Below are 218326 nucleotides of genomic sequence, written 5' to 3'. Positions count from 1 at the left end.
AGCGGCTCGTGGATGCGGCGAACGCCGGCCCGGAGCTGCGCCTGGGGAACATAGCTCATGCTTGCGGCACCTGTTTGAAGGTTGCGGCATAACATTCACCACTCATATACAGGAGAGCGCATATGGCGAGGCTCGATGAGGCGGTCAAGCGCTTCATTGTGCAAGCGCTCGCCTGCTACGACACGCCGTCTCAGGTGGCTGAGGCGGTCAAGGAGGAATTCGGCCTGGTGCTGGACCGCGCGCACGTGGCGGTTTACGACCCAACCAAGGCGTCGGGCAAGGACCTGTCCAAGAAGTGGCGGGACGTGTTCTTCGCCACGCGCGATGCGTTCAAGAACGAGATCACCGAGATCCCGATTGCCCAGCGCTCCTATCGGTTGAAGGTCTTGCAGCGGATCGTCTCGAAGGCCGAGTCCATGAAGAACATGCCGCTGGCCCTCCAGGCGCTGGAGCAGGCGGCGAAGGAGTGCGGCGACATGTACGTGAACCGCAAGCCGCTGGATGGTGATGGCAAGGGTGGTGAGGCGCCGCAGCCGGTCAAGGTCGTCGTGCAGGTGCAGGACGCAAGCGCCGATGCAGACCGTTAGCCCGCGCCTGAATATCCCGCAGTCCCGCTTCCTAGCTCTGCCGCACAAGTTCCGCGCCTTCGTGGCGGGGTTCGGCTCGGGTAAGACCTGGGTGGGGTGCTCTGGCCTGTCGGCGCATGCCTGGGAGTTCCCGCGCATCAATGCTGGCTACTTCGCCCCGAGCTACCCGCAGATCCGCGACATCTTCTTTCCGACCATCGAGGAAGTGGCGCACGACTGGGGGCTGAGGACCGAGATCAGGGAGTCGAACAAGGAGGTTCACCTCTACTCCGGCCGCCAGTACCGCACAACGGTGATCTGCCGCTCCATGGACCGGCCAGAGTCCATCGTGGGCTTCAAGATCGGCCAGGCGCTGGTCGATGAGCTGGACGTGATGGCCAAGCAGAAGGCTGAACAGGCCTGGCGCAAGATCATCGCGCGGATGCGCTACAACGTGGACGGCCTGAAGAACGGCGTGGACGTGACCACGACCCCCGAGGGGTTCAAGTTCACGCACCAGCAGTTCGTCAAGGCGGTGCAGGACAAGCCAGAGCTGGCGAAGCTGTACGGCCTGATCCAGGCCAGCACGTTCGAGAACGCCAAGAACCTGCCGGCCGACTACATCCCGTCGCTGTTCGACAGCTATCCCAAGCAGCTGATCGACGCCTACCTGCGCGGCCTATTCGTCAATCTGACCTCGGGCAGCGTCTACCCCGACTTCGACCGCAAGCTGAACCACAGCTTCGAGTCGCTGCAGGAGGGCGAGCCGGTGATGCTGGGCATGGACTTCAACCGCCTGCATATGGCGGCTGTAGCTTACGTGTTGAGGGATGGCTGGCCGGTGGCGGTAGACGAGATCACGGACGGTCGTGACACGCCCTACATGGCGCGGCTGTTCAGGGAGCGCTACCAGGACAAGGGCCACGCTGTCACGGTGTATCCCGACGCCTCGGGCCAGAACAGCAGCAGCAAGAACGCCAGCGAGTCGGACCTGTCGATCCTTCGGGATCACAACCTGACCGTGCAGGTGAACGGCACGAACCCAGCGGTTGCCGACCGCATCAACGCCGTCAACGCTCTGATCCTGAACGGGGAGGGCGTGCGGCGCCTGAAGGTCAACACGCTGCGCTGCCCGAAGCTGACCGAGGCGTTGGAGCAGCAGGCCTATGACAAGAACGGGCTGCCGGACAAGTCCAGTGGCGTGGACCATGTGATCGATGCGGCGGGCTATCCCATCGCGTACATGTGGCCCATCGTGAAGAAACAAGCAGCGGCGTTCACCTTCCGCATGTGAAAACAGGCCCGCCCCAGCAATGGAGGCGGGTTTCTCTATGGCATTGAACGTTCAAGACCGCGACCCGAAGATGCGGGTGATGGAGGCGGAGTGGCCTCTATTGACCGCACTGCTGGGCGGCACGCGGACCATGCGCGCCGCATCCACCACGTTCCTGCCGCGTCAGCCCAAGGAAGCCCAGGAAGACTACAACTACCGCCTGGCGGTGGCCACGCTGTTCCCTGCTTTCGAACGCACATGCACGGTGATGGCTGGGAAGCCGTTCGCCAAGGAGGTGACGCTCTCCAAGGACACGCCGGACGTCATCATCGACCTGTGCAACAACATCGACGGCGAGGGCCGCAGCCTGCACGCCTTCGCCTCGGATGTGTTCGACCATTCGGCTATCAAGTACGGCTTCGGCGGCATCCTGGTGGACTTCACCCGGACGCAAGGCAGGGCAAGGACACGGGCTGAAGAAAAGGCCATCGGAGCCCGCCCGTACTGCGTGCACATCAAGGCCGAGCAGATCCTGGGCTGGATGGTGGGCGATGTCGGCGGCAAGCCTGGTCTCACCATGCTGCGCATCGCCGAGACCAAGGAGGTGCCGGACGGGGACTATGGGACCAAACTGCTGAAGCGTGTGCGCGTACTGCGGCCCGGGTCCTTCGAGGTCTGGGAGGAAGCGGCGAATGGCAGCTACACGAGGGTGGAAGACGAATCTGGTGTGACGACGCTGGGGTTCATCCCGTTCGTGCCTGTCTATGGCCGGCGTGCTGCCTTTATGCAGGGCATGCCGCCCTTGCTGAATCTGGCCTACCTGAACGTGAAGCACTGGCAGAACGAGAGCGACCAGGACGACTCGGCCCGCTTCGCCCGAAAGCGCTTGCTGGTGTTCTCGGGCATCAACAACAAGAATGAGATCGTCATGGCCGCCAGCCAGGCGGTCAACCTGCCGCCCGGCGGAACGGCCGATGTGCTGCAGGGCTCGGCCGAGTCCGTGACAGTGGGTCGGTCCGAGCTGAACGCGCTTGAGGAGCAGATGATCCAGACCGGTGCAGAGCTGCTGGTCGCCCAGCCCGGCCAGCGCACTGCGACAGAGGCATCCAACGACGCCGAGGCCAACAAGTCCGCGCTCCAGAGCATCGTGGAGAACTACGAGGATGCGCTGGATCTGGTGCTGGACTACATGGCCGCGTGGCTCGGCATCGACCGCACGGCCAAGGTGACGCTGTTCAAGGACTTCGCCGCCCAGAGCCTCACGGAGGCCGGCGCGCAGATGATCGTCAGCCTTTACCAGGCCGGTCTGCTGTCGAAGGAGACGGCGATCAAGGAGATGCAGCGCCGCGGCGTTCTGTCACCTGATCTGGACGCAGAGGCGGAGTTCGACCGCATTGCAAGCGAGGGGCCGGCACTCGGAACCATCGGAGGTGAGTGATGGCCTCGGTCAATGACCTGATTCTCTCGGAAGCCATCCGGCACATGGTCGCGCTGCAACGGTACGACAACGGAGTCGTGGCGCGCATCATCGCGCTGCTGAACCGCTCGGACCAGCGGCTGATGGCTGAACTGGCCGCCAGGCTGGAAGGACTGGACTCTGGCGGCTTCACCATGCAGCGCCTGGAGTCCTTGCTCACTTCCATCTGGTCGCTGAACAGCGAGGCTTATGCGCAGCTGGGCCGGGCCCTTACCGAGGAGCTGAAGCAGTTCGTGCCCTACGAGGTCAGCTACCAGGAGCAGATGCTCAAGACGCATTTGCCAGTGGGCGTGCACGTGGCTGCAGTGTCGGCAGAGCAGGTCTATGCGGCGGCGCTGTCCCGGCCGTTCCAGGGCGTGCTGCTGCAGGGCGTCTGGAGCGATCTGGACGCTGGCAAGCTCAAGCGCGTGCGCCAGGCCATTGCCCAGGGCTTTGTCGAGGGCAAGACCACGGACCAGATCATCCGGGAGCTGCGAGGCACCCGGGCGAAGGGCTACATCGACGGCCTGATCCAGAAGGATCGCCGGGACATCGAAGCGGTCGTGAGGACGGCACTGGCTCACACGGCCGGCGTGGCGCAGGACAACGTGATGGAGGCCAATGCGGACCTGATCAAGGCCTCCATGTGGTCATCCACCCTCGATCTCCGCACGTCGCCCATGTGCCGCATCCGAGACCGGCTGCTGTACACGCCCGACACGCACAAGCCCATCGGCCACAAGGTGCCGTGGCTGGGCGGGCCGGGCCGGCTGCACTGGCGCTGCCGTTCCGGCCAAGTGCCGGTGCTCAAGAGCCACAAGGAGCTTGGCATCGATCTGCCGGACATCGAGGTCAACGGGCGCACCCGGGCCAGCATGGACGGCCAGGTGCCGAAGGAAACGAGCTACGCCGACTGGCTGAAGAACCAGTCCCTGGCGCGCCAAACCGATGTGCTCGGAGAGACCCGGGCCCGGCTGATGCGCGACGGCAAGCTGGGGATGGATGCGATGTACGACTCGAAGGGGCGGTTTCTTACCATCTCTGAATTGAAGCAACGAGATGCCGAGGCATTCAAGAAAGCGGGGCTGTAGCCTAAAATAGACGAGCCCGTGAGGTGGTGGAACACGTCACGGGCTCTAACCAAAACAACCTGTACTAGAGGTAATCATGGCTGATGCGAATTCTCTCACATGCACGGTTTATGCCTTATTTGGATCCGACGATGGGCATATTCGTTACATAGGCCAAACGAAGCGGAATTTGAAGGTCCGCTTAGGGGCGCATCTAAGTGTGGCAAAGAGAGGAAGGACGCGCAGAGATGCCTGGATACGAAGCGTGCTCAACCGTGGCGCCCAAGTCCTCATTGTTGAGCTGCGCCGTGAAGCTGTCTGGTGCGCTACCGAAGTGGCCTTGATATTGGAATACACGAAACTTGGCGCCGATCTGGTTAATGGAACATCCGGCGGTGATGGCGTCAGAGATCCTTCCGCAGAAGTTCGGGGGAAGATCTCGGCTGCCCGTAAAGGGCAGAGGCTCAGTGCCGAAAGACGCGCTGAGATTTCAGCAAGGATGAAGGCTGCTGGAATTCCCGCAGAGCATCGCGCAAAGATGATTGCTGGAGTGCGCGCTGCTTATGCGGCGCGTGGCCAGGAAATATCTGCCGCTTTGTCTCTGGCACTCACGGGGATGACATTCAGCCAGGAGCGTTGCGCCAACATCTCGGCTGCGAAGACCGGTTATCGCCACACAGAAGAGGCCAGAGCGACAATGTCGGCTGCTCAGAAGCGGCGCATGCAGTCACCAGAAGCAAGGGACGCAATATCGGCGGCTACCAGAGACGCCATGGCAAGCGAAGAGGTTCGCGCAAGACTGCGGGCCAGCGCGCGCAGTCGGTTTGAATTGCCCGAGAATCGCCAGAAGATGGCTGAGATGACCCGCAAGCGCATGAGCAGGCCTGAAGAAAAGATAAAGGCCGCCAGAGCCAAAGCCAAGATGACGGATGAGCAGGTGCTTGAGGCCAGGACTCTTGCGAAATCTGGCGTCCGTGCTGCTGATCTGTGCCGAAAATATGGAGTCACTAGCTGCCCGATGAGCCTTCTTCTGCGCGGGAAGACTTTTGCGCACGTTCCTATGCCGTCATAGGGCTTGCGGGCCGGGCTGTAGTATTGCGCCGTGACCGACAAGCCGAAGCACCTCTCCCTCGTCCCGCCAGCCGAGCCCGACGCCAAGACAGCGCTGATAGAGCGCGTCAAGGCGCGGTATCGGCCGCCGGGCATGCTCCAGTGCCCGAAGTGTGGCGGCCGGGCCGTGATGACCGTGGTCAACGGCTCCTGGATCGATGAGAAAGGCCGCTACCAGCGCGGCACCATGACCCATGATCGGGTCTGCTACACCTGCGACAAGCAGGGCATCTGGTCGCCCATGATGCCGCCCGAGTTCAAGGTGGCGAAAGAGCCCAAGCCCAGGCGAACGAAGCCCAGGCCCGTGAAATGACAACCAGCCCGCCGCCGTGCGGGCTTTCTTTTTCCCCGCCCGCCCTGAGCAATCACGGCGGGCTTTTTCATGCCCGTCGCAAGCAGAAAGCAGAAGCGGGTTCGCCGGCAGTAAGCCATCAACTTCTGAGCAGAAAGCTCGTTCCACCACCATGAAACTGAAACTCGACTCCAACGGCGCGGTTGTTCTGCAAGACGGCGCTCCCGTGTACACCAAGGATGACGGCACTGAGATCGCCTTCGATGGCGCCAAGGCCTTCGCCAAGATCGGCGAGCTGACCGGCCAGAGCACCGCATACCGCAAGCGCTTCGAGGATGCAGAAAGCAAACTCAAGGGCTTCGAGGGGATCGCGGACCCGGATGCTGCCCGCAAGGCGCTGGAGACCATCCAGTCGCTGGACCAGAAGAAGCTGATCGACGCTGGCGAGGTGGAGAAGGTCAAGGCCGAAATCTCCAAGGCATTCCAGGCTCAACTGGATGCGGCCAACGGCAACGCATCGAAGCTGGAGCAGCAGCTGTACGCCGAGATGATCGGCGGCAGCTTCGCTCGCTCCAAGTTCGCTCTGGACAAGCTGGCGATCCCGCCCGACCTGGTGCAGGCCTACTTCGGCAAGGCCTTCAGCATCGAAGAGGGCAAGGTCGTCGCCAAGGACGCGAACGGCAACAAGCTCTACAGCGCAGCCAGCCCGGGTGACCTGGCCGGCTTCGATGAGGCGCTGGAAATGCTGGTCAACCAGTACCCGGGCAAGGATCACATCCTGAAGGGCTCCGGTGCATCTGGCTCTGGCGCACAGGGCGGCCATGGTGGTGGCAAACAACAGGGCAACTTCGGCGGCAGCAAGGCCGACCGTATTGCCGCAATGAAGCGACTCACATCTGGCGCCTAAGGCGCAGAAAGGCAAATCATGGCACTGTCCGACATGAAGGTATTCAACGAGTACCTGAAGCTGGCCACCATCGAAACCCTGGCCCAAGACGTGGCCAAGTTCAACGCTGCATCGGCCGGCTCCATCCAGCTGACGACGCAGAGCATCGACGGGGACTTCCTGCAGGAATCCTTCTGGGCAGGCATCCACAGCGCCCAGCGCCGCGTGGATCGCTACGCTTCCAACGGCGCACAATCCGCCACGCCGCTGGCACAGAAGCAGTACGACACCGTGAAGATCGCCGGCGGCTTCGGTCCCATCCTGTGGGAGCCTGGCCAACTGTCCTGGATTCAGAAGTCGCCCGAGGAAGCCCTGGAGGTGATCTCGCGAAACCTGTCCGAGGCCATCATGGCCGATCAGCTGAACACGGCCATCGCCGCTCTCGTGGCTGCAATCGCCAACCAGGCCGGCGCCACCAACGACGTGTCCGCCACGGCCGGCATCACCTACAGCGCGATCAACAGCGCGCACGCCAAGTTCGGCGACGCTTCGGCGCGCATCGTGGCGCAGGTGATGACGGGCGCGATGTACCACAAGTTGATCGGCCAGAACCTGGCCAACGCCGAGAAGCTGTTCACCTTCAGCGGCGTGACCATCGTGGACATCCTGGGCAAGGCCGTGATCGTCACGGATGCGCCTTCGCTGTTCACGGCGGGCACTCCCGACAAGGTGAAGGTGCTGTCCCTGGTGAACGGCGCCGCAGTCGTCTCTGACGGCTCTGACCTCATCACCAACATCCAGACCACCAACGGCAAAAACCGCATCGAGACCACGATGCAGGCCGACTACACCTTCGGCTTGGGCCTGAAGGGCTACACCTGGGACACCGCCAACGGCGGCAAGAGCCCCACCGACGCCGAGCTGGCAACCGGCACCAACTGGGACCTGGTGGCCAACAGCGTCAAGGCCTCGGCCGGCGTGGTCACCATCGGCGACGCCGCCAAGTAATGGGAGGGGCTTCGGCCCCTCTCTTCTGGGAGAACCACATGCAAGACAAAAAGGTCTGGTACGAGCCGCATCCGGTGAAGCCGGAGCGCAAGGCCGAGCTGCGCAAGCGCGGCTTCCAAATCATCGATGCCATCTTCATGCCCGAGGGCTACGAGAACCCTGCCGACGATGGCGAGCCCGAGGGCGCCAAGAAGGCCACCGTGGCCGAGCTACGTGCCGCTCTGGAGGCCAAGGGTATCGAGGTGCCCGAGGGCGCCAAGAAGGCTGACCTGCAGGCCTTGCTGGACGCGAAGGCCTGACCATGGCGCTGATCGTTGCCCCGGCTGAGGGCTATGACAGCCTCGTGACCCTGGCTGAGGCAGCGGTCTACATGGCGAACTACGGCCATACGTGGCCCGCCGATGAGCCGGCCCAGGAGGTCGCGCTCCGGCGCGCCACGCAGTACATCCTGAGCAACTACGCCCTTGACCCGCAGTACCTCGACCCCGTGGCCCAGAAGGTCAAGGACGCGTGCTGCGAGGCCGCTTGGCGTGCTGCAAAGGGGGAGCTGTTCCAGGACTCGGACGGCCGGATCAAGATCGAGCAGACCGTTGATGACATCACCACGCGCTGGGCCGAGGGCCAGCAGGGTGGGCAGATGCGGTTCGCGGTCATCGATGCGCTGCTGCGTGGGCTGACCACCGGCGGCGCGATGAACATCAAGCTGGTGAGGGGGTAGGGTATGGCGAAGCGCGACACTCGGCCGCCCAAGGTCAAGTTCCAAGAGAACGAGCCCCTGCAGGACTACTACCACGACGGCAAGGGCTGCTGGTACTCGGTGGCCAGGCTGCTGGACGACACGAAGGACCTGCCGGTGTTCGACATGCCTCTGGCCGGGATCGATCTCGACAATGTGATCTGGCGCGACTGCGACATGTTGGGCCTGGCCCGGCATGTGAGGCAGTGCATGGACGCCGACCTGGACTGCCCGATCCTGCTGGACTGGCACGGCTCCATCGCCGACGGCCGGCACCGCGTGCTCAAGGCCATCGCCCTGGGCAAGCGAACCATCAAGGCCAGGCGCATGACCTGGAAGCCGGACCCGTGCCGGCGCGAGGAGTGAGCCATGGCGAATTTCTGGATGGGCCTCCGTGGGGGCGTGGCGATGATTGGCATCGGGGCCTGTTGCTTCGGTCTTCTTGTGCTGTTTGCTGGAGCACTCCATGCCCATTGACTACAACGAGATCGCCGTGGGCGCGCTGGAGTCCATCGCTGAGGCGGGCCAGCCCGTCACGCTGCACCGCAAGGGGCCGCCCGGGCCGTTCGTTCCTGGCCAGCCGGTCACGCCCACTGTGCTCGACTACCCCGGCACTGGCGCGATGTTCGGCTACAAGCAGCGCGACATCGATGGCACGCTCATCAAGCACAGCGACCAACGCCTGCTCGTGGCGCCGCAGATCGAGGTTGCCCCGAAGACGGGCGACACCGTGACTGTGGGCGCCAAGGTCTACAACGTGGTCGATGTCGGGATCGTCGCGCCGGCCGGCGTGGCGGTGCTCTACAAGCTGCAGCTGAGAGGTATTTGATGGGATTCGCTGCTGATCTTCGCGCCCTGTGCGAGCGCGCCGGCGACAAGGCCGAGATGGTTGTCCGCGGCGCGGCGCTGGAGCTTGGCGGCCAGATGGTGGACCGCTCGCCGGTTGACACAGGTCGCTTCAAGAACGCCTGGGTCACATCCACCGGCGCCTCTGACCCGTCCCAGCCGCAGGGCGCAGACAAGTCCGGCGCCCGGTCCCTGGCCGTCCTCAACGAGAGGATCGCCGCCTGGAAGCCTGGGCAGACCATCTGGATTCTGAACAACCTGCCCTATGCGAAGCGCCTGGAGTATGGGTGGTCTCAGCAGGCGCCCGGTGGGATCGTCAGGCTAGCTGTCCAAAACTACTCCGTTGCCCTGAAGAAAGCGGCTGACTCTATTAGATGACGTGCTTCCAGCGCTGCCTGTTCACGATCTTCGTGATGGCTTTGCGGCCGACCCCGAAGACCTGCGCGAGATCTTTGTGCATCACGCCCTGGCCAGCCTGAAGTCGGATGTCTCGAACGTCTTCTTCTTTGAGCTTCACATTGCCCGCCTGCTCTCCACGAGCAGTCAAGTACAGCTCATTTCTGACTGCATGCATGCAATTGCCGGATCCCGTGCACCACTCAAGATTGCTGGCTGCATTGTTTTCCTTGTCGCCATCAATGTGGTTGACCTGAGGTAGCCCCTCAACGTTTTCAATAAAGACTTGGGCCACGAGTCGGTGCAGATACCACTTCTTCATCTTCCCGCACAAGTACAGGTGAACAGAGCAATAGCCTTGGCTGTTCCTGCTGAGGCTTTTCAATTGACTAGCCACGGCACGCAGCGACTTGCCGTCGGAATGTCGAACATGTCTCGCCAAAGAGCGGACTCGCCCCAAGTTTGAAACTTCGTAATGGCCTTCATGGCCCGGGACAGGCTTCCAGATTTCTTGCATGTTTCTCTCCATCAAAGAGAAGTCATCACTGAGGTGGTGCGGCGGACGGTGATGAATCGTCTTTTCGCCCGCTAAAGCTAGCCGCACCAAGGACCATTTTATGTCGATTGTCGCCATAGAGACCGCGCTGGAAGAGCGCCTGCTGACGCTGGCCACTCCACCGCCTATCGCCTGGGAGGACATGGCCTTCGAGCCGACGACCGGGCGGGGCTACCTTCGCGTGCACCACCTGCACAACCACCCCCGCGACCTGTTCATCGAGGGAGGCCCGGCAGAGCTGCCCGGCATCCTTCAGGTGGATGTGGTCTGGCCGGCGGGCCAGGGCAAGGTTGAGGCGAAGCAGATGGCCGAGCAGGTGGCTGCGCTGTTCGCCCCGGTCCAGAACCTGGATGCCGGGAACCACCGCATCGAACTGGCGCAGACGCCCGCCATCGCTGGCGGCATGCCCGACGAAGGCTGGTACACGGTGCCGGTCTCCATCAACTGGCGGGCCATGCCGGCCTGATCTCCCACATCTGAAAAGCTGAGCCGCCTTCGGGTGGCTTTTTTTGTGCCCGCGAGGGCGTATACATGCCCGCATTTCGCGGGCTTTTTCATCGAAAGGCCCACCATGGCGCGTACACCTAACGGGACGATCACGTCCGTTGCAACCGTCCTCGCGGCGGCAAAAACCATCTCCGCCATTACCAACGCTGCTGAAGCCGTTTGCTCCAGCACAGCCCACGGCTACAGCGTCGGCGACGTGCTGCTGATCTACAGCGGCTGGGGCCGGCTGAACTTCCGTGCTGCGCGCGTCAAGACCGTGACCACGGATTCGTTCACGCTGGAAGGCATCGACACCAGCAACACGGAGCTGTTCACGCCTGGCAGCGGCGCGGGCTCCGCGCGCAAGGTCACCACCATGGTTGACCTGGACCGCACCATGAACCACTCCAGCTCTGGCGGCGACGCCAAGACGGTGAACGTGAAGTTCATCGAGTCGGACGTGGAAATCGTGCTGAACGACGGCTTCAACGCCGTGCAGCGCACCTTCGACATGGACGCCGACATGATCGGCACCCCGGCATACACCGCGCTGAAGATGCTGTCGGACACCAACGCCGACACCGTGGTGCGCCGCCGTGCCAAGACCGGCGCCGTGTCGCTGATCCCGGCCAAGGTCTCCTTCAACGAGGAAGAAACCCTGACCGAAGGCCAGGCTGTGACCGTCAAGGGCACGTTCAACGCCCAGAACATCAGCACGCGCTACGCCGCCTGATCCCCAGCCCGCCGCTTGGCGGGTGTCTCTTCGCCCATCCGGGCATCCCCTTGCACCGACGCAGCCGCTTCGCTCCTTCAGCGGGGCGGGCGGTTGCGCACGGGCATTCATCTTCCTCCGCTGAAAGAACTCAATCATGGCCAAGCCTGCAACCAAGTCCATCGCCGCATCCAGCATCAAGAGCCTGGGCGGCGCCGCTCCGACCTTCGAACTGCCCGTGACCATCGCCCGCCGTGACGGCACAAATGCCGTTATCACGCTGCAGGCCAAGGGCATGCGCAAGTCCGAGTGGGCCGCGCTGCGTGATGAGCACCTCAAGGTGCTGCGCGAGACGGACAAGCCAATGGAGGGCGACTTCACCTTCGCTGCCCTGGTGGGCGAGCGCGCCAAGGAAGCCCTTTCCGTGGTGCTCAAGGGCGCCGCCGGCTGGGACCTGGATGACGACTTCACCACCGAAAACCTGGCCGAGCTGGAGGACGTGATCCCCGGCTCCGTGCAGGCGATGCTGGTCGCCCTCGACTCCGCACTGTTCCACGGCCGCTTGGGAAACTGAAGGCCATCGCCCGTGCGTTGTTTGAGCCACCCATTACCGAGCAAGAAGCCAGGGCAGAAGGCTTCGAGCTGGAGGACTACGAGACCAGCATCGTAGAGGTGTGGCCAGACAACGAGCAGGCGTATGACCTGTTCCGGCGCGTGGGCACGCGCTGGGCGATTTCCCCCATGGGCGGCGTGCCGATTGGCCTGCGCTGGGAGGCCATGTATCCGCTGATGGACCGCATGGGCCTGGACGCAGACGACTGGAACGACCTGCACGACTGCCTCGTGGTGATGGAGGGCGAAGCCATTGCGACGATGCATGAGTTCGCGCCCAAGGACAAGACATAGAGCCGCCTCCGGGCGGCTTTCGCATTTCAAGGCTCGCTTCGGCGGGCCTTTTCTTTTGTGAGGCCGCCATGGCAGAAGATGTAGCAAGCATCGGCGTCAAGGAGGTGTGGCATGGCTGACAAGTTCTCTCAGACCCTCGCCGCCCTGTGCAACGCGCACAAGGAGCGCATGAGAGATGTGGTCCAGTTGACGATGCTGAACCTCTTCAGCCAGTGCGTGGACATGTCTCCAGTGGGGAACCCTGATATTTGGAAGGCCAACGCTGGCGCCATGGCTGCGCGCGATGCCTACCGTGAAGAGGCCTTCACATACAACGCCCAAAACCCCGGCAAGAAGCGCAAGGGAACGGGGCGCGTGACTGTCAGCAAGAAATTCCCCTTGTCAGCAGGGAAGGGCTACACAGGCGGGCGCTTCAAGAACAATTGGCAGGTGGGGATCGCAGCGATCAACCCCAAGATCGAGGACGCTGCAGACGGCTCAGGAAGCGCCGCGATGGCCCGCGCGAGAGCTGCGCTCATCACGTTCCAGATCGGCCACCAAATTTTCATCGGGAACAACCTGCCGTACGCGAAGCGATTGGAGTTCGGTTGGTCAAAGCAAGCTCCCAGCGGGATGATCCGGCTTTCCATCCAGAACACGCAGCGAGCGCTGAGCGATGCCATCGCTGCGACCAAGGGGCGGGGCTGAGGTTACTTCTTCTTGGCGCCTTCGAGCTTCGCTATCGCCTCAAGCAGCTGCGTAAGAGCAGCCTGTGGGTCAAAGCCACCCTCGGAATTCAGACTGGCCTCAAGACGCGCCACGAGCTCCGCCGTGAGTGTTCTCTTGTTCTCGGCTGCCGCCGTCTCCAGCCGCTCCTTGAGTTCGGCGGGGATGCGGAAATTGAGCTGAGGATCTGTTCTGGCCATGCGGAAATTATCGCATCACGGTGCTTGCTCTTTGTGATAGTACCGTGCTACATTAGCACCGTGCTTTACGAAAGGAGCTAGCGATGGCACGCAAAGATGAGCAGACCAATGTCCGCCTGCCGGCTGATCTGAAGGACTGGCTGAAGGCGCAGGCAACAGCAGCCCGCCGCAGCGTGACTGCGGAACTGATCTTGAGGCTGGAGCAAAGCAGGAAGGCACAAGACGCTGCCGAGGCGCAGCTGGCCTGAAAAGGAGAAAGCCCCAGTGATTGGACCCACTGAGGCTTTCAAGGTGAATCAATCGAGCGATCAAAGGATTCAGCATGAATGCTATCCCAAAAGTAAACAGAATGGAAGTCGGCCGCGCGTTGCATACGCGGCTGCCTCATGCAGATGAGTTTCTTGGCACGGCCGTGGAGCTTGCTGCGGAAGGGTACAGCGGCGTCTGGCCAACCGAGCACAAGGTGTCTGCGGCGTGTTTCCCCGGAACTCCTCGCAAGGACCGAATCACCTTCGACAAGTTCGGCGGCAACTACACCTGGACGCGCCCGCTGGACGAGGAGCAAAAGCAGGTGCGACGCGTTGAGCTCTTTGCAGCGGAGGGAGTACTCCCTCGTAGCAAGACGATCGCCGGCTGGTTCCGAAATTCGCACCGCGATGCGGCATCCGCGCTGATCCAAGAGGCCATCGAGCATTTATCGGTGCCAGCCAAGGCGGCGGAGATTCTGCAGCGCGCGAAAAATGTGTTGGCTGCTGGCGCGGAGACAGCTAAATGACAAGGCCGCACGTTACCCCTGAGTACGTGCGCGACGTACTCGACTACAACCCAGAAACCGGCGAAATGCTATGGAAGGTCAAAGTCGCCATGAGAACTGTTGTCGGAGAGCGAGCCGGTTCAGTTAGCTCGCTTGGAAGCAGAGTTGTAAAACTGAAAAATCTCACATTCCAGTGCAAGCGGGTGGCATGGATGCATTATTACGGAGAGGAACCGAGTGAGAAAATACGACTCAGGAATAATGACCAGAATGACCTTTCAATAAAAAATCTTGTTCTGCATAGCGCATATTTCCACGAAAGAAACCACGATCAGACGAGCGACGGAGACATAAGCGCTGAAAGACTTAGGCGACTTTTTCACTATGACCCAGAAACAGGTATATTTACCAGAAAGTTCTGCGGGACTAGAGGTCGTATCGGGACTAAAGCTGGTGGCCTACACACGTCTCAGGGCAAGCGATACAGGAGTATTAATATCGATGGGCGTTTTTTCAAACTGCATCGGTTGGCGTGGTTGTATGTGCATGGAGAATGGCCAAAGGGAGTGATAGACCACATTGACGGCGATGGCGAGAATAATAGCCTCTCAAATCTTAGAGACGTAACCCCTACTATTAACTCTCAAAACATTAGAGCCGTGAGAAGGAGGACCTTAAGTGGTTATCTTGGTGTCAGCTGGAGTTCCGAGAAAAAGGCATGGTTTGCCTACATCAAGGTAGACAAGAAGAGGCAATATCTAGGGTACTTTGACGATCCAGAGGTTGCGCATCAAGCCTACCTTGATGCCAAGCGTCGTCTTCACCCAGGGTGCACCATCTGATCCTGCTGTACCATCCTCCTGGTTCGTTCTTGGAGGTGACATGGCGCTCTTCGCTGGGTGGGTTCTGTTGGCGATCGCATGCGGGATTTTTGCTGATAAACGTGGACGTTCCGGCATCGGCTGGTTCTTCATCGCGCTGTGTGCAAGTCCTCTGATCGCTGGTGTGTTTCTGCTGGTTCTGCCAGAAGTTGAGAAGGCCGGCGCCTTCAGCGTCCTGCGTCGCTGCAACCATTGCAGAGAGAGCATCCGGCGTGACGCCAGCGTTTGCAAGCACTGCGGATCAACCGCTCCATTTGGCTAAATAAGCCGACTGATTTTTCTCAAGCCACCCTAGGGTGGCTTTTTCATGCCCGCACGGTTCTCCCTGCGGGCATTTTTGTTTGTGAGGTGCTCATGTCTGAAGAACTTGGCGCGATTAACTTTAAGGCAGACACCACAGACCTAGTTCGCGCTGAAGTCGCGCTGACGAAGTTGGCGGACGCTGGGCCAAAAGTCGAGCGTGCGATAGATGGTGTTGAAAAGGCTGCTGCAAAAACGGGCCGCAGCCTCAAGTCGCTTGGCGAGGGCTCGGGGCGCAGCCTTGACGACGTTGGTCGTTCGGCGCCACAGGCTGCTGACGGGATTGGGCGTGTAGCCCGAAGCGCAGATGATGCGAAGCGGTCATTGGCGGGTATGCGTGATTCGGCCGCAGGGCTGAGTGGCGTTTCTTCTGCGGCTGCGCAAGCGGCGCAAGGCCTGCGTGCTTCTGCCACGTCGGTGCAGGAAATGCAGGCAGCGGTGCGCGCAGCTACGGTGACGGCGCAGAGCCTTGCCGCTGAAATGGCTCGCGTCGTGCCATCTGTGCAGGCAGTCATCAAAGCGCAAGCCGATGCCTCGAAGGCCGCTCTTGAAATGGGCCTGTCGTTCAAAACGGCCGGAGACCAGATCAAGGGGTTCGGTACGGCTGCCCAACAGGCGGCGGGCCAGAGTCGCGAAGGCGCCGACGGCGTGAAGAGCCTGGCAGATGCCAGCGGTGGGCTGAGTGCCAACATGGGCCTTGCTGTACGCGGCATTCAGGCCTTCCTGGCTCTGCAGGTTGTGAACTGGGCCAAGGACTCCGCTGTGGCTCTGTACGACGCCAGCGCGGCAGCCGAGCGCCTACGGATCGGGCTTGATTTTTCTTCGGTTCGCGGCAGTGCCGCTGAGATCGCGTATCTGCGCAAGACGACCTTCGACCTGGGGCTGGCATTCGACAGCACGGCCAAGGCATACCAGCAGTTCTCGGCCGCTGCGCGCGGGACGGCGCTGGAAGGGGAAAAGTCCCGGGCGATTTTCGAAGCCGTTGCCAAGGCCTCGGCTGTCATGGGCCTGAGCGCAGAAAACACATCTGGTGTGTTGCTGGCTCTGCAACAGATGATCAGCAAGGGGACTGTTCAGAGCGAAGAGCTGCGCGGCCAGCTCGGCGAGCGCTTGCCCGGCGCCTTCCAGACGGCGGCGCGAGCCATGGGCGTGACCACCGCCGAACTCGGCAAACTGCTGGAGCAGGGCAAGGTCGTCGCAGAAGACTTCCTGCCGAAATTCGCGCGGGAGTTGGAATCGTCCTTGGGGGGGGCAGCGGAGAAGGCCGCAAACCGTTTGGACGCAGCGGTCAATCGCTTCAACACTGCCTGGGAGAAGCTCAAGCAGACGGCCGGCGATTCGGGCGTCAGCCAGGCGCTGGCGAAGGAAATGAACGCGATTGGTCGCGACATGACGGCCATCTCGGACGCGATTGAGAACTCCAGCAAAAGGGGCAGTGGTGCACTGGAGGCGCTGGGCACCGGTGCCGCTGTGGCCGCTGGACGCGCTGGCTTTGCCTCGCTGAATCTGGTCGCGAATGCGCTGAACGGGACCATCAACACCCTGACCGGTGGAGTGCTCGGTCTGCGCACCGACTTGGCGCTGCTGCCCGATTCGTTGCGCACCAACGCAGAACAGCTCGCGATCCTGCAAGCCAAGTCCAAAGATGCGGAGGAGAACCTTTCTCACCTGCAGTCGCTCGGGGGTCAGTTCGGCAAGGAGACTTGGTACAAAAACGAGGTTGAGCGCGCTCGCGCTGTGGCAGAAGAGTACCGCGCAGCTCTTGGACAAAAGAAGGCCTTGATGGGTGTTGAGGAGGCTCCCACGGGTGGCATCAACATCGGCGCTTTCCCTTCGCGCGGAAGCCACGCGAACTACGAAAGAGAGCGAGCAGAGGCCGAGAAGGGGGTGCTCGCAATCAGCGCTCGTCAAAACGGAGTCACAAAGCAATTTCTCTCTGACCTTGCGGCCGTGGAGAAAGCATTCGCGACTGGCGTGTATGGCACCGGGGCAGAGGCCGCGAAAACGTATGCAGCAGAGGTCACCAAGCTGAATATCGCGCGTTACGAGTCCACAAAGGAGGGCAAGGAGGCTGCCAAAGCCGCGAAGGCTGGCGCGTCCGCTGCGCATGAGGAAGAGTCCACCTACGCGCGTTTGGTGGCCACGATCAACGCGAAGATCGCCGCCAACGATGCCGAGCTCTTTGCCGGCGGCCGTCTGTCCGATTCCGAGAAGCTGCGCATTCAGCTGCAGGCCCAGCTTGAGGCCGGGTCCAAGAAGATGTCTGCCGCCCACAAGGCGGAGGCGCTCCGCCTGCTTGAGAAGCTCAAGAGCCAAGAGCAGGAAGAGAAGGCCATCAAGCGCGCTATCACGCTGAATGACCAGCAACTTGCGATGCGGCAGGAGCAGGCCGAAGCGGAGGCTGAGATGCAGCGCCGTGTGGATGCGGTGCGCATGTCGCTCCACTCCTATACGGAGAGCGTGAAGGACTCCGTGGAAATGACGGAGCTGGAGTTGCGCACCATCGGCATGACGAACTCCGAACGCACCGTGCTCATCGAGCAATTGCGAATTGAGCAAGATTTACGCAAGCGCATCCAGGAGATCCAGAACGCCCCCTACCAATCTCAGGAGGCTCGGCAGGCTGACATCGACAAGGCAACTGAGGCAGCCCTCCAAGCGAAACTGAATGCGCAAAGGCGAGTCTTCGTGTCCGAATGGGACAAGACTAGCCAGATGGTCAGTGACACGCTCACCGACTACATCATGCGCGGGGGCGAGAACGCGGCCGAGTACCTCAAGCGCCTGTTCTCGACGCTGGTCCTGCAGCCGGTCGTGCAGGCCGTGGTGGGTGGACTCATCGGCGGCGGCGGTGCTGGCGGTGCGGCAGCGACAAGCCTGCTGGGCAGTGGTGCTTCGGGGCTGGTCAGCAATCTGCTGTTCGGCGGCATGTCGCTCACCACGGTCGGCAGTTCCATTGGCGCCGGAATCATGGCTACGCTGACTGGTTCCACCCTTGGCGGCGCGGGCGCGGCGGGCATCTTGGCCGGCGGCTCGTCGGCCCTCGGCATGTTTGGCGGAGCGCTTCCGTACCTGGGTGCAGGTCTGGCGCTGATCAGTCTGATCAAGTCTTTCGACAAGTCTGGCACCCCGCACTACGGTGCGGATGCCGTCTACTCTGGCGGAGAGACGACCGCTGTGAAGCGGCGCGAAGACGGTGCCCTGGGCTACTACGAGGGCGCCAAGTACTGGAACCAGGGCGCGCAGGACTTTGTGAACGGCGTGGCCAAGTCCGTGGGCGGCATGCTCGACTCGTTCGCAAAGAGCTTCGGCCGCGAGACGGGATACATCGTCAAAACCGGCTTTGCAGACGACAGCAGCAAAGACGGCGCCTGGGGCGCGCTGCAGATCGTGGGTCCTGACGGCAAGACCATTGTTGACTGGTCCAAGGATCAAAACAACAAGTGGGCGCCGCGCGAATTCGCAGATGGCGAAGCAGGGCAAAAACAGTACTTGGACATGATCGCCAAGGATGTGGCGGCGGCGATGAGCAAGACGCTCGGTGATGCAGACTGGGCAACTAAAGCGCTGGAATCCGTCAAGGACCTTGATAGCCTCAACGCCGTGTTGCAGCAGATCGGTGCTGTCAAGGCGGCGTTCGACGGTTGGGCCAAAACGCTCACGGGGTTCGCTGATATCACCGGCAAAGCTCAGACGGAGTTGCTCAAGTTCGCCGGCGGCATCGAGGCGCTGACGAACAACATCAACGCCTTCTACGCCGGGTTCTATTCCGAAGCCGAGCGCGCCGAGATCCTGCAGCGTCAGGTGCGCGAGCAGCTCAAGGGTCTGGGCGTTGACATCGATCCGAAGGACGGCGAAGCGGCCAAGAAGGCGTTCCGCAAGCTCATCGAAGACGCTCTGGCCTCTGGCAACACTGAGCTGGCTGCGAAGCTGCTGGCCCTGGCGCAGCTGTTCGGCGTGGCGGCCGACGCAGCTCAGAAGTCGGCCGAGGTTGCCGCTGATGCCGCCAAGAAGGCGGCGGACGAGGCGCAGGCGGCAGCCGAAGAGATGGCGCGCGTGCTCGCCGAGGAGCGGCAGAAGGCCAAGGATGCCGCGATGGCGAACTTCGAGGCGGCTGTGGCCCGCGAGCAGGAGTACTGGCAAGGCATTGTGTCGTCCTCGCAAGAGGCGATCAACAGCCTGTCCAGCGCCCTCAACACGCTCAAGAGCAACGCCCGCGACCTGTATGGCTCTGTCGATGCCACCAAGCAGATGCTGGCGGCCCAAGGGATGGTCTACATCGAAGAGGCGCTCGCCGGTGTCCGTGCCGGTGCGAAGCTGTCGAACTATGGAGGCCTTTCCGACGCAATCAGCGCCGCGCGTGGTGGCATCAGCTCCGGCGTGTATGCCACCCAGTTTGAGCGAGACCGTGATGCCCTCGTCCTTGCTGGCCAGCTCTCGGATCTGGCAGACAAGGGTGATGCGCAGCTCAGCGTCGAGGAGCGGCAACTCAAAAACTCGCAAGAGCAGCTTGAGCGGCTGGATAAGACGCTGACGTACTGGCGCGACTTACTCGAAGGGAACGAGAAGCACATTGATGCGACGCTCAGTGTCGAGGCAGCCATCCAGGCGCTGAAAGCACTGATGTTCCCAGAGCAGCCTGCTGGAACTGGCTCTAAGCCGGGGAAGGGCGGTGGCCTGGGATCTGACGTGACGCCAGGTCCAGGCAAGAACTTGCATGGCGATAGCGGGAGCTCTGAGTACAAGCACGTCTACACGAACCCGGACGGGTCTGCGTATTACGCATCTGTGACCGCCAAGGATCGCGTGGACCGCTTGAACAGCCTGAAGGATGGCTATCACGCGTTTGACGGCACCGGCAATGCTGCTGGCCTCTACGACTGGGCGAGGCAGAACAACGCAACGCCCCAGGACCTGGCTGAACTGTCGGGCCTCAAGCAATCCGATTGGGAGGCATGGCTGGCCAACCAGCGCATGCCCTCCTATGACGTGGGCACCAACCGCGTTCCGTTCGACATGGTGGCCCGGATCCACAAGGACGAAGCCATCATCCCAGCCCCATTCAATCCCTGGGCCGGCGGCGCAATGCCCTCATCGAGCGGTTCTGCCAGGTCTGATGCAGTGCTTGAGCGGCTCCTCTCGGCTGTCGAGCGCCTGGATGCGCGCGTAACGGAAGTCGCCGAGCGCGTCACGGTACTTCAGGAGCAAACGGACAGCGTGACTGAGGGGGGTAATGCCATGCGCACCGAGGTCATGAACGTTACTGCCTTGGCGCAGGCAATTGCAAAGGAGATGGCATGAACGCATCCGCTCGCGTCATGGTGCCCGTGAAGATCACGAGCACCATGATCGCTGCGGGCACCACCGTGCCCGAGCCGAACACGGCAAACGGAGAGGTTGCGTGGGTCGCCAGTGGCAGCTATGCCATTGACGACTTGCGCACATCCAATGGGTCGGTCTACTCGTGCACCAGGGCTCATACAGGTCGGGCTGCACGTCCTGAAGCGGACCCCGGCTATTGGTATCGGAAGGGCCCAACCGACAGGATGGCCCCCTTCGATGACTACTCGGCAACGAAAGCCCGGGGGAAGGGCGCTGTCACGTTCGTGCTCACACCAGGGTTCATCAACGGGGTAAGCGTCTACGGCCCTGAAGGGGCGACATATTCGCTCGTCGTGCGGAGTGCGCCTGGAGGAGTGGTGATTCGCGAAAAACATGGAGACCTGTATGCGCAAGCGGCGGGCTTCTGGGAGCTTCTGTTTACGCCTTTGCCAGCTTTGGAGAAGATCTCCTTGGACGACATCCCTATTGCACCCAACGCCGAGGTGACGGTGACGATTCGGTCGCCTGGAGATGGCGCGGTTGCTGTGGGCGACATCAAGGTCGGCGACTGGCGGCAGCTCATTGGCGACTCCAGCTTCGGCGGCGCCGAGTACGGGGCCGAGGCACAGCGCAAGTCCTACACGTACAGGCAGTTCAACGACGACGGCACTTACCAGCAGGTTCCTCGGGGAAACGCCCGAGATGTCACCTGTCGCGTGGTTCTGAGCGCAGAGCAGGCGATGTACGCGGACGCCATCCTTGGCGAAGTGATCGACATGGCCGTGCCTTTCGAGGCGTCGGGTCTCCCGCGCTATGGCTACCTCAACACACTCGGTTTTCTGACGGGCTCGATCCGCGCAGACAACTGGGGCGTGACTTCTCTCAATCTCATTGTGAAAGGCAGTATCTGATGGCCATCGAACCAGCAGCCACGCTTACGCCGATCCCGGAATTTCCGGCCCTGTCGGATCGGGCGGCCGGCACGTACAACAGCAAGGCCTACAACTTCGGGACGCACATGGGCGGCCCTGGGCCGTTCGTCGGCGAGATCAACGCCTTGGCGGCCAATGTGCAACACAACGCCCAAGAGGCGCAGAGCGCCGCGGGCGGTTCTGGGGATGCTCAAGCGGCAGCAGAGGAGGCCCGTGATGAGGCTGTCCAAGCCCAGAGCGCCGCGGAGGATGCCCGCGACGCATCTGTGACTGCCAAGGGGCAGGCAGAGGCGGCCCGAGATGCATCGATCACCGCCAAGGGCCAGTCAGAGGCTGCGCGAGACGCGAGCCAGACAGCGCGCGGCGGCTCCGAATCCGCTCGCGACGCCTCAGTCGCCGCCAAGGGGCAGTCCGAAGCAGCGCGCGACGCGGCTCAGGGCTTCCGCAACCAGGCCGAGGTCTTCGCCACCCAACAGATCAAGGGCAGCAGCACGACGAGCGTGACGCCTGGCGCCGGGGCCAAGAGCTTCGTGATCGAGGCGTCCCGCTCGTTTGTCGTCGGCATGTACGTCGTGGCCACCTCCACCAGCGATCCCGCAACCTCGATGAGCGGCTACATCCAGAGCTACAACCCGAGCACTGGCGCGCTTGTGATCGGGGTGGACATGTTCGCTGGTGCATCTGCAAAGGCGGACTGGGTGATCGGTGTTGCTGCACCTGGTGCTGCCTCGGGGCTCACGCGCCAGGTTGTCACGGCGAACACGACGTGCGTCGCCGGGGTTGCCTACATCGTCGCGGCGGCTGGCATCACGCTCACGCTGCCGACGAGTTGGACTCCAGGCGACAAGATTGCTTTTATCGAAGCAATCGGAAATGGAGCTATCTATAGCGTTGCGTGGGGATCAACGCTTCTGCGCGGCCGCGCAATGGGAACTCGACAGATTTCAGCGATTTACGGCGGATCTAACGGAACGCTGACTTATCAAGATGCAACAAGGGGGCTGGTATGAGTACGTGGGCAGCAGATTTGGGAATGGGTGGCACCGACGCGCAGATTTGGGCGCCTAGTCTCGTAGTGGCTCAGGGCCAAATAGTGCAGAGTCCAGTAGATTGGGAGTTCTACAAACGTATTTCCGCAACTGGCTCCGGATCGACTGATCCAGCAGACGACTTCATAAACTATGTGGCGGCAAGCTATGTACGCACGGCATCTCTTCGGTCGTCGGCACTTTCTCCTATAGGGGCTTCATCAACTTTTGCCCAGTACGGCGCGACAGTTGTAAACCCTAGCATATCCGCAGGAGTGCGGACGCTAATAGTTAGCGCGACGGGGCGTGGTAGTGTTGGATTCCTTGGCGTCTCAAATTTTATTGGGTCTTCCAGGACATTCCGTCTTGAGTTAATAATTGATGGTCGCGCGCTGGCGGATAACAATGTAACTCTTTCGAACAATCAATATATCTTGCCTATTGGGCGCACATCAATGAATAGCGCAGGAAATGAGGGGTACTATGCGTGGGATGACAACTACCCCATTAATTTCAGAAGATCAGTTTCTGTATACGTAACTCCAACGACTGCAGTAAGCACATCTTTTTACATCGCGCATAATCTGCGAGGCATGGCATGACAGAAATGATCACGGAAACCATTGGCGGTCTTGAGATCACACGCTGGCCGGATGCCCCTCGCGTCCAGCCTGTGCCACACTCCTGCTCGCGCCGCCAGGGCCGGCTTGTGCTGGAGTCCTGGGGCATGTACGAGGCAGCAGAGGCAGCGATTGCGGCCATTTCAGATCCGGCCGAGCGTCGCATTGCACAGATCGAGTACGAGGCCGACACCTGGGAGCGCAGCAACCCGTTTCTGTCGGCCCTGTGGGCGCAACTCGGCGGCACGCCGCAGTCGCTCGATGAAGCCTTCGCGCTCGCTGTGACGCTCTGACCGACGCCACCCCACACCAACCGCCTCCGGGCGGTTTTTTCATGCCCGGAGGAGGGCCGATGAATCAACTTGAACCGACGAATGTGGCTATCGCGCTGGCCTCTGTGCTGTTCGGGCCGACCCTGGCCGCACTGGTGGGGCCTTATGCCGTGATCCTGATCGCGTCCACCGTGGGCGCCGCCTGGGCGCTGGGCCGGCGCGACCCGAGCGCGCGACTGGGCGCGGCCGGCTATTTCCTGCGGCTGAACGTGACGGCGCTGCTTGTGACCGTGGGCCTGGCCACGCTGGCGGGCCGGTGGCTCGGCTTTGACGAGACGAACTGGATGCTCGCCCCGATTGCGCTGCTGGTCGGCGGCGTGGGCGATGACTGGCCCAGGCTCGGCCGCTGGCTTTTCGAGCGCGCGGCCCGGGTGCTCGAGCGCAAGGCCGGTGGCGGTGAGGGAGGTGCGTGATGACGTGGCAAACACACCAACTGCTCGCGATGCTCAACCTGGCGATCTGCCTGGGCATCGGCTGGGCCTGCATCTGCCGGCTCAACTCGCACGTTGCCCGCGTGCACAAGCTCGCCCGCGCCCGGTATGTCCTGCTGCTGGCCGGCGCCGTGGCCTCGGGCCTGCAGCCGACGCTGTGGAACACATGGACCACTGTGGGCGACACCATTTTCTCGGCTTGCGTGCTCGCGGGCCTGCTCATCAATGTGGCGCGCTGGCACGGCGCTGGCCACCCCATGCGACGGAGTGACGATCAATGACCCTCGACACGATCATCAAGACCGCGATCAACCCGGCGCTCGCGTTGCTGCCGGCCTCCATGGACACGCCCGAGGCGCGCGTGATGCTGCTGGCTATCGGCCTGCAGGAATCCCGATTCACCTGCCGCTATCAGCTGGTGCAGGGAAAGCCGGGCGTCAAGGGCCCGGCCCGTGGCTTCTGGCAGTTCGAGCTGGGCTCGCGCGCAAGCCGTGGCGGGGTCTGGGGCGTCTACCTGCACCAGGCCAGCCGGTACTGGCTGAGCGTGGTCTGTGCGGCCCGTGGCGTGGCATTCGAGCCGCGCGCCATCTGGGAGGCCATCGAGCAAGACGACGTGCTGGCCGCCGCGCTGGCTCGGCTGCTGCTCTTCACGGATCCGCGCCGGCTGCCGGCCCTGGGCGACGTGCAGGGAGCCTGGGATCTCTATGCGCTGCGCACCTGGCGGCCCGGCAAGCCGCACCGGCAGACCTGGGATGCATTCCACGCTCAGGCGCGCGCTGCCGTCATGGGAGTGTCCGCATGATTCCCGCGCTGTACACACACCTCGCGGCCGCAGGCGCTGCCTTGGCCATCGGAGCTTCGGGCGCCTGGTGGACCCAAGCCCAGCGATACGGCCTGCAGATCGAGCAGCTGCAGCACCAACAGACCAGCGCCGCGCTGGCCAGCACGCAACAGGCCGTCACGGACATGGCCGGATTCCAGAAAGGACTGACCGATGCACTCGCAACCTTCCAGGCCACGGGCCAGCGCAACCAGGCCGCGCAGCAGGATCTCGACCGCAGTCTGCGCGAGCTGCGCACTGCTACTGCAGGCATGCGGGGCGACTTTGCAGGCCTCCCCGAGCGCATCGCTGGAGCTGCCCAGCCCGCCCTCGCTCAGTACGCCTCAACCTGCACAGCCCTACTCGAAGGCTTGGCAGACCGAGGTGGAAGGATGGCAGAGCGCGGTGCAGACATCGCGCGAGCGGCTGATGGCCACGCCGCTGACGCCGCGCTGATGCGGGATGCGTGGCCGAAGGTTACGCGCTGACGGATCGGTCTTGCGCCGGCCGGCAGCCAAACGCAAAAAAGCCCCTCGGCAGCCATCAAGGCGCCGAGGGGCTTTTGTCGTTTCTGCTCGCATCAATCCTGCCTCCGCAGGCTCTTGCAACGTGTTCCCTAACTGAGTGCTAAGTGATTGATCCAACTTCACTATATTTCCACTATCCACAACCAAAAATGCCTGTTGTCACATTCTCATAAGTAGTTGATTGGAAAGGCTATATTCCTGTGGATAGTGGAAATGTAGGGGCATATTGCCTGTGCAGACCAAGAGGATTCTTTTCCTCTTTGCGGCTGGCCTGCGGTCAGCTGACTGTTCCCGAATCTGTTCCATAAACCTCCCTGTGGGTAACGGGCTTCACGACATCTCGATGGCCTGCGATGCCCAGGCACTCGCCGGCATTTTCCACGCCCCGCACCTGATCTGCCGGGCCGCTTATGCTGCGCCCATGGTGGAACTGCTTTGTTTCTGGATGGCCCGGGTGGGTGCGGCCCTGCTGGAGTTGCGGTTGCTGCGCAGCAGCGACGGCGGCTTCAGGGTGATGCTCATCACGGCGGCCATCGTGGTCATCGTGTGCCTGGCGTTGCTGTCCTTCTACGCCTGAGCCCGCAGGTCGGGCACGGGCAGGCGCCCTGTCGGGCGGATTCCATGGTGCCGCGCCGCCGGCATGGGACGTGGCTGAACTCAATGCGGCGCCATCTTGCACGCCAGTGCGGATTCTTCGATCACGGCGGAATCGAGGCATCAATCATGTGCGGCCCGGTGATCTTCTGCGACGGGATCCAGACCAGATAGGACCTCCACATGCCCCGGTCATTGCAGTACACAAGGTACTCGCCTGGGTCCAGGCGGCTCTCCCGGTATTGGAATTGCACGCAGCCGATAGCTTGGTTCTTGCCCAGGGCGATGGCGATGTCTCGGCTGAAATCAGTTCTCCAAGGACCGGGATAGCGCTCGGTGAGCGGCACACTTTTCGGCGCAGGCACAAGGAAGGCCACGGCCAAAAACGCTGCGGCGATCACTGCCGCTGCTCTCAGTTTGTTGTTCATCTCTGTCTTGATCGGGCCTCTGCAGTCAAACAATGCGCAAGGACATGCCCGCCTTCCTGGGCGGCAGGGAGGGTTCGAACCCATAGCGGCGATAGAACTCCGGCGTGCCGTGGTCGGCCATGAGGCTGACATAGGCCGTGGGCAGGGCATTGCCGTGGATGTACTGCATCAGGCGCTGCATGATGAGGTGGCCCAGGCCCTTTTTCTGGTGCTCGGGGATGACGGCGATGTCCACGATTTCGAAGAAGCAGCCGCCGTCTCCGATCACGCGGCCTATGCCAACCGGCGTTGCATCGGCATAGACGACCACGCTGAACAGGCCGTTTTTCAGGCCGATGGCGGCCGCCTCGGGCGACTTGCGGCTCAGGCCGGCAGCCAGCCGGATCTGGATGTAGTCCTGGACGGCGGGGACGTGGTCTTCAATGCGGTAGTTCATGGATGGTGAGGGCGCAAGGGGCATATCGGAGGATCGGCAGAGCGCCATCATAGGCAGGCGCCTGCCGGGAGGGCGGGCAGATCGCCGCGCTCAATCCCAGCGATCGATCGTGTAGGCCTGGGTCCATCCATTCGAGACGACACGCAGCGATGCGGTATAGGCATTGCCCTGGTCGCGCAGGTCGATGCCCACGGCAGAGCCTTCGGCCAGGCCGGCCATGGTGACTGCGTTAGAGTGCGCCTCCACCGTGGCGCGCACGCCGTGCAGCTCGGCGCGCAGCAGGCTGGGGAACAGCGCAGTTCCCACGTCGCGGGTTTCGCGCGCGCCGTCCAGCAGCAGGATGATGCCGTCGCCCTGGTGCTTGAAGCGTTCGCCGTCATCGTCCCAGCGGGCCGGCAGCCGGGTGATGCCCGCCACGCTGACCCAGCCTGCGCTCAGGCCGAACTGGGCCGCGGGGGAGCCGCCGTTCCACACATACCAGGAGAACGTATGGTCCCACTGGAACAGGCGCGGTGCGTCTTCGTCCACCGCCGTGGTGATGCCGATATGCAAGGCAGATGGTTCTACCGCGCCATCACGGGACGGGGGGACCCCTCCCCAGGCTGGTCTGCCCGGGACCTCAGTGCAGCGCGACCAGCAACTGTCCGTTCTCGCTGCGCACCGCATGGGCGCGCACGGAGTGCTCGGGCGTTTCCAGGCATTCGCCGGTGGCCAGGTCGAAGTGGTGCTTGTAGATGGGCGAGGCGACGACGATGCGCTCGCCCAGGCTGCCGACCAGGCCGCGTGCGAGCACGCTGGCGCCGCAGCGCGGGTCCACGTTGTCTATGGCGTAGAAGCGGTCTTCGCCAAGGCGAAAGACCGCCACATGCCGGCCTTCGACCAGGGCGCAGACCCCCGTGTCGGGGACGATGTCGCGGGTGGCGCAGACGGGCATCCAGTGTTCTTGGGTGGGGTGTGTCATGGCAGTGCCTTGTCCGTGGTATCGGTGCGGGCCTGGATCAGGCCAGGGCCTCGCTGCGCTCTTCGCTGCGCGCCGGGCGGATCTGGCCGCGCTCCTGCACGAAGACGATGTGCTCGTCGGGCTGGTCGCTGTTGATGAAGCTGCGAAAGCGCTGGCGCACTTCGGGCGTGGTGACGGCGGTCTTCCATTCGCACTGGTAGGTGTCCACCACGTGCTGCATCTGCGCGTCCAGTTCGGCGCCCAGGCCCAGGCTGTCGTTGACCACCACGTCCTTGAGGTAGTCCAGGCCGCCTTCCAGGTTCTCGCGCCAGGTGCTGGTGCGCTGCAGGCGGTCGGCCGTGCGCACGTAGAACATCAGGAAGCGGTCGATGAGCTGCAGCAGCCTTTCCTTGGACAGGTCGGAGGCGATCAGCTCGGCATGGCGCGGCTTCATGCCGCCGTTGCCGCAGACGTAGAGGTTCCAGCCCTTGTCGGTGGCGATCACGCCCACGTCCTTGCCCTGGGCCTCGGCGCATTCGCGCGTGCAGCCCGAGACGCCGAACTTGATCTTGTGCGGCGCACGCAGGCCCTTGTAGCGGTTTTCCAGCTGCACGGCCAGGCCCACGCTGTCGTCCACGCCGTAGCGGCACCAGGTGGAGCCCACGCAGCTTTTGACGGTGCGCAGCGACTTGCCGTAGGCATGGCCGGACTCGAAGCCGGCGGCGATCAGCTCCTCCCAGATCAGCGGCAGCTGCTCCACGCGCGCGCCGAACAGGTCCACGCGGGCACCGCCCGTGAGCTTGGTGTACAGGCCGTACTTCTTGGCCACCTGGCCCACGGCGATCAGGCCGTCCGGCGTGACCTCGCCGCCGGGCATGCGCGGCACCACGGAGTAGCTGCCGTCCTTCTGGATGTTGCCCAGGTAGTAGTCGTTGCTGTCCTGCAGGCTGGCGAGTTGGGGCTGCAGCACGAACTCGTTCCAGCACGAGGCCAGGATGCTGGCCGCCAGCGGCTTGCAGACATCGCAGCCCAGGCCCTTGCCGTGGCGGTGCAGCAGCTCGTCGAAGGTCTTGATGCCGCCCACGCGCACCAGGTGGTACAGCTGCTGGCGCGAATGCGGGAAATGCTCGCAGACATGGTTGTTGACGGCCATGCCGCGCCGGGCCATCTCGGCCTTCATGACCTGGGTGGCCAGCGGCACGCAGCCGCCGCAGGTGGCGCCGGCCTGGGTGCAGGACTTGAGCTCGGCCATGGTGCAGGCGCCTTCGCCCACGGCCGCGCAGATCTGCGCCTTGGTGACGTTGTTGCACGAGCAGATCTGCGCCGTGTCGGGCAGGGCGTCCACGCCCAGGCCGGGCCTGGCCTTGCCGTCGCTGGAGGGCAGGATGAGGAACTCGGGCTCCTCGGGCAGGGCGATGCCATTGAGCGTCATCTGCAGCAGCGTGCCGTACTCATCGGCATTGCCCACCAGCACGGCGCCCAGCAGCTGGCGGCCGTCCTCGCTGACCACGAGCTTCTTGTAGACCTGCTTGCGCTCGTCGATGAACTGGTAGTTGCGGCTGCGCGGCGTCTTGCCCTGGGCGTCGCCGATGCTGGCCACATCCACGCCCATGAGCTTGAGCTTGGTGCTGAGATCGGCCCCGCCGAAGGCGGCCTCGGCCTCGCCCGCGATGTGGCGGGCCGCCACGCGCGCCATGTCATAGCCGGGAGCCACCAGCCCGAAGGTCTGCTCGCGCCAGGAGGCGCATTCGCCAATGGCGTAGACATTGCGGTCGCTGGCGCGGCAATGGTCGTCCACGGCCACGCCGCCGCGCGGGCCTATGGCCAGGGCGCACTGGCGCGCGATCTCGTCGCGCGGGCGGATGCCGGCCGAGAAGACGATCATGTCGGTCTCCAGGTGCGTGCCGTCGGCAAACACCATGCGGTGGCGCGCCGTGGCGCCGTCGGTGATCTCCAGCGTATTGCGGCCCGTGTGCACCTGCACGCCCAGGTCCTCGATCTTGCTGCGCAGCACGCGGCCGCCGCCGTCGTCCACCTGCACGGCCATCAGGCGCGGGGCGAACTCGACCACATGGGTCTCCAGGCCCAGGTCGCGCAGGGCCTTGGCGCATTCCAGGCCCAGCAGGCCACCGCCCACCACCACGCCGGTCCTGGAGCGCGCGGCCGATGCCTGCATGGCCTCCAGGTCCTCGATGGTGCGGTAGACAAAGCAGTGCGGCCGGTCGCGCCCCGGCACGGGCGGCACGAAGGGTGCCGAGCCCGTGGCCAGCACCAGCCTGTCGTAGGGGATGACCTCGCCATCGGCCGTGGTCACGGTGCGGTCGCGCCGCTCCACCGTTGCGGCCCTGGCGGCCAGGCGCAGCGTGAAACCGCTGGCCTCGAAGAAGCCGGGCTCGACCAGGCTCAAGTCCTCGGCGCTCTTGCCCGAGAAGAACTCCGACAGGTGAACGCGGTCATAGGCGGCGCGTGGCTCCTCGCACAGCACGGTGACGTTCGCATCCGCCACGCCCAGGGCATGCAACTGCTCGAGGAATTTATGGCCCACCATGCCGTGGCCGATCACAACGATGTTCATCTGGCGTCCTGCGTTCTGCATCCAGTGTTTGCGGGGCCGCAGGCTGTGGCCGGCGGGTCAGCGCAGCCAATGCAAGCGCCGTGCCAGCATGCGGTGCATCGCCTGCCCGTGGTGCATGGCTGTACGGCCGGCAGGCAGCGTGCACCGCAATGCGCCCGCCGCACCGTGCAGGGGCGGGGTGCGCCGTGGTGGTGCAGGGCGGGAGATCACCGCATCGAGGGGGCGGGCTTGTCGCGCATCGGGCCCACGCCTGCCAATAGCCGTTGCGCGATGCTGCCCATCGCTGCCTGCGCTAATCTGCGCGGCATGAATGGATCTTCTGCATGGACCCTGGGTTGGCGCACCCTGTGGCGCGACCTGCGCGCGGGCGAGTTGCGCCTGTTGATCGTCGCCGTGATGCTGGCCGTGGCCGCGCTCAGCTCGGTGGGATTTTTTGCCGACCGGCTGCAGGCGGGGCTGCAGCGTGATGCGCGCCAGCTGCTGGGCGGCGATGTGGTGGTGGTCAGCGACAACCCCACGGCGCCGGCCTTTGCCGAGCAGGCGCGCGCCGAGGGCCTGCAGTCCGTGGAGACGGCCAGCTTTCCGACCATGGCGCGCGCCAGTGACGCCCAGGGCGGCATGAGCCGGCTGGTGGCGCTCAAGAGCGTGGTGCCTGGCTATCCGTTGCGCGGCAGCCTGCGCGTGGCCGATGCGCTGGGCGCGGCCGAGCGGGCCACGCGCGATATTCCGGCGCGGGGCGAGGCCTGGGTCGATGCGCCGCTGCTGGAGGCGCTGGGCATTGGGGTGGGAGACGTGCTGCTGCTGGGCGATGCGCAACTGCGCGTGGCGCGCATCATCGCCATCGAACCCGACCGGGGCGCGGGCTTCATGAACTTTGCGCCGCGCGTGATGATCGCCTCCGCCGACCTGGCCGCCACGGGTCTGGTGCAGCCGGCCAGCCGTATCACCTACCGCCTTGCCGTGGCCGGCGAAGGCTCTGGCGCCGAGGCTGCCGCGCAGCGCTACCGCCTCTGGGCCGAGCAGCAGGCCAAGGCGCCCGGCGTGCATGGCGTGCGCGTGGAGTCGCTGGACAGCGGCCGCCCGGAAATGCGCCAGACGCTGGACCGCGCCGAGAAATTCCTGAGCCTGGTGGCCCTGCTGGCGGCCCTGCTGTCGGCCGTGGCCGTGGCGCTGGCGGCGCGCGGCTTTGCCAACAGCCACCTGGACGCCTCGGCCATGCTGCGCGTGCTGGGCCAGAGCCAGCGGCGCATTGCGGGCGCCTACACGGTGGAGTTCGTGCTGGTCGGCCTGGCCTCCAGCGCGGCGGGCGTGCTGCTGGGCTGGGCCATCCACCATGTGTTCGTGCTGCTGCTGGCCGGGCTGGTGGAAACCGCCTTGCCCGCGCCCGGCCTGTGGCCTGCCGCCTTTGGCGTGGGCATGGGCCTGACGCTGCTGCTGGCCTTTGGCCTGCCGCCCGTGCTGCAATTGGCGCGCGTGCCGCCGCTGCGCGTCATGCGCCGTGACCTGGGCGCGCTCAAGCCCGCATCGGTGGTTGTGCTGGGCGTTGGCGTGGCCGGCTTTGCCGCGCTGCTGCTGGCCGCCAGCCGCGACATCAAGCTGGGCCTGATCGCCGTGGGCGGCTTTGCCGTGGCCGTGCTGCTGTTCGCGGCCCTGGGCTGGCTGGCGGTACAGATGCTGCGCCGCCTGGTGCACGAGAGCACGGCGCCGCGCTGGCTGGTGCTTGCCACGCGCCAGATCGCCGCGCGCCCGGCCTATGCCGTGGTGCAGATCAGCAGCCTGGCCGTGGGCCTGCTGGCGCTCATGCTGCTGGTGCTGCTGCGCACCGACCTCATCGGAAGCTGGCGCCAGGCCACGCCGGCCAATGCACCCAACCGCTTCGTCATCAACGTACAGCCCGAGCAGGCCGATGGTTTCCGCGCGGCGCTGGACAAGGCCGGCGTCACCTCCTATGACTGGTTCCCCATGATCCGGGGGCGCCTGGTGAGCGTCAACGGCAAGCCGGTCAGCCCCGACGACTTCAGCGAAGACCGCGCCAAGCGCCTGGTGGACCGGGAGTTCAACCTCTCCACCACGGCGCAGGCGCCCGCGCACAACCTGATCACGGCAGGCACCTGGACGCCTGGCGCCAAGGGGGAGATCAGCGTGGAGGACGGCATTGCCGAGACGCTGGGCCTCAAGCTGGGCGACACGCTGGGCTTCGACGTGGGCGGCGTGCCCAGCGAGGCGCGCATCACCAGCCTGCGCAAGGTGGACTGGGGATCGATGCGGGCCAACTTCTTCGTCATCTACCCCGTGGACCACCTGGACGACGTGGCCGTCAGCTACCTGGCCGCCTACCGCGCGCCCGACGTGGCGGGCTTCGACAACGCCCTGGTGCGCGAGTTTCCCAATATCACCAACGTGGACCTGAGCACCACGCTGGCCCAGGTGCAGCGCGTGCTGGACCAGGTGATACGCGCGGTGGAATTCCTCTTCGGCTTCACCCTGGCGGCCGGCCTGGTCGTGCTCTTCGCCGCCGTCACCGCCACGCGCGAGGAGCGCGCCCGCGAGTACGCCATCATGCGCGCCGTCGGCGCCCAGGCCCGGCTGCTGGCGCAGGTGCAGCGTGCCGAACTCGCCGGTGTGGGCCTGCTGGCCGGCTTCCTGGCCAGCTGCGCCGCCGGGGCCGTGGGCTGGGCCTTGGCGCGCTGGGTATTCGAGTTCAGCTGGACCGTGCCCTGGTGGGCTCCTCTGGCAGGGGCCGTGGCCGGGGCCCTGCTGGCCTGGATGGCGGGGTGGTGGGCGTTGCGGGAGGTGTTGAGGAGGCCTGTGATGGATACGTTGAGGCAGGTGGCTGAGTAGGACTTTGATTTCTGTTTTTTGCCCCTGCCGGGCGGTTTCTTTTCGAGGCCGGGTCTCGGCCCGGCGGCCGACCTACTTTCTTGCCGCGCGGCAAGAAAGTAGGCAAAGAAGCGCGCCCCGCACTGCCCACGACCCCTTCGCTTCGCTACGGGGCGACCTGCGTTGGGCGGGATGCGGGGTGTGCCGCAGAACTCGCTGCGCGCTGGCGCGCTTCGCTCAAACAACTGCGGCAAGTCAGATGACGAAGCAGCCCTGTCCTTCGGCAGGGCTGCCACCCCGCATCCCGCCCAACGCAGGCGTGGGCAGAAGGGGGGAGGCTGGGGAACAGCCAACAGCCAACAGCCAACAGCCAACAGCCAACAGCCAACAGCCAACAGCCAACAGCCAACAGCCAACAGCCAACAGCCAACAGCCGGCGCCATCACTGCGTTCGGCTTCAAACCAGGGGCCGAGCGAAGCAAAGGCCCGCACCAACTTCCCGTATGTCAGCGCCTGCGGCGTGGTGATTGCGGGGTTGCAGTCCTGCCGAAGGACAGGACTGCTTCGTGATCTGACTCGCTGCGGTTGTCTGAGCGGCGCGCGAAGCGCAAAGCGAGTTCCGCAGCGAACCCCGCAACCGCCACGACGCAGGTTGCCCGCAGCGAAGCGGAGGGTCGCGGACATTCGGGTCGCCTTTGCTTTGCCTACTTTCCTTTGGCGAAACAAAGGAAAGTAGGTCGGCCGCCGGGCCGAGACCCGGCCTCGAAAAACAACCACCCGGCAGGGGCAGAAACGAGCAACACCAGGGGCAGAAACGAGCAACAGCAGGGACAAGAACGAGCAACAGCAGGGGACGGCCCCGTTCAAGACTCCTTGAACAACCTCCCCCCCACAAAATCCACAAACGCCCTCACCTTAGGCGACAACTGCCGGCTCGACGCCCACAGCGCAGAAAACTGCCCCGTGTGCGTCAGCTCCTCGGCCAGCACCCGCTGCAGTTCGCCACGCCGCAGTGCATCGCGCGCCAGGAAGTCAGGCATATAGGCCAGCCCCATGCCCGCCACGGCGGCACCCAGCATGGCTTCCATGTTGTTGCAGACCAGGGCGGCGGGCAGGTGGGGCGGCATGCCGGGGAGCACCCACTCCTCCAGCTTGCCGCTGCTCAGGAAGCGGTAGCGCAGGCAGCTGTGCCGTGCCAGTTCGGCGGGCGATTGCGGAATGCCCCGTGCCGCCAGGTAGTCGGGTGAGGCGGCCAGGATGAAGCGGAACGGCCCCAGCCGGCGCGCCACCAGGCGCGAGTCGGCCAGTTCGCCGCTGCGGATGACCACATCCAGGCCGGCCTCGACCACGTCCACCAGGTGATCGTTGAAGTCCAGGTCCAGGTCAACCTCCGGGTACAGGGCCTGGAATTCGGGCAGCACGGGCAGCAGGAAGCGGTAGCCGATGGTGGGCAGGCTCACGCGCAGCCGCCCGCGTGGGGCTTGGGCGGCGGCCTGCATGGTGGCGCGGGCATCGTGCAGTTCATCCAGGATGCGGCGGCAACGCTCGTGGAACAGCGCGCCTTCCTGCGTGAGCCGCACCTGGCGCGTGGTGCGCTGGAACAGGCGCAGGCCCAGTTGCTGTTCCAGCCGCGCCACGTTCTTGCCCACGGCCGAGGCCGAGATGCCCAGGGCGCGCCCGGCCTCGGCAAAGCTCAGCAGGTCGGCTGCACGCACAAAGGATTCGAGTCCGCTGAAGCTGTCCATGTCGATTGCCAACCTGGGGTTGGGAGTGTGGGGAGTCTGACAGCTATTTTCACGGCATTGCAGCGCTTTTATCGTTCATGCATGCCCGGCCATGTGCGGCCGGGAAATTGCGAAAGCCTTGCCAACCATGTCCTCCTGCCTGACTTCTTCCCGCGCACCGGGTGCGCTCCACGGTACAGCGCGACCGCGTGCATCCCCGGTCTGGGTGCTGTTGTCGGTGTGTCTCGCGGCGCTGGCCATGCCGCTGAGCTTTACCGGGCCGGCCGTGGCCCTGTCTGCGCTGCGCGAGGCGCTGGGCGGTGGGCCGCTGGCGCTCAACTGGGTGACGAATGCCTTCATGCTGAGCTTTGGCGCCACGCTGATGGCGGCCGGCGCGCTGGCCGATCTGCACGGGCGGCGGCGCGTTTTCCTGATGGGGCTGGGCGTGGTGCTGGCCAGCGCGCTGGCCCAGGCCTGCCTGCGCGGGCAGGGGGCCATCATCGGCTTCAATCTGCTGCGCGGGCTGCAGGGCCTGGGCGCGGCCGCCGCGCTGGCGGGTGGCACGGCGGCGCTGGCCCAGGTGTTCGATGGAGCGGGGCGCATGCGGGCCTTCAGCTGCGTGGGCACGTCGTTCGGCGTGGGCCTGGCCTTCGGGCCGTTGCTGTCGGGCTGGTTGCTGGGCGTGGCGGGCTGGCGCGGCGTGATGCTTTGCGTGGCCGCCGTGGCGCTGGCCGCGCTGGTGCTGGGGCTGCGTTGCATGCCGGAGTCGCGCAATCCGCAGGCGCAGCGGCTGGACCGGGCTGGTGCGCTGCTGTTCACCGCAGCCCTGGCGCTGCTGACCTGGGGCGTGCTGCAGGGGCCGGAGGCGGGCTGGTCCAGCGGGGCGGCGCTGCTGCCGCTGGCCGGTGCCGCGCTGGCGCTGGCGGCCTTTGTGGCCGTGGAGCGGCGCGTGCAGCAGCGCACGGGGCAGCCCATGCTGGACCTGTCGCTGTTTCGCTATCCGCGTTTCGTGGGCGTGCAGTTGCTGGCGGGTGCGCCGGCCTATGCCTTCGTGGTGCTGCTGGTGCTGCTGCCGGTGCGCTTCATCGGCGTGGAGGGCATGGCGCCGCTGCAGGCAGGGCAGCTGATGTTTGTGTTGTCCCTGCCCATGCTGTTCGTGCCGTTGCTGGCGGGCTGGCTCACGCGCTGGGTTTCGGCCGCGCTGCTGTGCCTGGCGGGGTTGCTGGTTTGCGCGGCGGGCCTGCTGTGGCTGGGCGGGTGCGCGCCGGGCACGGCCTTTGCGCAGATGGCGCCCCCGCTGCTGCTGATCGGCCTGGGCATCGGGCTGCCCTGGGGGTTGATGGATGGCCTGGCCGTGAGCGTGGTGCCCAGCGAGCGCGCCGGCATGGCCACGGGAATTTTCAGCACGGTGCGCGTGGCGGGCGAGGGCATGGCGCTGGCGCTGGTGGGCGCGGGGCTGGCCGCATTGCTGGCATGGCGTCTGTCGGCCCTGGCGCCCCAGGCGCCCCAGGCGATGCAGGCGGTGCAGTCCGTGCATGCCACCGGCCGCGCGGCGCAGTTGCTGGTGACAGGGAACATCGCCGAGGCCATGGCCCTGCTGCCTGGCCTGTCTGCACCCGCCGTGCTGGCGGCCTATGGCCAGGCCTTTGGCATCTTGCTGGATGTGCTGGCGGGCATCACGGTGCTCACGGCGCTGGCGGTGTACGGGTTCCTGCGTGCCGGGGCCCCCACGGATACCGGTGCGGGCACGGACATGGCACATGCCTGACAATCGCGGGTTTCACTCAGCCGCCAGCCGCTTTTCGCCATGTCAGAGGAATCCCAGAACAACGCCCCCCAGACCCCGTATGAATGGATCGGCGGCGAGCCCAGGGTGCAGGCCCTGGTGGACCGTTTCTACGATCTGATGGACCTGGAGCCCGGCTACGCCGAACTGCGCGCCGCCCATGGCAGCACGCTGGCCGATGCGCGCCAGAAGCTGTTCTGGTTCCTGTGCGGCTGGCTGGGCGGCCCCGACCACTACCAGGACCGCTTCGGCCATCCGCGCCTGCGCATGCGCCACATGCCGTTTTCCATCGGCATCCTGGAACGCGACCAGTGGGTGGCCTGCATGGACCAGGCCATGGGCGAGACCGGCGTGCCCGAGGAGCTGCGCGTGCGCCTCAAGGCCAGCTTCATGAACACGGCCGACTGGATGCGGAACCGGTAGCAGGTGGCTGACCCCGGCGCCGCTGAAAAAAGGGCCGGCCCCCTGCAGGTGGCCGGCCCAAGCAGCAAACGGCTGGGGTTCAGAGCTTTTCGTCGCGCATGTAGTACCAGTGGTACAGGAACCGCTGCCCCAACCGGCGAAACGGCGCAAACGCCGGTGAGCGCACCATGTTGAAGACGTTCGGATACTCCAGCTCCGAGTTGTAGATGGGCAGCTCGAAGGTCTTGCTCTGGCGCCCCGCGATGCGCTCGGCCATGCGACGGCCCGCGTGGGCCGAGAAGGAGACGCCGTTGCCACCGTAGCCCACGGCGTAGAAGATGCTCTGGGCCGGATCGGGCTGGAAGACGCGCGGCATCATGTCGTGGCTCACATCGACCCAGCCCCACCAGGAGTAGTCGATGGTGATGCCTTCTAGCGCCGGGAACTTGCGGTGCAGGCCGTCCACCAGCTTGGCCATGTGGATGGGGTTGGGCGCATCGGCACCCGTGACGGCGCTGCGGCTGCCGATCTGCACGCGGTTGTCGGGCAGGCGGCGGTAGTAAAAGCGCAGCGTGCGGGTGTCGGTGATGACCTGGGTGGTCTTGAAGCCCGTGGCCTCCAGCTCCTGCTCGGTCAGCGGCCGCGTGACCAGCGAGTTCGAGAGGATGGGCATGATCTTGGAGCGCAGGCTGCCATGCAGGGCGTTGCTGGTGTAGCCGCCCGTGGCAAAGCCCACGGCGCGCGCCCGCACGGTGCCGCCGGGCGTGCGCAGGTGGTGCACGCCGTTGCGCGTCTCGACGCCCAGCACCGGACTGGCCGGGTGCACCTTGACGCCCAGCTCCCGCGCCTTGCGCAGGTAGCCGAAGGCCAGCTTGAGCGGGTGCACGCCGATGCCGTCGGGCTCGTGCATGGCGCCGTGGCTGTCGGCATCGTTCACATAGTCGCGGCGCAGCTCCTCGGGGCTGAGCATGCGGGCGTCGTAGCCGAAGACCTCGCGCATGATCTGGGTCTCGTTGCGCAGGAAGTCGAGTTTCTTTTCGCGGTGGGCGATGTAGAGGTGGCCGCCGGGCTGGGGCTCGCACTCGGGGAATTCGGCCACCAGGTCCTTGAAGGTCTGGAAGCCCTCGCGGATCTCGGCGTCGAGCTTGAGCGCCACGTCCTTGCCCCAGCGTGCGATCCATTGCGAGCGGTACAGGCGCCCGCTGGCGTTCTGCCCCTGGCCGCCGTTGCGGCTGGTGCAGCCCCAGGCGGTCTGGTTGGCGTCCAGCACCACGGCGCGTATGCCGTGCTCGCGCGCCAGGAACAGCGCCGTGGCCAGGCCCGTGAAGCCCGAGCCGACGATGGCCACATCCACGTCCATGTCGCCGCTGACGGGGCCGTCATCATCTGGCGGGCGTCCCGCCGTGCCGACCCAGTAGGTGGGCGCATAGCCCGTGCCATGGCCCGGGTTGGCCGCCACCAGCGGGTCGTATTTCGGGTCATAGGGACGCAGGTGGCTGGGGCGGATGTCCTCGGCTTTCATGGCGGATGTCTCCTGGTGCGGCGGCTTGGGATCTGCCGCTTTTTGCTATGGATTCGGTGGAATGGGGCCAATGCCGGCGAGCCCTGCAAGGCGGTGCGCCGACGATGGAATCAGCATAGCCAGCAGGCCATGGAGCCAGTTAGCGCCACAGCCAAGCTTTCGATAGAGCCAGTGGCGGCCGGTGCGCGCGCCTGGACCTAACGATTGATGGCATCTGGTTCTAACGGGTCCGTGTGCCTGCTACCTACCATGGCCCATCGACATTTCGATGACGCGGCGCGGCGGCCCTGCCCGGGGCCCGGCGCCGTGGTACCCACCACAGACAAGGAGACAGCATGAGCGCAGACACCAACCCTCCGGACGCCCAGTTCCTGGCCCGCTTCGCCGAGGCCTGGAACCGCCACGACATCGAGGCCCTGATGGGCTTCATGGCCGATGAATGCGAGTTCCACGCCGTGGCCGGGCCCGATCTCATGGGCCGCAGCTTCGTCGGCCGCCAGGCGGTGCGCGAGGGTTTCCAGATGGCCTGGCAGGCCTTCCCCGATGCGGCCTGGCTCGATGGAGACCATTTCGTGCAGGGCGACCGTGGCGTGTCCGAGAGCACCTTCAAGGGCACCAAGGCCGACGGCCTGCGCGTGGAAGCGCGCATGGTGGATGTCTTCACCTTCAAGGACGGAAAGATCGCCGTGAAGAACGCCTTCCGCAAGGACCGCCCGCCGGTGGCGGCCGCCTGACGGCGCGGGGCCTTGCGGCCCCGTGCCACCGGGAACACCGGATACGCCACGGCAAGGCGCGCACCTGCGCAGCCACCACAACAGAGCATCAGCCGTGGCGCCTGAACGCAACAGGAGACAAGACATGATCGGACATCAGCAAGCCTCTTCGCCGGGGCTTTCACACGGGCTCAAACAGCGGCACATGACCATGATCGCCCTGGGCGGCGTCATCGGCGCCGGGCTGTTCGTGGGCAGCGGCGTCGTCATCAAGTCGGCCGGGCCGGCCGCGATTCTTTCCTTCCTCATCACGGGCCTGCTCGTGGTGCTGGTCATGCGCATGCTGGGCGAGCTGGCCTGCTCCATGCCCGGCGGAGGGTCCTTCTACGAATATGCGCGAGAGGCCTGGCGCGACCGCCCCGGCGTGGGCCGGCTGGCAGGCTTTCTGACGGGCTGGATGTACTGGTACTTCTGGGTCATCGTCGTGGCGCTGGAGGCCGTGGCCGGCGCCGACCTGGTGCGCTACTGGCTGCCCGATGTGCCCAACTGGAGCATCAGCCTGGTGCTGCTGGTGATGCTGACGCTGACCAACCTGGTCTCGGTGAAGTCCTTTGGCGAGTTCGAGTTCTGGTTCGCCTCCATCAAGGTGGCGGCCATCGTGGTCTTCCTGTTCGTGGCCGGCGTCTACGTGCTGGGCCTGACGCCTGCTTCGCAGGGCATGCACTTCGGCAACCTCACCGGCAATGGCGGCTTCATGCCCAACGGCATCGTGCCGGTGCTGACCGGGGCCGTGGCGGCCACGGGCTTTTACTTCGGCGCCGAGATCGTGACCATCGCGGCGGCTGAAACGGCCGAGCCGCAGAAGGCCGTGGCCAAGGCCACCAGTTCGGTGATCACGCGCGTGCTGGTGTTCTATGTGGGCTCCATCTTCCTGGTGGCCTGCCTGGTGCCCTGGAATGCGGTTGGCATCGCCACGCCGTATGTGAGCGCACTGAACACCATGGGCGTGCCGGCTGCCGCGCAGATCATGAACGCCATCGTGCTGACGGCCGTGCTGTCGGCGCTGAACTCGGGGCTGTATGCATCCTCGCGCATGCTGTTCGCGCTGACGCGGCGCGGCGATGCGCCCCAGGCGCTGGCCAAGGTCAGCCGCAACGGCGTGCCCACGCGCGCCATCCTGGTGGCCACGGTGTTCGGCTACGGCGCCGTGGTGATGTCCTATGTGTCGCCCGACAAGGTGTTCGCCTTCCTGGTCAATTCCTACGGCACGGTGGCGATCTTCGTCTACATCCTGATCGCCATCTCGCAGCTGCGCCTGCGCTCCCGCCTGGAGCGCGAGGCGCCGCACCTGCTCAAGGTGCGCATGTGGTGCTATCCGTACCTGACCTGGTTCGCCATCTTCGGCATGCTGTCCATCGTCATCGCCATGGCCTTCATCCCCGAGCAGCGCACGCCGCTGGCGCTGGGCGTGGCCAGCCTGTGCATCCTGTTGCTGGCCTATGGCGTGCGGCAGTTCCTGCAGCGTGGCGTGGCGCCGGTGGTGTCCTCGCTGTCCGAGGCCGCGCAGCCCGAGCCGCAGAAGTACTGACCCAGGGGCGACGGGACCGGCGGGGCCGGTTCCGGCCACTTTTCGCGTTACTCCTCGGGCTGCTCCTCGCGCATCGCATCGGCCAGGGCCTTCACGCCCTGGCCGATGTCGTTGGCGGGTATGGATTGGTAGCCCATGCGCATGAAGCTGCCGGGCGTGCCCGGGCGGGCGAAGAACACATCGCCGGGCTCGATGAGCACGCCGTGCGCTGCGGCGCGCTGCGCCAGGGCCTGCACAGGCATGTGGTCGGGCAACTGCACCCAGCACGAGCCGCCGCCGCGCACGGGCGTGATGCGGCAGCCGGGCGCATGCTCGGCCATGGCGGCCGTCAGCGCCGCGTGCCGCTCCTTCTGCGCCTGTGCCAGGCGCCGCTGCTGGGCCTCGTAATGGCCCAGGGAGATGAACATGGCCAGCGTGCGCTGCACGAAGGTGGCGGGGTGGCGGATCATCAGCCGGCGCAGCGCGCGCAGCTCGCGGATCAGCTCGGGCGCAGCCACGATGTAGCCCACGCGCAGGCCTGGCGCCAGGCTCTTGGACAGGCTGCCCACGTAGATCACGCGGTTGCTGCGGTCCAGGCTCTTGAGCGCCGGAATGGGCTGGCCGTCGAAGCTGCTCTCGCTCTCGTAGTCGTCCTCGATGAGGATGATGTCGTGCTCCTCGGCCATCTCCAGCAGCGCCTCGCGCCGCGCCAGCGGCATGGTCACGCCCGTGGGGCATTGGTGGCTGGGGGTCACGTAGAGGTAGTCGAGCTGGCGCAGCAGCGGCGTGACCGGCAGGCCCTGGCCGTCCACCGGCAGCGGGATGACCTGTGAAGTGCGGCTGCTGAAGATGTTGCGCGCGTCGGGGTAGCCGGGCTCCTCGATGCCCACGGCCGTGCCCTCGCGCATCAGCAGGTCGGCCACCATGTACAGGGCGTGCTGCGCACCCACGGTAATGATCAGCTCGTCGGCCGAGGCCCAGACGCCGCGGCGCGGCAGGATCTTGGTCTGCACCTGCTGGATCAGCATCTCGTCGTCGCGCGCGATCTGGTCGGGCGCCCACTGGCGTATGTCCAGCACGCCCAGGGCCTTGAGGCAGCACTCGCGCCAGGCGGCCGTGGGAAACAGTTCCTTGTCGAACTGGCCGTACAGAAAGGGATAGGGGTAGCGCTGCCAGTCCTCTTCCTTGACGATGCTGCGCTGCTGGCTGGGCAGCAGCCACAGGCGCCGCGACCAGTCGGTGCGGCGGCCTTCGCCAGGGGTGCTGCTGGCCGCAGCGCCGCCCGGCGTGCGCCCCTTGAGTACGTCGGGATGGATGAAGTGGCCCTTGCGCTGGCGGCTCAGCAAAAAGGCTTCCTCGGCCAGCTGCTGGTAGGCCAGCACGACGGTGATGCGTGCCACGCCCAGGTGGCGCGCCAGCTCGCGGCTGGAGGGAATGGATTCGCCGGGTGCGAGGATGCCCGAGAGGATGGCATCGACCAGCATCTCGCGGATCTGGCCCTGCAGGCTCAGGGAGGGGCGGGCGCTGCGGCGAAACAGCTGCCCCCACATGGCGCCCTCGGGCGGTTGCGGCTGCGTGGCCGCGCGCTTGTCTGTCATGTCTTGTCGTTCCCGCCGCTGCGGCGGGCCGCTCGCTGTGTTTGTCTCCCGCGCAGGTGCAGGGCAGGGCCTGCAATCGCGACCGGCCAATATAGGCCAGCCGGTGCGCCACGGGGCCCGGAGTTTGCGATGGTTGCAATTTTTGCGGAGAGGCCGGAAATTGATATACAATCGTTGTCTTGGCGGCTGTAGCTCAGCTGGATAGAGTACTTGGCTACGAACCAAGGGGTCGTGGGTTCGATTCCTGCCAGCCGCACCAAAACGACAAGCCTCAGAACTGCAAAGTTCTGAGGCTTTTTCGTTTCAGGCGCCACGCACAGAGGCCGTGGCAATGGTCCAGGCAATGGTTCAGTCGCTGGTCAACGGTTATTTTTCGATATTTTCATGGTTTTCCGTAAGCGTTCAAAAAGCACGCTATAATTCAAAGCTTGGCGGCTGTAGCTCAGCTGGATAGAGTACTTGGCTACGAACCAAGGGGTCGTGGGTTCGATTCCTGCCAGCCGCACCAAAACGACAAGCCTCAGAACTGCAAAGTTCTGAGGCTTTTTCGTTGGTATCGCAGTTGGTGCCGCCGTTGGTGTCTCGGTTTGTGCGGCGTCTTCGCCTGCTGCGGTGATCTGTGTGAAGATCGGCTCCCTATGAGCAAGGCTTTCACCAAGGAATCCGACGGCGACGACGATGATGAAGTCGGCCTGCCGCCCTTGCCGCCGGGCGGCAAGAACTACATCACGCCCCAGGGCTTCGCGCGGCTGAAGACGGAGCTGCTGGACCTGATCGACAACGAGCGCCCGCGCATCGTGGAGATCGTGCACTGGGCGGCCAGCAATGGCGACCGCTCCGAGAACGGCGACTATCTCTACGGCAAGAAGCGCCTGCGCGAGATCGACCGGCGCATCCGCTTTCTGACCAAGCGGCTGGAGATCGCCGAGGTGGTCGATCCCTCGGTGCATGCCGGCAGCGAGCAGATCTACTTCGGCGCCACCGTCACCTATGTCGATGACGAGGGCGAGGAGCGCACCATCACCATCATGGGCATCGACGAGGCCGACAGCGCACGCCAGCAGGTCAGCTGGATCGCACCCGTCTCGCGCGCCCTGCTCAAGGCCCGTGTGGGCGACGAGGTGGCCCTGCCCACACCCGCAGGTGTGCGCACGCTGGAGGTGCTGGAAGTCAGCTACCCGGAGCCGGGCAGCGCCGCCGGGTGAGCGTTCAGGGCTGCAGTTTCTGCAGCAGCTCCAGCGTGGGATAGCCGTCGGCCACCAGGCCCTGGCTTTGCTGGAACTGGCGCAGGCCCGCGCGCGTGGCCGGGCCCATCACGCCATCGGCCGTCCCGGCCGAAAATCCCCGTTCGTTGAGCGCGGCCTGCAAGGCGCGCAACTGCTCGCGCGACAGCGGTGCCAGATCGCGCGGCCAGGCCGTCTGCACGCCCGGGCCACCGGCCAGTTGCTGCGACAGCAGGCCCACGCCCAGCGCGTAATTCACGGAGTTGTTGTAGCGCAGGATGGTGCGGAAGTTGGCGCCCACCATGAAGGCCGGCCCGCGTGCGCCGGCCGGTGCGATCACGCTGGCATCGGCCATGGCGGGCAGGGCGGAGCCGTCCACGGCCTGCACGCCCTCGGCCGCCCATTGCGCGCTGTCCTGGCGCACGCTGGTCTCGGCGCGTGCATGGTCAAAGCCTGCCGGCAGGCGTACTTCCATGCCCCAGGGCTCGCCCGTCTTCCAGCCCGAGTGGGCCAGGTAGTTCGCCGTGGAGGCCGTCACATCGGGCAGGCTGCCCCAGATGTCGCGGCGGCCATCGCCATCGGCGTCCACCGCATAGGCCAGGAACACGGAGGGCAGGAATTGCGTGTGGCCCATGGCCCCCGCCCAGGAGCCGATCATGTGGGCCGCATCGATATCGCCGTTGTCGATGATGCGCAGGGCTGCGAGCAGCTCCTTTTGCGCCCAGGCGGCGCGCCGGCCGTCAAAGGCCAGCGTGGCCAGCGCATCGACCGTGGGGAAGTTGCCGAAGTTGCCGCCGAAATTGCTTTCCATGCCCCAGATGGCGGCGATCACCTCGGCCGGCACGCCATAGCGCTGGCTGGCCGACTGCAGCGGTGCAGCCGCTTCGCGCAGCTTGGCACGGCCCTGGGCAATGCGCTGGGCCGATACGGCGCTGTCCAGGTACTGCCAGGGCGTGCGCGTGAATTCGGGCTGCGAGCGGTCCAGCTGTACCGCGCGGCGCTGCAGCCGGGCAGGCTCCAGTGCGCTGCGCACGGTTTTCTCCGAGATGCCGGCGTCCAGCGCCTTGCGCGCGAAATCCCGCTTCCACGCTTCGAAGCTGGTGGCCTCGGCCTGCTGGTCGGCATCCGGCGCGGTGGCGGGTTCGGGCTGCACGGGCGCGGCAGGCGCCGTGGGGACGGGCATGGTGGGCGGCACCGTGACCGCCGGCGCAGGCGCCGGCCGGGACGCGCAGCCGGCCAGCAGCACGGCGGCCAGGGCGGTGGCCAGGGCGGCACGGTTCAGCGCGGCGGGCTGGCGGGCGGTGGGAAAGGCGTGGGCGGTGGCTTGGGCGGTGGCGTGTGCGTGGGGCATCCGGCCATTGTCTCCGCTGCGCCCCGGCTCGGAGTGCAACACGGTGTTTCTGCATTGGGCGTGCGGGGCCGCTATGCTGTGCGGCCATGACCGCCATCGCTACGCTGCCATCACCATCCCCGGTTCTGCACGATGCCGCGCCGGCCCTGCGCGCCTTGCTGCCGCCCGGCCGGCGCTGGCTGGTGCTGACGGGTGCGGGCTGCAGCACGGGCTCCGGCATTCCGGACTACCGGGATCTGGAAGGCCAGTGGAAGCGCCCCCAGCCGGTGACGCTGCAGGCCTTCATGGGCAGCCATGCCACGCGCCAGCGCTATTGGGCGCGCAGCCTGCTGGGCTGGCCCGTGATGGCGCAGGCCCGGCCCGGCCAAGCCCACGCGGCACTGGCGCAGTTGCAGCAGCGCGGATGGATCGAAGGCCTGGTCACCCAGAATGTGGACGGCCTGCACACGGCCGCTGGCAGCGATGGCGTCATCGACCTGCACGGCCGCATCGCAGCCGTGCGCTGCATGGGCTGCGGCACCGGCATGGAGCGCGCCGTGCTGCAGACCATGCTGCTGGAGCGCAACCCTGGCTGGGCCGGCCTGAGCGCCCAGGCCGCGCCCGACGGCGATGCCGATCTGGAGGGGCGCGACTTCAGCCGCTTCGACGTGCCCGCCTGCCCGCACTGCGGCGGCGTGCTCAAGCCCGATGTGGTGTTCTACGGGGAAGGCGTGCCCAGCCAGCGGGTGCAGGCCGTGCGCGCCATGCTGCAGCAGGCCGGCGGGCTGCTGGTCGCCGGTTCGTCGCTGATGGTGTATTCAGGCCTGCGCTTTGTGCATGAGGCCGTGGCCCAGGGCAAGCCGGTGGCGGCCATCAACCAGGGCCGCATGCGCTCCGAGGATTTGCTGGCCCTCAAGATCGAGCAGGACTGCGGCCCGTTGCTGCAGCAGCTGGCCCAGGACCTGGAGCAATGAAAAAACCCCGCAGGAGCGGGGCAGTGTTCAGGGGATGACGCGCGATGCGCGCACCACCGAGTGCACGCGGCGCAGGTTGCGCAGCGCGGACTCCACCTGCTGGTTGTCGTGCACCGAGATCACGAAGCACAGGTCCGTGGTGCTCATGGCCGCCTCGTCGGCCATGTCCACGCGCAGGATGTCCACCTCGGCGCCGGCCAGCTCGGCCGCCACGCGCGCGAGCACGCCCTTGCCGTTGTTGACGGTGACCACGATGCGTGCCTCGAACAGGCGCGCGGCATCCATGTCATCGGCCCACTCGACCACGATGAAGCGGTCCCTGTCCTTTTCCTGCAGGCGCTGCGCGATCTTGCACTGCGCATGGTGGACGATCAGGCCTTCGCCGCTGCCCAGGTAGCCCACGATGGGGTCGCCCGGCACGGGGCGGCAGCATTGCGCGTAGTGGATGGAGCCCTGGTTGGAGCCGTCCAGCAGCACGGCACCCTGGAAGGGGCGGTTGCTGGAGTTGAAGCGTTCGCGCGTGAGCAGCAGGGCGTCGGGCCGGTGGCCGTGGCGCGCCATCAGCGCCGTCAGGCGCGAGGCCACCAGCGACGCAATGCGCCGGCCCATGCCGATGTCCACCATCAGGTCGGCGCGGCTGCGGCTGCCGGCCATGCGCAGCACCTCGTCCCACAGTGCCTGGTTGGCCTCATCGGCCGGCGGCACGGCATCCATGCCTTCGGCCCGCATGGCCTGGGCCAGCAGGTTCTCGCCCAGGCGGGCCGATTCGCTTTGCGCGGCCGACTTCAGGTAGTGGCGGATCTTGGAGCGCGCGCGGCCCGTCTTCACGAAGCCCAGCCAGGCCGGGTTGGGCGTGGCGTCCTCGGAGGTGACGATCTGCACCACGTCGCCGCTCTTGAGTTCGGTGCGCAGCGGCACTTCCTCGTTGTTGATGCGCGCGGCCGTCATGTGGTTGCCGACCTTGCTGTGGATGGCATAGGCGAAGTCCACCACGGTGGCGCCGCGCGGCATGGCCATGATCTCGCTCTTGGGCGTGAACACGTAGACGGCGTCGGGGAACAGGTCCACCTTGACGTGGTCCCAGAACTCGGCCGCATCGCGCGTCTCGTTCTGTATGTCCAGCAGCGACTGCAGCCACTGCGTGCCCAGCTGCTCGGAATCGTGGCCGGGCTGGGCCTTGTACAGCCAGTGCGCGGCGACGCCGGCCTCGGCGACGATGTGCATTTCCTCGGTGCGGATCTGGAACTCGATGTTCACGCCCGAGGGGCCCACCAGCGTGGTGTGCAGCGACTGGTAGCCATTGTTCTTGGCAATGGCGATGTAGTCCTTGAAGCGGCCCGGCATGGGCTTGTACATCTGGTGCAGCACGCCCAGCGCGGTGTAGCAGTCGATCACGCGCGGCAGGATGACGCGAAACCCGTAGACGTCCGTCACCTTGGCAAAGCTCAGCTGGTTCTTCTCCATGCGCAGATAGAGCGAATACAGCGTGCTTTCGCGCCCTGCCAGGCGTGCCTGCAGGCCTGCGCCGGCGAACTCCGCATTGACCTCGTCCTGTACCCGCTGGACCAGGTCGCGGCGGCGCTTGCGCGAGCGGGCGATGGCCTTTTCCAGCGTGGCATAGCGCCAGGGATGCAGGTGGCGGAAGGCCAGGTCCTGCAGCTCGCGGTAGGTCTGGTTCAGGCCCAGGCGGTGGGCGATGGGTGCGTAGATCTCCAGCGTCTCCGACGAGATGCGGCCCCACTTGTTGCGCGGCATGTCGCCCATGGTGCGCATGTTGTGGGTGCGGTCGGCCAGCTTGATCAGGATGACGCGCACATCGCGCGCCATGGCCAGCAGCATCTTGCGGAAGGACTCGGCCTGGTTTTCCTCACGCGTGTTGAACTGCAGCTTGTCCAGCTTGGTGAGGCCGTCGACCAGCTCGGCCACGTCCTGGCCGAAGCGCTGGGCGAGGTCCGCCTTGGTGACGCCGCAGTCTTCCATCGCATCGTGCAGCAGCGCGGCCATCAGGGCCGGCGCGTCGAGCTTCCAGCTCGCGCACAGCGCGGTGACGGCAATGGGATGGGTGATGTAGGGCTCGCCGCTGCTGCGCCACTGGTCGCTGTGGGCCAGGTCGGCAAAGGCATAGGCTTCGCGCACCTGCTCGATGCTGGTGGCATCCAGGTAACCCAGGTGCTCCATCAGTCCGGCAAAGGCATTGGCCGACACGCTCGCTGCCTGCTCTGCAGACATGCGCTCGGGCCGGGGTGTCGGTACGGGATCAGAGGGGGCTGTGAACGAAGTCAAGGCCGCTTTCATGACTTAAATGTAGCGTGCATGCGGGTTTGTGCAGGCTTCATGTAAAAAAAGCACCGCTGTGCGGTGCTCTTTGTGGGGCCATTGTGTTGCTTTGCAGCAAATCAGCCCGGAACCTTCTTCAGCATCTCCAGGCCGACCTTGCCTTCGGCGATCTCGCGCAGGGCGGTGACACCGGGCTTGTTCTTGGTTTCGATCCTGGGCGTGTGGCCCTGGCTCAGCATGCGGGCGCGGTAGGTGGCGGCCAACACGAGCTGGAAGCGGTTAGGGATCTGCTCCAGGCAGTCTTCAACAGTGATGCGTGCCATCAGGATCTCCGGGAAACGTCAGTTGGGTACAGAAATATTGAGAGACTCGAAGGTCTCTGCGCGGCGGCTGCGCTGAGCCGCATACTTGAGGCGCTGGGCGTGGATGATCGTCTTGAGATCAAACAGTGCGCTCTCGAACAATTCGTTGATTATAACGAAGTCGAATTTCGCCACCTGGGCCATCTCCTCGGCCGCGTTCGTCAGGCGCAGCTCGATCACCTCGGGCGCATCCTCGCCCCGGTTTTCCAGGCGTGCGCGAAGCTCGTCCCAGCTGGGCGGCAGGATGAAGATCAGAACGGCGTTCGGAAACGCCTCCTTGACCTGCAGCGCGCCCTGGTAGTCGATCTCCAGCAGCACGTCGGTGCCGACCTGGATGCGCTCTTCCAGCGCCTTCTTGGCCGTGCCGTAGCGGCGGCTGTGCACATTCGCCCATTCGACGAAGGCGTTGTTCGACACCATGGTGTCGAACTCCTGGTCGGAGACGAAGTAGTACTCGCGGCCGTGCTTTTCCTGGCCACGCGGCGCGCGGGTGGTGTGGGAGACGGAGGGCGAGACGCGAGCATCGAACTCGCGCAAGGCTCGCACCAGGCTGGACTTGCCGGCCCCGCTGGGGGCCGAGACGACAAAGAGGTTTCCGGGGTAATCCATGGATTTGTGCGCAGTTTGGTTACGCATGGGCATCTGTGATGGGCTTATTCGATGTTCTGCACCTGCTCGCGCATCTGCTCGATCAGCACCTTCATGTCCACGCTGATGCGGGTCAGCTCCAGCGTGGCGGACTTGGAGCCCAGCGTGTTGGCTTCGCGGTGCAGTTCCTGGATCAGGAAATCCAGGCGCTTGCCGATCTCGCCGCCCTTCTTGAGCAGGCTCTGGATCTCGTCCAGGTGCGAGTCCAGGCGGGTGACTTCCTCGGCCACGTCGATGCGGATGGCAAAGGCCGTGGCCTCGGTCAGGGCGCGGTCCTGGGCGGCTTCGGGCGCCACGGCGCCTTCGGCCAGGGCCATGGCCTCCTTCCAGCGCTCCATGAAGCGCAGGCGCTGCTGCTCCACGAGCTGGGGTACCAGGGGCGTGGCGTCTGCCGCGAGCTTGCGCAGCTGGGCGATGCGGTCCAGCAGCATGGTGGCCAGGCGCTTGCCTTCGCGGGCGCGGGCCTCCAGCAGTTCGGTCAGGGCCTGCTCTGCCAGCGTGGGCAGCACGCTGCCCCAGTCGATGGCCGAGTTGGCGCCGCCGCTGGCCAGGCGCAGTGCGTCGGAGACGGACAGGCTGCGAGCGTCGGGCAGCCAGGACTGGACGGTGTCCTGGAGCATGGCCAGGCGCTGCAGCATGGCGGTGGAGGGGTCGGGCAGGGAGTTGCCGTCGTCGTTGTCGATGGCGGCGCGCACTTCTACCTTGCCGCGCTTGAGGCGGGCGGTCAGAAGGGCCCGCAAGGCCGGCTCATGGGCGCGCAACTCGTCGGGCAGGCGGAACGAAAGATCCAGGAAGCGGCTGTTGACCGAGCGGATCTCCAGACCGAGCCGGCTGTTGCGGCCCGACGCTCCACCATCTTCTGCGGACGCGCCGTGCTGGGCACTGGCGTATCCGGTCATGCTGTAAACTGGCATTGGACTTTTGATGGATGCTTGCAATTGCCCGATTATCCGGGTTTCGCCCCATCCCTGAGACTCACCGGAGAAAAATGTCTTCCAAGATCAAGCCGGCGCCATTACCGCCAGGCAGCACGATCGGCGGCTATCGGGTGGTGCGCAGGCTTGCTTCCGGCGGTTTCGGCGTCGTCTACCTGGCCTTGGATGCAGAGGGCAAGCAGGTTGCGATCAAGGAATACCTGCCCGCCTCGCTGGCCACCCGTGCCCCCGGAGAGTTGCAGCCCGCCGTGGCTCCCGAAAAGCTTTCGCTGTACCGCCTGGGCCTCAAGAGCTTCTTCGAAGAAGGGCGCTCTCTTGCCCAGATCTCGCACGCTTCCGTGGTCAGCGTGCTCAATTTCTTTCGCGAGAACGAAACCGTCTACATGGTGATGAACTACCTGGAGGGCGCCACCCTGCAGGACTTCGTCGTCACCGCGCGCGAGCTCAAGGCCGAGAAGGTGTTCCGCGAATCGACCATCCGCTCGCTGTTCGACGAGGTGCTGCGCGGCCTGCGCATCGTGCACCAGCACAAGATGCTGCACCTGGACATCAAGCCGGCCAACATCTTCATCACCAATGATGACCGTGCCGTGATGATCGACTTCGGCGCGGCGCGCGAGGTGCTGTCCAAGGAAGGCAACTTCATCCGCCCCATGTACACGCCGGGCTTTGCCGCGCCCGAGATGTACCGCCGCGATGCGTCGCTCGGCCCCTGGACCGACATCTACGCGATCGGCGCCTGCATCTATGCCTGCATGCAGGGCTTTCCGCCCAACGAGGCGCCGCAGCGCCAGGACAAGGACCGGCTCACGCTGGCGCTGACCAAGCTGCGCGGCGTGTACTCGGACAACCTCATCGAAGTCGTCGAGTGGTGCATGGCCATGGACCCGGGTTCGCGCCCGCAGTCGGTGTTTGCGCTGCAAAAGGAGTTGAGCCGCGAGGGTGAGCGCCGCTACACCAAGCTCAGTGTCTCCGAGCGCATGCGCCTGCAACTGGACACGCTGGTGACCGACGCCAAGAAGAACATGCAGAAGATCAGCGGCGCGGCGGGCCTGCCGGCCGTCGGTCAGGAGCGCAAGCCATGAGGTTTTCGGTATTTCAGCTGAGCCGCCGCGGCGGCCGGGCGCTCAATGAAGACCGCATGGGCTACTGCTACACGCGGGAGGCCGTGCTCTTCGTGCTGGCCGACGGCATGGGCGGCCATCCCGAAGGCGAGGTCGCCGCGCAGCTGGCGCTGCAGGTGATGTCCGTGCATTTCCAGCGCCAGGCCAAGCCGCTGCTGGACGATCCGCAGGGCTTTCTGGTCGATGCGCTGCTGCATGCGCACCGGCAGATCCTGCGCTACGCCAGCGCCAAGGGCATGATCGATACGCCGCGCACCACGCTGGTGGCGGCCGTCATCCAGAAGGGCAAGATCACCTGGATCCACTGCGGCGACTCGCGCCTGTACCTGGTGCGCGGCGGCGAACTGCTGGTGCGCACGCGCGACCACTCCTATCTGGAGATGGGGGAGATCGCCGCGCAGCTCAAGACATCCAGCCGCAATGTGCTGTTCACCTGCCTGGGCTCGCCGTCCAAGCCCATCTACGACGTGACCGAGCCGCGCCGGCTGGAGCAGGGCGACAAGCTGCTGCTGTGCTCCGACGGCCTGTGGGGAAGCGTGGACGAAGGGCACCTGATGCGCACCCTGCACGGCCGCACTGTGTCCCAGGCCATCCCCCAGCTGGTGGAAACGGCGCTGCGCAACGCGGGCGATGCCAGCGACAACGTCACGGCCATCGCCATGGAGTGGGAGACGCCCGACGCCTTCGCGTCCACCATGGGCATCTCCACCCAGGACATCGAGAACGACGCGTTTGAATCCACGATCCAGGGGGGGCCAATCGAAGACCTGGAAGATGAACTGGATGACGCCGCCATCGAGCGCTCCATCGCCGAGATCAACGAGGCGATACGCCGCTCGGCCGAGCGCCAGTTCAAGCGCTGAACGCCGCTGCCGGCCCGCAGCAGCGGTGCCGGTGGCGCGCATGGACTACCGAACCTATTGACGACAAAGGGCGCACGGGCGCCCGACTGGATTTCTACGATGAAGATTGTGTTGGCCTCCAACAACCGCGGCAAGCTCGCCGAGCTGCAAGCCATGTTCGCCCCGCTGGGCGTTGAACTGATTCGCCAGGGCGACCTGTTCGAGGGCGAGGCGCCCGAGCCGCATTGCACCTTCGTGGAGAACGCGCTGTCCAAGGCCCGCTTCGCGGCCGAGCGCACGGGCCTGCCCGCCATTGCCGACGACGCCGGCATGTGCGTCTCGCACTTCGGCGGCCTGCCGGGCGTGGACACGGCCTACTACTGCACGCAGTTCGGCTACGAGAAAAGCGACGACAACAACGTGCGCGCCCTGCTGGAGCAGATGCAGGGCGTGGCCGACCGCCGTGCCGCCATGGTCAGCACCCTGGTGGGCGTGCGCAGCGCCAGGGACCCCGAGCCGCTGATCGCCATGGGCCGTGTGCTCGGCGAGATCACCACCGAGCGCCGTGGCACGCAGGGCTTCGGCTTCGACCCCGTGATGTACATCCCCGAGCTGGGCCAGACCTTTGCCGAGATGGACCCGGCCGTGAAGCACGCGCACAGCCACCGCGGCCGCGCCACGCTGCAGATGATCGAACTCGTGCGCGAGCGCTGGGTGCGATGATTCCCATCCAGCCCCAGGATTCGGCCTCCGGCGCCCAGGCCGCCGTGCAGCGCGACATCCAGCACTACATGCGCCCCGGCACGCTGCAGCTGGGCAGCCTGCCGCCGCTGTCGCTGTATGTGCACCTGCCCTGGTGCATTCGCAAGTGCCCGTACTGCGACTTCAACTCGCACGAGCATGGCCGCGACGGCCCCGAGCTGCCCGAAGACCGCTACATCGACGCCCTGGTCGCCGACCTCGAAAGCGCGCTGCCGCTGATCTGGGGCCGCACCGTGCACAGCATCTTCATCGGCGGCGGCACGCCCAGCCTGTTCGCGCCCCAGTCCATAGACCGGCTGCTGGCCGCCATCCGCGCGCGCCTGCGCATGGAGGCCGACGGCGAGATCACCATGGAGGCCAACCCCGGCACCTTCGAGACCGACCGCTTCCGCGCCTTCCGCGCGGCCGGCGTCACGCGGCTGTCCATTGGCGTGCAGAGCTTTGACGACCGCCTGCTGCAGACCGTGGGCCGCGTGCACGACGGCGCCCAGGCGCGTGCGGCCGTGCGCGAGGCGGCCGACAGCTTCGAGACCTTCAACATCGACCTGATGTACGCGCTGCCCGGCCAGACCGAACTGGACCTGGCGCGGGACCTGGACGTGGCCATGTCGTTTGCCCCGCCGCACCTGTCGGTCTATCACCTGACCATCGAGCCCAATACGTATTTCGCCAAGTTTCCGCCGGCCATCCCCGAGGACGACCTGGCCTACGACATGCTGGACCGCATCACCGCGCGCACTGCTGCCGCGGGCATGCAGCGCTACGAGATCTCGGCCTATGCGCGTGAGGGCCACCAGTGCTGGCACAACCGCAACTACTGGCAGTTCGGCGACTACCTGGGCATAGGCGCGGGCGCGCACAGCAAGCTCAGCTTTGCGCACCGCATCGTGCGCCAGGTGCGCTTTCGCGATCCCGCGCGCTACATGGACCAGGCCCTGGCCGGCGCGCCGCTGGCGCAGGACGGCGAGGTGCGCCGTGCCGACCTGCCCTTCGAGTACATGCTCAACGCGCTGCGCCTGCGCGAAGGCTTTGCGCTGCAGGACTTCATGGAGCGCACGGGCCTGCCGCTGTCCTCCATCGCCAAGGGGCTGGACGCCGCACAGGCCAAGGGCCTGATCACGCGCGACCTGGGCCGGGTGGTGCCCACGGAGCGGGGCTTTGACTTCCTCAGCGATCTGCAGGAGTTGTTCCTGGCGGAGTGAGCGGGCCAACGACCATTGAAAAAGGACGCCTCGGCGTCCTTTCTTCATCCAGCGCCACAGCGCAATCGGCCGGCGATCAGCCGCAGCGCACGGCCACGATGCGGCCTGTGCCGTCGACCACCAGGTTCAGGCGCTCCTGGTTGAACTCCATGGTGGTCGGTTGGCCGTCGCGCAGCACGCGGGCCATGTAGGCGCCCGACTGCTTGCGTGCGGCCTCCAGCGTGGCCGAGGTATTGCTCTTGCCCACGAAGGACTGGGCCGATGCCGCATTGCAGACCTGCACGGGGCGCGGGGCCGGCTGCGCCGCGCCGCCGCCGCTGCTGCCACCAAAAGGATTGCTCATGCCGGCGCAGCCGGCCACCAGGGTGGTGGCGCCCAGCAGGGCCAGGGCGGCAAGGCGGCGTTGGAGGGCGGGGGCGGTCATCGGCATGGTCTGTCTCCTCGATTCATGGGGTGTTGCTGCGCAGTATCAGGGCGGGCGCGGGCGCGCTGCCTCGGACAATGCCGCATACCTTAGCCGGGCTGAGCCGGGCCAAGGCGAAGCCGAAGGCATGCGGAAGTAACAGGTGGCAGCAAAGGCTTCAGCGCCGCGCGCTGCGGCCTTCCGCGGGGGCGTGGTGGAAGACCGTGGCCTCCATGCCCATGGCGCGTATCTTGGCGGCCGCCTGATCGGCGCTGCGCTGCTTGGCAAAGGGGCCCGAGCGCACGCGCACGATCTCGCCCCTGTTGCTGTGCAGGGTCTGGCTGAGCGTGGGCAGCTTGGCTTTCTCCAGCCGCTCCACCACGCGCCCGGCATTGCCTGCTTCAGAGAACACGCCGATGTTGATGTAGTAGTTGCCCGGCTCCAGAGCCGCCGAGGCGGCCTTGGCAGGTGCCGGGGCCTTTGCGACGGGTTCGGCGGACTTGGCGGGCTTGGCTGGTTTGGTTTCAGTCGCCACCTTGGAGGGCTTTGCGGGCGCTGGCGTGGCTGCGTGCACGGACGCTGGTGCAGGTGCAGGTGCAGGCGCAGGTGCTTTGGCTGGCACCAACGCGGCCTTGACGGGAATGGCTGCCGCTGCAGTGGCAGCGACGGCACCCGCAGCGCCGGCCGCTGCCACTACGGGCATGGGTTCGACCGTGCCGGAGACGGTGCTGCCGGCAGCGGGCAAGGGCGCTTGCGGATCAGGGCGCGCCTCGGCCTGGGCGACCGGCTCTTGCGGCTGGGGTATGGGGACGGGAGTGGGGGCGGGAGTGGGCGCCGGTTCCGTCCTTGGCGTTTCAACGGCAGCTACGGCTGCGGCGGGCATTGGCGCCACGGCTGGTGCAGCTGGCGAAACTGGTGCAGCGGCCGGTATGGCTTCGGACGGAATCACCTCGGTCTGTGCCGCCATGAAATGCGGCGTGCCCGGCAGCGCCCAGATGCCTGCAGCGGCAGCGGCGGCAAGCACCGCACCGGCCGCCACGGCCAGCCGCTTGCGCAGGGGCGTGGCCGCGCTGCGGGCCAGGCGTTCGTGCGCTGCGGCCATGTTGGGGGCCTCGCCAATGGCTTGCAGCGTGTGGCGGCGCACATGGTGCCAGTACAGGGCATTGGCGCCCAGGCCGGGAATGGCAATGGCCAGCAGGATCAGCGTGGCATCGATGCCGTGGGCAATCGCCGGGGGCAGGCCCAGCGCGGGACGCAGCAGCAGGCCCCAGACCAGGCCCGTGCCGCCGGCGGCCAGCGCATAGAGGCCGCCCTCTTGCCACAGCCCGCGCAGCCCGCACCAGGGCAGGGTGAACAGGCCTGCGGCCAGGTTCCAGGTAGGCAAGGGCTTGCCCAGCGCGTCGAAGCGCTCGAACAGGCGCAGGTAGTAGTCGCGCGAGGGCTCGCCAATCAGGCTGGCGTACAGGCCAGGCATCAGGCCGGTGCCCTGTCCGCCCATGAAGCTGGTGACGCCGGAATGTGCGCCGGCGCCTGCCCGCTCGTTGGGGGCAGCGGCGTCATCGCCGTGCTGCAGCGCATAGGCTGCGGCGGCGAAGGCGCTGGCTATCGAGGGCGGCAGTTTGCTGGGGCTCTTTGGAGTGTCGGCAGTGCCGGGCTCGGCAAAGGCGGGCTCCTGCCGAGCAGGGGCCGCCTGCCTTCCGAAGTCGATGGTGGCGGGAGGTGCTGAGATGGCGTCTTCCGATGGGGCGGGCATGTCAGCAATTGTGTCATGCACTCATGGCTGTCGGAATCACGACATTCGGGCGGATCGATCGGGTGAATCAATCGGTCAGATCCATCGCGCAGATCAATCGCGCAGATCAATCGCGCAGATCAATCGGGCCGATCCATCGGCGCCGATCGATCTGCCGTTGCCATCAGGCCTGGCGCGCGGGCAGCACCGTGGCGCGGCACTCGCCGAAGCCGATGCGCGCGGCGCCCGGCTTCTCGCACCAGCCGCGCAGGATCACGGCATCGCCATCCTGCAGGAAGGTGCGGCTCTCGCCATTGGCCAGCGCCACGGGCTTCTTGCCGCCTTCGGTCAGCTCCAGCAGCGCACCGGCCTCGCTGGAGGTGGGGCCGGACAGCGTGCCCGTGCCCAGCAGGTCGCCGGGCTGCAGGTCGCAGCCGTTGACGCTGTGGTGGGCCACCAGCTGGGCCATGGTCCAGTAGGCGTGGCGATAGCTGGTGTGGGTGATCTGCTGGGCGGCCTGGCCTTCGGCGCGCATGCGGCCGGTCTCCAGCGCCACGCTCAACTGCACGTCGAACGCGCCGAGCTCGGAATTGGCGGCCGAGCTGAGGTAGGGCAGGGGCTGGGGATCTGCGGCGGGCCGCGTGAAGGCCGTGCGGTAGGGCTCCAGCGCCTCCAGCGTCACGATCCAGGGCGAGACCGTGGTGGCGAAGTTCTTCGACAGGAAGGGGCCCAGCGGCTGGTATTCCCAGGCCTGGATGTCGCGCGCCGACCAGTCGTTGAGCAGGCACAGGCCGAAGATGTGGTTCTCTGCCTCGTCCATGGAAATCGCCTCGCCCCAGGCGTTGCCGGCGCCGGTGTAGATGCCCATCTCCAGCTCGTAGTCCAGGCGTGCGCAGGGCTTGAGGGCGGGCGCGGCGGCGTCGGGCGCCTTCAACTGGCCCATGGGGCGGCGGAAGTCCACGCCCGACACGCGCAGGCTGGACGCACGGCCGTGGTAGCCGATCGGCACCCACTTGTAGTTCTCCATCAGCGGGTTGTCCGGGCGGAACAGCTTGCCGACGTTGGTGGCGTGGTGCACCGAGGTGTAGAAGTCCGTGTAGTCGCCGACCTGGGCCGGCACCGTGTACTCCACGTCGGACTGGGCCACCAGGCAATCCTTGAGCGCCGCCTGCGCGGCAGCGCCTTCGCGCAGCGCGCGCGACAGCGCCAGGCGCAGGGCCGACCAGGCGGCCGGTCCCATGGCCATGAAGCCGTTCAGGTGCTGTTGCGAAGCGGCTTCCAGCTGCGGCTGCACGGCATCGCCCAGCGCCTTGAGGGCACTGGCGCGCGCCAGGTCCAGCACCTGGTCGCCAATGGCCACGCCGCCGCGCCAGGCCTCCTGGCTGCCTGCGCGGCGGAACACCGCGTAGGGCAGGTTCTGGATGGGAAAGTCGCTGGCGCCGGTGTTGGCCGAGGCCACCCAGCTGCGCAGGCCTGCGTCATGGGTTTCGTTCAAGGACATCTGTCTCTCCTGGTTGGGTTTGTCTGTCGTTGGTATGAAAAGGGGTTTGGCGGGGCAGGGCGAGGCGTGGCGGGGTCAGGCGGCGGCAAAGCCGCCGTCCATGTTCCAGTGTGCGCCGCGCACCTGGGCGGCCTGCTCGCTGGCCAGGAAACCGGCCAGCGCTGCCACCTGCTCCACGGTCACGAAGGCCTGGGAGGGCTGCTTGGCGCCCAGCAACTGGCGGGCCGCCGCGTCGGCATCCAGCCCTTCGCGCGCGGCCAGCGCATCGATCTGCCTTTGCACCAGCGGCGTCAGCACCCAGCCGGGGCAGATGGCGTTGCAGGTCACGGGCGTGGTGGCGAACTCCAGCGCCACCGACTTGGTCAGGCCGATCAGCCCGTGCTTGCTGGCCACATAGGCCGGCTTGCGCGCCACGCCCACCAGCCCGCTGACCGAGGCGATATTGATGATGCGGCCCCAGCCGCGCTCCAGCATCTGCGGCGCGCAGGCCTGGATGGCGTGGAAGGGGGCCGAGAGATTGACGACCAGCAGCTCGTCCCACTTGCCGGCCGGGAATTCGAGCAGCGGGCTGACATGCTGCATGCCTGCGTTGTTGACCAGGATGTCGATGGCGCCCATCTCGGCCGCAATGCGCCGGGCCAGCGGGGCGATGGCGCTGCCGTCGCGCAGGTCCAGCTCGTAGTGGCGTACCGGCACGCCGTGGGCCTGGGCGATCTCGCGCACCAGCGCATCGGTCTCGGCCGATGCGGCGGCCTGGCCATGCAGCGCAATGGCCGCGCCCTCGCTGGCCAGATGGCGCGCCACGGCCAGGCCGATGCCGCTGGTCGAACCGGTGATCCAGGCCACGCGGCCCGCATGCGGGCGGCAAGCCGGGTAGGAGGGGGTGGGGTTCATTTCAGAAGATCCATTTCCATATGCACGTACTCGCTGAGAAAACGCACCCGCGCCCAGTAGATCAGCAGCCCGTCGGCGTTGCAGGCCCAGCGCAGCGCCTGCATCAGCGGCGTGCCCAGGGCCACGCCCAGGTGCTCGGCGGCCAGTTCGTCGGCCGGCGCCACGCTCAGGTGCTGGCGCGCCACGGCAATGCGCGAGGGGTCGCTGCTCAGGGCCACGGCCAGGGAGCTGTGCTCCAGCTGGGCCTCGATCTCGGGAAACAGCTGCTGCTCCAGGTAGAGCTGGGACAGGCAGAACCGCGCCGCGTCATGGTCGTACACACGCAGCAGGTGCACGTAGGCGGGGGCCATGCGGCCCACGTCGGGGAAGCCTTCGGGAATCGGCGGCAGGCAGTCGCGCCCGGTGTGCAGGGTGATCTGGCCGATGTGGGCGCCAAAGGCCACCAGCTCCTTCCAGCTGGTAGGCAGCAGGAAGGACGGCGGCTTGTAGGGCGCCGCAATCACCCGCGTGCCGCCGCGCTTGCGCGTGAGCAGCAGGCCCTCTGCCACCAGGGCACCCAGCGCCATGCGCACCGTGGTGCGCGACACGCCATGCAGCGCCTCCAGCTCCTGCACCGTGGGAATGGCGCTGCCTATGGGCCAGGCGCCCGTGGACACCTTGCTGCGGAACAGCCGCGCCAGCTGCAGGTGCAGCTTGTCCCGGCCTTGTTGAGGGGCCGACGCGGTGGAGTTGGAGGGCATGGAGGCAATAAAGTATCTATTCAGTGCTTTTATTTTCACACAAAGCGCCAGCCCTGACAGCCTGTGCTGACGCCCATCGTTGACAAATGTCTTCAATTGAGCAGGCCGAATGACTTTTAAACTGCGGCCCTTTTTCGGTTTTTCGTTTTCCGTTTTTGAATGTTGGCCAAAGTGGCCGTTGGGTGTTTCATGCAGCAGCAACATGCTTGGGAGTTTTTTCGCGCCGGTGGAGTGGACCAGGTGGTCATACGCACCGGGCAGGACATTGCGCACATCGGCGAGCTGGACCAGAAGCTGTGGGTGGCCCTGGCCTGCCCCACGCGCGGCATCGAGTTCGACAGCGACACGCTGGACCTGATCGACGAGGACAAGGACGGACGCATCCGCCCGCCCGAACTGATCGCCGCCTGCCAATGGGCCGTGGCGCGCGTTCGCGACCCGCAGGTGCTGGCCGATGGTGGCGACGTGCTGCAACTGTCCAGCCTGGAGCGCGACAGCGAGCAGGGCGCCCTGCTGCATGCCGAGGCCGAGCGCATGCTGGCCCTGTCCGGCCAGGCCGGCGGCTCCGCGCTGAGCCTGGCCCAGGTGCGCGAGCGCCTGGCCTCCCTGGCAGCCATGCGCTTCAATGGCGACGGCATCGTCAGCCCCGCCACCGCCGGGGGCGACAAGGCGCTGGCCGCTCTGGTCGAGCGCATCGGCAAGGCCTATGGCACGGCGGCGGGCGCCGATGGCGTGGCCGGCATCGCGCGCAAGCAGGCCGAGTCCTTCTATGCCGACCTGCGCTCCCTGCGCGACTGGCATGCAGGCGCCGAGGCCCTGGGCTGCGGCATTGCCGAGCGCGACCAGGCCCTGGCCGCAGCCCGCGCCGTGGACGCGGTGCAGGCCAAGGTGGACGACTTCTTCGCGCGCACACGCCTGGCCGCCTTCGACACGCGCGCGCAGGACCCGCTCAACCCCTCCATCGAAGGCTATGCCGCCCTGGGCCGCGAAGTGCTGGACAGTGGCGCCCAGGCTATTGCCGCCCTGCCGCTGGCCGCCGTGGCGGCCGACCGCGCGCTGCCGCTGGCCCAGGGTGTCAACCCCGCCTGGGCCGGTGCGCTGCAGGCCCTGCGCGAGCAGGCCGTGCAGCCCGTGCTGGGCGAAGACCTGCAGGAGATCAGCGCCACGCAGTGGGAACAGGTCAAGGCCGCGCTGCAGCCCTGCCGCCAATGGCTGGCGGCAAGGCCCGCCACACCGCTCGATGCCCTGCCCCAACAGGAGGTGCAGGCGCTGCTGGACGGCGGGCAGGAAGCCGCGCTGCTGGACCTCATCGCCCAGGACGAGTCCGAGAAGGAACACAGCCTGCAGGCCGTGGCGCTGGAAAAGCTGATCCGCCTGCAGCGCGACCTGCTGGTGCTGCTCAACAACTTCGTCTCGTTCAGCAGCTTCTACCGGCGCGAGGGCGCGGCCTTCCAGGCCGGCACGCTCTACCTGGATGCGCGCAGCTGCGACCTGACCGTGGAAGTGAGCGACACCGCCGCCCACGCCGCGCTGGCCGGCCGTGCCAAGACCTGCCTGGCCTACTGCGAGCTGCGGCGCGAGGGCAAGAAGAAAGCCATCGTCGCGGCCTTCACGGCGGGCGATGTGGACTTTCTCTTCGTGGGCCGCAACGGCGTGTTCTATGACCGCGCGGGCAACGACTGGGACGCCACCATCGTCAAGCTCATCGAGAACCCCACCAGCATCGGCCAGGCCTTCTTCCTGCCCTACAAGAAATTCCTGCGCATGGTGGAGGAACAGGTGGCCAAGCGCGCCTCGGCCAAGGAAGAGGGCGTGACCGCCAGCCTGGGCACGCAGGCCGGCCAGCTGGTCACGGCGCCCGGCACCGCTGCGGCCAACGCCACAGCCGCCACGGCCGCGGCCGCATCGCGCAAGACCGATGTGGGCACCGTGGCCGCCCTGGGCGTGGCCCTGGGCTCCATCAGCGCCGTGCTGGTGGGCATCTTCGGCAAGTTCATCGACCTGGGGCCCTGGATTCCCGTGGCCCTGGTCGGCCTCATCGCGGCCATCTCCGGGCCCAGCATGATGATTGCCTGGCTCAAGCTGCGCCAGCGCAGCCTGGGGCCCATCCTGGACGCCAGCGGCTGGGCCATCAACGGCCGCATGCGCATCAACCTGCCGCTGGGCCGCAGCCTGTCGCAGACCGCCAAGGTGCCCGTGGGCGCACGGCGCACGGCGGGCGATCCCTATGCGGAAGGCAACGGCCTGCGCAACACCCTGGTGGCGCTGGCCGTGGTGGCCTTGCTGGCGCTGATGGCCTGGCGCCTGCACTGGGTCGACGGCCTGCTGCCTGCGGGCTGGCAGTACGGCGCGGCACCGGCCGCTGTGCCGGCTGCGCCAGAGTCCGCACCTGCGCCTGCGCCAGCAGCGGCACCGGCACCGGCGGCTCAGTAAGTCGAGGCCAAGGGGCGGGCAAGCCACTTGCCCCGCCCCGGTCGGGAAACCTCAAGGCGCGACAATAGCGCCATGACCTCCCCCACCCACGTACAACGCAGTGCCGTGCCCCTGAGCACGCACGACACCACCCGCATCGACGACCTGCGCATCAAGGCCGTGCGCCCCCTGATCACCCCGGCCCTGCTGCAGGAATGGCTGCCCGCGCCCGAAGCCGCGCAGCAACTGGTGGAAACCAGCCGCGCCGCCATCTCGGACGTGCTGCAGGGCCGGGACGACCGGCTCATCGTCGTCGTCGGACCCTGCTCCATCCACGACCACGACCAGGCCATGGACTATGCGCGCCAGCTCAAGGCCCAGGCCGACGCGCTGACCGGCGAGCTGCTCGTGGTCATGCGCGTCTACTTCGAGAAGCCCCGCACCACCGTGGGCTGGAAGGGCTATATCAACGACCCGCACCTGGACGGCAGCTTCGCCATCAACGAAGGCCTGGAAATGGCCCGCGCCCTGCTGCTGGACGTGCTGGCCCTGGGCCTGCCCGTGGGCACGGAATTCCTGGACCTGCTGTCGCCGCAATTCATCAGCGACCTGGTCAGCTGGGGCGCCATCGGCGCGCGCACCACGGAAAGCCAGAGCCACCGCCAGCTGGCCAGCGGCCTGTCCTGCCCTGTTGGCTTCAAGAACGGCACGGACGGCGGCGTCAAGGTGGCCAGCGACGCCATCCAGGCCGCCAGCGCGCCCCACGCCTTCATGGGCATGACCAAGATGGGCCAGTCCGCCATCTTCGAGACCCGCGGCAATGGCGACTGCCACGTCATCCTGCGCGGCGGCAAGCAGCCCAACTACGGCGCCGAGCATGTGCAGGCCGCCTGCGCCCTGCTGGAAGGCGCAGGCCTGCGCCCGCAGGTCATGATCGATGTCTCCCACGCCAACAGCAGCAAGCAGCACCGCCGCCAGATCGACGTGGCGGCCGACGTGGCCCAGCAGATCGCCGGTGGCGATGCCCGCATCACGGGGCTGATGATCGAAAGCCACCTGCAGGAAGGGAGGCAGGACATCGTGGACGGCCAGCCGCTGGCGCATGGCGTGTCCGTGACCGATGCCTGCATCAGCCTGGAGCAGACCGTGCCTGTGCTGGAGCAGTTGGCTGCGGCGGTGAAGGCGCGGCGGGCGAAGCTGCAGGGGTGAGTTGACTGGCCGGGTCTGTTTTGGACCCGCGTCAGGCAATGGGGCAGTCCTGTCCTTCGGCAGGACTGCAACCCCGCAACCGCCACGACGCAGGCGCTGACATACGGGGTGGGGAGACCGGGGGATCGTTCTCAGGCCCGCACGGGCCTCGGCTCCAGATTGCGCGCCGTCCCCAGCCAGGTCGCGCAATGCGTTTCATGACCATCCTCGGCCACCGCGTACAGGTCGGCTGCGCAGATGCTGAGCACGCGGCCCGCATCCACCACGCGGCCGCGCGCCCGCAGGTGGGTGCCGCGTGCGGGGGCGAAGAGCTTCACGCTGCCGTCCACCGTGGCATTGGCCCAGCCTGGCGGTAGCACAGAGCCTGCGGCTGACACCGCCGCAAAGTCGCCCAGCGCAAAGATCGCCGTGGCCTGCAACTGGCCTGGCTGAAAGCACAGGGCATCGGCAATCGGCATCTCCAGCTCGGTGGCGCCGGGCTCGGCCCGCACGAAGCGCAGGCCCAGGGTGCGCGCCATGGGCATGGCCAGCACGGCCTTCTGCAGCGCCTGGGTGGATGGGGTAGGGTGGGTGGTCGGCTCAGTCATGGCTTGTCTCCTTCGTGGTGGGTGAAGCGGCGCGGCGCACGCGCGGCCAGGGCGCGGCGGGTTTGTCGGGGGTGCTGGCTGGGGCCGGTGCCGTCTGCGCCAAGTCCCGCTCGGCCTGGCGGGCGCGCAGCCACTGCACATGGTCCAGGGCCTGGGCGCGCTGGGCCTGCAGCGCGGCGATCTGTTCGTCTATCTCCTGCACGCGCTGCTGCACGGCATCGGCCAGGTCACCGGGACCTATGCGCCCCGCACGCCAGGCGCGCAGGTTCTCCGCAATGCGCGGCAGCCCGAACCCCAGCGCGCGGGACATGGCGATGAACACCACCTCGCGCCGGGCCGAGCGCGGATAGTCGCGGTAGCCATTGGGCAGGCGCCGGGGCTTGAGCAGGCCCGCGCGCTCGTAGTGCCGCAGCGCGTGGATGGAGACGCCCGTGAGCTGGGCGAGTTCGGAGATCAGCATGTGCCAAGGCTAGCAAGGCTCGTGCTGGGCTAGGGTTGGGGAGGTGACAGGTTTTTCCCCGCCTCTTCGCGAATCCATTCCAGGAACGCGCGCACTTCGGTGCGGTCGGCCGCTCCGGGCCGCGCCACCGCGTAGTAGGCAAATCGTGCGGGCCATGGCTTGTCCAGCACCTGGATGAGCCGGCCCGCCGCGATTTCTTCCTGGGCATAGGCCTGCGGCACCAGCGCCAGGCCCTGGCCAGCCTCTGCCGCACGGATCAGCAGGAAGTCATCGTCAAAGGCACTGCCGCGCTCCGCGCGCAGGTCGTCCGCCACGCCATGCGCTTTCAGCCAGAGCGGCCAGTCTGCGCGGTCGCCGTCATGCAGCAGGGGGTAGCTGAGGCAATCGCCGGCCTCATGGATCACTGCCCCGTGCGCCTTCAGGAATCCCGGCGAGGCGACGGGTGTCAGAACCGGCGCCATGAGGGGGAGAACCTCCAGCCCCGGATAGTCTCCCAGCCCATGGCGCAAGGCCACGTCCACCCGGTCGCGCCGCAGGTCCACCAGTTCCGACGTGGCCTCCACGCGGATTTCGATGTCCGGGTGCAATTGCTTGAAACGCCCCAGCCGGGGCACCAGCCAGGATGCTGCAAACGTGGCGACCGTGCTGACGGTCAGGCTCCGTCTTGCCTTGGTGCTTTCCAGGTCGTGCATGGCCTGGTCGATTTGAAGAAACGCTTCGCGCAGCCTGGGGAACACGCTGGCGCCTGCCTCGGTCAGCCGCATGCCAAGGCGCTCACGCTCCAGCAACACCACTCCCAGGCGGTCTTCCAGCACGCGGATCTGCTGGCTGACGGCACCGGGCGTGACGTGCAGGGCCTGCGCCGCAGCCTTGACGCTTTTGCGCTGCCCCACTTCCACGAAAGTGCGCAGCGCCTGCAATGGATAGGTCATTCTATTTTTAGATTTACTAAATTCATTGAGCAGAAATCATCGCTTTAAATTAGACGTATACCTGTTGAGAATAAGTCTTTCCAGCGATTCTATGAATTAAGTTTATCTAAAATTCAAATGCTCCATCTCTATTCAGACAGCTCCCCCAATGGCTTCAAGGCGACCATTGCGCTTGAAGAGCTTTCGCTGCCTTACCAGCTGCACCATGTGCGCATCGATGAAGGCGAGCACCGGCAGCCGGCCTTTCTGGCGCTGAATCCCCACGGCCGCATTCCCGTGCTCACGGACAGCGAGACGGGTGTGGTGTTGTTTGAGTCAGCGGCCATTCTTCTGTACCTGGCCGACAGGACTGGGCAGCTGCTGCCAGAGGACCTGCAGGCCCGCTGGGAGGCGATCAAATGGCTGCAATTCCATGCGTCCAGTGTCGGGCCGCTGCTGGGCCAGCGCGTGCACTTCGAGCTGTTCGCGGACAGCCCGGTTCCTGCGGCCATCGAACGCTACCGGCGCCTGACGGAGGAGGCGTTCACGGTGCTGGACCACGCGCTGGAGGGCCGTTCCTACTTGGCCGGCGACTGCTACTCCATTGCAGATATTGCCCATTTCGGTTGGACGCACATCGCGCGAATCATCCACTTCGACTTCAGCCGGCACCGCCATCTGAGCGCATGGCATGAGCGGGTCGCGGCCCGGCCTGCGGTGCGCAAGGGCATCGCGCTGCCGTCACCGGCAACCGGCGCATGAACACGAGTCAGGTCCAGACAATGAACGCAACTCCTCTCTCCCCGCGCACGGGTGGGGCTTCCTATGCCTCGTTCTACGCACACCCTGGCTACCGGCGCATGTTTGCACCAGACCGGCTGACCGTGGGCATCTTCCTGCCGCTGCGCAGCTACAAGGGCGACATGTCGGTGCTGCGCGGGCAGGCCGATCTGGTCACCCGCATCGACCAGCATGGCTTTGCCGCCGTGTGGGTGCGCGATGTCCCTTTGTTCGATCCCTCGTTCGGGGACGCAGGGCAGGTGTTCGACCCCTTCACCTACCTGTCCTTCCTGGCAGCCCGTACGCGCAAGGTCGCCTTGGCCACCGGCAGCGCCATCGTCTCCCTGCGCCATCCGATCGACCTGGCCAAGGCCGCCACAAGCATTGACCAGCTCTCCGGCGGCCGGCTGGTGATGGGCTTGGCCTCTGGCGACAGGCCGATGGAGTTTCCCGCCTACGGACTGGAACACGCGGCCCGGGCACAGCGCTTTTCCCACGCGGTTGCCTATATGCGCCAGCTCATGCAGCCCGGGCTCCTGGACATCGACTCCCCGCTGGGGCGCCTGGAAGGAGCCGAGTTTCTCCCCCAGCCCGTTGCAGGGAGCATTCCGCTGATGGTGACGGGATCGTCAGGCCAGTCGCTGGCGTGGATTGCCGAGCATGCAGATGGCTGGCTGACCTACCCCGGTGCCACCCATACCCCCCGGGGGCCCCAGCACCTGGCGGAAAAAATCCGCGCCTGGCGTGACCTGATCCCTGGAGGCGCATTCCGCCCGCACATGACGAATGAGTGGATCGACCTGGTCGATGACCCCGGCCATCCCCCGACCCCGTTGCATGGGGGCTATGTCCTGCGCACCGGGCGCAAGGGACTGGTGGCATTGCTCGAACAGTGGCAGGCGGCAGGGGTGAACCATGCGGCGCTGGGCATCCAGTGGTCACAGCGCCCGCCCGCCGAGGTGCTGGAGGAACTGGCCCAGGAGGTGCTGCCGCACTTTCCCTCGCACGAAGGGCTGACGGCAGTGGCGGTTGACTGGTGAACGCAGGCTCGGGACAGGAGTGACCAGGCCTTGGCGAGCATGGAAAAGCACCGGGCGCCGAGCCCCGTGACAATCCGCCCCTCGAACATGGCCGATACGGTCTTGGACCGAGGTGGGTCATGGCTGATGGAGCCGTACCGTCCATGCAATGGCTTGCTGTAGGGGCTTCCATCTGCGTTGAGAGGACGGTTTTCTTGCTTTCTTGAGTGGAAGCACCCATTAGCTACATGATTCATTAATTGGAAGCAAAAAATCAAAATTTGATGCACTATAGGCTAACATGATTGCCTGATAAATAAGCCTATAGGCTAGCAATGTCTCCTGAACTGAATCAGCTTCGACTCGAACAGTTGGACGCAAACCTGTCAAATTACGCAGACTTGGTGAAGCAGCAGACGCCCGCACGGGGATGGCTGAAGCTCATCCGGGAGGCGTTGGGACGCACGCAACGCCAGCAGGCCCAGCGGCTGGGCGTCTCCGGTGCCACGCTGCACAAGTCCGAACAGTCCGAAGCGGAGGACCGCATCACGCTTGGGCAACTGAGAAAGCTGGCCGACGGGTTGGACTGCGAACTGGTCTACGCCCTGGTTCCCAGGCAACCGCTCACCAAAGTGGTTGAGGAACGCGCCCGCGTCATTGCCATGGAGGAGGTCGCGGGCGTGGCCCACACCATGGGACTCGAAGACCAGCGCCCGGGCGCCGATCGGCTTCGCAAACAGGTGGAACGCAGGACCGAAGAGTTGCTGCGCGGCCGATGGTCGGAGCTATGGCGATAGACCTCGACGAGCAGGACGGCCAGAGCCCGCTAGACCCGGACGAGAAGGCCGGGCTCATCCCCCAGCACCTGGCAACCAAGGGTGACCTGAATGAATGGGAACAGGAAAACCTCCTGATTGCTGTGCGCTGGCTGAAGCGGGTGCGGCCAAACGTGCTCAGCGAAGGATTCTGCCGAACCTTGCACTCCAAGATGTTCAGCCTGACGTGGTCGTGGGCAGGCACGTTTCGCAAGTCGGATAAGAACATCGGTTGCGATTGGACGCAGGTGGGCGTCCAATTGGCACAGCTTTTCGGGAACACGCAGTGGTGGGTGGAAAACGCCACCTTCCCTCCTGACGAAATCGCCGCGCGCTTTCACCGCGATCTGGTCTGGATTCACCCGTTTCCCATCGGCAACGGACGTCACTCGCGCATGATGGCCGACGCGCTGTTGCGCAGTCTGGGACAGCCGGCCTTCTCTTGGGGAAGTGGCAGCAATCTGGTGGCGGCCAATGATGTACGGGCTCGCTACCTTGCGGCCTTGCGAGCTGCAGACCAAGGCAACTATCAACTGTTGCTGGCATTCGCCCGTAGTTGAGCGGGGTCCGTTGTCCGCCATCGAGTGGACTCGCTGCAGCTGCTCCGCGTCTGTGCTTGAGCAGCTTCCTCTGGGCAGACGCCCCGTGAGCTGTGCGAGTTCGGAGATCGGCATGTGGCAAGGCTGCCAAGGCTTGTGCTGGACCAGGGTTGGGGAGTGACAGGTTTTTCCGACCGCTCAACGCAATCGTGAACGGTCAAAAGGCCTGATTCCGCCGTGCATCCACAAGACCCAAGAACATTCAAGCTTGGTGCGCTGCAGGCCTCATCACGCGGGCCGTGAACCGGGCCATGAACTCGCGTGTGGCAATGCGGGCGCCCAGGGCCGTCAGGTAGTTGGCGCAACCGTGCACCACCGAGGCGCGGTTGTCGTCGAAGGCTTTCAGCCCCAGGCGAACCACGTCTTCGCTGGACGCTTTTTTCCCGAAGGATGCGGCCTCGCCGGCGCGGGTGAAGAACGCCGTGTCGGTAGCGCCCGGGCACAACGCCAGCACACGCACGCCGCGTGGCCGGTACTCGGCCCAGAGCGCTTCGCTGAACGAAAGGACAAAGGCCTTGGTCGCGGCGTAGACCGCCATGTACGGGACCGGCTGAAACGCTGCCGTGGAGGCGATGTTGATGACGCCGCCCTGGCGCTGCTCCAGTGCGGGGAGGCACAGGTGCGTCAATTCCACCAGGGCGCCCACATTCAGGTCGATGGCCTCCCGCTGCATGGCCAGCGCCAGTTCATCAAACCTGCCATGGGTGCCGAAGCCCGCGTTGTTCACCAGCAGATCCGGCAGCAGGCCCCTGGCGCTGACGGCATCGAAGACCCGCCGGGCCGCCCCGGGTGTGGCCAGGTCCTCCACCAGGAATTCGGCGCCGGGCAATTCGTGGGCGAGCTTCTCGAGCCTGTCGCGGCTGCGCGCGATCAGCACGACTTTGGCGCCTCGGCGGGCAAGCTCCCTGGCGAATACTTCGCCGATGCCCATGGAGGCGCCGGTCACCAGGACGGTTTTCTGGGAGAAATCAAAAGGGGTTTTCATGCACTCGAGTATTGAGACGGGGTGCCCGCCTGGGAATGGGCAGCGCTGGTAAGCTGATTTGCATTCATGAAAAACCAACCGCCCACCACCTGGGATGACCTGCGCGTGCTCCTTGCGCTTCACCGCCACCAAAGCCTGCTTGCCGCAGGCGCTGCCCTGGGCCTGTCCACCTCCACCGTCGCGCGGCGCATCGAGGCACTGGAGCAATCCCTGGGCCGCGCCCTGGTACACCGCAGCAGCGCAGGGACGACGGTCGAGCCCGATGCGATGGAACTGGTGGAACTGGCCGAGCAATTCGAGCTGGGACTGGGCGGCATCAAGCGCGACGACCGGCCCGATGAGAAGGCCCATGCGCTGACCGGCACCATCCGCGTCAGCATGGGCGAGGGCTTCGTGAAGCCCGTGACCGCCGTGCTCTCGCAGTTGAGAAGCGCGCACCCCGGGCTGCATATCGAATTGGCCGTGGAGTCGCGCTTCACGGATGTCGGGCGGCGCGAAGTGGACGTGGCGCTCAGGGTCGGGCGCTCCAGCTCGGCCGTGGTGGTGGAGAAATGGGCGGGGCAATTGACGTTTGGCCTGTACGCCTCGCACGGCTATGTCGAGCAGCGCCTGCCGGGTCGCCACCTGCGCGTGCAGGACTTCGCCAGCCACGACTTCGTGGGACAGGACCTGGCCACCGGCCGGCAGGACGCATCCAACCAGTGGCTGGCCAGCCGGGGCGCCACCCGGTTCGTCTTTCGATCCAGCTCCGACCTGGCCCGCCAGGAGGCCACGGAGCAAGGGCAGGGCATCTGCCTGCTGCCCGACGCCATGGCCCATGCCGTACCCGGCCTGGCACGGCTGGAGGTGGACGCGCCGCTGCCGTCCTGCCCGGTGTACCTGGCCTATCACCGCGACCGCCGCAACGTGCCGGGGGTGCGGGCAGTCATTGATGCGCTGGGTGCGGCGCTGGCCGATGGGCTGCAGCCGCCAGCGGAAAAAGCGGCAGTGGAACGACCCGGAGCCGACCTTCGCCTGGCCCGATAGCAGTCTTTCAAGACGCGTGCTGGCCGGCTTGCTCAGACGTCAAACGACGCGTTCGCCCCCTCCGTGACGAAGCTCACCTCGAACTCTTCGCATTCGAATTCGTCGGGAGACTCCCAAAGCTTGCTCGCCATCTCGAAGACATGGTCCGGTACGACCATGGAAAACGTGGGACCTCGCTCTTCATTCCTGCGTCGAACACGCGCACGACGGATTTCCAAGGGCGCGTCGAGGACATGGAGGTGAGGCGGAAATCCTTCGTTCGTGATCATTCGACAGAACTGGATTCTTGGTTGCTGCTGGATCAGGCCAAGCTCGAGCACAACGTCTCGACCCGACGCCAGTATTCTGCGGCTGTGGTTCCATATCAGACCCAGCAACCGTTCCTTTCGCTCAACATACCAAGGCACAAAATCGCCGCCCGGGCGGTCTGGGCTGAACAGCGTCGCAAACCACTCGTCGAGCGGGATGTGCACGCCGTTGCTGCTTGCAGCCAGAGCCGCGCCGAAGGTGGATTTGCCAGCCCCTACCGGGCCTTCGATCAAATGAACTCGAGACATGCTTGACGGTCACGGATTAAGAAACGGGCGAGATTATGACGTGGCCTCCACCGCCCGCTCCTGGCAGGCTGCGACTGTCGCAGTGCCAAGCCCTTGCGCCAGGGCCCGGCGTGGCTGGTGCTGCTCATTCTCTTCAGGCGCGGCCCGCCGTGTGAGCCGCGCCATGCAGGTAAGACCGGAGTGCCAAGCGGCCTGATTGCGGCTGACAACACCCAACGGAAACGGTCACGTCAGGCCGCGACTTCCGCGAGCAAGGTTTTGGCGGCAAGCTTGCCGAGCGCATTGCCAGCCAGCGGGCTGTCGCCCGTGATGAGTTGCCGGTCCCGGTGCACCGCGCCCGAGATGCCATCGTTCACGATCTCGATGCCCAAGGCCTTGAGCCTTTCGCCGAACTTCCAGGTCAGGTGACCCGGCATGTAGCCGATGTCGGGGGTCTGCGCGTCGAGCGCGTCGGGGAAGGCACATATCTTGTAGCCACGGTAAATGTCGCTGTCGCCAACCGCGAGGAATGCGGCAGGGCCGTGGCACAGAGAGATGACGAACCGGTTGTGGCCGACCGCCCATTCCAGCGCCGCCCCCACGTCACGGCTGACGGGCAGGCCGATCAGTGCGCCATGCCCGCCAGGCACGAAGATGGCTGCATATTGCTCCAGGCCCTGCGCAAGCACAGACGACAGGCGCAGCGGCTGCTTGAACTGCGGGTAGTACTTGTTGAAGAAGCCCTTGACCGGTTGGTTTGAATTTTCAATGTGCTTACTTCTTGTGAATTTCAATTGTCAATTGAATTTTTTATTGATAACTCGAATCTGAGTTTGCATTGACTGCGTAATTTCAAGGTGGCCAAGCGGTTTGCGGATGAGGGGTTGTCTGCTGGGATGTCGTGAAGCGCATGGCGTTCTCATGCAGACAGTGCGCGCCACACCTTGCGCATATTTGCCGAAACCCGAAAGAGCGCGGCGGGCTCGGTCTCATGGAGGCAAGCCCAATACATGATTGTTGATCTGTGAAGCTCCGGTCTCGACAGCAGAAGTGGCTCCAAGGCCGACCAGGCAGCGTCGAACTCGGATGGAGGCTCCATGTCTTCGCCGCTCTGGATCAGTATCTCCATGAGGGAGATACGCTCATCGTCGTTGAGATTTCCCGTGCAATAGAGGTCGAGGAACTCGCCGAAACGCCCGCCGTCAGCCACCTCCCACTCCCAGTCCTGCATTTCTACGGAGAACCGCAGCGCGAGCTGCGCCGCGAGCTTCATGCGTGCGGCGCAAGTGGGGGCGCGAAGCGGGCCATTGGAGTGCTCTTTGGCCATGTGCTGCCTCAAGACTAGGTGTCCGGTGCCGGGCGGGTTGCCGTGATCCCCTGTCGCCATTCACTGAATCCAGTTGCCGCGCCGGGCATGAATGCGTGTCCATCCGTCATCGATCTTGCCGCCGTTGATCTCGCAGGAAGCTGGCGTCTGCGTCGTGCCCTGCACCCTGGCGCCCGTGTGGTTTGTCATGGAAACGGGGGCGGCAACCACGAGGGTCACCACCCGGCGATCCTTGGTGGCGCTCAGGTACGTGGCGCCGGGGGGCAGGCCGGCATTTTTCTGGTACCAGTCAAGGCACAGGCGCGCTTCTTCCTCCAGCATGGAGGAGGGCGATAGAGCCTGCGGCGCGGGGGCAGACGCGGGCTTGGTGGCGGGCTCGGTCGGCATTGCTTCCCGCAAAGGCCCGGGGGATGCAGGGGGCGGATCCAGTTGCATGGGCCTGGTGGTGGTGCCTTGCGGGCAAGGGGCATCCTGGTACCAGGTTTTTCCATCGGCAAGGCATTTCATGACGGCCTGGGCATCGGGGGCCAGGCCGGCTGCCGCCGCCATCCACAGCAGGCTTTTCAGCAGGGCGGTCTTGTTTCGGAGGGGCTTGAGGGAAGTGCGCTTTGCAGGTCTGCTGCCGCCAGTGGATGAATGGGCCATTGAGTCTCCAATGAAGTGAACTGGCTGCTGCGAGCCTTTGCCCCCGGCGTTGCCAATGCGCTGAGGGGCTGGAAATGACGGGTTTCCTGGCTCTTTTGCGGCCCCGTGCAGCGGTTATACGTCAGCCACTTCAACCCACCAATTCACCTGCCGAGCCAGACTTCCTCGAGCAGGCCTTGTCGGTGGCGTTTGCCATGGATCGCTTGCATTTGAAATAAGTGATTGCTAAAGTGTCGTCATGCCCGAGAACGACATCTTCAAGGCCCTGGCCGACCCTACGCGCCGCTCCATCTTCGAGAAGCTGGCCGCTGGCAGCATGCATGCCAGCGCGCTGCGCGAGGGGATGGAGATCAGCCAGTCGGCCATGTCCCAGCACCTGGCCGTGCTGCGCAATGCGGGGCTGGTGAGCGAGCAGCGCCAGGGGCGCTTCATGCATTACGAGGTCGATCCCGAAGGGCTGGCGCAGATTGCGGGCTGGCTGGCGAAGTACCGCGCCTACTGGCCGCAGCGCGTGGATGCACTCAAGGGCCTGCTCAAGGACATGGACCAATGAACAAGATGAGCAATATGGACACCGACGATGCGGCCCGCGAGCTGGTGCAGGAGTACGCGCTGGACGCTCCGCCCGAGAAGGTCTGGCGCGCGCTGAGCATTCCCGAGCTGCGCGCGCAGTGGCTGCCGGGCACCGAGCATGCCGAGCCTTTGCAGCAGGTGCCGCAGCAGGAACTGCGCCTGCGGCTGCGCGAGGCGGAGCCGCCCTTTCTTGAAAGCACGGTGGACCTGCAGATCAGCCCCGCAGCCGATGGCGGCACGCTGCTGCGCATCGTCCATGTGCTGACCGATGCGCGGGTGCAGCCCGCCAGGGAAGCGGCCAACGACGGCGGCTTCCTGATGTACGCGACCTGATGCACCTGACCTGATACACGCGACCTGAGGGCCCCGGCAACGGGGCATGCGGCGCAGGGCCGCAGCCCTTTCTTTTTTCACCACCACACACAGGAGTTCGCCCATGCGCGAATCGATGATGCTCGTCCCCATGGTTGTCGAACAGTCGGCGCGCGGAGAGCGGTCCTTCGACATCTACTCGCGCCTGCTGCGCGACCGCGTGATCTTTCTCAACGGCGAGGTCAACGATGCGGTCTCTGCCCTGGTCTGCGCGCAGCTTCTGTTCCTGGAGGCGGAGAACCCGGACAAGCCCATTCACCTCTACATCAACTCGCCGGGCGGGGTGATCACCAGCGGGCTGGCCATGTACGACACCATGCAGTTCATCAAGTCACCCGTGCACACGCTGTGCATGGGCACGGCGCGCTCCATGGGCTCCTTCCTGCTCATGGCCGGCGAGCCCGGACACCGCATGGCGCTGCCCAACGCCAGCCTGCACGTGCACCAGCCGCTGGGCGGCGTGCAGGGCCAGGCCTCCGACATCCGCATCCATGCCGAGGAAATGCTGCGCACCAAGGACCGCGTGACACGCCTGTACGCCCAGCACTGCGGCCGCAGCTACGAAGAGGTGGAACGCGACCTGGACCGTGACCGCTTCATGACCGCAGAAGAGGCCCGCGAATGGGGCCTGATAGACAAGGTTCTGGACCGGCGCACGGCAACCCTCTGAGCCGCAGCGCCAGCGCCAGCAGGGCGCAGCTCACCGCGCCCCCCTTCTCCCCAATCCCGTATGTCCGCGCCTGCGTCGTGGCGGTTGCGGGGTTGCAGTCCTGCCGAAGGACAGGACTGCTTCGTCAACTGACTCGCCGTGATGTTTGAACGTAGCGCGCAGCGCGAAGTGAGTTTCACGGCAAACCCCGCAACCGCCACGACGCAGGTTGCCCGCAGCGAAGCGGAGGGTCGCGGACATCCGGGTCGCCTTCTTTGATCTGACCTTTCTTGGCGAATCAAGAAAGGGCAGTCGGCCGCCGGGCCGAGACCCGGCCTCGAAAAACAACCACCCGGCAGGGGCAAGAAGCAGTCCCCTGGCCCACGCCAGAAGCCTGCGAGAGGCACTAACCCCGCCCCCTCATCACCCCCGCCAACAACGGCATCCCCGTCCTCCGAGTGAACTCCTCATAACTGATCGGCGCACTCATCCGCGTATCCGCACTGTTGGCCTGCCAGTGCGCCCAGGCACGCCCCGTGCTGGCGTCATAGACCAGCTTGAAAATGTGGCTGGGCACATGGACCTTGCCCGGCCCGATGGTGAGCGGCTGGCCGTCGAACACCGGCCCCGTGAACACATAGACATCGCCCTGGGCGCGCTGGGCGTAGCGGCGCGTGTCCTGCTCAACCTTGCTCCAGACGCCGCCGTTGTGGGTCTGGTCCTGCGGAACCATGTTGGCCAGGCTGAAGCTCTGGGCCATGGCCTCGGGCGAGTACATGTCGCCGGCCGGCGCCATGTGTCCGCGCGAGTAGCCGGAGCGGCGGTAGTCGTCCAGTTCGGCGCGCTCGGCGCGGGGCAGGCGGGCATCGGCATAGAACTTGTCGCTGCGCTTGAGGCCCTGGCCCTGGTCCAGCAGTTTGCGGTTCAGGCGCTCCACCACGAAGACGGGCGTCTTGGTCTGGCCGCTGTGCAGCACGGCAAAGGCGCTGAAGCACAGCTCGCGCTGCTGGGGCTGGACCTGCAGGGCCGGGGGCTCGCCACCGGGGAAGAAATCGCGGCAGTGCGAAAAGCCCGTGGCCATGCTGCCGGCAGGCGGGCTGCCGCCACCGGAGGCCGTGCCCGAACCCGTCTCCGGCTGCTTGCGCAGGTGCTCCAGCCCCGGGATGGGCAGGGTGGACAGGAAGGGCGGCTCGGGAAGCTTGGGGTGCCAGTTCGGGTCCAGGCTGCAACTGGCGATCTGGAAGGTGCCCGCTGCCGCCACCAGGGCGGCGAACATGGAGCGCCACAGTCCGCTGCGGCTGGAGGCTTTCTTCTTGGAGGCGGGGGAGGAACTGCGCTTGCGCGCGGAAGGCTTCTTGTTCTTGACAGTCATTCGGGGGCGGCAGGCGCTGGCCGCTGGGAGGCAAGTCCGCGATGGCGCGGGTTCTGATTCGGGTCCTAGGAATTCTCCTATGTTTCCAGGCCCCCAAATGTTTCCAGATGCCCTGAAAGCGGGCCGCGCATGGCCTGATTTCAGGTCTTGGGCTGGAGGTGGGCAGCCCTTGGTTCGGCAGGCGCGCCGAACCAGCACAGCGCCAGGGCCAGCACCGCGATGCCGCCCAGGGCCATGACGTAGCCGATGTCGTCCAGCCGCCAGCCCTGGGCGAGCAGGAACACGCCCAGGAACGGTCCCAGGCCGTCGCGTACATCGGCCAGGAAGAAGTTGAGCCCCGGCAGCCAGCGCCGCGCATGGTGGTGTGTGCGGTGCATGGCGGCTTCCTTCAGCGCAGCGGGCCCTTGAACACGAAGAAGGCGCCCAGGCAGATGAAGCCGAAGCCCACCAGGTGGTTGAGAGTGAGCTTCTCGCCCAGGTAGAGCACGGAGAAGACGGCGAACACCACCAGCGTGATCACCTCCTGGATGGTCTTGAGCTCGGCCGCGCTGTAGACCTCATGGCCGAGCCGGTTCGCGGGCACGGCGAAGCAGTACTCGGCCAGCGCGATCAGCCAGCTCACCAGGATGACGAGGTACAGCGGCCGGTTCTCGAACTTCAGGTGCCCGTACCAGGCGAAGGTCATGAAGACGTTGGAGATCAGCAGCAGCAGGACGGGGGCGATCTTGGGGGACATGGCGGGGTTCGGTGAAAACAGGAAAGCCGGAAAGCAGAAAAGCAGGAAGGGGCAGGAGCCCGCCCGGCCCCTGGGACCGGGCGGTGGTGTCAGCGCGCGCGGTCGTACAGCGGCTGCAGGTCCGACAGGCTGGCCCCCATGCTGGTGGCCTCCAGCGAGGTGCCGTGCGCGCTGCGCGTGCCCAGGCCCGAGGCGGCAAACAGCTGCCCCGGCTGCAGCGGCTGCTGCAGCGCATGGGGGGCAAAGCGCACGATGGCGCCGTCGGACAGGATGACGCCGTTGGCATCACCGCGCGGGCCGGTGAGGACCACATCAATGCGGCCCTGGGCCTGCTGCGTCTGCAGGCCGGCCATGCGCAGGTGCGGCGGCATGGGGCGTGCGCCGTCGCGGGCGGGCGGCTGGTCGTACACGGTCTGGCCGCTGGCCGAGTTCACGATGGCATCCGCCTTGACCGCACCACCGGCTTCGCTGCGGCCGATGATGCGCACCGTGTCGCCCACCTTCACGGCTGCCGTGAGCGCGTCGGACATATGGGGCGGGAACCGGACCACCGTGCCGTCGGTCAGGCGCAGGCCGTCCACCTCTCCATACGGATTGGTCAGCAGCCGGGCTACGGCGCTTTCGAGCACGGCCTGTGCGTGCGGCGCGCCAGGCCCTGCAGGGGCTGAAGGGGCCGAAGAGGCGAAGCCGCCGGGCGGCACGGCATGCGCATTCAATGCGCTGGAACCCAGCCACAGAACGGCGGAGGTAAGAACAAATCGGGACATGAGGGCTCCTTGGTTGGCGATGGACACGCATCCGTCAATGCAAGTGCCATGCCATCAGGAATCCTCATGAAATCAAGGGCTTGCAGCGGGTTCTGTGGGCCGGGCGTCCGATGCGGAGACAGCAGGTGTCACCGTATCGGACACATGCGGCGCCGTCCGTGCGTCCGTGCGTCCGTGTGCCCATTGCGGCCTCAGCCCAGCCCGAACTCCGCCAGCTTGCGGTACAGCTGCTGGCGCGAAAGTCCCAGGCGGCGCGCGGCTTCGGCACGATTGCCCGCGGCTGCGGCCAGGGCACGCGTGACCATTTCGCGCTCCAGCTGGGCGACGGCGGCGGCCAGCGGGCCGTTCCAGTCGATGGCGGGCCCGTGCGCCACGGCAGGCTGCAGGCCGATGTGCTCGGCCCCGATGACCGGCCCGGGGCACAGCAGGGCCGCGCGCTCCATGGCGTTGCGCAGCTCGCGCACATTGCCGGGCCAGTCGTGCGCCAGCAGCAGGCGCGCGGCGTCGGCACCCAGGCGCTTGGGCGAGGCGCCGCCGCCTTGGCGCAGGAAATGCTCGGCCAGCAGCAGCACGTCGCCCAGGCGCTCGCGCAGCGGCGGCAGGTGCACGGGCACGACCTGGAGCCGGTACCAGAGATCCTCGCGAAAGCTCCCCTGCCTGACGGCAGCCGGCAGGTCGCGGTGCGTGGCCGCGATGATGCGCACGTTCACCGGCAGCGCCCGGCTGGCGCCCACGGGCGTGATCTCGCGCTCCTGCAGCGCCCTGAGGATCTTGGCCTGCGTGGGCAGCGGCATGTCGCCCACTTCATCGAGGAACAGCGTGCCGCCCTGCGCCTCGCGAAAGCGCCCGGCACGGTCGCTGACGGCGCCCGTGAAGGCGCCCTTCACATGGCCGAACAGCTCGCTTTCCATCAGTTCGGCGGGAATGGCCGCGCAGTTGACGGCCACGAAGGGGCGCTCCGCCCGGGCGCTGTTGCGGTGCAGGGCGCGCGCCACCAGTTCCTTGCCCGTGCCTGTCTCGCCCAGCACCAGCACGGTGGCGTCGCTGTCCGCCGCCAGGCCGATGCGCTTGAAGACCTGACGCATGGCCTCGCTGCCGCTGACCAGCTCGGCGTCATCGCCTTCCGGCTCCTGGTTCTGCTCCGGGCTCTGCGCCGTGTTCTCGCGGCTGCCGGCCTGGCCCGCACTGAGCAAGGCGCGCTCCAGCACCTCGACCAGCGCGGTTCTGGCAATGGGTTTGGTCAGGTGATCGAAGGCGCCCAGGCGCATGGCCTCGATGGTGTTGCTGCCGCTGGCATAGGCCGTGAGCATGATGCAGGGCGCCCGCGAGAGGCTACGGGCCTTGCGCAGGAAGGCCAGGCCGTCCTCGCCGGGCATGCGCAGATCGACGATGGCCGCATCCACCGAACCGGCCTGCAGGATCTGCAGCCCCGCCGCCACGGTCGGGGCCTGGCTGACCCCATGGCCAAGGTCGCCGAGCATCTCGGCCAAGCTTTCACGGAAGGCCGTGTCGTCGTCCACGATCAGGATGCGGGCCATGGAAATTCCATTTCTATGCGGGTGCCTCGTGTTGTCTTGCCCAGCGCGATGCGGCCGCCATGGGCCAGCACGATTTCGCGCACCAGCGCCAATCCCAGCCCGGTGCCGCCGGGGCGTGCGGTGGTGAAGGGCTCGAACAGCGTGTCGCGCAGCTCGGGCGCAACGCCCGTGCCGTCATCGGCCACCCACAGTTGTAGTGGGCCGCTGTTGGTGCCGCCGCGGTCTGCCCCCAGTTCCACCCGGCCGCCGGCCGCCGTGTGCGCCAGTGCGTTGAGCAGCAGATTGTCCAGCGCCCTGGCCATCTGCGCGGGGTCCAGCAGCGGGCGGCGCCCGTCCTGCAGGTCCCGGGCAAGGCCGGTGGACACTGCCGTTGCCAGTTGCACGCCGCTGGCCTGGGCCAGCTCGGCATGTGCCTGCAGCCTTTCGTCCAGCAAATGCTGCAGGTCCACCGGCTCCGGTTGCACCCGGAAGGGCTGGGTCAAGGCCAGCAGGCTCGATACCAGGTCTTCCAGGCGCGCGGTCTGGGCCAGCACGGCCTCCAGGGCGCCCTGGCTGCGCGCTTCGCGCAGTGGCGCGGGCGCTGCCAGCGCGGTCTCTGCCTTCATGCGCATGGTGCCCAGCGGATTGCGGATCTCGTGCGCCAGGCCTGCGGACAGCCGGCCCAGGGTGGCCAGCCGTTCGGCGCCGAGCAGTTGCTGCTCCATCTGTGCCGACTGCCGCTGCCAGCGCCGGAGCATTCTGCCCAGCCACAGGCCCGAGACCAGGACCATGCCCAGCAGCAGGCTGACGGCAAGGATGAGGGGGTTGACCACGTCGGCGCTGATCAGGGGGACGCGCATCAGTGTCCAGGCCACCAGCCCAGGCGCATCTGCCTGGGCCGGGCAGGCGGCAAAGACCACCGCCTCGCGCAGTCCGGGGCGCAGGTCGGTCACCAGCCCCGCGCTGTCCCGCGCGCGCTGGGCGGTGGAGGTGATGCGCTCCATCTCCGCACTGGGAGCATCGCGCTTGATGCCCGAGCCGTCATAGGTGGGAAAGGCATAGGCCACGACACCGGGGCCCTCGCGCCAGAAGCCGCCCTCCATGCCGGGGCGCTCGCGCAGCGCCAGGTCCAGCACGGCCTGCGCGGCGGACCGGGCCTGTGCGCTGGGCGTGTCCGCCATCAGCCCCGCCAGCCCCATGCGCGCGGCCCCGGCCTGCAGCGCGCTGCAGCTGACGCCAGCGGCGTCGCGGGCCCGGGCAATCTGCGGCTCGGTGCCCTGCCGTGTCAGCAGCAGCAGCAGCCACGCCAGCACGAGGGCGACGGCCGAGATGGTGAGCCAGAGGATCGCCAGATCCCGTTGGATGGACTTTTGCGGGGACAGGGCCGGCTCCTGAAGTGATGCGCTGGAACATACACCGAAAGGGGGGCGTGTCGGGCAGGCCTGTGCGCCATGGCGGGGTGGTCCCTGGGGCGGGGGATCTTTCCGGGACAGGCATTGGAGAGGCCGCAATTGATCGAAAAATGCCGGCTGTCTTCCCCCATCTACGGCTGCACCTGGCCATGACCCTTGCCCACTGGCTTGTTTTCTGCGGCGCCTCTGTGCTGATGTGCTTCACCCCCGGGCCGGCCGTGCTGCTGGCCATCTCGGCGGGCCAAGGCCTGGATCCGGATGGGCCCATCTGAGCTGGTCGTGGAGAACCTGGAGGTGCTCCCAGCGAATGGCCGCCAAGTGCTTGGATGTGCCCTTGCCTGGGAGGTTTTTGCAGGCATGCTTTGCGGCACTGGGAGTCTTGATGCGAAGCTGCGTCCGCACATGCCTGATGAAGAGCGCCCCGCACAATGTGGCGGGGCGCCGTGGTTGCCGTTCAGGGCGTAATCGGTGTGAAAGTGAGCAGGTATGCGGAATCCCGTTCAGCTTGGATGGATGCGCTCTGGATCACGACCGCCCCGTCTGCGGACACCACCATGCCGGAAGTCCATGCATAGATACTGCTGGAGTCGCCGGGTTTGACGGTGCTTGCCGGCAGCACAGTTGACTGCGTCTTCAGTAGATTGCCGCTTGGTGACAGGATATTGAATTTCCAGTTATCCATCATGTCCACAACGATGATTCTGCCGTCCGCCGCCACGATGAGCGTATCTGAATTGAGGCTTAGTCCTTGCGTGAGCATTCCCGCCCGCGAGAGGTCCTCCGGGCTCCAAAGGGAAACCCCGCCGCCGTACGACAGCATCAGAACGCGCTTGCCATCCCGGGAGATCGCTATACCACCCGCCTGCGGCAGGCGCTCCTGAGCCGGGCTTGCCAGATATGGCTTTGTGAACGAGAGCGTACCTGAGTCCACCTCGCTGTAATCCATGTCCCAGTAAAACGGCGTGTTGGGACTGCGCTGCCTGGAACTCGTCGAGTAGATACGGAGACCATCCGGCGAGACAGCAAGATAGCTCGATTTCAGCACTGAGAAAAACTGCATTTGATCCCGCGGCCGCTCGGCTGTGGCGACCTTGGTAGCCAGAACTTTGCCGTCGGATGCCCGGAAGATCTGCCCTGTTGTCAATACAACGATGCCGATGCCATTGGGACGGGCGTAAACCATATCCACATAGCCGCTGTCGAAGCCCGTCAGGACGGTATCAAGCGGCCAGGACGCGGTCAGTTGCCTGCTCCGCAGATCGAAGACCCTGAGTTGGCTGGAGGCCCAGTCGACCGCATACAGGAAGGCACCGTCCGAAGACGCCACCATTTTCCCGAACGCCGCACCTGCAGCAGTCAGCGTGCCCTCCTGAGCGCCAGTGTAGATGTTGTACACGTCGATCTTGCCGCCACCGGAATGGGCATAGGCATGTGGCCTGACCGGGTCAGCCAGCAGATACTTGTACCGGGCTATTTCCGTGGTGCTGCTTGCCAGCTGACGCACCGGGCCCTTTCCCTTCCACAAGGCAACGACCACGGGCTGAGCTTCACCCACGGTGGCGTCCGGCGATGTGACCGCGACGGTTGCATAGCTGATGGTGTTCTCTGCAAGCGCGGAAGGGTCGGCCTGAATCTGCAGCGCCTCTCCAACTGCTCCGGACGGTGTCACAGTGAGCCATGGCTGGTCGGAGCGAGCTTGCCAACGGCCTGCCTGCCCAAGATTGTCCGACACACTGATCGACCGTGTGAGAAGAGCGAAATCAGACATGCTGGTCAGTGCAACGCCCGTGTCCGATACCAGCAGCTTGTGCACCGTGCGTGGCTGAGCCCAAGGCTTGACCTCGATATCGTACGCAATCTGCCATGGTGAACCGGAATAGGGCTGGTTGCACACCTGAGGATCGTCCAGGCACAGTTGCACCTTGAAGAAGCCCTGGTATTTGCCCGGTTTCAACGTGGGCGACAGTGACATGTTCGCTTCATAGCTGGTGGCGCTCAGCGCCGTCACGGTGGTCTCGTTGGCGTCAAGAACACCGGACGTGTCCACGATCGCCACGTTGACGCGTTCCACAATCGTCTTGCTGGAGGTGGCCACCACAGTAATGGGCACCGCAAAACTGCGCTCCTTCGCCGTATGCGAAATTGATGCCGGGCTGAAACTGAGCCAGGAGTTGTCGGCGCCACCCCCGGTGCCAGGGGTTCCTGTTCCCGGATTTCCTGTTCCTGGGTTTCCTGTTGCCGGAGCATCACCAGATCCTCCACCACCACAGCTTGACAAAATAAACACGGCTGACAGCAATGCTGCCGCCATCCATATCGGCTTAGCCATATTTCCCTCTCGAGTTCGAAATTTCTGGATACAACGGAGCCGTGATTATGGCGAGTGTCTGGGTTCCAGACTCAGGCCCGGCTATTTGATGCGCAGTATTTCATCTGGATTGCCTGGGCAGAGGTCACAGGTACCTGCTCCCGGACTGGCTGCTGTCAGGTTTGCCGTGCAAGTAACGGCGCAGGGCCGCGGCGTTACGTGACATAGCCCGTAACGCGCAATGGTCAATCGGCCTAGTCTGCATTCCCAGGTTCAATCAAATCAATGGGTTACAGAAAGACGCCGGCTTTCGGAAAGGGCGCCAGCCCATGGCACGCTTGTTGCAGCAGGTTGCAAAAAGCTTGTCGCAGTGCCTGGAAAACCATGTGCTGCGCCACCCGCCCCATCGATCGCAGTCTTTCGGAGGAGAAACCATGGCCGCTCTCTCGTTGTCGCTTGCAGGCGTGGCCCTGTCGCGACTGCGCACCAGCCCTGACAGGGCGCGCAGCAAGCCGTTGAATGTGTCCGGTTCGTTCGTGTCTGTGGCGGTGCCGCGTGCTTCTGCTTTTGCTTCTGCTCGCGAGGCCGGTGATGGAGGCATGCATGCACAGGTGGCGCCGGTGGCGCTGCTGACGCGCGTGAGCGAGGGCGTGCGCATCGTGCGGCGCAATGATGTGATCGCGGCCCAGGCCGGCGCCTTGCTGCAGCAGGGCGATCGCGTCATCGTGCCCCAGCAGGGCAGCGCGCAGGCCGTGTTCCAGGAGCAGGACGGGCAGGCGCTGCTGGGCAGCTTTGCAGGCGGCACGGACGCCACGCTGGCGTATTTCAGCCGCAAGGCAGATGCCTGCTCGGTGGTCTTTGACCTGGTGGCCGGCCATGTGGACCTGGCGCTGTCGGCCGTGGATATGGGCGCACTGGGCGCATTGGGCGGCGGGCCCGCAGGCCAGGGGCGCAGGGCGATCGGATTTCACTGCTATTCACAACCCATTGCAGGCCGTTGAATGAAGGAGCACACCATGCACGACATCATCGAAGCTCCGCACGGCGACACCCCCGTGGACCTGGCCATCTGGCTGTCGCCCCTGCGGACCTGGCGCAGCGTCTACGGCAACGGCTTCTGCGACGAGGCCATGCAGGCCTGCGTGGAACGGCTCAGGGGCCTGGGCATCGATGCCGAATCGCTGGAGCGCGCGGGCGATACGCTGCTGGTTCGCGGGTTCGACCCCCGCACGATGGCCGACACGGTACTGCCTGGCAATCAGGCCCGGCATGGCTGGATGCATGCGCTGGAGTCCTCCCTGGTGCGCGAGCCGGTGGTGGACGGCTCGCGCCAGGCCTATCTGCGCGCCGAGGTGCAGGCGCTGGGCTGCGTCTCCCTGACGGGCCTGCACGAGATACGCGGCAAGGGCCACGCCACGGCGGGCGTCCAGGACATGGCGGTGCGCAGGATGCACCCCAGGCTGATCAAGGGCTACCAGGCCGACATGCAGTTGGCGAGCCGCCTGCTGGACGATCTGCGGCTGGGCCACCTGGCGCTGGCATTCCAGCCCGTGACGCTGCTGGAGCCCGCAGGCCTGGCAGGGGGAGGCAGCGGGACCGGCGCGGGCCGCACGCTCTACCACGAGTGCCTGCTGCGCCGCAGCGTGTTCTCTGCCTACGACAACTACGCCGTGCCCCATGCCATCGAGGCGCTGGAGCGCCTGGGCCTGGCCGCGCGGCTGGATCGCAGCGTGCTGTGGTCGGTGATAGGCGCGCTGGAGATGAAGACCGGCCACAGCCTGGGCTGCAATCTGTCGGCTGCCTCGTTCTGCGACGACGCCTGGTGGGAGGGCGTGTTCGACTATCTGGAGGACCGGCCCGAGATCGCCCAGCGCCTGGTGCTGGAGATCACCGAGACCGGCGCCTTCCCCTGCGAGAAGGCCGCGCTGGGCCTGGTGCGGCACCTGCAGATCCTGGGCGTGCGCGTGGCGCTGGACGACATCGTGCCCCGGCGCGGCGGCCTGGACATTCTGGGCAAGCTGCGCGCCAACATCGTCAAGATCGACAAGTCCGTGCTGGACCAAAGCCTGCAGGCCCGGCCTTCGGCCCGGATGATGCAGGGCCTGGTCAGCCTGTGTGCCGACCGGGGTGCCTGCGTGATCGTGGAGGGCATCGAGTCCGCCCAGGGCCTGGAGGCCGTGGCGCTGGCGGGAGCCCATGGCGCGCAGGGCTTCTTCATCGCCCGGCCCTCGCTGCATGGCCTGCTGGACCAGGTGGTGCGCGTGCAAGACGTGCTGGAGGTGCTGGAGGCGACCGAGGTGCAGGACGACGACGAGCTGGACATGGCCCTGAGCTGGAGCGGCATGGAGCGCATGTCTGCACTTTCGGCGGCCTCAAGCGTGTCTGGCGCGTCTGCCGCATCGGCGGTGTCGGCCGCCGAGTCCGGCATGGGCACGGGCTTTTTCCTGCGGGCGCGGGCCTGATCCCTGGACCGGGCCCGGGCCCGGGCCTGGCCGGGGCACATGCCGCTGCGGCGCCTCACTCCAGCATGAGCGGGCCGGCCTTGCGCCGCGCCATGGCCAGGCGGAACAGGTCCATGAAGCGCGGGGCCACGTTGGAGATGTGAAAGCGCTTGCCCGTCTCGCGCGCGGCCCGGCCGTAGCGCTGGCGCCGGGCCGGATCGTCGCGCAACTGGCGGATGGCGCCTATCCAGGCGTCGTCGCTGTCGGGCAGCAGCAGGCCGTTGACATCGTTTTGCACCAGCTCCGGCACAAAGCCCCAGTTCGATCCGATCACGCAGCCGCCGCGCGCCAGGATCTCCATCAATCCCCAGTTGGCCACGCCGTAGCGCAGCGGATAGAGGAACAGGTCCACCGAGGCCAGCGTGCGCGCGAACTCGTCGTACGGCAGCTTGCCCGGAAACTCCACCACCTCGGCGGCCGGGTGGATCTGCAGCAGGTGGTCGCGAAAGCTGGCTACCTTGCCCTGGTAGCGGCGCTCCACCCATTGCTGTTCGTAGCCATAGGTCACGGCCGTGGGGTCGCCCAGGGCGATGAAGCGCATCTGCCGGCCATCGCCCTCGCGCACCAGGCGATCGACCAGGCGCATGAAGGTCTCGAAGCCCTTGGAGCTGGACAGGTCGCGCGATGAGAAGGCCACGGTGAAGCGCCCGTCCTGGCGCGGCGGCGGCTCGGCCTGCTCGTCGGGCGCCTGGATGTCGAAGCCCTCGAACTGCACGGCCACGCGCTCCTGCAGCAGCGGCGGGAACAGCGAGCGCGCATGGGCGCTGGGCGCGATGGTCAGGTCGCTGCACAGCACCTGGTGGTAGTGCAGCATTTCCATGTTGCGGTCGGCCAGGCGCTGGGACAGGTCGGGCGGGTAGTCGGGCTCGTTGCCGTGCACGCGGTAGCTGGGGAACTCGATGTAGCTGACGATGGCCGCATCGATCTCGCCGTACAGCAGGTTGGGCGCGGCCCACAGCGAGTGGGCGACCACCACGTCGATGCGTTTTCCCTTTTCCTTCTCGAAGGCCTGCAGCCCCTGCAGCAGGCCGCGGCCGATGCGCGCCGAGCGCTCCACCTTGCTGGAGTAGTAGTAGCTTTGCGGGCCGACGATGTCGCCATCGGGCCGGAACGACAGCAGGTGGTCGCACTGGCTGGCGTAGTTCTCGGCATGGCCGGGCATGGTCATGAACCAGCTGTCGGCCGCGCCGCTGGCGCGAAGGTGGCTGCACAGCAGGCTGTACTGGCTGGGGTAGACGGCGCTGACGAAGATGATGACCGGCTTGTCCTGCATGTTCGTGGAGGTCTCCGTGGCGTGGGGGGATGGGGATGTGTCGGAGGGCGTGCTCAGCCCGGCACGGGCACTTCGGGCTCGCCGTCGCTGATCTGGTACTTGCGCATCTTTTCCCAGAGCACCTTGCGGCTGATGCCCAGGTGCTGGGCCGTGTTCTGGCGCTTCCAGTCGTTGGTGTTGAGCGCCACGATGATGCGGTTGCGCTCGTCCATGTCCCAGTTGCTGCGGTCGGCCAGCAGGGGCTCGGCGGCACCCGCGTCCGGCGGGAAGGTGGTGGCCGACAGGGCCTGGGCGTGCTGCAGGATGCGCTGCGTGGCGCCGTCGGCGTTCCAGTCGCGCGTCTGGCGGGCGGCCACGCCGATGCGCTCGGCCAGGTTGCGCAACTCGCGCACATTGCCGGGGAAGTACATCTGGGCCACGGCGTCGAGGATGAAGAAGGGCGGCTCGCCCAGCTCCTTCATCGTGGCCTCGCCCACCACCTTGTGCAGGATGGCGTGGAAGATGGCCAGCTTGTCGGCCTCGCCGCGCTCCTCCAGGCTGGGGATCTGCAGCTCGATCACGGCCAGGCGGAAGAACAGGTCGGCCCGGAAGCGCCCCTCGCGCACCAGCCCGCGCAGCGGCTTGTTGGTGGCCGCCACCAGCCGGAAATCCAGCCGCACGGCGGCGGCCGAGCCCAGCCGGGTGATGGCGCGCTCTTCCAGCACGCGCAGCAGCTTGACCTGCTGGTACAGCGGCAGGTCAGCAATCTCGTCCAGGAACAGCGTGCCGCCGTTGGCCTGCTCCAGATAGCCCTTGTGGGCATTCACCGCGCCCGTGAACGAGCCCTTGGCATGGCCGAAGAACAGGGACTCGAACAGCCCGTCCGGGATGGCGCCGCAGTTGACCACCACGAAGGGGCCCTGGCCGTAGCGGTTGTTGCGCTCGTGCAGCCGCTCGGCAATGCGCTCCTTGCCCACGCCGGTCTCGCCGATGATGAGCACGCTGTGCTCGCAGTCGGCAAAGGTGTCCACGTCGCGCAGCAGGCGCTGCATGCAGTCGGCCACGGCGATGATGTCCTCCGAGCGCTGCACCTGGCGCTGGTTGCTCTGCATGCGCCGCAGGATGCGCACCAGCATGGCGCGCAGCTCGGCCCCCGTGAAGTCGAAGGGCAGCACATGCGAGTACTCCATGGCATAGGTGCCGGCGTTGGCGTCGCGCTGCTTGGCGCTGACCCACAGCACGGGCATGCCGAAGGTACCCTCCACGCCCTGGCGCGTGAAGCGCGCGCCCTCCAGCACCGAGACGCTGACCACGGCGATCGCATTGCCCAGCTCGCTGGTGTCGGCGGGCAGGGTCAGCCCGTCGGCGCGCACTACGTCCACGCCCAGGTTGAGCACGCAGCGCTCCACCCGCTCGGCGATGTCGGCCTGGCCTTCCCAGACATAAATGACCAACTCGTCCAGATTCACCTCAGTCTCGCTTTTTGGTTGTTTCAAAGATTGAATGCGCTGCTATTGAACGATGACGCCGTAGTTGCAATCGGCCCAAAGCAGCTCGACGTCTGCGTACCCGACTTGGATCCCAAGCGCTTCAAGCAGCGGTCCGAGCAACACCCCGTCCAGCAACGCCAGGACCGGCATCAGCACGACATTGAGCAGCCCCAGAACGCCGCTGACGATGCCAACGAGGCCGTTGACCAGGCCATCAACGATGCTGCTCACGAGTCCCAGGTCCAGGCCTAGCAACTTCAGCCCCGAGGTATCAAGCTCCACTTCCAGCAAGCCTGCATTGATGGCGTTACCGATGGATTGGCCCAGCTGCTGCTTCATGCCCACGCTCTTGATGAGCGCTTGCTCGGTTCGGGGCTTGCCTTTTTCATAGTCGTAGTAAAGGCTGGAATAAGCCCCGGGTGCATTGACCGGGAGATCCAGCTTCGCCTTCAGGGCAATGGGTGCTTCCACCACAGGGATAAGTCCCAGGAGCAGCTTGATATCCAGCTTCAGGCTCAATAGATGGAATTTTTCCTTGGTCAGGCTTTCCCAGGGCGTAGTGGTGTTGGTCAGGGCCGCAGGCACATTGCCAAGAAACACATGTGCCAGGCCAGGCCTGGCATCAATGCGGACACGGTGCTTGTTGCCTTCGTATCTGCAGATGACTTCTTCGAGCCTGCCATCTGCCGATCCCACCTCGACATAAAGCGGCAGGTTGACCAACTGGCCTGCAGGCATGGAAACCTTGACGCTGGCCAGCAGCAGGTTCAGATCCAGAAGACTGGATTTTCCAGCCACCGGAGTGAGGGCCTTGATATCCAAGAAAGTGCGTATCTGGCCAGTGTGCGCCGTGGTTCGGGGTTTGCCGGTGCTGTCGTAGCCGGGAGGACCCACGGCAATGACGGGTGGTTCTATGATTTTTGCCTTGATGGCTACATCGGCCAGCGGTTTCAGGTCGATACCGGTCTGCAAGGTGGCGGCAGAGTCCGCGTTGGCCACCTGCAATCCCACCATCAGGAGGCTCAGGGCACTGACATCGGCGATCAATGCGGACATCGGGTTGTCTTTGAAGAGTCCGATGTCGAGTAAACCGTTCTGGCCAGGAGCCTTCAGCAGGGAGATGACGGTGTTTTGGATATTGACTGCGATGGGCAGCTTCAGAAGCTTGTCCAGCGCAGCTATTGCGATGTTGGCGGTGTCGCTGCCAGGAGAGTTCTGGATGACACTGATGCTGGATTCCAATAGTTTGGTCAGCAGCACATCGGCATTGAGCAGCTCATCATAGGTGCCGGCGGAGATGTTCAACGCCTCCTTCAATCCCAGGAGGTTGACCTTGGTGTTGGCAAGCCCTTGGTAGTCCACCAAGGTCAGATTGACATTCGTTCCCAACAGCATGGTGAGCAGTCGATTGAGTGCACCTTCATCCAGCTTGGCCACGCCGGAGCCTAGGGAAAAAGCCGCAATAGGATCATCTGGAATCGCCGAAATGGATTCGGCATAGATCTCCCTGTTGCCCAGGAAAGGCAACAGCTGCAGGCTTTTGCCTCTGAGCCGAACCTGGGCTGCATTGAAGGGGGCTGCCCCAAAGGCGGGGCCGGCATCCCTGCTCCATTTGAGGCAGCGCACGCTTTGCTGCAGCGGAGCAGGAGACACCCCTGTCGGCCATTTCCACTGGCTGGCGATGCTGTTCATTCCCGCGGCCTCCGCGGCAGTGCAGGTGGAGGGGTCCACGAGCGCACTGATGGCTTCCAGGGCGGCAAGATCCGCGATCCGTTGAAGATCGCGCTTGGCGTAGTACATGTAGCCAATTTGTGCCGTTCCGAGAATGCTGATGAGTACAGCCAGAAGCAGGGCGAACTGTATCAACACGGTTCCCCTGCTTTTGATCAAGCCTCTTTTCTGAAGGGCGGACGGATAGATTCGCATGGCAGCCTCTCTTTATGGCGCATACCTGAAATGCACCACGCTTTGTTCGCTGATTCGCTGCGGTTCATTGATGAAAAAGGTATTGCTAAGCAAAGGAGGAAGCTGGTAGCTGATCTTGAAGGAAAAGCTGCCTGGCGGAGAGTTTGCGGAAGAGGGGCAAGTCCATTCGAAAGAGCCCATCACCAGAGGCTCGTCCGGCAAGGAGCTTCTCTGTAACCCCAGGCGCGCCACTTGGGAAACCCTGTCTTGAATGACGGTTCGGTTCGCGTTTGCGTTGGGAATAGTGCAGGGATAGTTGGCACCCGTGGAGATCAGGCTGTGGGCGATCCGCGCACCATCTCCCGCGGCACGGGTGACAGCTTGGTGTGCCTGGAAGTAGCGCCACCAGACCAAGAGGCCCATCAGCATGGAGATCATCAAGGCTGCAATCAACGCAAACTCCAGTGCGGCGATGCCACTCTGTGTCCGGATTAAGGATGGATGGGCAACCCGTTGGCGCATCACAGCATCCTCCTGTCCGCCAGCAGGGCGGCGCTGGCTGTCAGGCTGTTGGGAAGAATGATTTTGATTCCGGCAATTGATGGCGCAATGGCCTTGCTGGGGTAGTTATCTATCCTGTAGGAAATGAGGATGAGGCAGGGGGTGCCGATGTCGCAGGCCAGAGTGTTGTTCAGCGGGCTGTTCTGAAAGCAGGTGGTATCGCTGAGGCGGCATACCGTGAACTGGATATCCGCTACTGCAGGTCTCAGATCGTCCGGAAGCCAGGCCAGCATTTTCTGTACCGAGGCGATGGCGGCCTGTTTTCTATGAAGCCAGTTCGGCGCGTTGACTCCCACGGGATATCTGAGCGCGGCACGCGCCCCTTCCTCGACAGCGAACTGCATCGACTCCCGAACGAAGAAGGTCAAACCATAGCTGACGATGGCGTACAGCAGCACGAAGAACACCGGGAAAATGATGGCCCACTCCAGTGCGTACACGCCGCGCTGCCGGCTATGCCGGTCCATGCAGAGAGGATGCGCTTGCGTACTCATGATGCATGTGGCCCGGGGGGTCAGCGTGTCGAGGCCACGCCGGTATCTATGCCGGTGGTGTAGTTGGCCGGTATCTCGCTCTCGAAGCTCTTGAGGTAGCGCTGATAGCTGCGCGTGGCCTGAGCAGCGTCTATGGTGCGTTTGCGCTCGGGCTGGGCGGAGCGTTGTAGGGCCAGGAGCCGCTCCGTGGCATCGCCAATGACGATCTGCCGAATGGGGAGATGCCTCGGCATGGCCTCTGGGCCCAGGCCGGTGGGCGATGGAGCTGCGTCTGCCGTGCTCTGTGCGGTGAGCACGGCAGACGTTTGCAAAGGCGTCACGGTGCGGTCATCCGATTGCTGGGCTTGCAATGCCTTGGGAGACATCAGCATCAGGCCAAGCAGCGGCAGCGTGGCGCATAGCCCTGCGAGGCGTTTGGCGTCGAGTGTGACTTTGCGTTCAATGCATTGCATGGCTGTCTCCTCAGAGTGGTGGCAGCCCGGCTGTGCCGGGTTGAGGCTGATGGCTGGTATGCGAACCTGCTGCAGCGGGCAGTGCGGTGGCTGCCGGATGTTTGGGCGCAGCAGCGGGCTCCGGACGGGGGGGCAGTGAGCTGGCCATGGCGCGGGCGCGTACCGCCTCCTGTACCTGCGCCAACTGGGCCTGCAGCGTTTGCAAAGAGGCCTGGTCAATCAGCGGGAGCGCCCCTCTCGCCGGAGGCTGGGACAGCTTTTGCAGCAGCCGCGAGGCCTCTATCTGGTTGCCGCAGGCCAGCCAGTACAGAGCCAGGTTCAGTTGCACGCGGGCATTGCCGGGCGCCAATTGCGCGGCTTGCAGCATGGGCATCTGCGCCGAGGACAGTTGTCCATCGAGCATGTGGGCGTAGGCCAGATCGCTGAGTACATTGGCATCTATGGGGTTGAGCTGGCGCGCTTTTTCCAGTTGATCCACGGCCTGCGCGTATTGGCCCTGGGCGGCATGAAGAAGACCCAGCCCGCGCCGAGCGCGTGCTGCAGATCCACCATCGAGCAGTACCAGATAGGCTTGTCTTGCCTGTGTGAACTGGCCGGTATTGCGCATGGCGTCCGCGCGCAGCATGCGCGACTCCGGGTTGGCGCCGAACTGCTGTTCGAAAGCATCGGCATGCGCCAGCGACGCATACCACTGGCCTGCTTGCTGCATTTGACCAATCAAATCCAGATAGGTCTGGGTGGTATCGATTTGAGCGGACTGCTCCGAATTGGAGGTTTGTGGCGGGACTGGGGCGGCCGCTGATGGCTGTGGTGCCACGCCGTAGCCCTCAGGCCCCTTGCTGGCACACCCGCCCAGCAGGAGCGCCAGGGTTGTGGCAAGTGCTGCCCAGTTTCGCGGAAGGGACTGTTTGTATGGGTACATGCTCATGCTCCTCCTATGCTCGAGAGGGCACGAATGACTGCCAAAAAGCCTGGGCCTGCGGTGATGACCAGCAGGGCTGGCAGCAGCGTCAGGACCATGACCCCGGTCATCTTGACGGTGATCGCGCCTATCTTTTCCTTGAAGCGGGCTTGGCGCTTTTCGCGCAAACGGATGCTGAATTCCTTGAGCGGTTCTTGCACGGCGCCGCCATGGCGGTCCACCTGGGTCAGTAGATTGACCACGGCGCTCATGTCGTCATCTGCGCTGAGATTGGCCAGGCGCTGGAAAGATTGCTCGCGCGTGCGGCCGCTGCTGTAGAGCTGGTTGGCCAGGGCCAATTCGCCGCTGATGACGCGCAGCACGCTACCGAACTCGCTGGCCAGAATCTGCAGGCTCTGGTCGATGCTCAGGCCCACGCCTTGCAGAAGTCGCAGCAGGTCGACGAACAATGGCAGCTCCTCCACGACCTGCTCGCGCCGTTGTCGGGCCTTGGCCCTGACCAGCCATTTGGGAAGCATCAGGCCGAGGCTGAGGCCCAGGAAACCATAGAACACCGCATAGGTGTCATTGGGCCGCAGAACGGCCAAAACCAGCAGCGGAAAAGCCAGAGCCAGCAGAAGACGACTTGTAACGTAGAAAACGCTGCCACTGCGCAGTGCTATGCCAGCCTGGTCCAGCAGCTTGCGGTCCTCTTCGGCCAGCAGTACCCGGGCCCATCCAGTCTGTAGCCAGGCCGGCGGTTGCAGGCTGGCTGCGAGCGCTTGAGGCGATACGGACCGGACGGTGGTCCCTGTGTGCGGATTCAGCAGTTCGGCATCGGCCGTGGCAGAACCAAAGAGCGCATGGGCTGCGTGCGGGCTAGTGGCAGCGCGTTCGCGTGCCTGCAACAGCTTCTCGACTTGACTGGATGCCTGTTGCGAGCGCTGTAGTTTCCAGACCATGGTGCAGGCCCACATGACCGTGCCGAGCGAGCCCAAACACAGGCTGGCGATCCATAGCTGTTGTGGTGTCATGGCTGGCGTCTTTCCAATGTGGCATGGCCAAAACGCATGGGGCGGCGGAGTGGGCGGCGCATGGCAACGTCCTTGAGCAGTGTCCGCTTCATCTCAGCTGGGCGAGGCGATACAGCAGCAGCGCGCCGACACCTTCCAAGCCGATGGCAAGCAGGACCATGCGTTGCCCGCTGGCGTCATTCCACATGCGTAGGAAGTACCCCTGATTGAGGATCATGATGAGGGCGCCTACGCCTACGGGAAGCAGCGCCAGCACCCAGGCCGACAGGCGGATTTCGGCCGAAAGAGCATGCAGTTCGCGCTCGGCGGACTGGCGGTCCCGGATGTAGGCCGAGACACGCTCCAGCACAAGATCGGCGCGGCCGCCATAGCGCACACTCATCCGAAAGACCGCTGCCAGCAAACCGAACTCGGGAAGGCGCCAGGAACGCTCCAGCTGTGCCATGGCCTGTCCCAGATCCGGGGAGGCGCTCAGCATGGCGGCTGCTTGCTGAAGCGCATCGCCCAGTGGCGAAGGAACATTGCCCAAAGCCAACTGGAAGGCGGCATGAGGCGAGTTGCCAATGGAGATCATGCGAACCATGTTGTCCAGGAAGCCGGGCAATTGTTGAAGCAGCTTGTTGCGCCGCATGGTCAGGCGCCGCCATATGAAGAATGTGAGTAGCAGCGCATACACCACCAAGGCCAGCAAACCGATTGCTGGCCCGCCCTGGCTTGTGGCCAGCAGGAACAGCGCAAGAACGCTGGCCAGCAGCACTGCGGGTGTGCGGGGCGGCAGGCCCCAGGCGTCCACGCCCAGCTTGCGATGTATCCACTGCACTGCGGGAATGCGCGCAGGTTGTGAGCTGCCATCCTTGTGGGGCGGCGCGAACACGGGTGTGCCACCCGGTGGGGGAGACCGGTCCCGGCCCCGTTCAAGACTGCGCCTTAGGTGACGGCTGATGGTTTGCTCATGCTCCCGTCTACGTGCGCGTGCGAACATCCACAGCCCCAGAGCCAGCAGCAGGCAGGCCATGGCGCCTAAAACCAGGGTTGCGGGAGTCGTCATCTCACACCTCCTCCTGAGGCCTGCTGCTGCGAGCGCCACCAGCTCAGCAGCTTGGGCGAGTGGGGCGAGATGCCCAGCGAGACCCAGTGATCGAGCTCCTGTCCGTCAGGGCCCACCTGGGGCTCGTAGCGGTACAGCTCCTGCATGGAGATCATGTTGTCGGTCATGCCGGTGACCTCGGTCAGCGACAGCAGGCGCCGGCGGCCGTTGGACAGGCGGCCGATCTGCACGATGAAGTCCACGGCGTTGGCGATCTGGCGGCGCAGGCTGACCTCGCTGCCCTGAAAGCCCGCGAAGCCGGCCAGCATTTCGGCGCGGTACAGGCATTCGCGCGGCGAGCTGGCGTGGATGGTGCCCATGGAGCCGTCGTGGCCGGTGTTCATGGCCTGCAGCAGCTCCAGCACCTCGCCGCCGCGCACTTCGCCGACGATGATGCGGTCGGGCCGCATGCGCAGGCTGTTGCGCAGCAGGTCGCGGATGCTGACGTGGCCCGAGCCGTCGAAGCCGCCGGGGCGGCTTTCCAGCCGCACCACGTGGTTGTGGTTGAGGGCCAGCTCGGCCGTGTCCTCGATGGAGACGATGCGCTCGCTGGCCGGGATGAAGCTGGCCAGCGCGTTGAGCAGCGAGGTCTTGCCCGAGCTGGTGCCGCCGCTGACCAGGATGTTGCAGCGCGCCTGCACGGCCATCTCCAGGATGCGGCAGATGTCCTGGTTGAAGGTGCCCAGCTGCACCAGCTCTGAAGGCGTCAGCGGGTCCTTGCGGAACTTGCGGATGGAGACCGAGGGACCGTCGATGGACAGCGGCTCGATGATGACGTTGATGCGCCCGCCATCGGGCAGGCGGGCATCGACCATGGGGCTGGACTCGTCCAGGCGCCGGCCCAGCGGCGCCAGGATGCGGCGCACGATGCGCAGCACATGCTCGTCGTCCTTGAAGTGCAGCGTCTCGCGCTGCAGCACGCCGCCGCGCGAGACGTAGATGTTGCCGTGGCCGTTGATGAGGATGTCCTCGACCAGCGGATCTTCCAGCAGCGGCTGCAGCGGCCCCAGTCCCGTGAGCTCGCGCGTGAGGGCGCGCGCCACCTGCAGCGCCTCCTGCTCGTTGACGGGCACGGAGTGCAGGCGGATGAAGCTGTCCAGCTCCATCAGCACGAACTGCGCGATGGCGGCCTGCGACCAGCGGCCGAACTCGGCACCCAGCTCCTCGATTCGGCTGAGCAGGTGCTCGTGCGTGCGGTTCTTCAGGTCGAGGAACAGCGCGCTTTGCTCGAACTCGCTGGCCTGTGCGTCCGCCAGATGGGAATAAGCCGTGGTCGTCATGGTGCGTTCAGCTTCTTGTTCGGTGGAAGAAACGGTTCAGGCCGCGGACGGGCGCTGCCTGATCGCCCGCATGGGCCTGGTGGTGGGTGGTGATCAGCAAGGTGGCGAGCTTTTCCACGGCCTGCACATAGGGCTCGCGCTGCAGCCGGCTGGGCAGCAGCTGGCCCTGGTTGACGGCCTGGACCAGTTCGCGCCGGCGCTCGGGAATGGTGGCCAGCAGCGGCAGCTGCAGTTGCCTGGCGATCTGCGGTGCCTCCAGCTCCAGCTGGCTGTCGTGCCGGCTGACGATGAGCTGCACGCGCTCGCGCTCGACCTTTTGCTCGTCGAGCTGGCGCAGCAGCTCGGTGGTGGAGACCACGCTGGCCACGCTCTGGTCGCAGACCACCCAGATCTGGCTGGCGCGCAGCGCCACGCGCATGGCCAGCTGCGTGGGCACGACGGCACCCAGGTCGGCCACGATGTGGCGGAAATACTGGCGCAGGCGCAGCAGCAGTGCGTCGGCATCGGCATAGGAGACCTCGCGCAGGCGGCCCGGCTGGCGCGGCAGCGTGAGCAGGCGCAGGCCGCTTTCGTGGCGCGACAGTCCCGTCGATGCCAGGCGCCGGTCGAAGCGGCGCAGGTTGTTGACGGCCTCGATGAAGTCGAAGTCGCCCAGCGTGCCCAGGTACAGGCCGCAGTCGCCGCTGGGGCTGCCCAGATCAATGAGCAGTCCGTCCAAGGTCTCGTTGCTGATTTCGCGGGGCGTAGCGTCCTTGCCGGGTATGGCTGTCGTGCCGTGCATGCGTTTTTGCAGGTACCAGGCCAGGTGCGAGGCCATGAGGCTGCTGCCCAGGCCTGCGCGGGCCGACATGATGGCGGTCAGCGGTGCGCTGGGCATGCCCGGCGCCGAAGCGGGCACGCGTTTGATCAGATCGATCACCGTCTGGTACGCGGCCTGAACGGGGCCATCCACATCGAGAAAGTCCTGCACGCCCGCGCGCAACGCGGCCAGCATGCATTGCGGGTACTTGGTGCGGCCCACGGCCACGCAGGGCAGATGCGGGTGGGAGACATGCAGCTGTGATGCCAACTGGGCCGCTTCGTCGGTGGACAGGGGATCGAAGTGAATGAAGACGGCGTGGGGCATGTAGCGCTGAACCTGCTCTGTCACGTTGTCGTTGAAGCGGGCCGTGTGCAGTTGAGCGCCGTCCAGCATGCGCTGCATCCAGGACAGCGCCAGCGCGCTTTCGGGTGTGCCCGCCTGGATGAACAGCAGCTCCACATGGAGGTCGGAGTCGGAAGGCAGTTTCGCCAGGGGCGGTGCCTGCAGCGGCTGCGCGGATGGAGATGACTGGGCAGCCGCCTGGCCCGTCTGCGTGTTCGAGGAACGCAGGCCCAGCAAGGTCTCCAGCGAAGTGGGCGAGCCGACGGCCGGCGAACCCGGGGGCTCGACGGATGGATCGGAGGCGATGGGCTTGCTTGTCATGGATATCAATACGAGAAGCCGGGCAAGGCAGAGTTGGGACTCATGCCGCCTGCGATGAACGGGCCCCAGACCTGGGAGGCGTTGCGTTGCTCGGACTGGGTACCCGGCATCAGGCTGTCCAGATTGGTGGAGGCCGGCAGGGGATGGACCAGGTGCGGTGTGACCACAATCACCAGTTCCGTTTCGTCCTGGGAGTAGCTGAGGTTCTTGAAGAAGGTCCCCAGGATCGGCAGGTCGCCCAGCAGCGGCACCTTGTTGACGCTGGATGAGGTCGATCGGCTTACCAGGCCGCCGATGATGAAGCTCTCGCCATTGGCCAGCTCCACCATGGTGTCAGCCCTGCGGGTGCGTACGGCGGGAACGGATACGCCGGCGATGGTGACGCCCGAGCTGAAGTCCAGATCGCTGGCCTCGGGTGCGACCTTCAGTGCAATGCGCTCATCCGACAGGATGGTGGGCGTCAGTTGGAGCTTGATACCGAATTCTTTGTAGCGAATGGCGATGTTGCCGTCGCGGGCAGGCACGGGAATTGGCAGTTCGCCGCCTGCCAGGAAGCTGGCGTTCTGGCCCGTGTGGGCCACCAGGGTGGGCTTGGCCAGGACGCGAGCCAAGCCGTTTCCTTCCAGAATGCCTAGTTGGGCGCGTATGCCCGCACCACTGAAGGCCTTGCCGAAATTCATCACCAGGTTCATGGCGCTGGAAATGGCCGACGAGCCAGAGTCGCTGCCGCCGGTGCCGGCACTGCTGGTGCCTGGGGTGTAGAGTCCGAAGCTGAAACCGTGGTTGTTGGCTCCTCCGCTTGTGAGGTTGATGCCCGCGCGTCTCATGGCCGCTTTTTTGAATTCCACCACCTGGACATCCACCTGTACGGTATTGCTGGCAACGGAGATTTGCGCGTTGTCTATCAACGTGGCCTGGCTGGGCGCGTTCTGGCGTAGCACTGCCAGGGCTTGCGCATGTTCGGGAAGGGATGACAGGCGCCGGTCCAGGGTCAGGTGCTGGCCCTTGACCTGCACCAACCAGCTTTGCGGTGAGCCGTTGCGCTGGGGCCAAACCACCAGCGTGGTACTGCCTGCGGCTTTGGGTGTAAGCAGCAATTGGACATCGTCCGCGCCGCTGCCGGAGGGCGAGCGCAGCACCTTGATATCTAGAACATTGGGATCACCGACAGCGATACGGCCCGGCGCCAGGCCCAGCTGCAGCAGATGTTGCCGGCCGGCTATCAGCTGCAGCGCATCGCTGGAAGGGATCTCGTTGGTGCGCGGTCCTTGTGCTGGGCTTGCAGCAAACGCTTGCATCGCTGAGTCCACCTGTGCTTGGGCCGCTGCCGGACCCAGGCAGGCCTGCACAACGGTGGCGCAGCACAGCATCCTGATAGCCTGTGGCCTCCTGGGAACCTGGCCGATGGGTGCGAAGGGTGGCGAGAGGCGTGGCGACTGCATGATTTCTCCCTCTTCTGGCTGTTGTCAGTAGTTCACCGTCTGTACGGTGGCGCCGTTGTGTACTTCGATGGCCTGAAGGCGCGGCTGCTGCGAGGCCTTTCTGGTTCCTGCTGAGGAAGGTGCAGTGTGTCCTGTCGCGCGTGATGGGGTACCGGTGGCCAGATCCTTGAAGCGCAGGCCTGCGAATGCACGGTCTGGACCCTGTAGCGGCTGGTTTTTTGCAGAGCGGCCGGCAATGGGCTGCAGCGCCGTGGGCAAGGCAGAGAACAGCGATGGGTCAGGCACCGACATATCGTCCGGGTGACGCAACGCCAGTGTGAGCTGGCCGTATTTCTCTGCCAGGGTCAAGCGTTCCACATCCTCCAGCGGCACCGCCAAAACTGCCGTCTGCGCGCTTTCTGGGCGCTGGCCCTGGTCGTCGCGGCTGTTGCGCCGCATTCCTGAGCTGCTTGTCTCCTGCTCTTGTTGAGCCTTGCGCTGTGCTGCTGAAGGTGGAGGATTTTCGACACTGGATGCCCCGTAGGCCAGAACGCGGCTGCGGGCCAGCAGAAGTCGCGTCTGTGTGTCCACGGGGGAGTTTTCGGCGCGCCCATCCAGTGTGAAGAAAACATCGACGAAGTCGCCCGGGCGCACATGATGGCCAGCGGCCATCTGCTCCTTGATTGCAATGGACAGTGCGCGTTGTCCGGAAGTGAGCTGCAAAGCAAGACTGCTGATCAAATGCTGCTCAAGCAGTGGTGTATCGGCAGCCAGTGCCACCAGTGTGGTGCGGTTCAACACGGCAGCCGTATCCTTGAACCCGTCAGCGGTGGCCGAGGAGTGCTGCACCAGACGGATGTCGTCGGCCATGATGCGCTGGCCTGCCGCGATGGGCCGTGCCGTGACGACGGTGGCATGCTGCTTTGCCGGTTCCGCTGTCGCGCCCGCCGGCGCCGAAGGGGAGGAGCTGGCTGCAGGCGCTGCTGCAGACGGCGTGGGCTGGGGCTGGCGGCCCATCATCCAGGCAAGGAATGCGAGGCCGATAGCCAGCACGATCAGCAGTCCAGCAACAATTCTGGTTAGATGCATGGCTTGTGCTCCCGCGGCTTGAAAACGGTGAAATGACAGAGGGCTGCAGGCTGCCCTGGCCGCTGCAGTCCGTGAAGACCTGTACTGCCTTGCGGGTCTGAAGGGGGAGGAAAGCGTATTGCTGTCATGCGGCCTTTGTGTTCTTTACGGCGAGACATCCATGCGCCATAGCACCCAGATGGCGGCGATGGACAGATAGCCCGCGTAGGGGATGCTGCGTACGGGCCGATGGAGTGAAAGCGTGCCGGGCTGTGATGCGCAGCCGCTTCCATCCGCTGAAAGCAAGGCACTCAGCGGCGCGGGCAGCCAGCCCGTCAGCCACAGCCCCAAGGAGCTGTGCTGCAGGCGGCGCCAAGACAGAACAAGCAAGCCATGAACGCCTGCCAGCAGGCTGCCTCCCAGCCATATGGTCAGCAGCTGGGGGGCCAGCCCCGTCCACAGACCTATGACTGCAGCGAACTTGACATCCCCGGCACCCATCCAGCGCAATGCGTAGAAGGGCAGCAGTGCGGCAAATGCCGCAAGCATGCCTGCCAGGCCGCTCCAGGCAGACGTCTGGAACGGCTGGCCTCCGCTCAAGAAGGCTGCCGTGCCCGCGAAGAGGCCCAGCACAACCATCCAGTTGCGCACCTTGCGGTATCGCAAGTCCATGACGGCGACGGTGATCAGCCATAGCAACAGACCCAGGGATGCAAGCCAGTCGATGTTCATCGCATCAGGTCGGAGGCGTGCCCAACTGGGTGTTGATGTAGACGAAGAAGGCTTTGAGCTTTTCTCCGATATCGCCGACGGCGACGATGATCGCCACGGCGATGAGGCCGGCGATCAAGCCGTACTCGATGGCGGTGGCGCCTTCTTCGTCTTTCCAGAAGTTCTTGATGATGTCGGTCATGGCATCGTCCTTTCGGTTGCAAAAGCCCATCGTTGTCGATGGCAGCGTCCGGCGATGGGCAGAAGCCGGCCGCTGCGCGGGAAACCTCACCTCGTACTTCCTGCTTCCCACTTCACCACTGCTGTCGCGCGGCAGTGGTTTGAAAAGCGTCTGAAATGGGGCGCAGCTGCTGCTCAAGGCGCAGCTGTATTCGTCGGGGCATGGCGCTGGCGGACAAGGAGGCCACGGCAGCGTCCTGGAATTCGGGCCGGCTGCGCGAGGGCTCGGTGCCGGGCTCGTCGATGGGTGCAGTGCCTGGCGCACCACCACCTGCCGGAATCGGCTTTTGCGTGCTGAACAGCGCGTTCAGCCATTGGTCGGGCGGGTCCTGGGGCAGCAGGCGGCCGGTGGTGCGTGCCAGCCGCAGTTCGTTGATGCGCTGGTCGTAGATGGCGTCGGCCTCGTCAAGCAGCAGGCGCTGCATGTCCAGCTGGGCGTCCAGTACCTGGGCCAGGCTGCCGCGTCCGACTTCGAGCAGGCGGCGGCGCCCCTCGAAGGCGGCGCGCGCCTCGCGCACGGCGTCGGCCAGCTGGCTTTCGCGCTGGCGGCCGGACTGGGTACGTCCCCAGGCGGCGGAGGCGGTCTCGCGCACCTGGCGGCGCACGGTTTCCTGTTGCGCCTCCTGGGCCTGCAGTTCGTTGATGGCCTTGAGGATGCGGTCGCGCAGCTCGAAGCCGTTGCCGAAGTTCCAGCTCAGCTCCACGCCGTAGCGCGTGCCCTCGGCATAGAGCACGCCGCTGGGATCGCGCGTGTGGGCCACCACGGCGGCCAGGGTGGGAAAGCGCTGGGATTTGCTGCGGTCGACTTCGGCGCGGGCCTTCTCGATCTGCTGCTCCATCTCCTGCAGCTCGGGGCTGACGGTTTCGGAGGCCTGCAGGGCCGAGTCTTCGCTGGCCGGCAGCCATTGCACGGGCACGTTGAGCTGGGGCAGCCAGCCGGGCTGGGGCGTGAAGCCGAAGTAGCGCGTGAAGCGGGCCAGCGCATCCATGCGCTGCGACTCCAGCGCATGCTGCTGGGCCAGGGCACCGGCCTGGCGCGAGGCGGCCTGGCGCAGGTCGTTGCGGCCCACGGCGCCCAGTTCGGCGCGGCGCTCCTCGATGCGCGCGAGCTGGCCGATGATGCGCGCCGACTCGGCCGCCACGCGCGCCTTGTCCTCGAAGCGGTGCAGCTCCAGCAGGGCGGTCAGCGCCTCCAGCAGCACGTTCTGGCGCGTGCCGTAGAGCACGCTGCCCTGGGCCGCCTCCTGCGATTCGGCCGAGCGGATGCCCGCGCCGATGGCGCCGCCGTCCAGCAGGGCCATGCGCACTTCGGCGTTGACGGCGGTGTAGGACTCGCGGCCCCGGCGCAGCTTGGCATCGCCCGTGTTGGTGCCCACCTTGAAGGTGGGCCAGCGCGCGCCGCGCGCGGTGTTCACGTCATGCCCGGCCGATTCCAGCGCGGCGCGCGCCTTGCGCACGTCGGGGTACTCGTCGATCAGGGCGTAGAGGGCATCGAGCAGGCGGCGCTGCCCGCTGTCGCTGGCCAGGGTGCCGGGCGTGAGCTGCTGGGCCAGGCGCAGGACCACGGCGTCGGGTACCGAGACGGATGTGGGCGCGGGTGCGGAGTCCGCCGTGTTTGCGGCAGCCGTGGTGGTCAGGTCCAGTTCCTCGGTCGCCGCGGGCGCGGCCTGCTGCGCCTGCAGGGCCGACAGACCTGACAGGCAGCAGGCGGCGGCCAGCAGCCGGCGCAGCCGGGCGTGCCAGCCTGTGGTGAGGGTGGACGGGCGGCCTGGCATCAGGGCTCCCGGAAGGCTTCGCTCTGGATGCGCAGCACGGGCCGCAGCAAATACCAGATAAAGGGTTCGTGGCCCAGCAGCAGGTCGAGCTCGGCCTGCATGCCGGTGGTGATGCGGTTGTCGGTGCGGCCCACCCAGGGCTGCTCCAGGCTGGCCTGGATGCGGAAGTACGAGGGCGAGTCGGCCAGGTTGGGATCGCGGTCGGCATCGGCCGCCACCAGGGTGACCTGGCCGGGCACCGAGCCGTAGCGCAGGAAGTCGTAGGCCGAGATCTTCACCCGGGTGGCCTGGCCGGGGCGCACATAGCCACGGTCGGCGGGGCTCAGGCGAGCCTCGACGATGACTTCGTCCTTGTCCGGAACGATTTCGAGAATGGGCTCGCCGGGCTTGACCACCCAGCCTGCACCCGAGCTGCGCAGGCCCTTGACGAAGCCGCTGGTGGGCGCCAGCACGGCCGTGCGCGTGCGCTGGGTGCGGGCGCGGACCAGGTCTTCGTTGAGGCTGGCCAGCTCGCGTTCGGTCTGGGCCAGCTCGTCGGAGGCGCGGCGGCGGAAGGCGCCCTGGGTCTCCTGCAGCTTGGCCTGGGCCTGCTCGATCTTGGCGCGGTTGCTGAACAGCGTCTGGCGCGAGGCCGCCAGCTCGGCCCGCACCTGCTCCAGCGCGCGCTGCTTGTCCAGCACTTCGAGCTGGCCGATTAGCTGCTCGGAGGCGAGCTGGCCGGCAATGGAGGCTTCCTGCTGGTGCAGGCGCAGATTGGTCTCCAGCCCCTCGATGCGCGCCTGCACTTGGGCCACGTCGCCGCGCGCCTGCTGCAACTGGGCCTGGGCTGCGGCAAGACTGCCCTGGTGCTCCAGCGCGCGCGCCGAGAAGGCGCCCAGTTCGGCCTGGACCACCTGCGCGTCCAGGTCGGCGGGGAAGGCGGTGCGCTGCAGCGGCCGGCCCTGGCTTTCCGCGCCCAGACGCGCCTTGACGGCCTGGGCCGTGGCCATGCGGGCGGTGAGCTGTTCGAGGTTGAGGCTGTTGCTGCCCAGGTCGATTTCCAGCAGCGGCTGGCCCTGGGTCACGGCCTGGCCTTCGCGCACATGGACGGCGGTGACGATGCCGCCTTCCAGATGCTGCACGGTCTGCACGCGGTCGGAAGGGATGACCTGGCCGCTGGCGACCACCACGTTCTCCACCGGATAGAACAGGCCGGTGACCACCAGGGCGGCGACGGGAATGACGAGCAGCCACTTGCCCCGCGCCAGGGCGGCTCGGCCAGGGTTGGGGGGCGTTGCGCCGGACACGTCCGCAGGCGGCTGGCCGTGCACGGCCGCCTGCGCTTCGCTCGACTGGCGCAGCACCAGGGGGAGGTCGTCGTAGCGCCCGGCCCTCATGAGGCAAGCTCCTGCGCCACGGCGGGATGATCGGCATGCGGGGCCGGGTCGGCCGGCGTTGCGGGTGCTGCGGGTGCTGCGGGCTCGCGCGCCGTGCCGAACAGCTGGGGCAGCAGCAGCTGGGGCGAGCCATGCTCGATGCCGCCATCGCCGCGCACATGGTAGAGATGCTGGGCCATGGAGGCCACGCGCAGCGAGTGCGTGACGACGATGACCGTGTGCTTGAGCGCAATCTGCCGCAGCGTCTGCAGCAGTACGGTTTCGCTCTCGAAGTCCAGGTCGTTGCTGGGCTCGTCCAGGATCAGCACGGAGGGGTTGCGCAGGAAGAGCTGGGCCAGGGCCAGCTTGCGCAGCTCGCCCGCCGACAGGCCCGCGCCACCTTCGCCCAGCACCGTCTGGTAGCCCTGGGGCAGGCGGCTGATGAAGCCATGCGCGCCCGAGATCTGGCAGGCGGTGACGATCTTGTGGTCGTCGGCATCGGGGTTGACCATGCGCAGCCCGTCCACGATGGGGCCGCTGAACCAGTACACCTGCTGCGCCAGGCAGCCTATCCAGCGGCCCAGTTCGGCACGCGGGAACTGGGCCATGTCGTATTCATCGATGAAGATGCGGCCCTGCGTGGGCTGGTAAAGCCCCGCCAGCAGCTTGGCCAGGGTGGACTTGCCGGCGCCGTTGCGCCCCACGATGGCGTGCAGCCCCCCGGGGCCGATCTCCAGCGATGCCTGCTCCAGCGCCACATGGCCGCCCGGATAGTGGAAGCTGGCCTGATCCAGGCGCAGCCGGCCCTGGGGACGCGGCAGGTCCACGGTCTCGGTCATGATTTCGACGGGCTCCTCCAGTACGGACTGCAGGCGGCGTGCGGCCTCGTTGGCCTGGGCCAGCGAGCGCCAGTTGCTGGCCAGCTGCGAGATGGGACCCAGCGCCTTGCCCGACAGCAGGTTCACGGCCATCAGGCTGCCGATGCTCATCCACTGCGCATTGATGGCAATGGCGCCCACGGTGATCACGGCAACGGAGAACAGCGTCAGCAGCACGGTGCTGGCCTCGCGTGCGTTCTCCATCTCGCCGTTCTTGCCAAAGCTCTCGGCCAGCCAGCGGTCATAGCCGCTTTGCCAGTTCTGGCGTGCGGCGGCGTCATAGCCCAGCACCTTGAGCGTGGCGCGGGCGTTGCAGATCTCGGCCGTGCCCCGGTCCAGCATGCGGGCCTGGGCGATTTCCTCCACGCGGCCGCTGCGCACCTCGTCGGCCCACCACCAGGCCAGCACGCCCATGATGAGCATGGCCACCAGGATCACCGGCAGCACGGGCCAGGCAATGATGCCGATGACGACCAGGGCCAGCAGGGCCATGGGCAGGTCCAGCAGCGAGGTCGCCAGGCCCCCGGACACGCCCGAGCGCATGGCGCTCACGTCGCGGAACAGCTGCAGCCACTGGCTGGAGGAGCGCTGCTCCAGGGCGGCCAGCGGGTGACGCAGCATGGAGTGCATCAGCGCCTGGGACACATCGCGGTCGATCATGGCGCCGGCTTCGCGCAGGGCACGGGCGCGCCTGCGCCGCAGCCACCATTCCAGGCCCAGGAAGAACAGCACGCCTGCCACCATGGCCGTGAGGGTGGCCGTGCCGCCGCGCGCAATGACGCGGTTGTAGACCTGCAGCAGGAAGATGGACGGCAGCAGACCCAGCAGGCTGATGGGCAGCGACAGCCAGCCAGCCCGGCGCAGCTGGTGCGCAGCCCGGTCGAAGGACTCGGCGATGGCAGATGCAAAAGCCCCCACCGTCTCCGTTCCCGACGGTATCGCCGTGGCCTTGGCCAACTGACGGGGAAGAAGGTATCGGATCATGTTCTGATGGGCTTAGTAAGCATCTTTACAAAATGTAAAGTCACTCGTTTTCCAAACACTGTAGCGATTTATATACAGACCTCTATAAGTTTTATTCAATCAGGAATGCATGTTCATTTGTTTTTGATGTGGATCAAAGCAAGAGGATGGAATAGACGTTATTAAATGGCCCCCGTGGTCACTGAAACTATCCCGCATGGCATCGGCTGCCAGGGCCAGATTGGTCGTGGCGCGGCCTGCCAACAAAACCGTGTCGCCTTTATGGGTTGTGCGAAGAAGTGAACAGATCAATTGATTGAGATCGTCATACCAATTGACGTGCAGAAGATCTGCCAGTGCTGCCGCCAGCTGCCGCAGCGGTTCTCCGTACAGCAGCACGCGCCGGGCCTGGGCCGCGCGCACCAGCGGCTCCAGCGCCAGCTGGGCAGTGTCGATGCTGGCCTGGCCCGGCTGTATGCCAGCCAGCACGATCAGCCTTTTGCTCACATGGGGAGCGACCGACTGCAGTTGCGAAAATGCAGCCGTCATTGAAAGTAAGTGGTTGCTCAGGCTGTGGTCCAGCAGGCAGATTCCGCTGGGCAGGAGCTGGGGCTGCCCGGCCCCGATCATGGGCTGCCAATCGGCCAGGGAGGCCTGCACCTGTGCAGGCGCGTATCCCAATGCATGCAGGGCCGCCAGGGCCGCCTGCGCATTGAGTGCCATGTGGTGGCCGTCGGATTGCAGGGAAATTCCCAGGCGCAGGTTGCCCATGCCTATTTGCAGATTTCCATTGTGAAATCCCATTTCACGGACTTGTGCGTTGCAATGGGGGCCAAACGTGATGAGGCGCAGTCCCACGCGTTTTGCACTCTCAATGACACTGGGGTTTTCACCTATGTCCTGACCGGTCACCAGTGCACTGCCTTTGTGCATGTGCTGCATGGCTTCAAGCACTTCCTGCAATGCTTCGTATTTTCTTTCACCGGACAGACCGGCCTGTCCGGGGGGCTCGGACTCCCCTGAATAGGGGGTGTTATTTATTGAAAGATTAGTAATAACCAGAATATCCGGGTCAATCAGCGGCAGGTCGCCACGCAGTGCGTGCAATGGCAGCTCCAGCAGGGCGCAGGGCGAGACCTCGCTCCAATTGATCATCTGCAGCGCGGTGCCCTGGGACAGCAGGGCATCGCCACGCGCGTCCCCCCCGTCCTGCAGGCACTGGCGCATCATGCCCAGGGTGGAGGTCTTGCCCACGCAGCCGCTGACGGCGACCACGGGCGACCGGATGCGTCGGCGGGCCGCCTGCGCCAGATTGCGCAGGCCCTCTTCCATATCAGGCACATGCAGCACCGGCACGCCGTGGTGCAGCAGGCCCTGCGGGTTGCTGCTGATCAGCGCCGAGGCGCGCAGCGTGGGCAGGGCCGCGGCCTGCACGCCCAGGGCCATGCCCGCGCGCCGCACCAGCACGGCGGCGCCGGGCTGGTGGTGCTGGCGGCTGGCGTCCAATCCCGCGCAGCCGGTGCCGCTATCTGTGTGGCTATCTGTGCCGGGCTCTGTGGTTGCATCCAGCCAGCGCCCGCTCATCAGTTCGGCCAGGGAAGCTCTGTCCCAGGACATGGACGGGTACATGGAGCCCGCTGTGGGCGGAAAAGCCGGCTGGCCCGCAGTCTCATCGGCCCGCGACGTGAGGGAGAGTGATGGAGAGGGCGGGGAAGCTTTGGCAGGGCTGCCACTCGCGCTCAAGCCATGGCCTGCCTGCGCAGTCAGCGCGTCTTCCCCGGATTCGGCAGCGCCATGGCTGGTGGCCGAGCGCAGTGCCTGGGTCAGCGCGTCCAGCAGTTCCAGGCTGGCCAGGCTGGATGCCAGCAACCAGGCGATTTCTCGCGGGGACTGCAGCACCTGTCGCAGGCTGGCGTCGGCAAAGGCGGCGTGGCGGCGACGGGCGGGCGGCAGGTACAGCGCCTGTTCCGGCCAGATGGCGCGCTGGGCCATGGCCTGCAGATGGCTCTCCAGGCTGATCTGCCACTGGCGCAGCAGGTCCGTGGGCTGGGGCTCCAGGCCCGCGTCGAGCTGCAGGCTTTCGACCAGGGCGATGCCTATCCAGCGAGCGCATGGGTCGTCGGCCTGATCACCCTGGCGATCGTCGGGGCTGTCGGGCATGTCCAGCAGCGGCGGCAGCGCGGCCTGCAAGAAGGCGGCGGGCAGGACTGCCGTCTCGGGCAGGGCGCTGCGCGCCGCGCGCAGCGTGGGGCTGTCGCTGGTGGGCGGGCGCGAACTGGCATAGACGTGCATGGCCAGTTCGGCCCAGCTCAGCAGGGGCTGGCCGCTGCGGGGTGCATCGGCCTTGGCCGCGGCTGCGGTCTTGGTGGCGCTGGCCGAGGCCGCCGCGCTGGAAAGCAGGCTTTCCGCCAGCGGGTCCATCAGCGCCGGGATGCGGGCTCGGGCCTGGCTGTCGGCTCCCGGCCCCAGCACAAAGCTGTTGCGCAGGTGGCGAGCCAGCACCAGCATGGCCAGCGCGCCGGGCAGGCAGTCGCCGGGCAATTGCTGCAGCCGGCGCTCCACATGGTCCATGGCCAGTGCAATGGCCTGCGTCAGTGCAGCGCTGCCCGCGTGGCGCTGGGCCTGCAGCAGGGCATAGGTCACGCCCAGGTGGTCGCAGACGTCGCCGCAACCGGGCCAGCTTCCATCCTTGCCCTGCTGCGCCAGAAGTTGTTGCAGCGCAGCGTGCACGGGCACGAGATGGGGCCATAGGCGCTGCTGCGGCGGATCGGTGCGCGGCACGGCCACGGCGGGCTGCTCCCCGCTGATATAGATACCGCGCAGGTGCAGCAGCAGGCGGGGCGGGAGCAGGGGCCGTTGGGCGCTGCCTGTTTCGACGTCTTCCTGGTGCGGCTCTGGCAGCAAGGGCTGCAGCAGTTGCGCACGCTCCAGGCTGGCATCTGCCAGGGCCAGGGAGTGCATGGGCGCCTGGGTCCAGGCGCTGCAGTCCGGCAGCGGACTGCCCGCCTTCAGGGGCGTGATGTCCTGCGCCCAGTCGATGCGCAGATCGACCTCATCGCGCTTGCGGGCCCAGGCCCACTGGCGCACGCGGGTCGCGCCCTCGCGCCAGGCAGCCTCCAGCGTGGTGGCGCGTACATGGAAGACGGAGGCAGGCTTGTTCTCGGCCGCCACCGTGAAGAAAAGAATGCAGCCGGGGTAGGGCTCGGGCAGCAACACCATGTGCCGTGCCAGGTACTCCAGGCCATTTGCCAATTGCTGCGACAACATGCTCTCGGCCTCGGTCAAGGTCAGTGGGAGGCTGCGCTTCCCGTGGGGACGGGGCGCCGGGCTGCGGTGCGCTGACCGCGTACGGATCTGTTCTTTCATGGCGGCCCGGCGGCAGGCGAGTGCGGAGCGCGGCGGCTCAGCGGTAGTCGAATTCCACGCGCCGGTTGCGCTGGTGGGCGTCTTCGCTCGTGCCTTCATCGGCCAGCCGCTCCTTGCCATAGCTGACGGACTCCACGCGGGCCGGATTCACTCCCAGCAGCTGCAGGCTGTTGCGCACCGCGTCGGCACGTTTTTGGCCAAGCGCCAGGTTGTATTCGATGCCGCCGCGCCTGTCCGTGTGTCCGCGCAGCATCACCGAGCGGCCGGGATTGCTGCGCAGCCACTGCGCATGGCTTTCCACGATGGCCCGGTCGCTGCTGCGGATGGTGTAGGCGTCGAAGTCGAAGTAGACGATGTGGGCGACATTGGCGGGACCGCGCTGGTCGGCCTGGGTCGTGGTCACCACGGGCGCGACGCCGGAGCTGGCCGGCGCAGGCGCAGGCGCCGGCGCCTTGCCGAAGGCGTAGTGGTGCTCGGAACGCTGCGTGCTGGTGGTGGCGGTGGAGCCGCAGGCAGCCAGGCCTGCGGCCAGCAGCACGATGGTGCACAGCCTGAGAGTGTGTGACATGGAGGATCTCCTGGGACGTGCGCCGCCACCGTGGGGCGGCGGCGCAGGGGATGGATGCGGCGCCCGCAGGCGCCGCGGCCGCTCAGAGCAGGGTGTTGTGGTGCAGTTGCTGCGTCAGCACGCTGGCTGCTGCATCGGCCGTGCTGCTGGCATGGCTGCTGATGGAGGTGGCAATCGGATCCAGCTCGGCGGCCGAGGCCGCTGCCGCGTGCGATGTGCCACCCAGCAGGCCACCGAGCAGCCCGCCGCCGGACGATCCCCCCAGCAGCCCGCCCAGCAGGCCGCCGCCGCTGCTGCCGCCGCCCAGCAGCCCGCTGACGATGCCGTTGCTGCCGGCCACCGTGTTGACCACGCCGCTGACGATGCCGTTGTCGCCCGCCACGGTGTTGACCAGTCCGCTGACGATGCCGTGATCACCAGCCACCGTGTTGACCAGCCCGCTGACGACACCGTTGTCGCCCGCCACGGTGTTGACCACGCCGCTGACGATACCGTTGCCACCGGCCACGGTGTCGAGCACGCCGCTGACGATGCCGTTGTTGCCTGCCACCGTGTCCAGTACGCCGCTGACGATGCCGCTGACGACGCCGTTGTCACCGGCCACGGTGTTGAGCACCCCGCCGACGATGCCGTTGTCGCCCACCACCGTGTCGAGCAGGCCGCCAACCAGGCCGGAGCCGCCCGTCAGACCGCCGGTGAGGCCGCCCAGCAGGCCGCCGTCGCCGCCCAGCAGTCCGCCAACGATGCCGTTGTCGCCCACCACCGTGTCGAGCAGGCCGCCAACCAGGCCGGAGCCGCCCGTCAGACCGCCGGTGAGGCCGCCCAGCAGGCCGCCGTCGCCACCCAGCAGTCCGCCAACGATGCCGTTGTCGCCCGCCACCGTGTCGAGCAGGCCGCCGACCAGGCCGGAGCCGCCACCAAGGCCGCCCGCCAGACCGCCCGTGAGGCCACCCAGCAGGCCGCCGTCGCCGCCGACCACACCGCCCAGCAGGCCATCGCCGCCGGTCAGGCCGGCCAGCACGCCGTTGACAGTGGCGATCACCGGCTGCAATGCCTGGCCCGGGACCTGCGTGAGGCCGTTGGCCAGCTCCGTCACCACGCCCAGCGGACCATCGTTGACCTGGGTCACGCCTTCCACCAGGCCCGTGACCACGGACAGGGCGCCGGTGCCGGGGTTGGCCAGTGCATCCAGCACCTGGCCCACAGGGGCTGCGGCCGTGCCGCCGAGCAGGTCATCGACGGTGTTCTGCACCGTGGTGACCAGTCCTTCGCCGCTGCCTGTTCCGCCGCCCGGAACCAGCCCGCCGAGCAGCCCACCGACCAGGCCGTCGTCGCCAAGTACGCCACCCAGCAGGCCGCCGTCGCCAAGCACGCCGCCCAGCAGGCCGCCGTCGCCGCCGAGCAACCCGCCGACCAGGCCGTCACCGCCGAGCAACCCGCCGACCAGGCCGTCATCGCCGATCACGCCGCCCAGCAAGCCGCCGTCACCGCCCAGCAGGCCGCCGACCAGGCCATTGTCGCCAAGCACGCCGCCCAGCAGGCCGCCGTCGCCGCCGAGCAACCCGCCGACCAGGCCGTCATCGCCGATCACGCCGCCCAACAGACCGCCGTCACCGCCCAGCAGGCCGTTGACCAGTTCGCCGATGCCGCCTTCACCCAGGCCGCTGCCCAGGCCGGCAATCAGGCCGTTGAGGGTGCCGATCACGGGCTGCAGGGCCTGGCCGTCCACCTGGGTCAGGCCGTTGACCAGTTCGGTCAGCACGCCCAGGGGGCCTCCGTCCACGCTGGTCAGGCCTTCCAGCAGGCCGGTCACGACCGAGGCCGTGCCATCGGTGGGATTGGTCAGCGCATCCAGCAGTTGGCCCACAGGGGCTGCGACGGTGCCGCCGAGCAGGCCGTCCACCACGCCCTGGACCGTGGTGACCAGGCCGTCGCCGCTGCCGCCGCCCGTGCCGCCGGGGATCAGGCCGCCCAGCAGGCCGTCCACCAGCTCGCCGATGCCGCCCTCGCCCAGGCCGCTGCCCAGGCCGGCAATCAGGCCGTTGAGCGTGCCGATCACGGGCTGCAGGGCCTGGCCGTCCACCTGGGTCAGGCCATTGACCAGTTCGGTCAGCACGCCCAGCGGGCCGCCGTCCACGCTGGTCAGGCCTTCCAGCAGGCCGGTCACGACCGAGGCCGTGCCATCGGTGGGATTGGTCAGCGCATCCAGCAGTTGGCCCACAGGAGCTGCGACGGTGCCGCCGAGCAGGCCGTCCACCACGTCCTGGACCGTGGTGACCAGGCCTTCGCCCGTGCCGCCACCTGTACCACCACCGGGCACCAGTCCACCCAGCAGGCTGCCGACCAGTCCGCCCAGTCCACCTTCGCCCAGGCCGTTGCCCAGGCCTGCAATCAGCTCGTTGAGGGTGCCGATCACCGGGGCCAGGCCTTCGCCGTCCACCTGGGTCAGGCCGTTGACCAGCTCGGTCAGCACGCCCAGCGGGCCGCCCTCCACATTGGTCAGGTTCTCCAGCGCTCCAGTCACGGTGGACAGCAGCCCGTCCGTGGGGTTGGCCAGGGCATCCAGCAACTGGCCCACAGGCGCTGCCACCGTTCCGCCGAGCAGGCCGTCCACGACGTCCTGCACGGAGGTGACCACGCCGCTGTCAGGCGTGCCGGGCGGGTTGCCCGTTCCGCCGCCCACCAGGCCACCCAGCAGTCCGCCCACGCCGGCCAGCAGGCCGCCCAGCGCACCGTTTTCATCGAGCAGGCCGCCCAGCACGTTGTCCACAACGGTGCCGATGGCGCCGCCGGAGCCCGCTTCGTCCAGGCCCTTGAGCAGCTCATTGAGCGTGCTGATGAGCGGCTCCAGGCCCTGATTCTGGATGTTGACCAGACCGTCCACCAGCTCGGTCAGCACGCCCAGCGGGCCCCCATTGGTGCTGGTCAGGCTCTCCAGCAGGCCTGTCACACCGGACAGCGTGCCGCTGCCGGGATTGACCAGCGTATCGATCAGGTTGCCCACCGGGCCGGCCACCGTGCCGCCCGCCAGCGCGCCCACCACGTCCTGCACCGAGGTGATCAGGCCATGACCGTCCGTGGGATCCGTGGGATTGGTGGGATCCGTGGGATGGGTCGGGTTGGTCGGGTTCGTCGGATCCGTTGGATTGGTGGGGTTGGTCGGGTTCGTGGGATCCGTGGGGTTGGTCGGATTGGTGGGGTTCGTGGGATTGGTCGGGTTCGTAGGATCCGTGGGGTTGGTCGGATTGGTGGGGTTCGTGGGATTGGTCGGGTTCGTGGGATCCGTGGGGTTGGTCGGATTGGTGGGGTTCGTGGGATTGGTCGGGTTCGTGGGATCCGTGGGGTTGGTCGGATTGGTGGGGTTCGTGGGATTGGTCGGGTTCGTGGGATCCGTGGGGTTGGTCGGATTGGTCGGGTTCGTGGGATTGGTCGGGTTCGTGGGATCCGTGGGATTGGTCGGATTTGTAGGATTCGTCGGGTTGGTGGGATTGGTCGGGTTCGTGGGATCCGTGGGATTGGTCGGATTTGTAGGATTCGTCGGGTTGGTGGGATTCGTCGGATTGGTGGGATCCGTCGGATTGGTCGGGTTTGTAGGGTTCGTGGGATTGGTCGGATTGGTGGGATCCGTGGGATTCGTCGGGTTCGTGGGATCGGTTGGCAGCGGGGGGGCTGGGTCGTCGTCGTCGTTGTTGGCTGCGGCGATCAGGCCCACGCCGCCCGCGCCGATCAGGCCGGCCAGCAGGAAGTCGCTGAGCACGGAGCCGCCGGCTGCGGCTGCGGCGCTTTCCTTGGTCACGATCAGGCCCACGGCGTCACCGTCATTGGCGGGTGCCACCTGGACGTTGCCCGAGGCCAGGTCCAGCACCATGGCGCCTGCGCCATCACCCTCGCGCTGGGCCAGCGTGGCCTGGGTGCCTCCCTCGAAAGTGCCGACCAGGGTCTGTCCGTCCTTGCCCGGGAACAGCGCCTTGGCGCTGCCGTCGGCGGGCACGATGATCTTGTCGCCCACCTGCAGTGCGCTGCCGGGCTGGGCCATCAAGGTTTCTCCGTTGCGCACGATCTGCACGCCCGGGCTGACCTGGGACAGCGTGGGGGTAGGTGTGCCCCGGGGCATGACTGCTGCGGCCGCGCCGGGCTGCATGTTCGACGTGTTCAGCTGTGCAAGCACGACGCTGGAGGGCTGCGGGTCACCGAACTGCACGGGGCTGACGGTGGTGTTGCCGGTGGGCTGCATCGATTGGGCGGTCATTTGCTCTCTCCAGACAAGGGTTGAAACGACAAGGTCAGACGGTGGCTTGGAAGCCGTGAAATCTGTCGAGCCCTTTTGTGCAACATGCATGCCATGTGCCGGTGGCAGGTCTGAATGGCCTAGGAATCTTCCTAAGATATTGATTTGTATGGTTTTGCTTATTGATCACAATGTCTCAGCAAGGGTCTGTTACGGCACACGTTACGTAACACCGGCCGGTCCGCTCCGTTACCCCGGAGCTGGCTCCGCGCCGTGTTTCATGGCCCTTGACTCAAGGGCCCATGCAGCGGGGTAAGGTGGCTTTCGCCTATAAAATCGCTGGCTTTTGGCTGCAGGCGCATATCGGCGCATGCAAGAAGCCCAAAAGCGAACAGGCCCGTCTTCCAACTTTCATTGCGTAGAGAGCGCCCATATGCTGATTTCGTCCAGAGTTCCGTCGCGAGTGCCGGGTCGTGCCTATTTGCGGATAGCCCGACCCGTGGCCATTGCCGCCTTCAGCCTGGGGGCCGCTTTGTGCGGGGCGTTTGCCCATGCATCGCAGGAGGCGGTGGACGAGGTCTCCCGGCTGCTGGAGCAGGGCAAGGCGCCCCAGGCCGCCAAGCAGGCCGAGGCCTACCTCAAGCAGAACCCGGCCGATGTGCAGATGCGCTTTCTGCAGGGCGTGATCGCCGCGGAGCAGCGCCAGAACGCCCAGGCCATCAAGATCTTCACGGCGCTGACCCGTGACTACCCCAGCCTGCCCGAGCCCTACAACAACCTGGCCGTGCTCTACGCTGCCGAGGGCCAGGAGCGCAAGGCCTCGGAAGTGCTGGAGCAGGCCATTCGCACCAACCCCAGCTACGCCACGGCGCATGAGAACCTGGGCGACCTTTATGCGCGCATGGCCAGCGATGCCTATGCCAAGGCCTTGCAGCTGGACGGATCGCGCCAGGCCATCCAGCCCAAGCTGGCCCTGATCACGCAGATCTTCCCCAAGCAAGGTGGTGCCCAGGCCAAGACGGCCCAGGCTGCAGCTGCCTCGACCAAGGTCGCCGATGCCAAGGCGGCCGATGCCAAGGCCCGCGAAGCCGACGCCAAGCTGGCCGAGGCCCGCGCCGCCGAAGCCAAGGCTGCAGAGGCCAAGGCTGCCGAATTCAAGGCCGCTGAAGTGAAGGCCGCCGATGCCAAGGCCGCCCAGGCCAAGGCGGCGGAAGCCAGGGCTGCAGAAGCCAAGGCCGCCGAGGCCAAGGCTGCAGAAGCCAAGCTGGCCCAGGCCAAGGCGGCGGAAGCCAAGGCGGCAGAGGCCAAGCTGGCCCAGGAAAAGGCAGCTCAGGCAGCTCAGTCTGCACAGGACAGGGCCCGCGCGGCCGAGGAAGCCAGGCAGGCTGCGGCCAAGGCCGCTGCTCCGGCCACCGCAGCAGCCGCCACCGCCGTGGCCGCCGCCGAGCCTGCCAAGGCAGCGCCTGCCGTCGACGAGAAGAAGGCGGCCCAGTCGGCCGCAACGCAGGAAGTGGAGGCCGCCGTCAAGGCCTGGTCCACCGCATGGGCCGGACAGGACATGGACCGCTACCTGGACGCCTACAGCGACCACTTCTCCCCGGCCGACGGCAGCAGCCTGGCCAAGTGGAAGGAACAGCGCCGCCAGCGCATCGTTGGCCGCACCGCCATCGTCGTCAATGTGCGCGACCTGAAGGTCACCGTGGACGGCGACAAGGCCACGGCCCAGTTCCGCCAGTACTACGCCTCGGGCGCGCTCAAGACCACCACCCGCAAGACCCTGCGCATGCAGCGCGAAAAGGGACAATGGCGCATCACCCATGAAGGAACCGGCTCCTGATGCCTGAAAAAGCGCGTCCCCTGGCACTGCCGCCCACCGGCCTGCTGCGCCTGCATGCGCGGGCCGCCGGGGTGGCCGTGCTGCTGGTCGCGCTGTCCGCGGTGTCCTTCAGCCCGGCGGCCCATGCCAAGCCGGCCAAGGCCAAGGCCTCCAAAACGGCAACCGCCAAGCCTGTCGCCTCCAAGTCTGTCCCCGGCAAGGCGGGCGCGGCCAGGCTGCGCGCGGCATCGGGCAAGCCCGCTCTGGCCGCCGCTGCGGTGGCCACGGTGGGCGGTGCCGCTGCCGTGGCAGCCACCCATGCCAAGGCAGCCGCCCCCGCACAGCAAAGCCAGGCGGAGGCCCGCCTGCTGGCCATCATCCGCCAGGTGGAGCAGCGGGATCTGGACGGCGCGCTGAAGGCCGCCGGCGATCTCACCGCCGAGGTTCCCAATTTCCGCGCAGCCCAGCTGGTGTATGCCGACCTGCTGCGCTTCAAGACCGGCCGTGCCGGCGAGGTGCTGGCGGGCACGCCCGTCGCCGCCTCCTCCGCTCCCGGCCATCCGGGCCAGGGCGTACTGGTGCGGCACAACCTGTCCGTGGGCAGTGTCGCGCGGCTGGAAGGCCCGGCCAGTCCCGCGCAGGCCCAGCTGCAGGATCTGCAAAACGAACTCAAGCGCCGCCTGCATGCCGACAGCGGCGCGCCGCCTGCGGGCTCCGTTCCCGGCGAGTTCCTGATGCTGGGCGCGTCGGTGCGGCATGCGATTGCCATCGACGCCAGCAAGTCACGGCTGTACCTGTTCGCCCATGAGGCGGGCGGGCTGCGGCTGGTGGGGGATTTCTATGTCTCCGTGGGCAAGCTGGGCACGGACAAATGGCAGGAAGGCGACCAGCGCACGCCGCTGGGCATCTACTTCGTGGGCCGCCACATCCCCGGACCCCGGCTGCCGGAGTTCTATGGCAAGGGTGCGCTCACGGTCAACTTTCCCAACGACTGGGACAAGGCCGTGGGCCGCTCGGGCAGCGGCATCTGGCTGCATGGCTCGCCGCCCGACCAGTTCTCGCGCGCGCCCGAGGCCAGCGATGGCTGCCTGGTGCTGGCCAACCCCGACCTCACCTTGCTCATGCAGACCGTGGACCGGCAGACGCCGGTGCTGATCCGCGAAAAGCTGCAGTGGGTGGCCCCCAAGGCCCAGGCCCAGCAGAAGGCGGCAGATGCCTTTGTGCGTGTCGTCGAGGAATGGAAGAGCGCCTGGGACGGGGCCGACCCGCGCAAGCTGGCCGCGCTCTACGCGCCGGACCTGCTGCAGTCGCCCGCCTCGCGCGCATCGCAGGAACGGCTGGCCGCCTACCTGAACCGCCCCGGCGTGACGCTGCAGGACCTGTCCATCTATTCCTGGAAAGATGCCAAGGGAGAGATCCGCGTGGTCAACCTGCGCGCCAGCAGCAAGTCCTTCGCCGAAGGCCTGCCGCTGCGCCAGTACTGGCGCAAGACGGGCGGGCGCTGGCAGCTTTTTTCCGAAGACGTGATGGGCTGAACCGGGTCGAGTCCGGTTGCTCCCGATAGCGCCCGATAGCGTCCGATAGCGCCAGGCGGGGCCCGGCCGGCTCAGGTGGTCTCGTTCTTGCGGTTGCTGTCGAACCGGCGCTCCGCATCGAACAGATGCTGTATCAGCACATGCGAGGTCATGTTCACGCCGATGCCGCCAATCATGGCCGGCAGCAGGTACAGCGCCGTGGACAGCTCCGAGACGAAGATGGCGTTGTCCGACAGCGAAGGCGTCTGCCGCGCCGCCGAGGCCAGGCTTTGCAGCAGGTAGACATCCACCCCCGCCATGGCCACCAGGGCCAGCCCGAACAGCAGCACCGTGGTGCGCGAGATGCTGCGCTTGGCCAGCAGGGCGGCGTAGATGGCGCAGGGAAGAACGACCGAGAAAGCCACCAGGCTCCAGAATCTGGCTTCGGTGAAGACGGTGGTGCTGATGCGCAAGGCATTCATCGGTGCGGTCCTTTCGGACCTTTCGATCCTTGTAGCCGCCCAATATGCCGGGCTTGCGTAAACGCCCGGTGAACGGCAGGCAAACCAGCGGTTCCACATGCAACCAGCCGCGCCGGCCAGCGGCAGCCGACTGCAGGAATCACAAGATCAGGTCCGCCGCACCAGGTAGGCGGGCAGCTGCGTCTCAGGCAGCACGGCCAGCACCTTGGGCTGCAACTGGGCGCGCTGGCCCGCCTGGGCCAGATAGTCCTGCAGCGCCTGCGCTGCCCGCTCGTATTCACCATCCCACAGGGCGTCGATGACCTGCTGGCAGCTCTCGAACAGGGGAGGGTTGGGCGACTGCGGGAACATGCGGTCAAAGGTGCTGTGCGGCATGCAGCAGCTCGAAGGCTTTGCGCACGGGTATGCGGCGGGTGCCGGGCCCCTCCAGCAGCACCAGGCCGGGCACCATCCGCTGCTCGCCGGAGCCGCCGTCGCGCACGCTGCCGCGCGGGATCAGGATCTGGCCGTCGGTGCCCTGCAGATCCTCGGTGGCGGGCAGGCCGGCGTACCAGTAGTCCCATTCACTGGCGCTCAGGTGCTCGCGCGTGCGCAGCGGGCTGGAGATGCAGTAGCCCTGCCGTGCCATCGCGGCACCGGGCCAGCCGGCCGGCGCCTGGGGCGACGGAGGCAATGGCGGAGGTACTCATGGCGTCCTCGCTGGGGTGGGGGCGGCATCAACGGGTGCTCCGTGTTGATCTGTGAAGACAGCCGCTTGCGCCGCTCTAGCGGTCCTTGTGGTCTGCCTCGCCGCACTTCCAGTAGCCCTTGGCGCTCAGCTGGCTGGGTGCGATGCCACGGTCCAGGAAATGCCGCTTCAGCGCACGCATGGCGCCGGACTCGCCCGCCATCCACAGATAGCCGTTGCCCGGCGGCAGCGGCCGGTACATCAGCCGCTGGCACAGCCTCTGCCCGGGCTGGCCCGGCGCGGCGGTGATCCACTCGGTGCGCCAGCGGGCGGCGCTGTCCATGGGCTGGCATTCGCCGTCATCGGTGATTTCCACGTAGGCCTTCACCCGGGCGGAGGCCGGCAGGCATGCCGCGATCGATTGCATGGCCGGCAGCGCGGAGCCATCGCCCGCCAGCATGAGCCAATCGGTGCCGGCCGGCGGGGCGAAGCCGCCGCTGCGCGGGCCGGCAATGGCCACCTGCTCGCCCACGCGGGCCTGGGCTGCCCAGCGCGAGGCGGGGCCATCGCCGCCATGCGCATCAGGGGCCTTCTGGGCCTGGCCCGCCGTGTGCCCGTTCGTGAAGGCATCGCCATGCAGTACCAGGTCGATATCCAGCGTGCCGGCCTGGCGGTCCACGCTGCGCAGCGTGTACGCCCGGCCCTCGCCGGTGGGCAGGAACAGCTTGACCCAGGCGGCGGGCGTAGCCACGGCGGGCGCCCGCGAGAAGGCGGCGATCTGCTCGCCGCCCAGCGTGATGCGGCGCATGCGCGGCGTGACGGATTGCACCTTCACCACGGTGCCCAGCGCGCGTTGCGTGCCGGCGGGGGCATGAAGCGGCTCAGACATGGTTGGCTCCCCGGGCTGCATTCATGCGCAGCAGCAAGGCCACGGCGATGGACAGCGCCACGCTCACGGCGGCGGCGAAGTACACATCTCCCACGCCGGTGACGCTGGCCAGCAGCCCGGCGGCCGGGGCCGTCAATCCCATGGACAGGTCGAAGAAGGCCACATAGGCGCCCATGGCCGCGCCGCGTGCCTGGGGCGGCGCACGGCGGACGGCTTCCACGCCGAAGGCCGGGAAGGCCAACGAGTAGCCGAAGCCGGTGAGTGCCGCTCCCGCATAGGCCCAGGCCGCATCGCCGCCGCCCCAGATCAGCAGCAGGCCGGCGGCTTCCAGCGGAATGCTGGCCAGCGCCACCCGCACGCCGCCCAGCTTGTCAGGCAGATGGCCGAAGAGCAGGCGCGCTCCGATGAAGGCCAGGCCGAAGGCCGTGAAGGCCAGCGAGGCCGCTCCCCAGCCCCGCGATGCGAACAGCAGCGCTGCAAAGGTCGTGATCACGCCGAAGCCCGCGCTGGACAGGGCCAGCCCCAGGCCGGGCAGCCAGACCGTGCCCAGCACCCTGTAGAACGGCGTGCGGCGCTGTGCGGCGGCTGGCGTGGCGCGCAGGCCCCAGACCATGGCCAGGGCGGCCAGCGGCAGCACGATGGTGGCCACGGCAATGCCCGAGAAGCCCCAGACGGCCTGCACCGCCACGCCGGCCGGCGCGCCCGCTGCGTAGGCGCCGTACATGGCAATGCCCACCCAGGCCATCACCTTGCCGGCATGTTGCGGGCCGATCATGCCCATGCCCCAGCTCAGGGCGCCGGTGATGATCAGGCTCTCGGCGCAGCCGAGCATCACGCGGCCGGCGGCCAGCACCCAGACTGCCGCCTGTCCGCCCTCGAAGGCGCGGGACACCAGGTAGGCCAGGCCCGAAGCGGCGGCCAGCAACATCCCCAGCACCACGGCACGCCTGGCACCGCGCGTGTCGGCCAAAGAGCCGGCCCAGGCCCGCGACAGCAGGGCCGCCGCGAACTGGCAGCCCATCACCGTGCCCACCCCCAGCGTGCCCAATCCAAGGGTCTGGCTAAGGTGAAGGGGCAGCACGGGCATGGGCATGCCCAGGCAGAGAAAGCTGACGAAGACCGCCAGCGTCAGCGGCAGCAGCCGCGCGAATGCGTTCACGGGCGGCGATGCGGCCGCAGATGGTGAAATTCCGGAAGACATGTGCACTACCTTTCAAATGCGAGTAAAAGCTCAGATGACATGTCCAGGAGAATATGAGCCATGGCTCGCATTGAAAACTCGCATTCGCAGGCGGCGCAGCGGCAGCCGCCCCAGCCCCGCAAACAGCCACGCCAGGCGCGTTCCCTTGCCACGGTCGAGGCCATTCTGGAGGCCGCGGCTCGCGTTCTTGCAGAACGCGGCTACGCCGCCACCAACACCAATCTGGTGGCCGAGCGTGCAGGCGTGAGCGTGGGTTCGCTCTACCAGTACTTTCCCAACAAGGACTCGCTGATCACGGCCTTGCACGAGCGCCACGCCGCGCAGATGTACGCGGCCATTGCCGCCGTGCTTGCGGCCGAGCGGCCGCAGGGCCTGCAAGGCCATGTGCAGGCCATGGTCCGCGCGCTGCTGGCGGCGCACCGGGTCGAGCCCGATCTGCACCGGGTGCTGGAAAAGGAGTTCCCCTTCTTCGACGCGCCGCGCGAGCAGAGCGTGGCCGACGGTGGCATCTTCCGCCAGGTGCGCCAGCTGCTGGAGCTGCACCGCAGTCAGCTCGTCCACCGCGACCTGGACCTGGCCACCTGGATGCTGCTGCAGACCATGGAGTCCCTGGTGCATGCCGCCGTCATCGATCCGCCGGCCATGTTCACCCCCCAGGCCCTGGAGGATGGCATCGTGCAGGTGCTGATGGGGTATCTGCGAGCGCCTGCCCTGGGTTGAGGATGCAAGGCGCGATTTGGCCGCCAGGTCCTCAGGGCGCGAAGACCTCCGGATCGTCGTGGCGCCAGGCGCCTATGCAGCCGATGAGGCACACCACAAAGCTGGTGATGGAGCCAGCTTCGCCCGCGTCCTCATACTCGGCCACGATGTTGACCTGCGGCTTGCGCCAGGCCAGCAGACGGCCGCCATGGCCCGGTCGCTCGATCCCGTCATCCATTTGCGGCGGCCCAAAAACCGCCACCAGCTCTTCAGGCACGGATTGCATGCTCAGCCCCGAAGGCAGGCTGCCCGCAAATACGGCCCGGATTCTGCTGTCTGCCCCCGGCGCAAGAAAATGCACGGAGCCAATGAGCCAGACATCGCCATCCTCCCAGTCACTTCCCGTCAGCCTGGAAAGTGCCCGAGGTCGATAGACATCGATGCGCAGCGAGGACTTGGCGGACCAGATGATGTCGTCGTCAAAATGGCTCGACGGCCTGGGCATTCGCTTGACACCCAATGGGCCAAGCAGTCGGGCCACTTTGCCGGCGTCATAGGGCTGGCCCAGCATGTCGATGAGTTCTTCGCAAGGGGATTTCATGGGCACGGTGGTGGTTCTCAACAATGGGTGCAATCACGCAATGCCGACAGGCGCGGCCGGCAAGGAGGGTATTCTTTCGGTCCATCATTTCTCGAGCAAGGCAATGTGACATGAGGCCTGGATTTTTGCGTCACCATTACGCGGTCAGACGGCTTGGCATGCTGGCCCTGCTGGCCAGCTTTCCCATTCAATCCCTGTTCACACAGATCTGGTGCGATGCAAGTCTGACCCGTTTCTGGCTTGCCAATGCACTCGTGATGCTGGTGCCGCTGGGCATGCTGGCCTGGCCCAGTTCCTGGCCTTGCCTGGTTTCTGCGGCAACGGTGCTGATTTTCAGTCTGTGGGCCAATGCACAAGAATGCGCGCCCTATGCAGGCGGCGGTGCATCCATGGCCTATGTGGTGGTGTTTCTTTTGGGTTGGCCCATCGCCTTGATCGGTGGAATGGTCATCGGATACGTGACCGTGATTCAGCCAAGACAGCAGAAAATTAACAAGCCTTGATTTGAAACACATAGCGCGCTCATGTCCAAGAAGCCCAAGAAGACTTACAGCGAATACCTGCTCGAACAGCATCCCGAGCTGCACGGGCTGTTCCCTTATTACGAATCGCTTGGTATGGCCGAGCCCGTGCTATGGGCTCTGAGCGAAAGCCGCGGAGAGCCCACCGTGGCAATGGCGGCACTGGTTCACGGGTTGTGCAGCGAGGTGGCGGCCGCCGGAGACAGCCGCTGGCTGGAGCAGTTGCACCAAGGAGATCTGAACGTCAACGAAGGCCCGTTGCTCAGCGATGCGCAGCAGGCGTTGGGCCGCCTGCGCGCGTTGGGCATTGCCGACGAACTGCTGATGCCCCTGGTGCGCGCGGCGCAGGCGCAGGCGGTCAACAACATCGCAGCCATGATCGACATGGGGCCGCAGATCTCCTGTCTGCCCTTGCCGCAAGGCAGGCAAGCGCACTGGCAGTTGTTCGATGTGGACGTCGAAGACGGCGAAACCCCGGGCAAGGGTTTGAGCGGCTTTGCCATCGATGTCCGGCACGTGCTGGTTCGCTAGTGCCGGGCCCAGCCATCACCCTGTTCAGCTTGGGACGCAGCTGCCCGCATCTTCCTCCGGAGGGGTGACACGCCAGAAGAGGGATGGAAAGCCTTCGCCCACCGGCTGGTGTCCGGGCGGCTGCGATGCCGCCAGCTGCAGATGCAGCACGCCGCAGGCATCCACCATGTGCTGCGAAATCCAGGGACTGATGTCCATGCGGCCATCGATCAGCACCAGCGGCTTTTCGCGCAGCTTCAGGGCCAGGGCCTTTGCTTCGGCCGTGGGGCCTGCAATCACGCGGATGTCGCCGCCCAGCGCCTCGCGTGCGGGCCCGGCAAGCGCCTGGCTCAAGGCCTTTGAATCGAAGTTTCTCCAGTGCCGGCTGTTGAGCCGCAGTTCGCTGCGGGCCGATGTCATCTGGGCCACGAGCAGCAGCACCAGCTGCAGGGCCACAAAGCACTTGAGGGCGGTTCTGACCGGGATGCGGGATGGGTGCAGTTTCGATCTCGCAAGCTCCATGGCGACAGGAACGGCCAGCAGCAGAAAAGGCGTTCCCCAGTGCAACTGCAGCGAAGACCCGGCAAAGATGCCGATGGCGCAGGTCAGCACGATGGGCGTGAGGCCGAAGCACAGGATCAGCGCGCGTGATGCGTCGTGGGCATCGCGTGCATCGGGCGCCCCGGCGCTTGGCGATGCATCCTGCGGCGCCGGGGCCGTTTTGCGGTGCAAGGCCATCACCAGTCCCAGCAGCACCCAGGCCAGCAATGCGCGGTTGAACAGCTGGTCGGCAAGCCAGTGCAAGGTATTGAGCAGTCTTGCACCGCCGCCAAGGCTGGCCCCCAGGGAGGACTCGGTGGCGTAGCGGATGGGACCGAAATCGTTCAGGAACAGCCAGTACAGGTGCGGCGAGATGATGGCCAGCGAGATGGCAGCGGCCAGGGCCAGGCCGATGACATGGACCCGCTCGCGCCAGGCTCCGCAAGCGATCCAGAACAGGAACACGGCCACGGCGGCCAGGATCATCTGGTACTTGGCCAGGGCGCCCAGGCCCAGGCAGCAGCCCAGGGCAGCCCACCAGTGCAGTTGCCTGCTGCCCACCGCACGCCACGCCAGCAGGGCGCTGGCCACGAAGAAGGGCATCAGCACGACCTCATGGTTGAAGAAGTGCAGCCGTTCGTTGTAGTAGGTGATGCACAGGGCCGCCAGCAGGGCCAGCGTGGCATGGCGGCTGCCGCGCAAGGTCTGCATCAGCTTCCAGAAGACAAACAGGCCGACCAGCGTGAAGAGCGCGCCCGTCACATAGCTGGTGCGGGCAGACAGTCCGAACAGATTGACCGGCACCGAGAACATCCAGGTCGGCAGCGGTGGATGCTTGTAGTAGCCCCATTCCAGGCTGTGCACCCAGGTCAGCTGTTCGAGGTTGTCCTTGGGTGCCGTGAGACTGGAGCTGTCGATCTGCAGCAGCCAGACCGCCGAAAAGAGCAAGAGGCCGATGAGGACCTTGATGTCCAGGGAAAGCGACGGTGCGGGCATGGCCCGCGGAGCGCTTCGCGTGATCGCGCTCGCTGCTTGTGAGGGGACGGGATGGGTCATAGGAAATGCCAGCGGCGATGACAAGTGCGCTGGCACAGGGGAAATTCCCAGGAAGGCGGTCGAACGGGAGCTTCAGCGTTGGCTACGGACTCTTGGCTTACGCGGGCGCTAGAAGCACGGCAGCTTATGTCTGTTTGGTTAATCCAATGTAAAGACTGTGTGAAGACTGTGTGGAGGCCGTTGCCTGCGGTTCACGGCGGGCTGCGTGGCTGCAGCCGGGGGCGGGGTGCTGAGTGAGCCTGCCTGGTGTGCGATGGACAAGAAAAAAGCGCCTGGGCAGGCGCTTTGTTTCTGATCATCTGGATCTGGCGGAGGCTGTGAGATTCGAACTCACGGACGGTTGCCCGTCGGCAGTTTTCAAGACTGCTGGTTTAAACCACTCACCCAAACCTCCGAAGCTGCGTATTCTAGCCGGGGTTGCGCCGCTCCTGCCGGGGCAGGGGGCGTAAAAAAGGCGCCCCTGTGAAGGGGCGCCTTTTTTGGGTGCGGCGCGGATCAGCCGCGGGCAGCGATGGCCTGGGCTGCGGCCAGGGCCGTCATGTTGACCACGCGGCGCACGGTGGCGGAGGGGGTCAGCACGTGGGCTGCCGCGGCGCCGCCCAGCAGGATGGGGCCGATGGTCGTGCCGTGGCCGCCCGTGGTCTTGAGCACGTTGAACAGGATGTTTGCGGCGTCCAGGTTGGGGCAGATCAGCACGTTGGCCTCGCCGTGCAGCGAGGACTCGAGCAGGGAGCGGTCGCGGATGGCTTCGGACAGGGCGGAGTCGCCGTGCATCTCGCCATCGCATTCCACGTCGGGGTTGGCGGCGGCGAACAGGTCGCGCGCAGCGCGCATCTTCAGCGCCGAGGGGCGGCTGGAGGAGCCGTAGTTGCTGTGCGACAGGAAGGCCACCTTGGGCGGCAGGCCGAAGCGGGCCACTTCCTCGGCCGCCAGGCGGGCGATGTCGGCCAGCTCGGTGGCGTTGGGCGCATCGTTGATGTAGGTGTCGGCGATGAACAGCGTACCGCTGTCCAGCATCACGGCGTTGACGGTGGCGAACTCGCCGGCGCCTTCCTTGAGGCCGAGCACGTCGCGCACATGGGCCAGGTGACTGTCGAACTTGCCGACCAGGCCGCAGAGCATGGCGTCGGCATCGCCCAGGTGGACCATGAGCGCGGCGATCAGCGTGTTGGAGCGGCGCACGGCGGCCTTGGCGGTCTCGGGCGTGACGCCGTTGCGGCCCATCAGGCGGTGGTAGGTTTCCCAGTACTGGCGGAAGCGCGGATCGTCCTCGGGGTTGCAGATCTCCACGTCCTTGCCCAGCACCAGGCGCAGGCCGGCCTTGGCGATGCGGGCCTCGATCACGGCGGGGCGGCCGATCAGGATGGGCTTGGCCAGGCCGTCATCGACGGCGACCTGGGCGGCGCGCAGCACGCGCTCGTCTTCGCCTTCGGCATAGGCCACGCGCTGCTGGTTGGCCTTGGCAGCGGCGAACACCGGACGCATGAACATGCTGGTCTGGTAGACGAAGCGGGTCAGGCTCTCGCGGTAGGCGTCGTAGTCGGCGATGGGGCGGGTGGCGACGCCGGACTCTTCGGCAGCCTTGGCCACGGCCGGCGCGATGCGCAGGATCAGGCGGGTGTCGAAGGGCGTGGGGATCAGGTAGTCGGGGCCGAACTTCAGCTCCTTGCCCTGGTAGGCGGCGGCGACTTCATCGCTGACGTCCTGCTTGGCCAGTGCGGCGATTTCGCGCACGCAGGCCAGCTTCATGGCTTCGGTGATCTTGGTGGCGCCGCAGTCCAGCGCGCCACGGAAGATGTAGGGGAAGCACAGGACGTTGTTGACCTGGTTGGGGTAGTCCGAGCGGCCCGTGGCCATGATGCAGTCAGGGCGCACGGCCTTGGCCAGCTCGGGGCGGATCTCGGGCTCGGGGTTGGCCAGGGCCAGGATGATGGGCTTGTCGGCCATGGTCTTGACCATGTCGGCAGTGAGCACGCCGGGAGCCGAGCAGCCCAGGAAGACGTCGGCATCCTTGACGGCATCGGCCAGGGTGCGGGCGTCCGTCTTTTGCGCGTACTGGGCCTTGGAGGCGTCCAGGCCACCGGGGCGGCCTTCGTAGATCACGCCCTTGGAGTCGCACATGAAGACGTTTTCGCGCTTGACGCCCAGGCCCACCATCACGTTCACGCAGGCGATGGCGGCAGCGCCGGCGCCGGAGACGGCGATCTTGACGTTGCCGATCTGCTTGTCCACCAGCTCCAGGCCGTTGAGCAGGGCGGCGCTGGAGATGATGGCCGTGCCGTGCTGGTCGTCATGGAACACGGGGATGTTCATGCGCTTGGACAGCTCCTGCTCGATGTAGAAGCACTCGGGCGCCTTGATGTCCTCAAGGTTGATGCCGCCCAGCGTGGGTTCGAGCGAGGCGATGATCTCGATCAGCTTGTCCGGATCGCGCTCGGCCAGTTCGATGTCGAACACGTCGACGCCGGCGAACTTCTTGAACAGGCAGCCCTTGCCTTCCATCACCGGCTTGCCGGCCAGCGGGCCGATGTCACCCAGGCCCAGCACGGCCGTGCCGTTGGTGATGACGCCGACCAGGTTGCCGCGCGCCGTGTATTCGGCGGCCAGCGAGGGGTCGGCCTGGATGTCCAGGCAGGGGTAGGCCACGCCGGGCGAATAGGCCAGCGACAGGTCGCGCTGGTTGGACAAGGGCTTGGTGGGCGTGACGGAGATCTTGCCCTTGTTGGGGCTGCGATGGTATTCGCGGGCTGCGTCGCGCAGGGCTTGTTCGGCGTTGGACAGGTTTTGGGTCATACGGGAATTCTCTGCAAATGCTCTCGGAGCTTACCGGATAGCTACAGCCTATGAGGGTCAGGACAGTTTTGCCTCAGGGATTTCGACAACAAGCCCCCTGGCGCCTATGGACGGCAGGGGGCGCACGGCCCGGCGGGTAGGCCGGGCGATTGTTGGGCGTGCCCGCCAGGGCGGGCACTGTTTCATCAGTGGGCGTCTGCCTGGCGTGCGGCCCGGACGGCAGCAGAGGTGTCGCTGCTGGCTCCGTTGAAGAAAATGTTCAATGCCACCGCGGTAATCGAGGCCAGCAGGATACCGGATTCGATCAACGGATGAATGCCGTGGGGCATCCATTGGCGGAAATTCGGCGCCACCAGCGGAATCATGCCCACGCCGATGGACACGGCGACGATCATGGCGTTGTTGCGGTTGGTCTGGAAATCCACGTTGCTCAGGATGCGGATGCCGGTGGAGGCCACCATGCCGAACATCACCAGGCCAGCGCCGCCCAGCACCACGGTGGGCAGGGACTCGACCAGGGCGCCCATCTTGGGCAGCACGCCCAGCACGATCAGGATCACGCCGCCGGCCACGCAGACCCAGCGGCTCTTGACGCCGGTGACGGCGACCAGGCCCACGTTCTGCGAGAAGCTGGTGTAGGGGAAGGTGTTGAAGATGCCGCCGATCAGCGTGCCCAGGCCGTCGGTGCGCAGGCCGCGCGTCAGCTCGTCCTGGCTGATCTTGCGATCGGTCATGTCGCCCAGGGCCAGGAACATGCCGGTGGACTCGATCATCACCACCACCATCACCAGACTCATGGTGAGGATGAGGATGGGGTCGAACACCGGTGTGGCGATCTCGAAGGGCAGCACCATCGTGAACCATTCGGCCTTGGCGACCTTGCTGAAGTCCATCAGGCCCATGGCCACGGACAGCACGCCGCCGATCAGGATGCCCATGAGCACCGAGACGTTGGCCAGGAAGCCCTTGGCAAAGCGCGCGATCAGCAGGATGGACAGCAGCACGATGGCCGAGATGCCCACGCCGGTCAGGTCGCCGTACTTGGGGTTGGGAATGGTGGGCACGACCGCGAAACCCTTGGGCACGGGCGGCAGCGAGGAGCCTGGCGCGCCGGCCGTGGCCTGGGCGTCGGCCAGCCATTTCAGGTGCTCGGGGTTGGGCACGCTGGGAGCGGTGGGGCCGACGGGGTTGCCGAAGATCCAGTTCACGCCCACGCGCATCAGGCTGATGCCGATGACGGCAATGATGGTGCCGGTCACCACGGGCGGGAAAAAGCGCAGCATGCGGCTGATCAGCGGGGCGATGAGGATGGACACGATCCCCGCCCCGATGACCGAGCCGAAGATCAGCCCCGCCCCCGCCGAGCCGCCCGTGCTCTGCGCCATGGACACCATGGGCGCCACGCTGGCGAAGGTCACGCCCATCATCACGGGCAGCTTGATGCCGAACCACTGGGTCGCGCCCATGGCCTGGATCAGCGTGATCAGGCCGCAGCAAAACAGGTCGGCCGAGATCAGGTGGGCCACCTGCTCGGGCGGCAGGTTGAGTGCGCGGCCGACGATCAGGGGCACGGCCACGGCGCCCGCATACATCACGAGAACGTGCTGCAGGCCCAGCGCCGTGAGCTTGCCTGCGGGCAGCATCTCATCGACGGGATGAACGGAAGATTGCATGGGGATTTGTCTCCTCGGGATTTATGGGAACGGACGCCGGCGTGGCAGTGTTCGGCGCCAACATCCATACAAAAAGTGTATACAGATCATGGGAAATTTCTGCTCCCGGTAAACCCTGTTGCGGCAGTCGCGCCAACCCGTTTTGGTGCGCATCGCCTGCCAGGGCGGGAGTGCCATGGTGCATTGCAAGATGGATGCCAGCCGCCTGGCAAGCACCATGCACCGTGCTGGTGCCTGGCGGCCGCTACCGCGCGGCTTGGCGCGGCTTGGGCGCGGCTCGTGCGTGGCTCTGGCGCACGGCATGGGCTGCGGCGGTGCATGCGCCCCGATGCGGTGCCCGGGCGCAAAAAAGCCCGGCGGCGCCGGGCTTGGGTGTCAGGCCTTGATGCGGGCCGTCAGATGGTCAGGCCGTCAGGTCGCACAGCATGCGCGCGATGACCTTGGTGGCGCGGCGCAGGTCCTCCAGCACCAGGCGCTCGTCGGCGCGCTTGGCGTGGGATTCCAGCACGGTGCGCGGGCCGGCGCCGTAGATCACGCCGGGAATGCCGCGCTCCACATACAGGCGCACGTCGGTGTACAGCGGCGTGCCCACGGCCGGGGGCTTTTCGCCGAACACGGCTTCCCCATGGGCCTGGATGGCGTCCACCAGGGGCTTGTTGCCCGCCAGCGGCGTCATGGCATTGGCCAGCAGCAGGCGCTTGATGTCCACGCGCACGGCATCCTCGCCCGTGTAGCCGCCCTTGGCGTTGAAGTCGGCAATGGCCTGGGCGATGACGGCGCGGATGCTGGCCTCGACCTCGGCCGGGTTCTCCTCGGGGATCATGCGGCGGTCGATCTTGAGCACGACCTTGCCGGGCACCACGTTGGTGTTGGTGCCGCCTTCGATGCGGCCGATGTTCAGGTAGGGGTGCTTGATGCCCGGCACCTTGGAGGTCACCTGCTGGTACTTGGTGTTCTCGGCGTACAGCGCATTCATCAGCACCACCGCGGCCTGCAGCGCGTCCACGCCCGTGTGGGGCACGGCGGCGTGGGCCATCTTGCCCTGCACGGTCACTTCCATCTGCAGGCAGCCGTTGTGGGCGGTGACGACTTCGTAGCTGAAGCCGGCCGCGACCATGAGGTCGGGCTTGGTGAGGTTGTTGGCCAGCAGCCAGCCGGGGCCCAGGATGCCGCCGAATTCCTCGTCATAGGTGAAGTGCAGTTCCACCGCGCCCTTGGAGGGCCGGGCCACGGCTTCGAGCGCACGCAGGGCGTAGGTGAAGGTGGCGAAGTCGCTCTTGCTCACGGCGGCGGCGCGGCCGTAGAGCTTGCCGTCCTCGATGGCGGCGCCATAGGGGTCCTGGGTCCAGCCTTCACCGGGCGGCACCACGTCGCCGTGGGCGTTCAGCGCGATGGTCAGGCCGCCGCCGGCGTCACCTGCGCTGCCGTAGGGGCGGCGCACGATCAGGTTGGTGATGGACTCCATGCCGTAGGCCTTGACCTCGGCCTCGGGCACGGTGTGCTTCTCGGCCTCGTAGCCCAGGGTCTTGAGCAGCTCGGCCGTGCGTTCGGCGTGGGGTGCGTTGTTGCCGGGCGGGGTGTCGGTCGGAACCTGGACCAGGGCCTGCAGGAATTGCACCTCTTCATCGAAATGCTGGTCGATCCAGGCGTCCAGGGCGGCGTAGGTGGCTTGCTTGTCTTGGTTCATGTCGGTCATTGCTGCTCTTGGGCCAGCTGGTTCAGTACGTGGGAGAAGGCATCGACGGACAGTTGCATGTCGTCGGCGGTGGAGCTTTCCAGCGGGTTGTGGCTGATGCCGGCGTTCAGGCCGCGCACGAACAGCATGGCCTGGGGCATGATTTCGTGCAGCTTCATGGCGTCGTGGCCGGCGCCGCTGGGCATGCGGTACAGGGGCACGCCCAGGGCGTCCACGGCGGCTTCCCAGCGCTGCTGCCATTCGGGGGCGCTGGGGGCGGCGGCGGCCTTCATGGCCAGCTCGGTGCTGTAGCGCAGGCCGCGGCGCTGGGCGATGGCCTCGATCTCGGCCAGGATGTCGGCCACCATGGCGTCGCGCTGCTCGTTGGTGGGCGCGCGCAGGTCCAGGCTGAACTGGCAGCGGCCGGGAACCACGTTCACCGAGCCGCTGGGCACATTGAGCTGGCCCATGGTGGCCACCGAGGTGCCGTCGCGCGCGGCGCGCTTTTCGATGTACAGCGCCAGCTCGGCCACGCCGCAGGCGGCATCGCGGCGGCGGTCCATGGGCGTGGTGCCGGCGTGGCTGGCCATGCCGATCATCTCGCAGATGTAGCGCGCGCTGCCGTTGATGGAGGTGACGATGCCCAGCGGGATGTCCAGCTCGTTGAGCACCGGGCCCTGTTCGATGTGCACCTCGATGAAGCCCAGGTAGCGGGCCGGATCGCGCTGCAGCTTGGGGATGTCGTCAATGCACAGGCCGGCATGCTGCATGGCCTCGCGCAGGGTGATGCCGTCGGCATCCTTTTGCTCCAGCCATTCCTGCCTGAAGTCGCCGATCAGTGCGCCCGAGCCCAGGAAGGTGGCCTTGTAGCGCTGGCCTTCCTCTTCCGCAAAACCCACGACCTCGATGTGGAACGGCAGGCGCCTGCCCTGGCGGTGCAGCTCGCGCACGCAGGCCATGGGCACGAAGATGCCCAGGCGGCCGTCGTACTTGCCGCCGTTGCGCACGGTGTCGTAGTGGCTGCCGGTCAGCAGGGTCCTGGCGTCCTCGGTGGCCGCCTTGTAGCGGCCCACGACGTTGCCCACGGCGTCGATCTCGACCTCGTCGAAGCCGCAGTCGCGCATCCAGTGGCTGATGCGCTGGGCGCAGGCGCGGTGGGCATCGGTCAGGTAGGTGACGGTGAGCTGGCCCTTTTCGGCATAGCCGGGGTCGCTGTGCTGGGCCAGCTTTTCCTGCCAGTCCCAGACATCGTTGCCCAGCTCGGGCGTATAGCCGAACTTGTCGTTCAGGCGGATCTCGGCAATGCGGTGGATGTTGCGCAGCGCCTCGCCCAGCTCGAAGTCGGGGTGGTTGTGCAGGCGGCGCTCGAAGGTCTCGATGATCTCGGCCTTGGCCAGGCCCGCGCCGCGCGGACCGCGCACGGCCAGGATGAAGGGAAAGCCGAAGCGCTTGCCGTACTCGGCGTTGAGCTTGCGGATGTGCTCCAGCTCCTCGGGCGTGCAGCGCGTCAGGCCGGCCTTGTTCTGCTCGTTGGTGGATTCGGCCGTGAGCGTGTTGGCCTCCATGGCCTTGCCGGCCAGCTCCGGGTGGGCGCGGATCAGGTCGAGCTTGGCCTGCACGGGTGCCTTGTCCAGCACCTGGGCCATGGCGTACTTGATCTGTGCCAGCGAGCGGAAGGGGCGCTGGGCCAGCGCGGCCTCGGCAATCCAGGGCGAGTGTTCGTAGAGGCCGTCGAGCAGACTGGCGGCGGTGGCCAGGTCGGCGGCGTTGAGTTGTTCCAGCGTCAGAGCCATGCTGCGTTATTCCTTGTCGGGATGGTGGTGCGCCCAGTGGCGCGCGAGGTCGATGCGGCGGCAGACCCAGACCTTGTCGTGCCGCTGAATGTGGTCCAGAAAGCGCTGCAGTGCCGTGATGCGGCCGGGGCGGCCCAGCAGGCGGCAGTGCATGCCAATGCTCATCATCTTGGGGGAGTCGTCGCCGGCCGGATCGCCCTCGGCGTAGAGGGCGTCGAACGTGTCCTTCAGGTATTGGAAGAACGGGTCGGCGTGCGAGTAGCCCTGGGGCAGGGCGAAGCGCATGTCGTTGCAGTCCAGCGTGTAGGGCACGATGAGCTGGCTGCGGGTGCTGCCGTCGCTCTTGCCGACCTTCATCCAGAAGGGCAGGTCGTCGCCGTAGTAGTCGCTGTCGTAGGCGAAGCGGCCGTCGTCGGCCACCAGGCGGTGGGTGTTGGGGCTGTCGCGGCCCGTGTACCAGCCCAGGCCGTGGTCGCCATCGTGGCCGTACAGCTCGCCGAAGATCTCCATGCACTGCTGCATGTGGGTGCGCTCGACCTCGGCGGGAATGTTCTGATAGTGGATCCACTTGAGGCCGTGGCAGGCCACTTCATGGCCCAGCTCGTCGAAGGCCTGGGCCAGCTCGCGGTGCTTTTGCAGGGCCGTGGCCACGCCGAACACGGTCAGCGGCAGGCCGCGCTTCTCGAACTCGCGCAGGATGCGCCAGACACCGGCGCGCGAGCCGTACTCGTAGATGCCTTCCATGCTCATGTGGCGCTCGGGGTAGGCGGCCGGGTTGAACATTTCGGACAGGAACTGCTCGCTGGCGGCATCGCCGTGCAGCACGCAGTTCTCGCCGCCCTCTTCATAGTTGAGGACGAACTGCACGGCCACGCGGGCCTGGCCTGGCCAGCGGGCGTGGGGGGGCGTGCGACCGTAGCCGATCAGGTCGCGGGGATAGGGGGCAGTGGCGTCGTAGGTCATGCGGATACGGAGGAAAGGGCCATCGAAAGATCGCTGGTCGGCATGTCGCGGTCGAAGGTCAGGCCGGCTTCCACGTGGTCCAGGTGCTGCTGCATGAGCTGCACGGCGTGGTCGGCGTCGCCGCCGGCCAGGGCCGTGACGATTTCGGCATGCTCGTCATGGGAATGCTCGGCGGCCGTGCTGGACTGGTACATCAGCGTGATCAGCGCGCAGCGCGAGATCAGCTCGCCCAGCAGCTGGGCCAGCACCTCGTTGCCCATGAGTTCGGCCATGCGCACGTGGAAGTCGCCCAGCAGCTCGGTGCGCTGGCCGACGTCGTTGCCGTCCATGGCCTTTTTCTCGGCCGCCACGTGCTGCCGCAGCGCGCGGATCTTGGCCGGCGTGCTCTGGGCGATGAAGGCGCGCACCATCTCGGCTTCGAGCATGCGGCGCACGGCGAAGACCTGGCGCGCCTCGTCCACCGAGGGCGTGGCCACGAAGGCCCCGCGCGCGGGTTCGAGCCGGATCAGGCGGTTTTGCGACAGCTGGAACAGCGCCTGGCGCACCAGGGTGCGCGAGACGCCGAAATGGTCTGCCAATTTCTGCTCGGCCAGCTTGGTGCCGGGCAGAAGACGGTGTTCGACGATGGCCCGGGTCAGGCTCTCGACAATGAAACTGGTGGTGGAAGTCTCCATTCAGCCATCATAGCGGCTGGTCACAAGAGTTGTATACAGTTTCTGTCTACTGCTTATTGGCGTTTCCCCGCATACGGCATCCTTTTTCAGAAGCCGGGCGCGGCCGTATCGAAGTGCCGTGCCAGGTGCTCCACAAAGCGCTGCACGCGCTGTGTTACCGCATGCCGCTGCGGATAGACCACATGGATGTCGGCCGGCGCCGTGGCATGGTCGGCCAGCACCTGCACCAGGCGGCCGCTGCGCAGATAGCGGGCGATATCCCATTCGGCGCGCATGACGATGCCCAGGCCGGCCAGGGCCCAGCCCACGGCGATCTCGCCATCGTTGGTGCTCAGGCTGTCGCGCAGGCGGATGGCCTCGGTCTTGCGGCCGGGGCCGTTGTGGGTGAAGCGCCAGACGCCGTGGGTGTCGTCGCCCTGGCGGATGTCGATGCAGTCGTGCTGCATCAGCTCGCGCGGGGTGGCCGGCGTGCCGCGCCGCGCCAGGTAGGCGGCAGACGCGCACAGCAGCCGCCGGTTGGGCGCCAGGCGCCGCGCGATGATGCGCGCGTCCGGCGGCTCGCCAAAACGTATGCACAGGTCGAAGCTGTCATCGACCAGGGGCGGCGGCGAGGCCGACAGCTGCAGCTGCACCTGGATCTGCGGGTGCCTGCGCACGAAGCTGGCGATCAGGGGCGCGATATGGCTGCGCCCGAATCCCAGCGTGGCATTGATGCGCAGCAGGCCCTGCGGCTGCCCGGGCATGCCGGCCACGGCCTGCTCCATGGCGGCAATGTCGTCCAGGATGCGCCGCGCATGGGCCAGGTAGGTCTGGCCCTCATCGGTCAGGCCCAGGCGCCGCGTCGTGCGGCTGACCAGTTGCACGCCCAGCCGCGCCTCCATCTGGGACAGGCGCTTGCTGGCCGCCGGCGTGGTGATGCCCAGCTCGCGGGCCGTGGCCGACAGGCTGGCGCTGCGGGCCAGCAGGCAGAAGAAGGCCATCTCCGATGGCGCTGAGACGGGTGTGCTCATTGTTGAATCAAAGTGAACGATGCCATCACTCTAGAGGCGCGCGCGGCGTTGTTCCATCGATAGATTCACGGACAAGGCCATGGAACCGCATGGCGCTTCATCCACCGCAATCCAAGGAGCCCTCATGACAAAGACATACCGCATCGCCTGCATTCCCGGCGATGGCATCGGCAAGGAAGTGGTGCCCGCAGGGCAGGAGGTGCTGCAGGCGCTGGCCGAAACCCAGCCCGGCCTGGGCTTTGCCTTCACCAGTTTCGGCTGGGGCGGCGACTGGTACCGCGCGCACGGCGAGATGATGCCGGCCGACGGGCTGGACGCGCTGCGCGGCCAGGACGCCATCCTGTTCGGCTCGGCCGGCGACCCGCACATTCCCGACCATGTCACGCTGTGGGGCCTGCGCCTGAAGATCTGCCAGGGGTTCGACCAGTACGCCAATGTGCGGCCCACGCGCATCCTGCCGGGCATCGATGCGCCGCTCAAGCGCTGCGCGCGCGAGGACCTGGACTGGGTCATCGTGCGCGAGAACTCCGAGGGCGAATACGCGGGCGTGGGCGGTCGCGCCCACCAGGGCCATCCCATCGAGGTGGCCACCGACGTGAGCATGATGACCCGCGCGGGCGTGGAGCGCATCATGCGCTTCGCCTTCCGCCTGGCGCAGTCGCGGCCGCGCAAGCTGCTGACGGTGATCACCAAGTCCAACGCCCAGCGCCATGCCATGGTGATGTGGGACGAGATCGCCGTGCAGGTGGCCGCCGAGTTCCCCGACGTGCGCTGGGACAAGGAGCTGGTGGACGCGGCCACGGCGCGCATGGTCAACCGCCCCGCCTCGCTGGACACCCTGGTCGCCACCAACCTGCATGCCGACATCCTCAGCGACCTGGCGGCCGCGCTGGCCGGCAGCCTGGGCATTGCGCCCACGGGCAACATCGACCCGGAACGCCGCTATCCCAGCATGTTCGAGCCCATCCACGGATCGGCCTTCGACATCATGGGCCAGGGCCTGGCCAATCCCGTGGGCACCTTCTGGAGCTGCGTGATGCTGCTGGAGCACCTGGGCGAGCACCGCGCCGCGCAGCGCCTGATGCAGGCCGTGGAGCAGGTGACGGCCGATGCCGCGCTGCACACGCGTGACCTGGGCGGCAAGGCCACCACGCGCCAGGTCACCGATGCCGTCTGCGCACGGCTGCGTGCGCAGACGGCCGAGGCCCAGGCCGAGCCCGTGCCTGCCTGAGCGCGCGCTGCATGGTCCGATAACCCACAAAAGAACAGACAGGAGACAAACCATGAACCGCATCACCAGGGTTGCCGCCGCGTGCGCGCTGGCCACCGCCATTCCTGCCACCATCCCCGCTGCCTGGGCACAGGCCTGGCCGGCACGCCCCGTCAACCTCATCGTGCCGTTTCCCGCAGGCGGCACCACCGACGTGCTGGCGCGCGCGCTGGGCCAGGAGCTGTCCAAAAGTCTGGGCCAGCCCGTGGTCGTGGAAAACCGCCCTGGCGCGGGCGCCACCCTGGGCGCCGACCATGTGGCCAAGGCGAAACCTGACGGCTACACCCTGCTCATGGGCGCCGTGCACCACACCATTGCCACCAGCGTCTACCGCAGGCTGGGCTATGACTTCCAGAAGGACCTGGCGCCCATCACCGTGGTGGCCGTGGTCCCCAATGTGCTGGTGGTCAATCCGCAGGTGCCGGCCAAAACCGTGCAGGAGCTGCTGGCCCAGGCCCGGGCCCAGCCCGGCAAGCTGGCCTATGGCTCCAACGGCGCGGGCACGGGCCAGCACCTGATCGGCGCGCAGTTCGAGTCCATGGGCGGCGTGCAGCTGCTGCACGTGCCCTACAAGGGCAGCGGGCCGCTGACCACGGACCTGCTGGGCGGGCAGATCGCCATGTCCTTCGATACCGTCACGTCTGTGCTGCCCCACATCAAGGCCGGCAAGCTGCGCGCGCTGGCCGTGACCACGGCCCGGCGCTCGGTGGCCCTGCCCGATGTGCCCACGCTGGACGAGGCCGGGCTCAAGGGCTTCGACATGGGCACCTGGTTCGGCGTGCTGGCACCGGCCGCCACGCCCCGCGAGGTACTGGCGCGGCTGGGCGCGGACATGAACCGCATCATCGAGTCCCCGCAGTTCCGCAGGAAGATGGAGGAGATAGGCGCCGAGCCCATCGGCGGATCGCCCGAGCAGATGGCGCGCCAGATCCGCGACGACACAGACCGCTTCGCCAAGCTGGTCAAGGACGCCAAGGTGGCCCTGGATTGAGTTGAGTTGGCACGAGGAACGAGGCCGGGCGAATCAGTTGTGACTTGACCGCATGCCACCGTCGGTGCAGGAAATTCCATAATGCCCGGCGGAGACAACACACCATGACCAGCACCACGGACCTGCACCTCACCGATCCCCAAGCCTTTCTGCTCGACCTCTACCGCGCTGCGGTCAAGGATGCGCAGCCCCTGTACAGCATGGCCCAATGCCTGCCAAAGCCTCCCAAGGGCCGCACCCTGGTGCTGGGCGCGGGCAAGGCCGGCGGCTCCATGGCCCAGGCGCTGGAGGCGCTGTGGCCAGCGGACGCGCCGCTGTCCGGCCTCGTGGTCACGCGCTACCACCACATCCCGCCGCGCCCCGAAGGGCTGGCGCAGCGCATCGAGGTGGTCGAGGCCGCCCACCCCGTGCCCGATGCGGCAGGCCTGGCCGCCGCCGAACGCATCCTCGCGCTGACCGAAGGGCTGACCGAGGACGACCTCGTGCTGTGCCTGATCTCGGGCGGCGGCTCGGCCCTGCTGACCCTGCCGGCCGAAGGCATCGACCTGGAGGAAAAGCAGCGCATCAACCGCGCCCTGCTGGAAAGCGGAGCCGCCATCGGCGAGATGAACTGCGTGCGCAAGCACCTGTCGCGCATCAAGGGCGGGCGCCTGGGCGCGGCCTGCGCGCCCGCGCGCGTGATCACGCTGACCATCAGCGATGTGCCGGGCGACGATCCCTCCATCATCGCCAGCGGTCCCACCGTGCCCGACGCCAGCAGCTGCGCCGACGCGCTGGCCATCCTCGCGCGCTACCGCATCGAAGTGCCTGAATCCGTGCGCCGCGCGCTGGAGGGGGGCGAGCTGGAAACACCCAAGCCCGGCGACGCGCGCTTCGACGGCCATGAGGTCCACATGATCGCCACGCCCCAGCACTCGCTGGAGGCGGCCGCACGCGTGGCCGAGGCCGCAGGCCTGCGCACCCATGTGCTGTCCGACGAGATCGAGGGCGAATCGCGCGAAGTCGCCAAGGTCCACGCCGCCCTGGCGCGCGCCGTGTCCCGCCACGGCCAGCCGTTTGCAAAGCCCTGCGTGATCCTGTCCGGCGGCGAGACCACGGTCACCATCCGGCAGCGCCCGGCCGGCACGCCCAAGGGACGCGGCGGCCGCGCTGGCGAGTTCTGCATGGGCCTGGCCCAGGCCCTGCAGGGGCAGGACAAGGTCTGGGCGCTGGCGGCCGATACCGATGGCATCGATGGCGTGGAAGACAACGCGGGAGCGCGCGTGTCACCGGATACGTTGGCGCGGGCACAGGACCAGGGCATGCGGATTGCCGAGTACCTGGATCGCAATGATGCGTATGGGTTCTTTGATGCGTTGGGGGATCTGGTGGTGACCGGGCCCACGCATACCAACGTGAATGACTTCCGGGCGATTCTGGTTCTCTAGGTTTTTGCTCCTGCCGGGTGGTTGTTTTTCGAGGCCGGGACGTGCGCCCGGCCACTTGTTTCAGGCTCGCATGTTTCAGGCGCTCACGCCCCGCGCGGCAGCGTCTCCCACCATTCGGCATCGAACCGCCCCTGCAGGAAGGCGATGAAGGACTGCACCTTCTGCGGCACCAGGCGCGGCGAGGGGTAGACGGCGTGGATTTCCTGCTCGGGCAGGCGGCAGGTCTTGAGCACTTCGACCACGCGGCCGGCTTCCAGGGAGTCGTGGGCCACGTAGCGGGGCAGGGCGGCGATGCCCATGTGCGAGCGCGAGGCCGCCAGCAGGGCCGAGAGGTTGTTGGAGCGAAGGCGGCCGGTGACGGGCACGGAAACGGGCTCGCCGCTGGCGTTGCGCAGGCGCCAGAGGTCGTTGCCCTGAACGCTGCTGTAGATCAGCGTCGCGTGCTCCTTGAGGTCGGAGGGGCGGCGCGGCGTGCCGCGCTTGCGCAGGTAGGTGGGCGAGGCCACCAGCACCCAGGGGTTCACGCCCAGGGTGCGTGCGCCCAGGCTGGAGTCGGCCAGCTTGCCCAGGCGCAGGGCCACGTCGATGCCGTTGGCCACCAGGTCGGTGTAGCGGTCCTCGAAGCTCAGGTCGACCTGCACCTGGGGGTTGTGCGCCATGAATTCCAGCGCCAGCGGTATCAGCACGCGCCGACCGAAGGCCACCGAGCTGCCGATGCGCAGCTGGCCCTGCACCTGTGTCTGTCGCACCTGGACCACCTTGTCCGCCTCGGCCACGTCGTTGACGATGGCCTTGCATTTCTCGTAGTACAGCGCGCCCGCTTCGGTCAGGCTCACGCCGCGCGTGTTGCGGTTGAGCAGGCGCACCTTCAGGCGCGTCTCCATGGCTGCGACCTGCTTGGTGACCGTGGGCTGGGTGGTGGCGAACTCGTGCGCGACCTTGGTGAAGCTGCCGGTCTCCACCACGCGCACGAACATGTGCATGGCATCGAGTCTGTCCATGGCGTCGTCTCCTTTTCATTGGTAGTTATTCCTGTACGGAATAAATTTTATGGTCTGCGCAGGCGTTCCGCCAACCGGCCTGTCTGCCTAGAGTTGACTCCAATTTGAAGGAGACCTCCCATGGCAAAAATGAAAGCAATCGAAGCCGCAGTCCGCGTGCTGGAAAAAGAAGGCGTGACCGTCGCATTCGGCGTTCCCGGTGCCGCCATCAACCCGCTGTACGCAGCGCTCAAGGACCATGGCGGCATCGGCCACATCCTGGCGCGCCACGTCGAAGGCGCAAGCCACATGGCCGAGGGCTACACCCGCGCCGTGGCCGGCAACATCGGCGTGTGCATCGGCACCAGCGGCCCGGCCGGCACGGACATGATCACGGGCCTGTACTCGGCCAGCGCGGATTCGATTCCGATTCTCTGCATCACGGGCCAGGCGCCGCGCTCGCGTCTGCACAAGGAAGATTTCCAGGCCGTGGACATTGCCTCCATCGCCAAGACCGTGACCAAGTGGGCCACCACGGTGCTGGAGCCGGCCCAGGTGCCGCGCGCCTTCCAGCAGGCCTTCCACCTGATGCGCTCGGGCCGCCCCGGCCCCGTGCTGATCGACCTGCCCATCGACGTGCAGCTGGCCGAGATCGAGTTCGACATCGATACCTACGAGCCCCTGCCTGTCTACAAGCCGGCTGCCACGCGCAAGCAAGTGGAAAAAGCCATCGCCATGCTCAACGAGTCCGAGCGTCCGCTGCTGGTCTCGGGCGGCGGCGTGATCAATGCCGACGCCTCCGAACTGCTGGTGGAGTTCGCCGAGCTGCTGGACGTGCCCGTGATTCCCACCCTGATGGGCTGGGGCACCATCCCCGACGACCACCGCCTGATGGCCGGCATGTGCGGCCTGCAGACCAGCCACCGCTACGGCAATGCCACCATGCTGGCCTCGGACTTCGTGCTGGGCATCGGCAACCGCTGGGCCAACCGCCACACGGGCTCGGTCGAGGTCTACACCAAGGGCCGCAAGTTCGTGCACGTGGACATCGAGCCCACGCAGATCGGCCGCGTGTTCGCGCCCGACTACGGCATCGTCTCGGATGCCGGCGCGGCGCTGCAGCTTTTCGTGGAGGTGGCGCGCGAGTGGAAGGCGGCCGGCCGCCTGAAGGACCGCAGCGGCTGGGTGGCCGAATGCCAGGCCCGCAAGAACAATGTGGAGTACCTGCGCAAGACCAATTTCGACAACGTGCCCATGAAGCCGCAGCGTGTCTACCAGTGCATGAACCGCAGCCTGGACAAGGACACCTGCTATGTCTCCACCATCGGCCTGTCGCAGATTGCCGGCGCGCAGTTCCTGCATGTCTACAAGCCGCGCAACTGGATCAACTGCGGCCAGGCCGGCCCGCTGGGCTGGACCGTGCCGGCCGCCCTGGGCGTGCGCGTGGCCGACCCGGCCCGCAAGATCGTGGCGCTGTCGGGCGACTATGACTTCCAGTTCATGATCGAGGAACTGGCCGTGGGTGCGCAGTTCAAGCTGCCCTACATCCATGTGCTGGTCAACAACAGCTACCTGGGCCTGATCCGCCAGGCGCAGCGCGCCTTCTCCATCGACTACTGCGTGCAGCTGGCCTTCGACAACATCAATGTCGATGACAAGGAGGAGTCCAAGGGCTACGGCGTGGACCACGTCAAGGTGGTCGAGGGCCTGGGCTGCAAGGCGATCCGCGTGCACCGTCCCGAGGACTTCGCGCCCGCCATGCAGCAGGCCGAGGCCTGGATGGCCGAGCACCGCACGCCGGTGGTCGTCGAGGTCATCCTGGAGCGCGTGACCAACATCTCCATGGGTGCCGAGATCGACAACGTGATCGAGTTCGAGGACCTGGCCGCAGCGCCTGCCGACGTGCCCAGCGCCCTGGCACTGCTGGATTGAAGCAAGGCACCCCCTGAGCGGCTGCGCGGCTGCGCCGCTTCCCCCTCTCTTCGGAGGGGGACGATGCCATCGCTGCGGGGCGGCCCTTGCCTGGCATCCCTGGCTGGCGCTGCGCCAATGCCTGCATTGCGGGCGGTGCAAGCACTCGGGGGGCCGATTTCCATTGCCCCTTGGGCATTTTTACCGGCGGGGCGCCTTGCGTGCCCTGCCGCTCCCAACCCACCAAACGACTACCGGAGACTTCTGACATGCCCCGTTTCGCTGCCAACCTCAGCATGCTGTTCACCGAGGTGCCCTTCCTCGACCGCTTCGAGCGCGCGGCGCGCGCCGGCTTCGAGGCCGTGGAATTCCTGTTTCCCTACGCCCATTCGGTCGAAGAGATCAAGGAGCGCGTCGATGCCCACGGCCTGCAGATCGTTCTGCACAACCTGCCGGCCGGCGACTGGGAGGCGGGCGAGCGCGGCATTGCCTGCCACCCCGACCGCGTGGACGAGTTCCGCGCCGGCGTGGCCAAGGCCGTGACCTATGGCCATGCGCTGGGCGTGCCCCAGCTCAACTGCCTGGCCGGCAAGGCGCCTGCCGGTGCCGATGCCGCGCTGCTGCGCCGCACCTTCGTGGACAACCTGCGCTTTGCCGCCTCGGCACTGAGCGCGGCCAATCTGCGCCTGCTGATCGAGCCCATCAACCCCTTCGACATTCCCGGCTTCTACCTGAACCGCACGGACCAGGCCCTGTCCATCCTCGACGAGGTGGGCGCGCCCAATGCCTTCGTGCAGTACGACATCTACCACGCGCAGCGCACCGAGGGCGAACTGGCGGCCACGCTGCAAAAGCACCTGGCCCGCATCGGCCACGTGCAGCTGGCCGACAACCCGGGCCGCAACGAGCCGGGCACGGGCGAGATCAACTACCCCTTCCTGTTCGCGCACCTGGACCGCATCGGCTACCAGGGCTGGGTGGGCTGCGAGTACAAGCCCGCGCGCGATACCGAATCGGGCCTGGGCTGGATCGAGGCCCACGCCGCCGTGGCGGCCTGAACGCACGCGGAACCTTTCCAGATTTCCCGCAATTCCCAAAAACGACAAGGAGTACACAGCATGAATGCATCCTCTCTCAAGCTCGGTTTCGTCGGTCTCGGCATCATGGGCGCGCCCATGGCGGGCCACCTGCTCACGGCCGGCCACCAGCTCTTCGTGAACACCCTGGGCAAGATCCCCGCGCAGATCGCCGAGAGCAGCGCCACCCAGTGCACCACGGCGCGCGGCGTGGCCGAGCGGGCCGACATCATCTTCCTGATGCTGCCCGACACGCCCGATGTCGAGAAGGTGCTGTTCGGCGAGGACGGCGTGGCCGCCGGCCTCAAGGGCAGCAGCGGCAAGGTGGTGGTGGACATGAGCTCCATCTCTCCCGTGGCCACCAAGGACTTCGCGCGCCGCATCGAGGCCATCGGCGCCCAGTACCTGGATGCGCCGGTCTCCGGCGGCGAGGTGGGCGCCAAGAACGCCACGCTGTCCATCATGGTCGGCGGCCCCGAGGACGTGTTCGCGCGCGTCAAGCCGCTGTTCGAGCGCATGGGCAAGAACATCACCCTGGTGGGCGGCAACGGCGACGGCCAGACCGCCAAGGTGGCCAACCAGATCATCGTGGCGCTGAACATCGAGGCCGTGGCCGAGGCCCTGCTGTTCGCGTCGCGCGCCGGTGCCGATCCGGCCCGCGTGCGCGAGGCGCTGCTGGGCGGCTTTGCCTCGTCCAAGATCCTGGAAGTGCATGCCGAGCGCATGATCAAGCGCACGTTCGATCCGGGCTTCCGCATCTCGCTGCACCAAAAGGACCTGAACCTGGCCCTGAGCAGCGCGCGCCAGCTCGGCGTGTCCCTGCCCAACACGGCCCAGGCCCAGGAGCTGTTCAACAGCTGTGTGGCCCACGGCGGCGCGGGCTGGGACCACTCGGGCATGGTGCGTGCGCTGGAGATCCAGGCCAACTTCGAAGTGGGCCAGAAGGTCCAGGACTGATGGCCGGTCTTTGAGACAACGATTGGTGGGAGGGCGGCCTTGCGCCGCCCTGTTGTGAAAAGCCGCGCTCGGCAACGGGCGCGGCTTTTTCTTGCTTCAATATCCCAGTGTCTGCCCGTCGGGGTTGCGCGGGTCGGAGGCGCCGTAGAGCATGCCGTCGCGCAGCTCGATGGTCTGCGTGCGGCCCATCGACGCCTTCACGGCAACGTTGTGGCCGCGCGACTTGAGCAGTGCCACGGTGTCGGGGCTGATGCCCTTTTCAACGCGCAGCTCATCGGGCGTCCACTGGTGGTGGAAGCGCGGCGTGGCGGCTGCCTCGGCCGGGTTCATGCCGAAGTCGATGGTGTTGACCACGGTCTGCAGCACGGTGGTGATGATGCGCGCGCCGCCGGGGCTGCCGGTGACCAGCACGGGCTTGCCGTCCTTGAGCACCATGGTGGGTGTCATGGACGACAGCGGGCGTTTGCCTGCGGCCACCGCATTGGCATCGCCGCCGACCAGTCCATACGCGTTGGCCACGCCGGGCTTGGCCGAGAAATCGTCCATCTCGTTGTTGAGCAGGATGCCCGTGCCCTTGGCCACGATGCCGCTGCCGAAGTTGGTGTTCAGCGTATAGGTCACGGCCACGGCGTTGCCCGCCTTGTCCACCACGGAGTAGTGCGTGGTCTGGTCGCTTTCGTAGGGCTGGGGCTTGCCGGGCCTGATGTCCTTGCCGGCGCGCGCCTGGTAGGGATCGATGCCGGCGGCCAGCGCCTCGGCATAGCGCTTGGAGGTCAGGCCCTTGAGCGGCACGGTCACGAAGTCGGGATCACCCAGGTATTCGGCACGGTCGGCATAGGCCAGCTTCATGCTTTCCGCCATGTAGTGGATGCTCTGCGCGCTGTTGACGCCCCACTGGTTCATGGGCCAGCGTTCCATCATGTTGAGGATCTGGATCAGATGGGCGCCGCCGGAGGACGAAGGCGGCATGGTCACGATCTCGTAGCCGCGGTAGGTGCCGCGCAGCGGCGCGCGCTCGGCGACCTTGTAGCTCTTGAGGTCCTGCAGCGAGAGGGCGCCTGCATGCGGCGCCATCTCGGCCGCGATCTTGCGGGCGATGGAGCCTTCGTAGAACACCTTGGAGCCCTGCTGGCCGATCAGGCGCAGCGACTGCGCCAGGTCCTTTTGCACCAGGCGGTCGCCGCGCTTGAGCGGCTCTCCCCCGCGCCAGAAGATGGCCTGCGTGGCGGGCCACTGGCCCATGTTCTTCTTTTCCTGCTCCAGGATCTTGGCCAGGGTCTCGCTGACGGGAAAACCCTTGTCGGCCAGCTTCGCGGCCGGCGCAATCACCGTGGACAAAGGCAGCGATCCCCATTTCTTCAGCGCATGCTCCATGCCGGCCACGGTGCCGGGCACGCCCACGGCGTAGTGGGTGTAGAGCGACTTGCCGTCGATGACCTTGCCGTCGGCGCCCACGTACATGTCGCGCGTGGCCTTGGAGGGCGCGACCTCGCGGAAGTCCAGCGCAATGTTCTTGCCGCTCTTGGCGTCATGCACCACCATGAAACCGCCGCCGCCGATGTTGCCTGCGTTGGGCAGGGCCACGGCCAGCGCGAAGCCCATGGCCACGGCGGCATCCACCGCATTGCCGCCGGACTTCAGGATCTGCAGGCCGATGCGCGAGGCCAGCTCCTGCTCGCTGGCCACCATGCCGCTCCTGGCCACGACGGGATGGAACACATCCATGTCGAAGTCATAGGCGGCGCTGGCGGCCTGGGCCGCGTTGCTCTGCGTGATGGGCGCCGCTGCCGGGGCAGGCGCTGCGGCCACGGGTGCTGGCGTCGCCGAAGCCGCAGGCGGCTGCGTGCTGCTGCAGGCGGCCAGGCTGGCAATGGCCAGCGCCAGGCTGGTTGCAAGCAAGGGGGAGCGAAGTTGCATCGGTATCTCCTTGGCAGATGAAACAGTGGAACAGTGGAAAAGAGCGTGAGTCCTGTGCCGCCCTGTGTGCGCCGGCCGGAGGGTCCTGCGGCCAGGGCGGTGGCGGACCACAGTGTAGAAGCATGGCGTCGGCAGCCTTCCCGCGCGCAGGCCCGGGCGCCGAAAGTGCGGGTATCTGCCTAGGCGTCGGCCGTGCAACGCCCTTCAAGGGCGTACAAAAACTGTATACACTTTGCGAATGCAGGGCAGGGCCGCGAGTGCTGTCGCGCGCCGCGCTGCGTGCATCGACCAACCAATGACAACCGGCTGGGCCAGCCCCCGCCGCACAGGAGATTTCCATGGGCCTGAGCACCCACGTCCTCGACACCATGAATGGCTGCCCCGCAGCCGGCATGGCCGTCGCGCTGTATTCCACCGATGGCGACCAGGCCACGCTGATCAAGAGCCTGGTGCTCAACCACGACGGCCGCACCGATGCGCCGCTGTTCGACAACAACAGCCTCAGGACCGGCACCTACCGCCTGACCTTCGACGTGGCGGCCTACTTCAAGGCCCGTGGCGTGCAACTGCCCGAGCCCAACTTCCTCAACAAGGTGAGCCTGGACTTCGGCGTGGCCCATGCCGACCAGCACTACCACGTGCCCCTGCTGGTCAGCCCCTGGAGCTATTCCACGTACCGGGGCTCCTGAGCCCTGCTGCAGGCAGGCTGTCGGGGGATGGCCTGGAGTGAACCCTGAAACGAAGAACGGCCCGCATCGCGGGCCGTTCCTGTTCTTGCGCCTGTCTCTGCAGGAGGGCGGGCTACTTGCCCTTGGCGTGCCCCATGGCCACGACCAGGGCCGTGATGAAGAAGAAGGCCTGCAGCTCCAGCGCCCAGCCTCCCGAGCTGTGCAGCTGCATCACCTGGCCCGTGTGCACCAGCGCAAAGGCCACGACCATGTTGATCGCAATCACCAGCGCCGCAGGCACCACCCACAGGCCGACCAGCAGCAGCAGCGGCGCCACCACCTCACCCAGATAGACCGCATAGGCCAGCCAGCCCGGTGCGCCCGTGGACTCCACCATGCGCTCGATGCTGCCTATGCCGTAGCGCAGCTTGGCCCAGCCATGAAAAAGCAGCAGGACCGCGAGCGTGACGCGCAGCAGCACCATGGCTGCCTGGGGATGGTGAAAGTGGCTCCAGAACTTCATGAACTCCCTCGTTGTGGATGGGCCCGGTGGGCCGGGTGTTGCTGTGGGTGCATTCTGGCATCAGCGCGCTTTCGGTGTCGGCTGTGGCGGCACGGCACGGGATTTTCAGACATTTCCTGCGGGCCTGTAGTCCTATGGCGCAACTTGTGACATGTCTCATCACAAGTACCGCAAAGCGGCCTAGCATCATCCCCAGCCTGTCTCAGAAACGGTTTGCGAGCACTGGAAGGGGTGCCCGGGACCGGGAGGCAAGGTGATCAATCCAATGAACCGATGGGGTCTCCCCAAAACGTCCAATCAAGAAAGGCAGGTTTTCCCATGCGTCAGTTTTCTTTGCGTACCGTCGTGATGGCCACGGCACTGGCGGCCGGCAGCATTGCCATGGTCGGCTGCACCACCACCAAGCCGGAAACCCAGTCCGCGCCGCGTGCCGACGCCACCACCGTCAACGCGCGTGCCAACGCCGCGCTGGAGCGGCTGTACCAGACGGCGCCCGGCTCCAAGGAAATGGTGGCCCGCTCCAGAGGCGTGCTGATCTTCCCCTCTGTGATCGGTGGCAGCTTCGTCATCGGTGTCGAGCATGGCCGCGGCGTGCTGCGCGTCGGCGGCCAGAACAAGGGCTACTACAGCACGACCGGCGCCTCGGTGGGCTGGCAGGCCGGTGGCCAGTCCAAGGCTGTGATCTATGTGTTCAACACCCAGGAAGCGCTGGACAAGTTCCTGGCCAGCGACGGCTGGTCCGTGGGCGCCGATGCCACGGTGGCCGCAGGCAAGGTGGGCGCCAATGGCAGCGTGGACACCACGACCGCCCAGGGCCCCGTGACCAGCTATGTGCTGACCAATGCAGGCCTGGAAGCCGGCGTGTCGCTGCAGGGCTCGAAGATCACCAAGGTGGTCGAGTGATCCAGGCCCTGAGGGGCCTTTGAAAGAAACCGGCCTGCGGGCCGGTTTTTCTTGATGCGGTCGTGTCAGGCGGCGCCAGCGACGCCGCCTTCATTGCCGCCTTCCGGTGCCGCGGGCGGGAGCATGGCCTGCTCTATGCGCTCCAGGCGCTTTTCGATGCGCTCCACGGCGTCGGCACTCATCTTGATGTCGTAGATGCTCACGGGCTCCTCGCATTCCAGCGCAGGGTCCGTCGCGGCCGACATGCGGCCGAGCACCGGGGCCTCGAACGTGGTCTGCAGCCGGGCCACGACTTCGGCGTTCATGGAACGGCCGGTGCGCTTGGCTGCCTCCTCGATGAGGTCCTTGAGTTCCTGCGGCAGGCGCAGCTTGTACTGAGGATCGGTCTGTTTCATCGCCGGCAATCATGGACCGGAAAGGTATTGACTGCAATGGACCTGAAAGGTTTTGCTGCTTCAGCACCAGCACGGTCCCGCGCAAGGGGCCATGAAGACGGTCAATCCATCGGGCCGCAGGCACCTGGGATGCTCACCACAGCACCAGGAAGTGCTCGCGGTCGATGCGCTGTGCCACATGGGAGCGGCCGGGCGTGCTGCCGCAGTTGTCGCAGGAGCGGGGCTATGCCATCGAGGTCATCGACCGCGTGAACGATGATGCTCCGGACGACCTGGTGCTCCATGCCGTGGCCTGCCTGCTCAAAAGCGCCAGGTGCTTTGCCGACGGCCAGCCGCGTGAATCTGCCTGAACCGGCATGAACCGGCATGAACCGGCATGAACCGGCCTGAGCCAGCCTTTGGCGGCCTTAGGCTCAGAGCTGGCCTTCGGTCAGCGTGTCGAGCTGGAAGCGGCCGGACTTGTCCCAGAGCCAGGTATCGGTATACGTGATGCGGGCGGCGCCAGCAGGAGCCGGGAAGGGCGCGGCGGCGCGTACCAGGCGCTCGATCTCGCTCACCACTTCGGGTGCATGGCTGGGCGCGCGCATCCAGTGCAGGCGCTGGACCTGGCCGTTGCGGTCGATCTGCACCTGCAGCACGCCGATCGCGTAGAGCATGGGCGGCAGCTGGCCCTTGTAGATGCGCTCGGCATTGCGCGCGTACAGATGGTTGGCTGCCACCTTGCGGTACTGCAGCTGTGCGCTGGAGGTGGCCTCGTCGGGGCGCGCGCCGGGGCCGGGCGGTGACTTGCAGGCCGTGACCAGGGAGGCAATGGCGGCCATCAGTCCCGCCCACAGCCAGGGACGGCCGGAACGTGGCTTTTGCACGGAACTGTGCTGAGAGGAATCGGGGGAATCGGGCATGATTGCGAGCGTATCCTGAAACGCCGCGGCACCGGCAGTCGGAGCGCAAAACTCAAGTGCCGCAGCGGAAAATCCCGCAACAAGTTCCAACGAAGCCCGCAGGCGCCACGACGGGCTGTCAGGTGCGCCCATGTGGAGTGACACGTTCAAGAAAGTCGAGCAGGGCCTTGCGCAGGGGCCGCTGTGCTGGGTCGAGGTGATGGAGTCGCGCGGCTCGGTGCCGCGCGAGCGCGGCGCCTGGATGGCCGTCTTTGCCGACCGCGTGGCCGGCACCATTGGCGGCGGGCACCTGGAGTTCGACGCCATCGACCGCGCCCGCAGCCTGCTGCGCGACGCGGCGCTTCAGGCCGGGCAGGGCGGCCAGGCGGGCCCTGCCCTCGCCGACCACCAGCACCGCTATCCGCTGGGGCCCAGCCTGGGCCAGTGCTGCGGCGGCGTGGTGGTGCTGAGGTTCGTGCTGGTGCCCCAGGGCCGCATGGACATGCTGCGAGAGCGGCTGCAGCCGCCACGCGACTGCGTGGCCCTGTTCGGCGCAGGCCACGTCGGCCATGCGCTGGTGCGCCTGCTGTGCAATCTTCCCTACCGCGTGATGTGGGTGGACAGCCGCGATTCGGTCTTCCCCGAGGAGGAGCACGAGCTCGTGCAGTGTGAATACTCCGATCCCGTGCAGTCCGCCGTGGCCGATCTGCCCACCGGCTCCCAGGTGCTGATCATGAGCTTCAGCCATGCCGAGGACCTGGAGGTGGTCGCCCAATGCCTGGGCCGCCAGCGCCAGCACGGCGACCTGCCCTATGTGGGGCTGATCGGCAGCGCCACCAAATGGGCCACCTTCCGGCGCAGGCTGCGCGAGCGCGGTTTCAGCGATGCGGAGCTGGACCACGTGACCTGCCCCATCGGCGTGCCCGGCATCAAGGGCAAGGAGCCTGAGGTGATCGCGGTGGCCGTGGCGGCGCAGCTGCTGCAGCGGCGCAGCGCCGCGCCCGCGCAGAATCAGGGAAATCTCTAGTGAATTGATTTCGCGCAAGCCGGTTGGCTGCCGAAAAATTGCATACACTTTGTGTCTACGAAATGGTCGCAGCGGTGCACCGGCGGTATATCTACCGGGTGCGCGGCCTTTTTCTTCTGCTCAGAGCGCCCGCAGTGGTGAGCAGGTTGAACACCGGCGGCCCCCACGCTGCCAAGGTTGAGAGCTATGGAAAGCTACATTCTCGACTGGGCCAACCTGCTGTTGCGGTGGCTCCACGTCATTACGGCCATCGCCTGGGTCGGTTCCTCCTTCTATTTCGTCTTCCTCGACAGCAGCCTGACGCCGCCTGTCGATGACGATCTCAAGAAGCAGGGCGTCAGCGGCGAACTCTGGGCCGTGCACGGCGGTGGGTTCTACCACCCCGTCAAGTTCAATGTCTCGCCGCCCAAGCTGCCCGATCATCTGCACTGGTTCTATTGGGAAAGCTACACCACCTGGCTCAGCGGCTTCGCGCTGCTGACGGTGTCGTATCTGTGGAACGCCAAGATCTACCTCGTCAATCCGGCCGATCCCAACGCCATGGGCTCGGCTGCTGCCATTGCCTCGGCCCTGGCCTTCCTGGTCGTGTTCTGGCTGCTGTACGACGGCATCTGCCGCGTCTTCGGCCAGAAGAAGAACGGCGACGCCACGGTGGGCGCCATGGTGCTGGTGCTGGTGTGCATCGCGGCCTTCCTGGCCTGCCACATCTTCCCGGGCCAGGCCGCCTTCCTGCTGATGGGCGCCATGCTGGCGACCTCGATGAGCGCCAACGTGTTCTTCTGGATCATTCCCGGCCAGCGCACGGTGGTGAAGGCCCTGAAGGAAGGCCAGCCCGTGGACCCCATCCACGGCAAGCGCGGCAAGCAGCGCAGCGTGCACAACACCTACTTCACGCTGCCGGTGCTGTTCGCCATGCTGTCCAACCACTACGGTTGGCTGTACAGCCATGAGCTGAACTGGCTGGTGCTGATCCTGATGATGTTCGCGGGCGCCGCCATCCGCCAGTTCTTCGTGATGCGCCATGGCTTCAAGCTGGGCCGCAACGCCCATCCCTGGCCCTACGCCCTGGTCGGCGTGCTGGTGCTGATCGGCACGGCCGTCTGGCTCAAGCCTGCACCGGCGCCTGCCGCCGCCCCTGTGTCTGCGCCTGCCGCCGCCCCCGCACCGGCTCCCGCCGCCGTGCAGGCCCCCTCTGCTGCTGCCGAACCCGCTGCGACGGCGGCACCCGGCGCCGAAGCCGCTGCACCCGTTGCGGCCGCTCCCGCCGCCGACGGCGCCGTGGGCTACGCCCAGATGGCGCCCTTCTTCCAGCAGCATTGCGTGGTCTGCCACGGTGCCGCCCTGCAGCAAAAGAATGTGCGCCTGGACTCGCCCGAGCAGGTCAAGGCCCACGCCCAGCAGATCTACCAGCAGGTGGTGCAACTGCGCAAGATGCCCTTCGGCAATCCGGGCGCCCTGAACGATGACGAGCGCAGCATGGTCAAGCGCTGGTACGAGTCTGGTGCATCGGTGAATTGATCGCCGGGCCGCGCCCAAACGCTGTCAGCGTCTGGCGGCCAGCCACCAGCCCGCAGCCTCGCAAGAGCCTGCGGGCTTTCTGTTTCAGGCAGGCCAGGTCGCTGCGGCGCCATGCCGGGCGGGGCGCCGCGCTTCATCTTGCGGCGTGTGCAGCGCGATGGCGCCGCGCCCCGGCAGGCTTTGCGCCTTGGCCTGCTGCTTGGCCAGGGCCGCGAGGTTGGCGATGTCCTCGGGTGCCAGCAGGCTGCCCGGCGTGACGCGCACCACGCCGATGGACAGCGTGGTGCAGGCAAAGAATCGCCGGATGCCGTGGCGGTCCTCGGCCCAGATGCCTCCGGCCTCGCGCGCCTGGTCGTCGAACAGCCGGCGCGCCTCGCCTGCGAAGGCGCCGACGATGTCCTCGCAGCGCCGCTGCCAGTCCTCGCTTTGCAGCAGCAGCATGAAGTCGTCCCCGCCCACATGGCCCACGAAGTCGCGCCGCGCATCGCAGTGCGCCACGGCCAGCCGCGCCACCAGGCGGATCATCTGGTCGCCGCGCCAGTAGCCGTAGTGGTCGTTGAAGGGCTTGAAATGGTTGAGATCGGCATAGCAGGCCACGAAGCCCGCGCCGCTGTCCAGCAGTCGCTGCATGTGCAGGCTGATGGGGATGTTGCCGGGCAGGAAGGTCAGCGGGTTGGCGTGGCGCGCGGCCTCGATGCGCGCCTCGGTCACGCGGCGCACCAGCTGCTCGCCCGTGCCCAGGCCCACATAGCGGCCGTTGTCGGTGACGATGAAGCCGTCGCTCAGGTAGCGCTGGTCCTGCGAGGTGAGGATGCCCACGAGCTGGTCCACATCGCAATCGAGTTCGACGATGCGCGGCTGCACGTTGGCAAAGGCCAGGCAGGGCTTGCGTCCGTGCACTTCGCGGAAGTACAGCGTGGCGTAGTGGTTCATGAACTGCTGGCGGTTGATGAGGGCCAGCGGCCGGCCGGCCTCCACGACGGCAATGGCATGCAGTTGCTGGCCGGCCTTGAACAGCTCGGCCACCTCGTCGTTGCTGGCGGCCGGGGCCACGCAGGGCGCCTGCATCACCATCAGATTGCGCAGCACGCCCGGGCGGGCGCTGTGTCCCTGGTGGGGCAGCACGGCCACGCGCGGGTCCTGCGCCACGCTGCGCGCCTGCGTGCTGATCTGGGGCTGGGCGGTTTCGGCAGGGCGGCCCAGCAGCCAGCCCTGGCCATACGGAATGCCCAGGTCGCGCAAGGTGCGCAGCTCACCCTCGGTCTCTATGCCTTCGGCGATCAGCATGGTGCCGAACACCTCGGCAATGCCCTTGATGGCCTGCAGCAACTGCAGCGTGGCCGGGCGCTGCTCGATCTGGTGGATGAAGTATTTGTCGATCTTGACGAAGTCGGGCTTGGCCTCGGACCACAGGCGCAGGCTGGAGCGCCCGTCGCCAAAGTCATCCAGCGCCAGGCGCGCGCCCGTGGCGTGCACGGCCTTCACGGCGGCGCAGACGGCGGGCATGTCGGTCACATGGTCGTGTTCGGTGATCTCCACCACCAGGGACCGGGCCTGCACGCCGAAGCTGCGCACCGTGTCCCCGACCATGCCGGGTCCGCAGACCCCCACGGCCTGCACCAGCGCCTGGGCGCTGAGATTGACGAACAGCCGGCCCGGCGCACTCTGCCGGCCCCAGTCCTGCAGCGCCACGCAGACCGCCAGCAGCTCGAATTCCCGAAGAATGCCCTCGGCCGCCGCCCCCTGGAGCAGGGCATCGGGCGTGTGCAGCGGCGTGCCCTGGGGGCCGCGGATCAGCGCCTCGTGCGCATAGACGCGGGCGCTGCGCAGATCGGCCAGCGGCTGGAAGACGCAGTACAGGCCGCCCGCGCGCATGAGCTGCGCCACGGGGCCTGCGCCGGACCGCACGGCGGCGGACAGCACGGCCGCGGCAGCGGGCAGGCTGGCGAGCATCTGGGGATCGATCATGGGCTCAACTTTTCAGTTGGATACATTGCGTTTCACTGGTGACATGCTTGTGACAAGTATGCCGCCTGTGGACCGGTGGGCTGGCGGTGGATTGACATGGCTCAAAACGCGGCGGGAGCAAAGCCGGCAAAGTTGCATGCATGTTCGCCCTGTCTTCCTTGCAAGCTTTCGCCTTCGCGCCGGGTTCCGCCCAGGTGTTGGCCGCGGGTACCTGGCTCAGGCTGCGTCGTCAGTCGCCGGATACGGTGATGTATCTGGAGCGCGGTCGCGTGCTCCTGGGCATAGGCCAGGGTGGGCAGATGCGCCACCAGCTCGGCGTCGTGGAGGGGCCGGCCTGGCTGGACGCGGCCTTTGTGCTGCGGCGGCGCGGCAGCAGCCTGGACATGCTGGCCGACAGCGATGTCCGCGTGCAGCAACTGCCCCAGACCGACTTCCTGCAGGCCGTCTCGCAGCTGCCTTCGCCCGCCCAGCAACTGCTGCAGGACATGGCCCAGGCCTACTGCGCGCAGACCGAGCTGGCGGTGAGCCGCCTGTCCAAGGACGCCGAGGCGCGCTGCGCCCAGTGGCTGCTGCGCCATGCCATGCCGCACGAGGCTGGCGGCCTGCGCGTGACGCTGCACCTGCGCAAGCGGCTGATCGCCGCCCAGCTCGGCATCGCACCCGAGACCTTCTCGCGCGTGCTGCGCCAGTTGCGTGAGCACGGGCTCATCGCGGGCCGGGGCAATGTCATCGATCTGCCCAAGCCGGCAGCCCTCGAAGTGCTCGCCGTAGGCTGATTCCCACGCCCCTGGCTGGTGCCTGCCTGCAAGCGCCAGGCCTTGCGGGGCGGGGTATCCACTGGTTCGCGGGTTCCACCCAGTGGGACGGCTTTCGGGCCTGCATATATTGATGGCGTCATGTCACTGGACGCCCGCCGATCTCCCTTTTTCCAGGCACTGCTGGCATCCCAGGATGCTCCGCAGCTGCCGGATTCACCCTTGCGGCCGCGCGCGGCCACAGGCTGGGGTGCCATGCGCTGCACGGTGCTGGCGCTGGCCGCTGCGGCCGTGCTGCTGGCGGGCCTTGGCAGCGTCTGGTGGGTCTCGCACAGCATGCGCCAGCAGACGCTGGAGCGCGCCGTGGCCCGGCAGGCCGACGAGGTCGATACCGTGGCGCGCATGCTGGCCGCGCGGCTGGAGCAGCAGCAGCGCCTGCTGTGGGTGCTGGCCCAGGGCATGGCCGACCAGGGCAGCGACCCGAGCCGGCTGATGGGCGAGATGCTGCGCGGAGACGCCTCGGTGCGGCTGTTCGACACCCTCCAACTGGCCGATGCGCGCGGACAGCTGCAGCTCAGCCTGCGCGGCGGCCGTTCCGAGCCCCTGGTCGATCTGGACGAAGGGGTGCGCGACGTGATGCGGCGCAGCCTGGCCGATGGCAAGCCCGTGGTCTCCACCATGGCCCGAAAGGGGCCTGATCCCGCAATGATGGAGTTGCTGTATGCCGTGCCGCTGCGCGACGGCAACGGCACGGTCAGCGGCGTGCTGTCGGCCGGTGTGCGCATGTCCGCCCAGGCCCTGCTGCCGCCCAGCATCGACCCCTCGCGCTCCGGCGGGCGCCTGCTGGTCATGCAGCGCGACGGGCAGATCCTGGCCCACTCGGACCCCTCGCGCTGGTCGGCGCGGGCCGAGGCCGAGCCCGGCCTGGGCGCGGACTGGCTGCAGGACCCCGCTGCCGGCGCAGTGCAGGTGGGCCCCGACACCCAGCGGCGCGCGGGCTACCTGGTGACGACGGCAGGCATGCCGCTGCCGCAGTGGCTGGTGGTCAGGATCACCCCCGAGGAAGCCATTGCGCCCAGCCTGGAGCCGCGCGTGCTGTGGTGGCTGCTGGCCGCCGTGGCCGGTGTCGCTGGCGTGCTGGTCCTGCTGCTGATCCTGGTCACCGAACCCATGGCAGCCCTGCACCGCACTGCACGCCAATGGCTGGCGGACCAGGGAAGGCTGATGGCCGAGGAGCCCGATCCCGCGCCCGAACCCGAGCCGGGCCATGCCGAGGAAGGCGGCTGGCGCATGCCCTGGACCCACGCCTGGGGCGAAGCCTCCACGCTGTGGCAGGCCCTGCATCGCCTGGGCCAGATGGGGCAGGAGCAGGCGCACGAGGTCGGCCGGCTGCAACTGCAGCTGCAGACGCTGATGGACTACGCGCCCGTGGGCCTGGTGGTCACGCATGCGGCGCAGCTGGAGCTGGTAGGCCTGCAGGCTGCGCGCATGCTCGGCTACCCTCCGCGCGAGCTGCAGGGGCAGGCGATACGCCAGCTGTGCGCCTCCGACGCGGCACACATCCAATTGCTGGAGCGGGTGCGCAAGGACCTGGACACGTACGGCCAGTTCGACAGCGAGCAGTGCTTTGTGCGCAAGGACGGCCGCCCCATCTGGGTGCGCCTGCACGGCCAGAGCCTGCAGCGCCTTCAGCGCGGCCTTGAGCCGCGCGCCGTGGTACCGGCAGACCCCACCCTGGTCTGGGTGGTAGAGGATGTGACCATGCAGCGACTGGTGCGCGAGCAGCCGGGCTGGAAGGCCATGCACGATCCGCTGACCCTGCTGCCCAACCGCGAGGCCTTTGCCGTGCGCCTGCATGAATGGCTGCAGGAGTGCGGTGCCGCCCAGCGCCTGCCGACCGAGGCGTTGCAGGATGGTGAATTCGCCATGCAGCGCAGCGACACCACCGCCGTCGCCACGGTCGAGGAGGAGGCCGTTGGCCTGCCGCAGCATGGCGTGATCCTGTTCCTGGACCTGGACCACTTCGCCCACGTCAACCAGCAGGGCGGCCATGCGGCAGGCGACGAGGTGCTGTGCCACATGGCCCGGCTGATCGACAGCGTGGTCCGGCCGCTGGGCTGGGTGGCGCGCCTGGGCGGTGATGAGTTCGCCGTGCTGCTGGCGGGCACCTCGGCGGAGCAGGGCATGCTGCTGGCGCAAAGCCTGTGCATGGCCGTGCAGGACTGGGAGGGCGCCCATGAGGGGCAGCGCTACCTGATGGGTGTCAGCGTCGGCATGGTGGTGCTCGATGCCCGCCAGCACACGGTCAGCAGCGCGCTGCGCTCGGCCGACATGGCCTGCTATGCGGCCAAGCGCAAGGGCCGCAACCGCGTCGAGGTGCTGGAGGCGGCCTGAGTGAGGGAATGAATGCGGGCCTGGGTGGCGGCCTGGGTGGCCGCGCCACCGCGCCAGCGCTTGACCGGCCTTGGCCCGCATATTGCATGTCTTGCACACACAAGTGTTTAACCGTCCCATCCTTGGTGGTTGTATCTAGCCGGAGCGCTGCGTGGCTGGGTTACGCTGCGGGCTCCCCATGACCTGCGGCGCGTCCCCGGCGCGACCGCTCTTTTTTTCGCTGATTGCTTCGCTACATGCGCGACCAGGCCCTGTTCGACAAGATTGACCTGCATCTGATCCGGGTGCTGCACACGGTGCTGACCGAGCGCAGCGTCTCGCGTGCCGCATTGCGCCTGGGCATGCACCAGCCGGCGGTGTCCGCTGCGCTCAAGCGCCTGCGCGACCTGGCCGGCGATTCGCTGCTGGTGCGCTCGGGCGCCCACATGCAGCCCACCGAGGCCGGGCTGCGCATGGTGCAGCCGGCCGCCGACATCCTGCGTGCGGCCGAGGGCCTGTTCAGCGATGCGCGCCATTTCGATCCCCGCACCTCCACGCGCACCTTCCGCATCGCCGCCAGCGACTACCTGGACCCGCTGTTCCTGCCGCGCCTGGTGGCCCATCTCAAGACCGAGGCGCCCGGCTGCCCCGTGGACATCCTGGCGCTCAACGGCGACGCGCACTACGAAGTGCAGCTGGCACAGGGCGATGTGGACGTGGTGATAGGCAATTGGCCCGAACCGCCGCAGGGCCTGCACATGGCCAGCCTGTTCGAGGACGAGGTGGTCTGCCTGGTCAGCCCCCAGCACCCGGCCGTGCGCCGCGGCTGGGACGCGGCCCAGTGGCTGGAGGCCGAGCACATCGCGCCCACGCCCACCTACCCGGGCGCGCGCGGCGTGATCGAGGACCAGCTGTCCCGCATGGGCCTGCAGCGACAGGTGGCGGCGCGCTGCGCGCATTTCAGCCTGATTCCCGACATCGTGGCCACCAGCCTGCTGGTGCTGACCACGGGGCGGCTGTTCTGCGAGCGCTTCAGCCAGCGCCTGCCCCTGGTGATCCTGCCCTGCCCGGTGGAGTTTGCGCCGCTGGTGTACTACCAGCTGTGGCACGCCCGCACGCACATGGGCGCCTCCACGCGCTGGCTGCGCGACGCCGTACGGCACGTGGCCCTGATGTCTCGCGCCCGCTAGGCGACGGCGGCAGGAAGCGCCTTTTTGGCGGGCAAAGTGATGGCCGATATGAGGGCCGCCAAGGCGTTTTCAAGGACTTGTGTTCCAGTTTGTTGCAGAAATTGAAAGACAATCCCAGCCATGAATCCCCCCGATACAGTCCCCCTGCCAGCCGCAGCGCCGCCCCGGCTGCAGCTGACGGGCATCACCAAGCGCTATCCGGCGGTGGTGGCCAACAACGGCATTTCGCTGACCGTGGGCGCCGGCGAAGTGCATGCCATCCTGGGCGAGAACGGTGCCGGCAAGTCCACGCTGATGAAGATCATCTACGGCGCCGTCAAGCCTGACGAGGGCCGCATCGAGGTCGATGGCAAGCCGGTCCACATCCGCAATCCCCAGGAGGCGCGCCAGCTGGGCATCGCCATGGTGTTCCAGCATTTCAGCCTGTTCGACACGCTGTCCGTGGCCGAGAACGTCTGGCTGGGCCTGGACAAGAGCCTGCCGCTGACCGAGGTGGTGCAGCGCATCGAGTCCACGGCGCATGACTACGGGCTGGAGGTCGATCCCCACCGCCCCGTGCACACGCTGAGCGTGGGCGAGATGCAGCGCGTGGAAATCATCCGCGCCCTGCTCACGCACCCGCGCGTGCTCATTCTTGACGAGCCCACCTCGGTGCTCACGCCGCAGGCCGTGGAAAAGCTCTTCGTGGTGCTGCGCCGGCTGGCGTCCGAGGGCTGCTCCATCCTCTACATCAGCCACAAGCTGCACGAGATCCGTTCGCTGTGCACGGCCTGTACCGTGCTGCGCGGCGGGCAGGTGACCGGCGTGTGCAACCCGGCCGTGGAGAGCAATGCCTCGCTGTCGCGGCTGATGATCGGCTCGGAGCCGCCCGAGCTCACGCACCGCGAATCCCAGGTCGGCGCCAGCGTGCTGCGCGTGCAGGGCCTGGCGCTGCCGCGCTCGGAGCCCTTCGGCGTGGACCTGCATGGCATCCAGCTCGAGGTGCGCGCGGGCGAAGTCGTGGGCATCGCCGGTGTCTCGGGCAATGGCCAGAAGGAGTTGCTGTACGCCCTGTCCGGCGAGGACACGCGCGCGGCGCCCGAAATGGTGCAGATTGCCGGCCGGGAGGCGGGACGCCTCGGCCCGGGCCGGCGCCGGGCGCTGGGCCTGCACTTCGTGCCGGAGGAACGCCTGGGCCGTGGCGCCGTGCCCAGCATGGGCCTGGCGCACAACCTGCTGCTGACGCGCAAGACCGCGCTGGGCGCAGGCGGCTGGATCCGCATGGGCCAGCTGCAGGAGCAGGCGCGCGCCATCATCGCGCGCTTCAACGTCAAGGCCGGTGGCCCCAACGCAGCGGCGCAGTCGCTGTCGGGCGGCAACCTGCAGAAATTCATCGTGGGCCGCGAGATCGATGCCAGGCCCACGCTGCTCATCATCTCCCAGCCCACCTGGGGGGTGGACGTGGGGGCGGCCGCGCAGATCCGCGGCGCCATCCTGCAATTGCGTGACGAGGGCTGCGCCGTGCTGGTGCTCAGCGAGGAGTTGGACGAATTGTTCGAAATATGTGACCGCCTGCATGTGGTGGCCAAGGGCCGGCTGTCGCCCTCGGTGGCGCGGGCCGATGCCACCGTGCAGCAGATCGGCGAGTGGATGAGCGGCCTGTGGGACGGTGCTGCCGCCCCGAACGTCGCCCCGAACGCCGCCAGGGGAGGCGCCCATGTTCAAGCTTGAACAACGCCCCCAGGCCTCCAGGCTGTGGACCTACGGTTCGCCCGTGCTGGCGCTGGCCATCACCGTGCTGATCGGCGTGTGCCTGTTCGTGATGCTGGGCAAGGACCCGGTGCGCGGCCTGCAGGCCTTCTTCTGGGACCCCGTCAAGTCCACCTATGCGCTGGGCGAGCTGGCCGTCAAGGCCACGCCGCTGCTGCTGATCGCGCTGGGCCTGGCCGTGTGCTTTCGCTCCAATGTCTGGAACATCGGCGCCGAGGGGCAGTTCGTCATCGGCGCCGTGGCCGCAGGCGGCATGGCGCTGCTGGCGGACAAGACCACGGGCCCCTGGATCGTGCCCGCCATCCTGGTGGCCGGCATGCTCGGCGGCATGGTCTGGGCCGGCATCGTGGCCCTGCTGCGCGACCGCTTCAACGCCAATGAAATCCTGGTCAGCCTGATGCTGGTCTACGTGGCCACCCTGGTGCTGGGCTTCCTGGTCTACGGGCCGTGGAAGGACCCCATGGGCTACAACTTCCCGCAGACCAAGACCTTCGAGCGCGTCACGCAGATCCCCAAGCTCATGCAGGGCATGCGCACCAACATCGGGCTGCTGCTGGCGCTGGCTGCGGCGGCCATGCTGTGGGTCTTCCTGTTCCGTACCCGCGCCGGCTTTGCGCTGCAGGTCGGTGGCCTGGCCCCGGCCGCCGCGCGCTACGCGGGCTTTTCCTCGCGCCGCGCGCTGTGGACGGCGCTGCTGATCTCGGGCGCCGCAGCCGGCCTGGCCGGTGCGCTGGAAGTGGCCGGCCCGCTGGGCCAGCTCACGCCCTATGTCCCGGCCGGCTACGGCTTTGCCGCCATCATCGTGGCCTTCGTCGGCCGCCTGCATCCCGTGGGCATGATCTTTTCCGCGATTCTCATGAGCATGTTCTATATCGGGGGCGAACTCGCCCAGTCGCGCCTGGGCCTGCCCAAGGCGCTGACCGGCGTGTTCCAGGGCCTGCTGCTGTTCACGCTGCTGGCCTGCGACACGCTGGTGGCCTACCGCCTGCGCTGGGTGTCCCGCACGCCTGCGGCCCCGACCGCCGCAACGGCTGCAGTCAAGGAGGCCCGCTGATGGAATCCTATGCACTGCTGCTGGGCTCCACGCTCAGCGCCGGCACCGTGCTGGCGCTGGCCGCGCTGGGCCTGCTGATCAATGAAAAGGCCGGCATCGTCAACCTGGGTGCCGAGGGGATGATGCTGTGCGCCGCCATTGCGGGCTTTGCCGCCGTGGTCCACACGGGCAGCACCACCGTGGGCTTCCTGGCCGGCATGGGCGCGGGTGCGCTGCTGGCCGCCATCTTCGGCGTGCTGGTGATCTGGCTGAACACCAACCAGTACGCGACGGGGCTGGCGCTGTCGCTGTTTGGCACGGGCTTCTCGGCCTTCCTGGGCCTGGGCTATGTGCAGGCGCGCCTGCCCGAGCTGCCCAAGTTCGCCGTGCCCTGGCTGTCCGACCTGCCCGTGGTCGGCGCGGCACTGTTCCGTCTGCATCCGCTGGTCTATGGCGCCGTGGCCATCGCGGCGGCCCTGGTCTGGTTCCTCTACCGCACGCGGGCCGGCCTGGTGCTGCGCGCCGTGGGCGAATCGCCGCAGTCGGCCCACGCGCTGGGCTATCCCGTGCGCCGCATCCGCCTGGCGGCCGTGGTCTTCGGTGGCGCCATGTGCGGGCTGGCCGGTGCCTACATCTCCACCGTCTACACGCCGCTGTGGGTGGAGGGCATGGTGTCGGGCCGTGGCTGGATCGCGCTGGCGCTGACCACCTTTGCCACCTGGCGCCCTGCGCGCGTGCTGCTGGGCGCCTACCTGTTCGGCGGCGTGACCATGCTGCAGTTCCACCTGCAGGCCACGGGCGTGCAGGTGGCCAGCCAGCTGCTGTCCATGCTGCCCTACCTGGCGACCATCGTCGTGCTGGTGCTGATCTCGCGCAATCCGGCCTGGATACGTGCCAACATGCCTGCCTCGCTGGGCAAGCCCTTCTATCCGGGCTCCTGACGCTTTCATTTTTTCCCTCCCTCCAGAACCAAAAAAGGACAAACGCATGCCCGCTTTGCGCGAACGCAACCTGAAACCTGGCCTGAAAAGCACGCTTGTGAAGATGATCGGCCTGTCGGCCATCTCGGTGGCGGCCCTGACCGCCTGCGGCAAGAAGGAAGAGGCCGCAGCGCCTGCTCCCGCTGCCGCGCCTGCCGCCCAGGCGCCGGCCGAGAAGCTCAAGATCGGCTTCATGTACGTCAGCCCCATCGGCGACGGTGGCTGGACCTTCCAGCACGAGCTGGGCCGCAAGGCCATCCAGGAGAAGTTCGGCGACAAGGTGGAAACCTCCTTCGTCGAAAGCGTGCCCGAGAGCGCGGACGCCGAGCGCGTGATGCGCGACATGGCCGGCCAGGGCAACAAGCTGATCTTCGCGACCAGCTTCGGCTACCAGGAGTTCGTGCAGAAGGTCGCGGCCGACCTCAAGGACGTGAAGTTCGAGCACGCCACCGGCTACAAGAACGCCGACAACGTGGCCACCTACGACACCAAGACCTTCGAGGGCGCGTACCTTGCCGGCATCGTGGCCGGCGGCATGACCAAGACCAAGACCGTCGGCGTCGTGGCCTCGGTGCCGATTCCGGAAGTGGTGCGCAACATCAACAGCTTCGTGCTGGGCGCGCAAAGCGTCGATCCCTCGATCAAGGCCAAGGTGGTCTGGGTGAACGAGTGGTTCGCGCCGCCCAAGGAGTCCGAGGCCGCCACGTCGCTGATCAACGGCGGCGTGGACGTGCTCTACCAGAACACCAACTCCCCGGCCGTGCTCAAGACGGCCGAGGAACGCGGTGCGCGCGCCTTCGGCAAGGACGGCGACATGAGCGCCTTCGCGCCCAAGGCCCACCTGGGCTCGGCCGTGATCGACTGGACGCCCTACTACAGCAAGGTCACCCAGGACACGCTGGACGGCAAGTGGCAGGGCGGCTCGTTCTGGTGGGGCGTGAAGGAAGGCGCCATCGACCTCGTGAAGATCGCCGACGACGTGCCCCAGGACATCAAGGACAAGGTCGCCAAGGCACGCGACGGCTTGAAGGACGGCAGCTTCGCCGTCTGGACCGGCCCCATCAAGGACAACGCCGGCAAGGAAGTGCTGGCGGCAGGCCAGGTCGGCGACCTGGGCTTCATGACCAGCATCAACTTCTTCGTCAACGGCGTCGAAGGCAAGGTGCCGGGCGCCAAGTGATCCGGCGGCAGTCCATGCACCAAGGGCCCTTCGGGGCCCTTTTTTCTGCCGCGATCCGCCAGACGGGTCCGCCCTATGCACCACGATTGTGCAAAGTCCCCAAAATGTGGTTTTCCCGCATGCCTGGCGGCTCTGGCGCAGCCGGCTGGCGCCATTCTTGCTTTATTCTCGGGACCCATCGCGGCGGGTCTGCGCCCCTGCGGACCCCGCCTTCTTCCTGCCTGCCGCAGGACCACTTGAGGAAACTTCGATGACTGATCTTCACAAACGCTCCCTGATCAAGGTGGCAGCGCTGTCGGCCGTGGCCGCCGCCGCGCTGGCCGGCTGTGGCAAGAAGGAGGAGGCCGCGCCTGCGCCCGCTCCCGTTGCCGAGGCCCCTGCTGCCGCTGCAACCGAGCCTTTGAAGATCGCCTTCGCCTACGTGGGCCCCGTCGGCGACGGCGGCTACACCTTTGCCCACGATCAGGGCCGCCTGGCGCTGGAGAAGGAATTCGGCGACAAGATCAAGACCTCCTACGTGGAGAGCGTGCCCGAGGGCGCCGACGCTGAGCGCGTGCTGCGCGACATGGCCGCCAACGGCAACAAGCTGGTCTTCGGCACCACCTTCGGCTACATGGAGCCCATCCAGAAGATCGCCCCCGACTTCCCCGATGTGAAGTTCGAGCACGCCACCGGCTACAAGACCGCCGCCAACGTCAGCACCTACGACAGCCGCACCTACGAAGGCGCCTACCTGGCCGGCATCATCGCGGGCTCCATGACCAAGTCCAATGTGCTGGGCGTGGTCGGCTCCGTGCCGATTCCCGAAGTGCTGCGCAACATCAACAGCTTCACGCTGGGCGCGCAGTCCATGAACCCCAAGATCAAGACCAAGGTGGTCTGGGTCAACGAGTGGTTCGCCCCCCCGAAGGAAACCGAGGCTGCCACCTCGCTGATCAACGGCGGCGCCGACATCCTGTTCCAGAACACCGATTCCGCCGCCGTGCTCAAGACGGCCGAGGAAAAGGGCAAGCGCGCCTTCGGCTGGGACTCCGACATGACCGCCTACGGCCCCAAGGCCCACCTGGGCTCGGCCATCATCAACTGGACGCCCTACTACACCAAGACCGTGCGCGAGATGCTGGACGGCAAGTGGAGCAGCCAGCAGACCTGGTGGGGCGTGAAGGAAGGCGCGATCGACATCGTCTCGCTGGCCGATGACGTGCCCGCCGAGGCCAAGGCGAAGATCGAAGAGGTCAAGAAGGGCCTGAAGGACGGCACCTTCCACATCTGGAAGGGCCCGATCGCAGGCCAGGACGGCAAGGAACTGCTGGCCGCTGATGCCGTGGCCGAGGACAAGTTCCTCACGGGCATCAACTTCTACGTCAAGGGCGTGGAAGGCAAGGTGCCGGGCCAGGACAGCAAGTAAGCAAGACGCCAGGCCACCCGGCGCAGGCCGGGTTGCCCGCCGCCGCCAGGGCCGCCTTCGGGCGGCCTTGGCGTTCATGCGCCGCACAGGTGCTGAACAGGTGCTGAACAGGTGCTGAACAGGTGCCGCACCTTTACCGTACTTGGACCGTACCTGTGCTGCGCATCGAGTGGGTTTATGCTCACTCCCAGCCGCGGCCTGCCCGCCGCCGCGGCACAGACAGACAGCAAGAGATTCCCCCCATGATCGAAAACTCCCTCTGGCATCCCGTGGCCCAGGCCCACGAAGTTGTCGATGCGCCGCTGGGCGTGCAACTGCTGGACCAGCCCCTGGTGCTGTGGCGCGATCCGCAAGGCCGGGTCCGCGTCTTCGTGGACCGTTGCCCGCACCGTGGCGCGCGCCTGTCCATGGGCCGTGTCGAGAACGGCCACCTCGAATGTCCCTACCACGGCTGGCAGTTCGCCGACAGCGGCCAGTGCGTCAAGGTGCCGGCCCTGCCCAGCTTCACGCCCCCGCCCTCGCAGTGCGTGAAGGCCTTCGAGGCACAGGAAGCCTACGGCCTGGTCTGGGTGCGGCTGGCCACGGGCGAGGAGCTCTCGGCGGTTCCAGCCCTGGCGGCACTTCCAGCCTTTGAAGCCGAGGCGGACGTGCAACTGCGCAAGCTCAACTGCGGCCCCTATGACGTGGCGGCCAGCGCGCCGCGCATCATCGAGAACTTCCTGGACATGTCGCACTTCGGCTTTGTCCACGAAGGCTGGCTGGGCAGCCGCGATGCCACGGCCATCGAGGCCTATGCCGTCGAGAGCACGCCCACGGGCGTGCTGGCCACGGGCTGCAAGGCCGTGCAGCCGCAGTCCAACCTGCACTCCACCAGCGCGGCCGAAGTCGAATACACCTATGAAGTCACCGCGCCCTATGCGGCCGTGCTGACCAAGCTCCCCGAGTCCGGCAGCACCAAGGCCGGCTGGCGCGAGTCCATCGCCCTGTTCATCTGCCCCCTCACGCCCGAGACCAGCCGCGTCTGGTTCCGCCTGGCCGTGGCAGACTTCGACTCGCCCGACGCACAGCTGCAGCAATTCCAGCACACCATCTTCTGCCAGGACCAGCCCGTGCTGGAATCGCAGCAGCCCAAGCGCCTGCCGCTGGACCCGCGCGCCGAAATGCACTCTGCGGCCGACCGCATGTCCTCCGCCTACCGCCGCTACCTCCGGACCAGCGGCATCACCTTCGGAGTCTGCTGATGCACACCGTACCCACCGTGGATGCAGCGCATCTGCCCCAATTGCTCAAGGCCATGCCCAAGGCCGAGCTGCACATGCACATCGAAGGCTCGCTGGAGCCCGAACTGATCTTCGCCCTGGCCCAGCGCAACGGCGTGAAGCTGCCCTACGCCAGCGTGGAAGACCTGCGCCGCGCCTATGCCTTCACCGACCTGCAGAGCTTTCTGGACATCTACTACGCCGGCGCCAGCGTGCTGCTGTACGAGCAGGATTTCTACGACATGGGCCGCGCCTACCTGGCGCGTGCCGCGCAGGACAACGTGGTCCACGCCGAGATCTTCTTCGACCCCCAGACCCACACCCAGCGCGGCGTGGGCATGGAGACCGTGATCAACGGCCTGTACCGCGCCTGCCGCGATGCGGAGATAGAGCAGGGCATCTCGTCGGCGCTGATCCTGAGCTTTCTGCGCCACCTCAGCGAAGAGGATGCCTTCGCCACGCTGGAGGCCGCGCTGCCGCTGCGCGACCGCTTCATCGGCGTGGGCCTGGACAGCAGCGAGGTCGGCAACCCGCCCGAGAAATTCGCACGCGTGTTCGCCCGCTGCCGCGAGCTGGGCCTGCACCTGGTGGCCCATGCGGGCGAGGAGGGACCTCCCGCCTATATCTGGGGCGCGCTGGACGTGCTGCATTCCGAGCGCATAGACCATGGCGTGCAGGCCGCACGCGACGAGGCCCTGATGCAGCGCCTGGTCCGCGACGGCGTGCCGCTGACCGTGTGCCCGCTGTCCAACCTCAAGCTGTGCGTGGTGCCAGACCTGGCCCAGCACAACCTGCCCCAGCTTTTGGAGGCGGGGCTCAAGGTCACGGTCAATTCCGATGATCCGGCCTATTTCGGCGGCTATGTGAACGAGAACTACCTGCAGCTGTTCGCCGCCACCGGCATGAACTCGCAGCAGGCCTGGCAACTGGCGGTCAACAGCTTTGAGGCCAGCTTCGTCACGCCCCAGCAGCGCGCCCACTGGATGCGCCAGCTGGAGGCCGTGTTCACGCGCTACGCCGCCCTGGCCTGAGCCCGTTCAGGCCAGTGCCTGCCTGAGGCGCTCGGCATGGTCCTGCAGCGCCTGCATGCCGGGCTCCTTGCGCGGCCAGCCCAGGCCCACGCCGTCGCCCTCGTGGCGCGGCAGCACATGCAGGTGGAAGTGGAAGACGGTCTGCCCACCGGCAGCGCCATTGGCCTGGAACAGGCTGATGCCATCGGGGTCGAACGCTGACTGCACGGCGCGTGCCACGCGCTGGGCCGTGCGCATCACGGCGCCGGCCTCGTCTGGCGTGAGGTCCAGCAGGGTCACGGCATGGCGCTTGCTGGCCACCAGCACATGGCCGGGATTGACCTGGCCGATGTCCATGAAGGCGATGGTCTGCTCGTCCTCGAACACCTTGGCGGACGGAATCTCGCCCGCCACGAGGCGGCAAAAGAGGCACTGCCCCGGGGGCGAGGTATCGACGAACATCGGCATGGTCCTGTACTCCTTGGTGGTTGCTTGGGTTGGAATTTGCCGACGATCTTAGTGGACGGTATCTGCCGTCCCTTATGGAGGCCATAAGCGCAGGCCCAGGCAGCCCTCGGGGCCGCTGCCTATAATCGCGCCCCGCACCGGCCGCTGCCCACGGCCGGTGCGTTTTCATTTCCGGGCCATGTAGAGGAACACCATGTACAAAAACCTCGCCGCCGCAGTCGCGGCCGCAAGTCTTGTATCCACGGCCTTGTCCCAAGGCCATCCCGCCCCTTCATCCCCCGCAGGTTCCGCGCCTCTCAAGGCCGCCTTCGTCTATCTGACCCCCGTGCTTGACGCTGGCTGGACGCGCCAGCACGACGAGGGCCGGCGCGCATTGCAGGCGGCGCTGGGCCCGCGCGTGCAGACCCGCGCCGTGGACAGCGTGCCCGAAGGCCCCGACGCCGAGCGCGTGCTGCGCGACCTGGCCGCCAGCGGCAACCAGCTGATCTTCACCACCAGCTTCGGCTACACCGAGTCCGTGATGCGCGTGGCGCGCGACTTCCCGCAGGTGAAGTTCGAGTCGGTCACGGGCTTCAAGCGCGCCGACAACGTGGCCACCTCGAACGCACGCTACTACGAGGGCCGCTATCTGTCGGGCATTGCCGCAGGCCGCGCCAGCAAGACGGGCGTGGCCGGCTTCGTGGTCGGCTTTCCGATTCCCGAGGTGCTGCAAGGCATCAACGCCTTCACGCTGGGCATGCGTTCGGTCAATCCCAAGGCCACGGTCAAGGTGGTGTGGCTGGACACCTGGTTCGACCCGCCGCGCGAGCGCGATGCGGCCATGGCGCTGTTCAACGGCGGCGTGGACGTGGTGTCCTTCCAGGTCGCATCCACCGCCGTGATGCAGGCCGCCCAGGAGCGCGGCCGCATGGCGATTGCCTACCACTCCGACATGCGCAAGGACGGGCCCGACGCCCAGTTGCTGGCCGTCACCCATCAGTGGGGCGACTACTACACGGCGCGCGCCCGCGCCGTGCTGGATGGCCGCTGGAAGAGCCAGGACACCTGGGGCGGCGTGCGCGAGGGCATGATCCGCGTGGAGGGCTTCGGCCCCAGGCTGCCGCCCGCCGTGCGCGAGGAAGTGCTGCAGCGCCAAAAGGACATGGCCCAGGGCCGCCTGCAGCCCTTCAAGGCCGGCGACCAGCCGGTGCGCGACAACCAGGGCCAGGTGCGCATTCCTGCCGGCAAGCAGCTGGACGATGCGCAGATCCTGCAGATGAACTGGCTGGTGGAAGGCGTGCAGGCCACCCTGCCCAAGTGATGCGGCCTGCGGGGCGTCCGATCCTGGCGTAAACCCTAGGATGGCGCCTGCCGATGGCGCCTATAGCGCTGCGGATATGGCATCTGCCTAGCCGCCCGCTAAGCTTGGCGGCATGCAAATCTACCGTTCCTCATTGCTGCGTTTTGCCGACGATGGCCAGGCGCTCTACGACGAAGACGGCCTGCTGGCCGTCGCCCCGGATGACAGGGGGCAGCAGCGCGTCGTCGCCGCCGGCAGCTGGCAGGCGCTGCAGGCGCAGTTCACCGGCCAGCCGGGCGCCGAACTCACCCATCTGCCGGGCCGCATCCTGGCGCCGGGCTTCATCGACCTGCACATCCACTATCCGCAGACCGATGTGATCGGCGCGCCCGCCGCCGGCCTGCTGCCCTGGCTGGAGAAATACACTTTTCCGCACGAGTCGGCCTTTTGCGAACGCGCCCATGCCGACAGCGTGGCCGAGTTCTTCCTGGACGAGCTGCAGCGCAACGGCGTGACCACGGCGCTGGCCTTTGCCACCTCGCACCCGGGCTCGGTCGATGCGCTCATGGGCGCGTCGCAGGCGCGCGGCATGCGCATGATCACGGGCAAGGTGCTGCAGGACCGCCACAGCCCCGACGGCGTGCGCGACCAGACCGAGCAAAGCCTGATCGACACCGAAACCCTGATCCAGCGCTGGCATGGCGTGGACCGCCTGGGCTACGCGATCACGCCGCGCTTTGCCCCCACCAGCACGCACGAGCAGCTGCGCGGCGCGGGCGAACTCGCCGCGCGCTACACCGATGTCTGGATCCAGTCGCACGTGGCCGAGAACCTGGACGAAGTGCGCTGGGTGGCCGAGCTCTTTCCGCAGGCGCGCAGCTACCTGTCGGTCTACGACGACTTCGGCCTGATGCGCGAGCGCGCCGTCTACGCCCACTGCATCCACCTGGACGACGAAGACCGCGCCCTGATGCGTGAACGCGGCACCGCCGCGGCCGTGAGCCCCACCAGCAACCTGTTCCTGGGCAGCGGCTTCTTCGACTTTGCGCGGGCCGATGCCGCGCAGTTCCTCTACGGCCTGGCCAGCGACGTGGGCGGCGGCATGAGCTTCAGCCCTTTCCGCACCATGCAGGCCGCCTACGTGGCGGGCCGCGAGGGCCAGACCAAGCAGGGCCTGAGCCTGTCGCCGGGCAACCTGTGGTGGCAGCACACGGCGGGCGCGGCGCGTGCATTGGGGCTGGCGGGCCAGGTGGGCAATCTGCAGCCGGGCTGCGAGGCCGACTTCGTGGTCATCAACCCGGCCTGCACGCCGCTGCTCGAACGCAAGACCCGCCAGGCCGAGAGCCTGGACGAGCTGCTGTTCGCCATGATCATCCTGGGCGATGACCGCCTGATCGAGCGCACCGTCGTTTCTCAAGCAAAATAGCGCCTTTGCGCCAGTGCCCGGCCGGGTGCTGGCGCCTGACAAGGACAGCTAGGGAACGAGGAATTGCCATGAGCATCAAGAGCGACAAGTGGATCCGTCGCATGGCCGAGGATCACGGCATGATCGAGCCTTTCGAGCCGGCCCAGGTGCGCAACGTCGATGGCCGCAAGATCATCAGCTACGGCACCAGCAGCTATGGCTACGACATCCGCTGCGCACCCGAATTCAAGGTGTTCACCAACATCCACAGCACCGTGGTGGACCCCAAGAACTTCGATGAAAAAAGCTTTGTCGATTTCGAGGGCGACAGCTGCATCATCCCGCCCAACAGCTTCGCGCTGGCGCGCACGGTCGAGTATTTCCGCATCCCGCGCAACGTGCTGACCATCTGCCTGGGCAAAAGCACCTACGCGCGCTGCGGCATCATCGTCAACGTCACCCCCTTCGAGCCCGAGTGGGAAGGCTATGTGACGCTGGAGTTCTCCAACACCACGCCGCTGCCCGCCCGCATCTATGCCGGCGAGGGCTGCGCCCAGGTGCTGTTCTTCGAGAGCGATCCCGACGATGTCTGCGAGGTCAGCTACCGCGACCGGGGCGGCAAGTACCAGGGCCAGGTGGGCGTGACGCTTCCCAAGGCCTGACGGCTTTGGCCCGGAAGACAAGGCCCGCAGCGAAAGCTGCGGGCCTTTTTCATCGCCGGGCCGCCCCAAGATGAAAAGCGTCCCCCTCGGGGGGCAGCGGACCTTGCGCAGCAAGGGTAGCGTGGGGGCCATTTTTCATCGCCGGGCCGCCCCAAGATGAAAAGCGTCCCCCTCGGGGGGCAGCGGACCTTGCGCAGCAAGGGTAGCGTGGGGGCCATTTTTCATCGCCGGGCCGCCCCAAGATGAAAAGCAACCCCCTCGGGCGGGCAGCGGACCTTGCGCAGCAAGGGGAGCGTGGGAGCCATTTTTCATTTCACACTGACTTCAGTACCGTAATTCGCTGGACTACGCCGAAGCCAGATACAGCAGGTTTATCAATAACTTAGGCGCGTTCATCATATGCCGGTGCTTTCTGAAACCTGATCCGGCTTCCTGCCTCGTGGCTCCCATGTGGCCCCTGGAAACCGGGTCTTTCCGAGGAGTCATCGTGGCAAAAATCAAGCTCACCAAGTCCGCAGTGGATGCGGCACAACCCCAGGCGCAGGCCGTCGAACTGCGGGACACGCTGGTGCCCGGCTTCCTGTGCAAGATTACACCAGCGGGCCGCAAGGTGTTCATGCTCCAGTACCGCACGAACGCCGGCGAGCGCCGCAAACCCGCTTTGGGCCTGTATGGCGAACTGACCGTCGAGCAGGCCCGCTCGCTGGCCCAGGAATGGCTGGCCCAGGTACGCCGGGGCGGCGACCCGGCCGCCGACAAGGCGGCGGCGCGCAAGGCGCCCACGGTCACGGAACTGTGCGTGAAGTTCATGGAGGATCACTCCAAGCAACGCAACAAGCCCAGCACCCGCCGGGGCTACCAGGGCGTCATCGACCGCTGCATCGTCCCCTTCCTGGGCCGCATCAAGGTTCAGGACGTGAAGCGCCCGGACGTGGCCGGGGCGATGAAGAAGATGGCGCACAAGCCCGCCGAGGCGAACCGCGCTTTCAGCGTCATGCGCAAGATGTTCAACCTGGCCGAGGTCTGGGGTTATCGGCCGGACGGCACCAACCCATGCCGCCACGTCCCGGTGTACCCCGACGGCAAGGCCACCCACCTCATCAGCGACGAGGACATGGGCAAGCTGTTCCGGCACCTTGACGGTATCGAGGCCGAAGGGCTGGAGAACTACGTCATCCCGCTGGCGATCCGCCTGCAATTCGAGTTTGCCGGGCGGCGCTCCGAGATCATCTCGCTGGAATGGGCATGGGTGGATCTGGACAACCGCCGCGTGGTCTGGCCCGATAGCAAGACAGGTGGCATGTCCAAGCCCTTGAGCGAGGAAGCCTACCGGCTGCTGTCCACCGCGCCGCGCCGGGACGGCTGCCCCTACGTGCTGCCGTCGCCGAACGACCCGGCCAAGCATCTCACCGAGGGCGAGTATTACGGTGCCTGGTGCCGCATCCTGAAGGCGGCGGGCGCTACGCACGTGGGCACGCATGGCATCCGCCACCGTTCGGCCACTGACATCGCCAACTCGGGGATTCCGGTGAAGGTGGGCATGGCGCTGACGGCGCACAAGACCGTGGCGATGTTCATGCGGTACGTCCACACGGAGGACGATCCGGTGCGGCAGGCCGCCGAGCTGGTGGCGAACCGGCGCAAGACGATCACCGGGGCGCAACGCACCGAGCAGGCGTCCGCATGAACGGCAAGATGCCGTCGGCTGCGGCAGGCGCGGCGTTGCCAGCCTTTCGTGTCGGAAATCAGGCCCGCCGAATTGTCGCGACGCTGTCGCGACAATTCGAGCGTGGGTCACCAAGCCTTGCAGCAAGGTTGTCACTTGACAACCTTGCGCATCATCCCCATACTGGAGGTCGCTGATGGCCCGTTCCTCTCACCCGAAGAAAGAGGTCGAGGATGCGCTGCGACACGCCGAAGGGCAAGGCTGGCGTGTCGAAGTCGGCGGTAGCCATGCCTGGGGGCGGATGTACTGCCCGTACAACGATGAGGAATGCCGTTGCGGCGAGTTCTGCATTACCAGTGTATGGAGCACGCCGAAGAACCCCGGCAACCATGCCCGCGCCTTACGGCGCGCCGTGGACAACTGCACCATGGACCGCCAGCAGCGCGAGGCGGATGACGATGGCACCCAGGAATAGCGCGATGGAATACACCTTTACCCTCAAATACCAGCTCACCGATGACGACCGCGATTCGCAGACACTGGTCGAGCGCCTGGGTGAAGCCGGCTGCGACGATGCCCTGGTCGGCATCGGGCAGCCGGGGCGGCTGGCGCTGGAATTTACCCGCGAGGCGGTGGATGCAGATGAGGCAGTGCGCAGCGCGCTGGCCGATGTGCGCCGTGCCGCACCCTCGGCCCGGCTGATCGAAGTGGCGCCTGATCTGGTTGGGCTGACCGATGTGGCCGACATCGTGGGCGTGTCGCGGCAGAATATGCGCAAGCTGATGCTGGCCCATCCGGGTAGCTTCCCGGCGCCGGTGCATGAGGGCAGCGCGTCGATCTGGCATCTGGCGGATGTGCTGGGCTGGATGCAGGCCAAGGGCGGTTATGCCCTGGCGCGGGAGGTGCTGGACGTGGCGCGGGCCGCCCTGCAGGTCAACGTGGCCAAGGAAGGCCGGCGCTTGCCGCGCCTGGCGTTCGAGGAACTGGAAGCGCTGGTGGGCTGATGAAAAGCAGACCCCATGACGAAGCGATGGCCGAGCTGTACCGCAGCGACCCGGCGCTCGCGCTCGAAGTCATCAACGGTGTTCTGGAGGACGGCGACCAGGCCGAACTGCCGACTGTGCTGCGCCAGATGGCGCGGACGTTCGGTGCTGACGCTCGATCTTCCGCAGCCGATGAATTCTCGTATCGCTGATACGAGAATTTCGGCTCGGAGGTGCCACCAGCTTCCCATCAGAAAAGGTCGTCCTCGCACGCTTGCGGCGCTGTCGGACGATCCATTGATGGCTTCTTGACCATGGCCTCCAGTGCGTCAAGGGCCGCTTCGCGGAGCTTTCGGACGCGGGGCAGCAAATCGAACAGGGACAGCCCGAGCTGTGGCGACAGCAGTTCGACGATCAGCCGGTAATGCTCGTCCTCCCGCAAAACTTTCGTCTGGAACAACAGCCAAAAGCAGGACTCGCCCAGTTCCTGCCTGGAGGGCAAGTCCTCTATGGACCGCGACTCAGCGGCCTCGATGTAGGTGTCCACGATGGCTTCTGCCTCAAGCCACAATTCCGAAGCCGTCTCGTCATCGACGGGTTCCTTTTCTGCGAGCTCCCTGATATGCGCAAACGCAGCGGCCTCATCGGCCTGCTTGTAGACCTTGCTGCTGGAAATTCCCATTCTGTTCTCCGATCCGTTTCTGTCGCTGCGATGGCGCATCAGATTAGCGTCACGACGGATTGGTGAGTGAAGTGCTTGTTTTTTAGGGGGAGTGTTCAGATAGCCGTCTGCTGGACGCGCCGGCTCAGTGCTTCCGCACTTTCCTTGCGCTCGCTGTAGCGGTCCACGAGGTACGGCGCCGCATCGCGCGTGAGCAGGGTGAACTTCATCAGCTCCTCCATCACGTCCGCGATGCGGTCATAGTAGGCCGAGGGCTTCATGCGCCCGGCCTCGTCGAACTCCTGGTACGCCTTGGCGACCGAGGACTGGTTGGGGATGGTCAGCATCCGCATCCAGCGGCCCAGCACGCGCATCTGGTTGACGGCGTTGAAGGACTGCGAGCCGCCCGAGACCTGCATCACCGCCAGCGTCTTGCCCTGCGTCGGGCGCACTGCGCCGGCCGACAGCGGAATCCAGTCGATCTGCGTCTTCATCAACCCCGTCATGGCCCCATGGCGCTCGGGCGAACTCCACACCATGCCTTCGGCCCACTGGGCCAGCTCGTGCAGTTCCTTGACCTTGGGATGGTCGGCGGGTGCATCGTCCACCAGTGGCAGGCCCGAGGGATTGAACATGCGCGTCTCACCGCCGAGCGCGCGCAGGATGCGAGCCGCTTCCTCAGCGGCCAAGCGACTGAACGAGCGCTCGCGTAGCGAGCCATAGAGCAATAGGAAGCGCGGCGCGTGCGTGGCGCGCTCGGGTGTCAGCAGCCGTTGGGTATCGGGCAGTTGGAATAGCGCGGTGTCGATATTGGGTAGGTCGATTCTGGATTCAGACACGGCGGCCTTCCGCGTCCACGACCGCTTCGCCGTCTTCCTTGTTGAACGCGCCGCGCTGTGATTGCGGCAGGATGTCCAGCACGGCCTCCGAAGGCCGGCACAGCCGCGTGCCCAGCGGCGTCACCACGATAGGGCGGTTGATCAGAATGGGATGCTGGAGCATGCAGTCGATCAACTGCGCATCGCTCCACTTCGGGTCATCGAGGCCGAGTTCCGCGTAGGGCGTGCCCTTCTCGCGCAATACCGCGCGCACCGGCACGCCCATGTCCGTGATCAGGCGTTGCAGGGTTTCGCGGTCGGGCGGTGTCTTCAGGTATTCGATGACCGTGGGTTCCTCGCCGCTGTTGCGGATCAGGGCCAGCACGTTGCGCGACGTGCCGCAGACGGGGTTGTGATATATCGTGATACTGCTCATGGGAAATGCCTTGCTTATCTGCGGGCAGGGTTCGGGCCGCACTCATACCAGCCCTTGCTTTGGTTGACGATCCGAACGACCAGCAGCATCACCGGCACCTCGATCAGCACGCCGACCACGGTGGCCAGCGCCGCGCCGGACTGGAAGCCGAACAGGCTGATGGCGGCCGCTACAGCCAGCTCGAAGAAGTTGGAGGCGCCGATCAACGCCGAGGGGCAAGCGATGCTGTGCTGCTCGCCGGCCTTGCGGCTGAGCCAATAGGCCAGGCCGGAGTTGAAGAACACCTGAATCAGGATCGGCACCGCCAGCATGGCGATGACCAGCGGCTGGCGGATGATGGCCTCGCCCTGGAAGGCGAACAGCAGCACCAGCGTGAGCAGCAGCGCCGCGATCGACAGCGGGCCGATGCGCTCCAGCGCCCGGTCGAAGGCGGCTTGGCCCTTGTTCAGCAGAGCACGGCGCCAGAGCTGGGCCAGGATGACCGGAATCACGATGTACAGGCCGACCGATACCAGCAGCGTGGCCCACGGCACCGTGATGGACGACAGGCCCAGCAGCAGGCCGACAATGGGCGCGAAGGCAAACACCATGATGGTGTCGTTCAGCGCCACCTGCGACAGCGTGAATACCGGATCGCCCCCGGTCAGCCGGCTCCAGACGAACACCATCGCCGTGCAGGGCGCGGCGGCCAGCAGGATGAGGCCGGCAACGTAGCTGTCGAGCTGGTCGGCCGGCAGCCACTGAGCGAAGACCTGGCGGACGAAGATCCAGGCCAGCAGCGCCATCGAGAACGGTTTGACCGCCCAGTTGACGAACAGCGTCACGCCGATGCCGCGCCAGTGCTGCTTGACCTGGCCCAGCGCACCGAAGTCCACCTTCAGCAGCATCGGCACGATCATGATCCAGATCAGCAGACCGACCGGCAGATTAACCTGGGCGATCTCCATGCGGCCAATGGCCTGAAATACGTTGGGTGCGAACTGGCCCAGCGCGATGCCGGCGACGATGCACAGCAGCACCCACACGCTCAGGTAGCGCTCGAAGACGCTCATGGTGGAGGTGGCCGGCACGCGGCCGGCCGTTTGGGTTCCAACACTCATCGCGCAGACCTCACTTCGTACCAATGCTGCGCAGCTCGTGCTGCAGCGACATGGCATCGAGCCGCTGCAATGGCAGCGACAGGAACAGCTCAATGCGCCGGCGCAAGGTCAGCGCCGCATCCGTGAACGCCTTGCGCTTCTGCTCGTCGGTGCCTTCAACGGCTGCAGGATCAGGCACACCCCAATGCGCTGACATCGGGCGCCCAGGCCATACGGGGCAGACCTCGCCGGCGGCGTTGTCGCACACCGTGAAGATGAAATCCAGCTCCGGTGCACCGGGCGCCGCGAACTCGTCCCAGTTCTTGCTGCGGTAGCCGACGATCGGCATATGCAGCCGTTCCAGCGTGGCAAGCGCCAGCGGGTGGACTTCGCCCTTGGGGTGGCTGCCCGCCGAGTAGGCGCGAAAGCGCCCCTGGCCCAATTCATTGAGGATGCCTTCGGCCAGGATGGAGCGGGCCGAGTTACCCGTGCAGATGAACAGGGCGTTGTAGGTCTTGTTGGTGGTCATGGATGTCTCACATCAGCAGCAGGACGAAGCCGGCTTCACCGCAACGCCCACCGGCTTGCCGCGCGCCGGGGCGCAGCAGGCTGCGGCAGAACCCGTTGCAGGCGCCGCTTCGTTGAAGACCGGGATGCTGCCCAGCGTATGAAAGTGTTCCCAGGCCACGCCCTGCGGATCGGTGATCCAGTGCTTCTCGCTGCGCGCGTAGCAGCAGGTGGTGGTGCCTTCGTCGAGCAGCGCCATGTCGGCCGCCTCGGCGCGTGCCTTCAGCACGGCCAATTCCTCCGCATCGTCGGTCTGGATGCCCAGATGGTCGATGCCTGGTTTGTTGCCCCGTGTGGAGATAGCGAAGTTGACCGGCGGGTCTTCGAGCATCCACTTGGCGTAGTCGCCCTCGACACGCGCGGGCTGCGCGGCGAACAGTTGGGAATAGAAGCCGATGCTGCGGTTCAGGTCATCGACGTGCAGGTGAACGTGAAAGCGCTTCATGGGGAGATCCTTTCAGCAGGAAGTACAGGCAGAGGAGGAATCACTGACCTCGCATGTGCTGCCTTGGCAGCAGTGCTCGGTCAGGTAGCCGAGCAGTCCGTTCATCTGGGTGAAGTCGGCGCGGTAGATCAGGTTGCGGCCCTGCTGCTCGATGGTGACCAGGCCGGCATGGGCCAGCTCCTTCAGGTGGAAGGACAGGGAATTGCGGGCCACGTCGAGCTGGTCGGCGAGGGCGCTGGGTGTCAGCCCTTCGGGGCCGGCGACCACCAGGGCGCGGAAAACCCGCAGGCGCTGGGTGTGGGCCAGGGCGCCGAGGGCGGAAACGGCTTGGGTCTCTTTCATATTTCGATAATACAACATTTATTGAATTAATGTGCAAAAGGGCACTATCGCGCCGAATTGTGGCCATCCGGTCTTGATCCCATCGCGCCTCCGGCTCAATACCTTAAATCTGGTTCGCGCGCCGCGCTTGCCTGTCCGCCCCTTCGCCGCGAGGTGAACGGCCGAACTTCTCCGCTCAACAGCAGTGCAATGCCGCGATCAGCGGGCAGGACACATTGCCATGGTGCGCGTCGCATTCACCCACCAATTTCGACAATGCCGCCTCAATCCGTGTGAGGTCCACCAGGCGGGCGCGCACATCGGCCAGCCGCAGCGAGGCCAGCTCCGCCGCCTCATTGCAATGGGTGCCGTCCTCAAGTTTCAGAAGCTGGCCGATTTCATCCAGGCTGAACCCCAGGCGCTGGGCTGACTTCACGAACTTCACCCGCGCCACATCTGCCGGCCCGTAGCGGCGGATGCGGCCGTAGGCCCGCTCCGGCTGGGGCAACAAGCCCTTGAGCTGATAGAACCGGATCGTCTCCACATTGACTGTGGCCGCCTTGGCAAAGGCGCCGATGGTCAGATTGTCCGAGGCGCTTTCCATGACGCTTGACTCCGTAGTTGACTACGGAAGTAACCTTACAGCATCAAGCGAAGTCCCGGAAGGAAAACCATATGTCGGAACCCAAGAGCGGGCGTGGCGCCCTGGCCGCTGGCGGCCTCGCCGCCATTCTTGCGTTGGCCTGTTGCCTCGGCCCCCTCATCTTGGTCTTGCTCGGTTTCTCGGGCGCCTGGATCGCCAACCTGGCCGTGTTGGAACCCTACCGGCCGATTTTCATCGGCGCGGCCCTGATGGCGCTGTTTTTCGCCTGGCGCAGCATCTTCCGGCCGGTTCACGCCTGCAAGCCGGATGAGGTCTGCGCCGTGCCCCGCGTGCGGACGGCCTACAAGATCATTTTCTGGATCGTGGTCGCGCTGGTCTTGATTGCCCTCGCTTTTCCGTACGTCCTGCCGTTGTTCTATTGAGAGGAATCCACCGTGAAGAAACTTGCCACCGCTATTGCCCTGGCCGTTACCCTGGGCGCTCCGGCGTGGGCCGCCACCAAGACCGTCACACTGTCGGTGCCCGATATGACCTGCGCGTCGTGTCCGATCACGGTCAAGATGGCCCTGTTCAAGGTGGCCGGGGTCCAGAAGACCGAGGTCAGCTATGAAAAGCGGGAAGCCGTCGTGACCTTCGACGATGCCAAGACCAACGCCGGGGCCTTGGCCAAGGCCACCGCAAACGCGGGCTACCCCGCCACCGTCAAGCAGTGAGGTTGCCCGCCATGGCCGAAGCGATCGCCTTGCACATCGACGGCATGACCTGCGCGTCGTGCGCCGAGCACGTCAGAGAGGCGCTGGAGAAGGTGCCCGGGGTGCGCTCGGCCTCGGTGTCCTATCCGCGGCGACGGGCCGAGGTCGAGGCGGATGCGGACATGAACCATGGTCCGCTGGTCGCGGCGATGGCCGCGCTCGGTTACCGCGCACGGGTGTCCGACACGCCGAACAAGGCTGCGGGCTTGTTGGGCAAGGCGCTGGGCTGGCTGGGCAGCGAACCGAGTCACGGTGGTGGCGAGCGGGCGCTGCATGTGGCCGTGATCGGCAGTGGCGGCGCGGCGATGGCGGCGGCACTCAAGGCGGTCGAGCGAGGCGCGCGCGTGACGCTAATCGAGCGGAGCACCATCGGCGGCACCTGCGTCAATGTCGGCTGCGTGCCGTCCAAAATCATGATCCGCGCCGCGCACATTGCGCATCTGCGCCGGGAAAGCCCGTTCGATGCCGGCCTGCCGCCCACGCCGCCGTCCATTCTGCGCGAGCGGCTGCTGGCCCAGCAACAAGGCCGCGTCGATGCGCTGCGCCATGCCAAGTACGAAGGCATCCTGCAGAGCACCCCGGCTATCACCGTGCTGCATGGCGAGGCCCGTTTCATGAATGAAAACTGCCTGACCGTGCAACTGGCGGAAGGCGGTGAGCGCACGGTGGCCTTCGACCGCTGTCTCATCGCCACTGGTGCGAGCCCCGCGCTCCCGCCGATTCCTGGCTTGAAGGGCACTCCCTACTGGACCTCCACCGAGGCGCTGGCGAGCGATGCCATTCCCTCGCGGCTGGCCGTGATCGGTTCGTCGGTGGTGGCAGTCGAATTGGCGCAAGCCTTTGCCCGGCTGGGCAGCCAGGTCACGATCCTCGCGCGCAGCACACTGCTCTTTCGCGAAGACCCCGCCGTCGCCGAAGCCGTCACGGCCGCGTTCCGTGCCGAGGGCATCGAGGTGCTGGAGCATGTCCAGGCCAGTCGAGTCGCCCATGCAGAGGAAGAGTTCATCTTGACGACGGATCGCGGCGAGCTGCGCGCCGACAAGCTGCTCATTGCCACGGGGCGCGCGCCGAACACCCGCACGCTGAACCTCGAAGCGGCGGGCATCGAGGTCAATCCCCAGGGGGCCATCCTCGTCAGCCACACCATGCGTACCAGCGCGCCGCACATCTACGCGGCCGGCGACTGCACCGACCAGCCGCAATTCGTCTACGTCGCGGCGGCGGCCGGCACGCGCGCCGCCATCAACATGACCGGCGGCGACGCGACGCTGGACCTGACGGCGATGCCGGCCGTGGTGTTCACCGATCCGCAGGTGGCGACGGTGGGCTACAGCGAGGCGCAAGCGCGCCACGACGGCGTCGAGACCGACAGCCGCACGCTCACGCTCGACAACGTGCCGAGGGCGCTGGCCAACTTCGACACGCGCGGCTTCATCAAGCTGGTTGCCGAGGCCGGCACCGGACGGCTGATCGGCGTGCAGGCGGTCGCGCAGGAAGCGGGCGAACTGATCCAGACGGCGGCGCTGGCGATCCGCAACCGGATGACCGTGCAGGAGCTGGCCGATCAGCTATTCCCCTACCTGACGATGGTCGAGGGCCTGAAGCTCGCGGCGCAGACCTTCAGCAAGGACGTGAAGCAGCTGTCCTGCTGTGCCGGATAGCGTCATCTCTTGCTGAGCGCGATTTTTTCCAGGAGTCACGCTCGGCAGTGACGCCGGCTTGTTTCACGCGGGCCGGGGATTTCGCGCCTTCACGGCGTTCATGGCAAAGCCTGCCAGAGCAACGGCAAGCACCACGGCTTGCGCAATGGCGGTTTCCGCTGACGGATAGATGCCAAGCACTTCGATGCGCGGCCAATGGATCGGGCTGGCGCTCAACCGGCCGGCCTCCTGGAGGCCGGCAACCCCCTTGCCGGCGAGCACGACCGCGAGCACCGCTACCAGGATCGAGCTGAGACTGAAGAATTTGCCGATCGGCATGCGGGCGCTGGTGCGCAGCATGAACCATGCGAGGACGGCCAGAACGGCCACTCCGCCCACCAATCCACCGAGCAGGGCTCCATTGTTGCCGTCGCCGGCCAGGGCCGAATAGAAAAGCACCGTCTCGAAAACTTCGCGGTAGACCGCAATGAACGACAAGGCGAACAATGCCCATGCCGAACGCCGCGTCATGGCTGCGGAGAGTTTTTCCTTCAGGTAGGCCTGCCACTTGCCCGCCGTGCTTTTCTGGTGCATCCAGAGCCCGACGCTCAGCAGCACAACGGCCGCAAACAGGGATGAAACCCCCTCGGTCACCTCACGGCTTGCGCCGCTGATGCTCACGAAGTAGGTGGCCACCGCCCAGGTCAGGCCACCGCAAGCCAGTGCGGCCATCCAGCCGCCATGCACATAGCCCAGCACATCGCGCCGTTCTGCCTTCTTCAGGAAGGCCAGCATGCCCACGACGATCAACAGCGCTTCAACCCCTTCGCGCAGCAGGATGGTGAGGGAGGCGATGAACGTGGTCAGCGGGTCTGCCTTGTCCGCGCCGAGTTCGGCGTCCACCTGGGCAAAGAGATAGTCCAGCTTCTGCGCCGTGGCATCGGCTTGTTCCAGTTTCCCGCCGGCGAGCGCGCCGCGATAGGCCAGCATGGCGTTTTCGACTTCCGTGAGAAGTGTCTGGTTGCGTGCGCGCAATGCCGGCTCCAGAGGCTCAAATCCATCCAGGTAGGCCGACAGGCCCAGGCGCGTTGCGCTGGCCCGGTCGCCCGCGCGCGCCGCGGCAAGGCTCTCCTGAAGGCGTGTGCGGGCCAAGGCCAGTCCGCCCGAGCCGCTCGCGGCAGCGGTGACTTCCGGGTGGCGGCGAACATAGGCGGTGAGGTCGCGGGCTGCGTCCGGGGGCATCCGCTCGGACAAGGCGGCTTCGGTCAAGGTGGCGGCAGCAGCCAGGTCGGGAAAGACAGCCTTGGCGCTGGCGTCTCGCCCCCAGGACTGTTCGCCGCGTGCGCGCATGGCATCGTCATGCGACAGTGTGCCGGCGAAAAATGCCAATGCCCACCGATCCTCGTCGGAGAGCGTGGCGAAGCTGGGCATCGACGTGCTGGTCACGCCTTGAGAAATGACCTGGTACAGCGCGAGCACGCTGCGCGAACGGGCACGATCACGATCGGTGAAGGCGATCGGCGGCGGTTCGAGCTTGGCGCCGAGCGGGCCGTCGCCTGCACCGGTTGCCCCGTGGCATGCCGCGCAGTTGGCTTCAAACAGCACCTTGGCGCGTGCGAGATCCGGCGGCTGGGTCGGCGAGAGCGGAAACGGATAGGCTTTGACCAGCGCTGCGGCCAGCGAATGGGCGCTGTCGGCCACGGCCTTGGCGTCCGCCTTTGCGGCGATGAGGTCTCCGAGCGCTTTGGCCTGCCGCTGCAACTCGGGCAGCGCCGCAGTGCTCGGCAGTGCGGCAAGCTGCTGTGCGGCGGTTGCCGCGAACTCCTTCATCTCCTCGTACTCGCTGGCACTTTGAATCTGGCCGTTGCTCACCGCGCCGCCGTAGTCAACCGCGAGGTAGTCCAGCAATTGCCAGGTCTGCTTGGCCTGGTCGCTGGCGGCAGGGGCGGCAGCCCAGGCGGGAGAAGCCGACCAGAGTGCGAACAACGCGGCTATTGCCAGGAATCGCCTGGCGCAAAGAGAAAGCATTTTCATGATGTATAAATGTTATTGATTCTCATTTTATCGATGACTCGGACCACTGGGCGTTGCACGATGCAGTGCGAGCGAAGGTTCTAAAACGAAGATTTGCCTGTTGCCGGCGAAAAATGATGGGGCTAACTACGCCGCGCACCTTTCGCTGCACGTATGGCCCTGCGCCACGGCCTGTTGTGCAGAAGGCCTTCAACAGCGTCCACATGGGTCGTCGTCATCGCCAGTGAAAGGTTACGTGGCGACCGCTACCAAGATTAGCGTTCCCAGTGCAATGCGATACCACGCAAAAACTCCAAATCCATGTCCGGTCAAATAACGCATCAGAAGGCGTATCGCAAGCAGCGCAAATGCGAAAGAAGCAATGAAACCCATTGCAAAAACGCCGATGTCGTCGCTCGACAATGCGCCCCAGTGCTTGAAGAGGTTGTATACCGAGGCGGCCCCCAAGATTGGAATGCCGAGGAAAAACGAAAACTCCGTCGCAGCCTGCCGCGAAGCCCCGAACCATAGCCCGCCGATAATCGTCGCGCCTGAGCGCGAAGTACCCGGCCAGAGCGCAAGGCACTGCACGAAACCAATCTTCAGTGCGTCGATTCGGCTGATCTGTTCGGCACGCTCAGCCTTCACTTGCACGGGGCGTCGCTCAGCCCACAGGATCGCGATGCCACCGACAACGAGTGCGACGGCCACCGGCCCCGGACTGAAAAGCAGCCTCTGCACATGAGATCCAATCAGCAGTCCGAGCACTGCCGCGGGCATAAATGCAATGGCAAGGTTCACTAAAAACCGGCGGGAGCCTTGGTCGGCATGCGCTGAGACAACAACGCTTGCCAGACGAGCCCTATATTCCCAGATGACCGCGAGCATCGCGCCGAACTGGATGAACACTTCAAAGACGTCGCGCTTCTCTTTCGCAAGGAATGAGAGCGCATTGCCCGCTAGGATCAAATGCCCCGTCGAGGAGACTGGCAAGAATTCCGTGATGCCTTCGACGACGCCCATCATTAGCGTCTTGAGAACGAGTTCAGCGTGCATTTGCAGGCGGCAGTGGTAGCGCCGAGTGGGACATCGGTTTCTCCGAAGCCGTGCTCACGGCTCCGCATGTGTCAATGAAAATCTGGATCATCGTGCTGGCGAATGGGAATCTGCGCCGTTTCGGCCGCGGCCGCGAAACGCGGCGATCAGCAGAAGCCCCGCTCCCAGGGTGATGCCAACGTCGGCTGCATTGAACGCAGGCCAGTGCCAATCGCCCCAATGAAAATCGAGCCAGTCCACCACGGCCCCATGCCGCACTCGATCAAGAACATTGCCGAGCGCGCCGCCGAGAATTGCTGCATAGCCCACGGCCTCAGGTGTTGCAGTCTTCTCGCGGGCAATGAGCCAGGTGAGAAAGGCAGAAGCAGCGACGCCAATAACAATAAAAAAGCCGCGTTGCCACCCACCCGCCTGCGCCAAGAAGCTGAAGGCCGCGCCTGGATTCAGCCAATGCCCGATGTTGAACCATGGCGTGATTTCATGGGAGCCATACAAGGGAATCCACGCGACGATGGCCGCCTTGGTCGCTACGTCGGCGGCAAGCACCGTCACGGCCAACAGGTACATCCGCAAGACAGCCCTATCAATGGCCATGTGGCTTGATGTCCTCAGACGACCGCAGCAAGCGCATCCCATTGAAAACGACCGCCAGACTGGCACCCATGTCGGCCAGAATCGCCAGCCACAGACTTGCATGTCCAGTAAAGGCCAAGGCCATGAACACCGCCTTTGTTCCAAGCGCAAAGACGATGTTGGCCGTCAGGATGCCGGCTACGCGCTGTGACAGCCGGATGAACTCTGGAAGCTTGCGCAGGTTGTCCTGCATCAATGCGACGTCGGCCGTTTCGATTGCCGTGTCGGTGCCAGCTGCGCCCATTGCGAAGCCTATGCTCGACTTGGCCAATGCCGGTGCGTCGTTGACGCCGTCGCCCACCATGCCGACTGGCCCGCGTGAGAGCAGTTCTTCGATTGCCTGCAGCTTGTCCTGCGGCAGCAACTCGCCCTTGGCGCTGGTGATGCCGACCTGGGCAGCCACGGCTTGCGCGGTTTTCGCGTTATCGCCAGTCAACATGACTGGTTCGATTCCCAGCGACTTGAGTTCGGCGATCGCTTGCCGGCTGGTGTCGCGCACTGTGTCGGCCACGGCCAGCAGGGCGAGTACTTGCTGGTCCGTGGCGAGGAGCACAACGGTCTTGGCCTGGTACTCCAACGCATCGAGCTGAGTCTCGACCTCAAGTGTTGAAAGTCCCAGCTCTTTGATCAGCCGGTGGTTGCCGACGTAATAGACATCTCCATCGACGTTGCCTTTGACGCCGCGTCCAGGGATCGCCTCGAACTTGTCCACCTGGGCATGCGGTTGGTTGTAGCCCGCCACGATGGCGGTGGCCACAGGATGCTCCGACAGAGCATCGATGCTCGCTGCAATGCGCAGAACTTCTTCCTTCGGCAGGCCGCGCAGCGATATGACATCGGTCAGTGCGGGGCGCCCATGGGTCAGGGTCCCGGTCTTGTCCAGGGCCACCGATTTCAGGTGCCGCCCTTGTTCGAGGTAAAGACCGCCCTTGACCAGGATGCCTCGGCGTGCGGCAGCTGCCAGGCCGCTGACCACGGTAACCGGCGTGGAGATCACCAATGCGCAGGGGCAGGCAATGACCAGCATCACCAGCGCCTTGTAGACCCATTCGAACCAGGGCTGCCCGAAAGCGAGCGGAGGAATGACCGCCACGGCAAGGGCAAGCGCAAACACCGCGGGTGTATAGATGCCGGCGAACTTGTCCACGAAGCGTTGCGTGGGCGCGCGTTGTCCCTGCGCTTCCTGGACCGATCGTGCAATGCGGTCGAGGGTGGTTTCGCCCTTGCGCGAGGTAACGCGGAACTCCAGCGTGCCGCGCTCGTTGATGGTGCCGGCGAAGACCGTGGCACCGGCGGTCTTCTCCACCGGCATGCTTTCGCCGGTGATCGGCGCCTGGTTCACCGACGACTGTCCCGCGACGACTTCGCCATCCAGTGCGATGCGTTCGCCCGGACGCACCCGCACAACACTTCCGAGTGGCACGGTATCCGCCTTGACCTCGCGCCATTGACCGTCGGGCTGGCGCACCAATGCGTTCTCTGGCGCCAGGTCCATCAGCTTGCGGATGGCATTGCGGGCCCGATCCAGGCTCAAGGCCTCGATCATCTCGGCGATGCCGAAGAGCCAGATGACCACCGCCGCCTCGGGCCACTGGCCGATCAGCGCCGCGCCGATGACGGCGACCGTCATCAACAGGTTCATGTTCAGCGAACGCGTCTTCAGCGCGATCCAGCCCTTCTTGAGGGTCTCGACCCCACCCAGGCCGATGGCCGCGAGGCAAGCAAGAATGATGGGCCAGGAGGCCTCGGGAGCACCCGCGAAGACCATGGCCTCCGCGCCGAGCGCCAGCACGCCGGAGACCGCCATCCGAATCCATTGCCCGCGCGAGATGCCGGTGCCGAACTCACGGGGAGCGGATGGCGCCGGGTCGGAGGCGCTTTGGAGCACTGGAGCCATGCCGAGCCGCTCGATCGCGCTGGTCACCGGAGCCAGATCGACAAGCTCGTGGCTCACGGTCAGCGTGCGGCCCATCAGGTTGAAATCCAGGGCCTTCACCCCAGGCATGCCTTCGAGCGCCTTGCGCAGCAGGCCCTCCTCGGTCGGGCAGTCCATTTTTTCGATCAGGTACACGGCCTGGCCCTGCGGCCCGGTGTCGTCAGCGTGCTCAATGCTGGCCTTCATGCCTACATCGTTCAGGGCCTTGAGGATCGGCGCGGGGTCGGGCAGACGGTGCTGGACATCGAGCCGTCGCCCCATCAGGTCGAAATCCAGCCGTTCGATGCCATCGACCGCACCAAGGCGCTTGCGGATCGTTGCCTCTTCGGTAGGGCAATCCATGTTCGGAATAAGGAAGCGTGTACCGTTCCCTGTCGCCGGTGCCGGGGTTTGCGACGCCGCCGTGCTGGGGATGAGGGCTTCGACAGCGATTGGCATGCTGCCCGCCGTCTTTTCCACCGGCTTCATTCCCAGGCCTTCGATGGTCCTGGCAATCGGGGCTGTATCGGTCAGCGAATGGGTCACCGTCAGCGTGTGGGCCTTCAGATCGAAGTCCACCGCCTGCACGCCCGCCAGTGGCTCCAGCATCGAGCGCAACTGGCGCTCTTCGCTGGGACAGTCCATCTCCTTGATGAAGTAGATGACCTGCTGCGGCGCGGGTTCCACGACCGCCCGCATGCCGATGTCGTGCAGCGCGCGCAGGATGGCGTTCTGTCCAGCTGGTTCGTGTGTGACCTCAAGGCGGCGACGGGTCAAGTCGAAAGCCATATCCCGGACGCCATCGACCTGCGCCAAGCGCTTGCGAATCTGAGCCTCCTCGCTGGGGCAATCCATGTTGGCTATCCCGAAGTGGGTCACGAGTGGCTCAACGGTCGCCGCTGCGCTCATGGCGCTCGCTGAACAGCACGCCGTGGTGCAGGAGGTTTCGGTGTCTGCTTTCATGGATCGATCCGTTCTTCTTCAAGAGTCAGGTGGTGAGACGGGCCAGCTTTGCCAGTCTCCGCGCAGGAGAGCCAAAGCGCAGACGCCGACAGCGTTGCGACAGGTGCCGTTCCCCTTGTGCTTTCATTTACAAGGGCTATTTCACACCTTGGAGTAGCTCCAAGGTCAAGCGGCTACGATGCATGTCCTGACAACATGTGAGTGTTCTGCGATGAAAATTGGCGAGTTGAGCCACGCCACCGGCGTGGACACCGACACGATCCGGTTCTACGAGAGGACGGGGGTGTTGCCGCCGCCAGCTCGGCAGACCAATGGATACCGGGTATACGGGACGGAACACATCGATGGACTGTCCTTTGTCCGCCACTGCCGGGCCTTGGACATTCCTCTGGCCGATGTCAGGCGGCTCCTGAACTTCACATCCCGTCCGGATGAGGATTGCGCGGACATCAACCGGCTGGTCGACGAGCAGATTGCGAGGGTGCGTGCCCGCCTGACCAGCTTGAAAGCACTGGAAAGGCAACTGACGACGCTGCGCGCCCGCTGCTCCGCAGGACATCAAGCGAAAGAGTGCGGCATCCTTGGCGAGCTGGTCTCTGCAGCGCAGCGGGAAGCGTAGTCAAACAGATCTATCGATGGCGCAGGGCAAGACGCCTGTGCGCAAGCACTGGCAGCAGGCGAAGGCTGTGTTGACATGCGCCGGCAAGACCGCCTAAACTACGTACCAAACAACAGACATAGAGTCTTTTCGTCGTTCGATCGCCTGAGCCATTCTTTTCCCCATGCCGACCCATGCATTCACCATACGCAAACTCGCCGACGCGGCAGGCGTTGGCGTGGAGGCGGTGCGCTATTACCAGCGCGGTGGATTGCTGGCTGCGCCGGATCGCGTGGACGGCGGCTTCCGGCAGTATTCGGAGGACGATGTCCGTCGTCTGCGCTTCATCAAGCGGGCTCAGGCATTGGGGTACTCGCTGGAGGACATCGCCGAACTGATGTCCTTGAGTACCAAGCGTGATCGGCTGCGCGTGCGGGAAATCACCCGCGAACGCATCGCGGAGATCCGGGAGCGCGTGGCCGACCTGCAGTCGATGGCCTCGGCGCTGGAAAATCTGGCCGATTGCTGCGCCAAAGCGCCAGAAGGTTCGGCCTGTTCGATCATCGCCGCGCTGACCGGGGAGCAGGACTTAGATCCGGCCATCGCCGATCCGAGCCTCGTTGCGCAGGCAAGCGTTGCCGGCCGACGCAGATCCGTGCGGCCGGGCGCTGAAGCCTATCACCGCACTGATGGGGTGGCCGCATGACGATGACGCGCATGTTCAGGCGATTCGTCTGCCGGCTGATGCTCGGTGTGCTGGTCTTCGGCCAGTTGGCCATCGCTGCCTACGCCTGCCCCGCACTGTCGGGCATGCCGCAGTCGCTTCCGACGATGGCCCTGAATGCGTCGGCCGCGGCGATGCCCGGTGATGAGGCCGGTGCTGCGATGGCCGTGTCGCCCGACATGGTCGCAACGTCAGACATGGCCGCCATGGCGAGCTGCGACCAAATCGACGACAACGCCGCCAACTTGTGCGTAGAGCACTGCCGTTTCGGCCAGCAAAGCGCCGACCATGCGTCGGCCCCGACCGTACCCGCGGCGCTGCTGACGACCCTCTACACCCTTCCGGTGCAACCCGAGCCTCTCGGGCATGGCTGGCCTTCGGCCGACGTGATATTCCGGCGCGTCGCGGCGTCTCCGCCGCACGCCATCCTGCACTGCTGTTTTCGCATTTGATCTCCTGACGCTGGTGCGGCCGGCCTGAGCCGGCTGAACCAGACCGATCGGTCGCGCTTGCGCGTGTCCGCGAGTTTCCGCTCGCCCCCGCCAAGCTCCATTCGACCTGATGGCATTCGTCAACTGGAGATCCCATGTTCATCGACTCTTTTTCTTTCCGCACGCCGGGCGGCGCTGTGCCATGGCGCAGGCTTGCTGCCGGCATCGTTGCGGCATTCGCCATGGGCGCCGGTGCAGCCCATGCCGCCGACGGCCTGACGCTGGATCAGGCGCTGCGCCTGGCACAAACCCGTTCTCGCGCGCTCGTGGCCCAGGATGCGACGGCATCGGCCGCACGGGACATGGCGGTCGCCGCCGGACAGCGGCCAGACCCCACCCTCAAGCTCGGCATCAACAACCTGCCCGTCAACGGCGCGGATCGGTTCAGCCCGACGCGCGACTTCATGACCATGCGCTCCATCGGCGTGATGCAGGAGTTCACACGCGAAGACAAACTCAAGGCCCGTGCCGGGCGCTACGAGCGCGAGGCCGAAGTCGCCGAGGCCGGGCGCAGCCTGGCGCTCGCCAACCTGCAGCGCGACACCGCCTTGGCCTGGCTGGACCGTCTCTTCCAGGAGCGTGTGCGCGACATGCTGGTGACCCAGCGCGACGAAGCGCGCCTGCAGATCGACGCCGCTGATGCCGCCTACCGGGGCGGGCGCGGCACGCAAGCCGATGTGTTCGCCGCCCGTTCGGCGGTCGCCCAGATCGACGACCGCATCGAGCAGGCCGAGCGCCAGGTCGCCACGGCCCGCACGCAACTGGCGCGCTGGATTGGCTCCGTCGCAAGCGATCCCCTGGGCTCGGTTCCGGCATTGGATACGGTTCGCCTGAGCCCGCAGGATTTGGAAGCCCAGTTGGCCCACCACCCTGAAATCGCCGTGATGCAAAAGCAGGAAGAGGTCGCGCAGGCCGAAGCCGACATCGCGCAAGCCAACAAGAAGACCGATGTGAGCGTCGAGCTGATGTACAGCCAGCGCGGCCCGGCCTACTCGAACATGGTCTCGCTCAATGTTTCGATCCCGCTGCAGTGGGACCAGAAAAACCGCCAGGACCGCGAGCTGGCCGCCAAGCTCGCCAGTGTCGAGCAAAAGCGCGCCGAGCGCGAGGAAGCCACGCGCGCCCATGTGGCCGAGGCACTGGCGATGCTGCAGGAATGGCGCAGCGACCGAGAGCGCCTGGCGCGCTACGACAGCTCGCTGCTGCCACTGGCCACCGAGCGCACGCGCGCCTCGATCGCCGCCTACCGCGGCAACGCGGGCACCTTGACCGCGGTGCTAGAGGCACGCCGCGCCGAGATTGACACGCGCGTCGAACGCTTGCGCCTGGAAATGGGCGCGGCGCGCCTGTGGGCACAACTGAACTACCTGGTGCCGGCTGGTCACGACACGGCCGCACCCCGCCCCTGAGCACAACCGAGAGACCTCCCATGAAAACCAAAAACCTCGTGATGGCCCTCGTCGCCGCCGGCGTGCTGGGCGCCGCCGGCTACGGCCTCTACACCCTCGGCATGCGCCACGGAGCCGACATGCCGGCCACGCCTTCGAATCCCAGTGGCATGGCATCGCCGCAAGCGGCGACTCCCGCTGTTGCTGCGCCTGCCAATGAGTCGGGCGAGGACGCCACGCGGCGGCATATCGCGGCCGGCCTCAAGGCCGGCGACGTCGATCCCGCCAATGGCAAGAAGATCCTGTACTACAACGATCCCATGGTACCGGCGAACAAGTTCGACAAGCCGGGCAAGTCACCCTTCATGGACATGATGATGTCGCCGGTCTATGCCGACGGGGATGCAGATAAGGGAAACGTCACTGTCAGCTCGCGCATCCAGCAGAACCTCGGCGTTCGCACCGCCGAAGTGACCGAAGGCACGCTGTCGCCGCAGGTGTCGGCGGTGGGCAGCATCGCCTTCAACGAGCGTGACCAGGCGATCGTGCAAGCGCGTGCCACCGGGTACGTCGAGCACCTGTACGTGCGTGCCACGCTGGACCCGGTCGCCAAGGGGCAACCGCTGGTCAGCCTCTATGTCCCGGACTGGGTTGCTGCGCAGGAAGAGTTCCTGTCAGTACGGCGCATGAAAGGCACGGACCTGGGTGGGCTGGTCGACGGTGCGCGCCAGCGCATGCGCCAGGTCGGCATGGACGATGCCCAGATCGCGCTGGTCGAGCGCAGCGGCAAGACCCAGCCACGCATCACGCTGAGCGCGCCCATCGGCGGCGTGGTGGTCGAATTGCTGGCGCGTGAAGGCATGACGGTGATGCCGGGCGCGACGCTGTTCCGCATCAACGGCTTGTCCACCGTGTGGGCCAACGCCGAGGTGCCCGAGAGCCAGGCCGCGCTGCTGCGCCCGGGCGCCAAGGTGCAGGCCCGTAGCCCGGCCGCGCCCGGCAGCAGCTTCGATGGCAAGGTGCAGGCGATCCTGCCCGAGGTGAATCCGAGCACGCGCACACTGAAGGCTCGCCTGGAGCTCGCCAATCCTGGCAGCCGGCTGGTACCGGGGATGTTCGTCACGATGAACTTCGTGGACATGCGGCCCGACAAGACGCTGCTCGTGCCCACCGAGGCGGTGATCCAGACCGGCAAACGCACGGTGGTGATCGTGGCCGAAGACAACGGGCGCTTCCGTCCGGTCGATGTCGAGGCGGGCCTGGAGAACAGTGGCCAGACCGAGATCAAGCGCGGCCTGTCGGCGGGGCAGCGCGTCGTCGTGTCCTCGCAGTTCCTGATCGACTCGGAGGCCAGCCTCAAGGGTGTCGAGGCCCGCTTGAACAGCGAGCCGGCCGTGGTTGCCCCAGCTTCGCCTTCGGCCCCGGTGGCCGCCAGCGCGCCACGGCATGTCGGTGAGGCCAAGGTCGTCAGCGTCGGCAAGGACGCGTTGACCCTGTCGCACGGCGCCATTCCCACAATGAAGTGGGGCCCGATGACGATGGACTTCAAACTGCCGCCCGACGGCGCGGCGCGCAACGTGCAGGTCGGTGATCGCGTGCGCTTCGAGTTCTTCATGGGCGCGGACGACCTGCCGCAGCTCACGCACGTCACGCCGATGGCGGCCGGAGGCAAGCCATGATCGCCAAGCTGATCCGCTGGTCCATCGCCAACCGCTTCCTCGTGCTGCTGGCCACCTTGGCACTCAGCGCCTGGGGCATCTATGCGGTACAGCGAACGCCGCTGGACGCGCTGCCCGACCTGTCGGACGTGCAGGTCATCATCCGCACCACCTATCCGGGCCAGGCGCCGCGCATCGTCGAGAACCAGGTCACGTACCCGTTGACGACGACGATGCTCTCGGTGCCGGGCGCAAAGGCGGTGCGCGGCTACTCGTTCTTTGGCGACTCCTTCGTCTACGTGCTGTTCGAGGACGGGACCGACCAATATTGGGCGCGCTCCCGCGTCCTCGAATACCTCAACCAGGTGCAGTCGAGGTTGCCGGCCCAGGCTAAGGCCTCGCTCGGTCCGGACGCTTCCGGCGTGGGCTGGATCTACGAGTACGCACTGGTCGACCGCAGCGGCAAGATGGACATCTCGCAACTGCGCGCCCTGCAGGACTGGTTCCTCAAGTACGAGCTCAAGACCGTGCCCGACGTGGCCGAGGTTGCCTCGGTAGGCGGCATGGTGCGCCAGTACCAGATCGTGCTTGATCCGGACAAGCTCGCGGCCTACGGCATCCCGCACACCAAGGTCGTGGAGGCGATCCAGCGCGCGAACCAGGAGACCGGCGGCTCGGTGCTCGAACTCGGCGAGGCCGAATACATGGTGCGCGCCTCGGGCTACCTGGGGAGTCTTGAGGATTTTAGGAAGGTGCCGCTGATGACGACAGCCGCCGGCGTATCAGTGCGCCTGGGCGACGTGGCCCAGGTGCAGATCGGTCCGGAGATGCGCCGCGGTATCGGCGAACTCAATGGCGAGGGCGAAGCCGTCGGCGGCGTGATCGTCATGCGCTCAGGCAAGAACGCGCTGCAGACCATTGCCGCGGTCAAGGACAAGCTCAAGGGCCTGGCGTCCAGCTTGCCGCGGGGCGTGGAGATCGTGCCGGTGTACGACCGCTCCGGGCTGATCGAACGCGCGGTCGACAACCTCACGCACAAGCTGATCGAGGAGTTCATCGTCGTCGCGGTGGTCTGCTTCATCTTCCTGTTCCACCTGCGCTCGGCGCTGGTCGCGATCATCTCTCTGCCCCTGGGCATCCTGGCGGCGTTCATCGTGATGCACTACCAGGGCGTCAACGCCAACATCATGTCGCTGGGGGGGTATCGCGATCGCCATCGGTGCGATGGTCGACGCGGCGGTGGTGATGATCGAGAACGCCCACAAGCATCTGGAGCACTGGAGCCATGAGCACCCCGGCGAGGTGCTCGAAGGGCCGGCCCGGTGGCGGGTCATCGGTGACTCGGCGGCGGAGGTGGGGCCGGCGTTGTTTTTCTCGCTGCTGATCATCACGCTGTCCTTCGTGCCTGTGTTCACGCTGGAAGCGCAGGAGGGACGCCTGTTCTCGCCGCTGGCGTTCACCAAGACCTACGCCATGGCGGCTGCGGCCGGCCTGTCGGTGACCTTGATTCCGGTGCTCATGGGCTACCTGATCCGTGGCCGCATCCCCGATGAGAAAAACAATCCACTCAATCGCCTGTTGATCGCGGTCTACCGGCCGCTGCTCGACAGGGTGCTGCGCGCCCCAAAGCTCACGCTCGTGGTGGCGGTCGTGGTGCTGGCCACCAGCCTGTGGCCGCTGCAGCACATCGGCGGCGAGTTCATGCCGCGGCTGGACGAAGGTGACCTGCTGTACATGCCTTCGGCGCTGCCGGGACTGTCGGCAGGAAAGGCGGGAGAGCTGCTGCAGCAGACCGACCGCCTGATCAAGACGGTGCCGGAGGTCGCGAGCGTCTACGGCAAGGCCGGCCGCGCGGAGAGCGCCACCGACCCCGCTCCGCTGGAGATGTTCGAGACGACGATCCAGTTCAAGCCGCGCGACCAGTGGCGCGCCGGCATGACGACCGACAAGCTGGTCGAGGAACTTGACCGCATCGTCAAGGTGCCGGGCCTGTCCAACATCTGGGTGCCGCCGATCCGCAACCGCATTGACATGCTGGCCACGGGCATCAAGAGCCCTGTGGGGGTTAAGGTCGCGGGCACCGACCTAGCAACCATCGATCGCATCACCGCAGAGATCGAACGCACGCTCAAGGACGTGCCCGGCGTCAGCAGCGCTTTGGCCGAGCGGCTCACGGGTGGGCGCTATGTGGATGTGAACATCCGGCGCGACGATGCGGCCCGCTACGGCCTGAACATCGCCGACGTGCAGTCGGTGGTCTCGTCCGCCGTGGGCGGCGAGAACATCGGCGAGACGGTGGAAGGCCTGCAGCGCTTCCCGATCAACCTGCGCTACCCGCGCGAGATGCGCGATTCGCTGGAAAAACTGCGCTCCCTGCCCGTCGTGACCGAGCGCGGCCAGCGCCTGGTGCTGTCCGACGTGGCCGACATCCGCATTGCCGACGGGCCGCCGATGCTGCGCAGCGAGAACGCGCGCCTGTCGGGCTGGGTGTACGTCGACATCCGGGACCGCGACCTGCGCTCCGCGGTGCAGGACATGCAGCAGGCCGTGGCCAAGCAGGTAAAGCTGCCGCCGGGCTACTCAATCTCCTGGTCGGGACAGTTCGAGTTCCTGGAGCGGGCCACCGCCAAGCTCAAGGTAGTGGTGCCCTTCACGCTGCTCATCATCTTCGTGTTGCTGTACCTGACCTTCGGCGCGTTCGGTGAAGCGCTTCTGATCATGGCTGCGCTCCCATTCGCGCTGGTGGGCGGCATCTGGCTGCTGTACCTGCTGGGCTACAACCTGTCGATCGCGGGTGCGGTGGGCTTCATCGCACTGGCTGGCGTGTCCGCCGAATTCGGCGTGATCATGCTGCTGTACCTCAAGAACGCCTGGCAGGAGCGAGTCGGCCGCGGCACGACCAGCGAGGCCGATCTGCTGAATGCCATTCGCGAGGGCGCCGTGCTGCGCGTGCGGCCCAAAGCGATGACGGTGGCCGTCATCCTGGCCGGCCTGCTGCCGATCATGTGGGGCACGGGCACCGGCTCCGAGGTGATGCAGCGCATCGCCGCGCCGATGGTGGGAGGGATGGTCACGGCCCCGTTGCTGTCGATGTTCGTCATTCCCGCGGCCTACCTGTTGATGCGGCGGCCGCGCGAGCGCAAGGCATCGCGGCGGATGTTCTGGAGGCGTCGTCATGCGGCCACTTGAACGCTCCGGTGGCGGCCGCGCATGGGGTGCGGCGGTGCTTTGCCTGTCGCTGCTGCTGGGCACAGCGACACGCGCTGCCGTTTCCGCCCAGGAGATTCAGCACGCCGGCCCGGTGATGACGGCAATGGTGGCCTCGCGCCCGTTGCCCAGCAGCGCCGACGATTGCCAGGTATGCCCGGCTTGTGCCATCGCACCGGCACCAGCGGCTCACGCATTCACCGGCGAAGGCGAAGCGCGAGAGCAGGCTCCGGTGGCCTGGCTCGCGCTTGCGACGGTGGCGCCGGCGCCGACCTGGTTCTTTGATGCGGGAGGCGGTCGACTGCGATGGCCTGTACGCCTAGCGTTCTGCCGGTGGCTGGATTGATCCGATGAGGCTCCTCTCGGACTTTTTGGATCAACCAACCTTGGAAAACCATCATGAAAAAATCACTGCTCCCCCTCATCGCCGCCCTGGCGCTGGGCGCTTCTCTGCCTGCACTGGCCGGCCCCGACTTCCAGGCCATCGAGAAGGCACGCGCAGCCAAACAGGCGGCAGCAGCATCGCAAACGGCCAGTACCACCCGAGTCGACGGCACCACAGGTCAGCGGGTGAACTGCCCGACCGACCCGCTGGTGCTGCCGCTGGATCACGGCCCGCGTGCCCAAACGACGCCTGGAGAAAACCGGATGCGCAAGGCGCGTTACGAGGCCCAGGTCAAGGCATGCACGAACCCCGGGTCGTGAGCACCAGCCCATGACTCTCCAACGCTGGCCATTCCCAGTGGCCGCGTTCCATCCGGGGCCTGCCAGAAGGCCGGCCCCATTTTTAAAGCTCAGAAAAGGAAATCCATCATGAAACTCGTCTCAACCGCAACGCTGATCGCCGCCTTGGCGTTTTCTGCTGCCACCTTCGCCCAATCCGGCGACATGGGCAGCATGAAGATGGAGGGTAAGGGCATGCAGGAGTGCATGGACATGAAGGGGATGAAGGGCATGGACATGAAGGACATGGATGCCAAGAAGTGCCAGGACATGATGAAAGGCATGGACGCCAAAGGCACCGCCAAGTCCGCGGCCCATGAGGCCGATGCCGTGGTGAAGGAATTTGACGCGGTCCAGGGCAAGGTCACCCTTGCGCATGGCCCCGTCAAGAGCCTGGGGTGGCCCGCGATGACCATGGCGTTTGGCGTCAAGGACAAGGCCCTGTACGACAAACTCGCCGTGGGCGCGAAAGTCCACGTCGGGTTCAAGAAAGAGGGTGACGGCTACGTCGTGACCTCGGTCAAATAACGCGCCGCAGACGATGTGAGCCTGCGACTACGGTGAACGCGCACGCGTTTCGTAGTCGCATCCTTCCTGCAAATTGATCAAGGTGATCAGCATCGTCACCCAAGGCGTTTTTCTGTTTCACCGCAGATGCAGGGCGATCCCGGCCACTGGAGCATGGCCGGCCACGCTGTCGTGCTGCGCATTGAACCCCTGCGGGTTTCGCCCCATGCGGGCTCTCATCGCTGACACCTCCGGCCCAACTTGCTGACCAGGGCCTGCGCGCTGCGCTTGCCAAGACCGGGTGTAGCTGGATGGTGGGGTGTGGCGGCTTGCTGTCTCCCCATGGTGCCACGGCGTTCGCGCCGTAAAGGGCGGCGCGCCATGGGCGCTTGCGGCCTGCGGCCGTCGTGCCCCTTGACGGCTTGCGCTGCGCCGTGACCCGCAGGGGCTGGGCAATTCCGCCCGGCATCCTTTCAGGAGTTCAGCATGAACTACGCATTCATCACCGACGAGCAGCGTGCGCTGCTGCTGGCCAACGGCCGCGCATCCTTGGAGAACCCGGACTTCGATCCGGCGCCCGTAGTCAAGCTGTTCACGCCCGATGCGGGCGCGACCTGGCTGCTGACCGAGATTGATCCCGACGACCACGACCACGTCTTTGGTCTTTGCGACCTGGGCCTGGGGATGCCGGAAATCGGCTGGGTCAGCCTGGGCGAGCTGGCAGCGGTGCGCGGGCGGCTGGGGTTGCCGATCGAGCGTGACCTGTCTTTCCGCGCCGAGAAGCGGTTGAGCGCCTATGCGCGCGATGCGCGCTTGGCCGGGCGGATCGCTGTCTGACCTGGCCTTGGGAGCGCCGCAAGGCGCTCCTTGTGCTTTCTCGACCATCGAAGGAGATCAATGCCATGAGCAGCCATCACGACTACATCATCGAAATCACGGCGCAGCACGATGCGCTCAAGCCGTTCGCGCCGGAGAACGGCCAGCCCTTGCGCTTCAAGATCGGCGACGCGGTGATCTACACCAACGAGTACGGCGCACAGTTCCGGCGCCGCGTCACCGGGTTCTACCAGCCCACCGGGCTGTCGGGTCTGTACGCGCGCGGTGCGCGATACCTGCTGGACTCGTCATCGCCGTGGATGCCGGTTGCGGAATCCAGCCTGCGTCCTGACGACTCGGCATGATGCCTACGCGCCCCTGACGGGGCGCTGCGCGCTTCGCTTGCCTCCAGGGGAAAGCCCTGCGGGCTATCCCCGCCGCGCGATGCTTGGCACCCCTCAAAGACCGCCGAACCGGCTGCGCCGGATCGGCCAGACAACATCAGCCGCAGATCGACGATGCCTCGCGTTTGCTCATCCTGATCCAGTTGTTCATTCCACTTTGAAGGCTGGGCGTCCCCGGCCACCTGGGAGATAGCCGGTCGCGCTGTCGTGCGCGTGGCGCATCGAGCCGCCTGCGGCGTCTCGCCCCTTCGGGCTTCCATCGTTCCCTCGCTCCGCTCGGCTGACGCCTCCGGCCCGGCTTCCAGCTTCGGGCCTGCGCGCTTCGCTTGCCGTGCGGTCGGTGTGTAGGGACGGCCGTTGCCATGTCCAGCCGTCTTCCCTGACTTCATCACCTTCACCGCGACTGTAGCCCGCGGCTGTGTGCCGTCAAGGCGCGCAGGGCCGTGTCCTCGGCTGCGCCTGCGGGCCGCACCAACCCTGCGCTTGTCTCCTTGACGGCCCCCGTCCGCGCGCTCCTGACCGTCGCGGGCGATGAACTCAGGAAGGACGGTGGCAACAGGGCCAACCGGGTTCCTCGTGCCGACCGCACCGAACAGCCGAAAGGCTGGGCTCCGAATCTAGGAATCCGGTGTGCGGTTTTCTTCAACAGCCTTTTTGTTCAGGAGAACGACATGCTTGCAACCCGTTTCGCTTCCCACTCCCCGGCGCTGCGCAGCGGCTACCCGCTGTCCGATGACCAGATTCGCAGGGTGGCCCCGTCCATCTTCGCGGATGCACCGCATGAGAGCCGTTCCGAGCGGTACGCCTATATCCCCACCGCCGCCGTGCTGACCGAACTGCGCAAAGAGGGGTTTCAACCCTTCATGGTGACGCAGACCCGCGTGCGCGATGAAGGCAAGCGCGAGCACACGAAACACATGCTGCGCCTGCGCCATGCCAGCCAGATCAACGGCGCGGAAGCTAACGAAATCGTGCTGCTGAACTCCCATGACGGCACGAGCAGCTACCAGATGCTGGCCGGAATGTTCCGCTTCGTGTGCAGCAATGGGCTGGTGTGCGGTGACACCGTGGCCGATGTGCGCGTACCCCACAAAGGCAACGTGGCCGGGCACGTCATCGAAGGCGCTTATGAGGTGTTGAGCGGCTTCGAGCGGGTGAAGGAATCGCGCGACCTGATGCGCGGCATCACCTTGGACGATGGCGAATCGGAGGTGTTCGCCCGTGCTGCGCTGGCGTTGAAGTACGACGACCCGGACAAGCCAGCGCCTGTCACCGAATCGCAAATTCTGATGCCGCGCCGCTTCGACGACCGCCGCCCGGACTTGTGGAGCGTGTTCAACCGCACTCAAGAAAACCTCACCAAAGGCGGCCTGTCCGGGCGCAGCACCAACGGACGCAGGCAGCAGACCCGCCCCGTGCAGGGCATTGATTCCGACATTCGGCTGAACCGTGCCCTGTGGCTGCTGGCCGATGGTATGCGCCAGCTTAAGGCTTGAACCGTTCCCCCGCCGGAGGGGCGGTTCCCCTCCATTTCCTTGTTTCACTTATTGGAGATTCACCATGAACGCCGTTACCACTACCGAAGCCCGCGCCGTCCACACCGCAGCCAGCAGCGCAGCGAACGTGCTGCAAGCCGCCGACCCGAGCAAGCACATGATTCTGGTTCCGCTGTCGCGGCTGGTGCTGCGCCCCACGGGCCGCAATGTGCGCAAGACCCCGCGCATGTCCATCCCCGAACTGGCCGCGAGCATCCAGCGCGTTGGCCTGCTGCAAAACCTGATCGTGATTCCCGCCGCTGATGGCGAGCATTACGAGGTGGTGGCCGGTGGCCGACGCCTTGCAGCCCTCAAGCTGCTGGCGAAGAAACACCGCATCGCCAAGGATTGGGAGGTGCCTTGCCTGCAGGTGGCCGATGGCACGGCCCGCACGGCCAGCCTCACCGAAAACGTGCAGCGCGAAGCCATGCACCCCGCAGATCAGTTTGAAGCGTTTGCGGCATTGGTGGCCGAGGGCCGGCCCATCGAGGACATTGCGGCGGATTTCTCCGTCACGCCGCTGGTGGTGCAGCGCCGCTTGAAGCTGGCGAATGTCTCGCCCCGCCTGATGGCCGACTATCGCGCCGATGCCGTGACGCTGGATCAGTTGATGGCGCTGTCCATCACCGACGACCACGCCGCGCAGGAGGCCGCGTTCTATGATGCGCCACAGTGGCAGCGCAACCCGTCCAACTTGCGCGAGCGGCTGACCGAGCGCGAGATTGGGGCATCGCATCCGCTGGTGCGCTTTGTCGGGTTGGACACCTACGAGCAGGCAGGCGGAGGCATCCGCCGCGACCTGTTCGCGGAAGGCGATGCGGGCGTGTACCTCAACGATGCCGCTCTGCTGGAAACGCTGGTGCGCCAGAAGCTGGCGAGCATTGCCGACACAATCCGCACCGAGGGCTGGGCATGGGTGGATGCCACGCCGGGCGTGACCCATGCCGACCTGCACGCCTTTCAGCGTGCGCCGAGGGAGCGCCGCGCACCGGGCAAGCGCGACGCACAGCGCATCGAGAAGTTGCAGGCCAAGATGCAGGAAGTGGCCGAAGCCATTGATGCCGCGATGGACGCCGACGACGAGGACAAGGCCGAAGCCTTGCAGGAAGAAGGCGAGCGCCTGGGCGAGCAGTTGCAGGCATTGGAGGATGGCTTGCTGGACTATGCCGCGAGCGTGAAGGCCGCAGCCGGTGCCATCGTCACCATCGACCGCAACGGCGAAGCCGTCATTCATCGCGGGTTGCTGCGCGAAGCCGAGGCCAAGGCGCTGCGCACGCTGGAGAAGCTGCGCCAAGGTTTTAGCGGCGCGGAAATCGAAGGCGACGACGACGGCGAAGATGCCGACGAAGCACCCAAGGCCGCAGCCATGTCCGACCGGCTGGCCCAACGCTTGAGCGCCCACCGCACCGCCGCGCTGCAAACCGAAGTCGCCCGGCATCCGCAGGTGGCGCTGGCGGCGCTGGTGCATGGCATGGTGCAAACCATCTTGCAGGGCAGTCACTACGGCCACGATCTGCCGCTGGGGGTTCGCCTCACGGTGCAGGACAGGCTGGAAGGCATGGCCCCGGACTGGCCGGAATCGCCTGCTGCTGTGGCTCTGCACGAGGCGCAGCAGGCATGGGGCGAGAAGCTGCCCGAGGACAGCGCCGAACTGTTCGCTGCGCTGCTGGCGATGGAGCAAGGCGAACTGGTCAAGCTGCTGGCCGTGTGCGTGGCTTCGACGGTGGACGTGGTGACGCCGCGTGCCACGGTGCAGCAGCCGGGCGCGGAACTAGCGCAGGCCGTGGGGCTGGACATGGCCGCGTGGTGGCAGCCGACTGCCGAGGGGTATTTCCGGCATGTTCCAAAGGCCGTGATTCTGCGAGCCGTGGGCGAGTACGCGCCCGAGCACGTCACCCGGTTGGCAAAGCTGAAGAAAGCCGACATTGCCAGCGAAGCCGAACGACTGGCCGATGGTACGGGCTGGATGCCCGCCATCTTCAAGGCCATAGGCTCGCAGGGAGCTGCGCAGGAGGAAGGCCCGGAACAGGACGCCCCGGAGGATGCCGAGGTAATGGCGGATGAACCCGCCGAGGCGCTGGCTGCTTGACCCGCGCCAATGGCAATCGCCCCGGCCTTGACCGGGGCGCTTCGCTGGAAGGAGAACCGCCCCATGACCCGCACCACGACCAGCCGCCCGCGCATGGCGGCGATCTACGCGCCCGGCACGGTGCGCGCCCGCCGCTGGCGCGGCGATGGCGACGTGTGCGGCTACCTCCCGCCCTCGGGCTGGACGACGCGCGCCGACCTCGCCGACATTCACCCCATCACGGGACGCGCCTTGCCGCGCGCCGTGTGGTGGCTCATCAAAACGAAGGAATAACCGCGATCAGCACCGCGCCCAGGCCGTTCCGTCCTGGGCGCGGTAAAAGCCCAATCCGGGCGCGGCGGTGGCCGCGCCCGGTGTTGAAGGCCCAACAGCTCCATCAGAACGCCGCCGCCTTCGCTGGCACTCAGGCGGCGGCGTTGAAATTGCCGGGCGTCACGCCCGGCAACGCGCTGTCGGGTTTTCCGGCTGCGCCTCATGCCGTCTTTGCTGTTGTTATAATATAGCCCCCTAGACTATATTAATTGTCGGCTGTCATGTCCCATACCTCTCGCCAGAAAGACAAGCTGGTCGCCCGTGTTCGCCGCATCAAAGGGCAGTTGGAAGGCATCGAGCGCGCTTTGGAATCAGACGCGGCGTGCGTGGAAGTGCTACGCCAGATCGCGTCAGTGCGCGGCGCGGTCAATGGCCTGACCGCCGAGGTGATGGAAGACCATTTGCGCGAGCACGTCCTGGAAGTTGAAACGGACAAGGAGCGCCGCCAGGGCGGCGAGGAAATGGTCGAGGTCATCCGAGCCTACATGAAATAAACCCGCCGCCCGCCGGCGACCTTTTCCAGATGACAGGGACTCCCCGATGACAATGACCTATACCCCCTCGGCCTCAGGCCACGACCATTTCTTTCTCGGCAGCGACCACCAGCGCAATGAGCGCAAGGTGTGGCTGGTGATCGCTCTCACGGCCAGCATGATGCTGGTGGAAATCGTGGCCGGTTCGATCTACGGCTCCATGGCGCTGGTGGCCGATGGATGGCATATGTCCACCCATGCGGGCGCGATGCTGATTACCGCGCTGGCCTACCGCTTTGCGCGCCAGCATGTGGGCAATCCGCGCTTTACCTTCGGCACGGGCAAGCTCGGCGATCTGGCCGGCTTCGCCAGCGCGATCGTCCTGGCCTTGATTGCCCTGCTGATCGCTTGGGAAAGTCTGGTACGGCTCACCCAACCCATCCATATCGACTTTAACCAGGCGATCGCCGTGGCTGTCGTGGGCCTGGGCGTCAACCTGGTCTGCGCTTGGCTGCTGAAGGACGACCATGCGCATCACGGTCACAATCATGGACATCACCACCACGATCACGACCATCATGTGCCAGGCAAGAGCCGCGACAACAATCTGCGCGCCGCGTACATCCATGTGTTGGCCGATGCGCTGACATCCGTATTCGCCATCGTCGCGCTGCTGCTCGGCCGCAGCTACGGCTGGCTGTGGGCTGATCCGGTCATGGGTGTGGTGGGCGCGCTGGTGATTGCCCGCTGGTCATGGGGGCTGATCCGGGACTCCGGCAGCGTGTTGCTCGATGCGGCAGTCGAGGGCGAGGAAGTGCGGCAGGAGATTCGGGAGGCCGTGGAGCCGACGGGAAGCGAGGTTACAGATCTGCATGTCTGGCAGGTGGGGCCAGGGCATTTCGCGGCCATCGTCTCACTGGTGGCTCGGGAGCCCCAGGAGCCCGCGCACTACAAGGCACTGCTCGCGCATATTCACGAACTGTCGCATGTCACGATCGAAGTGCAGCGCGGGGCCGCATGAGCATCGGCGTCACCTTGAAGGCTTGGGCCAGGCGGATCAAGCGTGATGGCGTGACGCTGTGGTTTGCCGGCAAGCATCCCGGCACGCCTTGGTATGCCAAGGCGCTGGGGCTGTTCGTGGTGGCCTATGCGCTCAGTCCCATTGACCTGATTCCAGACTTCATTCCGGTGCTGGGTTATGTGGACGATGTGATCTTGTTGCCCGTGCTGATCTGGTTGACTGTGAAGCTGCTGCCATCCGATGTGCTGGCGCAATGCCGTATTCAGGCCGATGAATGGATGCTGGCGGAAGGCGCCAAGCCGCGGAGCCGGTTCGGGGCAGTGATGATCGTGGCGCTGTGGCTGGTGATGGGGGTGGCATTGTGGTTCTGGCTCATGCCGCATCTTTAGTTTTTCCTGAGGGCATATTGAATGGCATGGGCGTGTCGGCGCGAAGCGCCGCCGGGCTTTCGAGCTGCGTCCCGTGCTTCGTGCCGAATTACGGCCATTCGGCTTCAATCCCTCACGCCTTCGCGCCTGCGCTTGCCTCCTGAGGATCGGCGCAAGGCTCATCCCTGCCGCGCGGTGCTTGACGCCCGTCGAATACCGCCGAACCGGCAACGCCGGATCGGCCAAGCCGGCGCCCCCGCCGCGATGGGCGGGGAACTGGCGAATACGCTGGAGCTTGCTGCGGCAGGTTGTACGGATGCGTGCCGTCCCCGACGCTGACGGTTCCTGCCCATCACGTTACGAAGGACGGTTCACGGGCATCCCGCCCGGCATCGCTATGGAGCTTCCATGCCACGCCTCAAGACTGGCGCCGCAAGGTGTGACCGGGGCGTTCTCGCCCGTCATTGGGGTGTTGACCTGGCCCGCGTCTGGGAGCGAGCCAGTGCAGCGTTCGTGCGGGGATGCCGAGTCAGCCCTGTCTCCTTTCGAAGCGGTTCGGCCCAAGGCGTCCTTGTCTTGTTGTGAATCCTGGCGGTGGCACGGCTGCGCCTCGGGCTTTATGGCTGCAACCGTCCGGCGAAAACAATTTCCCCCTGCGCTGCGCGCATTCCTCGCGGGACAAATTCTTTTCGCCTCCCGGTTCTCCACTGCGTTGCGACCGCAAGCGGTGCAGCCAGCCCGTCTCCCGCCGGTCGGATCACAACAAGGACGCGATGGGCGCGAACCTTGTTCAATCGTAAGGAGATTCATCATGGCAACCATCGGCACCTTCACCGCGGACAAAGACGGCTTCACCGGCACGCTGCGCACCCTGACCCTCAACGTCAAGGCCAAGCTGGTTCCCAACGACAAGGGGGACAACGAACACGCCCCCGACTTCCGCGTGCAGGCGGCGGGCTTCGACATCGGCGCGGCGTGGAAGAAAGTCAGCAAGGCCGAACGGCCCTACGTGTCCGTGACCCTCGACGATCCTTCGTTCCCAGCAACGGTCTATGCCCGGCTGATCGAGGAAGAGGACGGCACGCACACGCTGATCTGGTCGCGCAGCAAGCCCCAGGCGGCCTGATGGCCGCCAGCGCCCCGCCCACGCGGCGGGGCGCCGTGCCGCTTTCGCAGAGCTGCATGGAAGCCTGGTCATTGCAGGAGCGTGGCCCATGTTGGGCCGCTTCTGTTGAGGCATGGGGCGAGTCTGCGGCTGCAAGAACGGCCGGGCGTGTCGGTGCCTTGCACCGCCGGGCTTAGCTGGCTGCGCCCCGTGCCGTCTTTGTCGTCACGGCCATTCGGCGCCAATCCCTCACGCCTTCGCGCCTGCGGCGCTGCGCGCGTCGCTTGCTCCAGGGGATCGGCGCAAGGCCCATCCCCGCCGCGCTGCACTTGGCGCCCCTTGAACACCGCCGAACCGGCTTGCGCCGGATCGGCCGGGCCAGCGCCTACGGCGGGGCCGCCGCTGCGAGCTGGCTTTCAGCCTCGCTCATTAGCACTGCCGTGCTGCATTCGAGCGCGCCAGCGATCTTGAAAATGATCGCCAGCGTGGGCATGTGCTCGCCGCGCTCGATCTTCCCCATGTGGGAACGCTCGATGCCGGCCTGGTGTGCCAGCGATTCCTGCGCGATGCCGCGCTCCATCCGCAGAGCACGCACCGCCGCGCCGAAGGCGTGGGCCAGCTCGGCGTCATGGGTGGTGGAGCCGGCCGGTCGGCCGCGCTGGACGGTTCGCTTCTGCATAGACAGAAGCGTCAATTCGCAGCACAATTAAAACCACGTTATCTTTAACTCATTCATTCCGAATCAATCCTTTTTCGTGCTTCTACGTCTTTACAGAAATACGCATTTGCGGTTTTTCACGGAAGCACAAAACCGAATCCGTGCATTTCCTCAAATCCGCCGATACGGCTTTACGCTTTCACGCTTCGGTGGATTTGTTCCAAGAAAGGGCTGCCCATGAACCGACTCATCACCGAGGACGAGCGCAGGCAGTTGCTGGCCCACGGCCAGAATCGCGCCGCTGGCGGCTCCATCGACCCGTTGCCCGTGGTGCGGTTGTTCACGCCGGACGCGCATCTCACTTGGCTGCTGGCCGCGCTCGATCCGGCCGATGGCGATACGGCCTTTGGCCTGATCGACCTGGGGCTGGGAATGCCCGAGCTGGGCACCGTGAAGCTGTCCGATCTGGAATCCATCGTCGGGCCACGCAAGCAGCCCGTGATGCGGGATCGGTATTTTCAGGCGGCACGCCCGCTGTCGGAATATCTGCGGCTGGCCCAGGAGAATGGTTCCATCCTCGATTGAACCGTTCGCACTGCGGCCAAGCGGGGCGTATTGGGACTATTTCAGTCTTATTCCAGACCTGTCCGGTCTGAATCCGCACTCTTGCATTCAACCCGTGCTGGTGTGACCCAATCAGTCACGATCTTTTATGCGGGTACGGGCACGGTGTTTTGTGCCGCATGACGTTGTCGGGTCGGGCGGTCGTCGCATTCGGACGGGATTCGCAATACACCGGAGCCAATCAGTCTTGACACCGCATGTTACATGCTTGAATTGATGCAGATGATGGTTTTGATCTGGATGCGATAGCTTCGTTTTGATCGGCCCGTGGCGACGTTCCTGCTGTTCGACAGGAGCTTTCGTCATGGTCAGCCCTCACCATTTCCCGCACTGGTATCCCACCGCCGCCTACCTCTACGTTCTGCGGCTCGATGCACTCGCACTGGCCTGGGAGTACCTGCGGCGCCATCCCGACTACCGGCTCGACTGGCTGCACCGTCATCGCCGGCCGCAGGCGGCACAGCACGCGGCGCATCGCTGGGGCTTACGCCTGCTGGAAGACCCAGCCTTGGATGCGCGCGACGCGCATCCGGCCTGGCTCCCCGGCCATGCCGGCGTGGTGCAGCTCTACCCCGATGCCGACCCACCGCAGAATGCCACCGCCTTCGCGTTCTGGCGCATCCCTGGTCACAAGCAATTGATCCACGATGGCAAGCGGCTGGTGCTGATCGCGCGCAGCCCTGGCCATTGCCTGCGCTTCGCGCTGGCACCCGGCCTGGAGGACGGCATGGCTGTCGCCTATGCCCATCACGGCGGTGCTGCCGCACCTGCACGCGGCCATGCGCCCGGTGCGGCGCTGGCCAATGCTCGGCCCCGGCCATCGCATTCGGCCTTGCTGGAACTGCACACCTTGCAGGCGCTCGACGCAACCCTGGCGGGTGCGTCCTTGCGCGATGTGGCCGAAGGCTTGTTCGGCGTGGATGCCGCAGCCGGTTGGTACAGCGACGGCGGCCTGCGCTCCAAGGTGCGCCGCCTGACGCGGCGCGGCGATGCGCTGATGCGCGGCGGCTATCGCCGCCTAGCACAGCTTGCGCCGCTTGAGAAGGGTCGTTTTGAAGGCCACGCAAAACGACCCTGAGCAAGAGAGCTTCATTTTCTGAGACTGCCTCCATCCGGTTGCGCTGTGTGGCCGGAGCCCTGCAACCGATGGAGGTTCTCACCATGCGTCCTGCTCCCTTGCGGCCTGCCGCCGCTCCCGCAACCACCTCGGCCGCTGTCGCGCAACCGCAGCGTTATCTCACCAACGACGAAGCCGCCGACTACCTGCGACTGTCACCGCGCACGCTGGAAAAGCAGCGCGTGCTGGGCGGCGGCCCCAAGTTCCGCAAATTCGGCCGCCGCGTCATGTACGCCGTGGCCGATCTCGATGCCTGGGCTTCCGAGCGCAGCTTCGAGAGCACATCCGATCCCGAGTACGCCGAGCAGCATTCGGCGGACAGCCGTGCGCGCTGACCGCTGGCGCGCGGGTGGCTTTCGCCATGTCCAGCCCTGCGCTGCCGTCCCGGCAGCGGCTCGTGCCAGAGCGCGAACAGCTCGACCTGTTCCGTGCCCTGCCGGGCGACATGGCGCCGCGCGACAGCCAGGATTTGATGGCCTTTCCGTTCTTCTCGCTGGCGAAGTCGCGGCGCGTGGCGCCGATCGACTTCCGCGCCAGCGGCATCACGATCCGCGTGGAGGGAACGCAGGAGCATGGCATCGCCACGATTTGGGATGCAGATGTGCTCATTTGGGCGGCTTCGCAGATTGTGGAGGCGCGCGACGCGGGCTTGCGTCCATCGCGGCTCATGCAGGCCACGCCCTACGAGATCCAGCGATTCATTGGGCGCGGTACGTCGCTGCGCGACTACCAGCGCCTCAAGGCGGCCTTGGATCGCCTGCAATCCACGACGGTGGCCACGTCCATTCGGGAGACCACGGGAAGACGGCTGCACCGCTTCTCGTGGATCAACGAATGGAAGGAACTGGCCGATACCAAGGGCACGCCCTTAGGGCTGGAGCTGATCCTGCCGGACTGGTTTTACGCGGGCGTCATGGATGCCGCGCTGGTGCTGACCATCGACCCAGCGTATTTCCGGCTCACGGGCGGCATCGAGCGATGGCTGTACCGGCTGGTGCGCAAACACGGCGGGCGACAGTCGGGTGGTTGGCAATTCGATTTCCGACACCTGTATCGGAAATCGGGCAGTGCCACGCGCTTCTCAGACTTCGCCTACGACCTGCGCGCACTGGTCGCGCGGCAGTCGCTGCCCGGCTACGTCCTAGGCATCGAGCGGATGCCGGACAACAGCGCCGAGCTGCTGACCTTCCGGCCCGTGCCGTTCGCGGCACGGGGATAAACGGTGCGCAGCTTGTGGACGGGCTCGTGCTATCAGGAGTACGAGGTATCGTGCTATCGGGAGTACGACTCTCGTGCTATCAGGAGTACGGATCGGCCGCAAAGCCAATAACGGCGCGGGTTTCGGCCTCCCCTAACTTCCCTAACTTAAAACATCTAACTGGTAGTAGAAGCGCCGCACCTCGGTGGAAAACCGCCACGCGGCGCGAAGCACAGCGGCAACAACCGGGCTTTCCAACAGGGAGGGCCAGGCCATGATCGTCGCGCTGCTCAACCAGAAAGGCGGCGTCGGCAAAACCACGCTGGCTACCCACATCGCTGGCGAGCTGGCGATGCGCGGCCAACACGTCGTGTTGCTGGACGCCGACCCGCAAGGCTCCGCGCTGGACTGGACGCAGCGCCGCAGCCAGCAAGGTTTGCCAAGGCTGTTCAGCGCCGTGGGCCTCGCACGCGAAACGCTGCACCAGGAAGCGCCAGAACTCGCCAGGCGGGCCGATCACGTCGTCATCGACGGGCCGCCGCGCATCGCCGCCTTGGCGCGCTCCTCGCTGCTGGCGGCCGAGCGCGTGCTGATCCCGGTGCAGCCCAGCCCCTACGACCTGTGGGCCAGCGCCGAGATGGTGGCGCTGATCCGCGAGGCGCAGGTGTTTCGGCCTGCGCTGCGCGCGGCCTTCGTCATCAACCGGCGCGTGAGCACCACGGTGATCGGACGCGAAGCACGCGGCGCGCTGGCCGAGCAGCCGCTTCCTGCGCTGCGCGCGGAAGTGCATCAACGCATCGTGTTCGCCGACAGCGTGGCTGCTGGCCGGCTGGCACGCGAGACGGCGCCGGACAGCGTCGCCGCGCGCGAAATCACCGCACTGGTGGACGAACTGCTGCGGTGGCCGACATGAGCAGCCCCGCCAGCAAGCGCACGACAAAGCGCGTCGGCATCGGCGCGCGTCCGCCCGCGAATCCGCACGCCGAGGCGTGGATTCGCCAGGGCGACGCCGATGCGCTGGGCAAGGGCGACCTCTACACCGCACGCCTGACGCTCGACATCACGCCCGCAATGCGGGCGCGCATCAAGGTGTCGGCGTTCACGCAAGGCGTGACGGTGGCCGAACTGCTGCGCGGCCTGCTGGAGCGCGAGTTTCCAGAACAACGCAGGGAGAACACACCATGACCACATCCGCTTCGTCTGCCCCCGCGCCTGTTGCCTTCGCGGCCACGGCTGCACCGTCGCCGCCACTCCTAGCACACGCGACGGGGCCAACATCAACGCCGCTAACGCGCGTTTCGCTGGCCTTCCTGGAGCACCGTTTCAAGCTCTACCTGCGCTTCGGCGAACCGGCGCGCACGCTGCGGCTCGACCGCTGGCGCAGTCTCGCCGTATTCATGCCGAATGCCATGTTCTGCCGCATTCGCTGGCAGTCCACCGACTACGGCACTGTTCGCTGGCAGCTCATGGTGATGCAGGCTTGCACGCCGCTGGACGCGGCGCAGCGCATCCCCGGTGTGCAGCCGGGCGCACGCCTGCTGCTGCACACCGAGGGCGAGAACCAGGTGCGCGCCGTGCTGGAGCGCATCGACGCCATCGAGGCGCTGGGGATCGCGCCATCCGCCGCTTCACCCGCGTACTGGCGCACGCTCGCCAACCGGCTCGCTGCGCGCCTGCCGCTGCCCGAATACACCGCCGAGCGGCACGCCGGATGGCTCATCGGGAGGGCGCTGCCATGACCGCCGTTTCGACTGTCGGCACCGCGCCGCGTCCTCGCTCACGCCTGCGCGCTCGCATCGTGCTCGCGTGCCTGTCTGCCTGCGGCCTCGCTGCGCTGGCCTGGGCGTCCTTCGTGCATCCGCTGCCGCGCATCATCTACAACCCGTCCGACAGCGTGGCGGTCGGCTGGTATCGCGTGGAACCGCTCCACCAGCGTACCGACTCGCTGCACCAGCCTTTGTCCGTTGGCAGCATCGTCTTGACCACGTTGCCGGCAGACACCGCCGCGCTGGCCGCGCAGCGCCGCTACCTGCCGGCGCGCGTGCCGCTGCTCAAGCGCGTGGGCGCCGTCGCGCCGCAAACGGTGTGCGTGTTTGATGCGCTGGTCTGGATCGACGGCGTGCCGGTGGCCGCCGTGCTGCCCGCCGACCGGCTGGGCCGTCCGCTGCCTTCCTGGCGGCAGTGCCGCCAGCTTCGGCCTGGCGAACTGTTCCTCTTGAGCGTGACCAACCCGGCGTCGTTCGACAGCCGGTATTTCGGGCCGGTCAGCGCATCCGCCGTGATCGGCGTCGCGCATCCGATCTGGCTGGAATCCCGCCCATGATGGCCGTCGATTCGCTGCACGTTGCCATGCATCTCATCGTGCCATCGGGCGTGTCGTCCTGCTGGTCGTCGCCGTGTCGTCGCGCGTGCAGTGCGGGTGCATTCGCACCGCACTTCGCGCTGTCTCCGGCGCAGCCGTCCAACGTGCAGGCGTCTTGCCTCGAACGCGCCCGGCCTGCGGCCGTATCCGCGTTCGCCGGCGCGCTGGCTGCTGGTGCAGCAGCGCCACCGGGCCGCGATTGCCGGGAGCGGATGCGGGAGGCAAATGCGGAAGGCAAGACAAAAGGACGCGGCACCGGGCCGCGTCGAAAGCCTGTCTGCACATGGGGGTGGCGCGGCACGGAGCGGCTTTGCCGCCGTGCCGCGTTCGGCGCGAGGGCCGCGCCAATGCAGGCATGTCCGCGTGCTCCGCACGACAGGACACGCCGGAGCTTGCAGGGGGCACAGCCATGACCGACCGCCGCGATGACGATTTCCGGGTGCGCCCCAGCGCCCTCAAGAACCGTGGCAAGGGCCAGGGGCAGAGCTTCGTTTCCAAGGTACTCAAGCAGGCCGGCAAGGCCAGCGGCGGCAAGTCGGCGATGCGCCACTCCGCAGGCAGTGGCAGCGGCGCCCGCGCAGGCCAGCGGCCCGGCTCGCGCCTGGGGCGCGGCCATACGGCGGCGCGTTTCGCCGGGGCGAAGCTGACGCCCATGTCTCGGCGCGTGACGATCAAGACCCTGCTGGTCAATCAACGCAATGCCAGCCCGCAATCGCTCGCCAAGCATCTGCGCTACGTTGAGCGCGACGGCGCGGGCCGCGATGGCGAACCGGGCCGGGCCTACGGGCCACAGGCCGACGAAGCCGACCTCGATGCCTTCAAGGTGCGGGCCGCTGACGACCGGCACCATTTCCGCTTCATCGTCTCGTCTGAGGACGGGGCCGAGCTGGACGACCTGCGCACTTATACCCGGCATCTGGTGAACCGCATGGAAGCCGACCTGGGCACACGGCTCGATTGGGTGGCGGTCAATCACTGGAACACCGACAACCCGCACACCCACCTGATAGTGCGCGGACGCGACGACGCCGGCAAAGACCTCATCATCGCCGGCGACTACATCGCCCACGGCTTTCGCCATCGGGCCGCCGAACTGGCGACCGAATGGTTGGGGCCGCGCACCGAACTGGAGATCCAGCAGACCTTGGGGCGCGAGGTGGAACAGGAGCGGTGGACGAGCCTCGACCGCACGCTGCAACGCGAGGCCGGCGAGGATGGCCGGGTGCGAATCGAACGCTTCAACGAGCCGAACTTGCAACGCCAGCGCCTGCTGCTGATCGGCCGTCTGCAACGCTTGCAGCGCTTGGGCCTGGCCGACGAGACGCAGCCCGGCTCCTGGGCCATCCATGCCGATGCCGAGAAGACCTTGCGCGCCTTGGGCGAGCGTGGCGACATCATCCGCACCATGCAGCGGGCCATGAGCGGCCAGCCGCGCGAGCTGGCGGTGTTCGAGCCGGGCGACGACGGCCGCACCATCGTCGGCCGCGTGGCTGCCAAGGGGCTGGCTGACGAGCTGCACGACCGCGGTTATCTGGTCATCGACGGCGTGGACGGGAAGGCCCTCTACGTCGCACTGAACGCCCGTGACGAGCTGGCGAACTACCCTACGGGCGCGGTGGTGGAAGTGAAGGGTTCGGCCGACGTGCGCGCCGCCGACAAGAACATCGCCGCGCTGGCGAGCGATGGCCTGTACCGCACCGATCATCACCTGGCCATCGAACAGGGCCGGACCACGCCCGGACGCGACCCGCAGGAGGTTGTCGCCGCCCACGTCCGGCGGCTGGAAGCCCTGCGCCGTGCCGGCATCGTGGAGCGCGTCGCCGAAGGGTTATGGAAGGTGCCGGACGACCTGGCCGAGCGTGGCCGCCAGTACGACGCGCAGCGCCTGGGCGGCGTGGCCGTGGAACTGAAATCGCACCTGCCCATCGAGCGGCAGGCCCGCGTGATCGGTGCCACCTGGCTCGACCAGCAACTGATCGGCGGCGGGCGGGGATTGGGCGACCTGGGCTTTGGTGGCGATGCCAAGCAAGCCTTGCAGCAGCGCGCCAACTTCCTGGCCGAACAGGGGCTGGCCGAGCGACGCGGGCAGCGCGTGATCCTCGCCCGCAACCTGCTGGGCACGCTGCGAAATCGGGAACTGGCGCAGGCCGCGAAGGACATTGCTGCCGAAACCGGCCTGGAGCATCGCCCGGTAGCCGACGGGCAGCGCGTCGCCGGCATCTATCGGCGCTCTGTCATGCTGGCGAGCGGGCGTTACGCCATGCTTGATGACGGCATGGAGTTCAGCCTGGTGCCGTGGCGGCCGGTGATCGAACAGCGGCTGGGGCAGCAGATCGCCGTGACGGTGCGCGCCGGTGGTGTGTCTTGGGAGGTTGGGCGGGCCAGAGGGCCGTCAGTCGGATGACTTTTGATTCAGTATCGGCGTTGAGCCAATCTCCAACGCTATCCAGTCTTCAAGCGCCCATTTGGAACCGTGCGTAGAGTCTTTCACTCGCCTGTCCTACTTGGATGCGTTCTTTTCGGCCCATTCCACCATGGCCATCATCACCGGCTGCAAGTCACGGCCAGACGGCGAGAGGCTGTAAGTGACATAGGGCGGGACCACGGGTTTCGCTTCTCGCGCCACCAGGCCATCCGCCTCAAGTTGTTTCAGATTTTGTATAAGTACCCTCTCTGAGACGCCAGGCATGCGCCTACGCAGCTCGCTGTAGCGTTTATCGCCAAACGAGAGCTGATAAAGGATGACTGGCTTCCAGTACCCACCAATGCGCTCCATCACATATGTGACGGGACAGACCTCGAGCACGGCCTTCTTGTTCTTCTGGACAGTGGAGCGCTCTTTGATGGCCGTCATGACGCTTACTCCGGGGTAAGTACTTTCAAGAGTGAAAGTATAGACCTAGAGTCATGGCTTGACCATCACTAAAAGGCGTTCACATGAAAGTTGCAGTTCTGGGCGCGAGCGGTCGCGCCGGGTCAGAGATCACGAAGGAACTGGCTGCGCGCAGCCATCAGGTACAAGCCATCGCACGCAAGCCTGAGGCCATTCCAAGCGCTGCAGGAGTGACAGCGCTGAAAGGCGACGCCCTGGAACCCAAGGCGCTCTCCTTCCTCATCCGCGGTTGCGATGCCGTGATCAGCGCGCTGCACTTCGACGTGCCTGTAGAAACGCTCACCGCGGCGTTGAATCAGGCCGGCGTCGGGCGCCTTCTGATCACCGGAGGCGCAGGTAGTCTGGAGGTCGCGCCTGGCAAGCGAGTCGTTAACGACCCCGATTTTCCTGAAGCCTGGAAGCCCGCTGCCTTAGGAGGCATTGCGTTTCTCAACGCCATCCGCGCGGAGCAGACGATCGACTGGACGTTCTTTTCGCCAGCCGCCTTGATTTTCGAGGGGCCACGTCTAGGCCGTTACCGATTGGGCTCTGATCAGCTTGTTGTCGATGAGGCAGGCGAAAGCAAGATCAGCTTTTCTGACTACGCTATTGCGATAGTCGATGAACTTGAGCAACACCGCCACAGTCGAGCGCGCTTTACTGCCGCCTACTGAGAGTTCGTCTGAGATGTCTTGATCGGGCCAATCTGGGGATCACGATCCGGATGGAGGCGGCTTAGAGGAAAGGCATTAGCCGAGTCGAGGCCGCTGCACGGTATTCCGCTTGCAGTGAAAAATGCGATCGACACAGCCGGCACGCGCACCACGGCGGGCAGCGCGCAATACGAGAGTCGTATTCCGGCGGAGGACGCGCATTTGGGTATTTTTTCTGGTCGGTGAAATGTTCTTTGATGATCGTCACGATACGCACTCTAGGGTAAGTACTTCCATAAATGTAGGTATAACCTTAGAGTCATGGCTTGACCATCACCAAGGGTTACCTGCCATGAGCACTTCCATTTCCAAAGAAGACATCCAGCGCGTATTCGCCGCGCAACAAGCCAACTCCTGGGCCGTTCGCAAGTCGACGGCCGACACGCGCAAAGCCCGCCTGTTGCGCCTGCGCGAGGCGATCGTGGCGCACGGCGACGCGATCCAAACGGCGCTGTTCGAAGACATCGGACGGCCCGTGGATGACAACGGAAGCTTTGAAACCTTCGGGATCCTGGCCGCCATCGACCAGGCGGTAGAGAATCTCGAAGAGTGGATGGCACCTGTACCTGTCAATGCAACGGTGGCGGCTTCGGCCTATGTGCGTTACGAGGCCAAAGGCGTGGTGCTGCTGTTTTCGGCCTGGAACTTCCCCTTCACGCTGCTCTTCGAGCCGCTGGTGCCGATCATTGCCGCTGGCAACACGGTCATCGTGAAGCCCAACGAAGTGTCCCCGGCGTCGGGCCGGGTGGCCGCCGCGATCCTGCGCGAGGTCTTTGCTGAGAATGAAGTCGCGGTATTCGAGGGCGATGTGGAAGTAGCCGACCTGCTGCTTGAACTGCCGTTCGACCATATTTTTCTGACCGGCAGTCGCCGGGTGGGCCGCACGGTGATGGCTGCTGCCGCCAAGCACTTGGCTTCCGTCACGCTAGAGCTGGGCGGTAAGTCGCCACTGATCGTGGACGAAACCTCCAATTTCGGCGATGCCATCCAACAGATGGGCATCGGCAAGTCCTTCAACGGTGGGCAGGTCTGCATCAGCCCGGACTACGTGCTGGTGCCCAATGCCCGGCGCGACGAGTTTGTGGCCCAGTTCAGCGACTTCTATCGCCAGATGTTCTACGTCGATGGTGTGTACCAGCCCGCCCGCAGCAGCCGCATCATCAACGAGCGGGGCTTCCAGCGGCTGCAGGGCTACCTGACCGACGCGAAGGCGCGTGGGGCCAAGGTCGCCTTCGGCGGGGGCACTGATGCTTCGAAGCTGCTCATCGAGCCGACCATCTTGCTGGACGTGCCGCCTGACGCCGACGTGCTGCAGAACGAGATTTTTGGACCCTTGCTGCCCGTCATCGGCTACGACGATGCCGAGGCAGCCATTGCCCACGTGCAGGCCAGCACCAAGCCGCTGGCGCTGTTTTTGATCTCGAACAACGAGGCATTCATCACCCGCGTGATCGAGAACACGTCCTCGGGCGGGGTGTCCATCAACGGCTGGGCACCCCACTACATGGACAAGGCGCTGCCGTTCGGCGGCGTGGGCGAGAGTGGCATGGGCCACTACCACGGCGAGTACGGCTTCCGCGAGCTCTCGCATGCCCGTGCCGTGGCCTACGCCCGCCCGTTGCAGGGCTGAACGAGATGCTTGCGCTTGCCTGGGATTGCGCAGGCGAGCGCATGCACCACACCATTTCCCGTCTTTTACTTTCGAGCCACGAGCCATTCATGAGTGCTTTCCTTCTTTTCACGCCGTTCCAAGTCGGCGCCCTGACCCTGCCCAACCGTTTGGTGATGGCCCCGATGACGCGCAGCCGCGCCCAGAACGCCGGCAAGGTCCCCACGGCTTCCACCGCAACTTACTACGCGCAGCGCGCCACCGCAGGCCTGATCGTTAGTGAAGGCTCCCAGATCTCGCCTCAAGGCGTGGGGTACATCGATACGCCCGGTATCCACTCTGCCGAGCAGATCGCGGGCTGGAAACTGGTCACGCAGGCCGTGCACGCCGCCGGTGGCCGCATCTTCATCCAGCTCTGGCACGTGGGTGCGGTGTCGCACCCTTACTTTCACGCCGGCGAACTGCCGGTGGCTCCTTCAGCCGTGAAGCCCACGGCCACTGCCTACACGGGCAGTGGCATGGAGGAAGTGCCCACGCCACGCGCCCTCGAAACCCACGAGGTGAAGGCCATCGTGGAGGACTACCGCCAAGCCGCCAAGAATGCTCAAGCCGCTGGATTCGACGGCGTTGAAGTTCACGGCGCCAACGGCTTCCTCATTGACCAGTTCCTGCAAAGCGGCACCAACTTGCGTACCGATGAATACGGCGGCAGCGTCGAGAACCGCGCCCGTTTTGCCCTCGAAGTGGTGCAGGCGGCGGTGGACGTGTTTGGAGCCGGCCGTGTCGGCTACAAGATGTCACCGAGTGCGAACTTGGGTGGCATCTCCGACGCGAACCCGCGGGAAACCTTCAGCTACCTAGCGGGGCAGCTTGAGCGGCTCGGGCTCGCCTACCTGCACGTGATGGAGGCGCTGCCAGGCCACTTCATGGCCCCGAAAGAGAGCAAGGAGCCGATCGCTCCCGCCCTGCGCAAGCTCTTTACCGGCCCCTTCATTCTCAACGGGGGCTACGACAAGGAAACCGCAGAGCAGGCGCTGGCCAACCAGGGAGCGGATCTCATCGCGTTTGGCGTGCCGTTTATCGCCAACCCCGACCTGGTTGCACGCTACCGGACCGATGCCCCCCTCAGCCAGGCTGATCCCAGCACTTTTTATGGCGGAACGGACCACGGCTATATCGACTACCCTGCGTCCGAATGAACGTTGCGCCATAGGCGCAATGCCACGGTGGCGATGTCATGGTGACGCATCTCCGTGATGGCGATGGGGCACGACGTTCAGTATCCAAGCACTTGCAGCGAGCGTGCCTAGGGAGGGCGGGCCGGTATAGACCGCGCCCGCCTCTCAGGTCCAGGGCGTCGCATGCCGAGACCGCCATCCGAAATGGCCGGTCTTGTGGCTCATTTCCGCGCGCTAGTGATGCGCGCCAGTGTCGAATGCAGAGGAGTTCCTATGTCCCTTAGCAAGACTGCCGTCATCTTCGGCATGGGGCCCGGCATTGGCTGGGCGGCTGCCCGAGAGTTTGCTGCGCTCGGCTATCAGCTCGCCCTTGTCGCGCGAAACGAATCGAAGCTTGCGCGGCTCGTCGCGCAGTTCAAGGCCGCCGGGGCCACGGTGAAAGGGTTCGTGGCGAACGGCGCAGACGGCCCGTCCATTGGCGCCGCTGCACGCGATATCCGCGCGTGGGCGGACGGCGACCCCAGTGTCGTATTGTTCAACGCGTACACATCGCAGCCTGCGGGCCCAACGCACAAGGTGGACCCTGCAGGATTCGCGTGGAGCCTGCTGGTGAACGCCGGTGCCGCACAGCACCTGGCTTACCTTTTCGCGCCAGCGATGGTGGCAGCAGGCGAGGGCTCGTTGCTCTTCACCGGCAACGGGATGGCACTCACCCCCATGGCCAACGGCTTCGGCACGTTGAGTGCTGGCAAGTCTGCCATGCGGTCGGTCGCCCTGACCTTGGCAGAGGATCTGGCCGGGAGCGGCGTGCGGGTTGGACTCCTCACTGTCAACGGCCCAACGGCTCGGGGCGCCACCTTCGATCCGGACGTGATCGCGGCTGAGTTTGTGAAGCTGCACGAAGGCACGGTCGCTGACACGGAAATCGTCTACAACGGCGCACCCGTTGCGACCTGACCAATGCTCCTTACGGTTTTTCTGGACTAGTCCCCAGCGGAATAGGATATGGCAATGGCGGCAGGCGATGTGCTGACAGGCAGGCACAACACCGCGGTTATCAGCGCCAAGCACATGTGGCACAGGTAGATTGCGTCGAAGTCGGCACGCTGCAAGTCGGAACTCTCAAGCAGCAGCACGGTCAGGGCAACGCCCATGACCGAGCCGATTTGCCGAATGGCTTGGTTGACGGCACCGCCCACGGCGTAATGGTCAGCCGGCAGGCGACTGACGGCCGCGCCCGACAGCGACGGCATCACCATGCCGATGCCGACTCCACTGAGCAACATGCCCGGCAACCACTGCGTGAGGTAGGCCGGTTCAACGTCTGGCACGAACAGAAACCACAAGGCACTGATCGCATAGATCAGGCACCCGACCAGCAGCAGCGGACGGTGCCCGTACCTGCTCGCCACGCGACCCGACAGCGCTGCTGCCGGCACCACCGTCAGCGGCCCAGGCATCATGGCCAGGCCGGCCAATGGCAGCGGGTACTTCCAGATCGCGCTCATGTTGAAGAAGAACGCGAAGAACATCATCGAGAACGCGATGCCGAAGCTCAACGTTGCGAGATTGACGTACCGGTATGTGCGGTTGCGGAACAAGCGTAAATCTACGAGCGGGGCAGAGGCAGACCGCGCCCAAACGACGAAGCCGATGATACAAACCAACCCGAAGCCCGCCGCGCCCAGCAGTTCATGGCGTGACCACGCCGGGGACTCCGATTGCACAATCGACAGTGCCAAAGCGCCGATGCCGGCGATCAGCAAGCACATACCGACCAGATCCAACGGGCGCCCCTGGGTCTGTTGCTTCGCCTCCGTCAGCAGCCTGGCTCCGCGCCAGATCGCCAGAATGCCCACAGGCACGTTCAGGTAGAACGCCCACTGCCAACCAAGCGATGCGATCACGAACGAACCCAGGCTGGGGCCGACCGCCGCAGCCAGACCGCCGACCGCACCCCATAGACTCACGGCCACCGCACGCTTGGTGGTCGGGAACGCGGCCAGCACAAGCGAAAGCGATGCGGGCGTGAGCAAGGCGGCGCCGATGGCTTGCAGAACTCTTGCCGCCACCAGCCATTCCACGCTGCCCGCCAAGCCGCAGGCAACGGAGGCCGCCACAAACAGTGCGACACCTCCGAGGAACATCCTCTTGCGTCCGTGCCTGTCCGCCAATCCGCCCGCCGGAATCAGCATCGCCGCATAGACCACGGTGTACGCATTGAGCACCCAGGACAAGTCTGCCGGCGTGGCGTGCGGAAATCCCACCCGCAAGGCACTGAATGCCGCGAACAGCATGGTGCCATCCATGGACACGAGGAACACCGCAACGCTGACCACCCAGAAAACCGGCCACGGCGAAACGGCGCCGGGCGGCTTGAATGTGGGGGCCTGTTCGTTGCGGGCCAACGAGGATCTGGTGGCATGGCTGTCCGGGTGGGTCATGGCGCGACTCCGCTTAGTGGGTGCAAGTGATCTCTCGAAGCTGAGCGCATGGTGTCATCGCCGCTACGTGGTGGCACGGATTGGGTCAGGCCAGCCCGAACGTCTTTCTCAGGCCCTTCTCGA

The 218326-nt window shown here is 66.1% G+C and carries 213 protein-coding genes, 3 tRNA genes and 4 pseudogenes (2 of these 220 cut by a window edge); 126 read left to right on the top strand and 94 right to left on the bottom strand.

All coding sequences use genetic code 11. The features are described from left to right. From ACFPFG_RS10705 to ACFPFG_RS10635, 15 genes and pseudogenes are all read left to right on the top strand, one after another. On the top strand, positions 1-92 hold the 3' end of the coding sequence (locus ACFPFG_RS10705) for a putative metallopeptidase (RefSeq protein WP_380106435.1). Its footprint begins 541 nt before the window's first position; 92 of the gene's 633 nt are visible here — the last part of the coding sequence; its start codon lies beyond the left edge, outside the window; its stop codon occupies positions 90-92. 30 nt (positions 93-122) lie between these two features. Continuing rightward, positions 123-587, top strand: a complete 465-nt coding sequence (locus tag ACFPFG_RS10700) for a DUF2280 domain-containing protein (protein ID WP_380106433.1) — start codon at positions 123-125, stop codon at positions 585-587. Next, the gene (locus ACFPFG_RS10695; RefSeq protein ID WP_380106431.1) at positions 574-1860 is read left to right on the top strand and encodes a terminase large subunit domain-containing protein; all 1287 of its coding nucleotides are present in this window, start codon (positions 574-576) and stop codon (positions 1858-1860) included. The genes ACFPFG_RS10700 and ACFPFG_RS10695 overlap by 14 nt, the downstream gene beginning before the upstream one ends. Positions 1861-1897: 37 nt before the next feature. Further along, complete coding sequence (locus ACFPFG_RS10690; RefSeq protein WP_380106429.1) at positions 1898-3277, top strand: DUF4055 domain-containing protein; 1380 nt, start codon at positions 1898-1900, stop codon at positions 3275-3277. Then, positions 3277-4386, top strand: coding sequence for a hypothetical protein (locus tag ACFPFG_RS10685; protein WP_380106427.1), 1110 nt, complete (start codon positions 3277-3279; stop codon positions 4384-4386). The genes ACFPFG_RS10690 and ACFPFG_RS10685 overlap by 1 nt, the downstream gene beginning before the upstream one ends. A 76-nt stretch (positions 4387-4462) precedes the next feature. Further along, a pseudogene (locus ACFPFG_RS10680) lies at positions 4463-4621 on the top strand (GIY-YIG nuclease family protein); the annotation flags it as partial. 9 nt (positions 4622-4630) lie between these two features. After that, positions 4631-5437, top strand: coding sequence for a hypothetical protein (locus ACFPFG_RS10675; protein ID WP_380110393.1), 807 nt, complete (start codon positions 4631-4633; stop codon positions 5435-5437). Between the two features lie 30 nt (positions 5438-5467). Further along, a complete protein-coding gene (locus ACFPFG_RS10670) occupies positions 5468-5788 on the top strand; it encodes a hypothetical protein (RefSeq protein ID WP_012205077.1) in 321 nt (106 codons plus the stop codon). Between the two features lie 151 nt (positions 5789-5939). Next, positions 5940-6674, top strand: coding sequence for a DUF6651 domain-containing protein (locus ACFPFG_RS10665; RefSeq protein ID WP_380106425.1), 735 nt, complete (start codon positions 5940-5942; stop codon positions 6672-6674). 18 nt (positions 6675-6692) lie between these two features. Beyond that, on the top strand, positions 6693-7661 hold the full coding sequence (locus ACFPFG_RS10660; RefSeq protein WP_380106423.1) for a major capsid protein: 969 nt from the start codon (positions 6693-6695) through the stop codon (positions 7659-7661). Positions 7662-7699: 38 nt separating this feature from the next. Next, a complete protein-coding gene (locus ACFPFG_RS10655) occupies positions 7700-7960 on the top strand; it encodes a HeH/LEM domain-containing protein (RefSeq protein WP_380106421.1) in 261 nt (86 codons plus the stop codon). A 2-nt stretch (positions 7961-7962) separates the two neighbouring features. Beyond that, on the top strand, positions 7963-8379 hold the full coding sequence (locus tag ACFPFG_RS10650) for a DnaT-like ssDNA-binding protein (protein WP_380106419.1): 417 nt from the start codon (positions 7963-7965) through the stop codon (positions 8377-8379). Between the two features lie 3 nt (positions 8380-8382). After that, positions 8383-8763 carry a ParB N-terminal domain-containing protein gene (locus tag ACFPFG_RS10645; protein ID WP_380106417.1) on the top strand — a complete coding sequence of 127 codons (381 nt, stop codon included), beginning with the start codon at positions 8383-8385 and terminating at the stop codon, positions 8761-8763. 100 nt (positions 8764-8863) lie between these two features. Then, the gene (locus tag ACFPFG_RS10640) at positions 8864-9226 is read left to right on the top strand and encodes a hypothetical protein (RefSeq protein WP_380106416.1); all 363 of its coding nucleotides are present in this window, start codon (positions 8864-8866) and stop codon (positions 9224-9226) included. Then, the gene (locus ACFPFG_RS10635; RefSeq protein WP_380106414.1) at positions 9226-9621 is read left to right on the top strand and encodes an HK97 gp10 family phage protein; all 396 of its coding nucleotides are present in this window, start codon (positions 9226-9228) and stop codon (positions 9619-9621) included. Before ACFPFG_RS10640 ends, ACFPFG_RS10635 begins: the two co-directional genes overlap by 1 nt. On the opposite strand, the gene ACFPFG_RS10630 is transcribed toward ACFPFG_RS10635, so the two are convergent. Further along, complete coding sequence (locus tag ACFPFG_RS10630; protein ID WP_380106412.1) at positions 9614-10156, bottom strand: NUMOD4 domain-containing protein; 543 nt, start codon at positions 10154-10156, stop codon at positions 9614-9616. The genes ACFPFG_RS10635 and ACFPFG_RS10630 overlap by 8 nt on opposite strands. A gap of 100 nt (positions 10157-10256) precedes the next feature. Here ACFPFG_RS10630 and ACFPFG_RS10625 point away from each other — a divergent pair, with 100 nt between their 5' ends. From ACFPFG_RS10625 to ACFPFG_RS10605, 5 genes are all read left to right on the top strand, one after another. Then, positions 10257-10661, top strand: coding sequence for a DUF4128 domain-containing protein (locus ACFPFG_RS10625; protein ID WP_380106410.1), 405 nt, complete (start codon positions 10257-10259; stop codon positions 10659-10661). A gap of 105 nt (positions 10662-10766) precedes the next feature. Next, a complete protein-coding gene (locus ACFPFG_RS10620) occupies positions 10767-11414 on the top strand; it encodes a phage tail tube protein (RefSeq protein ID WP_267179260.1) in 648 nt (215 codons plus the stop codon). Positions 11415-11550: 136 nt separating this feature from the next. Next, positions 11551-11967, top strand: a complete 417-nt coding sequence (locus tag ACFPFG_RS10615; protein WP_380106408.1) for a phage tail assembly chaperone — start codon at positions 11551-11553, stop codon at positions 11965-11967. A 17-nt stretch (positions 11968-11984) separates the two neighbouring features. After that, positions 11985-12299 (top strand): DUF1799 domain-containing protein, encoded by a 315-nt coding sequence (locus ACFPFG_RS10610; protein ID WP_380106406.1) that lies wholly within the window; start codon positions 11985-11987, stop codon positions 12297-12299. Between the two features lie 111 nt (positions 12300-12410). Further along, a complete protein-coding gene (locus ACFPFG_RS10605) occupies positions 12411-12986 on the top strand; it encodes a hypothetical protein (RefSeq protein WP_380106404.1) in 576 nt (191 codons plus the stop codon). 2 nt (positions 12987-12988) lie between these two features. Here ACFPFG_RS10605 and ACFPFG_RS10600 read toward each other — a convergent pair whose 3' ends face one another. Beyond that, complete coding sequence (locus ACFPFG_RS10600) at positions 12989-13204, bottom strand: Arc family DNA-binding protein (RefSeq protein ID WP_380106402.1); 216 nt, start codon at positions 13202-13204, stop codon at positions 12989-12991. Between the two features lie 83 nt (positions 13205-13287). Here ACFPFG_RS10600 and ACFPFG_RS10595 point away from each other — a divergent pair, with 83 nt between their 5' ends. The 13 genes from ACFPFG_RS10595 (at position 13288) to ACFPFG_RS10535 (ending at position 25728) form a co-directional block, all read left to right on the top strand. Next, positions 13288-13452, top strand: a complete 165-nt coding sequence (locus tag ACFPFG_RS10595) for an Arc family DNA-binding protein (RefSeq protein ID WP_380106400.1) — start codon at positions 13288-13290, stop codon at positions 13450-13452. 74 nt (positions 13453-13526) lie between these two features. Then, positions 13527-13979, top strand: coding sequence for a hypothetical protein (locus ACFPFG_RS10590; RefSeq protein WP_380106398.1), 453 nt, complete (start codon positions 13527-13529; stop codon positions 13977-13979). After that, positions 13976-14800, top strand: coding sequence for an HNH endonuclease (locus ACFPFG_RS10585; protein WP_380106396.1), 825 nt, complete (start codon positions 13976-13978; stop codon positions 14798-14800). The genes ACFPFG_RS10590 and ACFPFG_RS10585 overlap by 4 nt, the downstream gene beginning before the upstream one ends. A gap of 40 nt (positions 14801-14840) precedes the next feature. After that, a complete protein-coding gene (locus tag ACFPFG_RS10580) occupies positions 14841-15101 on the top strand; it encodes a hypothetical protein (RefSeq protein WP_380106394.1) in 261 nt (86 codons plus the stop codon). A gap of 92 nt (positions 15102-15193) precedes the next feature. Continuing rightward, complete coding sequence (locus tag ACFPFG_RS10575; RefSeq protein WP_380106392.1) at positions 15194-20440, top strand: tape measure protein; 5247 nt, start codon at positions 15194-15196, stop codon at positions 20438-20440. Next, entirely contained in the window at positions 20437-21372 is a 936-nt protein-coding gene (locus ACFPFG_RS10570; RefSeq protein ID WP_380106390.1) for a hypothetical protein, read from the top strand. The genes ACFPFG_RS10575 and ACFPFG_RS10570 overlap by 4 nt, the downstream gene beginning before the upstream one ends. Next, positions 21372-22403, top strand: coding sequence for a hypothetical protein (locus ACFPFG_RS10565; RefSeq protein WP_380106388.1), 1032 nt, complete (start codon positions 21372-21374; stop codon positions 22401-22403). The genes ACFPFG_RS10570 and ACFPFG_RS10565 overlap by 1 nt, the downstream gene beginning before the upstream one ends. A gap of 616 nt (positions 22404-23019) precedes the next feature. After that, the gene (locus tag ACFPFG_RS10560) at positions 23020-23334 is read left to right on the top strand and encodes a hypothetical protein (protein WP_380106386.1); all 315 of its coding nucleotides are present in this window, start codon (positions 23020-23022) and stop codon (positions 23332-23334) included. Positions 23335-23393: 59 nt separating this feature from the next. Then, the gene (locus tag ACFPFG_RS10555) at positions 23394-23786 is read left to right on the top strand and encodes a hypothetical protein (protein ID WP_016450830.1); all 393 of its coding nucleotides are present in this window, start codon (positions 23394-23396) and stop codon (positions 23784-23786) included. Next, positions 23786-24085 (top strand): hypothetical protein, encoded by a 300-nt coding sequence (locus ACFPFG_RS10550; RefSeq protein WP_380106384.1) that lies wholly within the window; start codon positions 23786-23788, stop codon positions 24083-24085. Before ACFPFG_RS10555 ends, ACFPFG_RS10550 begins: the two co-directional genes overlap by 1 nt. Further along, positions 24082-24606 carry a hypothetical protein gene (locus ACFPFG_RS10545; protein ID WP_380106382.1) on the top strand — a complete coding sequence of 175 codons (525 nt, stop codon included), beginning with the start codon at positions 24082-24084 and terminating at the stop codon, positions 24604-24606. Before ACFPFG_RS10550 ends, ACFPFG_RS10545 begins: the two co-directional genes overlap by 4 nt. Beyond that, positions 24603-25112, top strand: coding sequence for a hypothetical protein (locus tag ACFPFG_RS10540; RefSeq protein WP_380106380.1), 510 nt, complete (start codon positions 24603-24605; stop codon positions 25110-25112). The genes ACFPFG_RS10545 and ACFPFG_RS10540 overlap by 4 nt, the downstream gene beginning before the upstream one ends. A gap of 460 nt (positions 25113-25572) precedes the next feature. After that, positions 25573-25728: a hypothetical protein gene (locus ACFPFG_RS10535; RefSeq protein ID WP_232245907.1), complete on the top strand. Its 156-nt coding sequence runs from the start codon at positions 25573-25575 to the stop codon at positions 25726-25728. 121 nt (positions 25729-25849) lie between these two features. Here the strand turns inward: ACFPFG_RS10535 and ACFPFG_RS10530 are convergent, their stop codons facing one another. The 5 genes from ACFPFG_RS10530 to nirB all read right to left on the bottom strand — a co-directional run bounded on the left by ACFPFG_RS10530 (position 25850) and on the right by nirB (position 30124). Beyond that, a complete protein-coding gene (locus ACFPFG_RS10530; RefSeq protein WP_034390963.1) occupies positions 25850-26173 on the bottom strand; it encodes a hypothetical protein in 324 nt (107 codons plus the stop codon). Between the two features lie 25 nt (positions 26174-26198). Next, positions 26199-26609, bottom strand: coding sequence for a GNAT family N-acetyltransferase (locus ACFPFG_RS10525; RefSeq protein WP_374620109.1), 411 nt, complete (start codon positions 26607-26609; stop codon positions 26199-26201). 90 nt (positions 26610-26699) lie between these two features. After that, a complete protein-coding gene (locus tag ACFPFG_RS10520; RefSeq protein WP_183018865.1) occupies positions 26700-27161 on the bottom strand; it encodes a hypothetical protein in 462 nt (153 codons plus the stop codon). 67 nt (positions 27162-27228) lie between these two features. Next, complete coding sequence (nirD, locus tag ACFPFG_RS10515) at positions 27229-27570, bottom strand: nitrite reductase small subunit NirD (RefSeq protein WP_183018866.1); 342 nt, start codon at positions 27568-27570, stop codon at positions 27229-27231. A 37-nt stretch (positions 27571-27607) separates the two neighbouring features. Beyond that, positions 27608-30124 (bottom strand): nitrite reductase large subunit NirB, encoded by a 2517-nt coding sequence (gene nirB / locus ACFPFG_RS10510; RefSeq protein WP_374620103.1) that lies wholly within the window; start codon positions 30122-30124, stop codon positions 27608-27610. Between the two features lie 306 nt (positions 30125-30430). Between nirB and ACFPFG_RS10505 the strand changes: the two genes are divergently transcribed. After that, a complete protein-coding gene (locus ACFPFG_RS10505) occupies positions 30431-32965 on the top strand; it encodes an ABC transporter permease (RefSeq protein WP_380106376.1) in 2535 nt (844 codons plus the stop codon). Positions 32966-33807: 842 nt separating this feature from the next. Here the strand turns inward: ACFPFG_RS10505 and ACFPFG_RS10500 are convergent. Beyond that, positions 33808-34689: a LysR family transcriptional regulator gene (locus tag ACFPFG_RS10500; RefSeq protein ID WP_197957173.1), complete on the bottom strand. Its 882-nt coding sequence runs from the start codon at positions 34687-34689 to the stop codon at positions 33808-33810. A 238-nt stretch (positions 34690-34927) separates the two neighbouring features. Here ACFPFG_RS10500 and ACFPFG_RS10495 point away from each other — a divergent pair, with 238 nt between their 5' ends. Further along, positions 34928-36436, top strand: a complete 1509-nt coding sequence (locus ACFPFG_RS10495) for an MFS transporter (protein ID WP_380106374.1) — start codon at positions 34928-34930, stop codon at positions 36434-36436. A gap of 39 nt (positions 36437-36475) precedes the next feature. Then, positions 36476-36877 carry a group II truncated hemoglobin gene (locus tag ACFPFG_RS10490; protein WP_047325961.1) on the top strand — a complete coding sequence of 134 codons (402 nt, stop codon included), beginning with the start codon at positions 36476-36478 and terminating at the stop codon, positions 36875-36877. A 79-nt stretch (positions 36878-36956) separates the two neighbouring features. Here ACFPFG_RS10490 and ACFPFG_RS10485 read toward each other — a convergent pair whose 3' ends face one another. Next, positions 36957-38378, bottom strand: coding sequence for an NAD(P)/FAD-dependent oxidoreductase (locus ACFPFG_RS10485; RefSeq protein ID WP_197957172.1), 1422 nt, complete (start codon positions 38376-38378; stop codon positions 36957-36959). 335 nt (positions 38379-38713) lie between these two features. Between ACFPFG_RS10485 and ACFPFG_RS10480 the strand changes: the two genes are divergently transcribed. Both ACFPFG_RS10480 and ACFPFG_RS10475 read left to right on the top strand, forming a co-directional pair. Next, positions 38714-39112 carry a nuclear transport factor 2 family protein gene (locus tag ACFPFG_RS10480; RefSeq protein ID WP_013803799.1) on the top strand — a complete coding sequence of 133 codons (399 nt, stop codon included), beginning with the start codon at positions 38714-38716 and terminating at the stop codon, positions 39110-39112. 124 nt (positions 39113-39236) lie between these two features. Beyond that, entirely contained in the window at positions 39237-40679 is a 1443-nt protein-coding gene (locus ACFPFG_RS10475; protein ID WP_012203946.1) for an amino acid permease, read from the top strand. A 47-nt stretch (positions 40680-40726) separates the two neighbouring features. Here the strand turns inward: ACFPFG_RS10475 and pdxR are convergent, their stop codons facing one another. Next, complete coding sequence (gene pdxR / locus ACFPFG_RS10470; RefSeq protein WP_380106370.1) at positions 40727-42256, bottom strand: MocR-like pyridoxine biosynthesis transcription factor PdxR; 1530 nt, start codon at positions 42254-42256, stop codon at positions 40727-40729. Positions 42257-42438: 182 nt separating this feature from the next. Here pdxR and ACFPFG_RS10465 point away from each other — a divergent pair. From ACFPFG_RS10465 to greB, 3 genes are all read left to right on the top strand, one after another. Then, positions 42439-42515, top strand: a tRNA-Arg gene (locus tag ACFPFG_RS10465). A gap of 172 nt (positions 42516-42687) precedes the next feature. Beyond that, positions 42688-42764 (top strand) — tRNA-Arg (locus tag ACFPFG_RS10460). A 130-nt stretch (positions 42765-42894) separates the two neighbouring features. Then, the gene (gene greB, locus ACFPFG_RS10455; protein WP_197957170.1) at positions 42895-43461 is read left to right on the top strand and encodes a transcription elongation factor GreB; all 567 of its coding nucleotides are present in this window, start codon (positions 42895-42897) and stop codon (positions 43459-43461) included. Between the two features lie 4 nt (positions 43462-43465). On the opposite strand, the gene ACFPFG_RS10450 is transcribed toward greB, so the two are convergent. Continuing rightward, positions 43466-44830 (bottom strand): lytic murein transglycosylase, encoded by a 1365-nt coding sequence (locus ACFPFG_RS10450; protein ID WP_380106369.1) that lies wholly within the window; start codon positions 44828-44830, stop codon positions 43466-43468. Between the two features lie 86 nt (positions 44831-44916). Here ACFPFG_RS10450 and ACFPFG_RS10445 point away from each other — a divergent pair, with 86 nt between their 5' ends. Continuing rightward, positions 44917-45783, top strand: coding sequence for an NAD-dependent protein deacetylase (locus ACFPFG_RS10445; protein WP_380106368.1), 867 nt, complete (start codon positions 44917-44919; stop codon positions 45781-45783). A gap of 27 nt (positions 45784-45810) precedes the next feature. Here ACFPFG_RS10445 and ACFPFG_RS10440 read toward each other — a convergent pair whose 3' ends face one another. The 4 genes from ACFPFG_RS10440 to ACFPFG_RS10425 all read right to left on the bottom strand — a co-directional run bounded on the left by ACFPFG_RS10440 (position 45811) and on the right by ACFPFG_RS10425 (position 49969). Further along, a complete protein-coding gene (locus ACFPFG_RS10440; RefSeq protein ID WP_012203951.1) occupies positions 45811-48078 on the bottom strand; it encodes a RelA/SpoT family protein in 2268 nt (755 codons plus the stop codon). 101 nt (positions 48079-48179) lie between these two features. Then, on the bottom strand, positions 48180-48383 hold the full coding sequence (gene rpoZ, locus ACFPFG_RS10435) for a DNA-directed RNA polymerase subunit omega (protein ID WP_012203952.1): 204 nt from the start codon (positions 48381-48383) through the stop codon (positions 48180-48182). Positions 48384-48401: 18 nt separating this feature from the next. Beyond that, a complete protein-coding gene (gene gmk, locus ACFPFG_RS10430) occupies positions 48402-49031 on the bottom strand; it encodes a guanylate kinase (RefSeq protein ID WP_013803794.1) in 630 nt (209 codons plus the stop codon). A 44-nt stretch (positions 49032-49075) separates the two neighbouring features. Beyond that, positions 49076-49969: a YicC/YloC family endoribonuclease gene (locus ACFPFG_RS10425; protein ID WP_232245905.1), complete on the bottom strand. Its 894-nt coding sequence runs from the start codon at positions 49967-49969 to the stop codon at positions 49076-49078. A gap of 89 nt (positions 49970-50058) precedes the next feature. On the opposite strand from ACFPFG_RS10425, the gene ACFPFG_RS10420 reads away from it, so the two are divergent. The 4 genes from ACFPFG_RS10420 to hemW all read left to right on the top strand — a co-directional run bounded on the left by ACFPFG_RS10420 (position 50059) and on the right by hemW (position 53935). Continuing rightward, on the top strand, positions 50059-51090 hold the full coding sequence (locus ACFPFG_RS10420) for a serine/threonine protein kinase (RefSeq protein WP_012203955.1): 1032 nt from the start codon (positions 50059-50061) through the stop codon (positions 51088-51090). Next, a complete protein-coding gene (locus tag ACFPFG_RS10415; RefSeq protein ID WP_183018878.1) occupies positions 51087-51992 on the top strand; it encodes a PP2C family protein-serine/threonine phosphatase in 906 nt (301 codons plus the stop codon). The genes ACFPFG_RS10420 and ACFPFG_RS10415 overlap by 4 nt, the downstream gene beginning before the upstream one ends. Positions 51993-52091: 99 nt before the next feature. Continuing rightward, a complete protein-coding gene (gene rdgB, locus ACFPFG_RS10410) occupies positions 52092-52694 on the top strand; it encodes an RdgB/HAM1 family non-canonical purine NTP pyrophosphatase (protein WP_012203957.1) in 603 nt (200 codons plus the stop codon). Next, positions 52691-53935, top strand: coding sequence for a radical SAM family heme chaperone HemW (hemW, locus tag ACFPFG_RS10405; RefSeq protein ID WP_380106363.1), 1245 nt, complete (start codon positions 52691-52693; stop codon positions 53933-53935). The genes rdgB and hemW overlap by 4 nt, the downstream gene beginning before the upstream one ends. A gap of 76 nt (positions 53936-54011) precedes the next feature. Here the strand turns inward: hemW and ACFPFG_RS10400 are convergent, their stop codons facing one another. The 5 genes from ACFPFG_RS10400 to ACFPFG_RS10380 form a co-directional block, all read right to left on the bottom strand. Continuing rightward, the gene (locus ACFPFG_RS10400; RefSeq protein WP_183018880.1) at positions 54012-54365 is read right to left on the bottom strand and encodes an I78 family peptidase inhibitor; all 354 of its coding nucleotides are present in this window, start codon (positions 54363-54365) and stop codon (positions 54012-54014) included. A 151-nt stretch (positions 54366-54516) separates the two neighbouring features. Next, positions 54517-56091: an SPOR domain-containing protein gene (locus tag ACFPFG_RS10395; protein WP_380106361.1), complete on the bottom strand. Its 1575-nt coding sequence runs from the start codon at positions 56089-56091 to the stop codon at positions 54517-54519. Positions 56092-56254: 163 nt separating this feature from the next. Continuing rightward, positions 56255-57571 (bottom strand): fumarylacetoacetase, encoded by a 1317-nt coding sequence (fahA, locus tag ACFPFG_RS10390; protein ID WP_380106359.1) that lies wholly within the window; start codon positions 57569-57571, stop codon positions 56255-56257. A 75-nt stretch (positions 57572-57646) separates the two neighbouring features. After that, positions 57647-58465 (bottom strand): 3-hydroxybutyrate dehydrogenase, encoded by an 819-nt coding sequence (locus tag ACFPFG_RS10385; protein ID WP_380106357.1) that lies wholly within the window; start codon positions 58463-58465, stop codon positions 57647-57649. Continuing rightward, on the bottom strand, positions 58462-59205 hold the full coding sequence (locus ACFPFG_RS10380) for a GntR family transcriptional regulator (RefSeq protein WP_183020239.1): 744 nt from the start codon (positions 59203-59205) through the stop codon (positions 58462-58464). Before ACFPFG_RS10380 ends, ACFPFG_RS10385 begins: the two co-directional genes overlap by 4 nt. A gap of 189 nt (positions 59206-59394) precedes the next feature. Between ACFPFG_RS10380 and ACFPFG_RS10375 the strand changes: the two genes are divergently transcribed. Together ACFPFG_RS10375 and ACFPFG_RS10370 are read left to right on the top strand one after the other, a co-directional pair. Next, positions 59395-61638, top strand: coding sequence for a hypothetical protein (locus ACFPFG_RS10375; protein WP_380106355.1), 2244 nt, complete (start codon positions 59395-59397; stop codon positions 61636-61638). A 72-nt stretch (positions 61639-61710) separates the two neighbouring features. Continuing rightward, positions 61711-62826, top strand: coding sequence for a 3-deoxy-7-phosphoheptulonate synthase (locus tag ACFPFG_RS10370; protein ID WP_380106353.1), 1116 nt, complete (start codon positions 61711-61713; stop codon positions 62824-62826). A 131-nt stretch (positions 62827-62957) separates the two neighbouring features. Here the strand turns inward: ACFPFG_RS10370 and ACFPFG_RS10365 are convergent, their stop codons facing one another. The 3 genes from ACFPFG_RS10365 to ACFPFG_RS10355 are packed head-to-tail and all read right to left on the bottom strand — an operon-like array spanning position 62958 to position 64805. Next, positions 62958-63413, bottom strand: a complete 456-nt coding sequence (locus ACFPFG_RS10365) for a PaaI family thioesterase (RefSeq protein WP_046240527.1) — start codon at positions 63411-63413, stop codon at positions 62958-62960. Beyond that, on the bottom strand, positions 63406-63873 hold the full coding sequence (locus ACFPFG_RS10360; protein ID WP_183020242.1) for a MerR family DNA-binding transcriptional regulator: 468 nt from the start codon (positions 63871-63873) through the stop codon (positions 63406-63408). Before ACFPFG_RS10360 ends, ACFPFG_RS10365 begins: the two co-directional genes overlap by 8 nt. 29 nt (positions 63874-63902) lie before the next feature. Further along, the gene (locus ACFPFG_RS10355) at positions 63903-64805 is read right to left on the bottom strand and encodes a LysR substrate-binding domain-containing protein (protein ID WP_380106350.1); all 903 of its coding nucleotides are present in this window, start codon (positions 64803-64805) and stop codon (positions 63903-63905) included. A 117-nt stretch (positions 64806-64922) separates the two neighbouring features. Between ACFPFG_RS10355 and ACFPFG_RS10350 the strand changes: the two genes are divergently transcribed. The 4 genes from ACFPFG_RS10350 to ACFPFG_RS10335 all read left to right on the top strand — a co-directional run bounded on the left by ACFPFG_RS10350 (position 64923) and on the right by ACFPFG_RS10335 (position 67958). Then, positions 64923-65546, top strand: coding sequence for a glutathione S-transferase family protein (locus ACFPFG_RS10350; protein ID WP_380106348.1), 624 nt, complete (start codon positions 64923-64925; stop codon positions 65544-65546). 20 nt (positions 65547-65566) lie between these two features. Continuing rightward, entirely contained in the window at positions 65567-66604 is a 1038-nt protein-coding gene (locus ACFPFG_RS10345) for an LLM class oxidoreductase (RefSeq protein WP_183020245.1), read from the top strand. 314 nt (positions 66605-66918) lie between these two features. Then, a complete protein-coding gene (locus tag ACFPFG_RS10340; protein WP_099752166.1) occupies positions 66919-67380 on the top strand; it encodes a mobile mystery protein A in 462 nt (153 codons plus the stop codon). Beyond that, positions 67371-67958: a mobile mystery protein B gene (locus tag ACFPFG_RS10335; protein WP_374620039.1), complete on the top strand. Its 588-nt coding sequence runs from the start codon at positions 67371-67373 to the stop codon at positions 67956-67958. Before ACFPFG_RS10340 ends, ACFPFG_RS10335 begins: the two co-directional genes overlap by 10 nt. A gap of 241 nt (positions 67959-68199) precedes the next feature. Here the strand turns inward: ACFPFG_RS10335 and ACFPFG_RS10330 are convergent, their stop codons facing one another. Further along, positions 68200-68982, bottom strand: a complete 783-nt coding sequence (locus ACFPFG_RS10330; protein WP_380106347.1) for an SDR family NAD(P)-dependent oxidoreductase — start codon at positions 68980-68982, stop codon at positions 68200-68202. A gap of 66 nt (positions 68983-69048) precedes the next feature. On the opposite strand from ACFPFG_RS10330, the gene ACFPFG_RS10325 reads away from it, so the two are divergent. Then, complete coding sequence (locus ACFPFG_RS10325; protein ID WP_380106345.1) at positions 69049-70008, top strand: LysR family transcriptional regulator; 960 nt, start codon at positions 69049-69051, stop codon at positions 70006-70008. A 32-nt stretch (positions 70009-70040) separates the two neighbouring features. Here ACFPFG_RS10325 and ACFPFG_RS10320 read toward each other — a convergent pair whose 3' ends face one another. The 4 genes from ACFPFG_RS10320 to ACFPFG_RS10305 form a co-directional block, all read right to left on the bottom strand. After that, on the bottom strand, positions 70041-70565 hold the full coding sequence (locus ACFPFG_RS10320) for a P-loop nucleotide/nucleoside kinase family protein (RefSeq protein ID WP_183020248.1): 525 nt from the start codon (positions 70563-70565) through the stop codon (positions 70041-70043). Positions 70566-70795: 230 nt separating this feature from the next. Then, positions 70796-71338: a type 1 glutamine amidotransferase family protein gene (locus tag ACFPFG_RS10315; RefSeq protein ID WP_380106342.1), complete on the bottom strand. Its 543-nt coding sequence runs from the start codon at positions 71336-71338 to the stop codon at positions 70796-70798. A 125-nt stretch (positions 71339-71463) separates the two neighbouring features. Further along, positions 71464-71871: a hypothetical protein gene (locus ACFPFG_RS10310; protein WP_197957154.1), complete on the bottom strand. Its 408-nt coding sequence runs from the start codon at positions 71869-71871 to the stop codon at positions 71464-71466. A 60-nt stretch (positions 71872-71931) separates the two neighbouring features. Continuing rightward, complete coding sequence (locus ACFPFG_RS10305; RefSeq protein ID WP_380106340.1) at positions 71932-72192, bottom strand: hypothetical protein; 261 nt, start codon at positions 72190-72192, stop codon at positions 71932-71934. 562 nt (positions 72193-72754) lie between these two features. Here ACFPFG_RS10305 and ACFPFG_RS10300 point away from each other — a divergent pair. The 3 genes from ACFPFG_RS10300 to ACFPFG_RS10290 all read left to right on the top strand — a co-directional run bounded on the left by ACFPFG_RS10300 (position 72755) and on the right by ACFPFG_RS10290 (position 74131). Then, complete coding sequence (locus tag ACFPFG_RS10300) at positions 72755-73069, top strand: ArsR/SmtB family transcription factor (protein ID WP_012203973.1); 315 nt, start codon at positions 72755-72757, stop codon at positions 73067-73069. Beyond that, the gene (locus tag ACFPFG_RS10295) at positions 73066-73422 is read left to right on the top strand and encodes an SRPBCC family protein (protein ID WP_313284392.1); all 357 of its coding nucleotides are present in this window, start codon (positions 73066-73068) and stop codon (positions 73420-73422) included. The genes ACFPFG_RS10300 and ACFPFG_RS10295 overlap by 4 nt, the downstream gene beginning before the upstream one ends. A 103-nt stretch (positions 73423-73525) precedes the next feature. After that, entirely contained in the window at positions 73526-74131 is a 606-nt protein-coding gene (locus ACFPFG_RS10290; protein ID WP_353241197.1) for an ATP-dependent Clp protease proteolytic subunit, read from the top strand. Positions 74132-74516: 385 nt separating this feature from the next. On the opposite strand, the gene ACFPFG_RS10285 is transcribed toward ACFPFG_RS10290, so the two are convergent. From ACFPFG_RS10285 to ACFPFG_RS10260, 6 genes and pseudogenes are all read right to left on the bottom strand, one after another. Further along, the gene (locus ACFPFG_RS10285; RefSeq protein WP_380106337.1) at positions 74517-75482 is read right to left on the bottom strand and encodes a DNA/RNA non-specific endonuclease; all 966 of its coding nucleotides are present in this window, start codon (positions 75480-75482) and stop codon (positions 74517-74519) included. Between the two features lie 215 nt (positions 75483-75697). Next, positions 75698-75859 (bottom strand): annotated as a pseudogene (locus ACFPFG_RS10280) (MFS transporter); the annotation flags it as partial. A gap of 11 nt (positions 75860-75870) precedes the next feature. Further along, positions 75871-76218: a DMT family protein gene (locus ACFPFG_RS10275; protein WP_012203978.1), complete on the bottom strand. Its 348-nt coding sequence runs from the start codon at positions 76216-76218 to the stop codon at positions 75871-75873. 89 nt (positions 76219-76307) lie between these two features. Further along, complete coding sequence (locus tag ACFPFG_RS10270; RefSeq protein ID WP_380106335.1) at positions 76308-76985, bottom strand: hypothetical protein; 678 nt, start codon at positions 76983-76985, stop codon at positions 76308-76310. A gap of 191 nt (positions 76986-77176) precedes the next feature. Then, a complete protein-coding gene (locus ACFPFG_RS10265; protein ID WP_380106333.1) occupies positions 77177-78523 on the bottom strand; it encodes a sigma-54-dependent transcriptional regulator in 1347 nt (448 codons plus the stop codon). After that, positions 78508-79815, bottom strand: a complete 1308-nt coding sequence (locus ACFPFG_RS10260; protein WP_374620012.1) for a sensor histidine kinase — start codon at positions 79813-79815, stop codon at positions 78508-78510. The genes ACFPFG_RS10265 and ACFPFG_RS10260 overlap by 16 nt, the downstream gene beginning before the upstream one ends. 248 nt (positions 79816-80063) lie before the next feature. Between ACFPFG_RS10260 and ACFPFG_RS10255 the strand changes: the two genes are divergently transcribed. Beyond that, positions 80064-80186, top strand: coding sequence for a hypothetical protein (locus ACFPFG_RS10255; RefSeq protein WP_374620009.1), 123 nt, complete (start codon positions 80064-80066; stop codon positions 80184-80186). A 182-nt stretch (positions 80187-80368) separates the two neighbouring features. On the opposite strand, the gene ACFPFG_RS10250 is transcribed toward ACFPFG_RS10255, so the two are convergent. Further along, positions 80369-82243: a hypothetical protein gene (locus ACFPFG_RS10250; RefSeq protein ID WP_380106330.1), complete on the bottom strand. Its 1875-nt coding sequence runs from the start codon at positions 82241-82243 to the stop codon at positions 80369-80371. Between the two features lie 413 nt (positions 82244-82656). On the opposite strand from ACFPFG_RS10250, the gene ACFPFG_RS10245 reads away from it, so the two are divergent. Both ACFPFG_RS10245 and ACFPFG_RS10240 read left to right on the top strand, forming a co-directional pair. Further along, complete coding sequence (locus ACFPFG_RS10245; RefSeq protein ID WP_312379470.1) at positions 82657-83223, top strand: hypothetical protein; 567 nt, start codon at positions 82657-82659, stop codon at positions 83221-83223. Between the two features lie 15 nt (positions 83224-83238). Beyond that, a complete protein-coding gene (locus ACFPFG_RS10240; RefSeq protein ID WP_183017604.1) occupies positions 83239-84684 on the top strand; it encodes an EAL domain-containing protein in 1446 nt (481 codons plus the stop codon). Between the two features lie 55 nt (positions 84685-84739). Here the strand turns inward: ACFPFG_RS10240 and ACFPFG_RS10235 are convergent, their stop codons facing one another. The 21 genes from ACFPFG_RS10235 to ACFPFG_RS10135 form a co-directional block, all read right to left on the bottom strand. Continuing rightward, the gene (locus tag ACFPFG_RS10235) at positions 84740-85996 is read right to left on the bottom strand and encodes a glycosyltransferase (RefSeq protein ID WP_183017605.1); all 1257 of its coding nucleotides are present in this window, start codon (positions 85994-85996) and stop codon (positions 84740-84742) included. Positions 85997-86049: 53 nt separating this feature from the next. Beyond that, entirely contained in the window at positions 86050-87444 is a 1395-nt protein-coding gene (locus ACFPFG_RS10230) for a sigma-54 dependent transcriptional regulator (RefSeq protein ID WP_312379475.1), read from the bottom strand. A gap of 42 nt (positions 87445-87486) precedes the next feature. Continuing rightward, a complete protein-coding gene (locus tag ACFPFG_RS10225) occupies positions 87487-89391 on the bottom strand; it encodes a pilus assembly protein TadG-related protein (protein WP_312379476.1) in 1905 nt (634 codons plus the stop codon). Between the two features lie 12 nt (positions 89392-89403). Beyond that, positions 89404-89892, bottom strand: a complete 489-nt coding sequence (locus ACFPFG_RS10220) for a TadE family protein (protein ID WP_197957147.1) — start codon at positions 89890-89892, stop codon at positions 89404-89406. Next, positions 89892-90425 (bottom strand): TadE/TadG family type IV pilus assembly protein, encoded by a 534-nt coding sequence (locus ACFPFG_RS10215; RefSeq protein WP_197957146.1) that lies wholly within the window; start codon positions 90423-90425, stop codon positions 89892-89894. Before ACFPFG_RS10215 ends, ACFPFG_RS10220 begins: the two co-directional genes overlap by 1 nt. A gap of 20 nt (positions 90426-90445) precedes the next feature. After that, entirely contained in the window at positions 90446-90877 is a 432-nt protein-coding gene (locus ACFPFG_RS10210; protein ID WP_197957145.1) for a DUF3613 domain-containing protein, read from the bottom strand. A gap of 10 nt (positions 90878-90887) precedes the next feature. After that, positions 90888-91805 (bottom strand): tetratricopeptide repeat protein, encoded by a 918-nt coding sequence (locus ACFPFG_RS10205; RefSeq protein ID WP_380106326.1) that lies wholly within the window; start codon positions 91803-91805, stop codon positions 90888-90890. Next, entirely contained in the window at positions 91802-92812 is a 1011-nt protein-coding gene (locus ACFPFG_RS10200; RefSeq protein WP_312379481.1) for a type II secretion system F family protein, read from the bottom strand. The genes ACFPFG_RS10205 and ACFPFG_RS10200 overlap by 4 nt, the downstream gene beginning before the upstream one ends. A gap of 88 nt (positions 92813-92900) precedes the next feature. Then, on the bottom strand, positions 92901-93860 hold the full coding sequence (locus tag ACFPFG_RS10195; RefSeq protein WP_197957143.1) for a type II secretion system F family protein: 960 nt from the start codon (positions 93858-93860) through the stop codon (positions 92901-92903). After that, entirely contained in the window at positions 93857-95179 is a 1323-nt protein-coding gene (locus ACFPFG_RS10190; protein WP_197957142.1) for a CpaF family protein, read from the bottom strand. Before ACFPFG_RS10190 ends, ACFPFG_RS10195 begins: the two co-directional genes overlap by 4 nt. Before the next feature lie 7 nt (positions 95180-95186). Then, positions 95187-96644, bottom strand: a complete 1458-nt coding sequence (locus ACFPFG_RS10185; protein WP_183017613.1) for a P-loop NTPase family protein — start codon at positions 96642-96644, stop codon at positions 95187-95189. 5 nt (positions 96645-96649) lie between these two features. Next, positions 96650-97942 (bottom strand): type II and III secretion system protein family protein, encoded by a 1293-nt coding sequence (locus tag ACFPFG_RS10180; RefSeq protein WP_232245902.1) that lies wholly within the window; start codon positions 97940-97942, stop codon positions 96650-96652. A 168-nt stretch (positions 97943-98110) separates the two neighbouring features. Continuing rightward, on the bottom strand, positions 98111-99154 hold the full coding sequence (cpaB, locus tag ACFPFG_RS10175; protein ID WP_312379484.1) for a Flp pilus assembly protein CpaB: 1044 nt from the start codon (positions 99152-99154) through the stop codon (positions 98111-98113). Positions 99155-99298: 144 nt separating this feature from the next. Continuing rightward, positions 99299-99865 carry an A24 family peptidase gene (locus tag ACFPFG_RS10170; protein WP_380106322.1) on the bottom strand — a complete coding sequence of 189 codons (567 nt, stop codon included), beginning with the start codon at positions 99863-99865 and terminating at the stop codon, positions 99299-99301. A 4-nt stretch (positions 99866-99869) separates the two neighbouring features. Further along, positions 99870-100046, bottom strand: coding sequence for a Flp family type IVb pilin (locus tag ACFPFG_RS10165; RefSeq protein ID WP_074921711.1), 177 nt, complete (start codon positions 100044-100046; stop codon positions 99870-99872). A gap of 112 nt (positions 100047-100158) precedes the next feature. Beyond that, positions 100159-101859, bottom strand: a complete 1701-nt coding sequence (locus tag ACFPFG_RS10160) for a TolC family protein (RefSeq protein ID WP_380106320.1) — start codon at positions 101857-101859, stop codon at positions 100159-100161. Then, positions 101859-103235 carry an HlyD family type I secretion periplasmic adaptor subunit gene (locus tag ACFPFG_RS10155; RefSeq protein ID WP_380106318.1) on the bottom strand — a complete coding sequence of 459 codons (1377 nt, stop codon included), beginning with the start codon at positions 103233-103235 and terminating at the stop codon, positions 101859-101861. Before ACFPFG_RS10155 ends, ACFPFG_RS10160 begins: the two co-directional genes overlap by 1 nt. Further along, the gene (locus tag ACFPFG_RS10150) at positions 103232-105076 is read right to left on the bottom strand and encodes a peptidase domain-containing ABC transporter (RefSeq protein WP_183017620.1); all 1845 of its coding nucleotides are present in this window, start codon (positions 105074-105076) and stop codon (positions 103232-103234) included. Before ACFPFG_RS10150 ends, ACFPFG_RS10155 begins: the two co-directional genes overlap by 4 nt. Before the next feature lie 99 nt (positions 105077-105175). Further along, positions 105176-108322: a Mur ligase gene (locus tag ACFPFG_RS10145; RefSeq protein WP_380106315.1), complete on the bottom strand. Its 3147-nt coding sequence runs from the start codon at positions 108320-108322 to the stop codon at positions 105176-105178. 136 nt (positions 108323-108458) lie between these two features. Further along, the gene (locus tag ACFPFG_RS10140; RefSeq protein ID WP_380106313.1) at positions 108459-108989 is read right to left on the bottom strand and encodes an OmpA family protein; all 531 of its coding nucleotides are present in this window, start codon (positions 108987-108989) and stop codon (positions 108459-108461) included. Between the two features lie 82 nt (positions 108990-109071). Continuing rightward, a complete protein-coding gene (locus tag ACFPFG_RS10135) occupies positions 109072-113238 on the bottom strand; it encodes a beta strand repeat-containing protein (RefSeq protein ID WP_380106311.1) in 4167 nt (1388 codons plus the stop codon). 478 nt (positions 113239-113716) lie between these two features. On the opposite strand from ACFPFG_RS10135, the gene ACFPFG_RS10130 reads away from it, so the two are divergent. Continuing rightward, positions 113717-115054 (top strand): YybH family protein, encoded by a 1338-nt coding sequence (locus ACFPFG_RS10130; RefSeq protein ID WP_380106309.1) that lies wholly within the window; start codon positions 113717-113719, stop codon positions 115052-115054. Continuing rightward, complete coding sequence (locus ACFPFG_RS10125) at positions 115054-116568, top strand: L,D-transpeptidase family protein (RefSeq protein WP_380106307.1); 1515 nt, start codon at positions 115054-115056, stop codon at positions 116566-116568. The genes ACFPFG_RS10130 and ACFPFG_RS10125 overlap by 1 nt, the downstream gene beginning before the upstream one ends. A 71-nt stretch (positions 116569-116639) precedes the next feature. On the opposite strand, the gene ACFPFG_RS10120 is transcribed toward ACFPFG_RS10125, so the two are convergent. The 5 genes from ACFPFG_RS10120 to ACFPFG_RS10100 form a co-directional block, all read right to left on the bottom strand. Further along, complete coding sequence (locus ACFPFG_RS10120; RefSeq protein ID WP_380106305.1) at positions 116640-117029, bottom strand: hypothetical protein; 390 nt, start codon at positions 117027-117029, stop codon at positions 116640-116642. A 147-nt stretch (positions 117030-117176) separates the two neighbouring features. After that, positions 117177-117404: a hypothetical protein gene (locus tag ACFPFG_RS10115; protein WP_380106303.1), complete on the bottom strand. Its 228-nt coding sequence runs from the start codon at positions 117402-117404 to the stop codon at positions 117177-117179. Beyond that, positions 117385-117702: a hypothetical protein gene (locus ACFPFG_RS10110; protein WP_232245898.1), complete on the bottom strand. Its 318-nt coding sequence runs from the start codon at positions 117700-117702 to the stop codon at positions 117385-117387. The genes ACFPFG_RS10115 and ACFPFG_RS10110 overlap by 20 nt, the downstream gene beginning before the upstream one ends. 91 nt (positions 117703-117793) lie before the next feature. Further along, positions 117794-118585, bottom strand: a complete 792-nt coding sequence (locus ACFPFG_RS10105; RefSeq protein ID WP_374618341.1) for a siderophore-interacting protein — start codon at positions 118583-118585, stop codon at positions 117794-117796. After that, positions 118578-119786, bottom strand: coding sequence for an arabinose transporter (locus ACFPFG_RS10100; protein WP_380106300.1), 1209 nt, complete (start codon positions 119784-119786; stop codon positions 118578-118580). Before ACFPFG_RS10100 ends, ACFPFG_RS10105 begins: the two co-directional genes overlap by 8 nt. Before the next feature lie 60 nt (positions 119787-119846). On the opposite strand from ACFPFG_RS10100, the gene ACFPFG_RS10095 reads away from it, so the two are divergent. Beyond that, positions 119847-120506, top strand: a complete 660-nt coding sequence (locus tag ACFPFG_RS10095; RefSeq protein ID WP_380106298.1) for a TetR/AcrR family transcriptional regulator — start codon at positions 119847-119849, stop codon at positions 120504-120506. A 31-nt stretch (positions 120507-120537) separates the two neighbouring features. On the opposite strand, the gene ACFPFG_RS10090 is transcribed toward ACFPFG_RS10095, so the two are convergent. Further along, positions 120538-121086: a hypothetical protein gene (locus ACFPFG_RS10090; RefSeq protein WP_380110257.1), complete on the bottom strand. Its 549-nt coding sequence runs from the start codon at positions 121084-121086 to the stop codon at positions 120538-120540. 158 nt (positions 121087-121244) lie between these two features. Between ACFPFG_RS10090 and ACFPFG_RS10085 the strand changes: the two genes are divergently transcribed. After that, positions 121245-121589: a hypothetical protein gene (locus ACFPFG_RS10085; protein WP_312379754.1), complete on the top strand. Its 345-nt coding sequence runs from the start codon at positions 121245-121247 to the stop codon at positions 121587-121589. A gap of 21 nt (positions 121590-121610) precedes the next feature. Next, positions 121611-122138, top strand: a complete 528-nt coding sequence (locus ACFPFG_RS10080) for a hypothetical protein (RefSeq protein WP_197957127.1) — start codon at positions 121611-121613, stop codon at positions 122136-122138. A gap of 24 nt (positions 122139-122162) precedes the next feature. Here ACFPFG_RS10080 and ACFPFG_RS10075 read toward each other — a convergent pair whose 3' ends face one another. The 9 genes from ACFPFG_RS10075 to ACFPFG_RS10035 all read right to left on the bottom strand — a co-directional run bounded on the left by ACFPFG_RS10075 (position 122163) and on the right by ACFPFG_RS10035 (position 134294). Continuing rightward, positions 122163-123653 carry an ArnT family glycosyltransferase gene (locus ACFPFG_RS10075; protein WP_380106295.1) on the bottom strand — a complete coding sequence of 497 codons (1491 nt, stop codon included), beginning with the start codon at positions 123651-123653 and terminating at the stop codon, positions 122163-122165. Between the two features lie 366 nt (positions 123654-124019). Then, positions 124020-124107, bottom strand: a tRNA-Ser gene (locus ACFPFG_RS10070). A 101-nt stretch (positions 124108-124208) separates the two neighbouring features. Beyond that, entirely contained in the window at positions 124209-126506 is a 2298-nt protein-coding gene (locus ACFPFG_RS10065; protein WP_183017638.1) for an NADP-dependent malic enzyme, read from the bottom strand. A gap of 185 nt (positions 126507-126691) precedes the next feature. Continuing rightward, positions 126692-128179, bottom strand: coding sequence for a nucleobase:cation symporter-2 family protein (locus ACFPFG_RS10060; RefSeq protein ID WP_013803717.1), 1488 nt, complete (start codon positions 128177-128179; stop codon positions 126692-126694). Between the two features lie 403 nt (positions 128180-128582). Next, on the bottom strand, positions 128583-129875 hold the full coding sequence (locus ACFPFG_RS10055) for a M20 family metallopeptidase (RefSeq protein ID WP_380106292.1): 1293 nt from the start codon (positions 129873-129875) through the stop codon (positions 128583-128585). After that, positions 129872-131647 (bottom strand): 2-oxo-4-hydroxy-4-carboxy-5-ureidoimidazoline decarboxylase, encoded by a 1776-nt coding sequence (gene uraD / locus ACFPFG_RS10050; RefSeq protein WP_380106290.1) that lies wholly within the window; start codon positions 131645-131647, stop codon positions 129872-129874. Before uraD ends, ACFPFG_RS10055 begins: the two co-directional genes overlap by 4 nt. Positions 131648-131653: 6 nt before the next feature. Then, complete coding sequence (gene puuE / locus ACFPFG_RS10045; RefSeq protein WP_380106288.1) at positions 131654-132610, bottom strand: allantoinase PuuE; 957 nt, start codon at positions 132608-132610, stop codon at positions 131654-131656. Continuing rightward, positions 132607-133284, bottom strand: coding sequence for a GntR family transcriptional regulator (locus ACFPFG_RS10040; protein ID WP_012204034.1), 678 nt, complete (start codon positions 133282-133284; stop codon positions 132607-132609). The genes puuE and ACFPFG_RS10040 overlap by 4 nt, the downstream gene beginning before the upstream one ends. Before the next feature lie 86 nt (positions 133285-133370). Continuing rightward, entirely contained in the window at positions 133371-134294 is a 924-nt protein-coding gene (locus ACFPFG_RS10035) for a LysR family transcriptional regulator (RefSeq protein WP_380106285.1), read from the bottom strand. A 124-nt stretch (positions 134295-134418) separates the two neighbouring features. Between ACFPFG_RS10035 and ACFPFG_RS10030 the strand changes: the two genes are divergently transcribed. The 3 genes from ACFPFG_RS10030 (at position 134419) to ACFPFG_RS10020 (ending at position 137982) form a co-directional block, all read left to right on the top strand. Next, on the top strand, positions 134419-135525 hold the full coding sequence (locus ACFPFG_RS10030) for a tartrate dehydrogenase (RefSeq protein WP_034391100.1): 1107 nt from the start codon (positions 134419-134421) through the stop codon (positions 135523-135525). A gap of 52 nt (positions 135526-135577) precedes the next feature. Then, positions 135578-136555, top strand: a complete 978-nt coding sequence (locus ACFPFG_RS10025; RefSeq protein WP_380106283.1) for a tripartite tricarboxylate transporter substrate binding protein — start codon at positions 135578-135580, stop codon at positions 136553-136555. 104 nt (positions 136556-136659) lie between these two features. Beyond that, complete coding sequence (locus tag ACFPFG_RS10020) at positions 136660-137982, top strand: glycerate kinase type-2 family protein (protein ID WP_380106281.1); 1323 nt, start codon at positions 136660-136662, stop codon at positions 137980-137982. An 83-nt stretch (positions 137983-138065) separates the two neighbouring features. On the opposite strand, the gene ACFPFG_RS10015 is transcribed toward ACFPFG_RS10020, so the two are convergent. After that, on the bottom strand, positions 138066-138983 hold the full coding sequence (locus tag ACFPFG_RS10015; RefSeq protein WP_312379718.1) for a LysR family transcriptional regulator: 918 nt from the start codon (positions 138981-138983) through the stop codon (positions 138066-138068). Between the two features lie 120 nt (positions 138984-139103). On the opposite strand from ACFPFG_RS10015, the gene gcl reads away from it, so the two are divergent. From gcl to glxR, 3 genes are all read left to right on the top strand, one after another. Continuing rightward, on the top strand, positions 139104-140894 hold the full coding sequence (gcl, locus tag ACFPFG_RS10010) for a glyoxylate carboligase (protein WP_016449782.1): 1791 nt from the start codon (positions 139104-139106) through the stop codon (positions 140892-140894). A gap of 248 nt (positions 140895-141142) precedes the next feature. Next, positions 141143-141931, top strand: a complete 789-nt coding sequence (gene hyi / locus ACFPFG_RS10005; RefSeq protein ID WP_183017644.1) for a hydroxypyruvate isomerase — start codon at positions 141143-141145, stop codon at positions 141929-141931. Between the two features lie 60 nt (positions 141932-141991). Then, positions 141992-142906, top strand: coding sequence for a 2-hydroxy-3-oxopropionate reductase (glxR, locus tag ACFPFG_RS10000; RefSeq protein ID WP_197957105.1), 915 nt, complete (start codon positions 141992-141994; stop codon positions 142904-142906). A 96-nt stretch (positions 142907-143002) separates the two neighbouring features. Here glxR and ggt read toward each other — a convergent pair whose 3' ends face one another. Continuing rightward, positions 143003-144823, bottom strand: a complete 1821-nt coding sequence (gene ggt / locus ACFPFG_RS09995; RefSeq protein ID WP_380106278.1) for a gamma-glutamyltransferase — start codon at positions 144821-144823, stop codon at positions 143003-143005. Positions 144824-145161: 338 nt separating this feature from the next. Between ggt and uraH the strand changes: the two genes are divergently transcribed. Next, the gene (gene uraH / locus ACFPFG_RS09990) at positions 145162-145512 is read left to right on the top strand and encodes a hydroxyisourate hydrolase (protein WP_012204044.1); all 351 of its coding nucleotides are present in this window, start codon (positions 145162-145164) and stop codon (positions 145510-145512) included. Positions 145513-145624: 112 nt separating this feature from the next. Here uraH and ACFPFG_RS09985 read toward each other — a convergent pair whose 3' ends face one another. Further along, positions 145625-146014: a DoxX family protein gene (locus ACFPFG_RS09985; RefSeq protein ID WP_034391114.1), complete on the bottom strand. Its 390-nt coding sequence runs from the start codon at positions 146012-146014 to the stop codon at positions 145625-145627. 318 nt (positions 146015-146332) lie between these two features. Here ACFPFG_RS09985 and ACFPFG_RS09980 point away from each other — a divergent pair, with 318 nt between their 5' ends. Next, positions 146333-146917 carry a BPSL1445 family SYLF domain-containing lipoprotein gene (locus ACFPFG_RS09980; protein ID WP_183017648.1) on the top strand — a complete coding sequence of 195 codons (585 nt, stop codon included), beginning with the start codon at positions 146333-146335 and terminating at the stop codon, positions 146915-146917. Between the two features lie 65 nt (positions 146918-146982). Here ACFPFG_RS09980 and ACFPFG_RS09975 read toward each other — a convergent pair whose 3' ends face one another. Continuing rightward, positions 146983-147312 (bottom strand): Arc family DNA-binding protein, encoded by a 330-nt coding sequence (locus ACFPFG_RS09975; protein ID WP_183017649.1) that lies wholly within the window; start codon positions 147310-147312, stop codon positions 146983-146985. Between the two features lie 164 nt (positions 147313-147476). On the opposite strand from ACFPFG_RS09975, the gene ACFPFG_RS09970 reads away from it, so the two are divergent. After that, entirely contained in the window at positions 147477-147662 is a 186-nt protein-coding gene (locus tag ACFPFG_RS09970; protein ID WP_374618367.1) for a hypothetical protein, read from the top strand. 63 nt (positions 147663-147725) lie between these two features. Here ACFPFG_RS09970 and ACFPFG_RS09965 read toward each other — a convergent pair whose 3' ends face one another. Further along, entirely contained in the window at positions 147726-148214 is a 489-nt protein-coding gene (locus ACFPFG_RS09965; RefSeq protein ID WP_183017650.1) for a hypothetical protein, read from the bottom strand. Between the two features lie 130 nt (positions 148215-148344). Between ACFPFG_RS09965 and xdhC the strand changes: the two genes are divergently transcribed. Together xdhC and ACFPFG_RS09955 are read left to right on the top strand one after the other, a co-directional pair. Continuing rightward, positions 148345-149220 carry a xanthine dehydrogenase accessory protein XdhC gene (gene xdhC, locus ACFPFG_RS09960; protein WP_197957103.1) on the top strand — a complete coding sequence of 292 codons (876 nt, stop codon included), beginning with the start codon at positions 148345-148347 and terminating at the stop codon, positions 149218-149220. Between the two features lie 186 nt (positions 149221-149406). Continuing rightward, positions 149407-150738 (top strand): urate hydroxylase PuuD, encoded by a 1332-nt coding sequence (locus ACFPFG_RS09955; RefSeq protein WP_183017652.1) that lies wholly within the window; start codon positions 149407-149409, stop codon positions 150736-150738. Positions 150739-150822: 84 nt separating this feature from the next. Here ACFPFG_RS09955 and ACFPFG_RS09950 read toward each other — a convergent pair whose 3' ends face one another. Then, positions 150823-152706: an EAL domain-containing protein gene (locus tag ACFPFG_RS09950; RefSeq protein ID WP_374618370.1), complete on the bottom strand. Its 1884-nt coding sequence runs from the start codon at positions 152704-152706 to the stop codon at positions 150823-150825. 140 nt (positions 152707-152846) lie between these two features. Between ACFPFG_RS09950 and ACFPFG_RS09945 the strand changes: the two genes are divergently transcribed. From ACFPFG_RS09945 to ACFPFG_RS09900, 10 genes are all read left to right on the top strand, one after another. Further along, positions 152847-153482, top strand: a complete 636-nt coding sequence (locus tag ACFPFG_RS09945) for a Crp/Fnr family transcriptional regulator (RefSeq protein ID WP_183017654.1) — start codon at positions 152847-152849, stop codon at positions 153480-153482. 120 nt (positions 153483-153602) lie between these two features. After that, positions 153603-155855 (top strand): sensor domain-containing diguanylate cyclase, encoded by a 2253-nt coding sequence (locus ACFPFG_RS09940; protein WP_183017655.1) that lies wholly within the window; start codon positions 153603-153605, stop codon positions 155853-155855. A 236-nt stretch (positions 155856-156091) separates the two neighbouring features. After that, entirely contained in the window at positions 156092-157024 is a 933-nt protein-coding gene (locus ACFPFG_RS09935) for a LysR family transcriptional regulator (protein WP_183017656.1), read from the top strand. 120 nt (positions 157025-157144) lie between these two features. After that, a complete protein-coding gene (locus ACFPFG_RS09930) occupies positions 157145-158734 on the top strand; it encodes an ABC transporter ATP-binding protein (RefSeq protein WP_183017657.1) in 1590 nt (529 codons plus the stop codon). Then, positions 158721-159827, top strand: a complete 1107-nt coding sequence (locus ACFPFG_RS09925) for an ABC transporter permease (RefSeq protein ID WP_183017658.1) — start codon at positions 158721-158723, stop codon at positions 159825-159827. Before ACFPFG_RS09930 ends, ACFPFG_RS09925 begins: the two co-directional genes overlap by 14 nt. Then, positions 159827-160747 carry an ABC transporter permease gene (locus ACFPFG_RS09920; protein WP_183017659.1) on the top strand — a complete coding sequence of 307 codons (921 nt, stop codon included), beginning with the start codon at positions 159827-159829 and terminating at the stop codon, positions 160745-160747. Before ACFPFG_RS09925 ends, ACFPFG_RS09920 begins: the two co-directional genes overlap by 1 nt. Positions 160748-160793: 46 nt before the next feature. Then, complete coding sequence (locus ACFPFG_RS09915) at positions 160794-161966, top strand: BMP family ABC transporter substrate-binding protein (RefSeq protein WP_312379684.1); 1173 nt, start codon at positions 160794-160796, stop codon at positions 161964-161966. A gap of 250 nt (positions 161967-162216) precedes the next feature. Continuing rightward, complete coding sequence (locus ACFPFG_RS09910) at positions 162217-163374, top strand: BMP family ABC transporter substrate-binding protein (protein WP_012204065.1); 1158 nt, start codon at positions 162217-162219, stop codon at positions 163372-163374. Positions 163375-163616: 242 nt separating this feature from the next. Beyond that, the gene (locus ACFPFG_RS09905; RefSeq protein ID WP_197957099.1) at positions 163617-164615 is read left to right on the top strand and encodes an aromatic ring-hydroxylating dioxygenase subunit alpha; all 999 of its coding nucleotides are present in this window, start codon (positions 163617-163619) and stop codon (positions 164613-164615) included. Beyond that, positions 164615-165664 (top strand): adenosine deaminase, encoded by a 1050-nt coding sequence (locus tag ACFPFG_RS09900; protein ID WP_183017662.1) that lies wholly within the window; start codon positions 164615-164617, stop codon positions 165662-165664. The genes ACFPFG_RS09905 and ACFPFG_RS09900 overlap by 1 nt, the downstream gene beginning before the upstream one ends. A 6-nt stretch (positions 165665-165670) precedes the next feature. Here ACFPFG_RS09900 and ACFPFG_RS09895 read toward each other — a convergent pair whose 3' ends face one another. Continuing rightward, positions 165671-166111 carry an HIT family protein gene (locus ACFPFG_RS09895; protein ID WP_183017663.1) on the bottom strand — a complete coding sequence of 147 codons (441 nt, stop codon included), beginning with the start codon at positions 166109-166111 and terminating at the stop codon, positions 165671-165673. A gap of 193 nt (positions 166112-166304) precedes the next feature. On the opposite strand from ACFPFG_RS09895, the gene ACFPFG_RS09890 reads away from it, so the two are divergent. From ACFPFG_RS09890 to ACFPFG_RS09860, 7 genes and pseudogenes are all read left to right on the top strand, one after another. Continuing rightward, positions 166305-167411, top strand: coding sequence for a BMP family ABC transporter substrate-binding protein (locus tag ACFPFG_RS09890; protein ID WP_183017664.1), 1107 nt, complete (start codon positions 166305-166307; stop codon positions 167409-167411). Between the two features lie 112 nt (positions 167412-167523). Next, positions 167524-168816 (top strand): guanine deaminase, encoded by a 1293-nt coding sequence (guaD, locus tag ACFPFG_RS09885; protein ID WP_374618378.1) that lies wholly within the window; start codon positions 167524-167526, stop codon positions 168814-168816. A gap of 68 nt (positions 168817-168884) precedes the next feature. Next, entirely contained in the window at positions 168885-169457 is a 573-nt protein-coding gene (gene dcd / locus ACFPFG_RS09880) for a dCTP deaminase (RefSeq protein ID WP_013803686.1), read from the top strand. Positions 169458-169944: 487 nt separating this feature from the next. Beyond that, positions 169945-171144 carry a tyrosine-type recombinase/integrase gene (locus tag ACFPFG_RS09875; protein ID WP_016451583.1) on the top strand — a complete coding sequence of 400 codons (1200 nt, stop codon included), beginning with the start codon at positions 169945-169947 and terminating at the stop codon, positions 171142-171144. A 175-nt stretch (positions 171145-171319) separates the two neighbouring features. Further along, positions 171320-171598, top strand: coding sequence for a hypothetical protein (locus tag ACFPFG_RS09870; protein ID WP_012202428.1), 279 nt, complete (start codon positions 171320-171322; stop codon positions 171596-171598). Between the two features lie 4 nt (positions 171599-171602). Then, on the top strand, positions 171603-172127 hold the full coding sequence (locus ACFPFG_RS09865) for a helix-turn-helix transcriptional regulator (protein ID WP_012202427.1): 525 nt from the start codon (positions 171603-171605) through the stop codon (positions 172125-172127). Further along, a pseudogene (locus ACFPFG_RS09860) lies at positions 172127-172273 on the top strand (addiction module antidote protein); the annotation flags it as partial. The gene ACFPFG_RS09865 and the pseudogene ACFPFG_RS09860, both read left to right, overlap by 1 nt. A gap of 83 nt (positions 172274-172356) precedes the next feature. On the opposite strand, the gene ACFPFG_RS09855 reads toward ACFPFG_RS09860, so the two are convergent. From ACFPFG_RS09855 to merR, 8 genes are all read right to left on the bottom strand, one after another. Then, positions 172357-172788, bottom strand: coding sequence for a hypothetical protein (locus ACFPFG_RS09855; protein WP_012202425.1), 432 nt, complete (start codon positions 172786-172788; stop codon positions 172357-172359). A 95-nt stretch (positions 172789-172883) separates the two neighbouring features. After that, the gene (gene arsH, locus ACFPFG_RS09850) at positions 172884-173606 is read right to left on the bottom strand and encodes an arsenical resistance protein ArsH (RefSeq protein WP_012202424.1); all 723 of its coding nucleotides are present in this window, start codon (positions 173604-173606) and stop codon (positions 172884-172886) included. Continuing rightward, on the bottom strand, positions 173599-174021 hold the full coding sequence (gene arsC / locus ACFPFG_RS09845; RefSeq protein WP_012202423.1) for an arsenate reductase (glutaredoxin): 423 nt from the start codon (positions 174019-174021) through the stop codon (positions 173599-173601). Before arsC ends, arsH begins: the two co-directional genes overlap by 8 nt. 14 nt (positions 174022-174035) lie before the next feature. After that, complete coding sequence (arsB, locus tag ACFPFG_RS09840) at positions 174036-175121, bottom strand: ACR3 family arsenite efflux transporter (RefSeq protein ID WP_012202422.1); 1086 nt, start codon at positions 175119-175121, stop codon at positions 174036-174038. 10 nt (positions 175122-175131) lie between these two features. Next, positions 175132-175629 (bottom strand): arsenate reductase ArsC, encoded by a 498-nt coding sequence (locus tag ACFPFG_RS09835; protein ID WP_012202421.1) that lies wholly within the window; start codon positions 175627-175629, stop codon positions 175132-175134. A 12-nt stretch (positions 175630-175641) separates the two neighbouring features. Then, on the bottom strand, positions 175642-176112 hold the full coding sequence (locus ACFPFG_RS09830) for an ArsI/CadI family heavy metal resistance metalloenzyme (RefSeq protein ID WP_012202420.1): 471 nt from the start codon (positions 176110-176112) through the stop codon (positions 175642-175644). 12 nt (positions 176113-176124) lie between these two features. Further along, entirely contained in the window at positions 176125-176454 is a 330-nt protein-coding gene (locus ACFPFG_RS09825) for an ArsR/SmtB family transcription factor (protein WP_016451582.1), read from the bottom strand. Positions 176455-176629: 175 nt separating this feature from the next. Then, positions 176630-177037 (bottom strand): Hg(II)-responsive transcriptional regulator, encoded by a 408-nt coding sequence (merR, locus tag ACFPFG_RS09820; protein WP_012202418.1) that lies wholly within the window; start codon positions 177035-177037, stop codon positions 176630-176632. A 71-nt stretch (positions 177038-177108) separates the two neighbouring features. On the opposite strand from merR, the gene merT reads away from it, so the two are divergent. From merT to merA, 3 genes are read left to right on the top strand one after another with little or no spacing between them, the layout of a single operon-like run. Continuing rightward, positions 177109-177459, top strand: coding sequence for a mercuric ion transporter MerT (merT, locus tag ACFPFG_RS09815; protein ID WP_046239654.1), 351 nt, complete (start codon positions 177109-177111; stop codon positions 177457-177459). A 12-nt stretch (positions 177460-177471) separates the two neighbouring features. Continuing rightward, on the top strand, positions 177472-177750 hold the full coding sequence (gene merP / locus ACFPFG_RS09810; protein WP_012202416.1) for a mercury resistance system periplasmic binding protein MerP: 279 nt from the start codon (positions 177472-177474) through the stop codon (positions 177748-177750). An 11-nt stretch (positions 177751-177761) separates the two neighbouring features. Beyond that, complete coding sequence (gene merA / locus ACFPFG_RS09805; protein WP_047219395.1) at positions 177762-179450, top strand: mercury(II) reductase; 1689 nt, start codon at positions 177762-177764, stop codon at positions 179448-179450. A gap of 63 nt (positions 179451-179513) precedes the next feature. On the opposite strand, the gene ACFPFG_RS09800 is transcribed toward merA, so the two are convergent. The 4 genes from ACFPFG_RS09800 to ACFPFG_RS09785 all read right to left on the bottom strand — a co-directional run bounded on the left by ACFPFG_RS09800 (position 179514) and on the right by ACFPFG_RS09785 (position 185955). Next, positions 179514-181463, bottom strand: a complete 1950-nt coding sequence (locus tag ACFPFG_RS09800; RefSeq protein ID WP_012202414.1) for a cytochrome c/FTR1 family iron permease — start codon at positions 181461-181463, stop codon at positions 179514-179516. A 231-nt stretch (positions 181464-181694) separates the two neighbouring features. After that, positions 181695-182498 (bottom strand): undecaprenyl-diphosphate phosphatase, encoded by an 804-nt coding sequence (locus tag ACFPFG_RS09795; RefSeq protein WP_012202413.1) that lies wholly within the window; start codon positions 182496-182498, stop codon positions 181695-181697. 87 nt (positions 182499-182585) lie between these two features. Continuing rightward, positions 182586-183092, bottom strand: a complete 507-nt coding sequence (gene lspA / locus ACFPFG_RS09790) for a signal peptidase II (protein ID WP_016451581.1) — start codon at positions 183090-183092, stop codon at positions 182586-182588. Then, positions 183082-185955, bottom strand: coding sequence for a heavy metal translocating P-type ATPase (locus tag ACFPFG_RS09785; protein WP_174484806.1), 2874 nt, complete (start codon positions 185953-185955; stop codon positions 183082-183084). Before ACFPFG_RS09785 ends, lspA begins: the two co-directional genes overlap by 11 nt. A gap of 232 nt (positions 185956-186187) precedes the next feature. Here ACFPFG_RS09785 and cadR point away from each other — a divergent pair, with 232 nt between their 5' ends. From cadR to ACFPFG_RS09700, 17 genes and pseudogenes are all read left to right on the top strand, one after another. Further along, complete coding sequence (cadR, locus tag ACFPFG_RS09780) at positions 186188-186628, top strand: Cd(II)/Pb(II)-responsive transcriptional regulator (protein ID WP_012202410.1); 441 nt, start codon at positions 186188-186190, stop codon at positions 186626-186628. 163 nt (positions 186629-186791) lie between these two features. Continuing rightward, positions 186792-187313 carry a MerR family transcriptional regulator gene (locus ACFPFG_RS09775; protein WP_012202409.1) on the top strand — a complete coding sequence of 174 codons (522 nt, stop codon included), beginning with the start codon at positions 186792-186794 and terminating at the stop codon, positions 187311-187313. After that, positions 187310-187783 carry a hypothetical protein gene (locus tag ACFPFG_RS09770; protein WP_012202408.1) on the top strand — a complete coding sequence of 158 codons (474 nt, stop codon included), beginning with the start codon at positions 187310-187312 and terminating at the stop codon, positions 187781-187783. The genes ACFPFG_RS09775 and ACFPFG_RS09770 overlap by 4 nt, the downstream gene beginning before the upstream one ends. A 134-nt stretch (positions 187784-187917) precedes the next feature. Continuing rightward, positions 187918-189231: a TolC family protein gene (locus tag ACFPFG_RS09765; RefSeq protein ID WP_016451578.1), complete on the top strand. Its 1314-nt coding sequence runs from the start codon at positions 187918-187920 to the stop codon at positions 189229-189231. A gap of 20 nt (positions 189232-189251) precedes the next feature. Then, a complete protein-coding gene (locus ACFPFG_RS09760; RefSeq protein ID WP_016451577.1) occupies positions 189252-190889 on the top strand; it encodes an efflux RND transporter periplasmic adaptor subunit in 1638 nt (545 codons plus the stop codon). Then, positions 190886-194057: pseudogene (locus ACFPFG_RS09755) on the top strand (efflux RND transporter permease subunit). Before ACFPFG_RS09760 ends, ACFPFG_RS09755 begins: the two are co-directional and overlap by 4 nt. Before the next feature lie 417 nt (positions 194058-194474). Beyond that, positions 194475-194780, top strand: a complete 306-nt coding sequence (locus ACFPFG_RS09750; RefSeq protein ID WP_016451575.1) for a hypothetical protein — start codon at positions 194475-194477, stop codon at positions 194778-194780. 108 nt (positions 194781-194888) lie between these two features. Then, positions 194889-195326, top strand: coding sequence for a copper-binding protein (locus ACFPFG_RS09745; protein WP_016451574.1), 438 nt, complete (start codon positions 194889-194891; stop codon positions 195324-195326). Between the two features lie 465 nt (positions 195327-195791). After that, positions 195792-196142 (top strand): DUF2958 domain-containing protein, encoded by a 351-nt coding sequence (locus tag ACFPFG_RS09740; RefSeq protein WP_012202402.1) that lies wholly within the window; start codon positions 195792-195794, stop codon positions 196140-196142. 65 nt (positions 196143-196207) lie between these two features. After that, positions 196208-196486: a hypothetical protein gene (locus ACFPFG_RS09735; RefSeq protein ID WP_012202401.1), complete on the top strand. Its 279-nt coding sequence runs from the start codon at positions 196208-196210 to the stop codon at positions 196484-196486. Between the two features lie 710 nt (positions 196487-197196). Beyond that, positions 197197-198021, top strand: a complete 825-nt coding sequence (locus tag ACFPFG_RS09730; RefSeq protein WP_012202400.1) for a DUF932 domain-containing protein — start codon at positions 197197-197199, stop codon at positions 198019-198021. Positions 198022-198085: 64 nt separating this feature from the next. Further along, positions 198086-200149 (top strand): ParB/RepB/Spo0J family partition protein, encoded by a 2064-nt coding sequence (locus ACFPFG_RS09725; protein WP_016451573.1) that lies wholly within the window; start codon positions 198086-198088, stop codon positions 200147-200149. Between the two features lie 63 nt (positions 200150-200212). Continuing rightward, complete coding sequence (locus tag ACFPFG_RS09720; protein WP_012202398.1) at positions 200213-200422, top strand: hypothetical protein; 210 nt, start codon at positions 200213-200215, stop codon at positions 200420-200422. A 260-nt stretch (positions 200423-200682) separates the two neighbouring features. Further along, positions 200683-200955: a metal/formaldehyde-sensitive transcriptional repressor gene (locus tag ACFPFG_RS09715; protein WP_012202397.1), complete on the top strand. Its 273-nt coding sequence runs from the start codon at positions 200683-200685 to the stop codon at positions 200953-200955. A 52-nt stretch (positions 200956-201007) separates the two neighbouring features. Further along, positions 201008-201955, top strand: coding sequence for a CDF family Co(II)/Ni(II) efflux transporter DmeF (gene dmeF / locus ACFPFG_RS09710; RefSeq protein ID WP_017405395.1), 948 nt, complete (start codon positions 201008-201010; stop codon positions 201953-201955). Further along, positions 201952-202344, top strand: a complete 393-nt coding sequence (locus ACFPFG_RS09705) for a YkvA family protein (protein WP_012202395.1) — start codon at positions 201952-201954, stop codon at positions 202342-202344. The genes dmeF and ACFPFG_RS09705 overlap by 4 nt, the downstream gene beginning before the upstream one ends. Before the next feature lie 790 nt (positions 202345-203134). Beyond that, a complete protein-coding gene (locus ACFPFG_RS09700) occupies positions 203135-203449 on the top strand; it encodes a DUF736 domain-containing protein (protein WP_016451571.1) in 315 nt (104 codons plus the stop codon). 364 nt (positions 203450-203813) lie between these two features. Here the strand turns inward: ACFPFG_RS09700 and ACFPFG_RS09695 are convergent, their stop codons facing one another. Further along, positions 203814-204107: a helix-turn-helix domain-containing protein gene (locus ACFPFG_RS09695; protein ID WP_012202393.1), complete on the bottom strand. Its 294-nt coding sequence runs from the start codon at positions 204105-204107 to the stop codon at positions 203814-203816. 216 nt (positions 204108-204323) lie between these two features. On the opposite strand from ACFPFG_RS09695, the gene ACFPFG_RS09690 reads away from it, so the two are divergent. From ACFPFG_RS09690 to ACFPFG_RS09650, 9 genes are all read left to right on the top strand, one after another. After that, on the top strand, positions 204324-204671 hold the full coding sequence (locus ACFPFG_RS09690; protein WP_012202392.1) for a DUF2958 domain-containing protein: 348 nt from the start codon (positions 204324-204326) through the stop codon (positions 204669-204671). A 343-nt stretch (positions 204672-205014) separates the two neighbouring features. After that, positions 205015-205788: a DUF2285 domain-containing protein gene (locus ACFPFG_RS09685; protein WP_016451570.1), complete on the top strand. Its 774-nt coding sequence runs from the start codon at positions 205015-205017 to the stop codon at positions 205786-205788. Between the two features lie 83 nt (positions 205789-205871). Beyond that, positions 205872-206162, top strand: a complete 291-nt coding sequence (locus ACFPFG_RS09680; RefSeq protein WP_016451569.1) for a helix-turn-helix transcriptional regulator — start codon at positions 205872-205874, stop codon at positions 206160-206162. 26 nt (positions 206163-206188) lie between these two features. Further along, complete coding sequence (locus ACFPFG_RS09675) at positions 206189-207046, top strand: replication initiator protein A (protein WP_380106254.1); 858 nt, start codon at positions 206189-206191, stop codon at positions 207044-207046. 253 nt (positions 207047-207299) lie between these two features. After that, on the top strand, positions 207300-207938 hold the full coding sequence (gene parA, locus ACFPFG_RS09670; RefSeq protein ID WP_012202389.1) for a ParA family partition ATPase: 639 nt from the start codon (positions 207300-207302) through the stop codon (positions 207936-207938). Continuing rightward, a complete protein-coding gene (locus ACFPFG_RS09665; protein ID WP_012202388.1) occupies positions 207935-208210 on the top strand; it encodes a hypothetical protein in 276 nt (91 codons plus the stop codon). Before parA ends, ACFPFG_RS09665 begins: the two co-directional genes overlap by 4 nt. Next, positions 208207-208764, top strand: coding sequence for a DUF2840 domain-containing protein (locus tag ACFPFG_RS09660; protein WP_380106250.1), 558 nt, complete (start codon positions 208207-208209; stop codon positions 208762-208764). Before ACFPFG_RS09665 ends, ACFPFG_RS09660 begins: the two co-directional genes overlap by 4 nt. Further along, positions 208761-209348 carry a S26 family signal peptidase gene (locus ACFPFG_RS09655; RefSeq protein WP_012202386.1) on the top strand — a complete coding sequence of 196 codons (588 nt, stop codon included), beginning with the start codon at positions 208761-208763 and terminating at the stop codon, positions 209346-209348. Before ACFPFG_RS09660 ends, ACFPFG_RS09655 begins: the two co-directional genes overlap by 4 nt. Positions 209349-209796: 448 nt before the next feature. Continuing rightward, positions 209797-211791 carry a DUF3363 domain-containing protein gene (locus tag ACFPFG_RS09650; protein ID WP_380106248.1) on the top strand — a complete coding sequence of 665 codons (1995 nt, stop codon included), beginning with the start codon at positions 209797-209799 and terminating at the stop codon, positions 211789-211791. Positions 211792-211887: 96 nt separating this feature from the next. Here the strand turns inward: ACFPFG_RS09650 and ACFPFG_RS09645 are convergent, their stop codons facing one another. Next, positions 211888-212241: a winged helix-turn-helix transcriptional regulator gene (locus tag ACFPFG_RS09645; RefSeq protein ID WP_380106246.1), complete on the bottom strand. Its 354-nt coding sequence runs from the start codon at positions 212239-212241 to the stop codon at positions 211888-211890. A gap of 83 nt (positions 212242-212324) precedes the next feature. On the opposite strand from ACFPFG_RS09645, the gene ACFPFG_RS09640 reads away from it, so the two are divergent. The 5 genes from ACFPFG_RS09640 (at position 212325) to ACFPFG_RS09620 (ending at position 216716) form a co-directional block, all read left to right on the top strand. Then, positions 212325-212933, top strand: a complete 609-nt coding sequence (locus ACFPFG_RS09640) for an NAD(P)-dependent oxidoreductase (protein WP_380106244.1) — start codon at positions 212325-212327, stop codon at positions 212931-212933. Between the two features lie 18 nt (positions 212934-212951). Then, positions 212952-213158, top strand: a complete 207-nt coding sequence (locus ACFPFG_RS09635) for an amidase family protein (RefSeq protein ID WP_380106242.1) — start codon at positions 212952-212954, stop codon at positions 213156-213158. A 106-nt stretch (positions 213159-213264) separates the two neighbouring features. Then, entirely contained in the window at positions 213265-214602 is a 1338-nt protein-coding gene (locus ACFPFG_RS09630) for an aldehyde dehydrogenase family protein (protein ID WP_380106240.1), read from the top strand. Positions 214603-214691: 89 nt separating this feature from the next. Further along, complete coding sequence (locus ACFPFG_RS09625; RefSeq protein WP_380110255.1) at positions 214692-215780, top strand: alkene reductase; 1089 nt, start codon at positions 214692-214694, stop codon at positions 215778-215780. Positions 215781-216032: 252 nt separating this feature from the next. Beyond that, positions 216033-216716: an SDR family NAD(P)-dependent oxidoreductase gene (locus tag ACFPFG_RS09620; RefSeq protein WP_380106238.1), complete on the top strand. Its 684-nt coding sequence runs from the start codon at positions 216033-216035 to the stop codon at positions 216714-216716. A 26-nt stretch (positions 216717-216742) separates the two neighbouring features. Here ACFPFG_RS09620 and ACFPFG_RS09615 read toward each other — a convergent pair whose 3' ends face one another. Together ACFPFG_RS09615 and ACFPFG_RS09610 are read right to left on the bottom strand one after the other, a co-directional pair. Further along, positions 216743-218203 carry an MFS transporter gene (locus tag ACFPFG_RS09615; RefSeq protein WP_380106236.1) on the bottom strand — a complete coding sequence of 487 codons (1461 nt, stop codon included), beginning with the start codon at positions 218201-218203 and terminating at the stop codon, positions 216743-216745. An 85-nt stretch (positions 218204-218288) separates the two neighbouring features. Further along, positions 218289-218326: the 3' end of an oxidoreductase gene (locus tag ACFPFG_RS09610; protein ID WP_380106234.1), read on the bottom strand. The gene runs 769 nt beyond the window's last position; the window shows 38 of its 807 coding nt (coding positions 770-807); the start codon falls outside the window, past its right edge; the stop codon is at positions 218289-218291.

It is taken from the genome of Delftia deserti (assembly GCF_042653485.1).
Lineage (GTDB): Bacteria > Pseudomonadota > Gammaproteobacteria > Burkholderiales > Burkholderiaceae_C > Comamonas > Comamonas acidovorans.
The sequence above is the reverse complement of the archived record's forward strand: the minus strand, read 5'-3'. Positions and strand labels throughout refer to the sequence as shown.

Coding starts and splice junctions, on each gene's coding strand:
- ACFPFG_RS10700 (WP_380106433.1), top strand. CDS start 123: ATGGCGAGGCTCGATGAGGCGGTCAAGCGCTTCATTGTGCAAGCGCTC.
- ACFPFG_RS10695 (WP_380106431.1), top strand. CDS start 574: ATGCAGACCGTTAGCCCGCGCCTGAATATCCCGCAGTCCCGCTTCCTA.
- ACFPFG_RS10690 (WP_380106429.1), top strand. CDS start 1,898: ATGGCATTGAACGTTCAAGACCGCGACCCGAAGATGCGGGTGATGGAG.
- ACFPFG_RS10685 (WP_380106427.1), top strand. CDS start 3,277: ATGGCCTCGGTCAATGACCTGATTCTCTCGGAAGCCATCCGGCACATG.
- ACFPFG_RS10665 (WP_380106425.1), top strand. CDS start 5,940: ATGAAACTGAAACTCGACTCCAACGGCGCGGTTGTTCTGCAAGACGGC.
- ACFPFG_RS10660 (WP_380106423.1), top strand. CDS start 6,693: ATGGCACTGTCCGACATGAAGGTATTCAACGAGTACCTGAAGCTGGCC.
- ACFPFG_RS10655 (WP_380106421.1), top strand. CDS start 7,700: ATGCAAGACAAAAAGGTCTGGTACGAGCCGCATCCGGTGAAGCCGGAG.
- ACFPFG_RS10650 (WP_380106419.1), top strand. CDS start 7,963: ATGGCGCTGATCGTTGCCCCGGCTGAGGGCTATGACAGCCTCGTGACC.
- ACFPFG_RS10645 (WP_380106417.1), top strand. CDS start 8,383: ATGGCGAAGCGCGACACTCGGCCGCCCAAGGTCAAGTTCCAAGAGAAC.
- ACFPFG_RS10640 (WP_380106416.1), top strand. CDS start 8,864: ATGCCCATTGACTACAACGAGATCGCCGTGGGCGCGCTGGAGTCCATC.
- ACFPFG_RS10635 (WP_380106414.1), top strand. CDS start 9,226: ATGGGATTCGCTGCTGATCTTCGCGCCCTGTGCGAGCGCGCCGGCGAC.
- ACFPFG_RS10630 (WP_380106412.1), bottom strand. CDS start 10,156: ATGCAAGAAATCTGGAAGCCTGTCCCGGGCCATGAAGGCCATTACGAA.
- ACFPFG_RS10625 (WP_380106410.1), top strand. CDS start 10,257: ATGTCGATTGTCGCCATAGAGACCGCGCTGGAAGAGCGCCTGCTGACG.
- ACFPFG_RS10620 (WP_267179260.1), top strand. CDS start 10,767: ATGGCGCGTACACCTAACGGGACGATCACGTCCGTTGCAACCGTCCTC.
- ACFPFG_RS10615 (WP_380106408.1), top strand. CDS start 11,551: ATGGCCAAGCCTGCAACCAAGTCCATCGCCGCATCCAGCATCAAGAGC.
- ACFPFG_RS10605 (WP_380106404.1), top strand. CDS start 12,411: ATGGCTGACAAGTTCTCTCAGACCCTCGCCGCCCTGTGCAACGCGCAC.
- ACFPFG_RS10600 (WP_380106402.1), bottom strand. CDS start 13,204: ATGGCCAGAACAGATCCTCAGCTCAATTTCCGCATCCCCGCCGAACTC.
- ACFPFG_RS10595 (WP_380106400.1), top strand. CDS start 13,288: ATGGCACGCAAAGATGAGCAGACCAATGTCCGCCTGCCGGCTGATCTG.
- ACFPFG_RS10590 (WP_380106398.1), top strand. CDS start 13,527: ATGAATGCTATCCCAAAAGTAAACAGAATGGAAGTCGGCCGCGCGTTG.
- ACFPFG_RS10585 (WP_380106396.1), top strand. CDS start 13,976: ATGACAAGGCCGCACGTTACCCCTGAGTACGTGCGCGACGTACTCGAC.
- ACFPFG_RS10580 (WP_380106394.1), top strand. CDS start 14,841: ATGGCGCTCTTCGCTGGGTGGGTTCTGTTGGCGATCGCATGCGGGATT.
- ACFPFG_RS10575 (WP_380106392.1), top strand. CDS start 15,194: ATGTCTGAAGAACTTGGCGCGATTAACTTTAAGGCAGACACCACAGAC.
- ACFPFG_RS10570 (WP_380106390.1), top strand. CDS start 20,437: ATGAACGCATCCGCTCGCGTCATGGTGCCCGTGAAGATCACGAGCACC.
- ACFPFG_RS10565 (WP_380106388.1), top strand. CDS start 21,372: ATGGCCATCGAACCAGCAGCCACGCTTACGCCGATCCCGGAATTTCCG.
- ACFPFG_RS10560 (WP_380106386.1), top strand. CDS start 23,020: ATGACAGAAATGATCACGGAAACCATTGGCGGTCTTGAGATCACACGC.
- ACFPFG_RS10555 (WP_016450830.1), top strand. CDS start 23,394: ATGAATCAACTTGAACCGACGAATGTGGCTATCGCGCTGGCCTCTGTG.
- ACFPFG_RS10550 (WP_380106384.1), top strand. CDS start 23,786: ATGACGTGGCAAACACACCAACTGCTCGCGATGCTCAACCTGGCGATC.
- ACFPFG_RS10545 (WP_380106382.1), top strand. CDS start 24,082: ATGACCCTCGACACGATCATCAAGACCGCGATCAACCCGGCGCTCGCG.
- ACFPFG_RS10540 (WP_380106380.1), top strand. CDS start 24,603: ATGATTCCCGCGCTGTACACACACCTCGCGGCCGCAGGCGCTGCCTTG.
- ACFPFG_RS10535 (WP_232245907.1), top strand. CDS start 25,573: ATGGTGGAACTGCTTTGTTTCTGGATGGCCCGGGTGGGTGCGGCCCTG.
- ACFPFG_RS10530 (WP_034390963.1), bottom strand. CDS start 26,173: ATGAACAACAAACTGAGAGCAGCGGCAGTGATCGCCGCAGCGTTTTTG.
- ACFPFG_RS10525 (WP_374620109.1), bottom strand. CDS start 26,609: ATGAACTACCGCATTGAAGACCACGTCCCCGCCGTCCAGGACTACATC.
- nirD (WP_183018866.1), bottom strand. CDS start 27,570: ATGACACACCCCACCCAAGAACACTGGATGCCCGTCTGCGCCACCCGC.
- nirB (WP_374620103.1), bottom strand. CDS start 30,124: ATGAACATCGTTGTGATCGGCCACGGCATGGTGGGCCATAAATTCCTC.
- ACFPFG_RS10505 (WP_380106376.1), top strand. CDS start 30,431: ATGAATGGATCTTCTGCATGGACCCTGGGTTGGCGCACCCTGTGGCGC.
- ACFPFG_RS10500 (WP_197957173.1), bottom strand. CDS start 34,689: ATGGACAGCTTCAGCGGACTCGAATCCTTTGTGCGTGCAGCCGACCTG.
- ACFPFG_RS10495 (WP_380106374.1), top strand. CDS start 34,928: ATGCCGCTGAGCTTTACCGGGCCGGCCGTGGCCCTGTCTGCGCTGCGC.
- ACFPFG_RS10490 (WP_047325961.1), top strand. CDS start 36,476: ATGTCAGAGGAATCCCAGAACAACGCCCCCCAGACCCCGTATGAATGG.
- ACFPFG_RS10485 (WP_197957172.1), bottom strand. CDS start 38,378: ATGAAAGCCGAGGACATCCGCCCCAGCCACCTGCGTCCCTATGACCCG.
- ACFPFG_RS10480 (WP_013803799.1), top strand. CDS start 38,714: ATGAGCGCAGACACCAACCCTCCGGACGCCCAGTTCCTGGCCCGCTTC.
- ACFPFG_RS10475 (WP_012203946.1), top strand. CDS start 39,237: ATGATCGGACATCAGCAAGCCTCTTCGCCGGGGCTTTCACACGGGCTC.
- pdxR (WP_380106370.1), bottom strand. CDS start 42,256: ATGACAGACAAGCGCGCGGCCACGCAGCCGCAACCGCCCGAGGGCGCC.
- greB (WP_197957170.1), top strand. CDS start 42,895: ATGAGCAAGGCTTTCACCAAGGAATCCGACGGCGACGACGATGATGAA.
- ACFPFG_RS10450 (WP_380106369.1), bottom strand. CDS start 44,830: ATGCCCCACGCACACGCCACCGCCCAAGCCACCGCCCACGCCTTTCCC.
- ACFPFG_RS10445 (WP_380106368.1), top strand. CDS start 44,917: ATGACCGCCATCGCTACGCTGCCATCACCATCCCCGGTTCTGCACGAT.
- ACFPFG_RS10440 (WP_012203951.1), bottom strand. CDS start 48,078: ATGAAAGCGGCCTTGACTTCGTTCACAGCCCCCTCTGATCCCGTACCG.
- rpoZ (WP_012203952.1), bottom strand. CDS start 48,383: ATGGCACGCATCACTGTTGAAGACTGCCTGGAGCAGATCCCTAACCGC.
- gmk (WP_013803794.1), bottom strand. CDS start 49,031: ATGGATTACCCCGGAAACCTCTTTGTCGTCTCGGCCCCCAGCGGGGCC.
- ACFPFG_RS10425 (WP_232245905.1), bottom strand. CDS start 49,969: ATGACCGGATACGCCAGTGCCCAGCACGGCGCGTCCGCAGAAGATGGT.
- ACFPFG_RS10420 (WP_012203955.1), top strand. CDS start 50,059: ATGTCTTCCAAGATCAAGCCGGCGCCATTACCGCCAGGCAGCACGATC.
- ACFPFG_RS10415 (WP_183018878.1), top strand. CDS start 51,087: ATGAGGTTTTCGGTATTTCAGCTGAGCCGCCGCGGCGGCCGGGCGCTC.
- rdgB (WP_012203957.1), top strand. CDS start 52,092: ATGAAGATTGTGTTGGCCTCCAACAACCGCGGCAAGCTCGCCGAGCTG.
- hemW (WP_380106363.1), top strand. CDS start 52,691: ATGATTCCCATCCAGCCCCAGGATTCGGCCTCCGGCGCCCAGGCCGCC.
- ACFPFG_RS10400 (WP_183018880.1), bottom strand. CDS start 54,365: ATGCCGATGACCGCCCCCGCCCTCCAACGCCGCCTTGCCGCCCTGGCC.
- ACFPFG_RS10395 (WP_380106361.1), bottom strand. CDS start 56,091: ATGCCCGCCCCATCGGAAGACGCCATCTCAGCACCTCCCGCCACCATC.
- fahA (WP_380106359.1), bottom strand. CDS start 57,571: ATGTCCTTGAACGAAACCCATGACGCAGGCCTGCGCAGCTGGGTGGCC.
- ACFPFG_RS10385 (WP_380106357.1), bottom strand. CDS start 58,465: ATGAACCCCACCCCCTCCTACCCGGCTTGCCGCCCGCATGCGGGCCGC.
- ACFPFG_RS10380 (WP_183020239.1), bottom strand. CDS start 59,205: ATGCCCTCCAACTCCACCGCGTCGGCCCCTCAACAAGGCCGGGACAAG.
- ACFPFG_RS10375 (WP_380106355.1), top strand. CDS start 59,395: ATGCAGCAGCAACATGCTTGGGAGTTTTTTCGCGCCGGTGGAGTGGAC.
- ACFPFG_RS10370 (WP_380106353.1), top strand. CDS start 61,711: ATGACCTCCCCCACCCACGTACAACGCAGTGCCGTGCCCCTGAGCACG.
- ACFPFG_RS10365 (WP_046240527.1), bottom strand. CDS start 63,413: ATGACTGAGCCGACCACCCACCCTACCCCATCCACCCAGGCGCTGCAG.
- ACFPFG_RS10360 (WP_183020242.1), bottom strand. CDS start 63,873: ATGCTGATCTCCGAACTCGCCCAGCTCACGGGCGTCTCCATCCACGCG.
- ACFPFG_RS10355 (WP_380106350.1), bottom strand. CDS start 64,805: ATGACCTATCCATTGCAGGCGCTGCGCACTTTCGTGGAAGTGGGGCAG.
- ACFPFG_RS10350 (WP_380106348.1), top strand. CDS start 64,923: ATGCTCCATCTCTATTCAGACAGCTCCCCCAATGGCTTCAAGGCGACC.
- ACFPFG_RS10345 (WP_183020245.1), top strand. CDS start 65,567: ATGAACGCAACTCCTCTCTCCCCGCGCACGGGTGGGGCTTCCTATGCC.
- ACFPFG_RS10340 (WP_099752166.1), top strand. CDS start 66,919: ATGTCTCCTGAACTGAATCAGCTTCGACTCGAACAGTTGGACGCAAAC.
- ACFPFG_RS10335 (WP_374620039.1), top strand. CDS start 67,371: ATGGCGATAGACCTCGACGAGCAGGACGGCCAGAGCCCGCTAGACCCG.
- ACFPFG_RS10330 (WP_380106347.1), bottom strand. CDS start 68,982: ATGAAAACCCCTTTTGATTTCTCCCAGAAAACCGTCCTGGTGACCGGC.
- ACFPFG_RS10325 (WP_380106345.1), top strand. CDS start 69,049: ATGAAAAACCAACCGCCCACCACCTGGGATGACCTGCGCGTGCTCCTT.
- ACFPFG_RS10320 (WP_183020248.1), bottom strand. CDS start 70,565: ATGTCTCGAGTTCATTTGATCGAAGGCCCGGTAGGGGCTGGCAAATCC.
- ACFPFG_RS10310 (WP_197957154.1), bottom strand. CDS start 71,871: ATGGCCAAAGAGCACTCCAATGGCCCGCTTCGCGCCCCCACTTGCGCC.
- ACFPFG_RS10305 (WP_380106340.1), bottom strand. CDS start 72,192: ATGCTGGAGGAAGAAGCGCGCCTGTGCCTTGACTGGTACCAGAAAAAT.
- ACFPFG_RS10300 (WP_012203973.1), top strand. CDS start 72,755: ATGCCCGAGAACGACATCTTCAAGGCCCTGGCCGACCCTACGCGCCGC.
- ACFPFG_RS10295 (WP_313284392.1), top strand. CDS start 73,066: ATGAACAAGATGAGCAATATGGACACCGACGATGCGGCCCGCGAGCTG.
- ACFPFG_RS10290 (WP_353241197.1), top strand. CDS start 73,526: ATGCGCGAATCGATGATGCTCGTCCCCATGGTTGTCGAACAGTCGGCG.
- ACFPFG_RS10285 (WP_380106337.1), bottom strand. CDS start 75,482: ATGACTGTCAAGAACAAGAAGCCTTCCGCGCGCAAGCGCAGTTCCTCC.
- ACFPFG_RS10275 (WP_012203978.1), bottom strand. CDS start 76,218: ATGTCCCCCAAGATCGCCCCCGTCCTGCTGCTGCTGATCTCCAACGTC.
- ACFPFG_RS10270 (WP_380106335.1), bottom strand. CDS start 76,985: ATGTCCCGATTTGTTCTTACCTCCGCCGTTCTGTGGCTGGGTTCCAGC.
- ACFPFG_RS10265 (WP_380106333.1), bottom strand. CDS start 78,523: ATGGCCCGCATCCTGATCGTGGACGACGACACGGCCTTCCGTGAAAGC.
- ACFPFG_RS10255 (WP_374620009.1), top strand. CDS start 80,064: ATGACCCTTGCCCACTGGCTTGTTTTCTGCGGCGCCTCTGTGCTGATG.
- ACFPFG_RS10250 (WP_380106330.1), bottom strand. CDS start 82,243: ATGGCTAAGCCGATATGGATGGCGGCAGCATTGCTGTCAGCCGTGTTT.
- ACFPFG_RS10245 (WP_312379470.1), top strand. CDS start 82,657: ATGGCCGCTCTCTCGTTGTCGCTTGCAGGCGTGGCCCTGTCGCGACTG.
- ACFPFG_RS10240 (WP_183017604.1), top strand. CDS start 83,239: ATGCACGACATCATCGAAGCTCCGCACGGCGACACCCCCGTGGACCTG.
- ACFPFG_RS10235 (WP_183017605.1), bottom strand. CDS start 85,996: ATGCAGGACAAGCCGGTCATCATCTTCGTCAGCGCCGTCTACCCCAGC.
- ACFPFG_RS10225 (WP_312379476.1), bottom strand. CDS start 89,391: ATGCGAATCTATCCGTCCGCCCTTCAGAAAAGAGGCTTGATCAAAAGC.
- ACFPFG_RS10220 (WP_197957147.1), bottom strand. CDS start 89,892: ATGCGCCAACGGGTTGCCCATCCATCCTTAATCCGGACACAGAGTGGC.
- ACFPFG_RS10215 (WP_197957146.1), bottom strand. CDS start 90,425: ATGAGTACGCAAGCGCATCCTCTCTGCATGGACCGGCATAGCCGGCAG.
- ACFPFG_RS10210 (WP_197957145.1), bottom strand. CDS start 90,877: ATGCAATGCATTGAACGCAAAGTCACACTCGACGCCAAACGCCTCGCA.
- ACFPFG_RS10205 (WP_380106326.1), bottom strand. CDS start 91,805: ATGAGCATGTACCCATACAAACAGTCCCTTCCGCGAAACTGGGCAGCA.
- ACFPFG_RS10200 (WP_312379481.1), bottom strand. CDS start 92,812: ATGACACCACAACAGCTATGGATCGCCAGCCTGTGTTTGGGCTCGCTC.
- ACFPFG_RS10195 (WP_197957143.1), bottom strand. CDS start 93,860: ATGACGACTCCCGCAACCCTGGTTTTAGGCGCCATGGCCTGCCTGCTG.
- ACFPFG_RS10190 (WP_197957142.1), bottom strand. CDS start 95,179: ATGACGACCACGGCTTATTCCCATCTGGCGGACGCACAGGCCAGCGAG.
- ACFPFG_RS10185 (WP_183017613.1), bottom strand. CDS start 96,644: ATGACAAGCAAGCCCATCGCCTCCGATCCATCCGTCGAGCCCCCGGGT.
- ACFPFG_RS10180 (WP_232245902.1), bottom strand. CDS start 97,942: ATGCAAGCGTTTGCTGCAAGCCCAGCACAAGGACCGCGCACCAACGAG.
- cpaB (WP_312379484.1), bottom strand. CDS start 99,154: ATGCATCTAACCAGAATTGTTGCTGGACTGCTGATCGTGCTGGCTATC.
- ACFPFG_RS10170 (WP_380106322.1), bottom strand. CDS start 99,865: ATGAACATCGACTGGCTTGCATCCCTGGGTCTGTTGCTATGGCTGATC.
- ACFPFG_RS10165 (WP_074921711.1), bottom strand. CDS start 100,046: ATGACCGACATCATCAAGAACTTCTGGAAAGACGAAGAAGGCGCCACC.
- ACFPFG_RS10160 (WP_380106320.1), bottom strand. CDS start 101,859: ATGCCAGGCCGCCCGTCCACCCTCACCACAGGCTGGCACGCCCGGCTG.
- ACFPFG_RS10155 (WP_380106318.1), bottom strand. CDS start 103,235: ATGAGGGCCGGGCGCTACGACGACCTCCCCCTGGTGCTGCGCCAGTCG.
- ACFPFG_RS10150 (WP_183017620.1), bottom strand. CDS start 105,076: ATGATCCGATACCTTCTTCCCCGTCAGTTGGCCAAGGCCACGGCGATA.
- ACFPFG_RS10145 (WP_380106315.1), bottom strand. CDS start 108,322: ATGTTGTCGCAGCAATTGGCAAATGGCCTGGAGTACCTGGCACGGCAC.
- ACFPFG_RS10140 (WP_380106313.1), bottom strand. CDS start 108,989: ATGTCACACACTCTCAGGCTGTGCACCATCGTGCTGCTGGCCGCAGGC.
- ACFPFG_RS10135 (WP_380106311.1), bottom strand. CDS start 113,238: ATGACCGCCCAATCGATGCAGCCCACCGGCAACACCACCGTCAGCCCC.
- ACFPFG_RS10125 (WP_380106307.1), top strand. CDS start 115,054: ATGCCTGAAAAAGCGCGTCCCCTGGCACTGCCGCCCACCGGCCTGCTG.
- ACFPFG_RS10120 (WP_380106305.1), bottom strand. CDS start 117,029: ATGAATGCCTTGCGCATCAGCACCACCGTCTTCACCGAAGCCAGATTC.
- ACFPFG_RS10115 (WP_380106303.1), bottom strand. CDS start 117,404: ATGCCGCACAGCACCTTTGACCGCATGTTCCCGCAGTCGCCCAACCCT.
- ACFPFG_RS10105 (WP_374618341.1), bottom strand. CDS start 118,585: ATGTCTGAGCCGCTTCATGCCCCCGCCGGCACGCAACGCGCGCTGGGC.
- ACFPFG_RS10100 (WP_380106300.1), bottom strand. CDS start 119,786: ATGTCTTCCGGAATTTCACCATCTGCGGCCGCATCGCCGCCCGTGAAC.
- ACFPFG_RS10095 (WP_380106298.1), top strand. CDS start 119,847: ATGGCTCGCATTGAAAACTCGCATTCGCAGGCGGCGCAGCGGCAGCCG.
- ACFPFG_RS10090 (WP_380110257.1), bottom strand. CDS start 121,086: ATGAAATCCCCTTGCGAAGAACTCATCGACATGCTGGGCCAGCCCTAT.
- ACFPFG_RS10085 (WP_312379754.1), top strand. CDS start 121,245: ATGCTGGCCCTGCTGGCCAGCTTTCCCATTCAATCCCTGTTCACACAG.
- ACFPFG_RS10080 (WP_197957127.1), top strand. CDS start 121,611: ATGTCCAAGAAGCCCAAGAAGACTTACAGCGAATACCTGCTCGAACAG.
- ACFPFG_RS10075 (WP_380106295.1), bottom strand. CDS start 123,653: ATGCCCGCACCGTCGCTTTCCCTGGACATCAAGGTCCTCATCGGCCTC.
- ACFPFG_RS10065 (WP_183017638.1), bottom strand. CDS start 126,506: ATGACCCAAAACCTGTCCAACGCCGAACAAGCCCTGCGCGACGCAGCC.
- ACFPFG_RS10060 (WP_013803717.1), bottom strand. CDS start 128,179: ATGCAATCTTCCGTTCATCCCGTCGATGAGATGCTGCCCGCAGGCAAG.
- ACFPFG_RS10055 (WP_380106292.1), bottom strand. CDS start 129,875: ATGACCGACATGAACCAAGACAAGCAAGCCACCTACGCCGCCCTGGAC.
- uraD (WP_380106290.1), bottom strand. CDS start 131,647: ATGGCTCTGACGCTGGAACAACTCAACGCCGCCGACCTGGCCACCGCC.
- puuE (WP_380106288.1), bottom strand. CDS start 132,610: ATGACCTACGACGCCACTGCCCCCTATCCCCGCGACCTGATCGGCTAC.
- ACFPFG_RS10040 (WP_012204034.1), bottom strand. CDS start 133,284: ATGGAGACTTCCACCACCAGTTTCATTGTCGAGAGCCTGACCCGGGCC.
- ACFPFG_RS10035 (WP_380106285.1), bottom strand. CDS start 134,294: ATGAGCACACCCGTCTCAGCGCCATCGGAGATGGCCTTCTTCTGCCTG.
- ACFPFG_RS10030 (WP_034391100.1), top strand. CDS start 134,419: ATGACAAAGACATACCGCATCGCCTGCATTCCCGGCGATGGCATCGGC.
- ACFPFG_RS10025 (WP_380106283.1), top strand. CDS start 135,578: ATGAACCGCATCACCAGGGTTGCCGCCGCGTGCGCGCTGGCCACCGCC.
- ACFPFG_RS10020 (WP_380106281.1), top strand. CDS start 136,660: ATGACCAGCACCACGGACCTGCACCTCACCGATCCCCAAGCCTTTCTG.
- ACFPFG_RS10015 (WP_312379718.1), bottom strand. CDS start 138,983: ATGGACAGACTCGATGCCATGCACATGTTCGTGCGCGTGGTGGAGACC.
- gcl (WP_016449782.1), top strand. CDS start 139,104: ATGGCAAAAATGAAAGCAATCGAAGCCGCAGTCCGCGTGCTGGAAAAA.
- hyi (WP_183017644.1), top strand. CDS start 141,143: ATGCCCCGTTTCGCTGCCAACCTCAGCATGCTGTTCACCGAGGTGCCC.
- glxR (WP_197957105.1), top strand. CDS start 141,992: ATGAATGCATCCTCTCTCAAGCTCGGTTTCGTCGGTCTCGGCATCATG.
- ggt (WP_380106278.1), bottom strand. CDS start 144,823: ATGCAACTTCGCTCCCCCTTGCTTGCAACCAGCCTGGCGCTGGCCATT.
- uraH (WP_012204044.1), top strand. CDS start 145,162: ATGGGCCTGAGCACCCACGTCCTCGACACCATGAATGGCTGCCCCGCA.
- ACFPFG_RS09985 (WP_034391114.1), bottom strand. CDS start 146,014: ATGAAGTTCTGGAGCCACTTTCACCATCCCCAGGCAGCCATGGTGCTG.
- ACFPFG_RS09980 (WP_183017648.1), top strand. CDS start 146,333: ATGCGTCAGTTTTCTTTGCGTACCGTCGTGATGGCCACGGCACTGGCG.
- ACFPFG_RS09975 (WP_183017649.1), bottom strand. CDS start 147,312: ATGAAACAGACCGATCCTCAGTACAAGCTGCGCCTGCCGCAGGAACTC.
- ACFPFG_RS09970 (WP_374618367.1), top strand. CDS start 147,477: ATGCGCTGTGCCACATGGGAGCGGCCGGGCGTGCTGCCGCAGTTGTCG.
- ACFPFG_RS09965 (WP_183017650.1), bottom strand. CDS start 148,214: ATGCCCGATTCCCCCGATTCCTCTCAGCACAGTTCCGTGCAAAAGCCA.
- xdhC (WP_197957103.1), top strand. CDS start 148,345: ATGTGGAGTGACACGTTCAAGAAAGTCGAGCAGGGCCTTGCGCAGGGG.
- ACFPFG_RS09955 (WP_183017652.1), top strand. CDS start 149,407: ATGGAAAGCTACATTCTCGACTGGGCCAACCTGCTGTTGCGGTGGCTC.
- ACFPFG_RS09950 (WP_374618370.1), bottom strand. CDS start 152,706: ATGATCGATCCCCAGATGCTCGCCAGCCTGCCCGCTGCCGCGGCCGTG.
- ACFPFG_RS09945 (WP_183017654.1), top strand. CDS start 152,847: ATGTTCGCCCTGTCTTCCTTGCAAGCTTTCGCCTTCGCGCCGGGTTCC.
- ACFPFG_RS09940 (WP_183017655.1), top strand. CDS start 153,603: ATGTCACTGGACGCCCGCCGATCTCCCTTTTTCCAGGCACTGCTGGCA.
- ACFPFG_RS09935 (WP_183017656.1), top strand. CDS start 156,092: ATGCGCGACCAGGCCCTGTTCGACAAGATTGACCTGCATCTGATCCGG.
- ACFPFG_RS09930 (WP_183017657.1), top strand. CDS start 157,145: ATGAATCCCCCCGATACAGTCCCCCTGCCAGCCGCAGCGCCGCCCCGG.
- ACFPFG_RS09925 (WP_183017658.1), top strand. CDS start 158,721: ATGTTCAAGCTTGAACAACGCCCCCAGGCCTCCAGGCTGTGGACCTAC.
- ACFPFG_RS09920 (WP_183017659.1), top strand. CDS start 159,827: ATGGAATCCTATGCACTGCTGCTGGGCTCCACGCTCAGCGCCGGCACC.
- ACFPFG_RS09915 (WP_312379684.1), top strand. CDS start 160,794: ATGCCCGCTTTGCGCGAACGCAACCTGAAACCTGGCCTGAAAAGCACG.
- ACFPFG_RS09910 (WP_012204065.1), top strand. CDS start 162,217: ATGACTGATCTTCACAAACGCTCCCTGATCAAGGTGGCAGCGCTGTCG.
- ACFPFG_RS09905 (WP_197957099.1), top strand. CDS start 163,617: ATGATCGAAAACTCCCTCTGGCATCCCGTGGCCCAGGCCCACGAAGTT.
- ACFPFG_RS09900 (WP_183017662.1), top strand. CDS start 164,615: ATGCACACCGTACCCACCGTGGATGCAGCGCATCTGCCCCAATTGCTC.
- ACFPFG_RS09895 (WP_183017663.1), bottom strand. CDS start 166,111: ATGCCGATGTTCGTCGATACCTCGCCCCCGGGGCAGTGCCTCTTTTGC.
- ACFPFG_RS09890 (WP_183017664.1), top strand. CDS start 166,305: ATGTACAAAAACCTCGCCGCCGCAGTCGCGGCCGCAAGTCTTGTATCC.
- guaD (WP_374618378.1), top strand. CDS start 167,524: ATGCAAATCTACCGTTCCTCATTGCTGCGTTTTGCCGACGATGGCCAG.
- dcd (WP_013803686.1), top strand. CDS start 168,885: ATGAGCATCAAGAGCGACAAGTGGATCCGTCGCATGGCCGAGGATCAC.
- ACFPFG_RS09870 (WP_012202428.1), top strand. CDS start 171,320: ATGGCCCGTTCCTCTCACCCGAAGAAAGAGGTCGAGGATGCGCTGCGA.
- ACFPFG_RS09865 (WP_012202427.1), top strand. CDS start 171,603: ATGGAATACACCTTTACCCTCAAATACCAGCTCACCGATGACGACCGC.
- ACFPFG_RS09855 (WP_012202425.1), bottom strand. CDS start 172,788: ATGGGAATTTCCAGCAGCAAGGTCTACAAGCAGGCCGATGAGGCCGCT.
- arsC (WP_012202423.1), bottom strand. CDS start 174,021: ATGAGCAGTATCACGATATATCACAACCCCGTCTGCGGCACGTCGCGC.
- arsB (WP_012202422.1), bottom strand. CDS start 175,121: ATGAGTGTTGGAACCCAAACGGCCGGCCGCGTGCCGGCCACCTCCACC.
- ACFPFG_RS09835 (WP_012202421.1), bottom strand. CDS start 175,629: ATGACCACCAACAAGACCTACAACGCCCTGTTCATCTGCACGGGTAAC.
- ACFPFG_RS09830 (WP_012202420.1), bottom strand. CDS start 176,112: ATGAAGCGCTTTCACGTTCACCTGCACGTCGATGACCTGAACCGCAGC.
- ACFPFG_RS09825 (WP_016451582.1), bottom strand. CDS start 176,454: ATGAAAGAGACCCAAGCCGTTTCCGCCCTCGGCGCCCTGGCCCACACC.
- merR (WP_012202418.1), bottom strand. CDS start 177,037: ATGGAAAGCGCCTCGGACAATCTGACCATCGGCGCCTTTGCCAAGGCG.
- merT (WP_046239654.1), top strand. CDS start 177,109: ATGTCGGAACCCAAGAGCGGGCGTGGCGCCCTGGCCGCTGGCGGCCTC.
- merA (WP_047219395.1), top strand. CDS start 177,762: ATGGCCGAAGCGATCGCCTTGCACATCGACGGCATGACCTGCGCGTCG.
- ACFPFG_RS09800 (WP_012202414.1), bottom strand. CDS start 181,463: ATGAAAATGCTTTCTCTTTGCGCCAGGCGATTCCTGGCAATAGCCGCG.
- ACFPFG_RS09795 (WP_012202413.1), bottom strand. CDS start 182,498: ATGCACGCTGAACTCGTTCTCAAGACGCTAATGATGGGCGTCGTCGAA.
- lspA (WP_016451581.1), bottom strand. CDS start 183,092: ATGGCCATTGATAGGGCTGTCTTGCGGATGTACCTGTTGGCCGTGACG.
- ACFPFG_RS09785 (WP_174484806.1), bottom strand. CDS start 185,955: ATGAGCGCAGCGGCGACCGTTGAGCCACTCGTGACCCACTTCGGGATA.
- cadR (WP_012202410.1), top strand. CDS start 186,188: ATGCATGTCCTGACAACATGTGAGTGTTCTGCGATGAAAATTGGCGAG.
- ACFPFG_RS09775 (WP_012202409.1), top strand. CDS start 186,792: ATGCCGACCCATGCATTCACCATACGCAAACTCGCCGACGCGGCAGGC.
- ACFPFG_RS09770 (WP_012202408.1), top strand. CDS start 187,310: ATGACGATGACGCGCATGTTCAGGCGATTCGTCTGCCGGCTGATGCTC.
- ACFPFG_RS09765 (WP_016451578.1), top strand. CDS start 187,918: ATGTTCATCGACTCTTTTTCTTTCCGCACGCCGGGCGGCGCTGTGCCA.
- ACFPFG_RS09760 (WP_016451577.1), top strand. CDS start 189,252: ATGAAAACCAAAAACCTCGTGATGGCCCTCGTCGCCGCCGGCGTGCTG.
- ACFPFG_RS09750 (WP_016451575.1), top strand. CDS start 194,475: ATGAAAAAATCACTGCTCCCCCTCATCGCCGCCCTGGCGCTGGGCGCT.
- ACFPFG_RS09745 (WP_016451574.1), top strand. CDS start 194,889: ATGAAACTCGTCTCAACCGCAACGCTGATCGCCGCCTTGGCGTTTTCT.
- ACFPFG_RS09740 (WP_012202402.1), top strand. CDS start 195,792: ATGAACTACGCATTCATCACCGACGAGCAGCGTGCGCTGCTGCTGGCC.
- ACFPFG_RS09735 (WP_012202401.1), top strand. CDS start 196,208: ATGAGCAGCCATCACGACTACATCATCGAAATCACGGCGCAGCACGAT.
- ACFPFG_RS09730 (WP_012202400.1), top strand. CDS start 197,197: ATGCTTGCAACCCGTTTCGCTTCCCACTCCCCGGCGCTGCGCAGCGGC.
- ACFPFG_RS09725 (WP_016451573.1), top strand. CDS start 198,086: ATGAACGCCGTTACCACTACCGAAGCCCGCGCCGTCCACACCGCAGCC.
- ACFPFG_RS09720 (WP_012202398.1), top strand. CDS start 200,213: ATGACCCGCACCACGACCAGCCGCCCGCGCATGGCGGCGATCTACGCG.
- ACFPFG_RS09715 (WP_012202397.1), top strand. CDS start 200,683: ATGTCCCATACCTCTCGCCAGAAAGACAAGCTGGTCGCCCGTGTTCGC.
- dmeF (WP_017405395.1), top strand. CDS start 201,008: ATGACCTATACCCCCTCGGCCTCAGGCCACGACCATTTCTTTCTCGGC.
- ACFPFG_RS09705 (WP_012202395.1), top strand. CDS start 201,952: ATGAGCATCGGCGTCACCTTGAAGGCTTGGGCCAGGCGGATCAAGCGT.
- ACFPFG_RS09700 (WP_016451571.1), top strand. CDS start 203,135: ATGGCAACCATCGGCACCTTCACCGCGGACAAAGACGGCTTCACCGGC.
- ACFPFG_RS09695 (WP_012202393.1), bottom strand. CDS start 204,107: ATGCAGAAGCGAACCGTCCAGCGCGGCCGACCGGCCGGCTCCACCACC.
- ACFPFG_RS09690 (WP_012202392.1), top strand. CDS start 204,324: ATGAACCGACTCATCACCGAGGACGAGCGCAGGCAGTTGCTGGCCCAC.
- ACFPFG_RS09685 (WP_016451570.1), top strand. CDS start 205,015: ATGGTCAGCCCTCACCATTTCCCGCACTGGTATCCCACCGCCGCCTAC.
- ACFPFG_RS09680 (WP_016451569.1), top strand. CDS start 205,872: ATGCGTCCTGCTCCCTTGCGGCCTGCCGCCGCTCCCGCAACCACCTCG.
- ACFPFG_RS09675 (WP_380106254.1), top strand. CDS start 206,189: ATGTCCAGCCCTGCGCTGCCGTCCCGGCAGCGGCTCGTGCCAGAGCGC.
- parA (WP_012202389.1), top strand. CDS start 207,300: ATGATCGTCGCGCTGCTCAACCAGAAAGGCGGCGTCGGCAAAACCACG.
- ACFPFG_RS09665 (WP_012202388.1), top strand. CDS start 207,935: ATGAGCAGCCCCGCCAGCAAGCGCACGACAAAGCGCGTCGGCATCGGC.
- ACFPFG_RS09660 (WP_380106250.1), top strand. CDS start 208,207: ATGACCACATCCGCTTCGTCTGCCCCCGCGCCTGTTGCCTTCGCGGCC.
- ACFPFG_RS09655 (WP_012202386.1), top strand. CDS start 208,761: ATGACCGCCGTTTCGACTGTCGGCACCGCGCCGCGTCCTCGCTCACGC.
- ACFPFG_RS09650 (WP_380106248.1), top strand. CDS start 209,797: ATGACCGACCGCCGCGATGACGATTTCCGGGTGCGCCCCAGCGCCCTC.
- ACFPFG_RS09645 (WP_380106246.1), bottom strand. CDS start 212,241: ATGACGGCCATCAAAGAGCGCTCCACTGTCCAGAAGAACAAGAAGGCC.
- ACFPFG_RS09640 (WP_380106244.1), top strand. CDS start 212,325: ATGAAAGTTGCAGTTCTGGGCGCGAGCGGTCGCGCCGGGTCAGAGATC.
- ACFPFG_RS09630 (WP_380106240.1), top strand. CDS start 213,265: ATGAGCACTTCCATTTCCAAAGAAGACATCCAGCGCGTATTCGCCGCG.
- ACFPFG_RS09625 (WP_380110255.1), top strand. CDS start 214,692: ATGAGTGCTTTCCTTCTTTTCACGCCGTTCCAAGTCGGCGCCCTGACC.
- ACFPFG_RS09620 (WP_380106238.1), top strand. CDS start 216,033: ATGTCCCTTAGCAAGACTGCCGTCATCTTCGGCATGGGGCCCGGCATT.
- ACFPFG_RS09615 (WP_380106236.1), bottom strand. CDS start 218,203: ATGACCCACCCGGACAGCCATGCCACCAGATCCTCGTTGGCCCGCAAC.